Raw genomic sequence first — 228,159 nt, 5'->3', positions numbered from 1 at the left:
CGAGGTGTTCCACGTGGCCGACCCCGAACCGGTGCGGATGCGCGAGCTGCTCGAAGCCGTCTGCGGCACGCTCGACCTGCCGGTTCCCGATGCGGACCTGCCGCTCGCCGAGCACCGGGCGCGCACGCCGTGGCTCAGCGAGCACCAATGGTCGCTGCTCACCCGGGACCATTGGTACGACAGCGAAAAGGTCTGGAAACTCACCGGAGTGCCGCCGGGGCCGGGGTTGCGCGTCCGGTTGGCCCAAGCCCGGAACTGGTATCGGGAAACACTGGCAATTCCCGCGCCGGTCTGATCGGAGCGAATTCATTCGGCGATAAACGACGGCGGCCGTCCGGAAATTCGTCCCGGACGGCCGCCGCCGTTTCCGCGGAGTTCATTTCGGTGGCGGCGAACCCGGGCGCGGCGCGAAGATGATCGTCATGTCCCGACGCGAGCTCGTCGTGCTGGGTTCGGCGAGCCAGACGCCGACCCGGCACCGCAACCACAACGGCTATCTGCTGCGCTTCGACACCGACGGCGTCCTCTTCGATCCGGGCGAGGGCACCCAGCGGCAGATGATGTACGCCGGCGCGACGGCGAACGAACTCACGCACCTGTGCGTGACCCACTTCCACGGCGACCACAGCCTCGGCCTCGCCGGCATCATCCAGCGGCTGTCCCTGGACGCCGTCGCGCACCCGGTGCGCTGCCACTACCCGGCGTCCGGCCAGGAGTACTTCGACCGCCTGCGGCACTCGACGTCGTTCCACGAACGCGCCGAACTGGTCCCACTGCCGATCTCCGCCCCAGGCCCGCTCGGCGGCGCGCTGTCGGCGTACCCGCTGGAGCACCGCATCGACTGCTTCGGCTACCGCTACGCCGAACCGGACGGCCTCCGGATGCTGCCCGACGCTCTCGCCGCAGCCGGCGTCCAAGGCCCCGCGGTCCGAAAACTCCAGGCCGACGGCGTACTAGAGACCGCGAACGGCCTGGTCCGGCTGGAAGACGTGAGCGTGCCGCGCCGCGGTCAAGTGGTCGCGTTCGTGATGGATACCCGCCTGTGCGCCGGCGCGTTCGCCTGCGCACAAGAGGCAGACCTGCTGATCGCCGAATCGACCTTCCGCGCCACCGACGCCGACCTGGCCTACCGCTACGGCCACCTGACCAGCACCGACGCCGGACGGCTGGCCGCGGAGTCGGGTGCCAGGGAACTGCTGCTGACGCACTTCTCGCAGCGCTACCCCTACGAAGAGGCGGACCGATTCCGCGACGAAGCCGCGAAGGTGTTCGACGGAGAGATCCACGTGGCACGGGATCTGGACGTGGTGCCGCTGCCACCGCGCCGGTGAGGAGTGGAATGGTGCCACCGGTCCCCGCTGACCTGCTGGAAATCGCCGAAGCGCTCGTCCCTGGTGCCCCGGTCGGCTCCGCTCGCCTTGCCACGCAAGGGAATATGCACCACGTGGTGCTGCTGCCCGGCGTCGCCGCGGTACGAATCAGCAAGCGTCCCGATTCCGCCGCCGAGCTGCCACGCCGAACCGAGATCCTCCACGCGATCGCGGCGGCCGGCCTGCCGTTCGCCACACCGGAGCCGCTGACCCCGGTCACCAGCTTCGGCGACCGCGCGGCCGTCGCGCTTTCCTGGATAGACGGCGAGGGGTTGCCGGAAGGCGTCGGCGACCCAGCGGCGTTCGGTCCGCTGTTGACGGCACTGCGCGAGGTCGAGATCTCCCCGGCACTGGAAGCAAGCTGACCGGCGTCCTCGACTGGGACCTGGCGATCCTGGCCGACCCGGCAATCGACGCCGCGCTCGTCGCGACCTGGCACGGCTGGGACGTCCTCCGCGCGGCCGCCGACGAGGAGACCTACTGCCGCGCCCGGGCCTGGAACGACCCGATCGGCGTCGAACACCTCCACCCACTCCTCGCCGACAAGCCGCTGACCAGCATCGATGGCTTCGTCCGCGCCGTCGTGACCTGGCTGGAGACCCACCGCTAAAAATCTTCTCAAGAATTTTCGGCCGCGCTGTCGGATCGGGTCGCCGGTGTTCGTAGCAGTAGTGAAGCCGCCCGCAAGGGGCAGCACCGAAGCGAAGGAACCGACCATGAAGCTCACGACCGTGACCCAGCTGACCGTCGACGGAGTCGTGCAGGGCAACGGCGGCGCGTCCGAGGAAGACCGCCGAAACGGATTCGACCGCGGCGGATGGGCGCTGGGCAAGGGCGACCAGGACACGCTCGCGTTCATCAACGACACCTACCACCGCGCCGACGCCTTCCTGTTCGGCCGCCGGACGTACGACCTGTTCGCGGCCTCGTGGGGCATGATGAGCGCCAACGCCGCCCCCGGCCGCGAACGCATCCGGCTCGCCCTGAACGAGCGGCCGAAGTACGTGGCCTCGAAGACGCTCACCGCCCCGGCGTGGTCCGGCACCAGCGTCCTGTCCGGCGACCTGGCGACCGCCGTCGCGGACCTCAAGGCCCGGCCCGGCGGCGAACTGCAGGTGCACGGCAGCGGCACCCTGGTCCGGCGGCTGCTGGAATTGGACCTGGTCGACGAGATGATTTTCCTGGTGATCCCGGTGATCGTCGGACAGGGCCAGCGGCTTTTCCCGCAGAACGGCCCGGATCTGGCCCTGGATCTGGTTGAGTCACGAGTGGACACGAAGGGCGTGACGACGCAGGTCTGGCGCCCGGCCGGGCGTCCGCAGTACGCGGGCCGCTGACCTCAGAAAGGATCCTGCGATGCAGTACCTGATTTCCGTGATCCACGACCAGCCCCCTTCCGTCACGCCGGAGGAGGACGCGGCGATCGACGTTTTCAACGAGCGTCTCCAGATCGGAAACCACTGGGTCTTCGCGGGCGGTCTGGCCGCGCCGGAAACCGCGACCGTCATCGACAACCGGGACGAGGCGGGAATGGTCACCGACGGCCCGTTCCTGGAATCGAAGGAATACCTGGCCGGCTTCTGGATCATCGAGGCGCCGGACCTCGACGTCGCGCTCAAACTCGCCGCCGAAGGTTCGAAAGCGTGCAACCGCAAGGTCGAGGTGCGACCGTTCCAGTGAGCGACGTCCGGGAGGCGATCACCCGCGCCCACCGCGAGGAGTGGGCCCGGGTGGTCGCCGGTCTGACCAAACGTTTCGGCGACCTGGACATCGCCGAAGAAGCCGCCGCCGAGTCGTTCGCGACCGCGGTGGAGCGATGGCCGTCCGACGGCGTGCCGCCCAACCCCGGCGCCTGGCTGACCACCACCGCCACCCGCAAAGCCATCGACCGCATCCGCCGCGAAAACAAACGCGACGACAAGCAACGGGAGGCCCAGCCGGTGTACGACGCGACGCCTCCCCACCTCATCGACGACGACCGCCTCCGCCTGATCTTCACCTGCTGCCACCCGGCGTTGGCCGCCGAATCCCGGGTCGCCCTGACCCTGCGCATGGTCGGCGGCCTGACCGTGCCGGAGATCGCCCGTGCCTTCCTGGTGTCGGAAAGCACTATGGGACAACGGATCACGCGGGCGAAAGCCAAAATCAAGGCCGCCCGCATCCCGTATCGAGTGCCCGCCGCCGAAGACCTCCCGACGCGCGTGTCCGGCGTCCTGACCGTGCTGTTCCTGGCCTTCAACGAGGGCTACCTGGCCACCGGTCCCGACACCGACCCCGTGCGCCAGGACCTGACCGCCGAAGCGATCCGGCTGACCCGTCTGATCCGCACCCTGCTGCCCGACCACGGCGAGGTGACCGGCCTGCTGGCGCTGATGCTCCTCACCGAAGCCCGCCGCCCCGCCCGAGTGTCCGCCGACGGTGAGCTAGTCGCCCTGGACGAACAAGACCGTGCTCTCTGGGACGTGTCGCTGATCGCCGAAGGCCACCGCCTCGTACGCGAACGCCTCGCCACCGGCGTCGCGCCTGGCCGGTACCAGGTCCTGGCCGCGATCAACGCTGTGCACACGTCCGCGCGGGACATGCGCGAAACCGACTGGTCACAGATTCTCGCCCTCTACGACCAGCTCGTCCGTGTCGATCCGTCGCCGATCGTCGCCCTGAACCGCGCCATTGCCGTCGCCGAACTCGACGGCCCATCGGTGGCGCTGGGTTTGGTCGACGGTCTCGGGGACCGGTTGGCCGGATATCACCCGTACCACGCCACCCGCGCTGACCTGCTCCGCCGGTTAGGCCGCGACGAGGATGCGCGCGCGGCTTATGATCGGGCGATTGAGCTGGCGGGCAACACCGCGGAGACTGCTGCGCTGTCTCGTCGACGGGATGAGTTGCGGTAGGGGCGTCGACGCACGAAACGCCGGTCAGTCAGCAGCCCGACGTGCGCACATGCCGGTGCCCCCTGGCCGGGAAGTCCGGAGGCGCGGGCGGCAGCAGTTCAGCGAGCATGTAGCGGCATTTTTCCGCGACCCGGCAGGACGCCGGATTGTCTTCGGCATGCAGCAAGTCCAAACGGTTCACCCGGACGATCTGCTGTGTGTCGAGCGCCCACCGCGACGTGACTTCCAGCGCCCGGGCAGCGATGCCACGCCCGCGAGCTTGGGCAGCCGTCCAGTAGCCGACCTCGGCGGCGCCAGCGTCCCGGACCTTCACGACGACGTGACCGACCGGCGTGTCGTCGACCGCCGCCACCGCGAAGCTGAATTGCGTCGCGGAGTCCCAGCCGGATGCCTGTGCGTCCAGCCACCGCTGAGCCTCGGCGTCATTGGCAAGGGAAGTCGTCAACCGGCGGCGCAACAGCGGATCGCGATGTGCGTCGACCAACGCCTGCCGATCTTCCGACCTCCACGGGCGCAGTCGCAATGTGGTCCGGGGGATGGGGAGGAGGACAGTCACGACTTTCCATTCTGCACCGCCCAGACGTGTCTCGCCCAAATACGGACCGAGCAATGTCCTTGCCCGACAGCGGCTTCAGTTGTGCTGCCCGGGAATGTCGCCGCAGTAGGGTAATCTCACCGCATGCTCATCGAGGTGGACAGAGGCTAGCCGCCGGGTTCTCGGCGGCGTACCGGCCGACGAGTGCCCTGGCCCGACTCTTTCCCCACCAATTCCCCTTCGCGCCCTTGGCGTGCGCTCCGCTGTGCGCTGGTCGCGGGGACGATGACCTTCAGGAGCACTCATGACGCACGATTCGCCGCGTCCGCCATTCGACCCAGAACTCGCCGCGGTGCTGCCCGCACTAGCCGACCACGTGCCGATCGGCATGACCGCGGACCGCTTGCCGCACTACCGGAACCTCCCTTTCCCCAGCATCGAAGACCAAATCGGCGACCGCCCAGTCCGCTGCGCCCACCACACCATCACCGGCTACGACGGCGCGGAGATCGGGGTCTCCGTCCTGTCCCGCACGGACCACGAGACCCCCGGCCCCGGCATCTACTACCTCCACGGCGGCGGAATGGTGATGGGAGACCGCTTCGCCGGAGCGAGCCCGCTGATCGAATGGGTGCTGAAGTACGACGCGGTCGCCGTCACCGTCGAGTACCGGTTGGCCCCGGAACATCCCGACCCGGTCCCCGTCGAGGACTGCTACGCGGGCCTGCGCTGGACGGCCGCCAACGCGAACGCCCTGCGCTTCGACCCGCAACGCCTAGTGATGTTCGGCGGCAGCGGCGGCGGAGGACTAGCCGCCGGCACCGCGCTACTGGCCCGCGACCGAGGCACCCCGACGCTGCTCGGCCTGCTGCTGCAATGCCCGATGATCGACGACCGCAACGAGACGGTGTCGTCCCGCCAGTACGACGGCACCGGCGTCTGGGACCGGACCAGCAACCTGACCGCGTGGACAGCCGTCTTGGGCGACCGCCGCGGAACCGCCGACGTCTCGCCCTACGCAGCACCCGCCCGAGCAACCGACCTGAGCGGCCTCCCGCCGACCTTCATCGACGTCGGCGCGGCGGAAGTCTTCCGAGACGAGGACGTCGCCTTCGCAACCGCGATCTGGGCATCAGGAGGCAACGCAGAACTCCACGTCTGGGGCGGCGCGTTCCACGGCTTCTACGACCTCGCCCCGGACTCTGCCCTGGCCCACGCGTGTGTCGCGGCTCGTGAGTCGTGGCTCGAGCGGTTGCTCGGCCTCCCGATGCCGTAGCGGGACCGCGCGTCGTCCCGCTGAGGTTGGCGGGGCGGCGCGTTCCACGGCTTCGCCCCGGACTCTGCCCTGGCCCACGCGTGTGTCGCGGCTCGTGAGTCGTGGCTCGAGCGGTTGCTCAGTCGCCCGATGCCGTAGCGGACCGCGCCGCCCCACTGAGGCTGGCCAGGCGGCGCGTTCCACGGCTTCTACGACCTCGCCCCAGACTCCGCGCTGGCCCACGCGTGTGTCGCGGCTCGTGAGTCCTGGCTCGAGCGGTTGCTCAGCCGCCCAATGCCTCAGCGGGACCGCGCGCCGTCCCACTGAGGCTGGCCAGGCGGCGCGTTCCACGGCTTCGCCCCAGACTCCGCCCTGGCCCACGCGTGCGTCGCAGCGCGTGAGTCGTGGCTCGAGCGACTGCTCAGCCGCCCGATCCCGTAGCGGACCGCCCGCCGCCCCGCTGAGGCTGGCGGGGCAGCACGCACCTCCCATCACCCCCGTTCCCGCCCACTCCAAGATCATCCCATCCACCACCGACAATTCCGGGCGGCGTGTCGGCGCCCGCCTCGCCAGAGCCCTTCCTCGGCCGTGACAGACTGCCGGGCGATGTACACGCCGTCTGATCTCGCTGACCTGCTCGAATGCGAGCACCGGAGCATCCTCAAGCAGGCATTGGCGGCGGGGATACCCGGCGCGCCGCGGCCCACTTCGGCACCCGATCGGCTGGCGGTGAAGCACGGGCGGGCGCACGAGGCGGCCACGCTCGGACGGTTGCGCAGCGAGCGGACGCAGGTCGTCGAGATCGAGGAGCACGATCCGGTCGTCGCGGCGAAGGCCACCGAGGAAGCGTTGCGCGCGGGTGCGCCGGTCGTCTACCAGGCGGTGTTCCACGACGGCGAGTTCTCCGGCCGCGCCGACTTCCTTCTGCGCGACGACCAGGGCCGCTACGAGGTCTACGACACGAAGCTCGCCCGGCACGCCAAGCCGTCGGCGGTTGTGCAGCTCACCGCGTACGCCGACGCACTGCGTCGCGGCGGCTGGCCCGCCGGGCCGGAGATGCACCTGCTGCTGGGCGACGGCAGCACGCGCAGCCTCCGCGTCGACGACTTCCTCCCGCTCGTGGACCGCCTCCGCGACCGGCTGGAGGACCGTCCGCCGCAGCTGCCGGACCGGATCTGGGCAGACGAACGTCCGGCGTGCACCGGATGCGCGTTCGCCGACCACTGCTCGTCCGCGCGCGAGGCCGACCGCGACCTGTCGCTGGTCGCCGGGATGCGCAGCGAGCAGCGGCGCAAGCTGGTGACCGCCGGGCTCGGCACCATCGACGCGCTCGCCGGCGCCGAACCCGCCGACCGTCCGCGCGACATGTCCGAGGGCACGTTCGCCTCGTTGCGCGCGCAGGCCGCGATCCAGGTCCGGCAGGACGAAACCGGGGAGCTGGCCTACGAAATCATCTCTCCGGACGCGCTCGCCGAACTGCCCGAAGCCAGCCCCGGCGACGTCTTCTTCGACATGGAAGGCGACCCGTACGCCCTGGCCGGCACCGGCCTGGAGTACCTCTTCGGCGCGGTCACCCCGGACGAGCGCTTCACCCCGTTCTGGGCACACTCGCGCGCGCAGGAGAAACGAGCGTTCGAGGAGTTCGTCGACTTCGCCACCGCACGGCTCGCGGAACACCCCGACGCGCACGTCTACCACTACGCGCCGTACGAGGTCACGGCGATCAAGCGGCTCGCCGCCGTCCACGGCACGCGGGAGGAAGCCGTGGACGAGCTGCTGCGCAGCGGCGCGATGATCGACCTGTATGCCGTGGTACGCAAGGCTTTGCGGGTAGGACAGCGGTCGTATTCGATCAAGTATTTAGAACCACTGTACATGCCGGAAGCCCGTGCCGGCGAGGTAAAAACGGCGGCGTCGAGCATCGAGGCGTACGAGGATTACCTGACGCTCTCGTCGGCGGGAAACACCGAGCAGGCCGAAGAAGTGCTGCGCGGCATCGCGGACTACAACGAGTACGACTGCGTCTCCACCTTGCGCCTGCACGAATTCCTGCACCGCGTGCGCACCGAAGCCGGAATCGCCCTCGCCGAGCCGGACCCTGAGTCCGAAGTGGACGCTCTGCTCCGCCGCACCGAAGAAGAGGAAGCCGCCCAGCGCCGAGCCGAACGCGCCGCCGCGATGGCCGCGCTGGTCGACCCGCTCCTGGACGGCCTCCCCGACGACCCCGCCGATTTCACCCCCGACGACCACGCCCGCGCGCTGCTGGCCGCCTCCGTCGGCTACCACCGCCGCGAGACGAATCCGGCGTGGTGGGAGTTTTTCCGCCAGCTGGCCGCGCCGATCAGCGATCTCGAAGTAGACACGACCTGCGCGGTCCCGGTGTCGGTGACCGCGGGCGAGTGGGTGCCGCCGTCCGGCCGGTTGCGCACCGCGAAACGCACGCTGGTCGTGAGGTGCGACCCGGACCGTCCGCATCCGTACGCGCCTGGTGACGACGTGCGCTTGCGCTACGGTGCCGACGCGCGCGACGCGAAAGTCGTGTCCGCGACGGCCGTCGAGGTGACGCTGGAAGAGAGCAGCGCTCCGGACCGGACGTCCAACGACCTCCCCGCAGCGGTCCTGCCCGGCAGCCCGGTCCGCCCGTCGCCGAAGGACGAGGCGGTAGCCGATCTCGCGCGGTTGGTAGGGGAAACTCTGCCTGCGCTGCCGTCACACCCCGGCGTCGACCTGCTGCGCCGCATCCCCCGGTTGCGCGGCGGACTGCCCGAACCAGGCGAAGATCTGGTCGCCACGGTGATCACCGCAGTCGACCAGCTCGACGGTTCCGTACTCGCCGTCCAGGGCCCGCCCGGAGCCGGAAAGACTTACCTGGCCGGGAAACTCATCGCGCATCTGGTGCGTTCGGGCCGGACCGTCGGCGTCACGTCGAACAGCCACAAGGCGGTCGAGAACGTGCTCTCGGCGGCCATGGAGAACGCGCCGGAGATGGCCTGCGCCAAGCGCGCGAAGCGGACGCCGGACCCCTCATTGCCTTGGGAACAGCCAAAAAACAACACCGCTCTGGTACGCTGGCGTGAAGAACACGACACCGGCCACCTGGTCGGCGGCACGGCGTGGACCTTCGCCAACGCCGCCGTGCGCGAGGAACCCTTCGACGTTCTCGTCATCGACGAAGCCGGTCAGTTCGCCCTCGCGGACGCACTGGCGGTGTCGATGTGCGCGAAAAACCTGGTACTACTGGGGGATCCACAACAGTTGCCGCAAGTCGTGCAAGGCACGCACCCGGCCGGTGCGGAGGCGTCGGCGCTCGGCCATCTCATTGGCGAGGCGGACATCATCCCGCCGGAACTGGGCTATTTCCTGGACCTGACGCGCCGCATGCATCCCACGGTCTGCGCGCCGGTTTCCAACCTGTCGTACGCGGGTCTGCTGCACTCGCATCCCAGCGCGGAACGTTCGATCGACGGCTTCCCGTCCGGTCTCTATCTGGCATCGGTCGAGCATCGCGGGAACACCACGCGTTCGGTGGAAGAAGCCGAGCAAGTGGTCGCGGTGATCAAGTCCTTGCACGGCCGATCGTGGGAAGGCCGACCGCTCACGGACGCCGATTTCCTTGTCGTAGCCCCGTACAACTTGCAAGCGCGAGTCGTGACGCGCGCACTCTCCGACGCCGGCTTCGACGACGTCCGAGTCGGCACAGTGGACCGGTTCCAAGGTCAAGAAGCACCCGTTGTGGTGACGACAATGACCTCCTCGTCGGCGGTAGACTTGCCGCGAGGCCTTGATTTCTTGTTGTCCCGTAACCGGTTGAACGTCGCTCTCTCCCGCGCGCAGTCCGTCGCTGTCCTGGTGTGCTCTCCGAAGCTGCTCGAAGCCGACATCAGAACGGTAGACCAGATGCGGCTGGTCTCAGGGATGCTCGGATTGCTCCGCGATGCCCGCGAATGGATCGGCTGAGCCGAGCGCTTGGCGACAGGTGAGTTCACCTGTGCTGGGACGCGTCACTGGGTATGGGGCGTCCGTGCCTGTGGTGCGATGCGTTGCTCGGTGAGTGGTGCGTTGCCTGTGCCGGGGCGTCACCCGGTGTGGGTGTGCATGCCTGTGCCGTGATGTGGGCGTGCGCGCCTGTGGGTGGTGTGTCGCTCAGCGAGGGTGCGCTGCGCGCGTGGGGACGCGTTGCTAGGTGAGGGCGTGCATGCCCGTGCCTGGATGCGTTGGTCAGTGTGGAGCGTGCGCCCGACCTCGGATGCTTCCCGGTGTGGAGCGCCCACGAACGGTCCGGGGTGCGTTGCTGGGTGAGTCGTGCGTGACTGCGGCGGCGATGAGCTGCTCGGAGAAGGGGGCCGCCCGCGCGTGGAGGCGTTGCTCAGTGACGGGCGTGCATCCCCCGCACCGTGATGCGGTCACTCAGCGAGGGCGGGTATTGCTGTGCCGTGATGCGTCATTCGGTGCGGGAGCGCGCGATGCATCGCCCAGCAAAGGCAACGTCTGCCCGCGCCGCAAAGCGGTCAGGCGCGGCGTGGGGCACCCGCCCGGCCGATCCGGTCGGGATCCGGCGGCCGGGCGGGTGCATGTCCCCGCTCGCGCGACCGTGGGGGAGGGGGTGGCGCGGCGAGCGAGGTGGTTTGGGCGCCCCGCGCGTCCGGCTTGCGGGAGCCGGAGCGGGGGCGCGGGGTCCCCGTCCGCGCGGGGCACTGGGGAGAGATGCCGCAGCGGACGGGGTGGCTTGGGAAAACGGCGTGTCCGGTTCGGACGGTCTCAACCGGACTGCCCGGCACACCGACGAGCGGCGCAACCCAGCTCGTCCGGACTGCCGACGTGCATCTGCGGCCGAGCTCGGTTCGAACTCTGACCGCATTTGCGGCCGAACCCGATTCCTCCGAACTCTGCGGCGCAACCCGGCTTATCCGGACTCCGACGCGCACCCGCGGTTGAACTCAGCTCAACCGGACTCAGCTGCGCATCCGCAATTGAACTCGGCTCAACCGAACTCATCTGCGAACCCGCAGTCGAACCCGGACTCATCCAGCGGGCAAAGCTTGCTCCCCCACACCCCATACAACCCCTTGCGGGCCAAGAACATTCCCGCGGCCGGGGGTGTGCTCCCGCTCTCCGTCCGGACCGGCTGGGGGTTACCGGCCGGCGGGAGCAGGAGCACCGGATCCCGTTCCGCGTCTGGGGGGAGCAGTCACGCGGAGCGGGTGGTTCTGCGCCGGTACGGGGGCCGCCTCGCGGCGAGTGGCACGACCAGGCTCCGGCCGGACCGGTATTCCTGGAAGGCAGAAGGTGAGGCCCGGGGGCACCTCCGTACCGACACCCTGTACAACGCTCCAACCGCCCGAATGTTCCGGCCCCCTCAGGTGATCTGGATCGCCACCAATCGAGTGACCGCTTGGTAAACCAGGCGCACCTCGATCAGGTTGCGCTGTCTGGCGAATCGTTGTCCATTCGCCGCGAGCCCGGACGCCCGTACCGTCCCAAGCCACCCATCGGGATCGAGGGTTGACCGGCGTCACCCGGTAGCGAACTTGTTCGTAACGAACATGTTCGTTAAGCTGAGAGCCAACCACAGAGAAAAGGAGCAACCCATGACCATCACCATCGTCGGCGCCGGCCTCGGCGGTCTCAGCCTCGCCCGCGTCCTGCACGTCCACGGCATCGAAGCCACCGTCCTCGACCTCGACGCTTCTCCGTCCGCCCGCGCGCAGGGCGGCATGCTCGACATCCACGAAGACTCCGGCCAGGTCGCCCTCCGCGCCGCTGGTCTGCACGACGAATTCCGTACCCTGATCCACTCCGGCGGGCAGGAAGCCCGCGTCTACGACCGCACCGCCGCACTACTCTTCGCCGAAGAGGACGACGGCAGCGGCGAGCGGCCGGAGATCGACCGCGGGGTTCTGCGCGACCTCCTCCTCAACTCGCTGCCCGAGGGCACCGTCCGCTGGGGCATGAAGGTCACCGCCGCGGAACCGTTGTCCGGCGGGCGGCATCGCCTCACTTTCGCCGACGGCACGTCTCTCACTACGGACGTCCTCGTCGGAGCCGACGGCGCCTGGTCGCGGATCCGCCCGCTGGTCTCACCGGAAAAACCGGCGTACACCGGGTTCTCCTTCGTCGAGATCGACCTCCTCGACGCCGACTCCCGGCACCCGGACGCGGCGGCGCTCCTCGGCGGCGGCATGAGTTTCGCGCTCGGCGAGGACAAAGGCTTCCTCGCGCACCGCGAACCGGACGGCAGCCTGCACGTCTACGCCGCCGTGCGCGTCCCGGAAACCTGGACCGCGTCCATCGACTTCACCGATCACGCCGCCGCCAAGGCCGCCGTGCTGAGCCACTTCGACGGCTGGTCCGACCGGCTCCGCGCCCTGGTCGAGGAGGCGGACGGCGAGCTGACCCCCCGGCTGATCCACGCGCTCCCGGTCGAGCATTCGTGGTCGCGCGTGCCCGGCGTCACGCTGCTCGGGGACGCCGCCCACGTGATGTCGCCGTTCGCCGGAGAGGGCGCGAACCTCGCCATGCTGGACGGCGCTGAGCTGGGACTAGCCCTCGCCCGGCACCCGGACGACGTCGAACGCGCGCTCGCCGAGTACGAGGCCGCGTTGTTCCCGCGCAGCGCGAAATCGGCGGCGGAGTCAGCGCAAAGTCTCGACAGCTGTTTCCGCCCGGACGCACCGGCGGCCTTGCTCGAGCTGTTCGGAGCCTGACGTCCATAGTGGACGCGAGTACGACTTAAGCGGTACCCGGATCGAGCCGTCAAGCCGATCCGGGCCGAGCGGTTCCGCTCGCACAATGGGTTTTCGCCCGTCGTGAGAGAGGAATCGCCTGATGACCGCCGTCCTGGCCGACACCGTCCATACCGGCCTGCAGTTCGCCGCCATCGCCGGGATCGCGGTGCTGGTGGCGTTCCCGGTCTTGCTGTTCATCGGCGCGCTGGTGAGCGTGCTCGGCAGTCCGCTCGGTGCCGGGATGAAGTTCGTGTGGGTCGTCTTCGCGTTCTGCGCGCCTTTCCTCGGGCCGATGCTGTGGTTCCTGGTCGGCAAGCGGAGCGCGGAAGCCTCGTTCCGCTGACACAAGATGTCAGTGGGACGCGGTTAGCGTCCGGGCATGTATCAGGAAATGGACGCCGGCGAGTTCGCCAGGCGTTATGTCGCAGTGTGGAACGAGCCCGACCTGGCCGCCCGGCGCGTGGCGATCGCTTCGTTGTGGGCCGAGGACGGGGTGCAGTTCACCGAGTCCGCGGAGTTTCGGGGCCATCAGGAGCTTGAGCGCCGGGTCAGCGAGGCTTTCGAGGAATTCGTTGGCGGGGCGGGATTTGTGTTCCGGCCCGCCGGGGACGCAGTCGGCCATCACGGCATGGTCCGGTTCAGCACCTACATGGTCCCCGCGGCGGGCGGGGAGGTCGCCTGGACCGGCTTGGTCGTGCTCGAACTCGGCGAAGACGGCCGTATCCGGCGCGACTGCCAGTTCGCCGAACCGCCGCGCCCCACGTTCCCGGACGCCCGGGCGGTCGTGGAGGAATTGCTGCGCCGGATCGAGCAGGCCGACCCGGACCGGATCGCGGAGCTTTTCGCGGAACCGGTCGACTGGCGGTTGAGCTGGCCGGAACCAGCGCATCCCGTGGTGCCGTGGATCCATCCCCGTTCCTCGCGCGCGGACATCGCGGACCACTTCCGGACGCTCGGAAGTGCTTGTGTGCCAGAGGAAAGCGACGTCCGGTTCGACCGGATTCTGGTCGACGGCGCGGACGCGGTGTTCTTCGGGGCGAGCGCCCAAACGGTCAGGTTGACCGGCAAACGTTTCACGACCGGTTTGGCGGTGCGCGTGACCGTCAGCGGCGGGCTGATCACGCGGTACCACGTTTACGAAGACAGTCTCGCCGTCGCCGAGGCGTTCGCCGGATGAAGCGCCGGGCAGCCGGAGCGGGGATTCCGTCCGGCTGCCCGGCGTTCCGAGCGGTCAGGAAACGTTCAGGTCGATGCAGGCGTAGAACGCGTTGCCGGTGTCCGCGATGTTCCACACCGCGAGCACCTTCTGCTGTCCGGTGTAGCCGCTCAGGTCGACCTGGTGCGACACGGTTTCCCCCGGTGCGTGGCCGCCGCCGTCGAAGCTCGCGACCATCGTGTCGCCGATGAAGTACTCGTAGTCGAGGGTGGCGTGCCGCGCGGTGAACACCCAGTTGAAGGTCACCTGGGTGCCGACCGGGGTGACCTTCCAGCCCTTGCTGTCGTCGTCGAGGTCGGCGAACCGCTCGTTGCCGCCGCTGCAGCTGTGCAGCCCCTTCGGGCCCTCGACGCTCTGCGGTTCCCATTTGATGTCGCCGCAGGACACTGTTCCGTCGGCGCACTGGGCCTGCCTGCTCGGCGGGGAGTTGACGTAGCCGTGCGCGCTGGCGATGCCGGGGCCGATCAGCATCAGCACCGGGGCGAGGACCGCGCCGCCGAGCGCGGCGAGCATCGTGCGTTTGCGGGGCATGGTGGCTCCTTCGAAGCCGGGCCCGCTCCCGCGCCGGAGGGCGGCCGGACGAGCCACGGCACGACCGACGAGCCCGCGGTGGGGTGGTGCGCGGGCGGAGGGGTGGGGACATTTGTGGTCTAGACCATACTCGGCCGCCAGCGCTCGGTCAAGGATCGGCTACCCTGCGTCATCTATACACGGGATACTGTATGCAATAGAATGTCGGCGAGGATGCCGACCGCAGGGAGACCGCGATGTACACGGTGACCGACCCGGCCACGGGCCAGCTGATCGAGGAAATCGAGAACGCGACCGATGCGGAGGTTCGCGCGGCGATCGAGCGCGTCGACCGCGGATATCGCAGCTGGCGGGCGCGTCCGGTCGCGGAACGAGCAGCGATCGTCGCGCGCGCCGCGGACCTGTTCGAGCAGCGCGCCGACGAGCTGGCCGCGATCATGACCTTGGAGATGGGCAAGCGGATCAACGAGGGGCGCGGCGAGGTCGGGATCGTCGTGGACATCTTCCGCTACTACGCGGAACGAGGCCCGGACCTGATCGCCGACCAGCCGCTCCCGATCCGCGGCGGTTCCGCGGTGATCCGCAAGGAGCCCATCGGTGCGCTGCTGGGCGTGATGCCATGGAATTTCCCGTGCTACCAGGTCGCCCGGTTTGTCGCGCCGAATCTGGTTCTGGGCAATACGATCCTGCTCAAGCACGCGTCGATTTGCCCGCGTTCGGCGCTGGCGATCGAGAAAATCCTGCAGGAGGCGGGCGTACCGGACGATGTGTACGTGAACACCTTCGCGTCCAGCCGCCAGGTCCCGATGATTCTTGCTGACCCACGGATTCAAGGCGTTTCCCTGACCGGCAGCGAACAAGCCGGTATCTCGGTGGCGGCCGAGGCTGGCCGGAATCTGAAGCGATGCGTGCTGGAATTAGGCGGCGCGGACCCGTTGCTGGTGCTCGACACCGCGGATCTGGACGAAACGGTGCGCGCTGTCGCGACCGCGCGGATGCGTAACTGCGGGCAGTCCTGTAATGCGCCGAAGCGGATTATTGTCCAGTCTGACCTTTATGAGGAATTCGTGGACCGGTTCACTAAGCGGGTCGCGGACTATTACGTCCCCGGGGATCCCGCCGACCCGTCCGCGAAGCTGCCTCCACTGGCTTCCGTCGCCGCAGCGGACGAGGTCGCCGCTCAGGTGGCCCGCGCGGTGGAGCAGGGCGCGACCTTGCGGACCGGCGGTCGTCGTGGCGAGGGTGCGTATCTGGAGGCGACCGTCCTGACTGATGTCACGCCGGAAATGGACGCTTACCGGGAAGAGATCTTCGGCCCGGTGGCGATCCTGTTCCGTGCTGAGTCGGATGACCATGCCATCGAGATCGCCAATGACTCGCCATTCGGTTTGGGAGCGGCGGTGTTCGGGACGGATCCGGCTCGATTGCGCCGGGTCGCGGATCGGCTGGAGGCGGGGATGGTGTATTTCAACAAATCCGGCGGGTCGCAGGCGGATTTGCCGTTCGGCGGAATCAAGCGCTCGGGGATGGGGCGGGAGTTGGGGCCGTCGGGGATTGAGGAGTTCATGAACCAGAAGTCGATCCGGCTGTGAGCTAAGAAGTGCGCAACAACCCGCTCAACCACCCGGCGAACACCTGCTGCACATCCCCCCGCACCCGCTCCGGGTCGTCGGCGTGCGCGATCATTCTCGCCGCCTCCATCACCGCCGCCAAGACCAGTTGCGCCAAGGCATCCACCGGCGTATCCACAATCAACCCGGCATCCCGCGCAGCCGTCAGGTGCTCCGCGACCAGCCCCAAGCCGTACTCGGCCTCCAGATCGCGCCAGGCGTCCCACCCCAGCACCGCCGGGGCGTCGGTCAGCGAGATCCGCCGGACATCGGGGCGCAGACAAGCATCAAGGAACACCCCCAGCGCGGCTGAAAGACCCGAAAGCGGATCCGGCGCACCGTCAAGGACGTCCGAGACCTCGACGGTCAGTTCGCGTTCCAGCACTTCGACGACGGCCCGGAACAGGCCCTGTTTGTCGCCGAAGTGGTGGTACAGCGCGCCCCGCGTGACGCCTGCCGTGCGAGTGATTTCTTCGGCTGGCACGTCGTGGTAGCCGCGTGCGCCGAAGAGGTCTCGGGCAGCCTTGATCAGTGCGGCTCGCGTCGCGTCGGAGCGTTCTTGCTGGGTACGTCGCACGCACCTAATCTGCCATGGCGGCGGCGAAGCGCGTGATGTGCCCGGCCAGTGCGTCCGGCTGATCCTCCGAGACGAAGGTGTAGGAGTCCGCGACCTCGACCAGTTCCGCGTCCGGCAGCACCTCCGCCAGGCGGTGCGCGAGGCTGATCGGGAACAGCTTCTCCTCCGGCGGCCAGACCAGCAGTACCGGACGCTTGAACTGGCGCAGTTTCTCCGCCGCGGCGAGGGTGTGCTTCGAGTCGACGGTGCGCAGGAACTTGCGCAAATCCCTTCGCAGGCCAGGGGATTTCCGCAGTTTGCCGAGATACTCTTCGGCGACGTCCGGCGGCAGCGGGCGTTTCGTGACCCAGCCGAACAGCAGCGGCAACCGGTACAGCGGCTTGATCCGCAGCAACTGGCCGAGTACCGCCATCGAACCCGGCACGCGGGCGAGCACCGGCAGCGGCTGGAAGATCGGCGGGAAGAAGTACTCGAAGCTGTCCGACGGCGTCAGCACGACCCGGCCGACCCGTTCCGGATACCGCGCGAGCAGCAGTTGCGTGATGGCGCCGCCGGTGTCGTTGGCGACCAGGATGACGTCTTCCAGGTCCAGTGCCGTGAGGAAGTCTCCCAGGAGGGTGGCGAGCCCGGCGGCGCTGAGGTCGGCGTCCGAGCGCATCGGCACCGGGTGCGCGCCCAGCGGGAGATCCGGGGCCAGGCACCGGAATCCGGCGTCCGCGACGGCCGGGACGACCTTGCGCCACAGCAGGGCGTTGGTGAGTACGCCGTGCACGAAAACGACCGGACGGCCGTGTCCGCGCTCGAAGTACCGGAGTTCGCCTTGGGGGAGGTTGACGTGCCGGGCAGTGCCCAGGTCTTCGTATGCGCTCATGCTGGCGAAGATACATACATGCAGTCTGTATGTAAATTACCTCTGGGGTAATGCGGGGCCTGACCAGGGCGGTTACCGGGCGTCCAGCCGCCGGGTGATCCGGTCGAACAGGTCGTCCAGGGGTTCGCCGAGGTCCTGGCCGAACTCGGTCAAGCCGTAGGTGACCTGAGGCGGGGTGGTCGGCTCGACGCGCCGCCAGACGAGGCCGTCCTCGACCAGTGCGCGCAGGGACTGAGCGAGCATCTTCTCGCTGATGCCCCGGATGCTTTCGCGCAGTTCGAAAAACCGGAGTTCCTTGTCCCGCAACGAGATCAGGATCCAGATGCCCCACCGGCTGGTCACGTGGTCGATCACGGCACGCGCGGGGCAGTCGGTGTGAAACACCTCATAACGCGGCGGCGGGGCGGCCGGGTTGAACTGCGCGCTTCCTGTCACGTATCGAGCTTACCGAAAGGTATGTCCTTACGAAGAGTAAGCGGATCGGCCTAGCGTCGGCGGCCTACGAAGGGAGCTGTTCATGATCGTGGTGACCGGGGCGACCGGAAACATCGGCCGGCCGTTGGTGCGGGCGCTCGCCGACGCGGGCGAGCAGGTGACGGCGGTGTCGCGGCGGGCCGCTGAGGTGCCGGAAGGGGTCCGGCACGTGGTGGCCGATCTGGCGGATCCGGCCAGTCTCGAACCCGCGCTGACCGGGGCGAAAGCGTTGTTCCTCTTGCTGTCCGGCGATCTGCACGCGGTCGGCGCGAACCCCGTCGATCTCGTCGCGAAGGCCGCGGACGCTGGGGTGCGCCGGGTTGTCCTGCTGTCGACCCTGGGCGTGGCGACCAGGCCGTTCGGCACAACGCGGATCGCGATGCGCGAACTCGAGGACGCCGTGCGCGAATCGGGTCTGGACTGGGTGATCCTGCGGCCGGGCGGGTTCGCCTCCAACGCGCTGTGGTGGGCGGAATCCGTTCGCACGCAAGGAATTGTCGCCGCGCCGTTCGGCGACACCGGGGTGCCGATCATCGATCCGGCGGACATCGGCGAGGTCGCCGCGGCTTGCCTGCGCGACGACCGGCACGTCGGCGGTGTGTACGAGCTGACCGGGCCGGAGGTGATCACACCGCGTCAGCAAACGGAGGCGCTGGCCGCTGCGCTGGGCAAGCCGGTGCGGTTCCAGGAGCTGACCCGCGCCGAGGCCAAGGCGGGCATGATGCAGAGCATGCCGGGCGAACTCGCCGACGACACCTTGGACATCCTCAGCTCGCCGACTCCGGCCGAACTGCGCGTGAGCCCGGACGTCGAACAGATTCTCGGCCGCGCGCCGCGGTCCTTCGCCGACTGGGCGGCCCGCAATATCGCCGCGTTCCGCTGAGCCTTACTCGGCCGGATCGCAGCGCGAGCACAGGCCGGACACCGCTTCCTCGGCGGATTCCGCCGGCGCGCCGGGGATCGCCTCCAGCCGGCCGCATTGGCGGCACAGCAGGTGCTGGTGATCGAAGCCGGAAAGCTCGTAGCGTTGCGCGACGCCGACGTGGTCGAAGCGGTGGACGAGACCGGCGGTGACGCCGGTGGTCAGCACGTCGTGGACGCCCCTCGTGGATGCCATCGACAGCCGTTCGCGGACCAGCGGCAGCAGTTCCGCGACGGTGACGTGCGGGTTTTCGGCCAGCACTTCCAGCACGACCTGCCGGGCGGTCGTCACGCGCAGGCCGGCGCGCCGGAGCCGGGTTCCGGCGTCGGCGCTGGACGGAATGGGTGCGGAGGTCGTGAGCACGCCTCCTTTGTAGTCCCTAAAGTTGATCCAGTCAAATGTAAGAACGGGTCAACTCTGGGACTGTGAGCCAGTGCACGCCAGAATTGATTCGGTCAAGTCTGGGGGTACGATCCGGGCCATGGACGAGTTCGGGACGCGGTTGCGCGACAAGGGTCTGCGCAACACGCCGCAGCGGCGTGCGGTGCTGGCCGCGGTCGCGCGGACCCCGCACGTCACGGCCGCGGAAATCGCGACGGTGCTCGACGCCGACGGGGCCGTCGGCGCGTTGTCCAGGCAGGGCCTCTACAACGTGCTCGACGACCTCGTCGGCGCCCGGCTGCTGCGCCCGCTCGAACCGGCGGGCTCGCCCGCGCGGTTCGAACTCGAAACCCACGACAACCACCACCACCTGGTCTGCCGCGGCTGCGGCCGGATCCAGGACGTGCCCTGCGCGATCGGAGCCGCGCCGTGCCTCGAACCCGGTCCGGTGCCCGGTTTCCGGGTGGACCAGGCGGAGGTCACGTGGTGGGGGATGTGCGCGGAGTGCGAGGCCAAGGCTTAACGCAGCGCGTCCTGCAGCGCCGCGAGCCCGACCGGGCCGACGGCCAGCGCGTCCTCGTGCCACTGGCGCAACGTGAACCCGGGTTTGGCGGCGGCTTCGGCCCGCGCCCGCAGCCACGCGCGTTCGCCGATCTTGTACGAGATCGCCTGGCCCGGCCAGCCGAGATAGCGCACGATTTCGGCGTGCACCCGGTGTTCGGCGGCCAATCCGCGCTCGTGCAGGAACCGGCACGCGGTGTCGAAGTCCCAGCGGGAACCGTCCGGCAGCGGCAGATCGAGGTGCGAGCCGAGGTCGATCACGACGCGCGCGGCCCGCAGCGCCGAACCGGCGAGCATGCCGAGCCGGGTGCCGCGTTCGGAGAACCAGCCCAGTTCGTCGGCGAGGCGTTCGGCGTACAGCGCCCAGCCTTCCGCGTGCCCGCTCACTGAATGGACGCGCGCGTAGCGGCTCACCGAGTCCCCGGCCAGGCCCGCGACGCCGATCTGCAGATGGTGCCCGGGAACGCCTTCGTGGAACACCGTCGTCAGCTCGGACCAGGTCGCGAAGCGTTCCCGTCCGCCCAGCGGCCACCACGTGCGGCCGGGGCGGGTGCCGTCCTCGGCAGGTCCGGTGTAGTACGGCGAACCCGACGCGGATCCGTACGCGAGCACGACGTCCAAGGCGCGCAACGGTTCCGGGATGTCGAAGTGCTCGCTAGCCGCTTCCAGTGCCCGGTCGTGCGCCGCGCGCAGCCAGTCCAAATAGGACTGTTCACCGTCCACCGCGCACTCTTTGTCGAGCAGTGCCAACACTTCCGCGACGCTCGCGCCGGGCTGGATTTTCGCCACCTCGGCGGCGATTTCCGTTTCGATGCGCTGAAGTTCCGCCCAGCCCCATTCGTAAGCTTCGGCGAGATCCAGGTCCGCACCAAGGGAAAGCCGGGCCGCGACGGCATAGCGTTCCGCGCCGACGCCGTCGGTTTCGGTGGCGTGCGGGGCGTAATCCTCGCGCAAGAAGCGGGCGAGCGCCGCATAACCGCGGTGGGCGGCGTCGGCACCGGCGCGCAATTCGTCGGCCCGCGGTCCGTCGCCGTACTCGTCGACGAGTGCATTGTGGACACCGGCGTACCGCTCGGCTTGCGCCGCCGTCTCCAGCGCCTGCCTGCGGGCCGCGCGCAGGCCGCGGTCGAGACCGGCCTGCAGCGTCTTCTGCCAGCCGGCGAGCATCGTTTCGACGCCGGTCATCCGGACCGCGACGACGTGCCAGTCTTCTGCGTCGCGGCGCGGCAGCAGCCGGACTGAATCGGCGATCGAATTCAGCGTGCCGAAATGCGCCTGTACCCGGCGAAACGGCTCGTCCAGCTCGTGCCAGGCCAGTTCGGCCTCGAGGCTGTTCCGCAGGTGCGCGGACGCGATCCGGTCCGCGCGGGACTCGGGGGTCAGCGTCGCGAGAGCGGCGAGCGTGCGGCGCGCCAGGTCGGCGCGGGCCGCGAAACCGTCCGGGGTGAGGTCGGTGAGCGCGGTCGCGTCGGTGGTCACGCCGTCCAGGGTCGCGGCGATCGGGTCGAGCGCTGCCTCAGCCGTGACGTGGTCGGCGGAGAGCTGAAAAATCGGGGTCACGCCGCCACGGTAGCCGGGAGCCGCCGCCCGAATATAGAGACGTTCGCGGGGTGCGGACGCTGGTATAGAGAGAGAATGCCCGCGCCGGTACGCCGACGCGGGCATCCGCGGGAGAAAAGCCTCAGTCCGTGCCGGACTCCATCGCGGCGCGGTCGAGCAGTTCGACGTCGTCGGCCCGGCCGCGGGACGCGATCGTCTCGGCCCCGCCCTCGGGCATCGCGCCGATCAGGCCGGTCGAAGCCGCCTGCGCGGCGCCGATCAGCTTCGGGTGCGAGGTGCCGCCGACCATGCCGAGGCTCGCGTACTGCTCCAGCTTGGCGCGCGAGTCGGCGATGTCGAGGTTCCGCATGGTCAGCTGGCCGATCCGGTCGACCGGGCCGAACGCGGAGTCCTCGGTGCGCTCCATCGACAGCTTGTCCGGGTGGTAGCTGAACGCCGGGCCGGACGTGTCGAGGATCGAGTAGTCCTCGCCGCGCCGCAGCCGCAGCGTGACCTCGCCGGTGATCGCGGTGCCGACCCAGCGCTGCAGCGATTCGCGCAGCATCATCGCCTGCGGGTCCAGCCAGCGGCCCTCGTACATCAGCCTGCCCAGGCGGCGGCCCTCGTTGTGGTAGCTGGCGATGGTGTCCTCGTTGTGGACCGCGTTGACCAGCCGCTCGTACGCCGCGTGCAGCAGCGCCATGCCCGGGGCCTCGTAGATGCCGCGGCTCTTGGCCTCGATGATCCGGTTCTCGATCTGGTCGGACATGCCGAGCCCGTGCCGCCCGCCGATCGCGTTGGCCTCAAGGACCAGCTCGACCGAGGTGCCGAACTCCTTGCCGTTGATGGTCACCGGACGGCCCTGTTCGAAGCCGATCGTGACGTCCTCGGTCGCGATCTCGACTTCCGGGTCCCAGAACCGCACGCCCATGATCGGCTCGACGATCTCGATGCCGGTGTCGAGGTGCTCGAGCGACTTCGCCTCGTGCGTGGCGCCCCAGATGTTGGCGTCGGTGGAGTAGGCCTTCTCGGTGCTGTCGCGGTAGGGCAGGTTGTGCGCCTGCAGCCACTCCGACATCTCCTTGCGGCCGCCGAGCTCGCCGACGAACGCGGCGTCGAGCCACGGCTTGTAGATCCGCAGGCCCGGGTTGGCCAGCAGGCCGTAGCGGTAGAACCGCTCGATGTCGTTGCCCTTGTAGGTGGAGCCGTCGCCCCAGATCTGGACGTTGTCCTCGAGCATCGCGCGGACCAGCAGGGTGCCGGTGACCGCGCGGCCGAGCGGGGTGGTGTTGAAGTAGGCCCGGCCGCCGGTGCGGATGTGGAAGGCGCCGCAGGTCAGCGCGGCGAGCCCCTCTTCGACGAGGGCTTCCTTGCAGTCGACCAGCCGCGCGAGTTCCGCCCCGTAGGCGTGCGCACGGCCGGGGACGGACGCGATGTCGGGTTCGTCGTACTGGCCGATGTCGGCGGTGTAGGTGCACGGAACCGCACCCTTGTCGCGCATCCACGCCACCGCCACGGACGTGTCGAGGCCGCCGGAGAACGCGATGCCGACCCGCTCGCCGACGGGAAGGGAAGTGAGCACCTTGGACATAGGAATGATTATGCACGACGATGTATGAACGTGCATCCCCGGGTGGTGTGAACTCGCTCTCCCGGGGATTCGCGCAGGTCACCGTTCGTACAGCCGCCGGCGCCACCATGCGGAGGCGTGCCAGAGGCTGAGGGACCAAGCTGCCGGGTCGGGCAGGGTTCGCCGCCGGAAGTCGTCGTCGAGGGGAGCGAGGATCCGGCGCAGTTCCGCACGGTCGCGGCGGGGGAGGACTCGCAGGGCGGCGTCCAGGTCGTCGCGGGCGTCGACTGGATCGCAGCACGGGCAATCGGACAGCGGAAGATACAGCCAGCGGCCAGGCTGGCGAAGGAAGCTCCGGTACCGGTCGAGTGCTGGGGAAACACGTTCGGCCCACAGATCGCGGGCCTCGGGCTGGTCGGCGCGCAGCGCGCCGGGCGTCCTACGAGGCATTGCGCCTTCGGGTCGACATCATGCCGTGAGGATGCCATATCCGTTGATGAGCGCGACAGTGTTCAGTAAGTCCGGCCCTTCCACCCAGTCCGGCGACGGGCGGAGTCGATCGTCATAAGCGTGTACAGCGCCGCAGTGAACGGCAGCAACAGCCCCGCGACCAGCGGCTGCCGGTAGTACCGGGCGACGGGGACGAACGTCGCCGCCATCAGCAGCCACGCGAGGGCGGCCTGCCACGAGCCGGTCAGGGCGAGCGCAGGCGGGGCGAGGAAAACGGCGATCATCCCGACGACCGTCCCGGCCAGCAGCAGCGGCGAATGCCGGAGCTGGGTGTAGGCGCTGCGGGCGACCATCTGCCACAGGTCTGCGAGCCGCGGGTACGGCCGGACGCTCCAGACCTTCGTCGCGTAACCCAGCCAAATCCGGCCGCCCGCGGACGCGACGGCACGGGCGAGTGCGACGTCGTCGATGACCGCACCGCGGATCGCGGCGATTCCGCCGGCGCGTTCGAGCACTGAGCGGCGGACGAGGACGCAACCGCCGGCCGCGGCGGCGGTGCGCCAGCGCGCGGAGTTCACGCGGCGGAAGGGGTAGAGCATCGCGAAGAAGTAGACGAAAGCGGGCACGATCAGCCGCTCCCAGAACGTCGCGGTGCGCAGAACGGCCATTTGCGACACCAGATCCCGGCCGCTGGTCGCGACGAGAGTTTCCAGCGAATCGGGAGCGTGTGCGATGTCGGCGTCGGTCAGGAGGAGGAAGTCGACGTCTCCTGCCTCGCGGACGCCGTGTGCGACGGCCCAGAATTTCCCGGTCCAGCCGTCCGGTGGTTCGCCGGGGCTGGTGACGGTGAGCGGGAGTCCATTGGGGACAGTCAGCGCGCGGGCGACTTCCGCGGTGCCGTCGCTGCTGCCGTCGTCTACGAGAATCACTCGCGCGTCGCCGGGATAGCTCTGGCGGAGCAGCGTGGGCAGGGTTTCTGGAAGCAGTTCGGCCTCATCGCGGGCTGGCACCACGATGGCGACGGACGGCCAGCGTTCCGGCCGGACCGGCTCGGGCAGTCGCTGGTCGGTGCGCCAGAACCAGCTGTGGCACAACGCGAGCCCGGCCCACACCGCCAGCGTCGCCCACGCGAGGACCGTGCTCATGCGCGGAGTGTAGTGACTGGCAGCAAACTGACAGGTCGCTCCCAGCGGGCTCATAGATTCGCGGCTGAGACTGGGTGTTCCCACCACCGGAGAGGACACCCGGCATGGACCCGGACATCACGAGAAGGCAAGCGGAACGGGCACGCGTCCGGCACCGGACCGCGCTGGTCACGGCGGTCGCGGCGGTGCTCGGAGTCGCGGCGGCAGGCGGGATCGGCTACGGGCTGACGGCGGCCGGTTCGACCAGCAGCACCACCTCGACCGACAGCGGGACTGGGTCGAGCACCTCGGACCAGGACCAGTTGCAGGCGCCCGCGCAGGATCCCGGATCCGGCTCCGGGCACGCGCACACCGGCTCGGGTGCGTCGTGACCGGGCCGTACTCGGCGGCGTTTCCCGCGCTCGGCACGACCGCGCGGGTGCTCGTCACCGAGGAGGCCGCGCTCGGCCCGGCGACTGAGCTGCTGCGGACGCGGCTCGCCGAACTCGATCGGGCATGCAGCCGATTCCGGGCGGATTCGGAAATTTCGGCTCTCCACCGCGCCGCGGGCCGGGAAGTGGCGGTGAGCCCACTGCTGGCCGACGCGCTGTCAGCTGCGTTGCGGGCCGCGTGGCTGAGCGGCGGCTTGGTCGATCCGACGGTGGGCGGGTCGATGGCGGCACTCGGTTACGACCGGGATTTCGCCGAGATCACCGACGGTCCCGCCGCGGCGCCGGTCCCCGCGCCGGGTTCGCATTGGGTGCTGTTCGAACCGGCCCGCCGGATCGTCGTGCTGCCGCGCGGCGTGATGCTGGACCTGGGCGCGACCGCGAAAGCGTTTGCCGCGGACCGGACCGCCGCCGAAATCGCCCGCCGCACCGGCTGCGGTGTGCTGGTGAACCTCGGCGGCGACATCGCGGTCGCGGGCCCCGTTCCGACAGGCGGGTGGAAGATAGCGATCGGCGACGACCACACCGACTCGGCCGCCCACCCGGACACGACGATCACGCTCACCAGCGGCGGCCTGGCGACCTCCGGCGTGGCCCGGCGGACCTGGCGACGCGGCGGTCGCGTGGTGCACCACATCATCGACCCGCGCACCGGCGAATCGGCGGATCCGTGCTGGCGGACGGTGTCGGTAGCGGCACAGTCCTGTGTGGACGCCAACACCGCGAGCACGGCATCGGTCGTGCTGGGCGTTGCCGCGTTGGACTGGCTGAGGTCGCGTGGGCTGCCCGCGCGACTGGTGAGTTCGCGTGGCGCCGTCCGGACTACCTCCGGTTGGCCGGAGGATCGCCGGGAGCGTGCGTCGTGAGTTCCGCGCTCTGGTACTTCAGCCGTGCCACCGGAATTGTCTCGCTCGTGTTCTCGACGGCCGTGGTGGTGCTCGGTTTCCTCAACTCCGGACGATTCGCGACCCGGCGCTGGCCCCGCTTCGCCCTCGCCGACCTGCACCGAAACCTCGCCCTGGCCAGCCTCGTCTTTTTGGGTGCACACATCGTCTTCGCGGTCGTCGACGGCTATGTCGACCTCAGCTGGCTTTCCGTTGTCGTCCCGTTCGTCTCGGGCTACGAACCGTTCTGGATCGGCATCGGCGCGGTAGCAGTGGATCTGCTGCTCGCCATCGTCGTGACGAGTCTCCTGCGGACTCGTATCGCGCCGCGGTTGTGGCGCGCCGTGCACTGGCTCGCCTACCTGTGCTGGCCAGTCGCGCTCGCGCACAGCGTCGGCCTAATCGCTTCCGACAGCGCCCGCCCGCTGCTCATCGCGCTCGACATCGTGTGCCTGATAGCCGTTTTGGCCGCCGCGAGCGTGCGGTTCGGCAGCACCAGCCCCGACACCGAGGCCCGCCGCCTCTCTCCCCTCCAGAGGTGACTCGTGCTACTTCCGTTGCACCGTAACAATCTTGCCGCCCACCTGTCCGTCCATGGTGGACTCCCCACTTTGGACCGCGACGCCTTGATCCACGCAATCGACGCCGCCGGTATCCGCGGCCGAGGCGGCGCTGGCTTCCCCGCCGCGGCAAAACTGCGCTCCGTCGCACCAGGACGGTCCATTGTGGTCGCTAACGGATGTGAGAGCGATCCCTTCAGCAGCAAAGATCGCGCGCTTATGGAGCTTGCGCCACACTTGGTACTGGACGGTATCCAGGTCGCCGCTCGAGCCGTCGGTGCTACCGAGGCTTACCTTTGCCTGCACGGAGAAAACCGAAGCGTAATGGCGGCTCTAGCCGAACGTCGCGACGCAGTTCCGGTGAAGGTCGTCGCAGTCCCGCCCCGATACGTCGCCAGCGAAGAAACCGCGCTAGTGCATTTCCTGGCCACCGGCGACGCCCGTCCGACCGGCAAATCCCCCCGCCCCACTGAACGCGGCCTGCGCGGACGCCCGACGCTAGTCCAGAATGTCGAAACCCTGGCCCGCTTCGCAATCGTCGCCCGCACCGGCGCGGACCGCTCTGTCCACACAGACCTGGTCACCGTCACCGGAGCCGTCGCCCGCCCCGGCGTGCTGGAAGTCCCGGCCGACACGCCGATTTCCGCAATCCTCGCCCGCGCCGGCGGATCCGTTGCCGCACAAGCAATCCTGATTGGCGGCTACGGCGGAACCTGGATGCCTCGCGCCTTGGCCGACCCGTTGCCGCTCGGCCGCGAACCGGGATTGTCCTCGCTGCACCTGCTCCCGGAACCGAACTGCGGCCTGGAGCTGACTCGGAATATTCTCTTTGCCCTGGCTGGAGAATCGGCCCGCCAATGCGGCCCGTGCATGTTCGGATTACCGGCCATCGCCGCGGATTTCACCGACCTGCTGTCCGGAAAGGACGCAACCGGCCGCCTGGCCTGCCGCCTCCCACTCCTCAGCGGACGCGGCGCGTGCGCCCACCCGGATGGAGCCGTTCGCCTGGCAGCGAGCGCACTACGAGTCTTCGCCACCGACGTCCGCGCACACCTCACGATCGGCTCGTGCCGGATGATGGCAGGTGCGGCATGAACCGCCTGACCGTGGACCCGATCGCCTGCCGCGCACACGGTTTGTGCGCGGACGTCCTGCCGGAACTGATCACAGTGGACGAATGGGGTTACCCGGTAGTACGCGGGGAATCGGTACCCGAATCGCTGCTAGCCGAGGCTCGACGGGCGGCCGCGGCTTGTCCGGCGCTGGCGTTGCGGCTGCGGAAATCGTAGTAGCGGCAACGCCAACGCCGGATTTAGCGGTGAATCAGCAACGCCACCACGCCGAAATCGCTGCCGCGGCGGTCGCGATCCACGGGGCGTACTCGGCGTAGGACGAGGCGAAGTGCATCAACAATGGCTCCTAAAAGCGAGACTGGCCGGGCTCCCGGCCGGTAACATGGATCTTGCAGCGCCAAGCTATCGTGCGGAACGAAACCCGGAGCCAGCGACTCTACCGAGAGTGGTGTCTGCACTTGATGACAACCCGGCGGGGCGAATCCTCTCGCAGGATCGGGCATTCATCTAGTAGCTAGAAGTGATTCACCCATTCGTGATGGTGGACCGGCGCGGCGCAGGAATGGCGACAGTGCGTTCTCCGTCCCTGGCCTGCGGAATCGCATGGGGATTCCCGGCCGCGGCCAGCTGTTGTTCGACGCGGTCGGCCTTGGCGTCCTTGCCACGACCCCGGTAAAAGGCGGCAGCGCGCCGCCACGCGTCGACAGCGTCTTCATGATTTCCGCGTGAGTAAAGAATTTCGGCGAACGCTTCCAAGGCTCGGGCCTGACCGGTCGCGTTGTGGGCACGTTCGGCGAGTTCTACCGCTTCCTGGGACAACCGCAGCGCGGCGCGGTCGTCCCGTTCGGCTGCGGCGAGCCGGGCCTCCACAGTGCGCAGCCGCATCGTCGCAGTGAGATCGCCGGCGATCTGGGCATGCGCCAGCTGGCAATGCCGGTGGGCGACCGCGAATTGTTCCTCTCGGAGATGGAGTTCCGCGAGTGTCGTGTAGGTCGTCGCTTGACCTGCGGTGTCGCCGGTGAGCGCCCGCAGGTGGAGCGCGCGGTGGTAGTGCGGCAGGGCTTTCTCGTGCTGGTCGAGTTCGGCGAGGGTTTCGCCGAGGTACTGCTCGGCCTTCGCCTCGCGGACCACGTCGCCGTTGCGCTGCGCGTGCGTGATGCAGCGGCGGAAGAGAGCGATCGCCTCCGCGGGGCGTCCGGTGTGCCGGTACAACTGAGCGAAGTTGATGTTGATTGTCAACACCCCGATGGGCGATCCGTCGGCGGTGGCGAGTTCCAACGCTTGGGTCAGCGCGTGCTCGGCCGCTTTGTGGTTGCTGAGCGTGAGGTTGAGCTCGCCGAGATCATTCAGGCTCGAGGCTTCCGCGTGCGAATTGTTGTTCGCTCGCGCGGCCCGTGCGGCAATGCTGAACCCAGTGCTCATTTCGTCATAAAATCCATACCTGTCAAGGGTATCCGCAAGGAGATGCGGCAGCATGTACGCTATTTCGAAGTAATGATGCTGCTCAGCCACTGCGGCGAGCGCGATCGTATTTGTTCTCTCTCGCAAAAACCATCGCTTCGCGGCTTCCGGAGTCGTGAACTGCGTCGGACGGATGCCGGGTTCGGGATCAAGCCGCGGCGGGCGGTCGCGATACGGGTTTGCCATCCGATGCGCGTGGTACGCGGTGCTGTAGTAATGCGACAGTAAGCGCCGCAAGGGCCGCGAGTCGTGGTCTTGATCGCTGAGCGTTCGCGCGTACCGGTGGAAGATCGAGACAATCCGGTAGCGGTCCGTGTCGCCGGGTTGGTCGATCAAGTGCAACGCGACCAAGGTTTCGAGCGCTCGCCGGGTTTCCGCGGCGGGGAGGCCGGTCGCGGACAGCAAAGTGTCGACGTGGATTTCCGCACCGGGGTGGTGGCCGAAGAGCCGGAAAACGGCCTGGCTCCGAGGCTCCAGCATGCGATACGACGAGGAGAACACGGCGCGCAGGCTCTGGTCGTCGCCGTCATCGCCGATGCTCAGCAGCATCTCCGGATCGCGCAGCTGGTCGAGCATAGTGCTGAGACTCAACCCCGGGCGGCGAGCGGCGCTCTCGGCAATCAAGGTGAGCGCGAGCGGCAAGCCGTCGCAGAGGTGGGCGATTCGGCGGGCCGCGTCGGGTTCTCGTTCGCCTCGGCCGTTCAGGCGGCGGACGAACAGTTCCAGGGAATCGCGGTCGTCGAGGCGGTCGAGGCTGAGGGCGGCGAGTTCGTGTCGCCGGGTGAGTGCGCCGAGCCTGCGTCGCGAAGTGATGATCACCGAGCATTCGGACAGCACGTTCAGCAGCTGGTCGACGTGTCCGGAGTTCTCCGCGTCGTCAAGGATGACCAGGATGGACCGGTCGGTGAGCTGCTGACGCAGCACTGCGGCGCGGGCGGTCGCGTCTACCACGTGGTCGAAGGGGTAGTTGAGTTCCTGCAGGAGCCGGTCGACGATGTCGGTCGGTTCGAGGCGCGGTGCCGGGCCGAAGCCGTGCAGGTCGAGGTAGATCGTCCCGCCGGGGAACCAGTCCGCGGCGCGGTGTGCCCAGTGGACGGCGAGGCTCGTCTTTCCGATTCCGGGCGGGCCGCTGAGCACGACGGCGGGCGAGCGGGTCGGCGAGCCGGGGCGGAGCCACTGGTCCAGCGTGTCCAGAGCGCGGGTGCGGCTGATGAACCCGCGGAGGTCGCGGGGGAGCGGATGGGTCGGAGGCGCGGCTCGGCGTACCGGGGTGACCGGCGGGTTTTCGTGGCGGTCGCGGAGCTCGTCGTGGAAGGCGCGCAGCATGGCCGTGGCGGTGTCGTCGGCGGCGTCGTGGAATCGCCGGTGCGCGTCGAGGTAGTGGGCCTGGGCCTGCTCGGACTGCCCGAGCGCGTAGTAGATCTGGAGCTGGAGCTTGACGAAAGCCAGGCGGCTGGCGTGTTCGGGGGCCAGATCCTGCATCCGCCCGGCGGCCTCGTCGGGACGGCCGAGCGTCAGCAATTGGCTCGTCAGGAATTCTCGCGCGGGAAGCAACATGGACTTTATTCGGTCCTCGCGCCAATTGTCCGCGCGTTCGGTGCGGAGCTCCGGCAGCGGTTCATCACGCCATAAGGAAAGAGCGGCTTCGGCTGATTCGTAAGCCGCTTCATGATCGCCGGAACTCGCCGCGGCGTGTGCTTTCCACATTGTTTTCCGAAAGACCGCGACATCCACCAGGCCCTCGTCGAGGTCGATCAGGTAACCGTCGCCGGACCGTGCGACCGTGGCGTGCACGTCCGCTTCTTCGAGGGCGGGACGCAGCCGGTGCACCGCCTTGTACAGGGCTTCTTGCGGGTTTCCGGGCAGGTCGTCGTCCCAGAGCCACGAGATGAGGGTGTCCTGGGAAAAACGCTGGCCCGGCCGGGTGAGCAGGATTCCGAGAATATTCCGGGTTTGCCGCTGGCCCCACTGCTCGCTCATCTTCCCGTGCATCCGCACCGCAGTCTGCCCGAGAATTCCGTAGGCGAAGTCCATTCGACGCCCCTCCCTCGTCGATTGCCTAGTTTCGCATTGATCCGCACGATCGGCGACCGCTTTCGGGATAAGGATCATCCAGGGAATTGTCTTGTCCGGTTTCGGTCCGCTTTGTGTCCAGCGGCGGGAAGTCCCCGGTCAGGACCGCGCCGCAGCCTCGGTTCGTCGGTTTCCGGACGGAGGGGATGAAGATGGCGCACGACGTGTGGGTACGCGGTCCGATCGGTCTCGACGCCGCGTCGCGGGTGACGCGGCCGGGGTGCCGGACCGTGCTGGCGGTCGTTCCGACCGTGACGGCGGGGACGCGGCTGGTCGAACTGCTCTCGCTGCTCGAACGGGACTTGCGGGTGCAGGTGATGTTCACCGTGCCGCACAGCACCGACCGATGGGCCGGGGTCGAGGAGTACGTGCGGGCGCAGCACGGGCTCCTGCTGCCGTGGGAGCAGGCGGTGGCGCACCGGTTCGATCTGGTGCTGGCGGCGAGTCACCGGAATCTCGACCAGGTGCGCGGACCGCTGATGCTGATCGGACACGGTGTCGGGCAGGTCCCCGGCCGTCGGTTCAGCCGGAAGGCAGGCGGTGCGACGTTCGAAACGACCGAGCTGGACCGGGAGTTGCTCACGTTTCGCGGGCGAGTGCTTCCGTCGGTGCTCGGCCTCGGTACTGAGGCGGAGGTGGAAGTACTGCGCGAGCGGTGTCCGGAGGCGGTGCCCGCGGCTGTCGTGGCCGGGGATATCTGCCTGGACGGGATGCGGGCGGCGAGCGGGCACCGGGAGCGATACCGGCGCGCGCTGGGCGTCGGCTCGCGGCGGCTGGTGGTGCTGAGTTCGACCTGGTTCACTGACTCGGCGTTCGGCCGCGTCCCGAAGATGTACGAAGCGATCGCGAACGCGCTGCCGGACGACCGTTACGCGGTGGCGGCGGTGTTGCATCCAAACGTCTGGGCGGTGCACGGGCGGCGTCAGGTCGCGGCCTGGCTCGCCGGATGCCGCGGGCTGCGGGTGATCCCGCCCGAGCAGGGATGGCAGGCGACGATGATTGCGGCTGACTGGGTGATCGGCGACCACGGCTCGACCACGGGCTACGCGGCGGCCATCGGCAAGCCGGTGACGCTCGCGTCGCTGCCGGACGGGCGGCCGCAGGCCGGGAGCGTCGCGGACGTTGTGCGGGCGCACGCGAAGCCGCTGGACCTGGACGCGCCGCTCGAAGCCCAGGAAGAAGCCGCGATCGCGGTGGCTCCGCGGCTGGCCGCAGAGGTGCTTCCGGTCGCGAGCACGAGGCTCGACTGTTCGGCGGGGATCTTGCGGTCGGCGATGTACCGCCTGCTGGAGTTGTCCGAACCGGCCACGCTGGCGTATCCGCCGTTGCCCGCGATGCCCCGGCCGCTGCCCGGGTGGGACGCGTGACCGCCGGCGTCGCGCGCGTGCGGCTCGCGTTGCCGGGGCGTCGCGCGCTGCCGGTGCTGGTCGCCGATGTCGATCGCGCCGGGCCGCGGTGCTCGGCCGAGGCGGACGTCGTGGTCCGGCGCAGCACTCGGGCCGCGACGAGAAGCGAGGCTGACGACCTGCGGGTGGAGTGGCCGGGAGCGATCGCGGCGGCGGTCTGCTGGCCGGGCGGCGTGGCGTGGTCAGTGCGGCGGCTCGGCGGAATCCCCGCTGAGGCGGCGGGCCTCGTCGAGATGGCGCTGGGCGCTTGCCTCGTCGCCGTGACCGCGTTCGAGGTCGGCGAGCGCGGTGAGGACCTCGGCCTGGAAATGCGGTGACTGGAGGCGTGTGACGCCTTCGAGTGCCTTCAGGAGTTCGGTGCGCGCCCGGCGGTAGTCGCCTCGCCGGGCGTGGACCGCGGCGAGCGGGATGACCGCGCGTGCGTGCTGGATGTCGTCGCCTTCTTCGGCAAGGATGGCGGTGGCTTCGGCCAGTTCGCGCAGTGCTTCCTCGTCGCGTCCTAGCTTGATCAGGACTTCGCCACGCCGATAGCGTGCCTGGCCGACGCCGCGGGGAAGGCCGACCTCGGCGTGTTTTCGGGCGCTGCGCTCGTACAGTTCAAGCGCGCCTTCCCAATCTTGCTGTCTTCGCGCGTTCCTGGCGAGCCGCGCCAGCGCGGAGGCCTGGGTCGGGCCGTGCTGCTCTCGTTCGCCGATCTCGAGAGTCACGGCATTGTGCGCGGCGGCTTCGTCGTAGTGGCCGAGCTGGTCGCAGACAAAACCGGCCTGGCTGTGCATCCGGGCTTCCACCAGCGGCAGCTGACATCGCCGAGCCGCCTCGATCCCCGCCGTGCACAGGTCCAGAAACGGTTCGTAATCCCGGTAGTGCAGGAAGAATCCCCACGACGCTTCGGCGAGTTGCCACAGTTCCTCGTCCCACCCGTGTGCCGTGGCGGCTTTCGCGACGGCGTTGATGACCGGACGGTCGCGGCGCCACCAGGTCACCGCCTGGTCGCGGTCGGCGAAAGATGCCGTCGCCGCAACGGTTTCGGCCGCGAAGGTCGGGCGGAACGGGTGGATGAGCGCGCTCGCGGTGACGGTCTGGTCGCGGTACCAGCGGATGTAGCGGCGGACGAGATAGTGCCGGTCGGCCTCGGCGTCCTGGCGTTCGGCGCGTACGCGGGCGTCGTGGCGGACGACGTCGTGCTGTGCGACGGTTTCGTCCTCCAACTCGTGGAGGAGGTTGGCTTCGATCAGCTCGTCGACGGCGTCGTCCAGGTGGGCGGGCGAGCTCTGCAGCGTGTCAGCGAGCGCGTCGACGGCATGATGCGGGCCGGGCAGGATGCCGCAGGTTCGGTAGAGCCGGGCCGCCGAGTCGTCGAGCGCGGCGTACGAGGCGTCGAAAACCGTTGCCAGATCAGTAGAACCGCCTAGGCGTCGAGCACGTCCACGGCGGGCTTCCTGATGCGGGTTGCGTCTTGGCCGGACGCGCAGCCTCGCTCCGGTGATGGTGAGGGCCAGCGGAAGACCGGCGCACGCGGTCAGCAGGTTTTCCGCGTCCTCCTGGCTGATCTGCCGCTGCCCGGCCCGGCGGACGAGCACCTCGCGGGCCGGTCTGTCCGGAAGCGGGCTCAGCGGAAGGATTTCCGCGCCGTCCAACGCGAGACTGGTCAGCTGCGACCGGCTGGTGACGAGCACGAACGCGTGCGCGCTGGACGGCAGCACGGCGCGGGCGTCGGCGCTGTGCACGACGTCGTCGAGCAGCACGGCGAACCGGCGATCCGCGGTGACCGCACGGAATTCGGCGGCCCGCTGGGCGAGCGAGGCCGGGATGTCGTCGGCGGGAATGCCCAGCGCGGCAAGGAAACCGTGCAGTACGCCGCTCGCGGATTCCGCGGTTTCGGTGCCCTCCGCGGAAAATCGCGCGCAGAGGATGCCGTCGGGGAACTGGGCGCGGTGGGTGTGCAGCCAGTGCAGGGCGAGGGCCGTTTTGCCGATCCCGCCGACTCCGGTGAGCACGACGACGGACGGGGCGGGGTCGGAGCGGAGCCGGATTTCGTCCAGCCGGTCCAGTTCCGCGTTGCGGCCGAGCAGTACGGACGGCGCTGGCGGGAGCTGGACCGGCGCCCGCACCGGTCTGTCGGACGTCACCGCCCCTGGCCGCGCTTCAGTCATTCCACACCCCCCATTATTCCTCCTTACCGGGTCCGGATGGCGAATGAAATGAAAAGCGTCAGGAATCACCCACCCCCGAGGGGGAAGGATCAGTGACCTGGGGTATCGGGCTTGCGCCGATCGAGAGCGTTCTGGCCGCCATGCGGGCGGATCGTCACCTTTTCCCGCAGCAGCAAGCGACGGATCGTGCCATAGGACGCCTGATGCGCGTCCGCGATGCTCTGGATGGTCGAGCCGGATTCGTATTCCCGGACTATCCTCGGCACGTCGAGTTCGCGGCGCACGCCCTGGCGGATTTCCGGCAGCACCGCGCCTTCCTGCCGCAGCAGCCGTCCGGTCCAGCTCAGGGACAGGCCGTGCTCCCTGGCGATCTCGGTGATCGACGCGCCGGCCCGCCAGGATTCCAGCATCCGGCGATTCCGCTCGATCCGATTCGTGCGTGCCTCGTCCGGCGTGTCCATGCAGGCGCTCCCGCTGCTTGGCCCGAAGGTGCAGGACCGTCCATTATCAGCGTCGCGGAGCGGGAATGTGAACCTACGAACGGGGTGCATGCGCGGCAGGGTGTTTGTCCGCAATTGGCGACACCAAGCGAGCGAGCTGAATTGAATATTCAGCAAATGGAGCAGGCCGCTCCGGAAAGCGCAACGCTTCCCCGGAAGCGGGGTAGAATCCGCCGCGTCAGTGCGGCACCCACAGCGTGACCCGGGTCCCGTTGCCGGGCGTCGATTCCACCCGTCCGGTGCCTCCGACCTCCGCCAGCCGGGCTTCGATCGACTGCTGGATGCCGAACCCCGGACCCCGTTCGCGCACGTCGAAGCCGCGGCCCTGGTCCCGCGCGACCACTGCGGTCCCGCCGTCGCGTTCCTCCACCCGGAGTACGACGCGGCTCGTCCCGGCGTGTTTCACCGTGTTGCGCAGGGCTTCTCGCACCGCTTCGCACATCGCCGTGCGCCGGTCAGCGGAAAGGCGGTCGTCGTCGGCGAAGTCGGCGGCTACGAGCTGGGTGCGGAGGCCTTCGCGGGCCATCTCGGCGGCGACGTCGGCCAGTTCGACCACGAAGCTGCGCCCCTTGCGCGGTTCAATGGGCTCGGTGATGCTCCGGCGGAGTTCGGCCGCCTCGGCGTGCGCGACCGAGCGCAGCTGGGCCAGCCGTTCGGCGGCGTGGTCGGCGTCGTCGGACGGGGCGATGGCGAGCGCTTCCAGGGTCTGCAGCACGCTGTCGTGCAGCAGCCGCTGAGTGCGCCTGCGTTCGGCCTCCTGGCCGCGGCGCAGGCCGATGTCCAGGGCGAACCGGGTGCCGACGCCCAGCAGCACCAGGATCCCGCACGCCACCACGATCGACACCGCCAGCGCGACCAGGCAGCCGATCGACCGGCTGATCGCGAGCGGATCGTCCAGCCGCAGCCCGCCCGCCACGGTCAGCAGGACGCGCACCGGCACCGCCGCGGCGAGCAGCAGCACGGCCGCGGGCAGCCCGGACGTCCCGGCCCACATCGCGACCGAGCCGACCAGCCACGTCCAGGTGACGTCGATCGCGAACGGCTGCACCGCGTCCGGGGCCAGCACCGCGATCAGCAGGTTCAGCGCCAGCCCCGCGGCGAGGTCGACGGTGAGCACCCGCCGCGTGCGCCGCGCGGGCAGGCCGCCGGAGCGCAGCAGCCACCACAGGAACCCGGCGTTCGCGGCGACGCCCAGCACGGCCGCGGGCAGCACCGGGAACAACCCGGTGCTGCCGTTGGCCGCGGCGAAGCCGATGAACACCTTCACGAACGCGGCGATCCGGTAGGCGACCGGGACGACGACCCAGTACCGCGCGGCGCGCGCCAGTGTCGCGTCGCCGACCTCGGCGAGGTCCCCGCCTGCGTCCGGCCGCTCCGGCGGGCTGCCGCGGTGCAGCAGCGTCCGCACGAATTCCCGCCGCGGTACGGCAAAACCCGGTACGGGCATCGTCCCTCCCCGTGTCTTCGGCGAGGATATTCGATTGGTGTAGTCCAGCGTGGAAACGCCGGGTCACGCTCTGGACATGGTCAACCGCCACAGGATCGTGCGTTCCCGGGAACGTGCCGCGTGCAGCGGATCGGCACTGTCCGTGGCGCGTCGGTGCCGTGGCGTGGTTTCGCGGCGTCCCACGACCTTGAGACCAGCGGCGGAGATCCGGTCGAGCAGTTCGGCACGCGTCCGCAGACCGAGGTGTTCGGCGAGGTCCGACAGGATCAGCCAGCCTTCCCCGCGCGGCGTCAGATGCTCGGGCAGACCGTCGAGAAACCGGTGCAGCATGGCGGACGAGGCGTCGTAGATCCCGAGTTCCAGCGCCGAGGCCGGGTTTCCGGGCAGCCAGGGCGGATTGCAGACGACCAGGTCAGCGCGCCGGTCGGAGGGCCACAGGTCGGTTTCGAGGACCTGGACCCGATCGGACAGGCCGAGTCGGCGCAGGTTGTCCTCAGCGCAGCGCACGGCGCGCGGGTTGAGGTCGGTCGCGACCACTTCGGCGGCACCCCGCCGGGCGAGGATGGCGGCGAGCACGCCGGTACCGGTGCCGAGATCGAAGACGACCGGAGACCCCTTGCCCGGCAACGGCTCCTGTGCGACGAGGTCGAGGTATTCGCTCCGTGTCGGCGCGAACACGCTGTACGACGGATACAACCGCGCGCCTAATGCGTTGATATGGATGCCTTTCTGGTGCCATTGATAAGCGCTCAGGGCGCCGAGCAGTTCACGCAACGAAAGCAGCGTGCCCGGTAAACCGCCGAACGCGTGCTCGCAGGCGGCTTGGATGGCGGGGGCCCGACGGAGCTGAAGCGAATGGTCGGTTTCCACGGAGACCAGGACTTTTCCGAGCAGCGCTGCGCGTTCTGCCCGAGCGGCGCGCACCTCGGCGAAAGATCCCGCGCGCTGCGGGAGCCGCCGGTCCATGGCGCGCACGAGCTGTCGTGCGTTGGGGAAATCGCCGCGCCACAGCATTCCCGTGCCAGCGCGCGCGAAACGCAGCGCGGCGGCAGCGGTCAGCCGGTCATCGACGACGACAATGCGGCCCGGCGGCGGAGTTCCGTTTCCGGAATGCCAGCGGGCGGTGCGGGTGGTTTCGTTTTCGGTCCACGTGACGGTGGACATGAATGCTCCCGGGAAGGGTCGAAGGGCCAGTCAGCCGTCGACGCTTCGCAGAGAGCAGGCGAGGATTCCCGCCGGTCAAGACAGCGGCGAACCCGCGTGCTCCCGCGAAACGCGGGAGCGGCGGTCGCCGAGAACCATGCCCATCAGCACGGCACATCACTTCCTTCGAGAACTCAGTGGTGCGTAACGGAATGGTGCGTGGTGCCGGTGCTGTGGCCCTTTGTCGCGATCAAGTAGACGATCGCCGCGATCACGATCAGCGCGAGCACCGCCGCGATGGCGATCTTCACCTTGCTCCACGGACGCTGCCCGTGGATCTCGCCGGTGCGGCCGTTCACGAGGATCTGCCAGTTCTTTCCGGCGTACACATAGGTCGCGACCCACACCGGCAGCAGCATCAGCTTGAAGGTGACGTTGTTGTGCTGCGTGTCGACCGAGTTCAGCCGCTGCGTGTCGCCGCCGATGTCGTACTTGCAGTCGTCGGCGATGATCGGAGCCATCCGGTTCTTCGCCTCTTCGAAGCCGTTCTCCGGTTCGACGTCGTACCGCAGCGCGAAGTGCCCGGAGAGGAACTGCGGCTGGTACGGCGCGGAATCGAGCAGCGGCCACGGCGCGAGCTTGTCCAGCTCCGGCAGCGGCAGCTGGGTGCTCGCCGGCACCAGGACGTCGTCGAAGTTCCGCGCGACCTGCCCGCGCGCCGGGTACCAGCGGGTATGCCGCACCTGGCGCGTCTTGCGCTCGCCGTTGTCGTAGTAGGTCTCGGTGACGTAGTAGTACTCGCCGCGCGCGCCGGTGTACACGGACACGGTCTGCGAGTCGTACGTCCAGTGCGGGATGTACGTGCTCTTCGTGGACTCCGCAGTGGTGACCTTCTTCAGCGCGGTCGGCGCGAACCAGCGCGAAGACGTCCACTTCTTCAGATGCGTGCTCACCGCGGGCCGGTCGAACGCGAACGGCAGCACGCCTTCGGGCACCAGCTGCCCGGACGCACCCGGGTCGATCACCAGCGGCGCGCCGCAGAACTGGCACATGCTGGCGGTCTCGTTGGTTTCCGTCCGCGCCGCGCACCGCTGGCACACGAAGACGTACTTGCCGATCGACCCGACGGGCTTGCGCGCGAGGTTCGCCAGCTCGGCGAACGGGATCTCGCGGATCTGCCGCTCCCCGGCGGCGATCTCCTGCCGGAACCCGCAGTACGGGCACTGCATCGCGGTCGTGCCCGGAGCGAACTCCAGCCGCGCGCCGCAACCGCCGCACGGATAGGTCGTGTTGGCCACGCCTTCCTGCTGGAAGCGCGGGTCAGTCATGGGTCCCCCAGAAGGTCGGCGCGGCTCAGGACGGCGGCAGCGGCGGCGGGGCCGCGCCGAACAGCGCCGACACCTCCGGCACCTGCGCGGCCGGGGTCCACTGCGCCATGCCTGCCTTCCACACCAGGGTGTCCCGGGCGAGCGTGCCCGAGGAGATCTGCTGGCCGAGGCCCGCGCGGTCGAACGGGCCGAGCTGCTGGCCGTTCGCGCCGACGAACCACTGCTCGCTCTGCGGCAGCGGCGGCGGCATCTGCGGCGGGGCCTGCTGCTGGTACTGCGGCTGCTGCGGGGCCTGCTGGTACTGCTGGGGAGCCTGTTGCTGGTACTGCTGCGGGGCGGGCTGCTGCTGCGGTCCGGCCGCGCGCTGGCCGAGCGCCATGCCGAGGCCGATGCCCAGCCCCTCGCCCGCGCCGCCCTGGTTGTTCGCCGCTGCCTCGATCGCGTTCGCGGACTGGAACTTCGTGTACTGGTCGAGGTCGCCGACCACGCCCATCTGGGTCCGCTTGTCCATCGCGGCCTCGACCTCGGGCGGGACCGAGATGTTCTCGATCATGAACTTCGAGATCTCGATGCCGACCTCGCGCAGTTCGAGGTTCAGCGCGTTCGCGATCTTGCCCGCGATCTGGTCCTGCTGGGTGACCAGGTCGAGCATCGGCACCTGTGCCGCGGCGATCGCGGGCCCGAGCTTGCTGATGACCATGCTGCGCAGGTAGTCCGACACCTCTTCGGTGCGGAACTGCGGGTCGGTGCCCGCCAGTTCCTTCAGCAGCGCGACCGGCTCGACCACGCGGACCGCGTAGCCGCCGAACGCGCGCAGCCGGACCATGCCGAACTCGGCGTCGCGCAGGATGACCGGGTTCTGCGTGCCCCATTTGAGGTCGGTGAACTGCCGGGTGTTGACGAAGTACACCTCGGCCTTGAACGGCGAGTTGAAGCCGTACTTCCAGCCCTTGAGGGTGGACATGATCGGCATGTTCTGCGTCTGCAGCGTGTACATGCCCGGCGGATAGGCGTCGGCGACCTGGCCCTCGTTGACGAACACCGCGGCCTGCGATTCGCGCACGGTGAGCTTGGCGCCCATCTTGATCTCGTTGTCGTAGCGCGGGAAGCGCCACACGATGGTGTCCCGGCTGTCGTCGGTCCACTCGATGATGTCGATGAACTCGCCGCGGATCTTGTCGAAGATGCCCACGTCTGACCCCCTCGTCGCGTTGCCTCGTGCCCGCGGGCCACAGTACCGTGCCCGCCCCGCCGCGGATCACTCCGGCGCGGCGGCCTCCTGCCAAAAGTCCTGCTTTTGGCACTTCAAGGCGCTGGCCAGGGCGTTGCTGCAGAATTAGCGGTCTGACCTGCGGTTTTAGTCCGGTTCGGTCTGGTCGGGTCCGGGCTGATCCGTACCTGTGACGGCGTGGGAGTTGCGGGTCGCCCGGTCACTGCGAGGGCTCAAGATGAGGACTTCTTCCCTTTGCGGAGCGACAGTGCGGCCTACTCGCGGCTGGTCGCCGTTCGTCATTCCGCCGCTTCCGTAGGTGGGTTGTCCGGTTGATCCAATGGGCCATTCGGCGCCGTGTGGTCGGTATGGGCGGAGGAACGTTTTTCGGTCGCATTGCGGCGCACGGGGAGCGCTCAGCGGCTCGTGAGAAGCGGTGAGCACGGGTTTCGCGGGGGTTGCGGTGGCCGGTGCTGTGGGCAGTATCGGCGCTGACGCTGGGGGCGGCGGTGGCGGTTGCGGCGGTGTTGAGGCTGCGGGAACGGCGCGAGCAAACCCTGGTCGCGGGCGGGGCGGTCATGTTGGGTCTCCGCGGCTGAGCAGAAACGGCAGGAACAAGCCGCCTTGGACCAGCAGCATCAGACCTCGGTGGCGCGGATTCTGCCCCGCACGCCGGGCAGCATGGTGACCTTTCTGGTTGAGAAAATCGCCTATCCGACGCCGGACGCGGTTTCCTCGGCGTGCTTCGTTTGGTGGACGCGTGCCGTCTGACGTTCGACGCGCTGACCGACGACACCCCACACCCCGCGGCCGGTTCCCAGTTCGGGCGCTTGACCCTGCAACAACAGGGCGAAGGGTCGCGGATCGTGGCCTGTCAGCCGTGCCGGTAGCGCGGATGCAGGCCGTCCTTGAGCGCGTCGCTCAGACCCAGCGTGGTCAGTTTGATGGCGACCGCGGGGGCAGCACCAGTCGGGACTTGGTGGCTGCGGCGGCTTTGCTGAGCAGGGCCCAGGCGGATTCCATGCTGAAGTAGCTGACCTTGGTGAGATCGACAACGACGGTAGCGGACTCACGCGCGAGGGCTTCGTCCAGCGCCGAGGACAACGCAGCGGGGTCCGTTCTTCGTCGTGGGCTCGGACGGTGACGGTTTCCTGGTCTGGCGTGCTGAGTTTGATCGCGCCGTCGTCTGAGGGCTGCGATGCTGGACTGTTCTGTCCGGTGATGGTCGACGTTCTACGCGCCCCGCCGTTTCGGCAGGCGTTAGCGTGGAGAACTGGGCCGACCGAGCGATACCGGCGACGGCGCGGAAATCGAGTGCGGCGCGCCGTATCCGGCCGATATGCGAGAGAAGGCGGTGTGGCTCCGGCAGACGATGGGCCAGGCGGCTGACGTGCTGGCCGCGCAGGGACTCGCGCATGACGAGATGCTGGCGGTTGGTGGTCCGGACAATTCCCGTGCGTGGTCGAGTACGAGGCCCTGACGCGCCGCCACGCCGAGTTGCTGCCCAGGGACCCGTCTCCCGAGTGACGCACGCCCTTTTTCGGTGAACCGGTCACCCCTGCGTGACGGGTCCACTACGCTGATTCTAGGCAAGTTGCCCATGGATCGGAGAACTGTCCTTGGGCGGGCGCAGGTCATACGAGGGGTGGGCGCAGTGTCGCAACCTGGACAGCAACCGGGGTGGCTCGACGGGCTGTACTTCAATATCGGCGATGCGTTCAGCGCTGGGGACGCGGCCGGTGCCGCGATGGGCGGCGGTGCGCCCAGCGGCCAGGGATTCACGATGAGCCGCGACGACGCAGCGGCCATGCTCAACCTGGCCAAAACCGTCCGCGCCGACTTCGACGAGATGCGGCCCAAAGCGGATGCGCTGACTCGGCTGACGTCCCCGGCGGACGAGCCGACCAGCAACGCATACAACAAGCTCCTGGTCAACAGTGGCGAACCGAAGGGCGTGCTCGTCACGGGCAAGGAGCAGGTCGAGCGGGAGTATGCCTATGCCGACGAGCTGGTGAAGCGGCTGGAGAAGGCGCTCGGGATCACCGAGTCGTCGGATGAGCAGGCCGCGGCCGACGTGAAGAACGCGGGCAAGCAGGGCGGGGGGTTCGCGGGATGACACGCCGCATGCTCACGACTGTCCTCGGCGCGGCTGCGGTCGTGTCGGTTGCCGCGGGATGCTCCGGGGGCTCAGCGACGCCTCCGCCGGCCAGCTCGCCAGCTGCGTCGTCATCCACTGCCACGGGCCTGCCGCATAGCGGCGCGCCGAAGGTCGAGCACCCGTTGCCCGAGTCGGTGCTCTCCGGGCAGCCTTGTCAAGATGCGCTCACCTCTGACCAGCTGACCCAGATCTTCGGAATGGTGCTCCAGGGCAAACCGGATACCCTGTCCGGCATCGGTGCTGAGTGCCGATGGAGCAACGTCGATTCCGGGTCCGGGCTGACCATCTATTACGGGACGCAGACCCACCAGGGGCTCAGTGCGGTGTACCGGGGCACGAAACCCCAGTCCAAGGTGTGGCGGGTGCTGCCGCCCGTCCAGGGATTTCCCGCGGTCGCCCATTCGACATTCGACTCCGGCACCGATACCGGCTTCTGTCAGGTGAGCGTGGGCATCTCGGACGAATCGACCGTTGACGCGTCCCTTACTCCCAGCGATGCCAAGAGAGCCGGCGGGGCTGATCCTTGTGAGCTGTCGGCGCGCGTGGCGGACATGGTGGTCTCGAACCTGAAGCGCAAGGCGGGTGCGTGATGGGGTTTTTCGAGGTGCTCGGCGACGCGGCGAAGGCAGTGGGCGGCGCGCTGGAAGACGCGGCCGACTGGGTCGGCGACCGGGCCAGCGACGTGGGGCACTGGTTCGACGATCTCTACCACGGAAACCTCGGCGACCAGGCCGTTCCGGCACCGGAACTGGTGGCGAAGATCCTCGCCAGCCAGGGTGCCCAGAGCTGGCACCAGGGCGCCGGGCAGGCAGGCGAACTCGCCGGTCGGCACGATGAAACGAGCTCTCGGGTGCAGCAGTTGAGCGCGGGGCTGGAGTCTGCGTGGACCGGGGGCGGTGCGGACGCGGCGCAGGCGCGGATCAAACCGTTCGCCGACGCCACCACGACCGCCGCGCAGACCTACACCGGCAATGGGCAGAACCTGACCGATCTCGCGCACGGGTTCGACTCCATGAAGCAGAGCCTGCAGCCGATGCCGGGTGCTCCGCCGCACAAGAACCTCTGGGACGAGGCGACCTGGTGGAACACCGACACCGAGGACCAGATCAACCAGTACAACAAGACGGCTCAGGACAACCTCGACAAGTACCACGGCTACACCCAGCACGCCCAGACCAGCGGGCAAGGGCTCAAGACCGACTACGGCCAGTTGAGCGGGTTCGACGGCGACGTGACCGTATCCGAGCCCGACAAACACAAGACGGGCGGTCCGGACGACGGGCACGGGCCCGACAACCGCTCCCGATCAGGGTTCGGGCCGTCGCGCACGGGCGGGCCTTCGGAGACCGGCGGGCCGTCGAGCACGTTCACCCCGAGCTACCCCGGCAGCATCCCTCCTCCATCAGGTTCGGGCAGCCACCTGCCGACCTACCAGCCGCCGAGCCATCCGGTGGGGACTGGGCCGGGCGACGGCACGACGGCAGCAGGGTGGACGCCGCCGGACGCCACTCGGACCACCGGTCCGGGCTCGGGCTGGGTTCCCTCGCCCTCGATCCCGGGCGGCGGCACCGGCGGCGGGAGCTCGTGGACGCCGGGGCTGGCTGGCGGATTCGGTCCGACCGGCGGATTCTCCGGGAGCGGTGGAGCCTCCGAGACCGGCGGTTCCAGTGGTCGAGGGGGAAGCGCCGCAGGTCGGCTGGGCACCGGATCAGGTACCGGTGGTGCGGCCGAGGGCGCGGCGGGGAGAACCTCATCCGCAGCCGGCACCGGGATTCGGGGCGCGGCCGGGGCCAAAGGATCGGCCGGAATGGGCGGCATGGGTGCCGGGGGCGGCAAGGGCAAGGGCGAAGAGGACAAGGAGCACCAGCGCAAGTACGGGCTGGAAGACGATTCCGCGTTCGACATCACCGACGACGAGGACGGCCGGTTGCGTGACTTCCGCACCGGACTCCCGCCGACTCCTCCGACCATTGGCGGCTGAAACACGCCGATGACGATCCTCGACAAGCCGGTGCGCATCCCGCGGTCGGCGTTCTTCGTTGCCTGGAGCCACCTCAGCGGGGGCACGCTCCCCGCCGTGATCGATCCGGACACCACCTACACGCCCGCGGACTTCGCCCGCGAGCTGGAGCAGCGCACGCTATCCCGGTTCGAGGCATTACGGCTGGCCACACCGGACGGACGGCTGACTCCGTCGTTCCGGGCCACGCTGGAACTGCTCGCCGCACCAGAGAAGGAGTTGTACGCCTGGACCGCGTTCGTCCACCGTCCCGACGACAACGGCGCGGTTTTCGTCGCTTCCTCAGGCGATAGCGCCGTCCGGCTGATTACTGACCATCGCTCCATCCAGCTCGACCCGATCCCGGTGCGCGAATTGGCGACGAGCCTGGTCGGCACCCTGCCCGACTACGCGCCGGCCAGGATCAGTCGACTGCGGGTGCCGATGTCCTACCTCGACGGCAGCAACGCTGACCCGCTTTCGGAAGACTCTGGTCAAGCCGACCAGATCCGCCACCTGACCCGGGCCGAACGCGCAGGCGTGCACAAGCTCTACGCCGCCATTCAGCGGGGCGCCAACCGTATCCGCAGTACCCCGCTCACCGTCTACGACCTCACCCGAAACGGCCGCATCCTCGCCTTCACCAGCACCGGCAACAACGGCAGCGAAGAAGCGACCATGTGCCCCGGCAGTCACCGGAACCTGGTGGACGCGCTCAACCTCACCCTCAACGCCCTCGGCTGACCGCACCGGCACGTCTCCTGGCGCGAACCCGGTTGCTCCAAGCCGGTCACGCCGAGTTCTGCGGCTAAGTTCGAAAGGGACCGTTGAACCGAAGAAGGGCACAGTGTCGCGTAGCTATTAAAGAGAGCCATCACTACGATGTTCCCGACATTGTAGCGAAACCGATTGAGGCGGGCAGTGCGGAATACCTTGCAGGGCTGACTTTCGAAACTCGGCCGGAGTAGTTGGCTATCAATGTAAGCCGGACCGGACCTAATCGCGGATCGAATTTCCCGAGCTGCTCACCTTCGCTGCCGTCGGCTTCGACGAGAGGGCGAGCAGACTCTGCAGCGACAAACTGCTTTCAGAGCGGATGGTGGAATCAATCGCGCCATCCACCGGCGCTTGCGCCCTGTCGTAATCATTCGCGCGAATGCGCAGCGCAGTCGGGTCCGTCGAGGCTAGATAGCTGGAGCGTCGCGATGCTAGAGTCATAGGTAAGTCGAGACCGTTGTTCAAAGCCGCTCTGTGCATGGGTGTGCGAAATCAAAAGCCGTAAATGCACGTTCGAGTGTGCGCATGGCCTCCGTTTCATTTCCCAGGCGGCTTAACTCTTCGGCCTCCCGGCCTGCGACCACGCCCGTGTGGCAGGTGCGATAGTGCCCGGTACGTAGCTCTCGGCCTGTTGAAGCAGGCGGATAGCTGGGGTTGGCTTGACCTACGGGGAACGCCAGGACGGTATGCACGCGCTCCGGCATCTGATCGCTTCGGCGATGTTGGCCCGGGGAGCGAGCATCAAGGAGTTCGCGGCCTACCTCGGCCACCACGACGAAGGGTTCACACTCAATACCTACACGCACTTGATGGCGTCGAGTCACGACCGGGCATGAGCAGCCGTGAACAACCTGTTCAACCGTCGTCCTGACGCGGAAGAACCTCCGCTGGCAGCCTGACGGCCTGCGCTGCACAGAGCCGTCAATTTAGGGGCTGTTATGCAGGTCAGAGGCTATTTGCCTGCCAAAAGTCCTGCATGTGCGGTATGCCACCGGGTCCGTCCACCCCGCGCTGGGTGAGCAGGATCGCCACCGAACTCGTCGACGGCGTCAGGTAAGCGCTGGTTCCGGTGCCGCCGACCCAGCCGTAGCGGCCCGGGACCTGCCACGGCCGCGTCGGCGCGACGTCGACCGCGCCGCCGAAGCCCCAGCCCTGGCCTTCGAGGAAGAGCGGGTTGGCCGCGATCTGTTCCGCGGTCAGCTGGTTGGCCGTCATCTGCCGGACGGATTCCTTCGACAGCAGGCCGTTTCCCCCGGAAAGGAGCATCCGGGCAAAGCGGTGCCAATCGTCCGCGGTCCCGGCGAGTCCGCCGGAGCCGGCCGGGAACGGCGGCACCTCGCGCCACTGGCCGTCCGGCGCGTCGGCCAGTTCGAGGCCGTTCTCTCCCGAGCGGTAGTAGCTGGCGAACCGGTCCCGTTTGGCGGTGGGGACCTCGAACGCGGTGTCGGCCATGCCGAGCGGCTCGAATACCCGCTCGGCGAGGAAGTCCGGCAGCGACTGGCCGGACGCGCGGGCGATCAGGATGCCTTGCAGGTCGGCGCAGGTGTCGTACAGCCAGGCCGCGCCGGGCTGGTGCAGCAGCGGGATGCGGGCCAGCCGGGCGAGCCACTCGTCGGGTTCCGGGCGCAGCCGGACCTCGCGGCCATCGGTCTGCACCGTTCGCAGCTCCTGGACCTGCGGGAGCGAGAAGTCCGACGGGAAGCCGTAACCGGCGCGGAAGGTCAGCAGGTCGCGGACGGTGATCTGCCGTTCGGCGGGCACGACGTCGTCGACCGGGCTTCGCGGCGTCCGGACGACCATCGGGGCGGCGAGTTCGGGCAGCCATTCGGCGATCGGGGTGTCCAGGCCGAACCGGCCGTCCTCGACCAGCATCAGCACGGCCGCCGCGGTGATCGGCTTGGTGATGGAGGCGAACCGGAAGATGGAGTCGCGAGCCATCGGCGCGGTGCGCTCGACGTCGAGGTGTCCCATCGCGGTGACCTGCACGTCGTCGCCGCGCGCGACGAGGGCTACCGCGCCGGGGATGAACCCGGACTCGACGTGGCGGCGCAGGGCGTCGTGCATCATCGGTCGTTCCCTTCGCGGGCGGATGTTCCGCGGGGTGGTCGGTGCCCGGGCCTTCCGGCGCGGATCACTCTAACGGCGCGGCGCGGTGGTCGGGTCCGATGCGGAGGACGTGCCCGGTCCAGTTTTCGCGCAGCCGCCGGTCGTGCGTGGCGGCGACGATCGCGCCCGGGCTGGTGCCGAGGGCGTCCTCCAGTTCGTCGCACAGCGTGGGGGACAGATGGTTGGTCGGCTCGTCGAGCAGCAGCAGGTGCGGCGGGTCGGCGATGAGCAGCGCGAGCGCGAGGCGGCGGCGCTGCCCGACGGACAGTTCTCCGACCGGGCGGGAAGCTTCGCGATGTGTCAGCAATCCCAACGAGTTCAGCGGGACTTCCGCGACGCGTTCCGGGCCTAGCTTTGCGAGGTACGTGGCGCGGGCGGTCCGTTGTGGCCGGACGAAAGTGGTGTCCTGGCTGAGGATTCCGGTGGTTATGCCGGGTTCGCGGGTGACGCCTTCCGCATCGAGTTCTCCGGCGAGCAGCAGAAGCAGCGTTGACTTCCCCGCGCCGTTCGGGCCGGTGACCAGAAGCCGGGTGTCCGGCCGGATCTCCAGGCGGGATACGGAAAGCCTCTCCGGCAGGTGCACATTGTCCAGCGTGACAAGGGTTTCTTGCGGATTCTCGGCCGCCAGCGCGCGCGGGCGGAACCGGAGCGGCGGCGGTGGGGCGGGAAGCTGGGCGCGTTCCCGCTCGTCCAGCCGTCGCGTGGTGGCCCGGACCCGGCGCGAGATTTGGTTCTGCACCCGGCCGGACCGGCGGCCGAGGCCCATTTTCTCGTTGTCCGGCGCGAGCCGGCCCGGCGCGACCCGATGCGCGGTGACTCCGAGCGCGTCGCGCAGTTCCTCCAGTTCTTCCTGCTCCTCGAGGTACTGCCGTTCCCAGCGCTCGCGTTCGGCGCGTTTCCAGCCGAGGTACTCGGTGTAGGTGCCGCCGTGGCGCACCGGGCCGTCCGGAGCCGGGTCGAGGTCGAGGATGTCGGTGCACACCGCGTCGAGGAACGCCCGGTCGTGACTGGCGAACACCACCGTGCCGGGCAGTTCGCGCAGCTGGGCCTCGAGAAACGCGGCGGCTTCGGCGTCGAGGTGGTTGGTCGGTTCGTCGAGCAGCACCGCCGACGGACGGCGCACCAGCAGGTCCGCCAGCGCGAGCCGGCCGCGCTGACCGCCGGAAAGCGAGCCGAGCGTGCGCTGTCGGTCGATGTCGGCGAGCCCGAGCCCGGTGAGCACGACCTCCGCGCGCCGGTCCGCGTCCCATGCCTCGTGTTGCTGTGCCAGGTCGAGCAATTCGGCGTACTCGGCCAGGAGCGCGGCGTCTTCGGGTTCCTCGGCGAGCCGCGCCGCGACCCGGTCGAGTCCGGCCAGCACTTCGCGGGCCGCGGCGAGGGCCTGCCCGAGGACGTCCGCGACCGTCTCGTCCGGATCGAACGGCATTTCCTGGTGCAGGAAACCCAGATCCGGCGGCCGCTCGACCTCGCCGCGATCCGGCGCGTCCACGCCCGCGAGCACCCTCAGCAGCGTCGATTTCCCGGTGCCGTTCTCGCCGATCACCCCGATCCGGCGGCCGGGGGCGGCGGTGACCGACACTCCGTCGAGCACGCGCCGTTCCCCGAGCACCCGCACGATCTCGTGCGCGCGCAGGGCGGTCATCCCGTGATCCCGGCCGTTTCCCGGAGCTGCCCGTCGTCCAGCCGCAGCCAGCGGCCGACGCCGATCTCGGCCAGGAACCGTTCGTCGTGGCTGACCACCACGAACGCGCCCTGGTAGGCGTTGAGCGCGCTCTCCAGCTGGCCGGCGCTGACCAGGTCGAGGTTGTTCGTCGGCTCGTCGAGCAGCAGCAGCTGCGGGGCGGGCTCGGCGAAGAGGACGCACGCGAGCGTCGCGCGCAGCCGTTCCCCGCCGGACAGCACCCCGACCGGCAGATGCGCCCGCGCACCGCGGAACAGGAAGCGCGCCAACAGATTCATCCGGTCCGCGGGCAGCATTTCCGGTGCGGCGGCAGCGAGATTCTCCGCGACCGTGCGTTCGGAATCCAGCAAATCGAGCCGCTGGGACAGATACGCGATGCGCCCGTCCACCCGGCTGATCTCGCCCGCGTCCGGGGTGAGCTCGCCCTGCATGAGGCGCAGCAACGTCGACTTGCCCACGCCGTTCGGTCCGGTCAGCGCGATCCTTTCCGGACCGCGGACGGACAGATCCGCACCGTCGCCCGCGAACAGCCCGCGCACGCGAAGATGCTTGCCGTCGAACAACGTCCGTCCAGCCGGAACCGCCGTTTTGGGCAGCTCCAGGCTGATCTTCTGCTCTTCTCGCAACGACCGTTCAGCCTGGTCGAGCTTGGCTTTCGCCGCGCTGACCCGCGCCGCGTGCGTACCGTCCGCCCTCGCCGCGGACTCCTGCGCGTTGCGCTTCATCGTGCCCGCGAAAATCTTCGGCAGACCGGCGCTGGACAGATTGCGCTTCGCGTTGCTGGCCCGTTTGTCCGCGCGTTCCCTGGCTTGCTGCATTTCGCGTTTCTCGCGTTTGACCTCTTGCTCGGCGTTGCGGATATTCTTTTCCGCGACCTCGCGTTCGGCCTGCACGGCTTGTTCGTATTCGGTGAAATTGCCGCCGTAGAACCGGATTTCGTCCGCGCCGAGCTCGGCGATCCGGTCCATCCGGTCGAGCAGCGCACGGTCGTGGCTGACCACGAGCAGGCAGCCGGACCAGTCGGAAAGCACGTCGTAGAGCTGCTGGCGGGCGGTGTGGTCGAGGTTGTTGGTGGGTTCGTCGAGCAGCAGGACGTCCGGGCTGCGCAGCAGTTGGGCGGCGAGGCCGAGCGAGACGACCTGTCCGCCGCTGAGCGTGCCGAGCAGCCGGTCGAGCGCGAGATCGCCCAGCCCGAGCCGGTCGAGTTGCGCGCGGGTGCGGTCCTCGATGTCCCAGTCCGCGCCGATGGCGGTGAAGTGCTCCTCGGCCGCGTCGCCGCCCTCGACGGCCGTGATGGCTTTCAGGATCGCGTCAATGCCCAGCACCTCAGCGACCGTGCGGTCCGCCGTAAGCGGCAGGTCCTGCGGCAGATACCCGAGCACCCCGTCGACGGTGACACTGCCCGCCGCCGGCTTGAGCTGTCCGGCGATGAGCTTCAGGAGAGTGGACTTCCCGGCCCCGTTGGGCGCGACGAGCCCCGTGCGGCCCGCCGGGAACGTGGCGGAGAGCTGGTCGAAGACGAGAGTGTCGTCGGGCCAGGAGAAGGAGATCCCGGACAGGACGATACGAAGATCGGACATGGTGCGGCCTCGCGGTGGATCGGCAGGGAGGTGCCCCTGCAGGTGGTGGTAGTGGACGACATGGGTGGGGCCGTTCGCGACCTGCTGCCCGGCTTGCGCCTGGGCTTCCCCGGCGCTTGCTTTCGGGTTGCCTCGCAGCCCGTGGGTCCAGTGGCGTACGTCGCCTGACCGGCACGGGAACCTCCACGCGCGGCTCGCGGCCGCGCAGGGATCAGCGAGGGGCCGGTGCCGTACTGGCCCGTGCCCCGGGCTCACCCGGAGATGTCGTCTTCACCTGCCACGATAGAAATCCTCTTGATCGAGTCTGCTGTCCGTCGGCCAGGATACCAGGAAGCGGAGGATGCGCATCCGAGTTCCACAGTGGACGGACAGCGGTTCAGAATGTCTGCCCCAGCCGCTCCAGCAACGGGGCCGCCTCCTTCAGCACCGCCAGCTCCTCCGGCGAAAACTCCGAGCCGAGCGAAGCCGCGAACTGGCGCATCCGGGCGTCCCGCCGAGCCCGCAGCACCTCGCTGCCCTCGGGAGTCAGCGAGACGATCACCTGCCGTCCGTCCGCCGGGTCGGCGCTGCGGGTGACGAAGCCGCGGACGGACAGGCCGCTGATGGTCGAGCTCATCGCCTGCGGGGTGATCTGCTCGGCGCGGGCCAGTGCGGCGGTGGTGGCCGGGCCGTCGCGGTCCAGGCGGGACAGGGCGGAGCGTTCCGGCAGGGACAGTTCGGCCGTGACCTGGCTCTGGCGCAGCCTGCGGGCGATCAGGCTGACCGCGCCGTACAGCGTCGCGGCCAGTTCGTCGGGGTCGGACATGGGAAGAGGCTAGAGCAGGTGCTCCGGGACCGCGGTGAGGTCGCCCGCGTCGGAGATCAGGCCGATATAGCCGTCGGGGCGTAGCAGGACCAGGGTGCGGTCGGCCGGGAAGTACGCGCGGGCGAGGTGGCCGGCGGAATCGGCGATCTCGTCGTCGGCGGCGGGCTCGGAGACTACGTGGAAGGTGCGGACGGGGGAGTCGAATCGGGGGCCGAAGTTCAGCAGGGTGAACTGGCCGCCGCGGATGAGGTCGAACAGGCGGCATTTGCCGGTCGTGGTGGTGAGGCCGGGGGCGTCGGGGGCGCGGTCGCCTGCCCGGAGCTGGGCGGACTCGTCGCGGTCGTCGCGCGCCAGGGTGGAGCCGCGGTAGTTGACGCTGAGCTGGGTCGTGTCCCGGTCGCTGCGGATGGGGATGCGCTTCTGCTCGGCCGCTTCGGCCAGGCGTGCGGTCGACAGCCGCAGCACTCCGGCGGCGATCGGGCGGCGTTCGGCCTCGTAGGTGTCCAGCAGCTCCGGCACTCCGGAGGCGAGCTTCCAGCCCAGGTTGCGGGCGTCTTGGATGCCGGTGTTCATGCCCTGGCCGCCCGCGGGGGAGTGCACGTGCGCGGCGTCGCCGGCGAGGAAGACGCGGCCCTCGCGGTAGCGGTCGGCCAGCCGGGTGTTGGAGCGCCAGACCGACGTCCACTCCGGTTCTTGCAGCCGGATGTCGGTGCGGCCGCTTCGCCGGTCGAAGATCGTTTGGAGGGTGGCGAGGTTGAGGCCGGTGTCGCCGAGGATGGGCGCTTGGTACTGGAACAGGTGGGTGGAAGGCAGCGGGCAGAGGCTGACGAAACCTTCGTCACAGCGCCACATGTGCCAGGCGTCGCGGTCGAGGCCGTCGACGGCCAGGTCGGCGACGATCATCCGGATCCGCTCGTCCGTCTCGCCTTCGAAGGCGATTCCGGCTTGTTTGCGCACGACGCCGCGGCCGCCGTCGCAGCCGACCAGCCACTGTGCACGGACGGTTTCGGTCTGGTCGCCGGAGCGCAGCACTGCCGTCACGGCGTCGGCGGATTGCTCGAAACTCTCGAGCGCGGTGCCGAATTCGACCGTGCCGCCGAATTCGGCCAGCCGCAGGCCGAGGGTTTCCTCGACCCGCCACTGCGGGGTGAGGACCGAGGCGGGGTACGGAACGTCGGGCCGCTCCTCGAAGGCCGGGCCGCCGCTCGTCCGGCCGTCGGGGTCGGTGAGCAGGATCGGCATCGCCGACCGGCCGTTGGCGAGGATGCGGTCGATGACGCCGAGGTCGTCGAACACCTCGAGGCTGCGCGGCTGCAGGCCCTTGGCGCGCGAGCCAGGGCGGAGGCCGGGGGACGCTTCGACCAGCCGGAACGCGACGCCGCGCCGGGCGAGTTCGCAGGCCAGCGTCAGCCCCGTCGGGCCCGCGCCGACGATCAGGACCGGCACTTCCGGCGTGGACAGGTGTGCTTGCGGCATTTTCAACCCCCTGGCTCCGAAGAACTTCTGTTCGCAAGCGTAGGGAAACTTGCTAAGAAAGACAAACCTTTCTATCGTGGGCTGAGTGGCCCCTGAAACCGTGCGCCGCCGGCATGGCGAGCAGCTGGAATCCGCGTTGCTCGCGGCCGGATGGGACGAACTGGTCGAGACCGGTTACTCGCGGCTGACCATGGAGTCGGTGGCCGTCCGCGCCCGCACGAGCGAGGCCGTGCTCTATCGGCGGTGGGCCAACAAAGACGAACTGGTGCTGGCCGCGATGCGCCGGCACCGCGACGACCACCCCATCACCGTTCCCGACACCGGAAGCTTGCGCGGCGATCTGCTCGGGTACCTGACCTCGGCGAGCGAAGCGCTGGCCGGATTCTTCGCCATCGCAGCCGCCGCGGCCATCTCCGGACTGTCGGCCAGCACCGGCGCCAGCCCCGGCCAGGTCCGGGACCGGATCATCGGCGACCGGCTGCTCTCGCGAGACATGTACACGCGCGCCCACGCCCGCGGCGAGATCGACCTGACGCGCCTCCCCGGCGCGGTGCTGGAAATGCCCTTCCAGCTGATGCGGCACGACCTGCTGCTGAACCTAGCCCCGCTCCGCCCCGCCCGGATCCGGTCGATCGTCGACGACCTCTTCCTGCCGCTCGTCCAGTCGACTGGTGGAGTTAAGCACTTAACTGTCGCTTCGGAAAACCAGCCGGGATCGACGTCAGGAGACTTTTTCCGGTCGATTCGCTGGGCGCAGCGCAAGCGAATCGAGGAATGGAGCCGCACGCGCGACCTGACCTTCGAGCAAGCCCTGGTACTCGGCTACCTGGAGCGGCAGCCCGGGGTCATCCAGCGAGATGTCGCGGAGATGAGTTACACGACGCCCGCGAACGTCTCGCTGCTGCTGAAGGGCCTCGAACGCCGCGGGCTGGTCGAACGTCGCACCGAGGGAGGACGCAAGCGCGTCTACGCGACCCCGGCCGGAATCGACCTGGTCACCGGCCTCGACGCGGTGCTGGCCGAGGCTGAGGAACTGGTCTTCGCCCCGCTCGACCGGGACGAGCGGGCCGGGCTGGAAAGGTTGGTGGACAAGATCAACGCGCACCTGGCCGGGAGTTCTTGAGAGGTGATGACGGTTCTTGCCGGGATTGCCGCGGACGAGACCTGAATGCGCGCCGTTCGGGGAGGTGAGGTCGACTGCGGCGGGGAAGGGCAGGGGTTCGCTCGCGGTGCTCGCCATGCCTTTGCGCGGCGAGACGTCTCCGGCTCGCACTTGGCCTCAGTGCTTGCATGGTCGGTGCAGGGTGAGATCTCGCTGGCTCGCGGCGCCAGTGCGTGGCAAGCACGCCCCGGCCGCCAACGCACCGCAAGATGTCTCCGGCCGGTGTTTGCCAGCGCGCCACCCGAGCGAACCCCAGCTCACCCCCGAAGCCGCCGCAAATTTCGTTTCTCCATCACCGCCAGCACCGGCTTCACCGCCAGCCACTCCCCGAACCGGTAATCCCGCCCGGGAACCAGTCGCTCCGCCAGGTCCGGCCGGTGTCGCCGCAGGTAATGCCGCGCCTTCTCCGCATGCAAGGAATTCGAGACGATCTTGATCCGGTCCGCGTCCTCGATCAACGGCACCGCACCCAGTACGTTCTCCCACGTCGACCGGCTCTCGGTTTCGAGCACTAGCTCGCCTCGGTAGCCGCACTCCCGGGCGTACCGGGCCATCAGCGCGGCTTCGGACTCCGTGCCGCCGACGGCTCCGCCGCACAACACCAACCTCGACGGGCCCGGCGCCTGCGAACGTACTGCCGCTCTCACTCGCCAGCGATTCACGAAATTGGCCCGCGACCCGCGATTGCGGTAGCCGAGCACGACCACTGCCTCGCCGGTGCCCGACGTTCCGGGGCGGTCGCCCATTCCGCGGCGCGAGGAGCGCCAGTGTTCCCATTCGGCCCAGCTGAACACCATGACGAAAAGCATCAGAAAACGGCGCGCCACTCACCCGATCCTACCAGCGTCCACAAAGGACAAACCGGGGAACGGAAGAACGCACGTCTGGAACTTGTCGATCCGCGAAGGTACTGTCACACGAACCGCTACGTCGCCGTCCGGTAGTCGGGAGGAGCAGTGTCGCTCGGAGGGATACCGTCGCAGGGCTCCGCTGTCCTGCGGCCGCCGATCGCCGATTCGTGGCGTCGGTCCCGGCTGTTCGGCGTCGAGCCGGAGCTGGACCGGGGCGCGATTTCGATCGGCGAGGTCGACCAGCGCAGCAGGCTGATGACCGCCGCCCGTCCGGTGCTGGACCAGCTCGTCGAGCAGCTCACCGGCACCCGGTTCTCCATTCTGCTCGCCGACCGCGACTGCCGCCTCGTCTTCCGCTGGTTCGGCGACCGCGGTCTGCAGCACCAGCTGGAAGAGCTCGGCGTGCTGCACGGTTCGCAGCTCAGCGAGGGCCGCGTCGGCACGAACGCGCTCGGCACGCCGCACGAATCGCGCCAGGCGGTGGAAATCCACGGCCAGGAGCACTACGCCGACGCGTTGAAGCGGTTCAGCTGCTACGGCCATCCGATCCGGCATCCGCTCACCGGACGGATCGAAGGCGTCCTCGACATCACCGGCGAAAGCGACAGCAGCAATCCGCTCTTCGGGCCGCTGGTGAAACGCGTCGTCGGCGACATCGAACAGCTCGTGCTGGAGAGCGCGCGCGCCTGCGAACGGCGGCTGTTCCTGGCGTTCCAGCAGGCCACGCACCATCGCAGCGTCCCGGTCGCGGTGCTCGGCGGCGATCTCGTGTTCGCCAACGAAACCTGCATCGAACACCTTCGCCCCGCCGATCCGACCCTCTTGCGCACGTTGTTGCCGCAAGTGCCGGAACGCGGAGTATTCGACACTCGCCTCGATGTGGGTGACGGAATCAGTCTTTCGGTCGTAGCCGAACGCGTGGAGGGTTCGACAGACGGTGCCGTCTTCCGGATCGCGCGGAGCACCAGCACCAGCACTCGAAAACCTGTCCCCGCACCGGCAAAAACCGCGCGTTCGGTCCTCATCACGGGCGAACCCGGCACCGGCCGGACGACCGAAGCCCGCGCGCGAGCCGGCGTGGACGATCCGGTCGTTCTGCACGCCGCGGCCGCGCTGCGCGAGGAACCACGAGACTGGGCAACAAGATTCACCGACCTCGTCGCGCAGCCGCGCACCGCCGTCGTCCTGGACGACGTGCACCTGCTGCCGGAAAGCTTGCTTCCGTTGGTCGGCGAGGCGCTCGACAACCCGGGATCGGCCCGGTTGCTGCTCACTTCCGTCCCGTCGGACGCAATGTCCCCAGCCGTAGCGGCGATCGCGGCGAGATGCGCGGAAACCGTCACCCTCGCCCCGCTGCGCGAACGCCTCGACGACCTGCCCGCGATCGCCACGGCGATGCTGCGCGACGAATATCCCGACCGGAAACCGCACTTCACCGGTACCGCGCTGGCCGCGCTGCGGACGCATCCGTGGCCGGGCAATCTGCACGAGCTGCGCGCGGTGCTGCGCGAGGTGTCCCGCCTTCCGTACACGGGGGTGATCGACCTCGCCCAGCTGCCGCCCGCGTGCCGAGGCAGTTCCCGCACGCGGCAGCTCGGCGGGCGCGAACTCGCCGAACGGAACGCGATCGTCACGGCGTTGCGCGCCAGCGAGGGCAACAAGCTGCGCGCGGCCCGCGAACTCGGCATCAGCCGCACCACGCTCTACCGCCGCATGCAGGCGCTGGGCGTGACCGACGACTGTCCACTTCTGTAACACTTCGCCCCCGGCCCGCCGGGTGACGATGACCTCCGTCACAACGAAGTGAGGAGGCGCCAGGTGACCGCAACGGTGGAATTCCCCCTGCACACCCAGGTCCGGGAGTTCGTGTCCGGCCCGCTGGAGCTCTTGATCGGCGGGCGCTGGGTCCCGGCCGCGTCGGGCCGCACGTTCCCGACCTACGACCCGGCCACCGGGGAGAAGATCGCCGAGGTCGCCCACGGCGAGGCCGAGGACGTCAACCGCGCCGTCGCCGCGGCGCGCAAGGCGTTCGACGAGGGCCCGTGGGCCGCGATGAAGCCGAACGAGCGCGAACGGCTGATCTGGCGGATCGGCGATCTGCTGTCCGAGCGGGCGGAGATCTTCGGCCAGCTGGAAGCACTCGACAACGGCAAGTCCGCGGCGATCGCGACCGCCGTGGACACCGGCTGGGCCGCCGACGTCTTCCGCTACTACGCGGGCTGGGCGACCAAGATCGAAGGCAGCACGGTGAACGTGTCGATGCCGTTCGCGCCGGACGCGCAGTTCCACGCCTACACGCTGCGCGAGCCGGTCGGCGTGTGCGGGCAGATCATCCCGTGGAATTTCCCGCTGCTGATGGCCGCGTGGAAGATCGCGCCGGCGCTCGCCGCTGGCAACACCGTGGTGCTCAAGCCCGCCGAGCAGACGCCGCTGACCGCGCTGCTGCTGGGCACCCTGTTCGAGGAAGCCGGATTCCCGCCCGGCGTGGTCAACATCGTCACCGGGTTCGGCGACGCCGGGGCCGCCCTGGCCGCGCACGACGGCGTCGACAAGGTCGCCTTCACCGGTTCGACCGAGGTGGGCAAGAAGATCGTCCAAGCGGCGAGCGGAAACCTGAAAAAGGTTTCGCTGGAGCTGGGCGGGAAGAGCCCGAACGTGGTGTTCGCCGACGCCGACCTCGACCTCGCGGTGCCCGGTTCGGTCAACGCGTGGATGTTCAACCACGGCCAGTGCTGCGTCGCCGGGACGCGGCTGTACGTGGAGGACACGATCTTCGAGGAGTTCACCCAGGCGGTCGCGCAGGCGGCGAGCCAGGTGAAGATCGGGCCGGGCCTCGACCCGGAAACCCAGCTGGGTCCGATGGTTTCCCAGGAGCAGTTCGACCGCGTCTCGCGCTACCTCGGCGAAGGGCTCGCCGACGGCGCCCGCGCGCTCACCGGCGGAAAACGCTGGGGCGACACCGGATACTTCATCGAGCCGACCGTTTTCGTTGACGTGAAACCGGAATTCAGCATCGTCCGGGAAGAGATCTTCGGCCCGGTCGTGGCGGCCATGCCATTCAACGCCGAACAGGGCGTGGCCGCCGCGGCCAACAACAGCGAGTACGGACTCGCCGCCGGGGTCTGGACACGCGACGTCGCGAAGGCGCACCGTACTGCGAAGGAACTGAAGGCAGGCTCGGTGTGGGTCAACCAGTACAACGGCTTCGACACGGCGATGCCGTTCGGCGGCTACAAACAGTCCGGCTGGGGCCGGGAACTGGGCGCGGCCGCGCTCGACCTCTACACGCAAACCAAGTCCGTGAACATCGCGCTGTGATCCGCCCGCTCGAACAAAGGAGTTCCCGATGAAGACGAAAGCTGCGGTCGTCTACGAGGTGGGCAAGCCGATCGAGGTGGTCGAGCTCGACCTCGAAGGCCCCGGCGAGGGCGAGGTGCTGATCCGGTACACCCACGCCGGGCTGTGCCACTCGGACGTGCACATCGCGCACGGCGACCTGGAGGCCCGGCTGCCGATGGTGCTCGGGCACGAGGGCGCGGGCATCATCGAGGACGTCGGCCCCGGCGTCACCCGCGTCAAGCCGGGCGACCACGTGGTGTGCTCGTTCATCCCCAACTGCGGCGTGTGCCGCTGGTGTTCCACCGGGCAGCAGGCGATCTGCGACATGGGCGCCACGATCCTCGAGGGCTACCTGCCCGGCGAGCGGTTCCCGTTCAGCGGCCCCGGCCCGGTCAAGCAGTACGGCGCGATGTGCATGCTCGGCACGTTCAGCCAGTACTCGACCATCCACCAGAACTCGGTCGTGAAGGTCGACGACGACCTCCCGCTGGACAAGGCGGTGCTCGTCGGCTGCGGCGTCCCGACCGGATGGGGCTCGGCGGTCAACGCGGCGAACGTGCGTCCCGGCGAGACGGTGATCGTGTCGGGCGTCGGCGGCATCGGCATCAACGCGGTGCAGGGTGCGCGCTACGCCGGCGCGAAGAACGTGATCGCGCTGGACCCGTTGGAGAACAAGCGCGAAAAGGCGATGGAACTCGGCGCGACGCACGCGGTCGCGACGCCGGAGGAGGCGGCTGAGCTGGCGCAGTCGTTCACCAACGGCAACGGTGCGGACAAGACGATCGTCACCGCGGGCATCGTCACCGAGGAGATCGTGACCGGCGCGTTCAACGCCACCGGCAAGGGCGGCACGATCGTGCTGACCGGGCTGAACAAGCTGTCGGTGAACAACGTCAACCTTCCCGGTTCGATCCTGACGCTGTTCAAGAAGACGGTGAAGGGCAGCCTGTTCGGCGACTGCAACCCGACCACGGACATCCCGAAGATCCTCGGGCTGTACCAGAGCGGGGACTTGAAGCTGGACGAGATCATCACCCGCACGTACACGCTGGAAGAGGTCAACCAGGGGTACGACGATCTGCTGGAGGGCCGGAACGTGCGCGGCGTCCTGGTCCACGACGCACCGTGACGGCTTTGTCGGCGGACTGCGGGCCGGTTTCCGGTCCGCAGTCCGCGGTCCCCCTCCTGACCGCGGACGTGGTCGGCCGCCGCCGAGAAATCGAACTCCTGCTGGCCGGTTTGGATTGCGGCGCGCACGTCGTGCTCGAAGGCCCGCCCGGCACTGGAAAAACCACCCTGCTGCGCGCTGTCGCGGAAGCAGGCGGCTCACCGTTCGTATTCGTCGAAGGCAATGCCGAACTAACGCCCGCCCGCCTAGTCGGACAGTTCGACCCTTCCCGAGTACTAGCCGAAGGCTACGTGCCCGAGACCTTTGTGGACGGTCCGCTCATCGAGGCATTGCGCACGGGCGGCCTGCTGTACGTCGAGGAAGTCAACCGGATCCCGGAGGAAACCCTCAATGTCCTGATCACCGTCATGTCCGAAGCCGAACTGCACGTGCCACGCCTCGGCCGAGTACGCGCGGCGGACGGATTCCGTTTGGTAGCCGCGATGAACCCGTTCGACGCCGTCGGCACCGCGCGTATTTCGTCGGCTATTTACGACCGGGTCTGCCGGATCGTGATGGGCTATCAAACCCAAGACGAAGAAAGCGACATCGTAGCCCGCCGCAGCCCCGCGGTCCCTGCCGAATGGCGCGACCGAGTCGTAGACCTGGTACGCCGCACGCGCAACCACGCCGATGTCAGGGTCGGTTCCTCAGTACGCGGCGCCATCGACGTAGTGCGACTGGCAGTTTCCCTGGCCCGCATCCGCAACGCGTCGACCACAGATTGGCGAATCGGCCACGACGCCGCACTGGCTGCGTTGTCCGGCCGAATCGGCCTGCACGAATCCAGCGGACGCACCGCGGAATCGGTGATCGACGAACTGTATGTAGCGGTTTTCGGCGAGGAATCCCCGCCGCAGGATTCCGAAGGCGGCGACCCGCCGGGGGAAGCCTAAGCCCGCCACCGGCGGGCCCACAGCAACACCAACGCCCACCCCGGCCAGGCTCAGCGCGGAGCAGCACCACCCCGCGCTCTGAACTCTCCCGGAACGGCCGTTTCGCGGAAATCTCGCCCGAGGTAGGCATGCTGGACGAGGAAGCGTTCAGCACGGTCTTCCGCGAGGATGCAGACGAAGCTATGGCCTTGCTAGTCGAAATGAGCAAGGCCACCGACGAGTCCCTGCGCGCAGCCGCACGAGATCTGGCCCGCAGACTAATGATCGACGTCGCCCGCCGCGGCGTGGCACGAGGCCGAGGCGTAGGAAAACTACGCCGCGACCGAGCCGACCGAGGCGGCGAACTAGACCTGGACCGCTCCTTGCCAGCACTAGTAGACGCAGCCGCAGTCGGCCGGGTCCCAGCCCTAGACGACCTAGTTGCGCGCCGTTGGGCCCGGCCAGAATTGGCCCTATGCCTGGTAATCGACACCAGCGGCTCAATGACCGGCGCCCGACTGGCCGCAGCAGCCCTCACCGCAGCAGCCTGCTCGTGGCGGGCCCCAGCGGAACATGCGGTGGTGTCCTTCGCCCGGAACGCGGAGGTAATCCGCCCGCTGCGATCCTCCCGATCGAAGTCCGCGGTGGTTGAGTCAGTGTTGTCGTTGCGAGGACACGGAGTCACCGCATTGGCCGCAGCTTTACGGAAGGCGAATGAGCAACTGGCCACCTCGCGCGCAGCAAGGAAAACGGTTCTCTTGCTGTCGGATTGCCGGGCCACGGACGACCAGGACCCGCTGCCTGCCGCTCGCGCGTGCGAAGAGCTGCTGATCCTGGCCCCCGCAGAGGATTGCGAGGAAGCCGAACGCTTCGCCCGTGAAGCTGGTGCCCGCTGGCGTCCGCTAAGCGGTGCCGCAGCCGCCCCCGCCGCACTGGCCGCGTTGCTGGACCGTACGTGAGGGCCACCCTCATTGACTCTGATTCCCTCAGGGTTCCCCTCACGACCAGCCGACGGTCCGTGAAGGGCTCCTTCACGGACTTGGATTCCCTCAAGGACCCCTTCACGGCCCGCCCGCTCGCCCCGCGCCCGCCCGCCGCGCCCGCTCGGGATGCGCCCCAATGCGGCATTGGGTGCGTCGCATGCACCGAACGCCACTTTGGGTGCGCCACATGCACCCAAAGTGGCATTGGGGCGCAAGCCCCCACCCCAACGAAACCGTCACCGATGCACTCAACTCGAAGTGCACCCACACCACCCCCGCACCCCGATACGAAGCTCTCCTGCGGTCTGAGGGTGCTTGTCAAGGCATCTTTCCCGCCTTGACAAGCACCCTCAGACCGTCAGCACAATCAAGCTTCGGGGTGCCCCACGCAACCGCCACGGCAAGGTCGCCGCCAGGCGACGAGCCGAGCCCTCAAGCAGACCCAGGCTCCCCAACCAACACCTCATCAGCAAACCCAGCCGCCAACGCCCGCAACCCGGCATCCAAATACAACGTCAAATCAGCATCCGCCCGAGCCGACCACCGCTCATAAGCCGCCCGGCACGTAGCCAGTACAGCCCGCCCCACCGCCAGCGGATACAACGAATCCTCAGCCTGCCCAGTCCGCCGAGCCACAAACCCGATAACAGCCCGCTCCCAAGCGTCATAATGCCGAGTAGCACTAGCCGCCAACTCAGCCACAGTACTGAGCAAATTCATCCGCATCCGCAGCTCAGGCACATCCGCAGCTCGGTAATGATTGGCCGCCAACACCGCTCGCCGCACGGCCTCCAGCACGGGCACATCCTCCGGAGCCTCAGCCAGCAGCTCCCGGATCGTGTCCACCTCGGAGTCGAACTCGTTCCACAACACGTCCGACTTGGCGTCGTAGTACCGGAAGAACGTCCGCCGGCTCACCCCGGCCGCAGCCGCGATCTGATCCACCGTGGTCTCGTGAAACCCCTGCTCAGTGAACAGCCGCAGCGCGATCTCCTCGAGCTGCCGCGCGCTCGTCCCCCGAGGCCGCCCCCGCCGGGGCCGCGCCTCGCCAGACTCGCCGACCGGATCTGCAGGCATGCCTCCCCCTCCCGCGGGCGCTTCTGTCACCGGGTGACACTACTCGGCCGCGCACCCCCGGCCACCACAAGGCCGCCCCGGCGAGATCCACAATGGATGGTCGAGTTAACGAAGAATGCGCGATAAAAGACGCTAAGTCCGAAACAAACCCCATTCACCGGTTCCCGCGGCGATATCCCCGAATTGCCACTCGAAAGAGGGACCTTGTGGACAGTGGACAAGTCTGTTGCGCCCGGTGTCAGATGTGAAGATCCTGCCGCAAAGCAGAATCGAGGATCCGATGAGTGAGACCGCTGCTCGCCCGACCTCACCCGCCACCGCCGGGATCGCCGATCCGGGACCGCTGGGCCTGGCCGGTTTCGCCGCCACCACTTTCGTCCTGAGCGCGGTGAACGCCGGTCTCATCCCCAAGACCGTCGAACCGGTCGTCCTGCCGCTGGCCCTCTTCTACGGCGGGCTGGCCCAGTTGCTCGCCGGGATGTGGGAATTCCGCAAGAACAACACCTTCGGCGCGACCGCGTTCGGCACCTTCGGCGCGTTCTGGCTGGCTTTCGCCTTCTATGTCTGGCAGTTCGCGGCGAAGATCCCGCCCGCCGACGCGGCGACCGCGACCGGGATGTTCCTGTTGGTGTTCACCATTTTCACCGGCTACATGATGATCGCGTCGCTGCGCACGAACGCCGTCCTGATCGGCGTGTTCGTCCTGTTGTTCCTGACCTTCCTTTTCCTCACCATCGGCGAATTGGGCGGCGCGGAAGGCGCGGGCAAGATCGGCGGCTGGCTCGGGCTCGCCACCGCGGTGGTCGCCTGGTACGGCTCGTTCGCGGTCGTCACCAACACCACCTTCGGCCGCACGGTGCTGCCGACCGGGACGATCGGCAAGCGCTAGCCAGGCGGGAGCCAACGTCACTCCGGCCGCTCCTCACCGCGCACCCAAGAGTCGAGCACGATCAAAGTACGCGTACTGGTGATCCGGTGGCTGCGCCGCAGCTCGTCGATCGTGGCCTGCAGATGCGCCATGTCGCGGCTGCGCAGCCACACGACCGCGTCTGGGTCGCCGGCGATGGTGAACACCGCCTGCGCCTCCGGGATCCGGGTGGTGGTCTCGACGATCTCCGCGACGTTCGTGCTGCCGAAGAACCGCAGCTGCGCGAACGCCTCGATGCCCCAGCCGAGCTTCGCGTGGTCGACCTGCACGGTGAAGCCGGTGATCACGCCCTTCTCGCGGAGCCGGTCGACGCGCCGCTTCACCGCCGCGGTGGAGAGCGACACCCGCCCGGCGATGTCCGAGAACGTGCGCCGGGCGTCCTCGCGGAGCAACGCGATGATCTCGTGGTCGGTCGCGTCCAGCAGTTCTTCGGCCATGAGCGGCATCGTACGCAACAGATCTGCCCGATCCGCCCTCTCGCGCGTCATCCTTTGCGTCCTTGCCACTACAGTGGCCGGGCACGTTGCGCCGGGGTCCGAGCGTGAGGTGAGGTGGCTCACGTCCCAACGGCGGGTGCCCGTGGGCTTGATGGCGTGCGGAAGGGAAGTGCGGATGAACGCCTTCACGTTGGAAGACCGGTACGTGCGCGAAGCGGGCACTGTCTACTTGACCGGGGTGCAGGCGCTGGTGCGCGTCCTGCTCGACCGGATCCGGCTGGACCGGCTGAACGGCGCGGACTCGGCGGCCTTCGTGTCTGGGTACCAGGGTTCGCCGCTCGGCGGGTTCGACCTCGAGCTGGCACGGCGGGCGGGTCTGCTGGCCGAGCACAACATCGTGCACAAGCCGGGCGTGAACGAGGAACTCGGCGCGACCGCGGTCATGGGCAGCCAGCTGGCCGCCCGAGCAGGCACGATGCGCCCCGACGGCGTGGTCGGCATGTGGTACGGCAAGGCCCCGGGCCTCGACCGCGCCACGGACGCGCTGCGGCACGCGAACCTCGCCGGCACCGATCCGCGCGGGGGCGCGGTCGCGCTGGTCGGCGACGACCCCAACGCGAAATCCTCGACCATCCCGTGTGCGTCCGAGCACGCGCTCGCCGACCTCGCGATGCCGGTGTTCTTCCCGGCCGATTCGCAGGACGTGCTGGAGCACGGCAGGCACGCCGTCGAACTTTCCCGCGCGAGCGGGCTGTGGTCCTCGATGAAGATCGTCGCGAACGTCGCCGACTCCGGCGGCACCGCGCTGGTCGATTCGGAATGGACCGCGCCGGAGATGCCGGAGGGCGCGTACAAGCACCAGCCGAACAGCCGTCTCCTCGGGCCGGAGCTGATCACGCTCGAGCACAGCCTGCACCGCGTGCGCCTGCCGCTTGCGATGGAATACGTGCGGGCCAGCGGAATCAACCGGATCGTCCGATCCGGACGGAACGATCGGGTCGGCATCGTCACCGCCGGGAAGTCCTATTTGGACCTTCGGCAGGCGCTGCGGATGCTCGGCCTCGACGAGTCCGAGCTGTCCCGTTACGGCATCCGGCTGCTGAAACTCGGCGTCGTGTACCCGGTCGAACCGGGCATCATCAAGAAATTCGCCGAGGGCCTCGACGAAATCCTGGTGATCGAGGAGAAGCGCGCGCTGGTCGAACCGGCGATCAAGGAGATCCTCTACGGCCGCACCGGCGCGCCGCGCGTGTACGGCAAGTCTGACCAGCACGGTCAGGTGCTGTTCACCGAACTCGGCGAACTGGACCCGGACCGCATCGCGAGCGGCCTGGCCAAGCGCCTGCCGGACGCGGAACCCGTTGCGGCGTGGAAGCAACGGCGTCGCCGCGAGCGGATTTCGGTGCCGCTGCTGGCCCGCACGCCGTACTTCTGCTCCGGCTGCCCGCACAACTCGTCCACCAAGGTCCCGGACGGCACGCTCGTCGGCGCCGGAATCGGGTGCCACACCATGGCTTTGTTCATGGAGCCGGAGCAGGTCGGCGAGGTCGTCGGCCTGACTCAGATGGGCGGCGAGGGCGCGCAGTGGATCGGCATGGCCCCCTTCGTCGAGACGCCGCACCTGATGCAGAACATCGGCGACGGCACGTTCATGCACTCCGGCAGCCTCGCCGTGCGCGCGGCGGTGGCGGCGGGCGTCGACATCACCTACAAGCTGCTGTACAACTCCGCGGTCGCGATGACCGGCGGTCAGGACGCGGTCGGCGGGCTGTCCGTGGAGAAGGTGGCGGCGCTGCTGCTGACCGAGGGCGCGGCGAAGGTCGTCATCACCTCGGACGCGCCGCGGCGGCTGCGGAAGCGCAAACTGCCGCGCGGGGTCGAGGTGCGCGATCGGTCGGAACTTCTTCGCACGCAAGAAGAACTCGCGGCGCACCGCGGGGTCACGGTGTTGATTCACGAGCAGGAGTGCGCGGCGGAGAAGCGGCGCAAGCGCCGTCGCGGGAAGCAGGAAACGCCCGCGCGCAAGGTGTTCATCAACGAACGCGTCTGCGAAGGCTGCGGCGACTGCGGGGTGAAGTCGAATTGCCTTTCGGTGCAGCCGGTCGAGACGGAGTTCGGCCGTAAAACCCAGATCCACCAGGCTTCGTGCAACGTCGACTACTCGTGCCTCGACGGCGACTGCCCGTCGTTCCTGACCGTCGTCCCGACCGGCGAGGTCAAGCGGCGGCATCTCGCCCCGATCGGCGCGGACGCCGTGGCGGAACCGGAGAAAACCCGGTCCGACGTCGCCGTGCGGATCACCGGCATCGGCGGCACCGGCGTGGTCACCGTCGCGCAGATCCTCGGCGTCGCCGGGGTTCTCGACGGCAAGCAGGTGCGCACCCTCGACCAGACCGGCCTCGCGCAGAAGGGCGGCGCGGTCGTCTCGGACGTGAAGATCTCCGCCGGCGCGGTCGAGCAGGCCCCGAAGCTCGCCAACGGGGAGTGCGACCTCTACCTCGCGTGCGACGCGCTGGTCGCCGCCGACCCGGCGTACCTCGGCGTGGCCGACGCCGAGCGGACGGTCGCCGTGGTGTCCACTTCGGAGGTTCCGACCGGGCGAATGGTGGTGGACAAGGAAGTTTCCTACCCGGACCAGTCGAGCATCCGCGGCGCGCTCGGCGACGCGACCGCCGCCGGGCACTACCTCGACGCGCGCGGCCTCGCCGAGCAGATCTTCGGCGACGACCAGTTCGCCAACATCCTCCAGCTCGGCGCGGCGTACCAGACCGGCTCGCTCGCGGTCACCGCGGAGAGCCTGGAACAGGCCATCAAGATCAACGGAACCGCGGTGGAGACGAACCTGCAGGCGTTCCGGCGCGGCAGGCAGCTGGTCGCCGACCCGGACGCGCTCAACGCGGAACTCTCGCCGTCGGCGGAGGACCCGGCCCCGGCCCCGGCCGCGGTCGACGCGGAAGCGGTCCGCCGGGTGCGCGCGCTGGTGCGGGCCGACGGCGAACTCGCCCGGGTGCTCGACCTGCGGATCCCGGACCTCATCGCCTACCAGGACGAGCGCTACGCGCGGGAGTACGCGGAGTTCGTCGAGCGGGTCCGCACCCGCGCCAGTGCTTCGGTCACCGAGGCAGTCGCGCGCAATCTCTACAAGCTCATGGCCTACAAGGACGAGTACGAGGTGGCGCGGCTGTCGCTGGACCCGCAGCTGACCGCGGAAATCGAAGCCCAGTTCGGCGTCGGCACCCGGTTCGCGCACCGGCTGCACCCGCCGGTGCTGCGCGCGCTGGGCATGAACCGCAAGATCAGCCTCGGCGGCCGCAGCTTCCGGCCGGCGTTCGCGGCGCTGCGGGCCATGCGCAAGCTTCGCGGGACGAAGCTGGACCCGTTCGGCCGCGCCGAGGTCCGGCGGGTCGAGCGGGCGCTGATCGGGGAGTACCGGCAGGCCCTGACGCGCGCGCTCGAGGTGGCCGACCGGGGCGACTCCCGGCTGGTCGAGCTGGCCGCGCTGCCGGACGCGGTGCGCGGGTACGAGGAGATCAAGCTGGCGAACGTGGCGTCCTACCGGAAGCGGCAGGAGGAACTGCTGCGGGAGCTGGAGACGCCGGACTCGGTACGGGTCGCCACTGCCTGAGCCGGAGTCAGCCGCACTGTTGCGGCAGATTCCGCACCTAATCCCCTTAATCGGAGCGTGATCAACCTCCGCAAACGGCATCTAACGCGGATTCCGTGCCGAACTTCCGCGAAACCTCCGAAACGGCGGGAGGGCCGGGCAAACCCGGTCTCCCGCCGTTTCGGCTTTCCCGCCACGCCCGTCCCGGCGCGAAAAGCCCTGTAGGTGTCACACCAATGGGTGGTCCTGGCGAACCTCTTCGGGCGACCCGCGTCCGTCCCCCGATCGGTGGGGTGGGCGGCGCCCGGCGGGGTGGCACGACGGCAGCCCTGTGACCAGCGCGGACGCGCCGAATCCCCTAATGCCCCTAATCGGGGGAGCGGCGAAGTCCCTAGTGGGTGCCCCGGCTAACCCGGGTGACCCCCCGATGGCGGGCATTCGGCGGCGTCCTATGTTCGGAAAAGGAGCCGGCTCTGGGGCCGGCTCGTCCGTTTCTCGGACACCCCACCCCGATCCGTTGTCACCACAGGAGAATACAAACTATGGGCCCGGTGCAGACGCTGCACGAATTCGCGCTGAACCTGCTGAACGACCCGCAGTCGCTGGCGGAGTACAAGGCCGACCCGCAGGGGGTGCTGAACGGCGCCGGTCTGGGCGAGCTGAACCCCTCGGACGTGCAGGACATCATGCCGCTGGTCATGGACAGCGCCCCGCTGCCCGCCGCTCCCGCCGTCCCGGCCGTCCCCGCGGCGCCGGGCGTCCCGGCCGCGCCGAGCATCCCGGCCGTGCCGGGCGTGCCCGCCGCGCCGAGCGTTCCGTCCGCTGACCTGGGCGGTGCCTTCGACCAGGCGAACTCCGCCGCCGAGCCGGTGGCGCACCAGGTCGGCGACGGCCTCGGCGGTCTCGCCGGCGCCCTGCCGAACCTCAGCCCGGTCTTCGAGGGCGTCAGCAACGTCGCGGACGCGACCGGCCTGAACACCGTCACCCACGGCGCGCTGGGCGCGGTCTCCGGCGTGCTGGACCACGTCGCCGAGGCGACCCACTCGGTGCCGGTCGTCGGCCCGATCGTCGACGCCGCCGCGATCGACACGCAGAACACCGTCAACGCGGTGGGCGAGCACGTCTTCGACGGCAAGCTCGTCGGCTCCGCGGTGGACGCGACCACCAACCACCTCGGCGACGCGCTGACCTGGAAGGCCGTCGTGGCCGAGTCCGGCAAGCTCCCGGTCGTCGGCGGCCCGGTCAGCGGCATCGTCGAGGACGTCCGCCAGGGCGGCTCGCACCTGCTGGGCACCGTCAACGAGGCGATCGGCTCGACCCCGGTCGGCGTCCACGAGGACAGCCTCCGCGCGGACCTGACCCAGGCGACCGGCGACCTGACCCAGGCCGGCGACCTGTCCGGCACGCTGGACCACGCGACCGGCGCGGTTCCGGGTCTCCCGGCCGTCCCGGCGGTGCCGGGTGCGGGCGAGCTGCCGCAGGTGCCCGGTGTCGGTTCGCTGCCGCAGGTCCCGGGTGTCGGTTCGCTTCCGGCCGTGCCGGGCGCGGGCGAGCTGCCGCAGGTTCCGGGTGTCGGCGCGCTGCCGGCCGCCCCGTCGGTCCCGGGCGTCGGCGAGCTGCCGCACGCTCCGGCGCTGCCGGCCGCCCCGAACGCGGGTTCGCTGACCCACGCCATCGAGGGCGCGACCGCGCACGCGCCGGCCGTCAACGCGGCTGCGCACCACGTCACGAACACCGTTCAGGACGCCGTCGAGACCGGTGCCCAGCACGCGACGACCGGCGAGCTGCCGGACGCCTCGCACGCCGCGCCGGTGCTCAACGAGGTCCAGAACCACCTGCACGACGTGGCGGGCGGCCTCGAGTCGCACGCGAGCAACGTGCACCTGGACAGCCTGCACCTGGGTCACTGATCCTGGCGCGTTAAGGGTTTTCCCGCCGCGGGCTCGGGCCGGTCACGGTCCGGGCCCGCGGTGTTTTCTGTGCCGGGCAGCAGCGACAGCACCAGTTCGCGATCCCGGAAGAGGCCGCCGGTGGGAGCACCGGCCGGCAACGTCGCGGCCCACACCACGCCGCGGGCGCTTTCGCTCGCCGGGCGGGCCGTGTCCTCGTCGCCGCGTTCGGGATGGGTGGCGGTTTCTCCCGGATCGACGGCGTTGACGAGGATCGGGGTGTCCCGCAGCGCCGAGGCGAGTACGCCGGTCAGGGTGTTCAGCGCGTGCTTGGCGAAGGAATGCGCTGGCGCGCGGAGGCTCGCGCCGAGGTCGAGCCCGGTGGAGATCTGCAGCGCGGAAATGCTGGAAACATTGACGATCCGGGCGGCCGGAGCCGCTTTCAGCGAAGGAAGCAGCAGCTGCGTCAGCTGCCACGGGCCGAGCACGTCGATGTTCAATGCGGATCGGACGGCGGGCAGATCGACGTCGAGCGCGGACAGCGTCGCGAAATCGACGACGTCGCTGGCATTGTTGATCAATACGTCGAGGTGGCCGAAGGTTTCGGCCACCTGGTCGGCGGCGGCGGTCATGGTGGCGAGATCGGCGAGGTCGAGCCGTAATGCGGTGGCGTTCGGGAGTTGTGCGGCAAGGGATTCGGCGCGGGCGAGGTCCCGGGCGGTGAGGACGACGTGGTAGTCCTGCCCGGCCAGAAGCCGGGCGATGGCGAAACCGAGGCCGGCGGCGCGGCTGGTTCCGGTGATCAGGGCGGTTTTCGACACTGCGTCGCTCGTTTCAGTGGGCGGTGTGTTTCGGGAGGAATCCGACGAGGGCCAGCGCCCCGAGGTAGAGACCGGCGCAGAGGCCGAAAACCAGTTCCGCGGCAGGGATCCAGGACGGTGCGGCGGCAGGTCCGACGCGGGCGAAGAAGACCGTGCCGAGCGCGGCGACACCGATGGCTCCGGCGAATTGCTGGGCGGCGTTGAGCATTCCGGAACCGCTGCCGACTTCTTCGGGCGTCGCGTCGCCGAGGATGAAATCGAAGAGCGGGATGAACAACAGCCCGGAACCGGCGCCGGTGACGAAGAGGGCGGGGGCGAGCTGCCAGATGGTGATGGCGGCGCCCCAGTGCGCGATCGACCACCACAGGGCGAGCAAGCCGACAACCGCGATGGCCAGTCCTAAGTGGAGGGACGCGCGCCCGAGTTTCGCGGCGAGCACCGCGCCGGACAGCAGGGTCGCGATCGCGGTGCCGGCGGCCCAGGGGAGCAGGGCGAACCCGGATTGCAGCGGCGTCCAGCCGAGACCGGACTGCAGCAGCAGGTTCACGACGAGCACGAAGCCGCTGAGCGAGGCGTAAAACCCGCCGGTGATCAGCAGTCCGAACACGAAACCGCGCTTGGCGAACAGGGACGGCGCGATGACCGGGTGGCTGCTGCGGCGTTCGGATCTGGCGAAGAGGACGAAGGCGACGACACCGGCGGCCATCAGCACGTACGTCCAAGCAGGCCAGCCGAGTTCGCGGCCTTGGATGAGCGGGACGATGAGCAGCGCTGACGCGGCGGTGAGCAGGCCGACGCCGCGCAGGTCGAGGCGGGCGCCGCGGTCCTCGCCGCTGTGTCGCGGCAGCACGCGCAGGGCGAGCAGCCCGGCGAGGATGCCGAACGGGACGTTGATCAGGAAAATCGAGCGCCATTCGCTGCCGAACAGGTTCAGGTGCAGCAGCCAGCCGGAGAGGATCGGCCCGGCGACGGTGGCCATGCCCATGATCGGGCCGAACGGCATCAGGGCTTTGCGCAGCTGATCGGGCGGGAAGACGACCTTCACCAGCGCGATGCCCTGCGGGATCATCGCCGCGCCGAACAGGCCCTGCAACACGCGGGCCCCGATCAGGAACCCGGGGCCGGGGGCGAGGCCGCAGGCCAGCGACGCGAGGGTGAAGCCGGTCATGCCGAGCAGGAACAGCCTGCGCCTGCCGAGCAGGTCGCCGAGGCGGCCGGACGTCACGAGGCCGAGCGCGAACGCCGCGGTGTAGGCCGACAGCACCCACTGCAGGGTCATCGGCCCGCCGCCCAGGTCAGCGCGGATCGAGGGGCCGGCGAGGGCGGCGACGCTGGTGTCGATGAGGTCCATCAGATCGGCGATCACGACGACCGCCAGCACGAGCCACGCCTGGACCAGCGGAAGCGGCTCGGCGCGCGTTGACGAACTAAGTTCAGTAGTCACGAACTAAGTTCTAAATGACGAACTAAGTTCGTGTCAAGCTATAGTGACGGCATGCCCGCTGCCCCCCGAGAGCGCCGCGCCGCCCGGCACGCGTCCGCCGAGGCCCCGCCGAAACCGCGGAAAGAACCCATCACGGTCGACCGGATCACCGACGCCGCGCTGCAGGTCGTCGCCACCGAGGGCTACGACGCGCTGACCGTCCGCCGGGTCACCGCCGTGCTCGGCACCGGACCGTCCTCGCTGTACGCGCACATCGTCAACAAAGAGGACCTCGACGATCTGCTCATCGGCAGGCTCTGCGCGCAGATCGACCTGCCCGAACCGGACCCCGCGAAGTGGCGGCAGCAGGTCCTGGACGTCTACGGGCAGATCCGCGACCTGTACCTGAAGTACCCCGGCGTCTCCCGCGCCGCGCTGGCGATGGTCCCGACGCACCTGGAAACGCTGCGGGTCAGCGAAGGGATTTTCGCGATCCTGCTGGCTGGCGGCATCGAACCGCAGACCGCCGCGTGGGCGCTGGACTCGCTCACGCTCTACGTCACCGCGTACGCCTGGGAGCGGTCGCTCGTCCAGCAACGGCAGCAGCACGGCGGCGAGTGGGTGCTCAGCCAGGAGGAGTTGATGGAGCGGTTCAGCGGGCTGTCGGAGGAGAAGTTCCCGCACACTCGGCGGTATGCGGCGGAGCTGACGTCCGGTGCCGGGCATGACCGGTTTGCCTTCATGGTCAACCTGATCACGCAGAATCTGGCAAGCGGGGCGCCGGAAGGTGCGTGAGGGGAACCCTGGGGGAATCAGATTCCGTCAGGGTTCCCCTCACGCACCTCGCGGGCTGCTTGGCGCGGCTGGGGTTAGCGGGGTTCCGGGATCGCCGGGTCGCAGCAGCCGGTCATCCGGGGCAGTTCGCGGTTGACCTCGGCCAGTTCGGCGGCGACCGCGTGGCACTGCCCGCACACCGCGAGGTGTCCGGCGAGGACTCCGGCCCGGCGGGCGGGCAGGGTGCCGCGCAGCCACGCGCCCATCCGGCGGCGGACTTCTTGGCACTGCGGCAATTCCGCGTCCGGCACCTGGACTTGCAGGTACGCCTGCCGCAGTCCCTCTCGGGCGCGGCGGGCGAGCACCGCGACGCCGTTCGGGGAAACGCCGAGCACCGGCGCGAGTTCCGCCGGGGTGTTGCCCTCGGCGGACATCCGCCACAACACCGTGCGCCAGCGGCCGGGCAGGGTTCGGTACGCCGACCACACCAGCCGGTCTTCGGAGCGCATGACTGCGAGTTCGTCAGCGCCGCCGTCCAGAGTTACGGGTTCCGGAACCGTGGCGTAGAGATCGATGCGGTTTTCGTGGCGGCTCCACCGGGCGAAGAGATTTCGCATGGTGGCCACGAGATACGCGGGCGCGTTCGATTCCGGGCCGCCGCCCGCCGCGACCGTGCTGAGCACGCGGGCGAAGGCTTCGGCGACGAGATCGTCGCGTTCGGCTTGCTGGCGCACCAAACCGGCGGCGACGCGGCGCATCAGCGTGACGTGCCGCCGGAACAATTCCCCGCCGGCCTGGCAATCTCCGGCGCGCACGGCGGCGAGGAGTTCGGCGTCGGTGCGCGCGTCCTCGTCCTCCTCGGTGACCAGCGTGCTGCCCAGTGTCGCGTCCACCGTGCACCTCCCACCGGACCGGCCCACACCTCGTCACGCGGGACTACTGAAAGTAACTGGTACAGCAGTGTACTCCATATGCCGCCGAGGATCCGGCAGTCGGTCGCGCGATTCCGCACCGATCGCCGCTGTCAGCCGAACGAGGAAGTCCTGGCCGTTCAAGGACATTTCGTTCGGCCGCCGACTGTCCGAAGTGGAATATTGACGGATGGTCAGGAAAGTTTTCCGGCCAATTCGGTGAAATAGGGCGTCTTGGCCGGGTGGTAGTCGGCGAAGTCCGGCTTCGGCGTTCCATTGCCGCGCCTGGGGTCTCCAACAGCAGCGCCAGCCTCCGGGCGCCGGATTCGTCGGTGGCCGAAACAGTCAGTCGTCGCGACGGTCGAGCCGCTGCTGTCAGGCGGGCGGGGCGAGAAGCTGGGTGAGCCAGGCGGTGAGTTCGGCGAAGCCTCGCAGGTCGAGGGCGTAAAACCGTTGCCTGCCCACGAGTTCGTCGCGCACCAGCCCGCTTTCCCGCAGTACACGCAGATGCCGCGACACCGCGGGGCGGCTGATGGCGAAGCGCGCGGCGATTTCCCCGGCGGGCAGGCGCTGGTGTCGCAGGAGCGCCAGGATGTCCCGTCGCACCGGGTCGGCGATCGCGCTGGCGGCCAGGTCCGCAGCGGAAGCGTAACCCTGCAGTTACGCGACCGGCTCACGGCCAGGTCGACGCACCGCCGCGGCGTTTGCGGACCGCTTTCCCGGTGCCGGGCGGAAAACCGTGCTTGGTGAGCCGGACCTCGGCGAGTTCGTCGGCGCTGGTGACGGTGAGGAACAGGCTCAGCAGCAGGCTGATCAGCAGCGCGGCGACGATCATCCCGGCGGGCATCGGCGTGACCAGGGTGAGGACGACGTAGCCGGCGATCAGCCAGGGCAGCGCCTCGGCGAAGATCCGGAACGCGAAGCGCAGCACCCAGGTCTTCGCGGTCGCGTCGTACAGCACCCACTCGCGGTACTCCTCGGGGAGTACCCCGCCGTAGACGTAGTGCAGCCAGCGCACCGGGCCGGGTCGCTTCATCCCCGCCGGGTACCCCGGGCTCAGGCGGGATACGCCCCGAGCTTGGCCGGGTTCATCAGCCAGAACACGCGGTGGATGCCCTCCTCCGACGCCGTCGCGGTGAGCACCGCGGTGACGGTTCCGCCGTGGCTCACCACCGCCGCGGGCTGGCCGTTGGCTTCGCTCCAGCGCACCTCGGCGCCGGCCCAGAACCGGTCGGCGAACGCGCGGACGTACTTCGCCACCGTGACCGCGCCGACCACCGGAATCCGCGTCGCGCGGACCGCGCCGCCGCCGTCGGAGTAGCTGACGACGTCCTCGGCGAGCAGTTTCTCCAGCGTCGCCAGGTCGCCGGAGCGCGCGGCGTCCACGAACGCGGTGAGCAGCCGCCGCTGTTCCGCCGGTTCGACGGGCGCCCGGCGTTCCGCGGCGAGGTGTTTGCGCGCCCGGCTGACCAGCTGGCGCGCGCTCACCTCGGTGGTCTGCACGATGTCGGCGATCTGCTGGTACGGGTAATCGAACGCCTCGCGCAGCACGTACGCCGCCCGTTCCGTCGCGGGCAGTTTTTCCAGCAGGAACAGGACGGCGACCTCGAGCGCGGCGGCTCGCTCGGCGCCGAGCTGCGGGTCCGCCGAGGTGTCGACGGGTTCGGGCAGCCACGGGCCGACGTAGGTTTCGTGGCGGGCGCGCGCGGTCTGGCTCGCGGTGATGGCCAGCCGGGTCGTGGTGGTGGCGAGGAACGCGCCCGGGTTGCGGACGGCCGAACGGTCGCACGTCTGCCAGCGCAGCCAGACGTCCTGCAAGAGGTCCTCGGCGTCGGCGACGCTGCCGAGCATCCGGTAGGCGATCCCGAACAGCCGCGGCCGGACCTGCGCGAACACCGAGGCGGCCTCGGCGATTTCCTCCATCGGCGGCGCGTTCCTTCCTGTTCCGGCGGGCATTCGCGAGCTTAGCGGGCCGGGGTGTCACAAATCGGCGCGCTGTCCGGTCCTGACTGGCGACGCTCGCGGCGGCCGCCGCGGCGGGAACGGAGGGAACGAGCATGAAGATCGTCGTCATCGGCGGAACCGGGCGGATCGGCTCGCAGGTCGTGGGACTGCTCGAGGGGCACGAGGTCGTCGCCGCCGCGCCGAGCACCGGCGTGAACGCCTTGACCGGCGAGGGGCTGTCCGGCGCGCTGCGGGGTGCCGACGTGCTGGTGGACGTGTCGAACTCGCCGTCGTTCGCGGACGACGACGTGATGGAGTTCTTCCGGCGATCGACCGGGAATCTGGTCAAGGCGGCGCGTGAAGCCGGGGTGGGGCATTTCGTCGCGCTGTCCGTCGTGGGCGCCGACGAGCTGCCGGATTCCGGGTACCTGCGGGCGAAGGTCGCGCAGGAGAAGCTGATCCAGGACAGCGGGCTGGACTACACGATCGTGCGCGCGACGCAGTTCCTGGAGTTCGCGGTCGCGATCGCGGACACCTCGACGGTCGACGGCGTGGTGCGGCTCTCCGACGGCGGCACGCAGCCGATCGCGGCGGAGGACGTCGCGGTGGCGGTCGCGCGGGCCGCGGGCGAGCCTCCGGCCGGCGGGATCGTCGAGATCGGCGGACCGGACGTGCTGCCGATGGACGAGTGGATCCGGCGGGTGCTGACCGCGCGGAAGGACCCGCGCGAGGTGGTGACCGACCCGGCCGCGAAGTACTTCGGGACAGTGCTGGGCAAGGACAGCCTGGTGCCCGCGGAAGGCGCGTGGCGGGGGAAGGTCGGGCTGGCGGAGTGGCTGGGCCGGTGAACGGCGATCCCGGTTCTCGCCGGGATCGCCGCTCGCGAGTTACGAAAGCTGGCCGTCGTAATCCGGGAGTTTGAAGCCTTTTTCGTAGTCCCCGCCTTCGAGGTCGGTGGACCGGTTGCCGATGTTCGCCGTGATTGTGTAGCCCTGGTCGGTCAGGTCCGCGCGGCAGCGCTGCTTGCCTTCCGCGGTGTGCTCGCCGGATTTGCGGGTGCAGATCGCGTCGATCGGATAGCCCGCATTGCTCAGCTGCGTGCGCGCCGAGGAAGAACTGGTCCGCGCCGTCACGAAGAGGACGGACACGTGGTGCTCGCCTGCCCATTGCGCGACCGCGAGCACCGGCCGGTTCGGTTCGCCGGGGTGGTATTCGGTTTCCAGCGAGGTGTTGTCGATGTCCAGCACGATCGCCAGCCCGGACCCGCCCTGCACGACCCGGTCGGTCAGCCACGGAATGGCCGGATCGACGGCTTCGCGCACGTCGGCCTGCCATTGGTCGTAGCTGGGCAAGTCGGCTGCTGCGGCCGAGGCGGTGGCAGGCGCGGCGACCAGCCCGGCGACGGCGAGAATGGCGGCGCAGGCGGTTTTGACGTTCATCGGCGCGTTTTCTCCTTAGCGTGGCGGAAAGTGCCGTCGAGGACGCTAATCGCGCCGGGGATTCCGGTGTACCGTCGTTCGTCGGTGAATATTTCGTTCGCGGAGGAGAATTCGCTGTCCGTTCACCGGAAGCTGCGGGCGAGTTTTCCGCCGCGATTCGGGGTGATGATTGTCGACACGGGTTGACAATCATCGCCCCGAATCCGCCGTTATCCGGCGATGGTGTCCAATTCGGCCAAGGCGTCCGCGGGCAGTTCCAGTTCGCCCGCCGCCACGTTCTCGCGCAGGTGCGCGACCGACGACGTGCCGGGGATCAGCAGGATGTTCGGCGACTGGTGCAGCAGCCAGGCCAGCGCGACCGCCTTCGGGCTGGCGCCGAGCCGGGCGGCGACATCGTCCAGCGTCGAGGACTGCAGCGGGCTGAACCCGCCGAGCGGCCAGAACGGGACGTAGGAAATCCCTTGGGCGGCAAGGGATTCGATCAGCTTCTCGTCCCCGCGGTGCGCTACGTTGTACCAGTTCTGCACGGTGACCACCGGCGCGATCGACTGCGCCTGCGCCACCTGCTCGGCGTCGACCACGCTCACGCCGAGTTCCTTGATCTTGCCTTCCTGGCGCATTTCGGCGAGCGCGCCGAACGGTTCGGCCAGCGAACCCGGGACCGGCGAGTGGCCGTCCGGTCCGCCGCCGACGCGCAGGTTCACCACGTCGAGCGCCTCGACGCCGAGGTTGCGCAGGTTCGACTCCACCTGGTCGCGCAGCTGCTCGGGCGAACGCTCGTGGATCCAGCCGCCCTGGTCGTCGCGCACCGCGCCGACCTTGGTGACGATCTGCAGCCCGTCGTAGGGCGCGAGCGCTTCGCGGAGCAGTTCGTTCGTGACGTGCGGCCCGTAGAAGTCAGCCGTGTCGATGTGGTTCACGCCCAGCTCGACGGCCGTGCGCAGGACCGCGAGCGCCTCGTCGCGGTCGCTCGGCGGCCCGAACACGCCGGGTCCGGCGAGCTGCATCGCGCCGTATCCCAGGCGGGCGACGGTGCGCCCGGCCAACGTGAACGTCCCGCCGGGGAGGTTGTCGGTCAATGTTCCGCCCTTCTTTCCTCGCCGCGCCGGTGCCGTCGCGGCTGCCGTCCATGGTGCGGCCGGTCGCGCGGCGCGGCCAGTACCCCTCGGTCCTGGGAGTGTCAGGGCCAGGCTCGCGGGACAACTGTTCGGTAATTTGGTATACCATTAACATGGCTTCTCTCACTGTGACCGGCGTCCGCCCGTGGGGCGGCGAGCCGGCCGACCTCGTCCTCGACGGCGACCGCATCTCCGACGTCCGGCCCGCGGGCTCCGCCCCGGTCGAGGGCGAGCGGATCGACGGCGCGGGGCTGCTCGCGCTGCCCGGGTTCGTCAACTCGCACGCGCACGTCGACAAGAGCTGGTGGGGCAAGCCGTGGGTCTCCTACGGCGGCGTCGCGAGCACCGAAGGCCGCATCGCACACGAGCGGGCTGAACGGGACGCGCTCGGCATCCCGAGCGTCGAAATCGCCGAGACGGTGCTGCGCGAATTCCTGCGGCACGGCACCACCGCGGCGCGCAGCCATGTGGACGTCGACCTGGGGCTCGGCCTGCGCGGGATCGAGATCGTGCAGGAGGCCGCGGAACGGCTGGGCGGCGCGGTGGAGGTCGAGATCGTGGCCTTCCCGCAGGACGGCGTGCTGCGGCGGCCGGGTGTGCTCAAACTGCTCGACGAGGCCGCCGCGGCGGGCGCGGGCCGGATCGGCGGCCTGGACCCGGCGGGCATCGACCGCGACCCGGTCGGCCAGCTCGACGGACTGTTCGAGATCGCCGAGCGCCGCGGCGTCGGCCTCGACATCCACCTGCACGACGGCGGTGAGCTGGGCGCGTTCCAGTACGAGCTGATCGCGGACCGGACCGTGCGCACCGGGCTGCAGGGCAAAGTCACCGTGTCGCACGGCTTCGCGCTCGGCGAGGTCCCCCCGGCACGGCAGGCGGCGCTGCTCGACCGGATCGCCGAGGCAGGCATCTCGCTGGCGACGGTCGCGCCGGTGCGGGTGGCGCCGCTGCCGTGGGCTGAACTGTCGGCGCGCGAGATCCCGGTCGGCCTCGGCACGGACGGGATCCGCGACCTGTGGTCCCCGTACGGCGACGGCGACATCCTGCAGATCGCGCTCGGTTTCGCTCGCTTGCACGGCTTGCGAAGGGACGAGGATTTGACGGCGGCGGTGGAGCTGGCGACGCGGCGTGCGGCGTCGTTCGTGGGCCGGGAGCGGCATGATCTGGTGCCGGGTTGCCGGGCGGATGTGGTGTTGGTGGCGGCGGAGAACGTGCCGGACGCGTTGATGCGGGTGCCGGTGCGGTCGTGGGTGATCGCGGGTGGCCGGGTGGTGGCGCGGGAGGGCGAGATGCTCGTCTGAGGGGGTTGGCCGGTGGTTCTTCCGGCTTCGCCTCGCTTGCATGGCTGCCGGAGGGATGCGGATCTGACGGCGGCGGTGGAGCTGGCGACGCGGCGGGCGGCGTCGTTCGTGGGCCGGGAGCGGCATGATCTGGCACCGGGTTGCCGGGCGGATGTGGTGCTGGTGGCGGCGGAGAACGTGCCGGACGCGTTGATGCGGGTGCCGGTGCGGTCGTGGGTGATCGCTGGTGGCCGGGTGGTGGCGCGGGAGGGCGAGGTACTCGTCTGAGCAGTTAGTCCGATGCTCCAGTCGAGCGCGGATTTTTCCGCATCCTGAGACGAACTTTTGCTCCCGCCGCGGCGATACCTTCCCGGGATGGACAAGCTCGACGCTCTCCGCAGGCGGCTGGAGCAGGACCTTCCCGCGCTGCTGGACCACCACCGAGTCCCCGCCGCGGTGATCGCGGTCGCGGTCGGCGAGGAGACCGCCGCCGCGGCCGCCGGGGTGCTGAATCTCGGCACTGGCGTCACCGCCACGGCTGATTCGGTATTCCAAATCGGTTCGATCACCAAGGTGTGGACCGCCACTCTCGTGCTGCAGCTCGTGGACGAGGGCCTGGTCGATCTCGACGCTCCCATCCGGAAGTACCTCCCCGGCCTCAAACTGGGCGACGCGGCCATCACCGTGCGCCAGTTGCTCAGCCACACCGCCGGGTTCGAGGGCGATCTCTTCACCGACACCGGCCCCGGCGACGACGCGGTGGAGAAGTTCGTCGAAACCCTCGACGGCGTCACCCAGCTGTTCCCGCCCGGAGAGTTGTTCTCCTACAACAACGCCGGGTACGTCGTCCTCGGTCGGCTGGTGGAAGTGTTGCGCGGCAAGCATTACGAGGACTGCCTTCGCGAATACCTCGCCGCTCCGTTGAAGCTCCAGCAGTTCTGCCCGAACGCCCTCGACGCGATCCGCTTCCGTGCCGCGATCGGGCATCTCGAACCCGAGCCGGGCGCGGACCTCGTACCCGCGCCGTTCTGGTCCATGTTGCGGTCCAACGGACCGGCCGGGTCGTCGCTCGCGATGTCCGCGGCGGATTTGCTCGCCTTCGGTCGCATGCACCTCGCGGGCGGCGCTGGGGTATTGAGCGCGGAGAGCACCGCAGCCATGCTGCAGCGGCAGGTCAGCCTTCCGCCGCTCGGCATCATGGGCGACGCCTGGGGCCTCGGCTGGGAGCTGTTCGACACCCCGACCGGCCAGGTTTACGGCCACGACGGCAACACCGTCGGCCAGGCGGCGTTCCTGCGGCTGGTGCCGGAAAGCGACCTCGTCGTGGCGTTGCTGACCAACGGCGGTGACGCGATGAGCCTGTACGCCGACCTCGTTCCCGCGCTGCTCAAGGAATTCGGCGGCGTCGAGGTGTCGCTGCCGCCCCGTCCGCCCGCCGAACCGGAGTCGTTCGCCGCCGACCGGTATCTCGGCACCTACGCCAGCACGGTCGCCGATCTCGTGGTCTCCCAGGACGACGACGGCCGGGTCTGGCTGGAGCAACGTCCTAAAGGGACAGCCGCGGAACTGAGCGCCGCCAGCAAATCCGAACTGGTCTTTCTCGAGGGCGACACGCTGATCCTTCGCGAGGCACAGGGCGGAATCTATCTGCCGCTGGTCTTCCTGGGCGACGACGGTTCGGGCCGCGCGCGATACGTCCATTCGGGGAGGGCGACCCGTCGCGCCGGGTGACCGGACGGCTTTGCCCGAACTGAACGATCCGGAGGCCGTTCCCGGGTAAGGTTTTACCTCGTGGCCGCTGATCTGGGGTGGAATACGGGGCAGACGCGCATCCACGCTGCCGACGGCCGCCTCCTCGGCGCCGGCGTGCTGATCGGCGGCCGGTACGTCCTGACCTGCTCCCGGGCGGCCCGTGACGAAACCGTTTTCCGGGTCGAATCGGCGGGTTCCGCGGCGCTGGCCGGGCTGGTCCCGCCGCTCGCGGGCGCGCGCGGCGACCTGGCGCTGCTCGAACTGGACACTCCGGTGAGCGGCGGCGCGACGCTCCGGCGGAAGGTCGGATCCGGGCGGGAAGTCCGGATCCACAGCCTTCCGCTCCGCCTCGGCTACGGCATTTGGGTGCGTGCCACCACCGGTGCGGCCGACGGCGAACGGGTGCCGCTCACTCTGCTGGAGGGCGGCGTCGACCCGGACCTGTCCGGCTGTCCGGCGTTCGACCGCACCACCGGGCGGCTGCTCGGCATCGTGGTGGTCGACACCGCGGTGCGGCTGGTTCCGGCGGACACCGTGCTGGCGTACTTCCCGCAGCTGCGCGAATGGGTGACCGACGATTCGGTGATCGAGGACCGGCTCGACGAACTCCTCGTCCGCACCGGCAGCCGGCCCGCGCCCGGGGACCTCCGGGTCGCGCTGCCGAAAGCGACGCCGCCGGACCCGTTCGGAGCTGTGCTGCCCGACGCGGCACTGCCGGAACGGCACCGGTTCTGCGGGGAATGCGGCAATCCGGTGGGCCGAGGCGAGGCCGGGCGGCCCGGCCGGGTGCGCGGCTACTGCGTGCATTGCGGCACGCCGTTCACCTTCCTGCCGACGCTGGAACAGGGCACGGTCGTCGCCGGCCGGTACCGGGTGCTCGGGTGCATCGCGCACGGCGGGTTCAGCTGGATCTACCTCGCCCGCGACGAGGCCGAAGGCGGCCGGTTCGTGGTGCTCAAAACCCTGGTCGGCGAACGGGACCGCGGCGGCGCGCTGGCCGCCGCGCAGTCCGCTGTCGTGCCGCAGCTGCTGGAACTGGACCACCCGAACGTCGTCCGCACCCTCGCGCACGTCGAACACCCGGACCCGGAAACCGGCAGGCCCAGCGGGTATCTGGTGATGGAGTACGTGCGCGGCATTTCGCTGCGGTCGGTCCTCCAGCGCGCGAAGCGGCTGCGTCCGGAGCACGTCGCCGCGTACGGGCTGCAGCTGCTCGAGGCGGTCGGGTACCTGCACGCTCGGGGATTGCTGTACGTCGATGTGAAACCGGACAACGTGCTGCAGGACGGCGATCGGATCACGCTCGTCGACCTCGGCTCGGTGCGGCGGCAGAACGACCGGGACAGCGCGATCGTCGGCACGCCGGGCTACCAGCCGCCGCGGTCCGAGCTGGACCGGGAAGGCATCAGCGTCCGGTCGGATCTCTACTCGGTCGGCCGCACCCTGGAAGAGCTGCTGCGGGAGTGTTCCGGGTCGTACGGCGGTCTTGGCCGGGAAATGCTGCAGGTGCTGATCGACCGGGCCACCGCACGTTACGAGGACCGGTTCGCCACCGCCTACGACATGGCCGAACAGCTGCGCGGGGTGCTGCGGCAGCTGCTCAGCCAGCGCACGCGCGTGCCGCGTCCGGTCGTGTCGCGGGTGTTCGCCGAACCTCGCGAGCTCGCCGCGGCGGGGCTCGGGGTTCCGGAGTGGGAAGCCTGGGGGCCGGAACCGCCGTTGCGCGCCGACGATCGCCTTCGGGACGACGACGTCCGGGCCGCCTTGCCCATGGCTCTCTTCACCGCATCCGAGGAAGTCTCGGCGGCCTGGCGCAGCGCTGCGATCCTGCTGGACGCGGGCTCTCTGGACGACGCCGAGAACCAGTACCGGGAGTGCGCGCGGCTGGTGCCGGGCGAGCTGGCGCCGTTGCTGGCGCTGGGTTTCTGCGCCGAACTGCGAGGGTTGGCGGCGGCCGCGGCGCGCTACTACGAGGCGGTGTGGGTGTGCGACCGGTCCATGGTCGCGGCGGCGTTCGGGCTTGCCCGGATCCGGCTCGGGCAGGGTGATCGGGTCGGTGCCGCCGCGGTTTTGGACGAAGTACCCGCGGCGTCGGGCTTGGCGGCTCGGATCGGCGCGGTGCGGGCGCTCGCCGCGCTCGTGCCAGGTGAGACGGAACTGCCGAGCCTCGACGAAGCCGCTGCCGCGTGGTCCCGGCTCGGCGAGCTGAACCTGGACGAGGACGCGCAGAGCCGGCTCACCGCGGTGGTCGGGGAGACGCTGCTGCGGCTGGCCGCCGAGAATCCCGCAGCTGCCACCAGGTTTCCTGACTTGCGCCAGGTGAAGCACGACCTCGCGCAGGTCTATTGGGAGCAGGCGAACCGGGCGTGGCCAGCGCTGCGGGACCACGCGGGACGGGTGCGCGGTCTCGAGGTGCCGCGACCGGTCTCCGCCGCACAGCCGAAAGTCGTGGTGCACTACCCCCGTTACCTGCCGTCGCGCACCTCCAGCACGACCGTGAAGGTGACGGTCACGGCTGGCTCCGGCGGCGGTCCGATGCGGCTGTTCGTGCGCGATTCGCCGGGTTGTGTGGTGTACCGGGTCAGCCAGCTGGCTCCGCGAGAGTTGCAGAAACCCCTGCCGCAGCGGCGAATCAGCGAGGAAGGCCTCGATCTCGGGCAGTGGACGCCAGGGGAAACCAGGGAGTACGCGCTGAGCTTGCTCGTGCCGTCGGGGTTGGCGATCGAGCGGGACCATCAGCTGGTCGCGATGTGGGCGCAGCAGGGCTCGGTGCAGTCGGAGGCGGAGACCGTTTCCGTGCGGCTGACCGATGATCCGGCGCATCTGGCCCAGGCACCGGTCGGTCCGCACCTGGGCCTGGGGGCTGCCGTGGATGCCGCGCTTTCCGCGTACCGCAACGGAAACCTGAGTGCCACGCTGGACGCGCTGGGTTCGGCGGTGGCGTTGGCGACCGCGCAGGGCAACGAGGCGGTGCTGGGCCGGTTGCGGTTGCTGGTGGACGTCGTCGACGCGGAGAGCGGGCTGGTCAGTCTGCACGGACCGCTGACTGGGGAAGAGTTTCTTTCGGAGCGGATTTCGCTGACGTTGCGGCCGCCAGTGGTTGCTGATGCCGCGAAGCCCGTTGAGGACATCCAGCTCGAAGGGCCGCAAGCGCCGGTTTACGGCACGGTGCTCAGCGCGCGGGTCGACTCGCCCCGGGTTGACTCGCGCCGGATCGATTCCCGGCGCGTCGACTCGCGTCGGGTGGATTCCCGGCGCGTGGATTCCCGCCGGGCGGATTCGCGGCCCGCTACCTGGCGCACCGGCCGGACCGGGTATCCGGTGCCGGGCGAGGTTTCGGGGCTGCCGCCGTTCTCCTCCCGGCGGGTGCTCTGGGCGGGCAGACGGCCGCCGGACGCGACACCGCCGGACGACGGCCCGCCGCCGGGACCGGGCCTGCTGGAGGCGACCGTCGAATGCCGATCTGATGATCCGGTCGTCGTCGGAAGGGCGGTAAGGGTCGCGGTTTCGGTGCGGCGCAAGGAACCTGCGACCGCGCCGGCTGGTGTCGTGCGCGTCCGGGTGCTGCTCGACGCCGCGCCCGGGGCGGCCCAGCCGATGTCGCGGGTCGGCTGGATCACCGGCGACCGGCTGCGCGAGCCGGCGGAGTTCGACGTTGTCCCGGTCGCGCCGGGGCCGCTGCGGCTGGTGTTCCGGATCTACCGCGAGCACGACGCCCAGCTGCTCCTGGAAATCGCGGCCGCGCTGCCGGTGGAGGTGCCGTCATGACCCGTCAGCTGAGCGCCGAGGTGACCGTCGACAACACCGCAGGGCTGAGCCGCGTCGCGGTGCCGCCGTACAACCGGGCGCGGACGGTCAACCTGCGGTTCCTTGAGTTCCCCGGGGTGCCGGGGCTTCTCGTGCAAGCGTGGGGCAGCGCGTTCCCGGAGGACGGCGGCGGCGGGTACCAGGGCCGGATCGCGCACAGCCTCGGCGAGCTGAACTCCCGGATCGACATCCTCCGCGAAACCTGGCAGCGGCACGTCGTGGACGTCGCCGAGCGGACCGAGCGCGGGCCGCGCCGCCACCCGTTCGCCGACGGCTGGGACCTGTCGCAGCGGCCGGAACTGTTGCGCCGCGCCGGTTTCGCCCTCGCGGACGCCGGCTATCTGATGTACCGGCTGCTGTTCGCCGGTCCGGATCGCGGGCTGCAGCGGATCCGGGCGCTGCTGGAACTGGCGCTCGCCGAGGGCGAGAACGTGATCAGCATCGAATCGGACAGCCTGATCGTGCCGTGGGGCATGCTGTACACCTCGCCGCGGCGGCCGGACGAGTACCCGGACGACGAGAACTGGTCGCTCGCCGGGTTCTGGGGCTACCGGCACGTCGTGGAGCACACCTTCTCCCGGGTAGACGACTTCGACGCGCGGATCACCGTGGACGGCGGCAAACCGGTCGTCGGGCTCAACGTCGACCACGGCGTGGACCGGCAATTCCCGGACACGCCCTACATCGCGCCGGTGGTCGACTTCTTCCACGGCCGGGCCGAAGTCGTGCTGCGGCCGGACAAGAAAACGCTCGCCGCGCATTTCCGCAGCCGCGATTTCGCCGACCACGTCACGTATTTCGGCTGTCACGGCAAGGTCAGCGGATCCGGCGGGCTGATCGAACAGCCGTATCTGAAACTCGGCGACGGCGAACGGATCTACGGCACCGATCTGACCGCGTGGCTGGAGGAAGCGCCGCTGCCGACGAAGCCGTTCGTGTACGTCGGGGCGTGCCAGGGCGGACAGGTGACGTCGGCGTTCTACTCGGCCTTCGGCAAAGCGCTGCTGGGCAACGGCGGACGCTGCCTGATCGGCCCGCAGATCGACCTGCCGCCCGCGTTCGCGTGCGAGTATTCACGGCGGTTGTTCACCGAATTCATCGATACGGGCGCGAAACTGGGCGATATCGTGCGCTCGCTGGCGCGTGCGTTCGCCGACGAACACCACAATCCGCTCGGGCTGATGTTTTCGCTGTACCGCGGGATCGACGTGCATCTGTGGCAGGAAGGGCGACCGTGACCGAACCGGTGATCCTGGACCTCGACGAGCGCGGTGATTTCGTGGATCCGGAAACCGGCGAGCCGGTACCCGCCGAGGCGGTGCCGCGTTTGCTGGCCCGGTGGCTGGAGGTTCCGGCGACGGCGACCGACATCGTCGTGTTCGTGCACGGCTGGCAGAACAACCGGGAGACGGCGGACCGGCGGGCGCGGCAGTTCTTCGGGCTGCTGGAGGAACGGCACGCGGCTGGGTCTTACGAAGGACTCGGTGCGTGGCAAGGGTTTTACGTCATGGTGCGGTGGCCGTCGATGAGCAACCCGTTCCTGACCGGGTACCGGCGGATCCGCGACCGGGCGCATGCGATGACCACCGACGGGCGGGCCGCGGAGGCGCTCGGCCAATTGCTCGGATATCTGAACGCGGAACGTCAATTGCCGGGCAGTGCGCCGAGTTTGCGGACCGTCACCGGACAGTACCTGCATTGTGTCGGCCATTCCTTCGGCGGCCGGTTCGTCGTGGAAGCGGTGCAGGCCGCGGCGGGCGACGGTCCGCCGGTTCTCGGGTGGGATCGGGCTGACCCGCGTTATCCGTACACTGTGGACACTCTGCTGGTGTTCCAGATGGCGGCGCGCCCGGACATCTTCACCGGCCGGTTCGCCCCGGTGCTGCGTGCCGCGCCGATCAACGGGCCGGTCGTGCTGACCCGGTCCCGGTTTGACCGGGCGACCGGGTTGTGGCACCGGTTGGCGGAGGGCGTGCGAGGGATCGGGAACGTCGGGGTGAAGGCTCCGGCCGACGAGGTCGCGAACACGGTGCTGCACAAGGTATCGGCGGAGTACTCACGGTCCGAATTGGACCGGCGGATCGTCAACGTCGAGTCGGGGTGGCGGTTCCGGCGCGGGCGGTGGTGGAATCCAGCCGGGGCGCATTCGGACATCTGGTACCCGGAGTCGGCGCATTTGCTGCTGTCGCTGGCCGAACTGGCCCGCTGAACGGGGCTCGACAGTCCGAGGCAGACCGCCGAGCCCCGAAAGCGTTCAGTAGCCGTAGTGCAGCCAAACGGCCTTCGTCTCGGTGTACGCGTCCAGCGCCCACGGGCCCATTTCGCGGCCCCAGCCCGACGCCTTGTATCCACCCCACGGGGCGGCCATGTCCGGGATCGGCGGCATGTTCACGAACACCGCGCCCGCGCGAATCCCGTCCGCATAGCGTTGCGCGGTACGGATGTCGCGGGTCCACACAGTCGCGGCGAGGCCGTACTGCGTGTCGTTCGCGCGCGCGACCAGTTCGTCCGGGTCGTCGTACGGCGTCACCGCCAGCACTGGGCCGAAGATCTCCTCGCGCATGATCGTCATCGAGTCGGTGACGCCCGCGAAGAGCGTCGGCTGGTAGAAGTAGCCGTCGCGGTCGACTTCCGAGCCGCCGGTGATCAGGTCCGCGCCTTCGGAACGGCCGGTCGCCACCAGGTTCGCGACGTGCCTGCGGTGCTTGTCCGACACGAGCGGCCCGACCTGGGTCGTCTCCTCCAAACCGGGGCCGACCTGCAGGCCCGCCAGCCCGGCGGCCATTTTCTCCACGAACTCCTGCTCGCGCTTGCGGTCGACGTAGAACCGCGTGTACGCCGCGCAGACCTGCCCGGTGTTCAGCGTCGCGCCGGCGAGGTTGCCCGCGACGGCGGCGTCGAGGTCGGCGTCGGCGGCGATGATGCTCGGGGCCTTGCCGCCGAGTTCGAGGGTGAGCCGCTTGAGGTTGGACTCCGCGCTCGCCGCGGTGATCAGCTTCCCGACCGCGGTGGAACCGGTGTAGGAAACGTGGTCGACGTCGTGGTGCGAACTCAGCAGCGCGCCCACCGGGCCGTCGCCGGTGACCAGGTTGACGACGCCCGCTGGGATACCAGCCTGCTCGGCCAGCTGTACCAGCCGGATGCTGGTCAGCGGCGTGACCTCGCTCGGCTTGATCACCACGGTGTTTCCGGTGGCGAGCGCGGGTGCGAGCTTCCACACGAGGATCATCAGCGGGAAGTTCCACGGCGTGATCAGCGCGTTCACGCCGACCGGCTCGCGGCGCGTGTAGTGCAGAGTGTCCGGGAACGAAACCGGGTTCGTGGTGCCCTGGATTTTCGTCACCCAGCCGGCGAAGTACCGCAGGTGCTCGGCTGCGCCGGTGACGCTCACCTGGCGCGAGACGCCGATCGGCTGGCCCTGGTCGCGGGTTTCCAGCGCGGCGAGTTCCTCGTGGTGCTCGTCGACGAGGTCGGCGAGGCGGAACAGCAGTTTCGCGCGCTGCACCGGCGCCAGCCAGGCCCACTCCGGCGAGGTCAGCGCGCGGCGCGCGGCGGCGACCGCGGCGTCGACGTCGGCCCGCGTCGCCGTCCCGACGTCTTCGAGAACCGTGCCGGTGGCCGGATCGCGGGTCGGGACGGGCTCCCCGCCGGCCTCGGTCCACTGACCGTCGATGAACAGGCGTGTCGCCATGGTGCTCCCTAGTCCCGGTCTTCTGGTCGCTCCCGAGTATCGGCGCGCGGCGGGCGGGCGGTCTTGTCCGCGAGGGCACGCCCGTTGTCGGCGAGTGAAGACAATTCCGGGCGCGGCCGGGGGACCGGCCAGGATCAGGACATGGACGTGATCGTGGTGGGTGCGGGTTCGGCGGGCTCGGTGGTGTGCCGGCGGCTGGTCGACGCGGGCGCGAAGGTGACGCTGCTGGAGGCGGGCGGACCGGACACGAACGCGGCGATCCACGACCCGTCGCGCGCGGCGGAACTGTGGCACGCCGCCGAGGACTGGGACTACTACACGGTGCCGCAGCCGCACGCCGGGAACCGCAGGCTGCACCTGCCGCGCGGCAAGGTGCTCGGCGGCTCGCATTCGCTGAACGCGATGATCTGGGTCCGCGGCGCGGCGGCGGACTACGACGGCTGGGCGCTGCCGGGCTGGACCTGGGACGACGTGCGTCCGGTGTACGAACGGATCGAACGCGACCTGCTCGACCTCGAACAGCACGATCCGCTGCAGCCCATCCAGCAGTCCATTGTGGACGCCGCGCAGGAGATCGGCCTGCCGTTCAACGACAATTACAACGGTGGCACCCTAGACGGCGTCTCCGTGCAGCAAGTCACCATGTCCGGCGGACGGCGGCGCAACACCTGGCTCTGCTACGCCGAACCGGTCGCCAGCCAGATGACCGTCCACACTGGCGCGCTGGTGCATCGCGTGCTTTTCGAGGGCGACCGCTGCATCGGCGTGCTGGCGGAGGTCGACGGCAAACTGGAGTCGCGGTTCGCCGACCAAGTCGTGCTCGCCGCCGGTGCCCTCGCGTCCCCGGCGATCCTGCTGCGCAGCGGAATCGGCCCGGCTGACGACGTCGCGGCGCTGGGCTTGGACGTCGTCGCGGATCTGCCAGGGGTCGGCGAGAACCTGCACGATCACCTGCTGTCGCCGGTCATCTTCGCCACCGACCGGCGCGCGGTCGCGCCGCCGCAGACCGGGCTTTCGGTGACGCAGACGCATCTGTTCTGGCGCAGCCGCCCGGGCCTGGCGGTGCCGGACACGCAGCCGATCCACTTCAGCGTGCCGATGTACGAACCGTGGATGACCGGACCGGAGACCGGGTTCTCGCTGATGGCGGGCATGATCACGCCGCAAAGCCGGGGAACGCTGCGGCTGCGCAGCACGGATCCGGCCGAGATGCCGCTGATCGACCTGGCCGCGCTGGCACACCCGGCGGACTTCGAAAGCCTGGTCGCGTCGGTGGAACAGTGCCGGTTGATCGGAGGCGCCCCGGCACTGGCCGAGGAGTGGGGCGCGCGGGAGCTGTACCCGGGACCGGCGGATATCCGGGAGTACGTCCGGCGAACGGCGATCACGTATCACCACCAGGTGGGCACGTGCCGGATGGGAACCGACGAGCTGGCGGTGACGGACCCGACGCTGGCGGTGCGCGGAGTGTCCGGGCTGAGGGTCGCGGACGCTTCGGTGCTGCCGCGCGTGATCAGCGGGAACACGAACGCGCCTGCGGTGCTGATGGGGGAGCGGGTGGCGGAGTTCATGCTGGCGTAAATCGCGCGCGGGCGTCAGTAGGCTCGTCGCGTGGATGATCTTCTCGCCGCCGACCATTCGAAGCTCGACGTTTTGGCTGCCGGCCCGTCTTCGGAACGGGCCGCGTTGGCTGTGCGCGCGGGCGAGCTGTACCCGGCGGCGAACGACGACCAGCGGCGACACCTCCATTACCTGCTGTACCTGCTCGGGACGGACAGCGATCCGGTCTTGCTCGATCTGCTGACCCAGCTCCGCACGGCCCGGCTGCTCGAGGACGTGGTGCGGCGAGGCCTGCCGGTGCCCGAACCCGTGCTGGATCAGCTGATCAAGGAGCTGGGATATCAGCCGCCGGTCATCGACGCGGCGGGGGTGTCCGGCGCCCGGCGGCGGGCGAAAGCGCTCGGTGCGCTGCTGGAGGACGACGATCTGTGCGGCCGGGCGGCGCTCGCACTGGCCCGGCTCGGCGCGCGCGAATGGACGGTGCCGATCGCCCGGCGGCTTTTCGCGTCCGCCGGGCTCATGCACACCTTCTTGGCGGTCGCGCTGGAGGAAATGGGCGACCCGGCCGCCGTCCCGGTGCTGCTCGACTGGCTGGCGAACGGCCCGGAGCAGCCTGCCTGGGACGTCCACCGGGCGCTGGTCCGGCTCACCGGACGGTCTCCGTTGCTGCCCGCGCCCGACGATATCCGCCGGGTTTGGGCCGCGCTCGACCGCACCGCCGGGCCAGTCCCCGAGGTGCGCGACGTGGTCCCCGATTCTCCTTCCGCACTGCGGTTTTCCGTCGACGAAGGCCGGGCCCGGGTGCGCGTCGAGTTCGACGCGCCGTCGCCGGGACCGACGTGGCCGCGCTGGGATCAGACGCTGTACATCGGGGATCGGGCGCGTTTTGGCGTCGGCTCCGGGTGCGAGACCTGCGAAACCATGCTGCACCTGCTCGGCTTCGGTCCCGCCGAAGCGCTGGCCGGCGCCGACCGGATACGGGAAGTCCTCGCTGGGCCGCGGGAACTCACCACCGCGACAGTGCGCGCGCTGGAACCGCTGCTGCAGGAGCTGGAGACTGGGCACTACCGGATGCTCTTGGCCGATCTGCCGCTGGAACGAGTGCGGACGGCGGAGCGGTCGTGGTGGTGGCTGCGCAGAACCGGGACGCGCAGTGCGTGGGAGGGGGACCCCGACTGGCCGGGCATCGAGCATTTCCAAGCCCCGCGGTCGATTCCCGGCGAGATGCCGGCGTACGGCAGCGTGGTTCCGTCGCAACCGCTGGACGCGCTGGACCCGGTGACCGTCGGCCGGTACGCCGAAGCCATCGCCCGCGGCGAGCGTCCGGCGGCGTTGCTGCTGGCCTGGGCGGAGGACAGGTACATCAGCGCCGAGTGGCCGGAACGGTTCGTGCTGGGCGTCGTCCTTGACGGACACCACCGGCTGGCCGCCTACGCCGCGGCAGGCGTACCCGCGCGCCTGGTACTGCTGGTGCAAGGGGAGAGCGGCGAGACGGTGGAGGACTTTGTGCGTGGTTATCCCGGTTAGGACCGGGACAACCACGCCCGAGCCCTAGTCCCGCGCGAAAACCCGCTTCCCCCCGAACCACGTCTCCCGCACCGTGATCCCGGCCAGTTCGTTTGCCGGGGTCTTGAACGGATCCTGGTCCAGCACCACGAAATCCGCCGACTTCCCCGGCGTCAGCGACCCCGTCACGTCGTCCAGTCCGCATGCGCGGGCCGAGTTCAGCGTGAATACCTGGATCGCCTCGGCCAGCGTGATCGCCTGCTCCGGCCACAGGCTCCCCGGGTGCTTGCCGTACGGGTCCTGCCGCGTGATCAGGCCCTCGATGCCTTCCCAGGCGTTCGGCGATTCGCTCACCGGCCAGTCCGAACCCCCGGCGACGAGTGCGCCGGTGTCCAGCAGCGTCCGGTTCGGCTGCATGCGCGCCGCGCGTTCGGCGGGGATCACCTGGGCGATGGCGTCCGGGATCACTCCGGGCACCCAGAGGAACGGCGAGATGTCCGCCGACACGTTGAGCGTCGCGAACCGCTCCAGGTCGTCCGGGTGGATGAATTGTCCGTGCGCCACTTGGATTTTCGTCGTGTAGTCGCCGCGGGCGCGGAGATTGCCGGCAGCGTCCAAAGTGGCCCGGACGGCAGCGTCGCCCGCGCAGTGGATCTTCGCCGAAAGCCCGGCCGAGACGGCGACGTCCAGCCACTTCGCGAGTTCCTCCGGCGGCATCGTGGTGTCGCCGCAGAAGCACTCGTGGTGCAGATACGGCTCGAGGAACGCCGCGGTGTGCGCGGGCGGGGTGCCGTCGAGGAAGATCTTCACGAAGTCCGGCCGGTGGTGCTCGCTGCGGTACGCCGCGGCCCGGTCGAGCAGTGGTTCGCCGATCGGGTCCGCGCCGAAGATCGGGTCGTTGACCAGCATCGACGACACCACCCACGCGGCCAGTTCGCCCGCGTCGTCCAGCGTCTTCAGCGCAGTGAGGATGTCGAGGGTGGCCCCGGCGTCCTGGAACGCGGTGATGCCGTACGAGTGCAGGATCGCGATCGCCCGCCGCGACGCTTCGGCGTGTTGCTCGGCGGTGAGCGTGCGCGTGTCCCGCATCGCCCGCTCCACCGCCAAGCCCGCGCTCTCGATCAGCAGACCGGTCGGCGCGCCGCTGTCGAGGTCGCGGTGGATCGTCCCGCCGGTCGGGTCCGGAGTGGCCGCGGTGATCCCGGCCAGTTCCAGCGCCCGGCTGCTCGCCCACCGGTTGTGCCTGCTGTCCTCGATCAGCACCACCGGCCGTCCGCCCGCCGCCTCGTCCAGTGCCCGTCGCACGGACTCGTGGCCGAGTTCGGGGGCCAAAGTGGACGGCCAGGCGCCGCCGACGACCCATTCGTCCGGACCGAGCCCGGCCGACCATTCCCTGACCGCGGCGAGGATTTCGTCCAGTCCCGCGCCGCTTTCCAGGCGCAGCTCGAACAATTCCCGCCCGGCGAGGGCGTGGTGGCTGTGCACGTCCACGAAACCCGGCAGCACGAACGCGCCGCCGAGATCGACGACCTCGGTGTCCGGACCGGCCTCGGCGGTGCTCACCCGGCCGTTCTCCACCGCGAGCGAGGCCGCCCACGGCCGATCTTCGTCCACTGTGTACACAGTGGCGTTGGTGAGGAGCAGTTCAGGCGCCACGGGTCACTGTCCAGCGGGGTCGTAGTCCGGCGAATAAACAGTGTTGCTGAGCAGCCGGCCGTACGCGCCGAAGGTGAAGTGCGTCGGCGACTTGCCGTCCTCGCCCAGCCCGAACAGCGAACCGTGCGACCGCAGCTCCCGCACGTTCCGGTGGTCGGCCACGGTCACCGACGCGCACGGGATGACCTTCTCGCGCCAGGTGAACACGTAGATCCCGGGCCGGATCTGGTAGACGGAATTCTCGTCGGTGTCGGCGAGACCGCGCTCCGGGCCGGAAAGGCACTGCCAGGTGTACCAGTGCGGGGTCAGGTAAACGTGCTCGTACGCGTGCTCTTCGCTGTAGACCCACTGCACGCGGCGGCCGATCAGCGCGGTGCTGGGCGCGATTTCCTCGCCGTGCGCCTCGCGGCCCTGGATGGTCGCAGGACGGAACCTTTGCGTCACCCGGGGAAGTCCGTCGCCGATCGTGCTCGTGACGACTAGTGCGCGGCCCTGGCGCACGTCCAGCAGCAGGCTGTACGAGGTTTCCGCGTCGGGGTGGAACTGCACGTAGAACAGTCCGGCGTCGACGAGGAACGTCTCGGAAGCGGTCTCGCCGGTGGCGCCGTCCTCGTTCCACGACGCGCGGCCGCCGGTGAAGCTGATCGAGAACGTGCCGCCGTCGGCACAGTCCAAAGTGAACGACTGGTTGTCGAGATCGTCCACAGTGGCCGCTTTGTTGGCGTCGAAGCCGGGGGCGAGCCCGTCGAGCGGGAGCCAGGTGGAGGTGTCGGACAGATTGGTCGCGGGCATGGAGCCTTCCTCAGTGTTCGCAGTGGCCGTGGGCGGCCGAGGGCAGGTCGAGTGCCGGGTTCCGGTCGCAGAACCCGTAGGGGCGCACCATGAATCCGGAGTAGTCGACCGGCATGACCGGCCAGTCCTCCGGACGCGGGATGTGCGTGGGGCCGAAGACGTGCCACAGCACGACGTCGGTGTCGCTGACGGAGCGGTCGGCCGCCGTCCACGCGGGCAGACCGGCTCCGCCCGGGTGCGCGTTGGGCCGATCGCCCGCCGGGAAGCGTTCGTCAGGCGCGTAGGGCGTGACCCACAGGTGGTTCGTGGCGAACGTCGCGCGCTGGTACACCGTCGATTCCGGTTGTGCCATCAGGGTTGCCGACGGTCGCGGCACGAGCTGGTACGCGGTCGGCGCGCCGAGCCGGTTGGTGTGCTCGGTGCTGCGGACCTCCCACACTCGCGCGGTCGCGGGGTTCGCGTGCCGCTTCGCTTCCTGTTCGGTACGCAATTCCGTGGCTTTCCAGGTGAAGGCGTTGCCATACGGGTTCTTTTCGCCGACCGGAATGCCGACAGCGTCCACTTCGTACACCGAGTTGCGCTGGCCGTCGACGGCGAAGTCGAGCCGCGCGCAGAACAGGTGCTGGTGCACCGGCGCGAACAGGCCGGGTGCGATCTCGGACGCGTGCGGACTCGCGGACCCCGGCTCGCCCGCGCCGGAGAAGACGATCCCGGTCGCCTTGGCTTCGCATTCGATGGTGCCGTCGAGGTAGAGATACCAGAAGAAGCCGTAGTCGTAATTGCCGATGGTGGAGATCGACGAGATCACCAGCCGGCGCGAACGGCGGACCTCGGCCTTGCCGTCCAGATCCGTGTGCTTCCACAGGATCCCGTAGTCCTCCTCGTGCATGCAGATCGCGTTCGGCACGCGCACCGGCTGGCCGTGGTCGTCGGCGAGGAAGGCGTCGAAGTAGTGGATCACGCCGAGGCAGTCGCAGCCGAGGCGCAGGCTGTTGCCGTTCTTGCCGAGCAGGTATTCGCCGGCGTCGAAGTAGCTGATCCAGAACCGGCCGATTGACGTATCACCGTAGGGAACAACCATCTCAGGCACCGATGCGCGGTACAGCACCGAGCGGTCCTGGAAGGTCAGCTGGTGCAGGGTCAATCCCTCGCGCGCGTTGAACCCGACGCGCAGCTGCCAGCCCTCCCACGTCACGAGCGAGCCGTCGACCTGGAAGCTCGGGCCTTCCGGCTGGGTGATCTCGATGGGCTTGAGGGTCGTGCGCGCGGGGTGGTGCCCGTACCGGCCGGAGTCCTCCGGGACCGGGGTGTCGCCCTCGTCCTCGACCCGCAGGACCCGCTGTTCGGTCAGGTTGAGGTGCGCGACCAGGCCCTCGACCGGATGCGCCCACGGGCTGTCGGTGTCGTCCTCGCGCAGGAAGGTGAGCGAACGGATGACCCGGCCGGTCTCGTCCTCCCGGCCGAAATAGCCGGGGGCGAGCGGCGCGCAGAACGCGTGCTCGATGCGGTCGCCGAGGCCGCGGCGCTCCATGGCCGCCCGCCATTCCGGGGAGGCCTTCGTGACGGCCTCGGCCAGGTCGTATTCCTCGAAGAGATACGGGGGCTGGCCCTCGCCGCACTTCTCGTGGCTGACCAGCTCCCCGGCGGTCACCGACACGACCGCGTCGGCCGATTCGCCGGTCGCGGTGTCGAGCAGGGTGAACTGGATCCGGCGGTCGGCCGGGGCGCCGGCCAGCACGGCGGCCTTGTCCGGCTCCACCGGGAGGACCTGCGGAAACCGCGTCGTCTCGGTGATCAGCCCCTGTGCCTCCAGCACGGCCCGGCCTGCGGCGAGCTCGTCGGCGGTCAGCGGGTCAAGGGGGTGCGGGTGTGCGTTGCTCATGGTGTCCCTTCGCGCTCCTCGCCGCAGTGTTCGCGGTGCCCCGGGGACAGCGGTAGCCGGGACCCGGGGGTCGTGCGGTCGCTGACAACAAGGATGCACTCGTTGCCAATCCCCGCGGGCGCCGTTGCTGCAGGATTGCCGGATGCGACTCGACCTCGACGGCAAGGCTGTGCTGATCACCGGGGCTGCGTCCGGGATCGGGCTGGCCTGCGCGCGGGCGTTCCTGGACGAGGGCGCGCGGGTCGGGATCCTCGACCGGATCCGGCCGCCGTCGCTGCCGGGGGACGTCGTCGCGGCGCGGGCGGACATCACCGACGAGGACCAGGTCGCCGCGGGCGTGCGGCTCGTGGCGGAGTCGTTCGGCGGGATTGACGTGGTAGTCGGCTGCGCTGGGATATCAGGACCGGTCGGACGGCCGCTCTCCGAGATCAGCGCGGCGGACTTCACCTCGGTGATGGCGGTGAACGTGCTGGGCCAGTTCCTGGTCGCGAAGCACGCTCGGCCGTGGCTGGGGGACGGGAGCTCGATCGTCTTCCTGGCCAGCGATTCGGCCTTCGTGTGCGCGCCGGGGATGGTGCCCTACTGCGCGTCGAAGGGCGCGGTGGTGTCGTTGACGCGCGCGTTGTCGGTCGAGTTCGGCGGCGTCCGGGTCAACTGCGTGTGCCCGTCGGTGGTGGACACGCCGATGGCGCGAGGGGATTTGGGGGACCTGCTGGACGAACCGGGGTTCCCGGTCCAGGCGGCCGGGGAGGTCGCCCAGCAGGTGGTGTATCTGGCTTCCGCGCGGGCGCGGACGGTGAACGGACAGGCCTTGCTCGCCGACTTCGGCTATTCGGCTCGGTCTGGGTTTCCTGCTTGAAAGGGAGAAATGACGATGGCAGACACGCGGGTCGTGGCGATTACCGGCGGAGGGACGGGCATTGGGGCTGCGGTTGCTCGGCGGTACGCCGGCGAAGGCGCACAGGTCGTGGTTCTGGGCCGGCGGCGCGAGCCGCTGGAGAAGGTCGCTGCGGAGACTGGCGCGCACGTGATCGCCGGCGACGCCAGCGTCCGGGAGGACGCGGAGGCGGCGATCGCGGAAATCGTCGAGAAGTTCGGGCGGCTGGACGTGATCGTGGCCAATGCCGGCGGGCACGGGCTGTCCTCGGTGGTGGACACCGGCGACGAGGAATGGGAGATCGCGCTTCGGTCCAATTTGTCCAGTGCGTTCGTGTTCTGCCGCGCTGCGTTGCCTTCTCTCGTGCAGAGCGGCGGGCAGGTCGTCATCGTTTCTTCGCTGGCCGGGTTGTTCGCCGGGCCCAATGTCGCCGGGTACACGGTGGCGAAGCACGCGTTGATCGGGCTGACCCGGTCTATCGCCCGGGATTACGGGCCGCGCGGGGTGCGGGCCAACGCGGTGTGCCCGGGCTGGGTGCGGACGCCGATGGCGGACGGGGAGATGGAGCAGTTCGCCGAGGCGGCCGGGTTCGACGGCGGGCACGACGAGGGGTACCGGCGGGTGACCGCCGAGGTGCCGTTGCGGCGTCCGGCCGAACCGGAGGAAATCGCTTCCATCGTGCGGTTCCTGGGCTCGTCGGAGTCCTCGTACATCACCGGGGCCGTGCTGGTCGCGGACGGCGGGGCGCACGCGGTCGACTTGCCCACCTTGGCCTTTGAGCGCGCCGGGATGTAGCCCGATAATGGCCGGATGACGTTCGAGGGGGGGCTGGGCGGAGAAGACCGCGACGGCCAACCAGCGGTTCGCGGACAAGGCCGTCGCGATCGCCCGGGAGGTCGAAGTCCTGCTCGGCCGGGAGGCCATGACCTATCCGCGACACCCGGTCGCGCGCGCCCGCGAGGCGCTCGCCGACCGGGTGTTCGCGCTTCTGGCCGCTGCGCGCGACGCCAGCCAGACCTTCTACAACGTCGACCAGGTGCCGGTGGCGATCGTCTCCGACGTTTACGGCGACGACTGGGTCGAGAAGGTGGCCGACGCCGCCGCCGAAGTCCTCCGCGAAGCGGCCAGCCGTCCCGGTCAGGCGACGTGACAAGGACAACGCAAGCCGCGGTCCGCGCGCGATTGCTGGGGCACGAAACCCGGCGGTTCTTCGACATCGCGGTTCTTCGACGTCGACTGCTGGGTGCTCGGAGCCACCGCCGAGACGTCCGATCGGTACCTCGACCTGACCATGAGTTCGTGGCGCGACCGGGGCTGGGCGACGGAGTTCCTCGCGGAGCCGCAACGGGTACCTCGGCCTGGCGGGGACGACGCCGGTCTTCGCCGCGGACTCGCCCGAGGGCGACCCGTTTCCCAGCCGGATCGATCGTCGCGTCAGCTTGATTCCGCCAGGGTCCGCAGCCATTTCGTGAGCAGCTGGGTTTCCGTCGCGCCCAGAATCTCCGGGTTCGCCGCGGCGTGCTCCAGCACGCGGTGGATTTCGGCGGACCGGTCCCCGGCCGCCGAGGTGCCGGTGATCGCGGCGATCGCGCCTTCCCGCACCGCCACGGACAGCGGGCGGTCTTCCTCGGCGAGGATGATCTGCCGCAGCGTGACGCCGATGTTCGCCACCAGGATGTGCGCGGCCGCCTGGTCCGGCGGGACCGTCAGGCGGCCCTGGTCGGCCGCCGCCTTGGTCAGGGCGCGCAGCATCGCGCTGGGGCGTTCTTGCGCTTCGGGGGCGTGGCCGGGGTGCACCTGGCCGTACATGAGCGTGTAGAAGCCGGGGTTCGCGATTCCGAACGCGACGTGGGCGTCCCAGCCGTCGCGCAGGTCCTGGATCGGGTCGCCGGACGGCTCGTGCGCGCCCTTCTCCGCGAGGTACAGGTCGAAACCGCGCTCGACGACCGCGTCCAGCAGGCCCTGTTTGCTGCCGAAGAAGTGGTACAGCGTCGGCATTTTCACCCCGGCTTGGGCACAGATCGCGCGCAGCGAGATGTCCTCGCCCGGCGTCGCCGCGACCTGTTCGGCTGCGGCGTCCAGGAGCCGGGTCCGTGTATCCGCGTTCGCAATCTGTGTCACACCGCTATGGTAGCCGCTATTGCACTGCTACAGTGATACATATCAGCGATAAAGAGATGGAGGGGTCCTCATGACCGACCACACCCTCAAGGGCAAGAACGTCCTGGTCGCCGCCGGGGCGAAGAACCTGGGCGGGCTCATCAGCAGACAGGCCGCCGAGGCCGGCGCGAACGTGGCGATCCACTACAACTCCGAGTCGACCCGGCCGCAGGCGGAAGAGACGCTCGCCGCGGTCGAGGCGGCGGGCGGCAAGGGCGTCGTGCTCACCGGCGACCTCACCGTCCCGGCGAACGTGGAGAAGCTGTTCGCCGACGCGGAGGCCGCGCTCGGGAAGATCGACGTCGCGGTCAACACGGTGGGCAAGGTGCTGCGCAAGCCGATCACCGAGACCACCGAGGACGAGTACGACTCGATGTTCGACATCAACTCGAAGGCGGCCTACTTCTTCATCAAGGAAGCGGGCAAGAACGTCGCCGACGGCGGCAAGATCATCACGATCGTGACCAGCCTGCTCGCGGCGTTCACCGACGGGTACTCGACCTACGCGGGCGGCAAGAGCCCGGTCGAGCACTTCACCCGCGCCGCGGCCAAGGAATTCGCCCCGCGCGGGATCTCGGTCACCGCGGTCGGGCCCGGCCCGATGGACACGCCGTTCTTCTACGGCCAGGAAACCCCGGAACGGGTGGAATTCCACAAGTCGCAGGCGATGGGCGGGCAGCTGACTAAGATCGAGGACATCGCCCCGATCGTGTCGTTCCTCGCGACGTCCGGCTGGTGGATCACCGGGCAGACTATCTTCGCCAACGGCGGCTACACCACCCGCTGAGCAACGACAGCAAGGGAAACGCCATGTCCGAAGTGGAGATTCCGGAACCGGTCGCGTCGTTCGTCGACGCGGTGAATCGGCACGACGACGCCGCGTTCCTGGACGCGTTCACCGAAAAGGGCGTCGTGGACGACTGGGGCCGGTCGTTCGCCGGGCGCGCCGAGATCAAGGGGTGGAGCGACGTCGAGTTCATCGGCTCGCGCGGCGTCCTGACCCCGGAGGAGGTCACGGTCTCCGGCGATGGCGCCGTCACCGTCGTCGGGGATTGGCGCAGCAATCACGCCAACGGACGGTCGAAGTTCGTCTTCGCCGTCGACGGCGACCGGATCGCCAAGATGACCATCCGGGAAGGCTGACCGGCCGGGGCGTGGGCGTCCCACCGCGGAACGTCCACGCCCCGGGTCAGTTGGTGCCCAGATACGCCTGGTGCAGCGTGTCCGGCTGGTCCAGCAGGGGCTGCGACTCCCCGGCGTAGGTGACCCTGCCGGAGGAAACGACCACGGCTTCCTGCGCGACTTTCAGCGCCAGGTGGGTGAACTGTTCCACCAGGAGGATCGCCGCGCCCGCGTTGGCGAATTCGGTGACCGCCGGGAGAAGCCTGGTAAAGACGGCCGGGGCCAGTCCGAGCGACATCTCGTCGATGAGCAGGAACTTCGGTTTCGCGGCGAAGGCCCGGCCCAGCACCACCATCTGCTGCTCGCCGCCGGACAGCAGCGCGGCGGGCGAGTTCTTGCGTTTTTCCAATTCCGGGAAGAGGGCGAGGACTTCTTCCACGCCGGCCGGGGTTTTGGCGGTCAGGCGCAGGTTTTCCAGGACGGTCAGGCTGGCGAACACCGCGCGTCCCTGTTCCACGTGCGCCAGTCCGAGCCGCGCTCTGGCTACCCGCGAATGTTTCGTGACATCAGTGTGTCCAATGTGGATTGCTCCGGACGCCGCCGGGATCACGCCGGACAGGGCTTCCAACAGGCTGGTCTTGCCCGCTCCGTTGGGGCCGACCAATGCGGTGATCTTGCCCGGTTCCAGTGTCAGTCCGACGTCGGCGATGACTGGGCCCGCGCCGCGCGCGACGGTCAGGTTCTCGATTCGCAGCGTGCTCACAGCATCTCCGTTTCGCCCAGGTAGGCCTTCAGAACCGCCGGATCCGCCAGCACTTCCGCCTGCGGGCCGCTCGCGAGCACCTCGCCGAAGTCGAGCACGGTCAGCGTGTCGCAGACCGACCGGACCAGGTCCAGGTCGTGTTCGATGATCAGCACCGAGACGCCGAACCGGGCCGGGACCTGCCGCAGGCGTTCGCCGAACGCGACATGTTCCTCGTGCGGGAGACCCGCCGCCGGTTCGTCGAGGAGCAGCACCTGGGGCTTGGCCATGAGGTGGCCGACGACTTCGACCAGCCGGCGCGCGCCCACGTCGACGCGGTCCAGCGGCGTCGCGGCCGGCGGGCACCCGAAGAACTCCAGTGCGGCAGCGACCTCGGCGGCGTCCGGGCGGCGGCGGGCGACGAAGCGGACGTAAGCCTCGATGGTCAGTCCCGCCGGGACTCGGTCTTGCTGGAAGGTTCGGCGCAGGCCGAAGCGGGCTCGTTGCGTCGGATTGCCGGTGAGCGGACGGTCGGCCAGTTCGACGGTTCCTTCCGCTTGCGGCAGGAAGCCGCTGATGGCGTCGACCAAAGTGGACTTTCCCGCGCCGTTCGGGCCGATGACGCCTAGGACTCCACCCTTCGGTACGGCCAAGTCCACTCCGGACAGTGCCTTCACTTGTCCGAAGGTGACACTCAGGCCCCGGACCACCAGTACCGGTTCGCCGGGCGGCAGTCGCGGCGGTTCTTCGCCCAGCGCAGTGATCTGAACCCCAGCGCTGGCCCTCGAGCGACGCCGCCACAGCTCGCGGATCGCGGTGCCGAGGTTGCCGCGTCCGGCCAGCGCCTGGATGCCCAGGAGACCGAAGATCACGTAACCCCAGTCTTGCGGGACTCCCCACCGCTTCAACAGCTCTGGTACGGCAACCCAGAGGACAGCACCGAACACTGCCATATCAATCAGGTGCGCACCGGACATGATCGCCAGCACGTACAACGCCAGTGACTGCAGCGGGGCGAAACTGGTCGGGAACGCGAACCCGACCTGTGCGGTCAGCAGGCCGCCGCTGATGCCGCCCAGAGTGGCGCTGACCGCGAAGGCCGACAGCTTGGCCGTACGAACGCTGGCACCTGCCGCCGCGGTACCGCGCTCGGAGAACGCCACCGCGGCCCAGCTGCTGCCCCACGGACCGCGCCGGAGGAAGTGCACGAGCAAGGCGCAGACGATCAGGACGATGATGCACATGAGGAAGTACGCGTTGTCGTCGGCCACAAAGGACGGACGGTCCACCGAGACGCCGTCCGTGGTGCCGGGGAACTGGATTTCCACCAGGGTGACGTCGGCGGCCGCGGCCAGGCCGAGAGTCACCACCGCCAGGTTGATCCCGCGCAGCCGCAGCGCGGGGAGTCCAATGAGGACACCGACGACACCGGCGGCGAGACCGCCCAGCAGCAGCCAGAAGAAGAATCCGCCGGGGGCACCGGCTTTGTTCAATGCGGAGACGACCCACGCGCCGATCGCGCCGAAGGTCAGCTGGCACAAGGAAATCATCCCGGCGCTGCCGGTGACGACGCCCAAGCCGAGCAAGGCGATCGCGGCTACGACGACGCTCACGCCGAGGTAGGCGAAGTAGCCGTTGAGACCGACGGTCAGGCCGATTCCGACCAGCACCGCGACCACCGCGACGACCAGTGGGGTTCCGAAGCGGGACACTGCGCCCCGGTCAGCGAGCTGCATCCCACACCTCCTTGCGCTGAGACCACACGAGCAGGCCGACGATGGCCAGGAACGGGACGAAATTCCGCACTACCGAAAACTGGTCGACCTGCGCGAGCGCACCCTGCAGCATGCCGAGCACCAGTCCGCCGACGACGGCGAGGTCCAGCCTGCGGAACCCGCCGAGCAGGGCCGCCGCGGCCGCGGGCACGACCAGCATGGACAGCGAGGTGGCGTCGTTCGACTGGGACGGGGCGACGATCACGATGATGACCGTGCTGATCAGCCCGGTGGCGCCCCACACGGCGGCACTGAGACGTTTCGCGGGGATACCTAACAGCTCAGCTGTCGTCGGGCGTTCCGACAAAGCACGCAGTGAGATACCAACGGGCGTCTTTGTCAGGATCAGCCGTGCGGCGAAGGCGATCACCACCGCCAGCACGACGGTCACGACCGTCACCTGGCTGATCACCACGCCGCCGACGGTGAACGCCGGGCCGGCCAGCAACGCCTGGAACGGCTGCGGTTTGTTGCCGAACAGGATGAACGACAACGAGATCAACAGCAGCAGCACCGCGACAGTGACCGCCGAACGGGTGCCGGTGCCTGCTTCGGCCAGCCACGTCGAGACGACCCAGCCGATCAGCACGCTCAGCACTCCGCCCAGCAGCACGCCGAGCACCACCGCCAGCCACTCCGGCAGTCCGCCGTGGACGGACAGCGCCACCCCGACGTAACTGCCGAACATGCCGGTCGCCGCCTGCGCGAAGTTGACGACCCGGACCAGCCGCGACATCAGCGTCAGGCACACCGCCAGCACCGCGTAAAGCCCGCCGGCGGCGAGCCCGGCCAGCGCTCCCTGCACCATTGCAGTCTCCTCTTTCCAGAGCGGATCGGGTCAGCGCCGCGGAATCCGCAGCCAGTCGGTACCGGCGATCTCCCACCGGTTCGTGCCCGTCGCGAGCTTCACCGGCCAGCCCGCGATGTTGTCGTGGTGCGTCTGCCCGGGGCCGAACACGTACGGCGTGCCGACCATCGGATCGGAGATCGGCTTCATTTCGCGCAGCGCCTTCGTCACCGATTCCCGCGTGATGTCGCCCGGCATGCCTTCCAGCACCTTCAGGAAGTACTTCGCCGCGAGATAGCCGCCCTGGCTGAACGAGGTCAGCGGAATGTTGTTGCGGGTCATGAGATCCCGCCACTCCTTGGTGCGCGGGCTCGACGGATCGGTGAACGGGTAGAACTCGGCGGGCACGTAAACGCCCTTGCCCGCGTCGGAAACCGCTTTCGCGTACTGTTCACTGTAGACACTCGTGAGCAGCAGCCAGGTCACGTCTTTCCAACCTTGTGCCTGCGCGGCTTTCAGCTGGCCGATCGAGTCGGGCTCCACCGGGTTCACTGTCACCGCTTTGCACCCGGCGGCACGCGCCTTCACGATGTAAGGCGTGTAGTCGGAACCGTTGTACGGCACGGTCGCGTCGACGTACTTCAGTTTCTTGCCGGTGATTTTCGACCATTCGTCAATGGCCGCGCGGTAGTATGGCAACGTGTTCCCGGCGATTTCCAGCAGTGCGCACATGTCTTCCAGGTGCAGCACTTCGGAGCCGTACAGCAGGGTCAGCGTCATGTCGTGGAACGGCCCGACGTTGGCCGGCCCGATGTTCGGGCTGGTGAAGCACGACGGGTCGACGCCGATGCCGGAGATGGAGAGGACTCTTTCCTGCTGGTAGTACTTGGCGTTGATCTGGCATTCGATGAGGCTCGACGAACCGACCAGCGCCACCGCCTGGTCGCCGCCCACGATTTCGCGGGCCGCGGCCGCCGCGGCGGCGGGGTCGCCCTTGTCGTCGATGGCGTGGTATTCGATCTTGCGCCCGTGCACGCCGCCCGCCGCGTTCGCCGCGTCGAAGACGGCCTTGGCGGCCTGGGAGGATTCCGGGAAGGTGGCGGGTCCGCTCAGCGCGTTGACCGAGCCGACCACGATCGGTCCGTTCGGATCGGCGGTGCCCGCGCAGCCCGCCGCGACCAGCGTGACGAGCACGGCCGACGCGAGCGCGGGCAGGAACTTTCTCATCATGGCTCGGCTTTCCGGTCCACAGTGACCAGAGGGGGAGGGGAGAGAGAACGGGGGCGGTGCCGGGGGAAGGACCGGCACCGCCGTGGCGCGGCAGGCTCAGTCGGTCGCCGCGGCGACCGGTGCGGAATCGACGATCTGCTCGAAGCTCGCGACCTTGTCGCCGTCGAACTTCCACACGTGCGCCACGCGAGCGGTGAAAGCCTTGCCGGACTTGCGGTTCGTGCCGGTGTAGGTGCCGAGCCCGACGATCGAGTCACCGGCGTCCAGCAGCGCGGAGAGGGAGAACTGGTAGCCGTCCCAGTCGCGGGCGATCGCCTCGAAGACGTTGCGCCGTACCTCGTCCGGCCCGGTGTAGGTGCCCGCGTAAGGGAATCCGGCGGCCTCGGTCCAGGTGGTCTCGGGGCCGATCGGCGCGAGCATGCCGTCGAGGTCGCCGCGGTCGCTCGCCTCGTAGTGCGCGGTGATCACGTCCAAATTGGACACGGGGGAACTCCTTAAACGGGCTGGACGTCGGGGTAGCTGATCGAGCCGAGCGGGTAGATGTGCCCGCCCGCGCGGGAGTGCTCGGACCGGCCGTCGCCGGTGATGCCGAGGAAAACGCCGGTGGTGCGCAGGTCGTAGCCGAGGTCGTGCAGCCACACGCTCGCCACCGCGATCCGGAACTCGCGGAAGCAGAACAGGTACAGGCCGTCGGCGAACTTCCAGACGGTCGACATGTCCACGTCGCCGTGCCCGCGCTGCACGCCCTCGACGCACTGCCAGCAGTAGCGTTCGGAGGAAAGGTAAACGTGCTCGTACAGGTGGTTCGGGCTGTAGCGGTAGACGTTGCGCTTGCCGATGAGGTCCCGCGACGGCCCGGGCACGTCGCCGGTCGGCTCGCCGCCGTCGGTGGTGCCGGCGTGGAAGGTCTGCGAAACCCGCGGCGTGCCTTCGATGTCCTCGTCGCCGATCACCGACCGGATGGTCATCGCGCGGTGCGTGGTGGTCGAGTAGACGATTGTGCGGGCCTCGCCTTCGACGCTCGTCAGCGGCAGATTCACGAAAAAGACGTCAGGACGCACGGCGACCGCGTCGTACGGGTCCTCGACGCCGTTGAGCGTGAGCCGTTCGCCGTCGAGGAACCGCAGCTCGAGCTTCGCGCCGTCATCGAGCGTGACGGTGAGCTCCTGCCCGGTGAGGTCCGCGTTGGGCAGCCGGTAGGTGTCGATCCCGGCGGCGAACTCGTCGTAGGTGCGCCATTCGTCTGGGGAAGGGTCGGACATGCCCATCATGCTCGCCGCGCCCCGGCCCGGGAGCGAACGTTCGTGCGCTGGCGGGCAACTGCCGGACGCTCGCGGTCAATACCAGCGGCTTCGGGGCGAAACGGCAACGGCGCCCCCGGTGATCGGGAGCGCCGTGGATGGTGTGGGAGCCGGGTCAGCCGCGGGCGCGGAGTTCGCTTGGCGACTGTGCGAAGGCCGCCCGGAACACCCGCGAAAAGTGCGCCGCGTCGACAAATCCCCACCGCGCCGCGATTGCCGCCACCGGACGGGCCGCCAGCAGCGGATCCCGCAGATCCCGGCGGCAATGCTCCAACCGCCGCTGCCGGATCCACCCAGCGACGGTCGTCCCCTGCTCCTGGAACAACCCGTGCAGATGCCGCGTCGAGATGTAATGCTCCGCGGCGATCTGCGCCGGACCGAGATCAGACCGCGAAAGATTGGCGTCGATGTAGCTGCGGATCCGCCGCATCAGGTCGTGGTGCGGGTCGGCCGCCGTGCGGTCCAGATCGAGTTCGGTGGCCAGCATCGTGGTCAGCAGGTCGACCGCGTTGTGGGCCAGCCGCACGCCCACCGGGCTCGTCAGCACGTCCAGATTCCCGCCCAGCTGCGCCAGGAACGGCACCACGACGTTGCCGACCCCTTCGCGCCCGGACATCCGCACCGCGGTGAGCTGACCAACGAGGTCGCGTGGCAGGTCAACCTGCTGCTGCGGGAACATCAGCACCAGCGTCCGAAAATTCTCTTCGAACACGAGAGAGTACGGCCGGTTCGTGTCGTACAGCGCGACGTCGCCGGGCCGCAGCACGGCTTCGCGGCCGTCCTGGGTGAGAATGCCGGTGCCGGCCAGCATGACGCTCAGCTTGTAGCAGGGCCGGTCGGCGCGGGCGATGAGTTCCGGCGTCCGCTCGACGGCGTGCGGGGACGCGGTGATCTCGGTGAGCGCGATCTCGCCCGCCTCGTGCGTGCGGAGCCTGCCGTGGAACCGGTCGCGGTGCTCGGTGCTCACCTGCAGCGGCACGAACGATCGCAGGACAGCGGACCGGAACTCCGTGAAGTCCTGCGCGACCGTGGTCGGCGTCTGCAAGATAGCCGTCATCATGTCACCTCTCCGTCGAAGTGCCGGTACCGCTGCGTGCCCGGGGAAGGGACCTGGCGCCCCTTCCCCGGACGGGACGCACCTTAGACCTGTTCGCCCAGTTTGAAACCCTGGTCGGCCCCGTCGGCGCGGGTGTAGGAGAACCCGTCCGCGCCGATGGTGACGTCCATTTCCTTCGTCTCGGTGCGTTCCTCGACCGGCTGGAGCTTCCCGTCCAGGTCGAGCACCCGCGAGGCCTCGGTGTACCAGCTCGGCACCACCGGATTGCCCCACCAGTCGCGGCGCTGGTTGTCGTGCACGTCCCAGCTGATCACCGGGTTGTCCGGGTCGCCGGTGTAATAGTCGTGGGTGTAGATCTCGATCCGGTGCCCGTCCGGGTCACGCACGTACAAATAGAACGCGTTCGACACGCCGTGGCGGCCGGGACCGCGCTCGATCTGGTCCGATTTCCGCACCGCGCCGAGGTGGTCGCAGATGTGCAGGATCTGGTGCCGCTCGTGCGTCGCGAACGCGATGTGGTGCAGGCGAGGGCCCGCGCCGCCGGTGAGCGCGACGTCGTGCACGGTCGGTTTGCGGAACATCCACGCCGCGTACACGGTGCCCTCGTCGTCCACGATGTCTTCCGACACCCGGAAGCCGAGGCCCTCGTAGTACTTCCGCGCGGCAGGGACGTCCGGCGTGTTCACGTTGAAGTGGTCCAGCCGCGACAGCGCGCCCGGGCCGTGCACGTCGTAGCGCTGGGTGAAGCGCTCCACGTGTTCGGCCTCGTAGAAGAACTCGATCGGGAAGCCGAGCGGGTCCAGCACGCGCACCGCTTCGCCGATGCCGCGCGTGGTTCCCGCCGGGACGCGGCGCACCTCGACGCCGAGTTCCCGGTAGTACGCCTCGGCGACGTCGAGCTCGCCCTCGCCGCGCACGCGATACGCGAGCACGGCCAGCGCCGGTTCCGCGCCCTTGCGCAGGATCAGCGAGTGGTGCAGGTATTCCTCGAACGCGCGCAGGTATATCGCCTGGTCGTCCTCGTATGTCACGACGAGACCGAGAACGTCCACATAGAACTCTCGCGACGCCTTCAGGTCGCTGACGATCAATTCCGCGTAGGCGCAGCGGATGACGTCCGGCGGGGTCGTGGTCATGCCTTGTCCTTCCCGGCCCCGAAGCGCGCCGTGTGCACGTCGCCGAGCGTGATGTGCACGGCCTGCTGTTCGGTGTAGAAGTCGATCGAGCGGTAGCCGCCTTCGTGGCCGAGGCCGGACGCCTTGACCCCGCCGAACGGCGTGCGCAGGTCGCGCACGTTGTGCGAGTTCAGCCAGACCATGCCGGCGTCGATGCTCTGCGCGAAGTTGTGCGCGCGGGTCAGGTCGGCGGTCCAGACGTAGGCGGCCAGGCCGTACTTGACGTTGTTGGCCAGCTCGAGAGCTTCTTCGTCGGTGTCGAACGGGGTGATCGCCACGACCGGGCCGAAGATCTCCTCCTGGAAGATCCGCGCGTCCGGCTTCACGTCGGCGAACACCGTCGGGGCCACGTAGTTGCCGGTGTCCAGGCCCTCCGGACGGCCGCCGCCCGCGAGCAGTTTCCCTTCCGTCTTGCCGATTTCGATGTAGCTCATCACCTTGTCGAAGTGCTCCGGGTGCACGAGCGCGCCGACCTCGGTGGCCGGGTCGTGCGGGTCGCCGACCACGATGTTGCGGGCGCGTTCGGCGTACCGGGCGCAGAACTCCTCGTAAATCGGGCGCTCGACGAGGATCCGGCTGCCCGCCGTGCAGCGTTCGCCGTTGAGCGAGAAGACGCCGAACAGCGTGGAGTCCAGCGCGGCCTCGAAGTCCGCGTCGGCGAACACGACGGCCGGGGACTTGCCGCCCAGCTCCATGGACATGCCCTTGAGCCCGGGCGCGCAGTTGCGGAAGATCGTTTCGCCGGTGGTGGTTTCGCCGGTGAACGAGATCAGCCGGACGTCCGGGTGCTTGACCAGCGCGTCGCCCGCTTCCTCGCCGAGGCCGTTGACGAGGTTGAACACCCCGTCCGGCACGCCCGCCTCGCGGAAGATGTCCGCCCACAGGCTCGCCGACAGCGGCGTGAACTCGGCGGGCTTGAGCACCACGGTGCAGCCGGACGCCAGCGCCGGCGCGAGCTTCCAGCTCTCCAGCATGAACGGCGTGTTCCACGGCGTGATCAGCCCGGCGACGCCGACCGGCTTGCGGTTGACGTAGTTGACCTGCTTGCCGGGGACCTTGTAGGTGTCGTCGGCCTGCGCGACGATCAGGTCGGCGAAGAAGCGGAAGTTCTCCGCCGCGCGCTGCGCCTGGCCGAGCGCCTGCTTGATCGGCAGGCCGGTGTCGAAGGTTTCCAGCTCGGCCAGCTGCTTGTCGCGGCTCTCCACGAGATCGGCGATCTTGTTGAGGATCCGGGCGCGCTGGCGCGGCAGCATCTTCGGCCACGGGCCGTGGTCGAACGCCTCCTTCGCCGCGGCGACGGCGAGGTCGATGTCCTCGGCCTTGCCCGCCGAAGCCGTCATGTACGGCTTGTTGGTGACCGGGTCGAGCACCTCGAAGGTCTCGCCCGAGACGCTGTCGGCCGGCGCTCCGCCGATGTAGTGGCGGATGTGCTCCGGCAGGTTCTCCGGAACGTAGTGCGCGGTCATGGTCACTTTCCTTCCACGGTGAAGCCGTCGACGGGCGAGAGGTACTGCTCGCCCTGGCGCATCAGTTCGGTGATCCGGGCGATGCCCGGTTCGGTCGGGGTGATCAGCGGCGGGCGCACGAAGCCCGACTTGATCAGGCCGCGCTGCTCCAGCACCCACTTGCCCGGCGCCGGGTTGGTCTCGACGAACAGCAGGTCGACCAGCGGGTGCAGGCCGTAGTGGATCTCGCGGGCGCGGTCGAAGTCGCCCTCGGTCCACGCGCGGTACATCTCGGCGCTGGCGGCCGGGGCGATGTTCGCGGTGGCGCTGACGAACCCGGTGCCGCCGAGGGAAAGCAGCGGCAGGCACAGCAGTTCGATGCCCGACCAGACGAGCAATTCCTTGCCGCACAAGTGAAGTACGCGGGAGAAGTGCTCGAAGTCCTTGGTGGTCTCCTTGATCCCGACGAAGTTGTCGAAATCGCGGAACAGCCGCGCGACCGTCTCCGGCGCGAGGTCGACCGACGTCCGGCTCGGCACGTTGTAGGCGACGATCGGCAGGTCCGGGAATTCCTTCGCGACCGTGGCGTACCAGCGGTAGAGCGCTTCCTGGGTGGGCCGCGCGTAGTACGGGGTGATGATCAGCGCGGCGTCGATGCCCGCGTCGCGTGCTTCGGAGGTCAGCTCGAGCGTCTCGTCGAGCTTCGCCGAACCGGTGCCGGGCATGAACGGCACCTTGTCGTCCACCGCCTTGGCGACCGTGCGGATCGTCTCCGCGCGCTCGGCCAGCGTCATCGCGCCGGGCTCGCCGGTGGAACCGCCGATCGAGACGCCGTGCGAACCGGACGCGAGCTGCCAGTTCACCAGGTTGGCCAGGCTGTCGTGGTCGACGGCGCCGTCGGCGGTGAACGGGGTCATCAGCGGCGCGATCGAGCCGGTGATGGCGTTCGGGGTACTGCGGAACCTCATGGGGTGGGGTCCTTCCTAGGGAGCTTCGGCGGGCGGGGCGGCCCGCCGGTCGAGGTAGGCGTCGAGGGTGGCGGTGCGGTGCCGGCGCGCGGCCAGTTCGAGTTCCAGCGGGTCGGCGTTCTGCTCGATCAGCACCAGCAGTTGTTCGTGTTCCTTGACCGATTCGTGGGCGCGGCCCGGGACGAAGCTGAACGTCGAATCGCGCAGCGACGCCAGCCGGTGCCAGCCGCGGTGCACGAGGTCGAGCACGTGCGGGTTCGGGCACGGTTCAAAGAGGACAGAGTGGAACTCTTGGTTCAGCTCGGTGAACCGGTGCGGTTCGAAGTTTTCCAGCGACAGGCGCATCTGCTCGTTGACCGCGCGTGCCCGTTCGATGTCCTCAGTGGACAGTTTCGGCGCGGACAGTGAGGTGGCGAAACCTTCCACCAACGCAAGCGTTTGCATGGTGTGCTCGTAGGCGGTCTCGTCGACCATCACCACCTGCGCGCCGACGTTCCGCTCGAACGTGACCAGCCCTTCGGCTTCGAGCAGCCGGATCGCCTCGCGCACCGGGACGACGCTGACGTCCAGTTCCTTGGCGATCTGCCCCAGCACCAGGCGATAGCCGGGACCGAAGGTCCGGTCCGCGATCCGGTCCTTGATCCAGCGGTACGCGCGCTGGGATTTGCTCTCGCCTGCTACGGGCGCCACTGGGCGTACCTGGCCTTCCAGTGCTCGTTCATCGGGTAGAGGCCGTCGACGCTTTCGCCGTTCGCGACCTGCTCCGCGATGAACGTTTCCTGGCGCTCCTGCTCGATCGCCGCGTCCGCGATCTTTTCCACCAGGTGCGGCGGAATCACCAGGACGCCGTCGGAATCGCCGACAATCACGTCGCCCGGCTGAACGGTCGCGCCGCCGCACGCGATGGTGATGTCGACGTCCCACGGAACGTGGCGGCGACCGAGTACGGCCGGGTGCGGGCCGGAGTGGTAAGTCGGAATGTCCAGCGCTGCCACCGCCGCCAGGTCACGAACGCCGCCGTCGGTGACGATGCCCGCCGCGCCGCGAACCTGCGCGCGCAGGGCGAGGATGTCGCCGATCGTGCCGGTTCCCTTTTCGCCGCGGGCTTCCATCACCAGGACGTCGCCGGGGTTGAGGGAATCGATGGCGCGTTTCTGGGCGTTGAAGCCGCCGCCGTGGGATTTGAAGAGGTCCTCGCGGAAGGGGACGTAACGAAGCGTCCTCGCGCGGCCGATGAGTTTCGTGTCCGGACGGGTCGAGCCGAGGCCGTCGATGGAGACGTGGTTGTAGCCGTTTTTGCGCAGCTGGGCGGAAAGCGTTGCCGTGCCTACGCTGGTGAGCTTGGTCTTGAGTTCCTCGGTGAGCACGAATTCCGCCGGGAGCCCCGCGGATTCCCGGTCGCCGTAAGCCTGTTCGCGCTGGTTGTCGTCGATTTTGGGCTGAGCACTGAACTCCGGCAGTGGTGTGGTGCCCTCCATGACCGGCGTGACCAGCCGCCCGGTGGTGAGGTCGCCATGGCTGACCTCGACCTCGACCGTGTCGCCCGGCTGCACCACGGACGATCCCGCCGGAGTCCCGGTGAGGATGACGTCGCCGGGTTCGAGGGTGCTGAGCTGGGAGAGGTCGGCGACGAGCGTGCCGAAGTCGAAAATGAGGTCCTCGGTGGTGTCGTCCTGGACGAGCTCGCCGTTGACCCAGGTGCGGACGTGAAGATTTTTGGGGTCGACCTCCGCGGCCGGGATGGTCGCCGGACCGAGCGGGGTGAACCCGTCGCCGCCCTTGGAACGGAGGTTGGACCCGCCGTCGGCGTGCCGCAGATCGTATACGCCAAAGTCGTTGGCGGCGGTGACGCTCTCGACGCAGCCCCAGCCTTCATCCGGACTGACGCGGCGGGCCTGCTTGCCGATGATCAAGGCGATCTCGCCCTCGAAGGCAAGGAGTTCGGTGCCCGCGGGGCGCTCGATCGGGGTGCCGGAGGCGCTGATGGAGGTGACGGGTTTGACGAAGTAGGAGGGCTTCGCCGGGGTCCTGCCGCGCTGCTTCGCACGGGACGGGTAGTTCAAATGAAGCGCAATGACCTTGCCCGGCCGCTCCGGCGGGGTGGTGCTCGATACGGGACTCATGGGGGTTGACCTGCCCGGATGTCGTCGGGAGAGGAAGATATCTCAAAAGATATACGATCCTGGCGGGTTGGGGCAAGGGGTCGCTTCTGGGCTTGCCTGGTGACGCCCGCGGGCGTGTCCCCGGGTATCCCCGCTGGTCAGGCGTGTTTATTCAGCGCTGACTGTTTGCGACCTGCTGACAATCCCTTGCTTCGGCCACTACAGTGACGGCGCGAGCACGCACAGTTGTGCGGGCAGGGGGTGAAGATGGCGGGTCACTCTGACGCGTCCAACGTCGTCCAGGCGCTAGTACGCATCGACGACGTGCCGGAGCGGTTGCCGGAGCTGGTGTTCGTGCTGGTCATCCTAGGTCCAGAGGGGCAGCCGGGCAGGCTTGAAGTCCGTCGCACCACGAGGAACGAGTCAGCGGTCGCGGCCTATTCGTCGATCGATCGGCTGGTCGATGCCTGCGGGAGCGGACAGCCGTGGGCGCAAGTCGCTCGCGACCGGTTGCTCGAAGCATGCCGCGAGCTGGGAATCGGCATCGTGGCATTCGATGCCGTGCTCGACCTCGTACCGCGGTATCCCGAGATCGACAGCCGGGATCAGCCTCCGCTGGAGCCGGTCCAGCCGCTGGACGACCAGGACGGCTTCCTCTACGTGCCTTCGAGGCCGGTCCGGGCCGGCCAGCAGATCGTGGAACTGGAACTGCAGCCGGCTCGCAACGGCAGGCCAGTGCTCCTGGCCTACACCTCGCCGGAGCTGCTGGCCGCGGGGTGCGGACCGTATCAACCCTGGGTCGCGATCAACGGCGACGAGCTCGAAGCCGTCGCGGACGAGGCGGGAGCGCACGGGGTATTGCTCAACCCCGTGCTCGCCGAAGAGTCCCGGCACGCCGCTCCCGTGCGCGATTGGACGTCTCGGCCCGCGATCGGAGGGGAGTAGCCATGTCCGCGCCCTATGGGGACACGACCGGTTACAGCTTCACCGAAGGAGCGCTCAAGAGCATTGCCGGCCAGTTGCGCGATGCTGAGAAGGCACTCGACGGCGTCACGTCGAACGTCGTGCGCGGCGTCGACGCGGGTGCGTCGTCCGCGATCGTCGGGACCGTGCTGGACGACCTGGTGAAGATGGGCGTCGGCGCGGCTGGCGCGGCCGGTGGTGCGGCGGAGAAGGTGCACGCCGCCAACGGTGCCTACGACGACATCGAAAACACCCACGCCGGGCAGCTCAAGCTCAATGACAAACACGCCGACGACCCTGATAGACAGAGGGAAACGCACGTCCACGGCTGAGAGGGGCAGCATGGGGCAAGCGCTCAACACCACGGTGAACGGCTCGTCCGGCACCTGCGTCGCTGCCGCGGACTGGCTGCACACCGTCGCCGAGGCAGGACATCGGGCCGCCGGGAACGTCCGTGCCGCACGCAGCGGTGCCGAGGCGGGCTGGCACGGGCCTTCGAGCCAGGCGTTCCAGGAATCGATCGCCAACATCGACGTCGCCGCAGACGACATGGCGAACTGGGCCGCGACTGCCGAGCGCGGCCTCCGGGAGTTCGCGTCGTCGCTGGACGCGGTGACAGCCCGGATGAACGAAGCGCTCGCCCAAGCGCACGCAGGCGGGTTGCGGGTCGACGGCCCGTTCATCGTCGAGCCCGATCCGATTCCCGCGAACAAGCCCGGCACTCCGGTCGAGGTGTGCACCGCCGGTGGCGCGACCCGGGCGGTCGGCATTTACCAGGGCGACATCAAGCAGTACAACACCCTTGTCTTTCAGTACAACGGCAAAGTCGCCGCCTACAACGAGTGCAAAGCGATCGTCGATGCGGCACGGACTGCCGAAGGCAATGCGCACCAAGCGCTCCAGCACGCCCTTCAGCCGCCGTCGGGACGGCTCGACATCGACGCCTACGTGGTGGGGACAACCACCATCGCCCGGGTCAACGGCTACATCAGTTCGTTCGAAAACCCGCGCAAGGAAGCGCTGCTCAACGCCCAGCGTTCCGCGGCCAGCGCGCAGTTCTTCGATGATTGGGCGCACGGCACGCGTGTCAGCCTGACCGCACTCAACAAAGAGGACCTCGCGTGGGCGGCCGGCAAGGCGCGGGACAACAAGGCCGCGTACGAGACACGGGCGCGGCAGTTTCAGCAGTATGTCGACAAAGTTCCGGAGCAAGTCCGCGACTGGATCGCGAAGTATCCGGGGAAGGAAAGTCTTCATGTTCTCCCGGAAGATGCGAGCATGGGCCTGAAGGCCGGACAGAAGCTTCTCAAGGGAATGCCTTACGTCGGCAGCGCACTGACTGTGGTAAACGAGTCGATCGGAGCAGCTACCGGTGAACAGTCCTGGGGCAAAGCTGTCGCGGACTCCGGCGGATTGATTGTCGGGGGCGCGGCAGGAGCGGCACTCGCGAGCGCGGGAGCCGGTGCCGTCTTCGGTTCGCCTCTGGGGCCGGTCGGGTCTTTCGTCGTCGGCACAGCTGGCGGAATCGCAGGTGCTATCGGCGGTCAAGCTGTCGCCGACTGGCTCGTGCCGAAATAAGCAGGAAGTCGCATACATGGCAGAAGCATTGACTCCAGGCGGGCCGGACGGTCTTCCTCCGCGGCCGGACCCGCGGACCGGAGAACCCTTTCCGCCGCACGGGCTGAGCTACTTCGGGGGAGGGCAGCGGTCGCCGGACGCCGACCCGACGCGGGAGAACCGCCCCTCTTTTCGGCCGGAGCCTCCGCCCGGGAAGGGGCCTGTGCTGGCTTGGCATCGGGAAAACCGACGCGGGAAGATCATGAGCGCCGTCGTCGGACTGGCGTTGATGCTCGCGTTGGTCGCCGGTGTTTCCCTGGTTCGCGGTCAGGGGCTGAGCGCGTTCACGTACTGGCAGATCTGGGTCGTCGTCGCGGTATTCACCTTCCTGATGACCAGTCCGTTCACGTATTTGACCTACGCCGCGGGCGCTGACTGGCTCCTGGTGGAACGCTCGAGGTGGGGAATCAAGAAACGAGTCTGGCTGGACCTGTACAACCTGACCAAGATCGACGCGTCCTACGGGGGGACAACCTTCCACCTCTGGCTATACAACAGAGAGGGCGGGTTTTCCCGCAGCTCGCATGAGCTGCAGTTGGATCGGCGAATCTGGGATCTCGTGTACAACGGCATCCTGCACTCGGTCGCGAACGGGGCCCAGGTCAGCAATCAAGCGATCGGCATCTTGCAGCTAGGCAAAACGCCAGCGCTGAAGATGCGGGACGCGGAGCACCCTGACCGGTGACGTGGGACTTTCCTCGACGGCGGACGGTTCCCGACACGAAAGCCCCGGCTCGCCCGGACGCGGCGCATCGTCAGCCAAACGCCCAGGCGAGCCCGCCGCGCCTGCTCTAAGCCCCCCACCTCGCCAACGGAAGCGCCGGAACCCGGTGCCCCCGATGCCCGGTCATCTCCTCATTCGCCACCAGTGCGTTCAACACCGCCTCTTCCACCGCCTGCACCACCGCCTCGAAGAACGGGTCGATCGCACCCCACGGCACGAATCGCATGCTCTCGTAAGGTTCGTCGTCCGGCCGGGGGAAATGGCTGGTCAGCGCGCCCGCGTTGGCTGTGCTGAACGCCAGGAACAGATCGCCCGAGAAGTGCGACCCGGTGGTTCCGGTACGTGCCAGCCCCAACGGCACGCGACGGGCCAGCGCAGTGCACTGACCAGGCAACAGAGGCGCATCCGTCCCGATCACCACGATCACCGAACCGGCACCGGCAGGGGCGAGCCAGCTGGTGTCGGCCATGGGGTTGTCGTCAGCGAGTTCCGCGCCCAGATGCGACCCGGCCACCGTCAGCTCCGGGCGGCTGCCGAAGTTTGCCTGCACCAGGGCTCCGACGGTGTAGCTGTCCGATCCATGCGCGACAACCCGTGACGAAGTGCCGGTCCCGCCCTTGAAGCCGTAGCAGGTCATGCCGGTGCCACCGCCTACCGAGCCCTCCGCGATGGGGCCGGTGGTGGCCGCGTCGATGGCGGCTACTGCGTGGTCGGTCCGGATGGTCGGGGCGTTGACGTCGTTGAGATACCCGTCCCACGTCTCCGCGACCACGGGCAGCAGCCACTCCGCCGCGGCGTCCGGGCGTTCGCGGACTACCCAGTCGATCGTTCCCCGGTGACACTGCCCGACGGAGTGAGTGCTGGTGATCAGCACCGGCAGGGTCAGCGAACCCGTCTCGGCCAGCCAGGCGCGGCCGGTCATTTCTCCGTTGCCGTTCAACGAAAAGGTGCCCGCGGAGCACGGCACGTCGAACTGGGAACGGCCGCGCGGCAGGATCGCGGTGACCCCGGTCCGCACCGAATCTCCTTCGACCAGGGTGGTGTATCCGACCTCGACGCCTGGGATGTCAGTGATCGCGTTGTGCGGGCCGGGCTTGCCGCCGAGGGCCAGTCCTAGGTCGCGGGCGCGGGTCATGCGGGGTCCTCCAGGGAGCATCGGGTCGAAACGCGGGCATAAGACAAGACCGCGGTCTCGGCGACGGATCGGTCGAGCGGCGGGACGGCTTGGGTCAGGTGCAGGCCGTAGCCGTCTTCGAGGGTGACGAGGTTGCGGGCGATGGTGACCGGGTCGTCGGTCAGGTCGAAAATCCCGGTCGCGGCACCGGCTTCCAGGATGCCGACGTAACCGCGCACCTGGCGTTCGTACAGGGCGATGTGCCGCGCGGCGTAGGCCGGTTCGCGGCGGGCGATGGTGCCCAGTTCGTACAGCAGCACGCACAGTTCGTCGTTCTTGCCGTTGGGCAGTCCGCTGCCGATCATCGCGCGCAGCCGGGCGCGTGGGTCGGCCTCGGCGGCGACGGCGGCTTCGCGCGCTACACAGAAGCGTTCGACGGCCTCCTGCTGCACGTCTTCGAGCAGGTCGCTCAGGGAAGGGTAGTAGTACAACAGGGAACCCGGCGACATGCCGGCGTGGTCCGCGACGTCGCGCAGCTTCAGGTTCAGCACGCCGCGTTCGACGACCGTGTGCCGCGCCGCGGCCACCAGTTCCGCCCGCCGCTCGGGGGCCTTGCTCGGTCTTGCCATGCCTTGATTCTTTGAACAAATCTCGAAAAATGCAACCCCCGATCCGGATCGAGACCGCTGAAGTCTTGACGTAGCGGGCGTGAGGGCCTTAGCTGAACGCCCGGCTGGTTATTTGAGTTCCATTCAAACAACGTACTTGAGCAACGACTTGATGGAGGCCAGCGTTGTCCACCCCCGTCTTGCGCCGCGGGTTGCGCACCCTCGGCATGCTGCTGATCACGCTTTCCGCGATCAGCCCGGCGTCCTCGGTGTTCGTCATCGCACCGGGCGTCCTCACCGGCGCCGGATCGGGCGCCTTCTACGCCTTCCTCGCCGCCGCCGTGGTCGGCGTGTTCATGGCCTTCGTGTACGCCGAACTGGGCTCGGCCTTCCCGAGCGCGGGCGGCGAGTACACGATCGCCGCCCGCACGCTGGGCAAACTGCCCGGATTCATGGTGCTGGGCATCATGATCGTGACGCAGGTGCTGATCGTCGCGGTGATCGCGCTCGGCGTCGGCACCTACCTGAGCGTGGTGCTGCCCGGCGTCTCGCCCGCGGTCGTGGCGTCGGTGACCTGCGTGCTCGCCGCCGTCGTCGCGGTGTTCGACATCAAGCTGAACGCCTGGGTCACCGGCGTTTTCCTCGCGGTGGAGCTGCTGGCGCTGGCCGTGGTCGCGGTGCTCGGGCTGGTCAAGCCGGCCCGTCCGTTCACCGACCTGCTCGCGCATCCGGTCGCCCCGGGCGGCGGTCCGGCGACGATCAGCGCGGTGATGATCGCTACGGCGATCGCGATCTTCGCCTACAACGGCTACGGCTCGGCTGTCTACTTCGGAGAGGAAACCAAGGACGCCGGACGCGGGGTGGCGCGCGCTGTCCTCATGGGACTCGGGGTCACCGTGCTGGCCGAGCTGATCCCGGTCACCGCGGTGCTGATGGGCGCACCGGATCTCGGCACATTGTTCAGCTCTCCCAACATGTTGTCGTACTTCGTGCAGTCCCGCGGCGGCAGCACGCTCGACACCGTGCTGAGCCTCGCGGTCGCGCTCGCCATCATCAACGCGGTCCTCGCGATCGTGCTGATCAGCTCCCGGCTGGTGTTCAGCAGCGGCCGCGACCGCGCGTGGCCGAAGGCGATGAACCGCGCGCTCGCCGCTGTGCACCCGAAGTTCGGCACTCCGTGGGTCGCGACGCTGGCGACCGGTTTCATCGCCGCCGCACTGTGCTTTGTGGACCCGCAGATCCTGACCGTCGTGACCAGCACGTCGATCGTCGTCGTGTACGCGGCGCTGTGCCTCGGCGCCATCCTGGGCCGCCGCTCCGGAGCGACGGCGGGGGCGAAGTACCGGATGCCCGGATTCCCGATCGCGCCGGTGGTCGCGCTGGTCGCACTGGCATTCGTGCTGTACGTGAACGCTACCGACCCGGTGATCGGACGGCCGAGTCTCATCGTCACCGCGGCGATCGCGTTGCTGGCCTTGGGGTACTACCTCGTGGTGCTGCGCCGCCGCGGCGGTTGGCAGTTGAGCGAAGCGGTGGAGGAAGAAGAGGACGCGCCCGCGCCGGTGCGGGAGAACTCGTAAGCCGCGGCTGGACCGTCCACTTGAGACCGTGGACGGTCCGGTTGTCGTCCCGCATCGGGTCCGGGATGATGCCCGGGTGCGGGTTTCAGTGCTGGACACATCGCCGATCGTCGCGGGTTCGACCGCACGTGAGGCGCTGCAGCGCACGCTCGACCTGGCCGAACTGGCCGACGAGTTGGGATATCACCGCTACTGGTTGCCCGAACACCACAGCATGCGTGGAGTCGCGAGCGCCGCGCCTGCCGTGGCAGCGGCCCGCATCGCGGATGCCACGAAGAGGATCCGCGTCGGCGCGGGCGGCGTTCTGCTGCTCAACCACCCGCCGCTCGTCGTCGCCGAACAGTTCGGCACGCTCGCCGCGTTCCACCCCGGCCGGATCGACCTCGGGCTCGGCCGCGCGCTCGGCGGCCCGCAACGGGTGGCGGACGCGCTGAATCCCGGCCCGGCGAAAAGCTTTCCCGGCCGCGTCAGGGAATTGCTGGAGTATTTCGCCGACGCCGAGCAGCCGCTGCGCGCCACTCCCGCACAAGGCAACGTGCCGGACGTCTGGCTGCTCGGCTCAAGCACGGCAAGCGCTCACCTTGCCGCCGAACTAGGCCTGCCGTACGCGTTCGCCTACCATCTCCGTCCCGCTGAAGCTGCTGCCGCGACGCGAAGCTATCGCGAGAACTTCCGCCCCGGCCTCATCGCCGAACCGTCCATTGTGGTCAGTGTCGCGGTGGTCGCCGCCGCGACCGAGGAGCACGCGGAATGGCTCGCCAGGTCCATTCGGGCTAAGGCATTGAGCCGTTCGCGCGGCGAGCGGATCTTGTTGCCCCGACCGGAAGACGCGGTGGTCGATCCGGCGATCGGCCCCGGTCCGGTGCTGGCCGGAGCCCCGGCGGCACTGCGGAATTCGTTGCGCACAGTCATCGCCGACACCGGCGCGGACGAGCTGATGGTCACCACCCCGATCCACGACCACGCGGAGCGGAAACGGTCCTATGTGCTGGTCCGGGAGATCTCGGACGCGCTGTCCGCGCAAGTTTGATCCTTTTTGTCCGGTTAATCGGCTAGGCCGCACGGGGTTTCCCCAACGTTCAACCTGGCGCGGGTTCGCATGTCACTTGTCGTGCCTAAGTTCCTCACGGCTTCGGAAAGTGGGGATTCATGGGAACCAGCGACGCGGTGCGAGCCCGCGCGATCACCAAGTGTTTCGGCGACGTGCTCGCGCTCGACGGTGTCGATCTCGACGTCGCGCACGGCGAGATCCACGGGCTCGTCGGCCCGAACGGCGCGGGCAAGACCACGCTGCTCGGCCTGCTGCTCGGACTCGCGGTCGCGGACGAAGGCGAACTCGAGATCCTCGGCCGCCCGGTCGGCCGCGCGCTCGCCACCCCGGACGGCATCTCCGGGTTCGTGGACGGGCCGGGGCTGTACCCGTCGCTCACCGCGCGGCAGAACCTCGCCGCGCTGGCCTCGCTGCGCGGCCAGACCGTCGACCTCGACGACCTCCTCGCGCAGGTCGGGCTCACCGACGTCGCCGACGACCGGGCGCGCGGCTTCTCCCTCGGCATGCGCCAGCGCCTCGGTCTCGCCGCCGCGCTGCTGACCAAACCGCGGCTGCTGATCCTCGACGAGCCCGCCAACGGCCTCGACCCGGCAGGCAAGAAACACGTGCACGGCGTGCTCACCCGGCTCGCCGACGAGGGCACCGCGGTCGTGCTGTCGAGCCACCGGATGGACGACCTCGAAGCGCTCTGCTCGGAAGTCACCATCCTGTCCGCCGGCCGCGTCGTTTTCACCGGCCCGCTGGCGAAACTGTCCGCCGAGGACCGCGAACTGGCCTACCGCCTGGTCACCTCGGACCAGAAGGCCGCGCGCGAGATCGCCGAGAACGTGCCCGGACTGCGGATCGACGACACCCAGACCCCGCGCGGACAGGCCGACGTCCTAGTGGTGCGCGGCCTGGTGCCCGCGCTGGACGACCTGGTCGCGCGCGTCGTCGGCAAGGGCATCGGCGTACGGGAACTGGCTCCGGTCGTCTCGCCGCTGGAGGCCGCGTTCCTGGAGTTGACGGAACAGGGGGAGAAGCGATGACTGTCCTCGACGCACCTGTCGAGCAGCAAGCCTCGGTCGGACTGGGCCGCGGTTACCGGTTCGAACTGGTGAAGCTGTTGTCGCAGTGGCGGATCCGGGTGCTGCTGCTCGCCTGCTGGCTCGCGCCCGCGGTGTTCGTCGCCGCGGTCAGCCAGCAAAGCGACCTGCCGGTGGACACCCTGTTCGGCCGCCTGATGAACGCCACCGGCTGGGCCGGGCCGCTCGTCCTGCTCGGATTCGCCGGCAGTTACGCGCTTCCGCTGCTGACCTCCCTGGTCGCCGGGGACGTCTTCGCCGCCGAAGACCGGCTCGGCACCTGGCGGCACCTGCTGGTGTCGATGCGGTCGTACCGGCGGATTTTCGTCTCGAAAGCACTCGCCAGCCTCACCGTGATCCTGTTGCTGGTCCTCGGCTTGGCGGTGTCCAGCACGGTCGGCGGTCTCGTCGCGGTCGGCGGACAGCCGCTCACCGGACTCGACGGACACCTGCTGTCCTCGGGCGACGCGGCGGTGAAGGTCGCGCTCGCCTGGGTCTGCGTGCTCGCCCCGACCCTCGCCCTGGCGGGGATCGGCCTCCTCGGCTCTGTCGCATTAGGACGGTCGCCGATGGGCTTGCTGCTGCCCGCGGTGGTCGCGCTCGTCATGGCGGTGGCGCAGCTGCTGCCGCTGCCGGTCGTCGTGCGGCTCGCGCTGCCGACGTACGCGTTCATCTCGTGGAACGGCCTCTTCACCGACCCGGTACAGCTCGGCCCGCTGTTGATCGGCGTCGGAGTGAGCCTGGTCTGGGCAGCGGTCTCGACTGCGCTGGCCTACGCGCTGTTCGTGAGACGCGACTTCACCGATCTGACATACGACGGTGTGGGTCGTCGCGTACTAACCGCGGGCTTGCTGCCGCTGGCCGGGCTCATCGGCGTCACGGTGGCAGTCGTCGCGGTCGCGACGCCGGCGTCGGGTTCGGGCATTGACCAGGCAAAACTGCAGCAGTCGCTGTCCACCGAGTTCGCGCATCTCTACCGGATCCAGGCCGCTCAGCTGCACCGCCCGGACGTCACGGAGGAGCAGCTCGGCGCGAGCACGGAATGCACCAAGGGCGGCGGCCTCGTCGAGGCCGAAGGCCCGGGCAACGACTGGCGCTGCGTCGTCACCTGGCATCTCCCTGGCATCTCAGCGACCGGGCAGGCGATCTACCAGCTCGATGTCACCTCGGACGGGCGGTACGTCGCCGACGGCGACGGACCGAAGGAAGTGAACGGCTACTTCCAGGTGCGGATCCCGCAGGGGGACCAGCCGAACCCGCTGTGGCAGTTCGACGGCAACGTCGAGCTGCTCTCCTCCACGAAGGGATGAGGACATGCAAGTAACGCGCCGTCGCAGGCGTGGCGGGAAGAAAGAGTTCCGCAGATCCCGCAAAATGCGCTTCGTCACGGCAGGGGCGACCGCGGTCGCTCTCGTCGCCACGGGCTCGGGCATCGGCCTCGCCTCCACCAAGCAGTTCGGCACCGACCAGGTCGGCCAGGAAACCGAGAACGGCCTGACCATCTCCAGCGACCAGTACCTCAAGCCGATCGGCGAGCGGCTGGTCCTGCCGAACGGCAAGATCATGTCCTCGACGGTCAGCCCGGACGGCAGCCACCTCGCCGCGCTGACCACCGACGGCGGCATCGCGCTGACCATCGTCGACCTGAAGTCCTGGAAGGTCCAGCAGCTCGTCGGCAAGGACAAGAAGGCCGACCTGCAACTGCCGGGCAACGACGTCGGCCAGGAAGGCCCGTCGTACTCGCCGGACGGCAAAACGCTGTGGCTGGGCCAGATCGACGGCTACCGCAAGTTCACCGTGAACCCGGACGGCACCGTCGCCAACCCCACGTGGGTCCCGATCCCGGCCGACGGCTCCAAGCATTCCCTCGCCGCGGGCGCGCTCTTCTCCGCGGACGGGTCCACTGTGTACTCCGCGGTGAACGGCCAGAACCGGGTCGTCGCGATCGACGCGGCCAGCGGACAGATCAAGCAGAGCTGGACCGTCGGCAACGCGCCGCGTGCACTGGTGCGGATCGGCAACCGGATCTACGTCAGCAACGAGGGCGGCCGCGCGGCCAAACCGGGCGACACCACGATCAACTCGTACGGCACCGACATCGTCGCCGACCCGAAGACCGGGGCCGCGACCACCGGCACGGTCAGCGTGATCGACCTGGCGAACCCGTCCGCTCCGGTCAAGAGCATCGACGTCGGCCTGCACCCGACCGCGTTGCGCGCCAAGAACAACACCCTGTTCGTGGCGAACACCGGCGGCGACAGCATTTCGGTGATCGACGCCCAGCGCAACGTCGTGGTGCAGACCATCGCGACGCAGCCGTGGCCGGAAGCGCAGGTCGGGTACGAGCCGACCGACATCGCGCTCACCGACGACGGCCACCTGCTGGTGACCCTCGGCCGGGCCAACGCGGTCGCGGTCTATCGCTACTGGTTCCCGCAGGCCCCGGCCGCCTTCATCGGACTGCTGCCGACGGACTACTTCCCGTCTGGTATCTCAGCGTCGGGCAACAACATCCTGGTCGCCAACACCCGCGGCATCGACGCCCGCCGCCCGACCACCGCGGCCGGGCACGCCACGCACGACACCACGTCGAGCCTGCAGCGGTTCACCCTGCCGACCGACTGGCAGACCTGGACGCAGACGCGTCAGGTGTTCAAGCAGAACGGCTGGACGCCGGGTTCGGTGCAGACGGGCAACCGCAACGTCAAGCCGGTCCCGGTGCCCCGCCGGCTCGGCGACCCGTCGACGATCAAGCACGTCTTCCTGCTGGTGAAGGAAAACCGGACCTACGACCAGCTCTTCGGCGACATGAAGAAGGGCAACGGCGACCCGGCGCTCGCGCAGTTCGGCCAGGCGGTCACGCCGAACCAGCACGCGCTGGCCACCCAGTTCGGCTTGTACGACAACACTTACGACATCGGCACCAACTCGGCCGAGGGCCACAACTGGCTGATGCAGGCCGACAACCCGGAGTACACCGAGTCGTCGGCAGGCGAGTACAAGCGCAGCTACGACACCGAGGACGACGCGCTGGGCCACCAGCGCAGCGGCTTCCTGTGGACCGGGGCGCAGGCGGCGGGCAAGACCGTGCGCGACTTCGGCGAGTTCCACCAGTTCCTGACCAAGCCCGCGGACGCGAGCTGGCAGAACCTGTACTGCGACTCGAAGAACATGGCCGCGACCGGCGAGCCGACCGCGTACCCGCTGGTCTCGTCGTCGCCGATCCCGTCGCTGAACAGCGTTTCGGTGCCGGGCTTCCCGAAGTTCGACACCGCGGTGCCGGACCAGTACCGGTACGAGATCTGGAAGAACGACTTCGAGAAGAACGGCCCGGCGGACCTCAACATGTTCTGGCTGTCGAGCGACCACACCGGCGGGCCGCCGAGCCCGGCCGCGCAGGTCGCCGACAACGACCTGGCCGTCGGCAAGATCGTCGACAAGATCTCGCACAGCCAGTACTGGAAGGACTCGGCGATCTTCGTGGTCGAGGACGACTCCCAGGCCGGGCTGGACCACGTCGACGGGCACCGGGCCCCGGTCCAGATCATCAGCCCGTACGCGCAGCGCGGCGTGACCGACAGCCGGTACTACTCGCAGATCACCATGATCCGCACCATCGAGCAGATCCTCGGGATCCACCCGATGAACCAGAAGGACAGCGCGGCCACCCCGATGGCGACCGCGTTCACGCCGAAGCCGGACAACACGCCGTTCACCGCGGTGCCGAACCAGACGTCGCTGACCGCGGGCCTGAAGACCCCGCCGTCGTGCGGCACGGACAACGTCCCGACGGCCTCCACCGCGGCGGCGTCGGCGGCGGTGCCCGCGGACAAGCAGCAGCTGGCTCAGCAGTGGCAGCAATGGCAGTCCCAGCAGAAGCTGACCGGCCCGAACGCCACGGCGGACTACGCCAACCCCGCGCAGATGGACCACTTCACGTGGTACCAGGTGCACGGATGGACCCAGCCGTATCCGGGCGAGGACAAGATCTTCGCCCCGGACCAGGTGCCGGGCGCGTTCATCCCGTCGGCCGATTCGGACGGCTGATCCGTTAACCGGCAAGGGAAAGCCCCTGCCCGCCGTTGAGCGGGCAGGGGCTTTTCAGTGACCTGCGATCACCAGCCGATCGGCATCCGGCGCGGGCCGCGCACCGGCATGTCGACCTTCCACTCGATCTCTCCGGCGATCCGCAGCCCCGGCAGCTTGGTCAGCAGCGCGCGGAGGCCTTCCTGGAGTTCGACCCTGGCGAGGTTCGCGCCGAGGCAGTGGTGCACGCCGTGCCCGAAAGCCAGGTGCGAGTTCGCCTTCCGGTCGAAGCGCAGCACGTCGGGATTTTCGAACCGCCGGGGATCCCGGTTGGCCGAGGCGAAGTCGGTCACCACGGGCTCCCCCGCGCGCACCAGCGAACCGCCCACCTCGACGTCCTCCGTCGCGTAACGGGGAAAGCCCTCCCAATGGCTCAGCGGGACGAACCGCAGGAGTTCCTCGGCCGCGGCGGGCAACAGGCTGAGATCGGCCCGCAGCTCGGCCAGCCGCTCGGGGCGCTCCAGGAGGACGAAGACCGAGCTGGCGATCAGGGACGCGGAGGTTTCGTGGCCGGCCACCAGAAGCCCGTCGCACAAATCGATCAGCTCCGCCTCGGAGAGCCGGTCGTGCTCGTGGCGGGCCTCGACCAGCGCGGTCATCAGGTCGTCGGCGGGCTCCGCGCGCCGGGCGGCGATCAGCCCGCGCATGTACTCCTGGAGTTCCGCCTCGTTGGCCTCGTACTCCTCGGCAGTGGTCTCGCTCGTGGACAGGATCCCGTCGCTCCAGACCCGGAACTTGGGCCAGTCGGCCATGGGCACCCCGAGCAGCTCGCAGATCACCGACACCGGCAGCGGCAACGAGAAATTCTCCACCAGGTCCGCCGGCCCGCCGCCGGCCGCCATCGCGTCCACGAGGTCCTCAGCCAGCTGCCGGACCCGCCCGCGCAACCGCTGCACCCGGTTCTGGGTGAAGGCTTGGGCCACCAGCTTGCGCAGCCGGCTGTGTTCCGGCGGGTCCATCATGACGATCCCGCCGTCGAGCTTGTGCGGCGTCATCCTCGGCACGTCGGCATCGGCGGCCATGGCCCGGCTGAACCGCCGGTCGCCGAACACCATGCGAACGTCGTCGTAGCGAGTGGCCAGCCACGCCGGCTCGCCGTAGAGCAGTTTGATCCGGATCATCCCCGGCGCGTCGCGTGCCTCCGTGTAGGCCGGGTCGAGGTCGACCCCCTCCGCTGAGCCGAAGGGATATCTGATGGGCTCGATCTGCACATCACTGGTCATTCTTCGTGTGTATCGAGTCCCCCGGGAGGAGAGCACCCCTAACGCGCCGCCCCTATGCACACTGGGCACGCCTGGGCAAGCCCCTTTCGGGCCCGCCCAGGCGTTGCGGCATCAGCCTCTCAAGACCCGGCGTGCTGCTCCGGCGCCAGCGAGTTCCCCGCCGCGATGTGCCCGCAGCTGGACGGCGCGGCCTTGCCCGCGAACCGGTCGTTGAGCCAGGCGATCGCGGTCGGCGCCCACACCGGGAGGGCGGTGGCGTGGCTGAGCGCGTCGTACTGCGTGTACTTGATCGAGGTGTTTCCGGTGTCGCAGTACTGATTCGCGAGCGCGCGGACGTCCCCGGCCACCATCACGCCGTCTCCGCCGCCGATGCCCGGTTCGTTGCTGACGGTGCCTTCGAGCGCGCCGTTGCTGGCCTGCCCGATGAACCCGGGGATCGAGGGCGTCGCCGCCGAGCCGATGTTCACCTTGTTGACCGCGTCGACGTACGGGGCCACCGAGTTCGGGTTCGCGTACTCCGGTTTGACCAGCTTCTGCCAGGTCAGCCCGGGGTAGCGGCCGAGCGCGTTGGCGATCGACGCGTGCTCGAGCTCGGCGAGCACCTTGAGGCCGTACTCGCTGGCGTACGGCTTGAGGTCGATGCCGTAGCTGCGCGAGACGCCGATCAGCGCCATCGGGATCACGCCGGACCAGACCGGGCTGCCGCCGACGTATTTGAGGTTGTGCGCGGGGTCGACGAGCACCCCACCCTCGGCGAACCCGACGAGGTTCTTCTCGACCTCGGGCGCGTAACTCCCGGCGATCGCCGACGCCCAGCCGGTCGCGATCGCCCCGCCGGAATAGCCGAGAAGGCCGAATTTCGTGGACTCCGTCATTCCGGTCCCGGACGCGTGCGTCGCGGCGCGAATCGAGTCCAAAGTGGTCTTGCCGTATTCCGGACCGGCCGCGAAATCGGCGGTCGGGCCTTCGGTGTCCGGGATGACGACGCTGTACCCGAGCGCGAGCGCCGGCGCGATGAGCACCGATTCGGCGTTCGGCAGCACGCCGCCGAGCCGGACATCGCCCGCGATCGCGCGCGACGGTGCGTCCGCGGGATCGAGCGAGTCGTACGCGGACTGGTACGAGATGGCTTTCCCGTTGCCGCCCAACGGATTGCGGACGACCGAGGTGACGTTCGCGGTGGGATTTCCCTGTGCGTCGGTAGTCCGGTAGAGCAGCTGGGTAGCCTGCACTGGAGTCGGGAAGCCGAAGACGTGATAGCTCAACGTCCGGCTCTTGAGGACGGTGCCCGGAGCGTACGACGAGAGCGGCGTGCTGCCGTCGTAGCTGTAGAAGGAATCGGCCGAAGCCGCGGCGGGCAGCGCGACGGCGGACGTGATCGCGAGAGCGGCGGCGGCGATCAGCGCACGAACGGGTTTCCGGATCATGACTCCCCTTTGAACCATGAAGTGGATCACGACTGGCGGGTAACTTACCAGCGAGTAGGTATCCGCACAACTACGGAAGGTGCAGGCAGTGCCGGTGTCGGGGGCTCAGGCGGGCCCGGCGTAGGCGGCGGCGATCGCCGTGGCGCGCTGATGCAAGGCGGTACGCAACGCTTGCGGCGCAAGGACTTCCGCGGCTGTGGCGAGCTGCCACAGCGCCCATTCGGCGTGCCGGGAATCCTGGAAAGCCGCCTCCAGCTGTAACCATCCGTTCGTCCTGATTTCTTCAGCGCGAATGGCGAGCGCGGTGCGGGCCAATTCTTCCCGCCGTTCCGGACGAATTCGGACTAGCGCGACGATCTGGTCGCCGCCGGTCCGGAACCGCGTGCTGCGTTCCTGCCAGGCCCGGCCCAGGTCCACGCGATCCGGCCGCTGCGCGGGTTCGTCGAGTTCCTCGGCGGCCAGCACCCGGGACAGCCGGTAAGTCCGGTCCTCGCCTTCGCGGGTCGCCAGCAAATATCCCAGCTCCCGCACGGTGACCAGTCCAATCGGGTGCACTGTGCGCCACTTCGGGGCTTGGCTGACCGCCTGGTAGCGGATGCGCACCTGGTGTCCGGCGAACACCGCGCGCCGGATCTCGGCGACCACGGCGTCGGGCGCCTCCTCGGTGACCGAGCGGCGCGAGAGGAGGTCGATCTCGGGGTCGATGAGCAACCGCTCGGCCACGCCCGCGGCCGTGGTCCGATGGCTTTCCGGCAGCGCGTCGACCACCTTGAGCATGGCCGAAGCGAGCGCCGAACCGAGACCGAACGCCTGCGCGCCGCGTCGCGATCCGGCGACCAGCAGCGCGAGCGCTTCGTCGTGGTTCAACCCGGTGAGTTCGGTCTGAAATCCGGGCAGCAGCGCGAAACCGCCGTTCCGTCCGCGCTCGGCGTAGACCGGGACGCCCGCCGCGGACAGCGCGTCGATGTCGCGCACCACGGTGCGCGTGGACACCTCGAGTTCGCGGGCGAGGGTGGCCGCGGACAGCCGGCCGCGCTGGCGCAGCAGCAGGACCAGCGAGACCAACCGGTCGGCGCGCATGCCGAAAACCCTACCGAATACACGACACAGGATGTCGCGTATTGCTTGCGAGGCTGCTCCGCGTACTGCTGAAAACGCGAACAGGAGCAAACGGTGGAGAGAACGACGGTCAACCCGTGGGCGTGGTCGACGGCGATGGGTTACCACCAGGGCGAACTCGTGTCCGGGCCGGTCCGGACCCTGTACTGCTCCGGGCAGACCGCGATGAACGGTGACGGCGAACCCCAGCACGCCGGGGACATGGCGAAGCAGGTGGCGCTGAGCCTCGACAACTTGGAGGCAGTCCTCGCCGAAGCGGGCATGTCGCTGGAGAACCTGGTCCGGCTCAACGTCTACACGACCGACGTCGACCTGCTTTTCCAGCACTACGGCGTCCTCGCCGGCCGTCTGGCCGCGGCCGGCGCCGCCCCGTCGACCACGATGCTCGGCGTGACGCGGCTGGCGATCCCGACGCTGCTGGTCGAACTGGAGGGGACCGCGGTCGCTGACGAGTAGGTTCCTTACTTCGGCCACCCGTATGTATCGCGACGTGATATATATGGACGGGTGACCGAACGAGGCATGTCGGAGCAGGTCTTCCTGATCCTCACCGCGCTCGCCGACGAGCCGAAGCACGGCTACGGCATCGTCCAGGCCGTCGAAAAGCTGTCCGAAAACCGGGTCCGGCTGCGGGTCGGCACGTTGTACGGCGTGCTGGACCGGCTGGTCGCGGACGGATGGGCGGAGCGGGACAAGGAGGAGATCCACCAGGGGCGGCTCCGCCGGTACTACCGGCTGACCGACCTCGGGGGCCGCACTTTGGCCGAGCAGACCCGGCGGCTGGCCGCGAACGCCGCCGCCGCGGAGTCGGTGTTGCGGGCGCGGGGCTGGGCGCTCGGGGGTGGGGCATGAGCGCCCCTCGGTGGGCCGGGCAGTTGTTTGCGGAGGCCGCGGGATGACCGCGCCGGAGCTGCGATACCGCCGGATAGTGCGGATTCTTCCCCGCTGGTACCGCACCGACCGCGAGGACGAGATGGTCGGCACCCTGCTGGACGCGCGGGAAGCCGGTCGTCTCGCGGAAGGGCGCGAACTGCTCGCGATGCTGGGGCTGGGCCTGCGCGCTCGGCTGGCTGCTGGCTCAGCCCCGGCTCGCGTGGTCGCATTCGGCGACACTGTCCGGCTGGTAGCCCTGCTCGGACTCCTCTGGGGCGTGATGAAGGGCGTCTTCTCCCTCGGCCACGACTTGTGCGACGCGCTCGGCTATCCGCGAGCGACCGGCCTGTATTCCTCGACCGGCGAGGTGACTCTGTCGCTTTACGCTGCCCCGGCGGCCCAGCAGTTGGGGCAGGACGTCGCGCTGGTCGCCGCCGCGGTCGTCCCTCTCGCGCTCCTTTTCGCCGGACGCCGCCGAGCCGCGCGTTGCGTCGCCGGGGTCGTGCTGGTCGCCGGATTCGCCGCGTTCCTGCACCAGTATTCGTTCAGTTTCAGCCCTGATCTGCTCGGCTATTTCATCCCGCAATGGCTGCCGCTGCTGCTCCTGATCGCCGGATTCCACCTCGGCGCACCGCTTCCGTCCGCGCGAAAGTGGTGGATTGCCTTGACCGGGGTCGTGGCTGCCGCTTTTTACTTCGGCTCTTTCGTTGATTCGGATCTGCGCGGGCTTTCCTGGTTCACGTGGGCGGCCGCGCTTTTCATTCTCGCCTATTTCGCCTTACGGCGACGCACGCCTGCGTGGTCGTTCTCGCTCGCCGTGTGCTGTTCGCTGGTGTTGATTCAGCCGCTGGTCCTCCTCTCAACCATGGCCGCGGGCGTCGTCGAGCCGCTGGTTCTCGTGCAGGTCTTCCTGGTGGGCGCGGGCATCGCAGCGCTGACCGCGGCCGGAATCGTTGATTACCGGCGGCAAACCGCTTAGCGCTCTTTCCGCAAGGAGTTTAATTGGACACCATGCCCAGGGCGCTTCCGCGCGCCTTAAATCAGCCTGATTTCACGCTTAAGAACAGACGAAGGAACAGCTGGATAATCGCGGTATCTGTCCTCCTGATCGCCATTCTCGGCTACGTCACCCGCTGGATCTGCGACGACGCCCTGATCTTCACCAGAATCGTCGAGCAAATCCTCGCCGGGAACGGTCCGGTCTACAATCTCGGCGAACGGGCCGAGGCTTCAACGAGCACGCTGTGGCAATGGCTGCTGGCGTTCGCCGGATTCGTGTTCGGCCAGTCGGACACCTCGACGCTGTCCTGGATGCTCGGCCTCCTCCTCACCGCCGCCGGGTTCGGCTTCGCGGTCAGCGCGACGATCCGGTTGCACGGCGGGCGCGTCGCGGCGATGGTGCCGTGCGGCGTCCTCGTGCTGCTGGGCGTGCGGCCGGTGTGGCAGTACGCGACGTCCGGGCTGGAGACCGGGCTGAACACGTTCTGGATGGCGCTCTGCTGGTGGCTGCTGGTCCGCTTCCGAGGCAGCACCTCGGCCAAACACGTTGTCACCGCGGCGTTCGTGATGGGATTGGGCCCGCTCGTCCGTCCAGAACAGGCACTGGTCGCAGCGGTATTCCTGGTCGCGTTGTGGCTGGTGACCAAACCGAACTGGCGGGTCGTCTGCGCCGCGGTCGCAGCCGCCGGAGCGCTGCCGGCCGGGTACGAGATCTTCCGCATGGGCTTCTACGGAATCCTCGTGCCGATGTCCGCGCTCACCAAAAACGCGAGCGAATCCTTCTGGGGCCGCGGATTCGGGTACGTCAGCGATTTCGTGAACCCGTACCTGCTGTGGTTGCCGCTGGTGCTCTGCACCGTCCTGCTCGCCGGGGTCCTACGGCGGCAAAGCACCGATCGGATCGTCACCCTCACCCCGGTGGTCGCCGGTGTGCTGTCGCTGGGATATCTGCTGAAGGTCGGCGGCGACTACATGCACGCGCGCATGGCGCTGCCGATCTTCTTCCTGCTGATGCTGCCGGTGCTGGTGCTCCCGGCGACGAAGAAGACGCGCGTGCTCGGCGCCGTCCTGCTGGCGTGGGCGGTTCTCTGCGCCGGCATCGGCCAGTTCGTCCCGCAAGACGGCAAGCTCATCGACGACGAGCGCGGCTACTACCACGCGTGGACCGGCCAGTCGTATCCCACCGAGTCGGCGGATTTCACCCCGAGGATGAAATATCTCAACGACGCCGTCAGTCCGCGCACCCTGACCTACGAAGGGCCGCGGCAGCAGATCCTGACGACACCACTGCGCGCGGACGTCCCGTCGAAGTCCATGATCATCGGGGTGTACCTGGGGACAGTCGGCGTCATGTCGCCGGTGGACGTCGGCGTCGTCGACTTCTGGGGCCTCGCCAACCCGATCGGCGCGCGGTTCGAGTTCCCCACGGTGAAACCAGGGCACTCGAAACCGCTGAGCAACGCCTGGCTGCTGGCGGATTACGCGGACCCGGCGGCCCCGGTTCTCAGTCCGGGCAACTTCGCCCTGCGCGCCGACATCACCGCCGACCAGGTCGCCGCCGCCCGGCACGCGCTGAGCTGCGGAGACCTGGCGGAGATCCAGCGGTCCACCCGCGAACCGATGTCGCCGGGCCGGTTCTGGGCCAACCTGACCGGAGCCGTGCACCGGACCGGGGTGACCGTCCCGCCGGACCCGTTCGAGGCGGAGCGAACGTTCTGCGGAAGCCCGTGATCCGTCCGGTGGAACTGCTCTTGCCCAGGTCAGAGCGGTAGCGCATGCTGGAGTCCGCAGCGACGCGGAGGTGAGGGGATGGCGGCAGAGCCGACCTTGATCGGGTCCGTGCAGCGCGCCCTGCACCTGCTCGACGCGGTCGGCGCGAGCGAGCGGCCGGTGCCCGCCAAGGTGCTCGCGCGGACGGTCGGGTTGCCGCTGCCCACGACGTATCACCTGCTGCGCACCCTCGTCCACGAGGGATACCTGTGCAAACTCGACGACGGTTACGCCCTCGGCAGCCAGGTGAGCGAACTGCGCCAGCACACGTCGCTGCACGCGCTGCTGCCGAAGATCCGCCCGGTGCTGCGAGCCCTGCGAGACGAGGTGCACGGCGCGGCGTACCTCTCGCTGTACTCCGACGGCGACATCAAACTCATCGACATCGCCGACGGCCCGACCGCCCCGTCGGTCGACCTGTGGGTCGGCGTGCACGAATCGGCCCACGCGACGGCGTTCGGCAAGTGCATCCTGTCCGGCCTCGACAGCGAAGGCCGCCGCGACTACCTGTCGCGGCACCAGCTGGCGGACCTCACCCCGCACACCATCACCGACAGCCGGGTCCTGGAGCAGCGGCTGTCGCAGAGCGGGGACGTGTTCAACGATCGTGAGGAGTATTTGCTCGGTACCGCGTGCCTGGCGACGACGGTCCGCACGCCGGGCGCGTTGGGCGCGGTGGCGATCTCGTTGCCTGCGCGCCGCCTGGGCTCGGCGCCGTTGCAGTCGTTGCGTCGAGCAGCCCAACGGGTGTCTCGTGCGCTGGCGGTCACGCGTTGAGGCGGATTGTTGGCACGTTCTGGAGGCTCCGCTCGCGGACAAGCGGTTGTCCCAGAGCTCGTAGCCCGCGCGCCGCCGGTGTCTCCGCACCCCTGCAATCCCTGCGCCGAGCAGCCCAACGGGTGTCACGAGCCCTAGCCGTCACACCCTGAACCGGCCGGTTATCACCATCTGAAATCCCGCCCGTTGTCCGGCGGTCCGCGTCCGGCGAAAGTGGCCTCCAGAGCGAACGGGAGGTCCCATGGAAGCGCAGGACAGGCTCGACCTGTACCGCACGATGGTCCTGATCCGCACCTACGAGGAGGCCATCCTCCGCGAGTACCACGCCGACAAGAAACCCGTCTTCGACATCGGGGCCGGTCTCGTCCCCGGCGAGATGCACCTGTCCGCGGGGCAGGAACCGGTGGCGGCGGGCGTCTGCGCGCATCTCACCGGCGACGACGCGGTCACCGCGACGCATCGGCCGCACCATTTCGCCATCGCGCACGGCGTCGACCTCAACCGGATGACCGCTGAGATCTTTGGCCGGACAACTGGACTGGGCAGAGGACGCGGCGGGCATATGCATCTGTTCGACCCCGCCGTGCACTTCTCCTGCTCCGGCATCATCGCCGAGGGCTACCCGCCCGCGCTCGGGCAGGCGTTCGCGTTCCAGCGGCGCGGGACGGACCGGGTTGCCGTCGCGGTCACCGGCGAGGGCGCGGCTAACCAAGGGGCGTTCCACGAATCGCTCAACCTCGCGGCGTTGTGGCAGCTCCCGGTGATTTTCCTGGTGGAGGACAACGACTGGGGCATCTCGGTGCCGCGCAGCGCGTCCACCTGCGTCACGTCGAACGCGGACCGCGCCGCTGGGTACGGGATCCCGGGCGTGCGCGTCGAGGACAACTCGGTCGAGGCGGTCCACGAAGCGGCGGGCCAGGCGGTCGCGCGGGCTCGGGCCGGGGGAGGGCCGAGCCTGATCGAGGTGCACACGTTGCGGCTGTGGGGGCATTTCGAGGGCGACGCGCAGGGCTATCGGTCCGATTTGGACGGTGTGCCGGGCCGGGATCCGTTGCCCACCTACGAGAACCAGCTGCGCGCCGACGGCGACCTCGACGACGCGAAGGTCGCGGAATGCAAAACCGCGGCCAGCGAGCGGGTCGAAGCGGCGATCGCGTTCGCCAAAGAGAGCCCCGAGCCGGATCCCGCCACCGCGCTGGATTTCGTGTTCGCGCGAGCCTGACGACACAGCGAGGAGAAGCAGCAATGACGCTCACCGAACCCTCCGCGCCCGCCGGGCGGAAACTCAGCACCGCGAAGGCCATGGTCGAGGCCATCGCCCAGGAAATGGACCGCGACGAGCGGGTGTTCGTGCTCGGCGAGGACGTCGGGTCCTACGGCGGGATCTTCAGCTCCACCACCGGATTGCTCGACCGGTTCGGCCCGCGCCGGGTGCTCGACACGCCGATTTCCGAGACCGCCTTCATCGGCACCGCGATCGGAGCGGCGGTCGAGGGCCTGCGGCCGGTGGTCGAGCTGATGTTCGTCGACTTCTTCGGCGTCTGCATGGACCAGATCTACAACCACATGGCGAAGATCCACTACGAATCCGGCGGCAACGTGTCCGTGCCGATGGTGCTGACCGCGGCGGTCGGCGGCGGGTATTCGGACGGGGCGCAGCATTCCCAGTGCCTCTGGGGAACGTTCGCGCACCTGCCCGGGATGAAGGTCGTCGTGCCGAGCAATCCCGCTGACGCCAAGGGATTGATGACCTCCGCGATCCGCGACGACAACCCGGTGGTGTACCTGTTCCACAAGGGAGTCATGGGCCTGCCGTGGATGGCGAAGAACCGCCGGTCGATCGGCCCGGTGCCGGAAGGCGACCACGAGGTCCCGATCGGCAAGGCGAACGTCGTGCGCCCGGGCAGCGACGTCACCGTCGTGACGCTGTCGCTCTCGGTGCACCACGCCCTCGACGTCGCCGACGATCTCGCCGGACAGGGCGTCGACTGCGAGGTCGTGGACCTGCGCAGCCTGGTGCCGCTGGACACCGACACGATCCTCGATTCGGTCGGCAAAACCGGCCGGTTGCTCGTGGTCGACGAGGACTACCTGTCGTTCGGCCTGTCCGGCGAGGTGATCGCCCGCGTGGTGGAGCGGGACCCCAGCCTGCTGCGCGCCCCGGCCGCGCGCGTAGCGGTGCCGGACGTGCCGATTCCGTACGCGCGTCCGCTGGAGTACGCGGTGCTGCCGACGCCGGCGCGGATCCGCCAAGCCGTCCTCAGCCTGGTGGGCGCATGACCGAGGTCGCGTTTCCCGTCCTGTCCGAGAACGACCCGGACGGCGAGGGAGTCCTCGCCACTTGGTTCGCGACGGACGGCGCGACCGTCCGCGAGGGCGAGCTGATCGCGGAGGTCGCGGTGGACAAGGTCGACGCGGAGGTCCCGGCCCCCGCGACCGGCGTGGTGCGGTTCCTGGTGGGGGAGGGCGAGGTGGTGAAGCAGGGCGCGCCGATCGCCCGCATCGAGTAAGCGCACGGGTCGCCCCGTGCTGGAACGGGCCGCCGCCGGGTCCCACCGTTGCCCGGCGGCGGGCCGCGCTCGTGTCAGCTGACCGTCGCGAACTGCCCCGGCTGGTACAGCCCGGCCGGCATGCGGACGATGACGTTCATCCGGTTCGCCGCGTTGATCAGCCCGATCAGACATACCAACGCAGCGAGCTGGTCGTCGTCGTATGCCCGGCGGCGGGCCGCGCTCGTGTCAGCTGACCGTCGCGAACTGCCCCGGCTGGTACAGCCCCGCCGGCATGCGGACGATGACGTTCATCCGGTTCGCCGCGTTGATCAGCCCGATCAGACATACCAACGCGGCGAGCTGGTCGTCGTCGTAGTGTTCGCGAGCCTGCGCCCACGTTTCGTCGGAAACGCCGCCGCCGTCCGCGATCCGGGTGCCCTCCTCGGCCAGCGCGAGCGCGGCCCGCTCCGCCGGGGTGAACACGGTCGCCTCGCGCCAGACGGCGACCAGGTGGAGCCGTTCCGCGGTCTCGCCGGCCGCGGTCGCGTCCTTGGTGTGCATGTCGACGCAGAAGCCGCAGCCGTTGATCTGGCTGGCCCGCAACGAAACCAGCTCCTGCGTCGCCTTCGGCAGCGCCGTGTTGTTCAGCAGCATCGCCAGCCCCGCGAACCGCTTGCCCAGCGACTTGCCGAGGTCGTTGTTCATCAGGTCGAACCGTGCGCTCATCAGATCCTCCAGTGGTGTGTAGCGGATGCCCATGAGATGCCGGCCGTCCGCCGGATGTGACAACCCTGGATGTGACCCGCGTCGCACCCGGCCAGCCCGCTGCGCGAGAGGTACGTGAGGGCGCTGCCGAGGCGGGGGCTGCGGAAAACCGGTGGCCCGGCCGCCGCGCCGGGCCGCAGAATGCGGAGATGGCCGACCAGGGCGGTACCGCGCGGGCGACCCGGCTGAGCCTGGTCTCCTGGGCGCTGTTCGCGAGTTCCGGTCCGCTCGCCAAGGCGGTGCTGGACGCGGGATGGAGCCCGGCCGCGGTCACCGCCGTGCGGATCGGCCTCGCCGCGGTTCTGCTGGCGCCCGGCGTCGCGCTGCTGCGGCCGCGGGCGCTGCGGTTCCGCCGCGCTGAACTGTGGCTGCCGCTCGGCTACGGACTGCTCGGCGTCGCGGGCGTGCAACTGTTCTTTTTCGTTGCGGTGTCCCGGATTCCGGTCGCGGTGGCGATGGTGCTGGTGAACCTGTCGCCGGTGCTGGTCGCACTGTGGGTGCGCGTCGTCCGGCGGACGCGGCTGCCCGCGGCGGTGTGGCTGGGCATCGCGCTGGCGATCGCCGGACTGGTGCTGATCGCCGGTCTCGGACCGGGGGCGCAGCTGGATTTCCTCGGCGTCGCAGCAGGATTGGCGTCGGCGGTCTGTTCCGCCGGATACTTCCTGCTCGGCGAACGCGGTGCGCGACGGCACGATCCGCTCGGAATGACCGCCGCGGGACTGGCGATCGGAGCGGTGGCGACCCTCGCGGTAAGTCCATTGTGGACTCTAGCGATCGCCGCGAATCCGGTATCGCTGGGCGGCGCGACGATCCCGGTCTGGCTGGCCCTACTGATTCTGGCCGTCTTCGGCACCGTGCTGCCGTACCTGGCCGGGCTGCACGCGTTAAGCGGTTTGCCGGTCGCCCTGGCCGGAGTCCTGGCGCTGGCCGAACCTCTGGTCGCCGCCCTGCTCGCGTGGTTGCTGCTGGGCCAGGCCTTGGGGCCGGTGCAGCTCATCGGAGTGGCAGTGCTGCTCGGCGGCGGAACGCTGGTACAGACGGGAAAACTTGCCCCGCAACCGGAATCGGCTGCGGGGCAAGCGAACCCGGTCACATCTTCGCGGCGCCGGCCTTGATCGCCTCGCGGATCCGCGAGTACGTGCCGCAGCGGCAGACGTTGCGGATCTCGTCCAGGTCGGCGTCGTTGATCTCGCGGCCCTTCGCCTTGGCCTCCTTGACCTTCGCGACCGCCGCCATGATCTGGCCGGGCTGGCAGTAGCCGCACTGCGCGACGTCGTTCTCCAGCCAGGCTTCCTGCATCGGGTGCAGGTCGGCCTTCACGGTGTCCGGCAGGCCCTCGATCGTGGTGATCTCGTCCGTGGCCTTGATGTCGGCCACCCGCACCGAACACGGGTTGAACGCCTTGCCGTTGAAGTGCGACGTGCAGGCCTTGCACACGTTGATGCCGCAGCCGTACTTCGGGCCGCGGACGCCGAGCACGTCGCGCAGGACCCACAGGAGCCGCACATTGTCGTCGACGTCGACGGACACCGGCTTCCCGTTGAGGATGAAGGTGTGCTTGCTCATCGTGCTCCTCAGTAGGTGTGGCTCAGGCCGTCGGTCGGCGATTCGGGAACGGGCGGGACGAACGACTTGACCTCGAAGGCGATCGGGTCGTCGTGGTTGATCGGGAACCGCTTCGGGACCTTCCCGGTCGCGCGGGCGTACGCGCACGCGACGGCCGCGACGGAGCAGGCGACGCCCGCCTCGCCGGCGCCGCCCGGCTGCTCCCCGTTGGACGGCATCGCGATCGCGGTGAAGTCCTGCGGGATGTTCCACTGCCGGGTGTAGAAGTAGTTGTCCCAGCTGGCTTCCAGGAAGTGCCCGTCCTTCAGGTGGACACTGCTGGTCAGCGCGAGCGCGAGCCCGTCGGCGAAACCGCCCATGATCTGCGCCTCGATGCCGCGCGGGTTGATCACGAGCCCGGCGTCGAGGGCGATGACCGCCTTGGTCACGCGCGGGCCGGCGACGCCGTCGCGGATCTTGCGGTTCACCGTCTCCGGGCGGCAGTCGATTTCCACCAGGCAGGCGCTCGCGCCCTTGTATTCCTTGTGGATCGCGATGCCCTGCGCGGTGCCCGGGGCCATCTTCTTGCCCCAGCCGCCGACCTCGGCGACCTTGCGCAGCACGCCCTTCACCTTGTCGTTCTTGAGGAACTCCATCCGGAAGTCGTACGGGTCCTTGCCCATCGCCTTGGCGAGCATGTCCACGACGAGCTCGTTGGCGCAGCCGACGTCGGGCGAGTAGACGTTGCGCATCGACCCGGTGTTGAACCGCTGGTCGGTCTCGGTGAGCGTCTGGTCGACGACCCCGAAGTTGTACGGCATTTCCTGGCTCAGCACGAAAACCGCCTCGGCGACGCCGAGGTTGCCCAGCCCGGTCGGGAGTTTCGTCGCGACCGAGGTCAGCATTTCGCCGAGCCCGTGCCGGAACGACGTTTCGACCGAGGTGTGCCGCTGCTCGAAGGTGAGCACGTTCCCGGCGAGCACGGTCGCCCGGATCCGCGACGTCGCCATCGGGTGCAGCCTGCCTTGCCGCGGCTCGTCGGCGCGGTGCCACATCAGGCGCACCGGCTTGCCGAACGCCTTCGACGCCTGCGCCGCTTCGACGGCGTGGTTGCCGAACAGCTTGTGGCCGAAGGAACCGCCGCCGGTGACGACGTGGACCTTCACCTTGCCCTGCGGCAATCCGATCGCCTGCGCGACCTCGCCCTGCGCCACGATCGGCGACTTCAGCCCGGCCCAGATCTCGGCGCTGCCGTCGCGGACGTCGGCGACCGCGCAGTACGGCTCCAGCGCGGCGCTCGAGCGGAACATGAACTCGAAGTCCGCCTCGACCGTCTTGGCCAGCACCGGAACCTTCGGCACCGCCAGCGGAAGCTCGGCGCGGCGCAGGTTGGCGAGCACGGATTCGTCGTTCTGGCCCTCGACGCTGCCGGGGCCCCAGTCGACCTGCAGCGCGCGCACGCCGTCGATGCACTGGCCGAACGTCTCCGCGCGGACCGCGACGCCGGTCGGGATGATCGCGATGTCGGTGACGCCGGGCAGCTTCATCACGTCGGCCTTGTTGCGGACGGCCTTCGGCGTGCCGTTGAGCGTCGGCGGACGGCAGATCATCGTCGGCAGCGCGCCGGGGATGTCCAGGTCCATCGCGAACTGCTTCTTGCCGGTCACGATGTCGTGGGCGTCGAGGCGGTTCTGCGGCTTGCCGAGCACCTTGAACTCGCTGGAGCCCTTGAGCTTGCTCGGGTCCAGCTGCACCTGCTTCGTGGTGCTGGACGCGGCCTTCGTCGCCAGTTCGCCGTACGTCGCGGTCTTGCCGTTCGGCGCGGTGACGACGCCGCCCTTGACGATGAACCGTTCCGCGGTCCCGCCGAGCAGGATGGCCGCCGCTTCGAGCAGTTGCTGCTTGGCGATCGCGGCGGCGACGCGGATCGGCGTGTAGGTCGAGACCGTGGTGTTCGACCCACCGGTGAGCTGGTTGAACAGCAGCTCCGGACGCGCCGGGGCGAGCGTGACGTGCACCTTCTCGACCGGAAGGTCCAGTTCCTCGGCGATGATCATCGCGGTCGAGGTGGTGATGCCCTGGCCGACCTCGGCGCGCGGGATCTCGAACGAGGCGCTGCCGTCCTTGTTGATGGTGACGGTGATGAGCTGCGACGTCGGGAGCGCCGCGTCGGTGAGCGCGTCGTTGAGGTCGTACAGCTCGGGCGGCTGCGGAGCGGAGGGCACGGCGGCGGACGCGGAGGAGGCGAGCCCGACGTCCGCGGCCACGACGAGGGTCCCGGCCGCGACGACGTACCCGAGGAAACCGCGCCGGGAAACGCCCGGGCGCTCCTTCCCGGTGTCCGGCTCGGAGTGACTGAGAGTCACGCTGATTCCCCTTTCGAGGTAAGGACCGCGTGCCGGATGGCAACACGTGCACGCGGGTGGTGGTGATGGACCACCTTGCCGGGTGAATCGGGGCTTGAGTGTTCAAGTTCTGTACAGCGTCAGCGGAGAGCGATGGTTATCCTGCTGCGCGTCACCAACGAAGGTGGAGATCGCGTGAGCTCGATGACGTCCTCGCGCAGCGTGGTGCTGCGGGAACCGATCGCCCAGTCCTGGCGGCGCGCCTCGCTCGCCGGTGTGCGCCCCGAAACCGCGCTGCTCGACCTGCGGTTCGACGAGGTCGACCCGGCCAGCAGGCTCCTGTCGGCGGCCGCGCCGGTGCTGGAGGACCTCGACGAGCGTCTCGCCGGGACCGCGATGTCCACTGTGCTCGTCGACCACGACGGCAGGCTCGTGCACCGCTGGAGCGCCGACCGCGCCGTCGAAGACTGCCTGGACCAGCTGGGCATCGGTGTCGGCACCTGCCTGCTGGAGGACGAGGTCGGGACCACCGGCCCGGGCACCGCGCTGGAAACCCGGTCGAGCATCGTGGTGCACGGGGAGGAGCACTACGCCGAGGCGCTGCGCGGGTTCAGCTGTTACGGGCACCCGATTTTCCACCCGGTCACGCGCAGGCTGGAGGGCGCGCTCGACATCACGCTGCTGGCCGCCGAGGCGAATCCGCTGCTCGCGCCGCTGGTCGCGAAGGCGGTGGAGGAGATCGAACGGCAGCTGCTGGAAGGCAGCCGGGTGTCGGAGCGGTCGCTGCTCGCCGCGTTCCAGTCGGCGTCCCGCCCGACCCGGCCGGTGGTCGCGATCGGCCCGGACCTGTTGCTGTGCAACCAAGCCGCCGCGGACCTGCTGGAAGGCGCGGACGTCGCGCTGCTGTGGAACCTGGCGGGCGAGGCGGCCGGACCGTCCGAAATGGAGACCGAACTGCGCTCCGGCCAGCGCGCCAGGGTCCGGGCCGAACCGGTGCCCGGCGCCCGGGGCGGGATGCTGGTCGAGATCCGCCCGCTGAGCCCGTCCGAGGCCCGGCGGACGCGCCGCCGTGGTGCTGTCGCGCCCGGTCCGGTGGCCGGGCACGTGCACATCTCGGGCCCGCCTGGGACCGGCCGCACCACCGAGGCGCGGCTGCGCGTGCCCGAGGAACCGTGCACCACGTTGACCGGCTCGGAAGCCGTGCTCGGCGGATCCGCAGCCTGGGCCGCGAGGTTCACCGCCGCCGTCGAGACCGGCTCGGGCAGCATTTGCGTGGACGGCGCGGATCTCTTGCCCGCTGAACTGGTCGATCTCGTCGCGCGGCATGCCGCCCGCGGTGTCGGCCCGCACCTCGTGCTGACGACCGGCCCGCGCGAGGGGCTGACCGGTCCGGAGCGGGCGCTGATCGCGTCGTGCGGGGAGAACGTCGAACTGCTGCCGCTGGCGCACCGGCCGGACTTTCCCGAGGTCGCGGCCCGGATGCTGGCCGAACTCGGGGCCGCGCGCACGCACAACATCACGCCGGGCGCGCTGCGCATCCTCGGCTCGTACGACTGGCCGGGGAATCTGCCTGAATTGCGCGGCGTGCTGAGCCAGGCGATCCGCAAACGGTCGGTGGGCGCGATCGGCCCGGGGGATCTGCCGCCCGCGCTGGTGGCGGACGCTTCGGGGCACGAGCTGGCTCCGATCGAACGGGCGGAACGGAACGCGATCGTCGCGGCTTTGCGGTCAGCCGGCGGGAACAAGGTGCGGGCGGCGAGCACGCTGGGGATTTCGCGGACGACGTTGTACGCGCGGATGCGGGCGTTGAAGGTGCCGGGTTAGCGGAAGTCTCCGGGCGATCGCCCGGTCCACCGGCGAAACGCTCGCCGGAAGGCGCTGGCTTCGGAGAAACCCATTCGCTGCGCCAGTTTCTCGATGGGTTCGTCGCCGCGGCCGAGACTGGCGATCGCGGCGTCCCGGCGGACCGCGTCCCGGATTTCGCTGATGGACGTTTTCTCCGCGCGCAACAACCGCCGCAGGTGCTGGGCGCTGATCCCGAGCCGTCCGGCGATGTCGTCCGGCGCGGTAACGCCTTGCTCGACGACGGCGCGGACCCGGTCGGTGTGGGCCGAGCCGTAGTCGCGGGTGGCGAGCCAGACGTCCGGCTGGTCTTCCAGGAACGCGGCCAGTTCGGCTTCGCCGCGGATCACCGGGGCGGACAGGAGTTCCCGGTCGAAGACGAGGACCAGCGAGTCCGCGTCGAACCGCGGATGGCGGCCGAAAACCGCCTCGTAGTGCGGCGCGTGGTCCGGTTCCGGCCACGGCAGCCGAAGTTCGCGCAGGGCGATGCGCTGTCCGGTGAGCCAGCTCAGCAGCCGGTGGACGACGATGGCGACCAGTTCCGCCGCGACGTGCTCCGGGTCGTCGAGCCCTCGGACGTCGATGTCCACCTCGACCAGCGGATCTGCCGCCCGAACCGCCACCGCGGGCATCCCGGGCAGTACCTCGGCGGCTTCTTCCAGGCGACGCAGCGCGGTGCGCAGGTCGGGGGCGGGGGCGACCGATCGGACCACCAGCCGGAACAGTCCACGCGGGGCTCGCGGGCCGAGAGCGAAGAGTTCGTCGTCGGTCTGAAGCCACAGCTCGCGGGTGAGTTCCGAGACCTGCTGGCGGGTGACGCCGGTGCGGTCCGGCCGGATCCCGAGGCGGTGCAGCAGCGCGGGGACGTCGAGGTTCCGGCGTTCGCCGATCCGCGCCAGCCGCCGGGCCAAAGTGTCCAGAACCGCCGGGTCGTCCACGGTTCAAGGCTAGCGGGCGGTTAACAGGCGATTTTCTACCCGATCGGGTGACGGGGCTCGGTCGTGAACCGCGCGCCGAGCAGCCGTTCGGTCTCCGTCCACAGCCACGCGCCCAGCTCCGGATCCCGGCTCGTCGGCACCGGCTGCTGCACCTCCGCGGCGGCGCTGCGATGCGGACCGAGGTACTCGCCGCCGCGCAGGCCCGGCGAAGCGACCGCGGCCACGACCGGTCGAGCCGCCTGATCCTTCCCCAGCACGATCCCTCGGGCCGCCGCACGCAGCACCCGCGCACCGGGCCGTCCCGGCGTGAGCGCGTCGATCGCCGAGCCGGGGTGGACCACAATCGACTGCGCTGAGATCTCAACCAGCCGCCGCTGGGATTCGAAGCCGAAGATCTCCACCGCGTGCTTGGACATCGCGTACGCGACCCGCGCCCGGTAATCCCTTTCGGACAGCCAATTCTCGCGGTCGAACGGGATCTTGCGGGTCAGCGCGCTCCCGAGACTGACCACTCGCCGGACCGCGGGCAGCGCGCGGCGCAGCAGTTCCGCGTGCGCGAGATGGTTGATCCCGACGATCTCCTCCACGCCGAACGCCCCGATCCGGTGCGCTGGTCCCGGACTGAACGCTCCGGCGACGACACCCGCGTTCAGCACGAGCGCGTCCAGCCGCGGCAACGCGCCGAGCCGGTCGCCGGCCCGGCCGATCGACGTGCGGTCGGCGAGATCCAGCGGGACGAACTCGTGCAGTTGCGGGTCGGGGAGCGCGGAAACCGCCGCGCGGCCCCGGGTTTCCGACCGCCCGAGCACCAGCACTCGCGCGCCCAGTTCGGCGAGCTGCGCGGCAGCGAAGAAACCGATCCCGGAGGTGGCCCCGGTGATCGCGACGACCTGGCCGTCGATCCGTTCGGGTTGAGCTATTTTCGACACAGCCGCGACGTTAGGTTCGCCGCTGGTGTCCGCACCAGGACCGGGGTTCGCAGGTTTCGGGACCGTTCCGCGCATTCCACGCTCGTCACGGCCGTCCGGCGAGCGCGGCCAGCCGGTCGGCGATGCGGTCGATGTCGGCTTCGGTGGTGCGGTAGTTCGCGACGCACGCGCGGATCGCAGTCTGCCCGCGCAGCCGCGCCGGGCCCAGCAGTGCAGTGCCTTCGTCGGCGAGTTGGGCCAGCAGTTCCGGGTATTCATCGTCGCGACGGCCATCGATACGCACGCAGACGGCGGTCAGCGCGACCGGGTTCAGCAGATCCAAGCCGGGTTCGGCGGCGACGCGTTCCCCGAGCCGCGCAGCCAGCCGCAGACAGCGTTCGGCGGCTTCGCGGAAGGCGTCCACGCCGAACGTCCGCAGTGCGGCCCACACCTTCAATGCCTTGAAACTACGGGAAAGCTGCGGGCCGTAGTCCATGAAGTCGAGCATCAGGTCGTCCTCGGAGACGGTGAGATACGACGACGAGAACGCGAAGGCCGTCCGCAGTTTCGCAGCGTCTTTCACCACTAGCGCCCCGGCTTCGAGCGGCGTGAACAGCATCTTGTGCGGATCCAGCGCGATGGAATCCGCGCGGGACAGCGGGGCGAACGTTTCCCGCGCGGAGTCGGCGAGGACGAACAGCGCACCGTACGCGCCGTCTACGTGCAGCCAAAGGTTTTCTCGCTCGCACAGGTCAGCGATGGGTCCGATCGGATCGATCGAGCCGCTGGTGACCGTGCCAGCGGTGGCGACGACGCAGAACGGCTCGAGCCCAGCGGCCCGGTCCGCGGCGATCGCGTCGGCGAGGAGGTCGACTCGCAGCCGGAATTCGTCGTCAGTCGGGATGTGCCGGACGTGGTCCAGTCCGATGCCGAGAGTGGCGGCAGCCTTGTCCACGCACCGGTGCGCCTCCTCCGAGGTGTACAACACCAGCGGCGGAGCACCGGATTGCAGGCCGCGCTCGCGGAAATCCGGCCGGCGGTCGGTGAGGGCGGTGGTGATCGCGTCCTTGGTCGCGCCGGAACCGCCGTTGGTGAGAATGCCGCCCGCGCTGGGGCCGAGGTGGAAAAGACCGGCGAGCCACTGCACCACCGACCGTTCGACAACGCTCGCCGCGGGGGAGAGTTGCCAGAAGTTGCAGTTTTGGTTGAGCACCGCGGAAATCGCGTCCGCGTACGGCGCGATCCCGTTGGGCGGCCCCTGCACGTAAGCGAGGAACCGCGGGTGCGCGATGGTGGTCGAGTTGGGCACGATGCGGTCGCGGAGGTCGGCGAAAAACCCTTCCACGCCAATGCCTTCCGCGGGAAACGGCTCGGCAAGAAGCTTCGCCAGAGTGTCGCGGTCGACGTCCGGCAGGATCGGCCTCGTGGGCAGGGATTCCTCGTAGCTGTCGACGAACCGGGCCAGTGCGTCGGCGGCTTGCGCGCGTTCCGCGGGGGAGAGGACGAGAGGGTGCACGGTGCTGCCTTCCGGGAGATCGAGTGCCGGAATCGACGGTAGTGCGGACGGCGAGGCAGCCGATGCTGAATATTGCGTTTTCTGGCGGTCTGATTAGCATCCTGTGCCATGGATAAGACCGATCACGCAATCGTCCGCCAGTTGATGGCCGACGGACGGCTACCGAACAACGAACTCGCCGATCGCGTCGGGCTGTCCCCGTCGCCGTGCCTCCGCCGGGTCCGCGCCCTCGAAGCGGCCGGGGTGATCACCGGGTACAACGCGTCAGTCGACCCAGCCGCGCTCGGCCGCGGACTCGGAGTGCTGCTGCATGTCGAGATGGCGGATCAGCGCAGCGAGGTCATCGAGGCTTTCGAGAACACCGCTCTGGGGCTGGACGACGTGGTGTCGTGTCGCCGGATGTTCGGCGCTCCGGACTATCTAATGCAGATCGCGGTGCCTGATATGGCAGCGTATGAGCAGCTGTATATGACTGAGTTGACGCGGATGCCGGGCGTGGCAAGGACGAATTCGCAGTTCGCGATGAAGACAGTGAAGACGACGCCAGGTCATCATTGGTGATCCGCGGCCGACGCCGACCGCTCGGGCGCTGCTTTGGCGACCGCCACAATGCCCGGCCCGAATCTCTGGGCTCTCGTCCAGGGCTGCCGCGATCCGGCCGGAACCGGGCCGTGGCAGGAGACCGCCGTCCACCTCATCGCCGCGACCCGAGCCGTCCGCCGTCGGTGAGCGGCGGGAAGTCGTTCACCAGCCGAGCTGGTCTCCGAGCCGCAACCGCAGCCACAGCACCAGCCTCTCGTCCGGATCCGCCAGATCGAACCCGAAGATCTCCTCCGCCCGCGAAAGCCGGTACCGGATCGTGTTCGGGTGCACCGACAACCGCGCCGACGCGGCCGCGATGTCGCCGTTCGTGTCGAGGTAAGCGAGGATCGTCGGCGCGTACGTCGTCCCGTGCTCGACGTCGTGCGCCCGCACCGCCGGGCCCAAACGCCGCGTCAAAGACGTGTCACCGGCCAGCAACTGCGCCAGAACGGACAACGTCGCCCCGGCCCACACCTCCTTGATGGCCGCCACCTGGCACGGTTCCGGCGAGGTGCGCTGTTCCGCCAGCGTCCGCAGGACGAGGTCCGCGTCGGCCCGCGAGGAAGCGATCGACCGGAGCCCGGGGACCGTCGACCCTAGCCCGGCCTGCACCGGCATCCGCAGCGCGCCGTGGGCTCGGCGGGCGATGTCTGCGACCAGTTCGCGGTGCGCGGGGCCCTTGGGGAGCAGCGCGTAGACCGTTCCGTCGATCAGCGCGCAGCCGTGCCTGCCGTAGTGCGCCTCGCAGTGCAGGCTCACCAAATCGGCTAGCCGCGTTGCCGCGTGGGCAGCCAGGACGTCTTCCGGATCGGCGACGGTGAACGCGGCGACCGCGACGGGCGCGTCCGGGTCCAAACCGAGCTGCGGGGCGACGGCGGTGACGCTGCTCGGGTCGGCGAGCAGGCGTTGCAGCAGATCAGCGCGCCGCCGGCGGACCACGTCGACCGCGGTGCGCGCGGCCAGCAGGTGCAGTGCGGCGATCTCGGCGGCGTCGAACAGGGCTTGCTCGGCGGTCTCGTCGAGGCTGTCCTCGGCGTCGACCACCCAGATCGACCCAAGCATCTCGCTGCCCGCCCGCACCGCGACGCCGAGCCGGGGCAGCCCGCCCGGCAGCGACGGGAACCGGCAGGTCCGCCGTGTCCGCGCGAGTTCGCGGTACTGGTCGTCGTAGAACACCGGCCCCTCCGGCACCTGCAGGCCGAGGATGCCCTGGCGGCGGCCGTCGTCGATGGGCTGGCCGGGCAGCGTCGAATACGCCAGGATCCGCCGGTTGGGGTCCTCGATCGCGGTCGCCCCGCCGACCATCCCGGCGATCGCGTTGGCCAGCGCGAACAGATCGCCGGCCGCGGGTGCGCCGGGCGTGCGCACGGCGGGCGCGAGCGCCGAGGAGATCATCGCTTCGAGGTGGTGCCACGGCACGGCCTCGTCGGCGGCGAGCAGCACCACCCCGGCGTCCTGCGCGGCGTCCGAAAGCTCGGTGAGGGGTTCGCCGAAGCTTTTCACCACCAGCGCCGCATATCCCACCGCCGCGTTGATGAGATCTTTCGCCTCGGCCGGATCCACCCCGACCGCGAGCAGGATCGTGTCCTGCCCCGGCGGCGCACCGCCGCGGCGCTCGTGGATGAGCACGCCGGACACCGGCACCGGCCGGTCCGGCAGCGGGGTGACCGGCCGCAGCAGCGAAGCGCCGAGCGCGGCGAGGACCTGCCCGAGATCGGGCGCCACCGGATCGAGCATCGTCACCTCTTTAGCCAGACGCACAAAACATCCGCGGAATCTCTGGTCCAGCACTGCACGCACCCGGACGATCCGGCCGCGAGGCTGTCAGCATGCACGTTCCACCAGGCGCACCAGCGACCGTACTCCCTCCGGCCCCGGACACAGCCGTCTCGACCGCCCTGCGCGCCGCGAACCGGGCGGGCGTCCGGATCCGGCTCGCCGACGACGTCCGGACGCTCGAAGCGGTGTCGCGGTTCCTCGCCCAGGTCTGGCAGACGCCGGAATCCCACGCCCCGTTCGGCGCGGACGCGTTGCGCGCCGTCGTCCACGCGGGCGGCGCGGTGCATTACGCGGCGGACGACGACGGCATTGTCGCCGCCTCCGGCCTGATTTTCTGTCCGCCGGTGACCCGCGCGGTCTACTCGCTGATCGCCGCCGCGCGCGCGAGCGACCGCGGAGTGGGCTTCGCGCTGAAGCAGGCGCAGCGGGTGTGGGCGCTCGATCAGGGCGCGGAAACCATGGTCTGGACCTTCGATCCGCTGGTGAGCCGCAACGCGCATTTCAACCTGGCGAAACTCGGCGCACGCGGAACCGAGTACACAGTGGACTTCTACGGCCAGATCGAAGACGGCGTCAACGGCGCGGACGAAACCGACCGCTTCACCGCGGTGTGGCCGCTGCGGGACCCGAATCCAGCCCAGCTTCCGGGTCCGGACTTGACCACTGTGGACGTCGACTCGCGCCGCGCCCCCGACGGTGAACCGTTCCTGGCCCGCGACGGTTCCGGGTATTGGTGCCGGGTCCCGTCCGACATCGTGGGCCTCCGCCGGTTGAACGCGCGCCTCGGCGCGGAGTGGCGCTACGCGATCCGCGACGTGCTCGTCCCATTGTTCGCCGACGGCTACACAGCCACCGGGTTCAGCCGGTCCGGGTGGTACCACCTGACCGAAGGGGAGCGGGCGTGAAAATCGAACGGATCGATCTGATCGAAGTCAGCCTTCCGCTCGTCCGTCCATTTCGGACTTCGTGCTCGGTGGACACCGAACGCAACACCCTCCTGCTGCACGTGGTGACCGACGTCAGCGAGGGCTGGGCAGAATTCGGCGGCGACCCGGAACCGGTGTACAGCCCGGAGTTCGCCGCCGGAGCCGAACGGATCCTGCGCGACCATCTCGTCCCCCGCGTCACCGCCTTGCCGCAGCTGACCGCCGCCCGGGTCGCGGGTGCGATGGCTCCCGTCAAGGGAAACCCGCTGGCGAAAGCCCTGCTCGAAACCGCCATCCTCGACGCGGAATGCCGTGCCTACGCGATGCCGTTGTCGACCTACCTTGGTGGCGTGCGCGACCGGATCCCGGCCGGAGTTTCCGTCGGAATCACCGACACCGTACCGGAATTGATCGACACCGTCGCCGGTTATCTGGCCGAGGGATACGTCCGGATCAAGCTGAAGATCGAACCCGGCTGGGACCTAGAACCAGTCCGCGCCGTCCGCGCCGAGTTCGGCCCAGACCTGCTGCTACAGGCCGACGCGAACACCGCCTACTCCCTGTCCGACGCCGACCATCTGCGCCGCCTGGACGAGTTCAGCCTGGTCCAGCTAGAACAACCACTCGCCGCGGACGACCTCGGCGGGCACGTCGAACTCGCGAAACTCCTGCGGACCCCGATCTGCCTGGACGAGTCGATCTGCTCCGCCCGCGACGCCGCGTTCGCGATCCGGTTGGGAGCGTGCCGGATCATCAACATCAAACCCAGCCGCGTCGGCGGATACCTCGAAGCACGACGAATCCACGACGTGTGTGCCGCACACGGAATCCCGGTGTGGTGCGGCGGAATGCTGGAAACCGGCATCGGCCGTGCGCAGAACCTCGCCCTAGCCGCACTGCCGGGTTTCGTGCTGCCGAATGATATCTCAGCGTCGAGCCGTTACTATGCCACAGATCTCACCGCGCCGTTCGAGCTAGAAGACGGTTGCCTGTCCATTCCAGACGGCCCGGGCGGCGGCGTCGCTGTCGATCCGCTCGCCCTGCGCAAGCACACCGTCGCTTCGCAAACCCTCTTCGCGGGCTGACGATTCCAGCAGAAGGAGACGACATGCGAGCTTGGACCGCAACCTTGGCGGTCGCACCCACAGCATCTACTGCCGCGTGCTCCGCCAAACCATCCAATTCCGCAAGATCACCAACCGGCGACTGCTGCAGCGAAACCACCAGCGGCCACGACTTCCGCAGCGCGGTAACGGAAGACGGAAGCGCTCGGTGTTCATCGACCCGGCGGACTATTCGACAGCCTAGTCAGACCGGATGGACGCCATCGTGGGGCGTACTGGTCTGCGACCTCCACTAAACGTCCGGGCGGTTGCGGCGTCCCCAGCGCGGCAACCGCCCGGACCCATCCGACGAGCCTTGTCCCGCCTATCCGACCCCCGGTGCCGTAGCGCGTCGTTCGGTGGATCGGCGCTCAATCGCTTCCGCGACGCCGTCGATCGCCTGGCGGATCATCGCACCATATCCGTCGTCTGCCAGCGCGTCCTGACATGCTCGCGCTGCGGCGAGCTGTTCCGCCGCTGCGGGGAATGAGCCCAGGCGGCGGAAGTTGTCGGCCAAGTTCAGGTGCAGTGACGGGTAGAAGCCCGCGATCCGGAGCCCGGCGTCGTGGGCTTGGACGTGCTCGTCGGTGACCGTCGCGGCGGCGTCCAGGGCTCTGACATCCCAGACCAGTGCCTCTGCCGGGTCAGCGAACAGATCTGCTTGGTAGTGCGCGAGAACGCAGCGGTAGAACGGATCGCCGCCCGGGCCGAGTTCGTCCCACAGTTCCTGCAGACGCGCTCGCGCTACGTCCGGCGCGCCCGCTCGGCCTTGCGTGACCGCGGCGGTGATCTCGGCCATCGTGTCCGTCATTCGGCAGTTCCTTTCACTGGCATGGCAAGGGTGGTCAGGTCGCCGTCGTCGGCAGAGCGCACGACGACTGGCAGGTGCGGGCCCGCGACGTCCAGCATCACGTCCGGGCCGACGGCGGTGCTGATCGCCGGGTGCAGCGTGCTCACGGCGAACGAGAGCGAGATCGGCGGGCCGGTGACGTCTGCGGGGATTGCTTCGGTGCCGACTGTGACGGCGGTGGTGGAGAGGTCCAACTGGATCTGCGGGGTGTATTGGCGCTCTAGACATGCCACGAGCGCGTTGCGAGATATCACTGTCCGCGTAAGGACTTCTGGCAGTGACGCGAGCATCAGGCGGTAGCCGGGGAAGTCGTCGGTGAGCGTGCGGCATGTTCGTACGGCGTCGCCCTGGAAGGAGATCTCGTTGGCGTGGAGGCTCAGGTGGAGTTCGTGTTGCCGGCGCGTCCACGGCATTGCCAGCCGCAGGTCGTCGGCGTCGACGGTCGCGGTCCAGGTGGAGGGGCTTGGTTCGGCTGGGACGAGGGTGCGGGTCGAGAGGCGGTACCGGTCGGTGGCCGTGAGCACGATCGCCTCTGGGGAGACCTCGAGGTGCACGCCATTCAGCACGGGGAGGTCCTGCGTCGTCGCGGTCAGCACCTGCTCGACGGCGGCGGTGAACACCGGGCCGGTGAGCCGGACCGACGGTGCCGGTGCCGGGGTGCCCAGCGTCGCCTTTACCGCCGCGGCGGTTTCGCGGGCCTGGTGTACCTGAGATACCAACCCGGCGACGTGGTCGTCGATGATCCGCGACGCTTCTGCCGGGTCGGCGGTGAGGACCGCGCTGACTCGCTCCAGCGGCAGGCCGATCTCCCGCAACCGCCGGACAAGCAGCGCGGCCGAGACCTGGCCGGGGGAGTAGTAGCGGTAGCCGGATTCCTCGTCGACCCGGATCGGGCGCACGAGTCCGGAATCGGCGTAGAAGCGCAGCGCGCTGGCGGTGAGGCCGCAGCGGCGGGCGAACGCTCCGATGGTCAGCAGGTCGGGCACCCGCCCATCATCGGGGTTCAAGCAGCTTGAAGGTCAACCGCAGCACGGTGACCACGGGATCGTGCTAGTGCAGACGGGTGACTGGCCCGATCGAGGAGGCGGCGCTGTCCGGTGGGCGCGGTTACTCGGTCTGGCTGCTCGGCGACCAGCCAGCACAGTCAGAGGGGGATGCCTGGCCGGATCGGCGTAGCCCTGGAGGGCTTCCTTCGGCCTCCTTCAGCACGGTGGCGCCGACCGCGCTCAGACCCGGTCCAGAAGCTCGCGCAGCCGCACGATGTCCTCGGTTCGCGTGCGCCAGCTGATGACGCACACCCGCAACGCCGGTCGTCCCGCGACGCGGACTGGGCTCACCCACGCGGAGCCGGTGGCGTTGACCCGGTCCGCGAGGTCGCTGTGCCACTGCCAGGATTCCGCCGGATCGGCGGGTGCGTCCGCGCGCGTCACGCACACGATCGGCAGCGGCGTGTCGTTGATGGCGAGCCAACCCGCGCCCGTGAGCTGATCCCGCAATTCCTGCCCGAGCGCCGCGTCGTGTTCGATCTGGGCGCCGTAGCCGGAAACTCCGTATGCCAGCAGACTCAGCCACAGCTTCAGTCCGATGAACCGCCGCGACCATTGATTGCTCGTCGCGTACGGGTCGGCAGTGTCGTCGACTTGGCCCGGCATATACGAGGTCGACACGGTGAACGACGAGCTCAGCTCGGCTCGGTCGCGGGTGAAGAACATCCCCGCGCCCATCGGCACTGACAGCCACTTATGCGCGTCGACGGTGATCGTGTCCGCGCGTTCGATGCCGGTCAGCACGCCGCGCAGCCGATCCGACAGGCAGACGGCTCCGCCCCATGCCGCGTCTACATGGAACCGCAGCCCGGCGTCGTGTGCGAGATCGGCGATGCGCGGCAACGGGTCGAGCATTCCGGCTCCGGTGGTCCCGGCCGTGGCGACGATGAGGAACGGCGCCTTGCCGTCCCGCCGGTCTTCGGCGAGCAAGGCTTCGAGCGCGGCGACATCCATCCGGCCGCTTGCGTCGGACGGCACCAGCCGGCACGCGTCGCGGCCGAGACCGGCGGCGTGGGCGATTTTCAGCCAGGCCAGATGGGAATCCGCACCGGCGTAGAACACTGGCGCGGCGTCGAGGGCACGCAAGCCGCCGGTGCTGTACTCGGGAAACGCGTGGGTGAGCGCGGTCAGCACCGCGGTCGCGTTGGCCTCCGCGCCGCCGCTCGTGAAGTGGCCGCCCGCGGTGGCCGGGAGGCCGAGCCGCGCGGAGAACAGGTCGATGCACCGCTGTTCCGCCTCGACCGCGAACGGTGCGTGGCTCCACGCAGCGAGCTGCGGATTCACCGCCGCGGTGATGAGATCTCCGGTGACTGCTGCCCAGGTCGCGGACGGGTTGAACAGCCCGAAATACCCCGGATGATCGGTGTGCACGGTCCAGCGATCGAGCGCGGCGAGCACCTCCGGGACGGCCTGCTCAAGGTCTTCCGGCTTCTCGAGCGGGTACTTGTCGAGCCAGGCGCGGATCTCCGTGGCGTCGGCGGTCACCGGGCTCGCCGGGTGCTCCGGCCGCGTGCGCCACCCCTCGACCAGCTGATCTACGACACCGTGCAGCAGCTTCGCCGCCGATTCCGCGTCCGTCGCCACCCCGCCGCGGTCCTGCTCGCTCGTCATCAGCCCTCTCCCCAGATTGTGCTAGCACGTAACAGGTTCTGTACTAGCTTGAGACGAGGCTAAGTGGCCTCGAACGGCGCCGCAAGGAAGTAAATCCGGCCATTGCTGGCCCGATTCGTGCGCTAGGCCAGGGTGAGTGCGTCGTCGATGGTGGCGTCCAGGAACGCGAGCGTGTCGCGTCGCCGGGCCAAGGGATTCCGATAGCTGCGCCGTCCTTCCGCACCACCGGTGCGCAGGCTCAAGCTTTCGGCGATGATGCGCTGCCATCGCGGGTCGAATTGCCTTGCCGCATAACGCCCTGCGCCAGTTTTGGAGGTCAGCTCCCCGGTGGCGACCAGATGGTGCAGACGGCTCACGCCGAGCACCGCCCACACCGGGAACAGCGGGCTCACCCCGAGCGCGAGCGACAACGCACTGGTGCGCCGGTTCTTCTCCCACCACGGCCGCCAGTAGCTGCTCAGATTGTCGACAGTGAACGCACGCAAGGCGTCCTGATCCGCGCATACGTCCACATCGGACGGTTGCGGTCCGCGCAGCGCGATCCCGCGCCTGGCGAGTTCGCAGAACGTCACCGGGTTGAGACCGTCTCGTCCCGCCTCGGTGAACCGGCTTTCCTGTGCGCACGGAACGTCCGGGCAGTCGTCGGGCCCGGCGGCGAGATCGGCCCAGGTGAGCACGGAGCCGTCGAAATGCGGTTTCGGAAACCGGGCGACTGTTGTGGCATGAGCCTGCGCCAGCTCTGAGATCTCAACCCGATCCGGACGTCGATCAGTGACCGCGACGAAATCGATGTCGCTGGCCGTGCTCAGCCGTCCGCGCCCGGCGCCGCGGGCGTGGAAGTCGCCGAAGCAGACCGAACCGACCAGGTAAAAACCGGTCACCAGCCCGGGTGCGGCTAGGTCCACTGTGGACAGGAACAGTGTGGTGCTTCGGCGGACTTCCTCAGGTATCTCACTCGGCACGCCTGCCACGTTACCGAGTTACGCGAGTTCGGCGGCGGCCCTCGCCAGGCCGTCGACGCTGCCGGACATGACCGTGCGGACATGCTTGGTGAGGTGGTCCAACGGCCAATCCCACCACGCGATCGCCAGCAGTCGTTCGACATCCTCGTCGCGGTACCGGCGGCGGATCAGCTTGGCCGGGTTGCCGCCGACGATGCCGTAGTCGGGCACGTCGTCGACCACGACCGCCCCGGACGCGACGATCGCGCCGTGCCCGATGCGGACGCCCGGCATGACCATCGCCCGGTAGCCGAGCCAGACGTCGTTGCCCAGCACCGTGTCGCCGCGTCCGGGCAGGCCGGTGATGGCGTCGAAGTGCTCGGCCCAGTCGCCGCCCATGATCGGGAACGGGAACGTCGACGGCCCGTCCGTCCGGTGGTTCGCGCCGTTCATGATGAACCGCACGCCCTCGCCGAGCGCGCAGTACTTGCCGATCACGAGCTTCTCCGGCCCGTAGTGGTACAGCACGTTGCGAGTCTCGAAGGCGGTCGGCTCGTCCGGGTCGTCGTAGTAGGAGAACTCGCCGACGTCAATCAGCGGCGACGTGACCAGCGGTTTCAGCAGCACCACTCGCGGCTGCTCGGGCATGGGGTGCAGGACGTTCGGATCGGGGGAAATGGGTTCTCTCCTCGCGGTGACAGGTTCAGCCGCGGGTTCAACGGCGGACGGTGGCGGGTTCGGCGGTGGGCGGAGGGTTCGGCGGCGGACGGTGAGGGGCTCGGCAGTGGGGGCGGCGGGCGGTGGGCGGTGACAGGTTCGGCGGAGGGGTTAGCGGCGAACGGCGACGGGTTCGGCGGTGGGCTGGCTTAGCTGCGAGCAGCGGCGGATTCATCGGCAGACGGTGGCAGGTTCGGCAGCGCGCGGTGACGGGTTCGGCGGCGGACGGTGAGGGGCTCGGCGGTGGGCGGCGGGTTAGGCGTGGGCGGTGACAGGCTCGGCAGAGGTCGGCGGGTTCAGCGGCGAACAGCGGTAAGTTCGGCGGTGGACGGGTGGGTTCAGCGGCGGACGGTGACAGGCTCGGCGGAGGGTTGAGCGGCGAACAGCGGCGGGTTCAGCGGAAGGCTCGGCAACGAACAACGGATTCAGCAACGCGCGGCAGCAGACCCGAAACCCAGCCACGTGTGCCGGTTGCCCCACCAGCACCAGCCGACCTTGGGGGCGTTGCGGCGTTCGCTGCCGTCGCGGCCGGTGCCGTTGCTGATCCACAGTGCCGGCGTGCGGGCGTCGAACTTGCCGTTCTCCTTGCGCAGCCGGGAGCCGATGGTCATGAAGCAATGGTTGCGCTCGAGCGCCGACGGCTGCTGCAGCACCCACTGAATCCCCTCGGTGAGCAGCAGCGGACTGCGCCCAGCCTTGGTGATCGCGGGCAGGGCTTCCTCGGGGCTCCAGTTGGCCATCTCGTCGCCGCGGTCGAGGCCGGTGACGAGGTACAGCGGCGCGTCGGGCAGGTCGATGTCACGCGGCGCGAACTGGTCGACGTCCGGCATGTCCGTGACGACGAATCCGGCCTTTCCTTCGCGCCGGAGCAGCGGCGAGAGCGCCGACGCGGGTGCCCGGTCCGGGTGGACCGCCAGCAGCGCGCCGTCGGCGGCGTGGTGCTCCGCGGCGAAAGCACGCAGGTCGTCGGCGGAAAGCTGGGCGATCTCGGGCACTCCCAGCGCGATGAGGTGGTCTGCCTGGTCCGCGAGCGACGGGAGGGCAGCGATCGACAAGTGGGTCTCCTTCGGGCTATATTTACGTCGGTAGTAAAAGTATGCCGAGTCTCCATCTGGCTGTCAAGGTAAAGTTACGTCGGAGGTAAGTTTTCGATGGATGTGGGCCTGCGGGAAGCCAAGAAGCAGGAGACGCGCCAGCTGATCTCCGACCACGCGACGCGGCTGTTCCTGGAGCAGGGCTTCGAGGAGACGACGATCGCCCAGGTCGCGGCGGCCGCGCGGGTCGCGAAGAAGACGGTGACCAACTACTTCGCCCGCAAGGAAGACCTGGTCCTCGACCATCAGGACGAGTTCGTCGCGACCCTGGCGGCGGCGGTGTGGGCGCGCGAACCGGGGGAGTCGGCGCTCGCGGCGCTGCGGCGGGCGTTCGAGGCGGCGGTCGCGGCGAAGGACCCGGTCGTCGGGTTCGCCGGGCTGGAGTTCAGCCGGATGATCGCCGAGAGCCCGACACTGTCCGCCTGCCTGCGCGGCCTGCACGAACAGCGGGAACGGGCGCTGGCTCAGGCCCTGGCCGACGCGGTCGGCAGCCCCCGGACGGACATCACCGTCCGCACGGCAGCCGCGGTGCTGGGGGCGGTGCATCACAGCCTGTTCCAGCGGATCGAGGAGCTGACGCTGGCCGGACGGGCCGCCGACGAGGTCGCGGAGACGGTCGCGGCGGAGGCGGCGCGGGCGTTTGACCTGCTGGAACCTGCGCTGGGGGACTACGCGGTGGCCTGATCCGGGGAGCCTCCGCAGGCGGTGTTCGAGCAGCCGCCTCCCCGCCGTTCGAAGAAGTTTTCCCGGCGATGTCGATCCGCGCGCACCCCGATCGTCGCTTCAGTGAGACGACCGGAAAGACACGCAGGGGAGACAGAAATGAGCGCCGGACGACGCGAGTGGCTGGGCCTGGCAGTACTGGCCTTGCCGACCGTGCTGTTGTCGCTGGACATGAGCGTGCTGCACCTCGCGGTTCCGCACCTCGCCGCCGATCTGCGGCCTTCCAGCACGCAATTGCTGTGGATCATCGACATCTACGGCTTCATGATCGCCGGATTCCTCGTCACGATGGGCACGCTCGGCGACCGGATCGGCAGGCGGAAGCTGCTGACGATCGGCGGCGGCGCGTTCGGGCTCGCGTCGGTCGCGGCGGCGTTCTCGACCACTCCGGAGATGCTGATCGCGGCGCGGGCCGTGCTCGGGATCGCCGGGGCGACGCTCATGCCGTCGACGCTCGCGTTGATCAGCAACATGTTCCCGAATCCCAAACAGCGCGGCACCGCGATCGCGGTGTGGATGAGCTGTTTCATGGGCGGCATGGTGGTCGGCCCGGTCGCGGGCGGGTTCCTGCTGGAGCATTTCCGCTGGGGTTCGGTGTTCCTGATGGGCGTGCCGGTGATGGTCCTGCTGCTCGCGACCGCGCCGAAGCTGCTTCCCGAGTACCGCGACAACGCCGCCGGGCGCCTCGACCTCGCCAGCGTCGCCCTGTCGCTCGCCGCGATCCTGCCGGTCATCTACGCGCTCAAGGAAATCGCCAAGAACGGCTTGTCCCTGACCGAAATCGTCGTGCTCGTCGCGGGGCTCGCGGTCGGCGTGGTGTTCGTCCGGCGGCAGCGGCGGCTCGAGCATCCGCTGCTGGACCTGCAGTTGTTCCGGGTGCGCGCGTTCAGTGCGGCGGTGGCGATCATGCTCGTCGGCGCGGTCACCATGGGCGGGGTGTTCATGCTGGTCAGCCAGTATCTGCAGATGGTCGCCGGGCTGAGCACGGTCGACGCCGGGCTGCTGCTGGTTCCGCAGGCGCTCGCGGTGGTCGCCGGGTCGATGATCGCGCCGCGGCTGGCGCGCAGGTTCCGGCCGGAATTCGTGCTGGGCTTCGGAATGCTGATCGCGGCGGGCGGAATCCTGTTGTTCACGCTCGCCAATGGGGCAGGCGGGGTGGCTTTCGTGGTGCTGGGCATGTCGGTTGCCAGCTTCGGCATGGGGCCGCAGGGCGTGCTGTGCACCGAAATGGTGGTCGGCTCGGTCCCGCCGCAGCGGGCCGGCGCGGCTTCGGCGATGTCGGAGACCAGCACGGAATTCGGGATCGCCATGGGGATCGCGGTGTTCGGCAGCGTCGCGACGGCGGTGTACCGAGACCAGATCGCGGTCCCGGCCCACGTGCCCGCCGCGGCGGCCGCCCAGGCGACCGACAGCATGGCCGGTGCGATGGAGGCGTCGGCGACGCTGCCCGGTGCGACCGGCGAACAGCTGCTGGCCACGGCACGGGACGCGTTCAGCTCGGGGCTGCACACGGTCGCCGGGATCGGGGCGGCGATCGTGGTGGTGTTCGCGGTGGTGGGGATGGTCGCGCTGCGGCGTTCGCCGGCGGCTGCGAAGGCGGCGGAACCGGTGCCGGTCGCGTCGTAACCTGTTGTGCGGTCAGGGTTTCCCTGTGACAAGAGGGCCGGTGGTCCAGCCGAGCGTTCAGCCCGGCCGGACCACCGGCCCGCAGTCGTAAGATCTCAGGGTTTCCGCGCGACCCCGACCGCCACGATCCGCTGGGCGACCGTCGGCTCGCTGAGCAGCGGACCGTCCGGCCACCATTCGACCACCGGCACGATTTCCGCGGGCTTGTTCGGCCCGCTCGGGATCAGCTCCATGCCGTGGAACAGTTCCTTGATCTCGTCGCGGGTGCGGGACGAGACGTCCTTCATCGACCCGTTGTGGATCGATTCGATGATGCCCTGCACCGCTTCGTCGTCCTCGGACCCGTCGTGCGGGTCGAGCAGGTGCGAGATCGCCACGTACGAACCGGACGGGAGCCGGTCGATGAATTCCTTCGTCACCTTCGCCGGGACCTCGCGGTCGCCGGTCTGGTGGTGCAGGGCGAGCAGGAACAGCACCGCGATCGGCTGGTTCCAGTCGAGGTGCTCGGTGACCGTCGGGTGGTCGAGAATGCTCGGCGGGTCGAAGAAATCCGCCTGGATGTATTCGGTGAATTCGTTCTCGTCGAGCAGCGCCCGCCCGTGGCTGGCCACCACCGGGTCGTAGTCGACGTAGACGACCTTCGCGCCCGAATCCCCGCGCTGGACGATCTGGTGCACGTTTTCCGAGGTCGGCATGCCGGAACCGCAGTCGATGTACTGGCGGATGCCGGCGTGGAAGGCGAGGAACCGGCAGATCCGGGTCAGCAGGTGCCGGTTGACCCGCGCGGTTTCCGCGACGTCCGGCATCACCCGGGCGATTTCCCTGGCGACCTGGCGGTCGATCTCGTAATTGTCTTTCCCGCCCAGCAGATAGTCGTACACGCGGGCGGCGCTCGACTGGTTCGGGTTGACCCCCGGCGGTGCGTTGACAGCGTCGGTCACGACGCGTACCTCCCGCGTGTTGACACGGTGATAGATGCCACACCGAGAGTAGCGGACTTCGGGGACGCCGCGAAACCGGTGCGGCTAAGACTCCAGCAGGGCTCGTTTCAGCGCGCTGACCAGCTCTTCCAGCACGGGTTCCGGCGCGCCGAAGGTGAGCCGGACGTGCGTGTCCGGAGCGTGCAGGTCGGCGCCGCGGATCGCGGTGACTCCGTTGCGCAGCAAGGCTCGGTCGATGTCTTCCGGGGTAGCGCCGAGCCGGCCGCAATCGGCGAGCAGGAACGCGCCGCCGCCGGGGCGCACTGGTGCGGGGAGCCCGCTGGCCGCGATGCCCTCGCACACGAGGTCGCGCTTCCGCTGGTACGTCACGAGTTCGCGGTCGAGCCACTCGCGCGGTCCGGTGAGGGCGGCGGCCGCCGCGTGCTGTGCGACCGCGCCGCAGCAGACGGCTTCCCATTGCAGGCGGCGTTCCATCGCGTCGACGATTTCCGGCGGGGCCAGCACGTAGCCGATCCGCCAGGTCGTCAGCGCGTAGTACTTGCTGAGGCTGGTGACGGTGATCAGGTGCGGCCATTCCCCGGCCGCTCCCTCGATCGGATGGTGTTCGTTCCGGTCATAGGCGAAGTGCCGCCACGAATCGTCGGAGATCACGACAAGGCCGTGGCGGGCGGCGAGGCCGACCACCGCGGCGATGGTTGCGGCATCGGGGAGGTAGCCGGTGGGATTGACCGGATTGCACAGGAGAATGGCGCGGCTGCGCGGGGTGACCGCGGCGGCCATGCGGTCGAGATCGAAGGTCCAGTCCTCTCGGGAGGGGACGTACGCGGGCACGGCGCCGGATTCGCGGATCGCCCCGTCGAAGAAGTACGCCGGGGTCGGCACGATCACCTCGTCGCCCGGCTCGAGGACGGTGCGCAGCACAAGGGAAAGCCCGTGCTGCGCGCCGTGTGTCACCAGCAGCCTTCGTTCGGGATCGATGCCGGGACCGAGTTCCGCGGCGATGGCCGACCGGAGTTCGGGAAGGCCCCGGCTGTCGCGCGGGTCGGGTTTGTCCATCGCCAGCCGGACGGCCTCGCGGACGTGTTCGGGCATCGGCAGGACCGGGGCTCCCACGAGCGGGAGCATCCGGACGCCGGTGCGGCGGGCCCGGTCGCGAGCGCTCAGCGCGCCCAGCGCCGGGACATCGCGAGAGGCGGGGAGAGCCCAGGAGGTCGAACTGCTTCGCGGCATACGACCAGCTTCGCACATTGAGATATCAGTATCAACGGTAGATATCTCTGGAGGTCTCTGAAGATGTACCCGTGCCATATCAACCAGCAATACTGGTATTCTGAGTGGGTGTCCGACATCCACGACGTTCTCACCGGCACGCCGCACATCCCCGCGCTGCTGCTGGTCGGCCAGGACGAATCCGGCCTCGACCGGACCAGCCAGGCGTACCGGGCGATCCGCCGGCAGATCATCGATCTGACGCTGCGTCCCGGCAGCAGTTTCACCGAGACCTCGCTCGCGCAGCAGTGGCAGATCAGCAAGACGCCGGTGCGCGAGGCGCTGGCCCGGCTGCGCCGAGACGGTTTGGTCAGCGCGCTTCCGCGCGCGGGCTACCTCGTCAGCTCGATCACGTTGCAGGACACCGACGATCTGTGCGGCCTGCGTACGCTGCTGGCCGCCGAGGCGGCTGCCGAAGCGGCCCGCAACGGTATCTCGGTGCCCGCGATCGAGCGGCTCGAAGTGCTGTCGAAAATCGCGTCGGACTACGTCCCGGGCGAGACGGCGCTCGACGACTGGCTGCCGGTCGGGATCGAATTCGAGGCCATCATGGCCCACTTCAGCGGCAACAGCCGGCTCGTCAAATCGCTCGTCGACGTCCTCGACGAACTGGAACGGGTGCTGCGGATGGTGTTGATGATCGCTCCGGACGTCGCGAGCCCGCCGGGTGAACTGCACGCGATTTTCGAGAGCCTGCGCGACCGCGACGCGGAGGGTGCGCGCTTCTCGATGCGGGCCCGGTGCGAGCGGGTGCGCCGTGACGTGCTCCAAGTGCTGACCAAGAGCACTTCGGTCAGCAGGGCGAACATCGAAATACCGCTGAATTGACCGGTGCGGTCCGGGGAGCACGGTCTCCCCGGACCGCACCGCTCAGACCGCGGTCGGGAAGTGCAGGCTCGCCTCCTCGGGCGCCTCCGGCCAGCGGCTGGTCACCGCCTTGGCGCGGGTGTAGAAGGCGACGCCTTCGGGGCCGTGCATGTGGTGCGCGCCGAACAGGGACTGTTTCCAGCCGCCGAACGAGTAGAACGCCATCGGCACCGGGATCGGGACGTTCACGCCGATCATCCCGACCTGCACCGACCGCTGGAACTGCCGCGCCGCCCGGCCGCTGCCGGTGAAAATCGCGGTGCCGTTGGCCCAGTCGCTCGCGTTGATCAGGTCGATCGCCTCGGTCAGCGAATCGACGCGCACGACCACGAGCACCGGGCCGAAGATCTCGTCGCGGTAGACGCTCATCTCAGGGGTGACGCCGTCGAAAAGCGTTGGCCCGACGAAGAATCCGCTGTCCTCGACGGTGATATCTCTCCCGTCGACGACGAGTTCGGCACCCGCCGCGACCCCGGCGTCGAGGTAGCCCCGGACGCGCTCGAGTGCTTCCGGCGACACGACAGGTCCCATCTCAGACCCTGGTGCCAGCCCCGGACCGACCTTGATCGCACGGGCCTTTTCGCCGATCAGCTTGACCAGCGGCTCGGCCACGTCACCGACCGCGACGGCCACCGAAATCGCCATGCACCGCTGGCCCGCAGATCCGTACGCGGCGGAAACCAGGTGCTCGGCCGCGTTTTCGAGATCGGCGTCGGGCAGGACGACGGCGTGGTTCTTCGCGCCGCCGAGCGCCTGCACGAGCTTGCCGTTTGCGGTCGCGCGCTCGTGCACGTACCGCGCGATCGGGGTCGAGCCGACGAACGACACCGCGGCGACGTCCGGATGGTCCAGCAACGCGTCCACCGCGACCTTGTCGCCGTGCACGACGTTGAAGACGCCGTCGGGCAAACCGGCCTCGGCGTAGAGTTCGGCGACGAAGTTGGCCGCGGAAGGGTCGCGTTCGGACGGTTTGAGCACGAACGTATTGCCGGTCGCGATGGCGATCGGATGCATCCACATCGGGACCATGGCGGGAAAGTTGAACGGCGTGATGCCCGCGCACACGCCGAGCGGCTGCCGGAAGGAAAACAGGTCGACGCCGGTCGAGACCTGGTCGGAGTACTCGCCTTTGAGCAGCTGCGGGATTCCGCAGGCGAAATCGATCACCTCCAGGCCGCGGACGAGTTCACCCTTCGCGTCCTCGAAAACCTTGCCGTGTTCGGCGGAAACGATCCGTGCCAGGTCGTCGAGGCGGCTTTCGACCAGCGTGCGGAACGCGAACATGAGCCGCGCCCGGCGCATGACCGAGGTGTCGGCCCAGTCCGGCGCCGCGATGCGCGCGGCTCGCACCGCGGCGTTGACGTCGGCCGGCTCGGCGAGCAGGACGTCGGCTTGGCGCTCGCCGGTCGCCGGGTTCCACACCGGCGCGGTCCGGGTCGAATGACCGGTGGTTTCCCGGCCGCCGATGCGGTGTCGGATGGTGGGGTGCACGAGGGAACTCGCCTTCTGGTCAGGGTTTCGGGCAGCACCGGACCCCGGTGCTGTGCTCTGGCAAGGGTTTTCGCCGAGGTGAAGGTCAGACGATGAGGTCGCCGCCGTTGATGTCGATCGCGGCGCCGGTGATGTAGGCCGCTCGGTCGGACGCGAGGAACGCGACGAGTTCCGCGACCTCCCAGGGCATCCCGGCGCGCGGCACCGGGAACGAGCGGGTGGCTTCGCCGAGCGCGGCGGCGGAAAGCAGACCGCGGACCATCGGGGTGTCGATCAGGCCGGGACAGACGGCGTTGACCGTGATCCCGTCCGGCCCGTAGTTCTTCGCGAGATGCCGGGTGAGGCCGAGGACGCCGTGCTTGGCCGTCGTGTAGTGCGCGCCGCCCGCGGTGCTGATCGTTTTTCCCGCGGTGGAGGAGAAATTGACGATCCGGCCCCAGCCGCCGGCTCGCATCGCGGGCAGCGCGCGTTGGCAGCACAGGAACGTGCCGTGCACGCTGACCGCGAGCACCCGATTCCACTCGGCCTCGGTGATATCTTCAAACGCTGTCGGTGGCGCGATACCCGCCGCATTGACGAGGATGTCGAGCCGGGTTTGTTCGGCCAGCACCGCGTCGAACGCACGGCCGACCCGAGCGGCATCCGTGACGTCCACCGCGATCGACCGGATCCGCTCCGCCGGAACCGCCAGCGTCGCCGCCAGTTCCTCGGCGGCTGGCGCGGCGGGGTCGAATACCGTGACGGTCGCGCCCCGGCTGGCCAGCGCGTGCACTGTGGCCAGGCCCATACCGCTCGCGCCGCCGGTCACGATCGCGACCCGTCCGGCGAGTTCCCGGCTGTCCGTGCTGGTAGGAGCGCGGAGATCCTCGACGGCGGTCATGCGGCCGCCAGCAGACCGCGGACCCGGCCGAAAGCCGCGGCCGCCTGTTCGAGGTGCTCCCGCGTGTGCGAGGCCGAGACCTGCACGCGGATCCGCTCTTCACCCGCCGGGACGACCGGGTGCGAGAGCGCGAAGACAAGGACGCCTTCCCGTCGCAGTGCCGCTGCCATATCAACGGCGAGCGTTCCGCCTCGCAGCATCACCGGGACGATCGGATGTTCGCCGGGCAGCACCTCGTACCCGAGATCCCGCAAGGCGCTGCGCAGCCAGGAAGTGTTGGCGGCCAGGCGTTCCCGCAGTTCTGGGCGGTGAATAGCGAGCCGGATCGCAGTCAGTGCGGCGGCCGCGAGCGGAGGCGCCATCGCGTTGGTGAAGACGTACGGCCGCGAAACCTGGCGCAGGGTTTCGGTGACCGCGCGCGGCCCGGCGACGAAGCCTCCGGCCGCGCCGCCGAGTGCCTTGCCGAGTGTTCCGGTGACGAGGTCGACCTCGCCGACCAGGCCGAAGTGCTCGGCAGTGCCGCCGCCGAGCACCCCGGTGGCGTGCGAATCGTCGACCAGCAGCACCGCGTCGTACCGTCGCGCCAACTCGGCGAGCCGGGGGAGCGCGGCGAGGTCGCCGTCCATGCTGAACACGCCGTCGGTCACGATCAGCCGGTGCCGTGCCTCCGTGCTCTCGGTGAGATATCGCTCCAGCTCGTTGAGATCCGAGTGGGCGTAGACGCGCCGCTGGGCCTGCGACAGCCGGATGCCGTCGATCAGGCTGGCATGGTTGAGCGCGTCGCTGAAGATCACGTCGTCCGGGCCGAGCAGGGCGGCGAAGACACCGAGGTTCGCGTCGAAGCACGAGCCGTACAACACGGCGTCCTCGGTGCCGACCAGCTCGGCGATGGCCGTCTCGAGTGCACTGTGGACACTTCGGGTACCGCAGAGCACTCGGCCGGCGGCCACGCCGAGTCCTTGATCGCGCATCGCTTCCCGGGCCGCGGCGAGGACTTCCGGGGATCCGGCGAGTCCGAGATAGTCGTTCGAAGCGAGATTGACCAGGGTCTCGCCGTCCAAGCTCAACGTCGGTCCCTGCGCACCGGAGACCACTAGGTCGTGCCGAGGCGGGCGGCCCTCGAGTTCGGTGCGGAGCCGGTCGAGCAACGCCGTGTTCACGCGGTGTCTCCGATCCATTCGGCGCAGGACACGACCTCGAATCCTCGGCTGGGAAAGACTGTGTCCAGCAAGAAGTCGTTGACGGCCGGATCGCTGTCGGCGCATCCGTCGCGCAGCACGGTCACCGGGTAACCGCGATCCGCCGCGTCGTAGCACGTGGCGGTGACCATCGCGCTGGTCGCCACCCCGGCGACCGCCAGGTCACGGACGCCCCGAGCGCGGAGCACGAGGTCGAGGTCGGTGCCCGCGAACGCGCTGGCGCGGCGCTTCAGGACGACGACGTCCTCTTCGGACACCGGCAACGCCAGTTCGGTGCCCGGCGAGCCTTCGTGGAACGCGTCGCCGGCGTCGAAGAACGACCGGTAGAGCGCGCCGTCGGGCAGGTCGGTCCCGTTGTCCCGCATGGCGAAGTGCACGAAGACGACGAGCGCCCCGGCTTTCCGGGCGCGCGGCAGCAGCCCGGTGAGCGGTGCCACGACCTGGCGGGCGAACGGGTAGCCGTCCGTGATGCCCCGCTGGATGTCGCCGACGATCAGTGCAGTGGTCATGAAAGGTTCCCGTCCAGTCGTTCCATCCGCCGCCCCGTGGTGAGCAGGGCGGCCAGTCCTGCCGTCATGATGATCGCGATCGCCAGCAGCGCATAGGTGAAACTGCCGGTCGCCGACGCGACCGCGCCGGTGAAGTACGGCCCGATGAACCCGCTGAGATTGCTGACCGAGTTGATGAGCGCGATCCCGGACGCGGCGGCCGCGCCGGTCAGCCCGATCGCCGGGATCCGCCAGAACTGCGGCATCGCGGTGAGAATCCCGGAAACGCTCAGGCAGACCGCGATGACGAACAGCGTGCCGCTGCTGGTGAACGTCGCCAGCAACAATCCGACAATACCGAGCGCCATTGGTATGGCAGTGGCCGTCACTGCAGTACGCCGGGCCGCGAAACGAGCCCATACCAGCAGCGCCAGCAATGCCACCGCGTACGGAATCGCGGACAACAGCACGCTGCTGACATCTCCCGCGCCGCCGATGCTGTGCGTGATGGACCGCAGCATCGTCGGCAGGAAGAACTGGAGCGGGTAGAGCCCGAACGCGATGGCGAACCAGGTCACGGCCATGATCCAGACCCGGCGGCTGGTCAGTGCCTCGCGCAGGCCGGAAAGCGCGCCGTGGGCCCGGTGTTCCTCGGCTTCCGCGGCCAGCGTCGCCTCGATCGCGGCCTTCTCGTCGTCGTCGAGCCAGCGCGCGGTCGCGGGGCGGTCGGGAAGGAAGACGAAGACCAGGATGCTGACCACCACCGTCAGCAGGCCCTCGACCAGGAACAGCGAGCGCCAGCCCGCGATGCCGAACAGTTGCTGGCCCCATTCGAGCAGCGCGGCGGCCAGCGGCGAGCCGATGATCGAGGACACCGGTGTCATCAGGAAGAACGCCGACAACGCCCAGGAACGCTGGCGGCGCGGGAACCACAACGTCAGGTAGAGCAGGATCCCGGCGGCGAGCCCGGCCTCGGCGAACCCGAGCAGCAGCCGGGCCAGGTACAGCGTCGCGGCCGAGTTCACCGCCGAGGTGGCCGCGGTGACCAGGCCCCAGGTGATCATGATGCGCGCGATCCATTTGCGCGCGCCGAACCGCCGCAGCGCCAGGTTGCTCGGCACCTCGACCAGGATGTAGCCGATGAAGAACAGTCCGGCGGCGAGCCCGATCTGGCCGGTGCTCAAGTGCAGGTCGCGGGACATCGGGGCGGCGAGGTAGCCGACGTTGGCGCGGTCGATGTAGCTCGCCACGTAGGCGAGGCCGACCAGCGGGATGATCCGGATGCCCGCTTTCCGCCAGGTGCGCGGAGCGACGGTGCTCCGGCCGGCGGCGACATGGGAACTCATGGCGAAGTCCGATCTGTCGGGGAATGGGAGTGGTGGTGCGTCAGCGCGCCTTGCCGCGTGCGGCGGCGGTGGCGGCCAGGTCGATCCCCCCGTCGTCGATGACGACGCCGTAGTCCCGTTCGGCTCCCTCGCGGGTGACCTTGCCGTCCAGGACGTCTTCGAGCACCCGTTCCGGCTCACGGCCGAACGGGTGTCCGTGACCGCCCCCGCCTGCGGTCACGTGCCGGTGCCGGGTTCCGGCGGTCATGGCGAAATGCGGTTTGGACTCCAGCACGCGTTCGCCCGGACCGCCTTGGTCGAGGACGTTGAGCGACGGAGTCCCCGGCGCGCCGCCGGACAGCCCGTACGGCAGGAACTTCCGCCGGTCGGACCGGATCTGCACGCTGGCCTCGGGAGCCAGCAGCGTCATGTCGCGGAACGTCGCGAGGCCGCCGCGCCAGCGTCCCGCGCCGCCGCTGTCGGGCAGGTAGCCGTAGCCGTCAATGCGGAGATGGCCGGAGCGTTCGAGTTCCTCGACCGGGGTGTTGGTCAGGTTCGCGCCCAGCGAGCTGATCCCGTCGACGCCGTCGCGGTCGGGCCGGGCGCCCCACGCGCCGGCGAGCGGATCCCACAGCACCATGGATTCGCCGTCCGGGCCGACGAGTCCGATCGCGATGCCGTCCGGACCTCCCTCGCCCGCGGCGGGCACCCGGTCCGGGAACACCGGTGCGAGCGCGCCGAGCACCGCGTCGATGATCCGGAAGCCGACCAGCCCGCGTGCCCCGCGGGCGGCCGGGCGCTGTCCATTGAGGATGGACGCCGGCGGGATGACGAAACTGAACGGCCGGTAGAAGCCGCTGTTCGCCGGGATGTCGGAGGCGAGGACGCCTTGCAGCGCGGCGTAGGCGGCGGAGCGGGTGAACGATTCGGTCGCGTTGAGCGCGGAGCCGACCTGCGGCGAGGAACCGGTGAAGTCGAGTTCGATTCCGGATTCCGACAGGGTCGCTTTGACGCGGATCGGGATCGGCCCGGAGCCGAGTCCGTCGTCGTCGATGTGATCGGTGAACTCGTACGTGCCGGGAACGGCTTCGGCGAGTGCGGCGCGCAGGAGGGTTTCGGAGTAGTCGAGCAGTTCGTCGATCAGCTCGGAGAGCCGTTCGACGCCGTGGCGAGCGGCGAGGGCGCGCAGTCCTTCGGCTCCGGTGTGACAGGCGGCCAGCTGGGATTCCAGGTCCCCGCGCAGGAGTTCCGGTTCGCGGACGTTGCGCAGCAGCACGCGCAGGAAGGTTTCGTTCGTGGTGCCCGCGTCGATCAGCCGCGAGGGTGGGATCTGAATTCCCTCGGCAAAGATATTAGTGGACTGGACTGCCATCGACCCGGCCGCCCAGCCGCCGACGTCGGTGTGGTTGACGACGGTGACCGCGAACCCGAGCAGCGTTTCCCCTCCGAACACCGGGGAAACCGCGAAGATGTCCGGCAGGTGCATGCCGCCGAGCGACGGGTCGTTGAGCAGGTAAAGGTCGCCGGGCGCCACCGAATCGCCGAACTCGGCGAGGATCGCTTCCATCGCGTCCGGAATGGACCCGAGGTGCACCGGAAGCGTGTTCGCCTGGGCGATCACCCGGCCGCGGGCGTCGCACAGCGCGGCGGAGAAGTCCATGCTGGACGCGACGAGCTGCGAATGCGCGGTGCGCAGGACGGTGATCGCCATTTCGTCGGCGATCCCGGTGACGGCGTTGCGGAAGACCTCGAACGTCACGGCGTCGCGGATCATGCGGCACTCCAGGTGATCACGATGTTGTTGAACCGGTCGCGGTGCGCCTGCGCACCGGGCGGGACGAGGGTGGTGGCGTCCATGTCCTCGATGATCATCGGACCGGGCGCCGGGGTGGCACCGAGCGCGGCGCGGGTGATGACAGGAGCGGAAACTGTTTCGGCGAAACGACATTCCCGGGTCGATGGTGCCGCGCTCTCGGACTCCGGGAGAGCCAGTATGTCCGAAATGGACACCGGAGTGGGCTGCCTTCCGCGCACCCGGAGGTTCACCGGCTCGACCAGGTCGTCGGTACCCGCTCGGCCGTAGGTGCGCTTGTGTTCGGCGTGGAACCGGGCGCGGGTCTCGGCGAGCAGGTCCTCGGTGAGCTCGCCGTCGGGAACACGGATCCGCAGTTCGAAGCGCTGTCCGCGGTAGCGCATGTCCAGCAGGCGGTCCACGATCGCGTCCTCGCCGAGTTCCTCGCGGACCTTTTCGGACAGTCGCGCGAATTCCTCGGCGAGCGCTGGTATCTCAGCGAATTCGGCGCGGTACGGGGAGAGCTCGTGTCGTTCGGTGTCGGCGACGAGCAGGCCGAGGCTGCTGAAGAGTCCGGGGTGCACCGGCACGAGCACGGTGTCGATGCCCAGTTCGCGGGCCAGCGCGGCGGCGTAGAGCGGGCCGGCGCCGCCGAACGCCACCATCGTGGCTTCGCGCGGATCCCTGCCGCGTTCGCTGGTGACCGCTTTGACCGCGGTTGTCATACTAGAGACGGCTACCTGATATGCCCCGCGTGCGGCCCCTGGGATGTCTTCGCCGAGCTGTTCGGCCACTGTGGACAGTGCTTTTTCGGCGAGGTCCGGATGGATCGCGACGCGCCCGCCTGCCAGGGACTGCGGGCTGAGATATCCGAGCGTGACGTTGGCATCCGTCAGGGTCGGCAGTTCGCCGCCCTGGCCATAGCAGGCCGGCCCCGGCCGGGACCCGGCGCTCGCCGGTCCGACGTGGAGCGCGCCTGCGGAGTCGACGGAGATGATGCTGCCGCCGCCGGACCCGACCTCGGCGATGTCGATCGACGGTGCCCGCACCGGGTAGCCCGCCCCGGAACTGAGCCCGCGCGCCACGTTCATCCCGCCGCCGACCTCGTAGTCCGCCGAGACGAACGGTTCCCCGTGCTCGATCAGCGAGGCCTTCGCCGTGGTGCCGCCCATGTCGAAGGCGACCACTGTGGACAGTCCGATCAGCTGCCCGAGCTTTTGCACCGCTGTGACCCCGGCGGCCGGGCCGGACTCGATGATCTGCACCGGCCGTCGCACGACCGAAGCGGCATCGAGCAGGCCCCCGCTGGACTGCATGACCAGCAGCGGCGCACGGACGTTCTCGGCGCGCAGTCCCGCTTCAAGCCGGGTGAGGTAACCGTGCACCGCCGGGCCGACGTAAGCGTTGACGGCCGCGGTGCTGGTGCGTTCGAATTCGTGCGGCTGCGGGGAAACGTCGACTGATGCGGTGACGTAGACCTCGGGCAGCTCGGTGCGCAGCAACTCGGCGACCCGCCGTTCCTCGTCCGGCCGGACGTAGGAATTGAGCAGGCACACCGCGACCGCTTCGATGCCGTCCGCGCGCAATCGCCCGGCCAGCGCACGGACCTCGTCCGCGTCGGCCGAGGGGGAGAGCTGCCCGTCGGCGGTGATGCGCTGGTCGAGTTCGTAGCGATTCCTCCGGCGCGCCAACGGTTCCGGCTTCGACCAGGACAGGTCGTAGAGCGACGGACGCCGCAGCCGCCCGATCTCCAGCACGTCGCGGAAGCCGCGGGTGGTGACCACCGCGGTCCGGACTCCGCTCATCGACAGGATCGCGTTGGTGGCCACCGTGGTGCCGTGCAGCATCGCGACGACTGACTCCGCCTCCGTCCCGGCGGCCGACAGCACCGCGGTCGTCGCCGTCACCACGCCCTCGCCGTACTCGGGCGGGGTCGACGGCACCTTCATCGGGACGACCTCGCCTGCCGGGCCCAGCGCGATGACGTCGGTGAACGTGCCGCCGATGTCGGCGCCGACCCGCCAGCCGGCCGGTTGAGGATCGTGACTGCGAGGCACTGCGATCTCCTTCGTTCAGCGAGCGACTGGGATCACAGTAAGTGTGCGTTGAGATATCAGCAAGGAGCAGTTGCCATTTTTTAATTCAGAACTGGTAGTAACAGGAAGCGGTGAGGCGGGGGTTTGCGGTGCGGTTCAGTGCGTGGACCTGCGGGTTCGGCAGGGCTGGATGGTGCGGGAGAGCTGATGTCCGGGTTTCGGCCGCGGCAGGCGCCCGACGCGAGGTGCGGCGCGGCTGGGATGCGAGGGGGTGCTGCGGGGATGCGGTGAGGAGGCGAGGTGGGGTGCGACGAGATCGCGATGTGGCGTGCGGCGAGGAGGCGCGGTGGGGCGCGACAGGGATGCGAGGCGGGGCGGACGGGGGCGCGAGATGCGGCTCGGCGGAGAGGTGAGGTGGGGGCCGGCGGGTTGCGAGATCGGGCGCGGCGGGGTGGGAGGTGTGGCTCGGCGGGGACGCGAGGCGGCGTGCGGCGCGGAGGCGAGGTGGGGTCGGGCGGGACGTGAGGTGCGGCTCGGCGGAGACGTGAGGTGAGGTCCGGCGGGATGTGAGGGGGGTGCGGCGGGGGTCGCGAGGTGGGGCGCGGCGAGGTCGTCGGGTGCGACTCGGCGGGGGCGCGAGGTGCGGCGCGACAAGGCCGGGTAGCGCGGAGCTGGCGGAAGAATTCGGTCGACAGAGGGCGCGCTCTGCCTGTGCTCCGCGGTGCCGAGCGTACTTCCGCGTGTCCTCGGTCGCGGGGGCTTCCGGAGGGATCGCCGGACGGTACGTGCCAGGCGGTGCTCCACGCCGTTCCGTCCGCGGGGCCGTACTCGTTCGCCAGTCGCGCGGCGGGCATCTGCCGCCGGACGCGGCGCAAGAGTCGGTCGGAGTTCTGATTCCCCGCGGGTTGTCGTGGTTATGCGTCAAGGGCGAGCAGCGCGCCGAGCAGTTCCTCCGGCGTTTCGACCTGCGGCAAATGCCCGGTACGAGGAAGCACAGTAAAGGTCGCACCCGGGATCGCCGCGGCGTAGGCCTCGCCGTACCCAGGATCGGCGATGCGGTCGCTTTCGCCCCACAGGACGTGGACGGGGATGTCCGCTTTGCCCAGTCGCTCGGTCAGTGTCGGGTCGGTCATCGCCGGGCCGGTGTAGCTCACCAGTGCCAGGACGTCTGGGCTCGGGCCGGTGCTCCCGGCGGGCGGCACCGGGGCCTTTGACGGGTCGTGGAACGAGAACTGCTGGATTTCGGCGACGGTCTTGCCGCGGACGTCGGCCAGTGGGTGTCCGGCGGCTTCGATGCCGATGCCGTCCACGATCACTGCGCGGCTGACGCGCGGGCTGTGCAGCAGGGCGATTTCCGCGGCCAGCCAGCCGCCGAAGGAGTTGCCGATCACGGTCACGTTCGAGGCGTCTAGGTGGTCTAGCAGGGCGACGTACGCCTTGGCCAGTGCGGTGACGTCGGTGAGTTCAGCCGCTTTCGGGGTTCCGTTGAAACCGGGGTGGGTGGGGAGCAGGACTCGCGAGCGGGTGCGTTCGGCCAGCAGGTCGGCGAAGCCGGTCATCGTCGCGACGCCGCCTCCGCCGTGTAGCAGCAGGAACGTCCGGGTGCGGTCGTGGACGGTGAGCTCGACCGGTCCGGCCGAGGGGATCTGGAGCGTCTCCGAGGAAGTCATATCAGGAACCTTATATAAGGAAGCTTAGATAAGCAACCTGTTTCGCAACGGGGTAGGCTCCCCGGCCATGAGGTACCGCCACGCCGACGTCGCACTGGCCGTCAAGCGCCTGCAGCATCGCCATCACCGCGCGCTGAGCCAGGCGTTGCAGCCGCTCGGGCTGTCGCTCGTGCAGTGGGACACCTTGCGGCACTTGGCGAATCACCCGGAGGCGTCGCTGCACGACCTTGCCGTGCTGACCTTTCAGACCGACCAGTCCTTCGGCACGCTGGCCGCGCGGATGGTCGAGCGCGGCCTGATCGAGCGGGTGCCGGGGCCGGGTCGCGCGGTGCGGCATCGGCTTACGGAGAAGGGCGCGGAGCTGCGGGCGGCGGGGCAGGAACTGGCGGACGTTGTGGTGAAGAAATCGTTCAGCCGGCTATCGGCGGCTCAGCTCAACGAGTTGGGTGCACTGCTGGATGTCGCGCTGGAGGAGGATCCGGCGTAACCGGTCAGCCGGTCGGCGAGGGCGCGCATCTGGTCGCGGAGTGCGTCCGGCCGCTCGATGACGAACGGCCGGTCGAGTGCGGCGAGGCGCGGCGGGATCCAGTCGAGGCGTTCGGCCCGGATGCGCGCGCGGACCCACGGGTCGTCGGCTTCCAGAATGGCGATGGACGGCGGGAACATCGCGCGGATTTCTTCCGCGGTCGCGCGGATCCGCACTGCTACGTCGTGCTGGTGCGGCGCTTCGGCGATGCCGGTGAGCACTTGGTGGGCGGGGTCGAAATCCGTTGGGGTGCTGAAGGTTCCGTCCTGCGGTTCGGCCCGCTCGATGCGGTCGACGCGGAACGTGCGCACCTGTCCGGCACTTGAGTCGAAGCCGGTGAGATACCAACGGCCGGAATGTGCCACGACACCGTACGGCTCGACGACGCGTTCGCTGCTTCGGCCGTGCGCCGCGGTGTAGGCGAGTTTGACCGGACGCTGGTCGCGCGCTGCCTCGGCGACTGCGAGGAGTACCTCTGCCTCGGCGGTGAGGGCGGCGCGGGCGGGCGTGGTGAAGTCGGCGACCTCCAGCAAGGCGTCGAGTCGGCGGCCGAGCGCCTCGGGCAGCACCCGGCGGACCTTCGCGACCGCGCTTTCCGCCGCCGCGACCGACGTGGTGACCAGCCCGGCGCGCCGTCCCGCGACGAGTCCGAGCAGCACCGCGAGCGCCTCCTCGTCGGTGAGCATCAGCGGCGGCATCCGGTAACCGGGGGCGAGCCGGTACCCGCCGTAGCGGCCGCGCACGGAGCGGACCGGGATGTCCAGGTCGAGCAGGTGCTCGACGTACCGGCGGACGGTGCGTTCGTCCACGTCCAGCCGCCCGGCGAGTTCGGCGACGGTCCGGGTGCCGCCGCCCTGGAGGATTTCCAGCAGCGCCAGCACGCGGGCGATCGGCCGGGTCATGCGGAGAATTCTCGCAATACCGGGCGGATCCTGTCCACTATTGCTTCTAGCGTGGCCACTGAGCAACCAGAAAGGAATGTGGCCGTGCAGTTGACTTCTGTCCGCATCATCACCGGTGACGTCGACCGTTTGACGTCCTTCTACGAGCAGGTGACCGGTCTCGTGGCAAGCCGTCCGGCGAAGCAGTTCGCCGAGTTCGTCGGCGCGACGGCGACGCTGGCGATCGGAGCCGCCGAGACGATGGCGCTGTTCAGCGCGGGTGCGGCGGTGCCGGAGGAGAACCGGACCGTCATCCTGGAGTTCCAGGTCGAGGACGTCGACCGGGAGTTCGCGCGGCTGCGGCCGCTGCTCGCCGAGGTCGTGCAGGAGCCGACGACGATGCCGTGGGGCAACCGTTCGCTGCTGTTCCGCGACCCGGACGGCAACCTCGTCAACCTGTTCGCGCCGCAGACCGAGGAGGCCCGCGCCCGGCTCGCCAGGTGACGGGAAATCGGCTCGCCTGACCGCCCGGCGACCGGCCAGGATCACCGCATGACACGTGCGCTTCTGCTGGACCGCTTCCGCTGGGTCGACGGACATGCCGACCTCTGGCCGGTTTTCCGGGACGGCGCGGCGTTCGCCGAGGTGGTCAAGGCGCTGGCCGAGCCATTCCGGGACGCGGGGGTGACCGCGGTGTGCGGGATCGAATCGCGCGGCTTCCTGCTCGGCGGGGCCGTCGCGCTGGAACTGGGCGTCGGGTTCGCCGCGGTCCGGAAGGCAGCCGGGCTGTTTCCCGGCGAGAAGCTGACCCGCGAAACGGACCCGGACTACCGGGGCTTCCGGCATGTCCTGCGGATGCAGCGGTCGGCGCTGTCGCCGGGCGATCGGCTGGTGCTGGTGGACGACTGGATCGAGACGGGCAGCCAGGCTTCGGCGGTGCGCGACCTGGTGCGCGAGGCGGGCGCGGAGCTGGTCGGCTGCGCGGTGCTGGTCGACCAGCTCGACCCGGCGCTGCGTTCGCGCTTCGGGCGGGTGCATTCGTTGCTGGCCAAGGACGAACTGCCGGACGAGTGACTACCGCTGGGGCAGTAGTTCCGGCGGCAGGCCGTTCGTTTCCTTGCTGCCGCGGAGGATCTGCGCCCGTCCGGCGCCGGGCCAGCTGTTGACCCAGCTCGAGCCGAGGATTTCCTTGGCCTGCTTCTTCAACGGTGCCAGCAACCGCGCGCTTTCGCGGTACGTACCCGTTGAGGAGCCGGTCTGGACGAGGCTCGCGAGGGAGAGCGTGACCGGCACCCCGTCGGCGGACCAGTCGTGGCCGAGGACGGCGTCGGCGAGGGCCGTGATGTCCTCGATGCCGCACACGACCAGGAAATCGTCGCCGCCGACGTGGCCGACGGTGACGTCGCCGAGCCGCCGGGCGTGGTCGGTCAGCGCCCGCCCGATGGCGCGGATGAGGTCGTCGCCCGCGGCGAACCCGGCGGTGTCGTTGAGCCGTTTGAAGTGGTCGATGTCCAGCCAGGCCACGACGAACGGCCGTCCGGCTCCGGCCCGGCGGGCGACGTCCTGGGCGATCGCGTCGCTGCCGGGCAGCCGGGTGAGCGGGTTGAGCGCGACCGCGGCCTCGACCTTCACCGCGGCCATCCGGCGCATCACCTCGTTCGGCCGCACCACGCCCTGGTACCGGCCGGACGCGTCGGTCACGACGAGGTCGTCGCCGCTGTTCTCGGCCCCGCCGTCGGCGATGAGCTCCAGCAGTTCGCGGGTGCCGGTGTCGATCCGGACCAGCCGCGGCGGCCCGGCCAGTTTCGCGGCGGGTTTCCCGGAGTACAGCGCGTGCCCGTACCGGCCGGTCACCGCGAGCAGGAACCGCATCCGGTCGATCGTCCACTGTGGACGCGCTTGCTGGTCGAGCCCGACGATGGCCTTCGGCGCGTGTTCGGCGGACAGGATCGCGTGGACGTCGTCGCACGTCGCGTCGTCCGGCAGGGTTTTGGCCTGGCGGAGGAATTCGGGGATCCGCAGTCCGGCGGCGGGCGACACGGCCGCGGTGCCCGGCTGATCGCCGCGTTCGGCGGCGGGCAGTACGCGTTCGGGGGCGGCGGTGGCGAACAGATTCCCTTGCACCAGCCGGATTCCCGAGCGCCGGGCGAGGTCGAGTTCCGCGTCGTTCTCGATTCCCGTCGCGACGAGCCGCAGGTCGGTTTGCGCGGCGAACTGCACCAGGGCCTCGACGAGCGCGACCGTCGCCGCGTTCGCCGGGAGCCGGCGCAGCGTCGCGCGGTCCAGTTTGATCATCTCGATCGGCGCTTCGGCGAGCAGGTTCATCGGCAGGCCCGCCGCGCCGAGCCGGTCGAAGGCCAGCCGGAAGCCCAGGTCGCGCAGCCGGTGCAGGCCTCGCAGCAGGGTGCCCGGATTCGGGAGGGCGAGCGGGGCGGTGACTTCCAAGACGACGTCGGCGGGTCGGCGGCCGGTGCGTTCGAGGGTCTGGAGCAGCGGGATGAACCGCTCGGCGGGCGCGCCGGCGGCGCTGGCGCTCAGGTTGAGGTGCAGCGACACCCCGGCCGCGTTCGGCGGGACCACCGCGGCCGCGCGGGCGACAAGGTCGAGGTCGGCGTCGATCAGCTGCGCCTGGTCGCCCGCCGCGTCGAGGAGGTCCGGGACCCAGCCCGCGCCCGGATGCCCGACCGCTTCGACTGCGACCGCCGAGCCGCTGTAGAGGCTGTACAGCGGCTCGAAAGCGAAACGAACCTGGTCGGCGGGGGCGAGCACACGCAGATCCTCGCCTGGAACGCACGGATCTCCATGAAACCGTTATCTGCCGGTGACCTTCCCGGGCGGCGGCCGAACTGGAAAACTCTTCGGGATCGACTGCTGTGCTCGGGATTCGTGCGCGCTGGAGGCAAACCCTCGGTATGGCCCGTGATCACCATCACAAATCGGGCTACGAACCACCTGTGACCAGGCGTGATGGCTCGACCACGAGCGATGCGCTAGCCCCGGGTGCCGGTGATGTACCGAAGGTCGCCCATGCGGAGATCGTCGTCCTGCAGCGGAGGCAGACCGTTGGCCGCGAGCAGTTCCCGGACCGTGCTTCCGCGCACCGTCCAGCCGAGCCCGCTCAGGTACGGGGCCGCCTCGTTGCGCTCGCCGAAGTAGCGCAGCCGCGTCATGTCGGTGTCGAAACCCTCGCCGCGCCACTGTTCGGAGATGCGGTCGAGGCGTTCCTTCGTCTTGTCCTCGTCGCCGGGACGCGGGTTGGGCCGGTTTTCGGTGGCGACCCGGCTTCCCGGCGCGCTGAGTTCGGTGATGGTGTCCAGCAAGCGATCCTGCGCTTCGGGCGGCAGGTATCCCAGCAGGCCTTCGGCGCTCCACGCGGTCGGCTGGGCCGGGTCGAACCCGGCGGCGCGCAGGGCAGCGGGCCAGTCGTCGCGCAGGTCGACGGCGACCGGCCGCCGGTCTGCGGTGGGCTCGGCGCCGAGGCGGGCCAGGGTGCGGGCTTTGAACTCGACCACCGGTTCCTGGTCGAGTTCGTACACCACGGTTCCGTCGGGCCAGGGCAGCCGGTAGGAACGGGAGTCCAAACCGGACGCCAGGATCACCGCCTGCGCGATGCCCGCGGCGGACGCGTCGAGGAAGAACTCGTCGTAGAACTTGCCGCGGATCTTGGCCGCGTCGATCCAGATCTGCCCGACCAGCGCGCCCGACTCCGCCTCGCCGGACGCCAGTTTGGCCAGCAGGTCGACGCCGACCGCCTGCACGAGCGGTTCGGCGAAGCGGTCCGAGAACAGCGTGCTGTCCTCGCGGGTCGCGATCGCCCGCGCCGCCGCGGCCATCGTCGCGGTCGCGCCGACGCTGGACGCCAGGTCCCAGGTGTCTCCGTCGTGCCGGGAAGAAGTCATCGGCCGCAACCTACTCCGATCCCCGACACCGTGTCGCACAGTCCGCCGGGTTTCTTCCGTCGCCGCGTCGGAGCGCCCGGGCCGGCGTGCTGCGTAACGTGCCGGGCATGACGGCTGCGGCGCGGTTGCTGGAAACCTTGGCGCAGTGGGGAGTCGAGCACGTCTTCTGCTGCCCCGGCACCAGTGAGATACCAGTGCTCGACGCTCTTGCCGCCCGCCGCGGCGGACCCGAGTTCGTGCTGACCACCCACGAGGCGATCTCGGTGTCCATGGCCGATGGCTACGCGCGCGCCTCCGGCCGGATCGGCGTCGCCTACCTGCACACGAACGTCGGGGTCGCGAATGGCTTGGCGCATCTGTACGCGGCGCAGGTCGCGCGCAGCAGCGTCGCGATTCTCGCGGGGATCAAGGGAACGGCGACGCTCCCGCACCGCGCGTTGACGACTTCGCCGCGGTTGCTCGAAACGGCCGCGCCGTACGTGGGTCATGCCTGGCAGAACCTCCGCGCCGAGGACCTGCTTGAAGATGTCAGCCGGACGCTGTGGCATACCACGGTCATTCCGGAACAACCGGCGATTCTCACCATCCCGCAAGACCATTTGGCCGCTGAACCCGGTGTCGCGCCTCCAGTCCGCCGGGGTGCGCGGCAGGGCCCGGCCGCGGAGGCGGTCCGGCACGCGAGCGCGTTGCTCGACGCGGCGCGACGACCGGTGATCGTCGCGGGATCGGACGTCGCGCGGCGCAGGGCCGAGACGGACTTGGCGCGGTTGGCGGAGCGGCTCGGCGCGCCGGTGTTCGTGGAGTCCCGGCGCGACCTCGAGCGATGGTCCTTCCGCACGGATCATCCGCTGTACGCCGGATTGTTCGAGCCTCGCGCGCCGATGCTGGCGGAAGCGGACCTGCTGGTGCTGGCGGGCATGCCGACCCCGCTGGAGTTCTCGGCCGGGGTCGCGGCGCTGCCGTCCGGCGTCCCGATCCTGCATCTCTCCGAGGACGCTGCCGAGCCCGGCCGTCGGTATGTCCCAGCCGGGGCGGTGGTCGGCGATACCGCGGCCGCGTTGCGCGGATTGGCCGACGGAGTCCGCGCGCCTTCCCGGAACGAATGGCCTGCCCGGGTGCTCCAAGACAGCGAAAACCGGCGCGCTCGCTGGGCAGCGGAAGTGCCGTTGGACGGGGAATTCAGCGCTGCGGTGGCGATGCGCACCCTCGCCGACGTTATCGGCGGGGAACGTCTGCTGGTCCTCGACGCGGTCACCTCGACGCTCCCGTTGCTGCGGTTTCTGCAGCGCACGCGGGCGGATTCGCTGTTCGCCACCGCGAGCGGTTCGCTCGGCTGGGGAATGGGTGCCGCGGCAGGCGTGGCGATGGCGCGGCGCGAGCGCGTGCTCGCGGTGGTCGGCGACGGCGTGGTCCAGTTCGGCGTGCCCGCGTTCTGGACCGTGGCACGCTACCGGCTGCCGGTGACATATCTCGTGGTGAACAACGGAAAGTACCAAGCCGTGGTCGCCGGGATGCGGAACAGCGGAGGTGAGCGAGAGGAGTACCCGCTCACCGACATCAGCGGGGTGGAGATCGCTGCGCTGGCGACGGCGTTCGGCATCAAAGCGACGACGGTCGACGGAGCCGCCGGGTTGCGCGCCGCGCTCGCCGAGGACCCGGGGCCGGAGGCCGGACCCCGGTTGATCGAGGTCCGCGTGAACGACCAGCTGTGGCAGTAGTTTCCGACACCGTGTCCAGTCGCGCGCGCGGGATTTGCGTCGCCGAGGCGATGAAGCGAGGGCTCGCGCCGACCTAGCATCGCGGCGATCTCCGCACCCGCACCAGGATTGGCAGGCGACGCACATGGCCCGGTGGGATCTCAGCGAGGCAGACGGGCATATCTACTCCGGCGGCTGGCGTACCGGAGGCGGCGGCACGCAACCGGTGGTCTCGCCGGGCGACGGCGGGAAGGTGGGTCTGGCCGGCATCGCCGACCAGCACGACGTCGAGCGGGCCGGCGCACGTGCCGCGCAAGCGCAGGCCGAGTGGAGCCGCGCGTCGTACCGCGAGCGGGCCGACGTCCTCACCCGGGCCGCGGACGCGTTGCGCGACCTCCGCACCGACGTCGAGGACGTGCTCGTGCGCGAAAGCGGCTCGCTGCCCGCGAAGGCGAAGCACGAGGTCGACAAAGCGATCGACGAGCTGATCGCCGCGGCCGGGCTGGTCACGATGTCGCAGGGCGATCTTCTCCCGGTGGAGGACCCGGCGACGCTGGGGCTGGCCCGGCGGATCCCGGTCGGCGTCGTCGGGGTGATCGCGCCCTGGAACGCGCCGTTGATGCTCGCCATGCGCTCGGTCGCGCCGGCGATCGCGCTGGGCAATGCGGTGCTGGTCAAGCCGGACGTGAAGACCGCGTTCTCCGGCGGCGCGGTGCTCGCGCGCATCTTCGAACAAGCCGGTCTGCCAGACGGCGTGCTGCACGTCCTGCCCGGCGGCGCGGCGACCGGCGAGGCTGTGGTGCGTTCGCCGCACACGAACGCGATCTCGTTCACCGGATCGTCCGCCGCCGGCCGCCGGGTCGGCGAGATCGCGGGCGGTCTGCTGAAACGGGTGGTGCTCGAACTCGGCGGCAACAACGCGTTCATTGTGCTGGCGGACGCGGATCTCGACCGCGCGGCGGCCGGTGGTGCCGGCGGAACTTTCCGGCATCAAGGCCAGATCTGCATGGCGACCGGACGGCATCTCGTCCACGAAAGCATCGCCGACGAATACGTCGCGCGACTCAGAGCGGCGGCGGAGAAACTGCGGCTCGGCGACCCGAAGACGCCGGGGACGACGCTTGGCCCGCTGATCACGACCGCGCAGGCCGAGCGGGTGCACAGCATCGTCGAGGCCGCGGTCGCCGACGGCGCGCAGGTCGTGCACGGGGCCACGCACGACGGCGCGTTCTACCAGCCGACCGTGCTCGACGGCGTGACAGTTGACAATGCAGCTTTCCGAAGTGAGATCTTTGGCCCAGTGGCACCGGTAACCCGCTTCTCTTCCGAGGAGGAAGCGCTCGAACTGGCCAACGCCACCGAATACGGCCTGTCCGCGGCGATCCACAGCCGCGACGTCGCGCGCGCCCTCGGTTTCGCCTCTCGCTTGCGCGCCGGGATGGTCGCCCTCAACGGCCAGACCATCTACGACGCCGCGCACATCCCGATGGGCGGCCTCGGCGCGTCCGGCAACGGCGGACGGCACGGCGGGCATTGGAATCTGGACGAGTTCACCTACTGGCAATGGGTGACGGTTCCGACGATCCAGTCTTGAGCGGTTCCGACACCGCGTCGGACTTTCCTACACGGTGTCGGACGCCCTCGGCGGAGATTCCCGCAGCGGACCGATTCTTCGGCGCCGCGATTTCCGTAGCTTCGAATCGTCGCCCGGTGCGGGCCCGTCACAGACAAAGGAGTCGGAGTACATGGACATTTCCGGTGCCACCGGGGCGCTCACCGGCGAGCAGTACAAAAAAAGCCTGAACGACGGCCGCGAGGTCTGGCTCGACGGCAAGCGCATCGAGAACGTCGCGGAGCACCCGGCGCTCAAGCCGACCGTCGACGAGTTCGCCCGGCTGCTCGACCTGCGGTTCGCCACTCCCGAGGGGCGGGCGGCGACCCTGTTCAAGTCCGAGGAGACCGGCAACGAGGTCAGCTACGCGTTTTCGCTGCCGAAGACGCCGGAGGAATTGCGCGCCAAATTCGCCGCGTCGGAATGGTGGATGCGGGAAAGCCTCGGTCAGCTCGGCCGTTCGCCCGACTTCATGTCGAATGTCGCCGCCGGTCTCGCCGATTACGCTGACGAACTCGACCAGAACCGCGAAGGGTTCGGCCAGAACGCCCGGGATTACCGCCGGTTCGCGATGGAGCACGACCTCGTCCTGACCCATGCGCTCGGCGACCCGCAGATCGACCGCAGCGCCAGCCCGCTCGACGACCCGGACCTCGCGCTGCGCGTCCTCGAGGAGCGCGAGGAGGGCGTCATCCTGCGTGGTGCCAAGCAACTCGCCACCCTCGCACCGTTCTCCCACGAGGTGCTGGTGTACCTCAACGGCGTCACCGCAGCGCGCGGAGCGGAAGACTTCGTCATCTGGTTCGCGCTGCCGATGAACACGCCGGGCCTCAAGATCCTGCTGCGCGAACCGCTCGGCGCGGCCGACAGCGGGCACTCGCATCCGCTCGGGAACCGGTACGACGAGCAGGACGCGATGCTGTTCTTCGACGACGTTTTCCTGCCGCGCGAACGCATCTTCCTGCTCGGCGACTCCCTGCGCGCGCTCAAGGGCCTCGGCCGGATCAACGTGTGGAGCCTGCAGAGCACGCACATCCGCTTCCTCGCCCGGATGAAGTTCTTCACGTCGGTCGCGAAGAAACTCGCGCACTCGATCGGCGTGAACACTTTCCGCGGCATCCAGGAACAGCTGGGCGAACTCATCTCCTACGTCCAGACGCTCGAACTGGCGATCAAGGGCGCCGAGGCGGACGCCGTCGTGACGCCGGGCGGGCACCTTGCCCCCAGCAATACCAACGGCGTCGGCTTCTGGTCGGCTGACATCTCAGCGCGGATGGTTCAGATCTTGCGCCAGGTCGCCGCGTCCGGGCTCATCATGCAGCCGACCGAAGCCGACCTGGCGAACCCGGAACTGCGTCCGTTTCTGGACCTCTACATGCGCGGCCACGACATCGGCGCGGCGGAGAAGGCGCGGCTGTTCCGGCTCGGCTGGGAGCTCGCCGGCTCGAGTTTCGGGATGCGCCAGGAACTGTACGAGTACCTGCACCGCGGCGACCCCGGCGCGGGCCGCACCCGCCTGCTGCGCTTCTACGACACGTCGGCGACGGACGCGCGCGTCGACGAACTCATCAGCAAGCCGCTCGTCTGAGACGCAAGGAGCATCCCGTGATCATCGACGTCCACGGCCACATGTCCGCGCCGGACGCCTACTACGCCTGGAAAGCCTCGCTGCTCTCGCACCGCGGCGCGCACGGCGGCAAACCCCCGGCCATCAGCGACGACGCGCTCGCCGCCGCGTATCACCACCCGCACCCGAGCTTCGGCGACATCTCCCATCTCGCGCACCTCGACGGCGCCGGAATCGACCTGCAGATGATCTCGCCCCGCCCGTTCCAGATGATGCACAGCGAACGGCCGGCGAAGCTCGTGCAGTGGTTCACCGAGGAGACCAACAACCTCATCCACCGCGCGACCGAGCTGTTCCCCGGCCGGTTCAAGGGAGTCGCCGGGCTGCCGCAAAGCCCGGATCTGACGCCGCGGGACTGGACCGTCGAGCTGCGCCGCACGGTGACCGAACTCGGTTTCGTCGGCGCGATGCTCAACACCGACCCGTATGAAGGCACGGAAACCCCGCTGGCGCTCGGCGACCGGTACTGGTACCCGGTCTACGAGGTGCTGTGCGAACTCGACGTCCCGGTGCTGCTGCACGCGGCCGGATGCAAGCCGCCCGCGCGCGAGCCGTACAGCCTGCACTTCATCCAGGAAGAAACCGTCGCGGTGTGGAGCCTGGTGAACTCCACCGTGCTAAAGGATTTCCCGGACCTCAAGGTGATTGTCTCGCACGGCGGCGGCGCGATTCCGTACCAGGTGGGCCGGTTCCTGCCGTCGGTGGTGCGCACCGGAGTGTCCTATCTGGACAAACTGCGCCGGCTGCATTTCGACTCGTGCCTCTACACTCAGGACAGCCTGGAACTGCTGATGAAGGTCGTCGGCACCGACCGGGTGCTGTTCGGCTCGGAAAAACCGGGCACCGGCTCGCAGATCGACCCCGAGACCGGGCGCTGGTTCGACGACATCCACCTGCTCATCGACGACATCGCCTGGCTCGGCGAAAAGGAGCGCGCCGACGTCCTCGAGAACAACGCCCGCGCGCTCTTCCAGCTCTGAGGGGAGATCATGACCGAGATCGTCGCCGGGATCGGCACCTCGCACGGACCGCAGCTGAAGGCGCCACCGCCGCACGCCTGGGATACCAGAGGCACCGCGGACCGCGCCAGCAAAGGCTTGAAGTTCCGCGGCGAGACCTACAGCTACGAAGAACTGCGCGAGCTGCGGGAGGACTTCTCGCACGAGATCACTCCCGAGGTGATGGCGCGTCGCTGGGAAAGCTGCCAGCGGTCGATGGACCGGCTCGCGGACTTCATCCGCACCCAGGACGTCGACGTCCTCGTCATTGTTTCCAGCGATCACAAGGAAACCTACGGCGACGAATGGCTCGCCCCGTTCTCGGTGTTCTGGGGCGACGAGGTCGCGCATGTGCCGTTCACCCAGGCGCAGCTCGACGCGATGGCCCCCGGCCTGGCCGAGGCGGCGACCGGCGATGTCCCGGATCGCACGATCATGCGGCCCACTCACCGCGCGCTCGGCAAGCACATCATTCAGTCCACCCAGGCCGAGGATTTCGACACCGGTGCCACCGAGGTCATCCCGGCCGGGCGGTACGAGAACCACACCATCCCGCACGGCTTCGGGTTCATCTACCAGCGATTTCTCGGGCAGGAGTCGACGCTGCCGATGGTGCCGCTCTTCATCAACACCTTCTGGGAGCCGAATCCGCCTGGTGCCAAACGCTGCTACGACTTCGGGCGTGCGGTCGGCCGGGCGATCCGGTCGTTCCCCGGCGACCTGCGGGTCGGCGTCGTCGCTTCGGGCGGGCTCAGTCACTTCGTGATCGACGAGAAGCTGGACCAGGAGTTTCTCGAGGCGCTGCGGAACCACGATGCCGACTACCTTTCGTCCGTCCCGGCTGCCGAGATGCGGTCCGGCGCGTCGGAGCTGCGCAACTGGATCGCGGTCGCCGGGATCGCCGACGAGGCGGGCCTCGCCGTGACGAGCGTGGACTACGAGCCGTGCTACCGGACGGAAGCCGGTACCGGCAACGCGATGGGTTTCCTTACCTGGGAACGGAAGTGAGCATGTCTCCCGAAGAGATCATCTCCGCGCTGCGCGGGCTCGACAGCTGCGCGGTGTCCGACGCACTGGACACGCTCGGACTGCCCGGCGCGGTCACCGCATTGAAACCGATGTGGCCCGTCGGCACCGTTCTGGCTGGCCGCGTGCGCACGGTCACCGCCGCGCCCAAAGCGACTGCGGGACCGGCGACGCACATCGCCACTCCGCTGGTCGCGATCACCGAGCCGGACGACGTCGTGGTGATCGACAACCACGGCCGCACGGACGTGTCCTGCTGGGGCGGTCTGCTCGCCGAGGCCGCGGTCCGGCGCGGCGTGGCTGGCGTCATCGTGGACGGTGCCTGCCGCGACGTCCAGGAGAGCGAAGCGCTGAAGCTCCCGGTCTTCGCGCGCACGGCCGTTCCGGTCAGTGCGCGGGGCCGCATCGTGCAGGCCGCGATGGACGAGCGGATCCAGATCGCTGGTATCTCAGTTGCCCCGCAAGACTTTGTGCTCGCGGACGTGAACGGCGTCGTCTTCGTCGCCGCGGGAGACGCCGAGCGCGTTGTCGAACTCGCGCAGCGGATCGCTGATCGGGAAGCCCGCATGGCGGAGGCGGTCTGGTCCGGTCGTGACGTGCAGGAAGTCATGCACGATTCCCAATTCCCCTCAGTCACTGTGGAGCAGCGCTGATGTCTCTCCTCGACCGCTTCTCCGCGCTCGGCACCGCGACGGTGTCCGACGCCCTCGACAAGCTCAAGCGTCCGGGCAGCCTGCTCGGGCTCGCCCCGCTCGCGGACGGACAGCGCATGGTCGGCCGCGCGTTCACCGTGCGCTACGTCAGCGCGCAGGTCCCGGCCGGCACCGTCGGCGATTTCATCGACCAGGTCGAACCGGGCCAGGTGATCGTGCTCGACAACGACGGCCGGGTCGATTGCACGGTGTGGGGCGACATCCTGACCGCAGTAGCGCACCAGCGTGGTATCTCAGGCACGGTCATTGAAGGCGTCTGCCGCGACACGCACCGTGCGCTTTCCATCGGCTACCCGATCTACAGTCGCGGTCGTTTCATGCGCACCGGCAAGGACCGGGTCGAGGTGGCCGAGGAACGCGGGCCGGTGACCATCGGCGGCGTGACAGTGCGCCACGGCGACATCCTGCTCGGCGACTCGGACGGGGTCGTGGCGATCCCGCGGGATTGCGAGGACGACGTGCTGGAGGTCGCCGAGATGATCCAGGCGCGCGAGGAAGCGATCCTCACCGCTGCGCTCGGCGGCGCGACGATCGCCGAAGCCCGCGCGAAGTACGGCTACCACGACCTGCAGCGGGCGGACGCATGACCACGTTGGCGGAAGACACCAAGGAACTGCTGACGCTCGGCACGGCCACGCTGTACGAGGCTTCCGGCCTCGACTGCTTCCTGGACCCCGCGTTCCGGCCAGCCTGGGACGGTGCGCAGATGGTCGGCCGCGCGGTGCCAGTGTCGGCACAGGTCGGCGACAACCTCGCACTGCACCACGGCATTGAAGCAGCCGGACCGGGTGACGTTCTCATCGTCGACGCCGGTGGCGCGCCGTTCGGGTACTGGGGCGAGGTGATGGCGGTCGCGGCGCAGGCACGCGGCATCAACGGCCTGGTGATCGACGGCGGCGTCCGCGACACCCAGCAGCTCGCGTCGCTCGGGTTCCCGGCGTTCAGCACGGCGATCTCGATCCGCGGCACGATCAAGAACTGGCCGGGAACCGTCGGCCGCCCGATCACCTTGCGCGGCCGGGTGGTGCGCCGAGGCGACGTCGTCGTGGCCGACCGGGACGGGATCGTCGTGTTCCCGGCGGACGAGTACGACCGGGTTCTCGCCGCGTCGAGGGCTCGCGCCGAGAAGGAAGCGTCCTATCTGGACCGTCTTCGCGCCGGAGAGACCACTTTGGACGTCTACGACTTCCGCCAACTCGGCGTTCCGGACGAGGCGAGGTGAATCCCATGACCTCCGACCAGCAACGGATCGACAGTTTCCGCCAGGCCGCCGGACGGTTCGCTTCCGGGGTCACGGTGGTGACGACCGCGCTCGACGGGCACCTTTACGGGATCACCGCGACCTCGTTCGTTTCCCTTTCGCTGAATCCGCTTTTGGTGACGGTCTCGATCAATTCGCACAGTCCGATCCTTGACGAGATCCGCGCGAGCGGGGTCTTCGCGATCAACGTGCTCGGCCGTCATCAGCAGGACGTCTCCGCGTGTTTCGCGCGACGTGGACGCGGCCGGAGCAAGGAACGGTTCGACGAGGTCGAGACGCACACCGAGGCCACCGGCGCGCCAGTCGTCACCGGTGCGCTGAGCTGGTTCGACTGCACGGTGCACACGATGCTCGGCGGCGGCGACCACATCATTCTCGTCGGCGAAGTCGTTTCCGCGGGCGGTGGAACCGGGCAGCCGTTGCTGTACTGGTCCGGCGAATACCGTGAACTCAGCACGGCGGAAGAGGCCGAGGCGGACATCGGCCGGATCGCGGATTCGCTGTCCATTCAACTGCATTTGCACGGGATGCGAACTGAACAGCTGCTGGAAGCGCAGCACGCGGTCGAACCCGCTGCCGCCGCGCTCGCCGCGCGTGCGGCGGCTGACGACCAGGTCGCGCAATTGCGAGCGCTGGTCGAGGAATCGGAGAAACACGTCCACGACGCCAGCCGCTACAACCCGCTGTCGCTGGAATTCCATGCCCGGCTCGGTTTGCTCAGCGGGAATCCGGCGATCGCCGCGTCGGTCGGTGCGTTGAACCGTCCTCGGGAAAGCGTGTATGCCGTGCACACCAACGCTGAACGGGCTTCCCGCGCCGTCGACGCGCACCGCCGCATCCTTCAGGCCATTGAGGACCGTGACGAGGATGCGGCCCGCCGGTTGATGACTGAGCATCTTGGCGTGGTGGCACAAGGAATGCCGTGCTGAACGGAGAAACCATGGACGCAGACGTCCTCATCGTCGGCGCGGGTCCGGTCGGGCTGGTCGCCGCACTCGATCTGAGCAGTCGCGGTGTGTCGGTGATCGTCGTCGAGGAACGGGAGTTCCTGGAACCGCCGAACGTCAAGTGCAACCACGTCGCCTCGCGCACCATGGAGAGTTTCCGGCGGCTCGGGATCGCGGCCGAGGTGCGCGCCGCCGGGTTGCCGCGCGACTACCCGCAGGACGTCGCGTTCCGGACCTCGCTGACCGGACGGGAACTGTCGCGCATCCCGATCCCGGCGAGCGGGGAGCGGTACACCTCCCGCGTCGGCCCCGACACGAGCTGGGCGACACCGGAACCGCCGCACCGGATCAACCAGACGTTCCTGGAGCCGATCCTCGCCCGGAACGCCGCTGGCGCCCCCGGCGTGACCCTGCTCAACCGCACCCGGTTCCACTCGGTGAGCCAGGACGAATCGTCCGTCTCGGCAGTCGTGTCCGACAGTTCGGGCGAACGCACCCTGCGCGCTCGGTACTTCATCGGCGCGGACGGCGGCCGTTCAGCGGTGCGCAAGCAGATCGGCGCGAAGCTCAGCGGTGATCCGGTGCTGCAGCACGTGCAGTCCACGTGCATTCGCGCGCCGAAGCTGTATTCGCTGATGTCCGCCGACGAACCGCGGGCGTGGGGCTACTACACGTTCAACTCACGCCGCGTCGGGCACGTGTACGCGATCGACGGCACGGAAACGTTCCTCGTGCACACCTACCTTGCCTCGGAAGACGAGGCGGTCGACCGAGACGAAGCGATCCGCGCGATCCTCGGGGTGGACGAGTCTTTCGAGTACGACGTCGTGTCCAAAGAGGACTGGGTCGCCCGCCGGCTGCTCGCCGATCGGTTCCGCGACCGGCGGGTGTTCCTCGCCGGCGACGCTTCGCACCTGTGGGTCCCGTTCGCCGGATTCGGGATGAACGCGGGCATCGCGGACGTGCTCAACCTGACCTGGCTGCTCGGCGCGCGTCTCGCCGGCTGGGCGGAGGAAGGGATCCTGGCCGCCTACGAGGCCGAGCGACGGCCGATCACCGAACAGGTGTCGCACTTCGCGATGAACCACCAGCGGAAGCTCGCCCGCCCGGGGCTCCCCGCCGAACTCGAAGACGACACCCCCGTCGGTGCGGTCGCGCGCTCGTCGTTCGGTGCCGCGGTACGGGAGTTGAACGAGCCGCAGTTCGCCGCCGCAGGGCTGAATTACGGTTACGCGTACCACGATTCGCCGATCATCGCCTACGACGGCGAGGAAGCGCCCGGTTACACGATGGGCAGCTACACACCGTCCACTGTGCCCGGTTGCCGTGCCCCGCACTTCACGCTGGCGGACGGATCCTCGCTGTACGACCATTTCTCGCCCGGCTATACGGTGATTGCTGGGCGAGGGGTTGATATCTCAGTGCTGACCGGTGAAGCGGCACGGCGAGGTATCCCAATCGCGGCCGTTGAAGTGGACACGCTCCCGGACGAATATGTCTGTCCCCTCACGATGGTGCGTCAGGATCAAACTGTGGTGTGGCGAGGTGCTCCGCCTGATCGGGCGGCTGCGGCCGAGTTGTGGGAAAAGCTTCGCGGCGCTTGACCCCCGGCCCACAGTGAAGGCCTCCTCGAGGAAATCCCTCCAGGAGGCCTTCACTGGTTTCACCGGCGGATGATTTTGCTGGCCGCCATGGCTTTCAGGCCTTCCACGCCGAACTCCAGCCCGTAGCCGGACGACTTCGTGCCGCCGAAGGGGATCGCCGGATCGACGCCGCCGTGCTGGTTGATCCAGACGGTGCCCGCCTCCAGTCGCTGCGCCACCGCGTCGACCTCGTTCGCGTCCGCACCCCACACCGAAGCGCCCAGCCCCTGGTTGGTGCCGTTGGCGCGGCGCACCGCGTCGTCCACTTCGGAGTACCGGATCACCGGCAGCACTGGTCCGAACTGCTCCTCGTCGACGACCGCGGCACCGTCCTCGACGTCCGCGATGATCGTCGGCCGGTAGAACAGCGGCCCCAGTTCCGTCGCCGGGGTGCCACCGGTGACGACCCGGGCGCCGCGTGCCCGGGCCTCCTCGACCAGTCGGGAGACGATCTCGAACTGCGCGGGATTCTGCACCGGCCCGAGCCGGTTCGCTTTGTCCTGCCCCGGTCCCATCGGTGCCTTCTCCGCGCGTTCGGCCAGCGCGGACACGACGTCGTCGTAGATCGATTCGTGCACGTAAAGCCGTTTGAGTGCGGCGCACACCTGGCCAGTGTTCATGAAGGCCGCCCAGAACAGCTTGTCCGCGACGGCGTCGACGTCCGTGCCGGGCAGCACGATCGCCGCGTCGTTCCCGCCCAGTTCCAAGGTGAGCCTGGCGAGGTTGCCCGCCGAGCTCTCGACGATCCGGCGGCCGGTCGCGGTCGAACCGGTGAACACGATCTTGGCGATCCTCGGATGCGCGGCCAGCGCGGCACCGACCTCGCGATCGCCGGAAACCGCGGTCAGCACGTCCGCGGGGAGGTGACGGCGGAAGATCTCCGCCAGCGCGAGCACGCTCAACGGCGTGTTCTCGGAAGGCTTCAGCACCACCGTGTTTCCCATGCGCAGCGCTGGCGCGACGTGCCACACCGCGATCATCACCGGGAAGTTCCACGGGCCGATCGACGCGACGACGCCGAGCGGGACGTAATGCTGTTCCGCGCCGTCCGGCAGCGACTGCGGTTCGAGCACCGTGTCCGCCGTGGACCGGAGCCAGTGCGCGGCACCGTGTGCCTCGCCGGCACCACCGGCTTTCCCTTGCTCCGCAGTGATGATCTCGCCGAGTTCTTCGGCGTGCGCGTCGATGTCGTCCGCGATGACGTGCAGGATGCGCGACCGTTCAGCGTGTCCCAGTGCCGCCCAGGACGGTTGTGCCTCGGCCGCGGCGGCGATCGCGGCGTTGAGCTGGTCGACCGTGTGCACCGGTGCGTGGCCGACGACTTCCCGGGTCGCGGCGTCCAGGATCGGCCGTCCGCGGTCGTCGGCGACCGAGACGGTGGTCAGCAGTGCGTTCATGCGGGACCCTTCCGTAAAAGTTCACATTGAATATAGTCAATTGAAGGCGGGGCGGCTAGCGAAGACCGGCCAGCGTCGCGATCCGCAGTCCCGTGTGGAGTTCGCGGCGCACCTTCCCGTCGGCGAGATCGACGTCGGCGACCGCGCGCACGCGATCCAGCCGGTAGTAGAGGGTGCTGCGGTGGACGTGCAGGGTCTGCGCGGTGCGCTGGGCGTCGCAGCCGCAGTCGAGGTAGGTCTCCAGGGTCTGCGCGAGGTCTGGTCCGGACTGCGCGTCGAGCAGCCGTCGTACGGCATCGGGGAGATCTGAGATATCAAGGGCCTCGAGGGGGAGTTGCAGCAGCAGCCGGTCCAATCCCAACTCGGACCAGTGCGCCACGCAGCCGGCGTCGCCGCCGCGCAAGGCGATCCGGGCTTCCCGCAGGGACCGGTGCACGCCGGACAGCGGCGCGTGCGCACCGCCGACCCCGGCGTGCAGGCCGGAGAAGGCGGGCTGCGCAAGGAGAGCTGACAGTCGTGCGGTGTCGATTTCGTAGGGCACCAGCAAGACAGCTTCGCTGCCGAGCACCGCGCCGACCGCTTTCAAGGTGGGGAAGACCGGGATGCTTGACAATGCTCGGTCCAGTACGAGGCGGAGGGTTGCCGAGCTGGGCTCGGCGCGCGGCGGGGTCGCGATCGAGATGACCGTGTAGTGCGGGACGGGGGAGAGCAAACCGCTGGCGAGCAGTTCGTCGGCGGCTCGGACGCGCTGGTCGTCGGTGCCTTCGAGGAGCGCGGCGAGCAGGCGTCGCGCGCGGTCCTCGTCTTCCCGGTTGCCGAGCGTCATCGCGGCCAGCAGCAATCCGATCTGCGCCCGGCGTTCGCGCAGCTCGTCGTCGTCCCCGTAAGCGGACTCGTCGTCCTCGGGGATCGTGGAGGAGAGGTAGCCGACGAGCCGCCCCTCGTGCCGGACCGGCGCGACGAGCCGGGACTGGCCGCCGTCGAGCGGCGGGATCCGGACCGGGTCCTGCGCCTGGCCCACCCGGTAGTCCCGGATGGACTCCCGGGCGCGCGAAGATCCTTTGTGGGACAAGATGATCGCCAGCCGGGCGTGGTCGACGTCCTGGTCGTGCACGCTGAACGCGATCACCGTGAAGTCGACGTCGAACACGATGATCGGCCGCCCGAGCCGGTCGGCGTAGGCCTGCACCTGTCCTTCGAGAGTCATGCTCGCCTCTTCCGTTGCCAGCTGCCCGAGATTTGATCTATATTCATTATAGACATTTGACGAGAGGGATCCGCATGGCACAGATGACAGGCGGTGACGCGCTCGCCAGCGCGCTCATCAGCGAGGGCGTCGACACGGTCTTCGGCATTCCCGGGGTCCAGCTGGACGGGCTCACCGACGGCATGTACCGCAAGCGCGACGAGCTGGAACTGGTCGTTCCGCGGCACGAGCAGGCGACCAGCTACATGGCGGACGGCTACTACCGCACTTCCGGCCGTCCCGGGGTGGCGATGGTCGTGCCGGGCCCTGGAGTGCTGAACGCCGGCGCTGGGATGGCAACGGCGTACGCCTGTTCGTCGCAGGTGATGCTGCTGGCGGGGACGATTCCGTCGCCGCTCGTGGGGTCCGGGCTCGGGGCGCTGCACGAGATTCCCCGGCAGACGGACACGGTTCAGGGGCTGACCAAGTGGTCAGCGCGGCCCAAGCGGGTCGAGGAGATCCCGGATCTGGTGCACGAGGGGTTCCGGCAGATGCGGACTGGACGGCCTCGTCCGGTCGCGCTGGAGCTGGGGCCGGATCTGCTGCACGCGGTCGCGGATCTCAACCCGGGGGAGCCGTTCGGGGTGCGGGAGCCGGAGGCACCGGAGCGGGACGTTGTCGAACTCGTGCGGCTGCTGGCGGCGTCCGAGCGGCCGGTGATCCATGTCGGCGGGGGGATGCGGGATCCGCGGGCGTTCAAGTTGCTGGCCCGGCTTGCTGAGCTGCTGGACGCGCCGGTGGTGATGAGCGAGAACGGGCGGGGGGCGATTGATGCTCGGGATCCGCATGCGTTGCCTGCCTTTGCTTTGTGGGAGCTGCGGGCTACGGCGGATCTTGTGGTTTCGTTCGGTAGCCGGTTTCTGACGCCGTTTGGGCAGCAGTTGAATATTGGGGATGCTCGGCTGGCGTTGGTGAATATCGATGCGGCTGATCTTCGCGCGCCGCGCCGGCCGGATCTTGCGGTCAATGCTGATGCTGTTGCGGTGTTGGAGGCGTTGGTTGGGCGGCTGTCGCCTCGGGCTGGTTGGGGGGCTGAGCTGGTTCGGTTGCGGGAGAACTGTGCTGCGCGGATTCGGGCGCAGGCTGGGCCGCAGATGGAGTTCGTGGACGCTATTCGGGCTGTGTTGCCGGAGGACGGGGTTTTTGTCAATGAGCTGACGCAGATCGGGTATGTGTCTACGTACGGGTTTCCGGTGCAGGCGCCTCGGTCTTATGTGTGGCCTGGGTACCAGGGGACTCTTGGGTATGCGATGCCTACTGCGTTGGGGGCCGCGGTGGGGGCTGGGGGGCGGCCGGTGGTCGCGGTTACCGGGGATGGCGGGATCGGGTGGTCTTTGCAGGAGTTCGCTACTGCTAAGAAGTATGGGATTCCGTTGGTTACGGTGTTGTTTGAGGATTCTCGGTTTGGGAATGTTTGGCGGATTCAGCGGGATACTTATGGTGGTCGGTTTATTGGGTCTGAGTTGACTAATCCTGATTTTGAGTTGCTGACTCGGGCGTTTGGGTTGGATTTCGCGCTGGCTGAGGATGCTGGGGCGGTGGAGAAGCATGTCGGGGCGGCTATTGCGGCGGGGCGGCCTGCGGTGGTTAAGGTGCCGGTGGGGGTGTTTCCTTCTCCTTGGCCGTTGATTCACGAGAAGCATTGAGTTCTCGTCGCCTGGCGGCGACATCGCTTGAGGGTTGCGTGGGGCACCCCGAAGCTTGATTGTGCTGACGGTCTGGGGGTGCTTGTCAAGGCGGGAAAGATGCCTTGACAAGCACCCCCAGACCGCAGGGAGGCTTCGTATCGGGGTGCGGGGGAGGGGCTGGGTGCCTCGATGGGTGGGTGCACCGGTGCGGTTTTTAGGGTCGTAGGTGGCTTAGGGCTAGTGCTGTTAGTGCTGTTGCTTGGTCGCCGAGCACGTTGTCGTCGAAGATTGCGCGCGGGGAGTGGTTCATTTCTGCGGTGTCTGGGGCGATTCCTTCTGGTGTGGTGCCTAGGAAGATGAAGGCGCCTGGGACCGCGTTGAGTACGGCGGAGAAGCTTTCCGATGCCATGATCGGGTGTTCCAGTGGTACGGCTCGTTCTGCGCCGAATAGGTCGGCTAGCACGGTTAGCGCGTGTGTTGCTGCTTTCGGGTCGTTCGCGGTTACTGGGTAGACCGAGCGGAACTCCGTCTCTGCTTGGCAGCCGAAGGCTGATGCGATTCCGGTTGCTAGTGAAGGTAGTTCGCGGGCCAGGATTTCTACGCTCTCTGCGGACAGTGCGCGGATCGTCGCGGCTAGTGTTGCCTCGTCGGGGATTGCGTTGATGATGTCGCTTGCCTGCATTTTGGTCACTGACAGCACAACTGGGTCGAAGACCGGGAACCGGCGGGTGACGTAGGTGTGCAGGGCCGAGATGATCTGGGCTGCGGCTGGGACTGGGTCCACCGCTTGGTGCGGTCGGGAGCCGTGGCCGCTGCGGCCTCGTATTCGTACCGTCAGGCTGCTGGCTCCGGCCATGATCGAGCCGGGGCGGGTGGTGAATACGCCGGAGCGGCCTGGCAGGACGTGAATGCCGTATGCGGCCTCGACGCCTGCGAGGATTCCCTCGTCGATCAGGCGTTGTGCGCCGCCGCCGGCTTCTTCGCCTGGTTCGAACATGAAGACAACCGAGCCGGCGATCTCGTCTCGGTGGGCGTTCAGGAGTTTGGCTGCGCCAACGAGTGCGGCTGTGTGCAGGTCGTGGCCGCAGGCGTGCATCAACCCGGGCGTCTGAGATGCGAACGGCAGGTCGGTTTCCTCCGTGACGCGCAGGGCGTCCATGTCTGCGCGCAAGAGGACCGAGGGGCCTGGGCGGGCGCCGCGCAGTACTGCGACGATTGAGGTGAAATCGGGTGGGCCTGGGGTTACTTCGAGGTCCAGTCCAGACAGTGCGGACAGTACGGTTCGCTGGGTGTTCGGGAGGGCGAACCCGGCTTCGGGGTGGGCGTGGAGGGTGCGGCGGAGTGCGACCAGTTCTGAGTGAAGGGCAGCGGGGGCGGAAACCGGCATGGGGGCTCCTTAGGCAACGGTGCGTGCCGCGCTGGTGACGCAGGCGTCTAATGTCTACAATCAATATAGACGATGCCGGGTGTTCGGGGTTCCGGTGCGCCTCTAATCTGTCACTACGCGTGACCCGCGTCGGCGACGTCACCGGACCGAGTACTTCGGAGGACCCTTGCCGCAGATCACGAACACCGCCGCTGCCGTCCAGGTCGCTCGCGCGCTCGAGGACGAGATCGTCTCGGAGGGCTGGAGCGCCGGGCACTTCGTCGGGCGCCGTCAGGAGCTGATGGCGCGCTTCGAGGTCGCTCCGGCGACGTTGAGCGAGGCGATTCAACTGCTGCGCGCCCGCGGCATCGTCGATGCCAAGCCGGGGCCGGGCGGCGGGATCTTCGTCGCGACGCGTTCGCCCTTCACGCACCTGAGCGATCAGCTGCTCCAGCTGCGCGAGGGTAAGGCGACCGTGGAGAACTGCCTGCGCGTGCTGGACGCGCTCGACGGTTCGGTGCTGCACGACGCGGTCGAGAACGCGAGCGACGAGGACATCGCTGATATCTCAGCGTGCGCCGACACGTTGAAGGCGGCCTGGGATTCCGCCGAGGCGCCGACGGCGATCTGGGCTCTGCACGCGCGGATCGCGCAGGTGTCGCCGAACGAGCTTTTGCGCAGCCTGTATACGAATCTCGTCGACTACATCATCGCCGCGAAGCTCGAGGGCGTCACCGCGCCGACCACGAAGGAGCGGTTGCGGACGCACCTCGACTTCGCCGAGGCGGTCATGAAGCGCGACCACGAACTGGCGGAGTCGGCGATTTCGCGGCACCGCCGACCTGCCGTGGCAGCTCGGCCTTCCTGAGATCTTGATCCGGGCGAACTTGATGGATGTACACGCGCTCAGAATTATGTATATTCATTACAGTTAATCGTCCGGCTTGAGGAGGATGCATGCTGCTGGAGCTCCGCAGTGTGGTCGACCGCGTGCTCGCCGCCCCCGATCGCTCGTCCCGCGGTGCGCAGCCGCCGATCCGCTTGTCCCAGAACGAAATGCCGTGGGCACCCGCGGACGTCATCGTCGCCGCGATGACCGAAGCGGCCCGGAATGCCCACCGCTACCCCGATTACCACCGTGCCGCGGCACGCGCCGCGGTCGCCGAGGCGATGGGTCTGGACGCGGGGCGCATCGCGATCGACAACGGATCCGGCACGCTGCTGCACGCGCTCGCCCGCCTGGTCTGCGAACCCGGCGTGCACGGCGTGCGCCCGGCGCCGTCCTTCGAGGCGTACGCGGCGGCGCTTTCGCTCGCCGGCGCGGAGTCCACAGAGGTCGGTCTCGACGCGAACGGCGCGATGGATCTCGACGCGATGCTCGCCGCGGTCGGCCCGGAAACCCGCATTGTCTACCTCTGCAATCCCAACAACCCGACGGGCGGGCTGCGCGGGGTCGAGGATATCCGCGACTTCCTGAAAAGCGTCCCGTCGCGCGTGCTGGTTGTTGTCGACGAGGCGTACCGCGAGTTCGTGTCTGCCGAACCGGTGGACGCGACTGTCGGATTGCTCGACGAGTTCGAGAATCTCGTGCTGCTGCGGACACTGTCCAAAGCACACGGTTTGGCGGGCATCCGCGTCGGTTATGCCGCTGCCGCACCGCGGATCGCGGAGGCACTGCGCCGCACGTCTGTCGGCTTCGCGCTCAACAGCGTGGCCGAGGCAGCGGTCATCGCGGCGTTGAGCGCGGAAGGATTGGCTGTGGCGAAGGAAAGAACCGCCGTCATCGTCTCCGAACGCGCCCGGATCGAGGCCACGCTGACCGCGGCGAACGTCGCGTTCGTGCCGAGCCAGACGAATTTCCTTTTCCTGCCGGGAAACGCGGCCGACCTGCTGTCCCGTTTGGAGGCTCGCGGCGTGCTCGCGCGGCCGTTCCCGAAGGCGGGCGGGGCGCGCGTGACGATCGGGCTGCCCGAGGAAAACGACGCGGTGCTCGCCGCCCTGATCTGATCAGCGGTTTCCTCCGACACCGTGTCGGAGGAAACCGGAAGGACTTCGGAGAGCCGCTCGATGAGCCGCCGCACCCGAGTTCTTACGCTAACCGGCAGGACGGACGGAGCGGTTCGTCCCCGCGGCGGGCAACCGGCCGCTCGCAGGAAGGAACGACTGCAGTGACGGAGCGCCTTTTCGAGCACGACCGGCGAGCGTCGATGCGCCGCTCGGTGACCGGCGGTGTGCTCAAAGCAACCCTGCTCGCCGGGCTCACGCTGATTTTCGTCTATCCGGTCGCGATGATCGTGCTCGGCGCCTTCCGCGACGGGCTGCCCTCGGACAACATGCCGTTCACCATGGGCGGCCTGCTCGCCGCGTTCGAGGCCCCGGAAACGTGGCACACGCTGTGGAACTCGATCGTGCTGGTCGTCGTGTGCGGCACCATCTCGGTGGCCGGCGGCGGGCTGTTCGCCTGGATCGCGGCCAACACGAACGTGCCCGGCCGCAAGCTGCTCACGCCGATCATGGTGATCAACCTGTTCGTCCCGCCGCTGTTTCACACCCTCGGCTGGATCATGCTCGGCAACGCGCAGAACGGCCTGCTCAACCAGTTCGGCCGGGAGCTCGGCACGCACGGCCCGCTGATCAACATCCAGGGCTGGGGCGGGCTGATCCTGCTGACGTCGCTCGGCTACATGCCGTTCGCGTACCTGCTGCTGCTCGGCGCGTTCAAGAACCGCGACCAGTCGCTCGACGAGGCCGCGGCGATCAGCGGCGCGGGCACGGTGCGGACCTTCTTCACCATCACGATCCCGTCGGTCGGCCCGGCGATCACCGGCGCGGCCCTGCTGATCGCGGTGCTGGTGTTCCAGTCGTTCGACGGACCGCAGTTGATCGGCCGCCAGGCGGGCATCTACGTCTTCTCGACGCAGATATATCACTACGTCCGGGATGAGGCGCCAGCCGAGTACACCAAGGCGTTCGCGCTGTCGCTCGTGCTGATCCTGCTGGTGCTGCTGTTGTTCCTGGCGCAGCGCTGGATGCTGCGCGGCCGCAGCTTCACCACGCTCACCGGCAAGACGTCGCGGCGCGATCCGCAGGAGCTGGGCCCGATCCGCTGGGTGCTGTCCGCGCTGATCGTCGTGGTGGTGCTGCTGAACTTCCTGCTGCCGCTGTTCGCGATGGTGCTCGGCAGCCTCCAGCCGATCTTCGGCGTGATGAGCACCGGGCTGACCCTGGACAACTACGTCACGATGCTCACCGACCCGCAGTTCAGCTCGAGCCTCGCGCTCACCGCGTGGCTCGCGGTCATCGGCGGCTTCGGCTCGATCTCGATCGCGCTGCTCACGACGTACGTCACCGCGCGGCGCCGGGGATTCCTGCGCAGCTACACCTCGTTCGCCGTCTGGATTCCGTGGGCGCTGCCCGGCGTCGTGCTCGGCCTCGCCTACATGTTCGCCGTGCTTTACCTCCCGGCGTTCCGCGGGCTCTACGGTTCGGCGTTCCTGATGACGCTCGTGCTGGTCGTCGCCACGATCCCGGTGTCCAGCCGGATCGCCGAGGGCGCGCTCGCCCAGCTGTCGCCAGAACTGGAGGAGGCCGGCCGGATGTCCGGCGCGAGCGCGGGCCGGGTGCTGGTGACCATCGTGCTGCGCCTGGTCATCCCGAGCTTCCTGGCCGGCTGGTTCCTCTCCGCGCTGTTCATCTCGGGCAACCTCGCCGTGCCGATGCTGCTGGCTCCGCCCGGGCTGGAACCCGTTTCGCTGACCGCCTTCCAGCAGTTCCTCACCGGCGAGATGTCCCGCGGCGCGGCGCTGTTCATGATCATCCTGCTCGCCGCGTTCGCCGTCCTCGCGCTCGCCGCGGTGTCCGTCAAGCTCGGCGGCCGGATCCTCGGCCGCCGCACCGACCAGTTGTCCGGCTCGTTCTCCCGCATCACCCACTGACCCGAGAGGAAGAACAATGAAGTTCTCCCGCACGAAACTGCGCGCGCCAGCGCTGGCGCTCACCGCCGGGCTGCTCGTCTCGCTCACCGCCTGCGCGTCGGCGGGCGCGACCAAGTCGAGCACCCCGGTCGAGGTCCCCGGTGCGTCCGCGGCGGCCAACAAGTACATGAACGAGCTGTACGACAAGGCGTTCGCGGCCAACCACACCCAGCTCGTGCTGTACGGGCCCGGGGTGACCGCGAACCAGGCGATGAACGACGTGTTCACCAAGCGCTTCCCCGGGATCAAGCTGCTCCCGCAGGACCAGGCGGACGCGCAGATCCTCACCAAGCTCGACACCGAGGCGCAGAGCGGGAACCGGATCGCGGACATTTACGTCGGCGGCGAATCCCCGCAGGCGGCGGCGAAGCCGAACATCTGCACCACCGCGGACGTGCGCACCGCCGACCCCGGGTTCAAGATCCCGACCGACAACGACGGCAGGCTCACCTACTTCGCCTTGCGCTACTTCGGTTTCGTCTACAACACCGACCAGGTGCAGAAGCAGGACGCGCCGAAGAACTGGCACGACCTGCTCGACCCGAAGTGGAAGGGCAAGATCGCGGTCGGCGACATGACCGTGCCCGGCGGCATCCGGTACATCCTCGAATCGCTGATGCTGCCGGAGAACGAGAAGAAGTGGGGTCGCTCCTACCTGGAGAAGCTGGCCGCGCAGGACCTGCAGATATCTCAATCCGAGCCGATGGTGCCCACAGATGTCGCCAGCGGCCGGTTCCCGGTCGGCATCGCCGTGTATCAGGGCTACTTCGAGGCGCAGAAGAAGAAGGGCGCGCCGATCGACATGGTGTTCCCGCTGGAGGACGGCGGAAACTACATGGCGCGCTCGGCACTGTGCCTGATCAAGAACGCGCCGCACGCTGAGGCCGCGCAGCTCTACGTCAACTGGCTGTACTCGCCGGAAGGCCAGAAAGCGCTGGCCGAGAAGGACAATTCCTACGGCCGCACGCCGACCGCGCCCGGTCCGCCGGGACTGCCGTCGCTCGACAAGCTGCCGCGGCTGCCGTTCTCGAACCCCGACCCCGCGTTCAACAAGCCGTACTTCGACTTCATCACCCAGGCGTTCAAGAAGTAGCACCTCGCCTCCCGGCCGAAGAGAAAGCGCAGGTCACGATGACCGAGGTCCAGGTATCCGGACTCACCAAGAAGTACGGCGCGAAGGCGGCGCTGCACGAACTGGATCTGACGATCGAGTCGGGGCAGTTCGTGACGCTGCTCGGCCCCTCGGGCTGCGGCAAGACCACGACGTTGCGCTGCCTGGCCGGGCTGGAACGGCCGACCTCGGGCCGGATCGTCATGGGCGACCGGGTCGTGGTCGACACCGCGCGGCGCACGTTCGTGCCCGCGGACAAACGCCAGGTCGGCATGGTGTTCCAGAGCTATGCGCTGTGGCCGCACCTGAGCGTCACGGACAACGTCGCGTACCCGCTGAAGGTCGCGCGGATGCCCGGCCGGGAGCGGGCGCAACGGGTGCAGGAAATGCTCGACGCGGTCGGTCTGTCCGACCTCGGGAAGCGTTCGGTCACCGCTCTGTCGGGCGGTCAGCAGCAGCGCGTGGCCCTCGCCCGTGCGCTGGCCGCCCGGCCGGGGATCATCTTCTACGACGAGCCGCTGTCCAATTTGGACAGCAAACTGCGGTACCAGATGGGCCAGCAGGTGCGCTCGCTGCACAACCGGTTCGAGACGACATCGGTCTACGTGACGCACGACCAGGAGGAAGCGATCACGCTGTCCGACCGGATCATCGTGATGAGCGAGGGCGTGATCGTCCAGTCCGGTACGCCGAGCGACCTGTACGACCGCCCGAATTCCGCGTACGTCGCGGATTTCATGGGCTTTCAGAACATCCTGCCCGGGACGGTCACCGGCGTGCACGGGAAGACCGCCGACGTGCGGGTCGACGACACTTCGCTGGTCTTCTCCGGGATCGCGACCGGCGAGGCTTCGATCGGGGACCGGGCCGACATCGCGTTCCGCGCGGCGCATGCCCGGCTGTCTCCGCAGGGTTCCGGGCCCGGTGCGTTCGGCGGAACTGTCGAGCGCACCACCTACCTCGGCAGTGCCGTCAACCTTCTCGTCCGCGCGGACGGGCTCCCCATGCGCGTGCGCACCGAAACGGCCGAACTGTCCGCGGAATCGGTCCCGACCGCCGGCGAAGAACACACTTTCGCGGTCAGCCCCGACCGCGCCGTCGTCATCCCGCACGAGAACGCGGCCCCCGCCGACGACGATTACCTGACCACGATGACCGATGCCGCCGTCGCGCCCCGCTGACGCCGGACGAAGGGAAGAATCCGTGCCCGATTTCTCCAGTCCTCGCTCCGACGGGCCGCGGATCCGGGAACTCGCCGAGATCGGCGGGCGCACCGACACCCGCGACGTCCTCGCCCACGCGACCAAACAGGCCGAGCGGGAGTACGACGACTACTTCATCGTCGATATCGACGCGCACGTCTCGGAAGACCATTTCTGGGGCGAGGTGCTGGAACTCATCGACAACGACGTGTGGCGCCAGATCGGCATGGACCAGTTCGGCAAGTTCGCGGGCAATAACGCGCTGCTGAACATTCAGCCGGGGATGTCGCACCAGAGTGTCGGCGGGCGGATCGGGCATCAGGGCCGCAAGGAGCCGCTTGGCGGGGTGTCCGGGCATCCGTTCGTCGCCGCCGCCCGGCGCGGGATGGACGCGATGGGGCTGGACTACCAGGTGGTGTTCCCCAGCGCGATGTTGCTGCTGGGCATGCATCCGCAGGACGAGATCGAGGTCGTGCTCGGGCGGGCGTTCAACCGATGGCTGACCGAAGTCGTTCTGCCGCAGGACGATCGGCTCAAGGGGATGTTGTACCTGCCGTACAATACGCCGGAGGTCTGCGAGGAACTGGTTGAGAAGTATGCCGGTGATGACGGGATCATCGGGTACACGGTGTGTTCTACACGCAACAATCCGGTGCATTCGGATGTTTACACGCGGTTGTACAAGCTTATCGAGGACAGCGGGAAGCCGCTCGCGTTCCACTCCGGGTATCACTGGGGAGATCCGTCGTTCGCTCAGCTGAACCGGTTCCTGTCGATGCATGCGTTGTCGTTCACGCATTACAACCAGATTCATGTGACCAACTGGATCATCAACGCGATGCCGGAACGGTTTCCGCGGCTGAAGATGGTGTGGGTGGAGAGCGGGCTGGCTTGGATTCCGTTCCTCATGCAGCGGCTCGATCACGAGGTGCTGATGCGGCCCAGCGAGGCTCCTGGGCTGACCCGGTTGCCCAGTGAGTACATGAAGGAGATGTGGTATACGAGTCAGCCGATGGAGCGTACCAGTATGGAGTTGCTGGAGGCTGGGATGAAGGCGTTCAACGCGGAGACTCAGTTGTTGTATTCTTCGGACTGGCCGCATTGGGATTGGGACGCGCCGTCTACGATTACGCGGTTGCCGTTTTTGTCTGAGCAGGCTAAGCGGAATATTCTGGGGTTGAATGCTGCTCGGGTGTTCAATCTTCCTACTGATCGGCGGAAGCCTGCTGCGAAGAGCGTGCTTCATGAGCGGCCTGGGGTTTCGTGATGACATCTGAACTTGCTTCGCTGGTATCTCGGCTGGGCTCGCTGACATCTGAGATCGCCTCGGGGGACCAGGCCGCGGCGGTCGCCGACGAAGAGATCGCTGAGCTGTTGTACGCGGCGGCTCGGTTGTTCTCTGCCAAGACGGATCGGGTGGGGAAGATTTCCTGGCCGGTTCGCGAGGACGCGTTGACGGCTACTGAGACCGTGGTTTTGGTTACTGCGTTGCTGGATGCCGCGGATGTGAATCTTTTCGATATGGCGATCTGGTATCGGAGGGCCGAATGAGCTCGGTGCGGCGGGACGTTGTTGTTGCTGGGTTGGCGGATCTTCGGGTCCGGGGGCGGGTCGTGGTGGACGTCGACGGCCTGGAGGTGGGGGTTTACTTTCATGCTGGGGAGGTGCGGGCTTGGCATAATGTGTGTCCGCATCAGGGCGGGCCGGTTTGCCAGGGGAAGATGATGCCGCGGACTGTTCAGCCGGTTCGGGAGGATCGGAAGAGTGCGGGGCCTGCGTTTCATCCGGCTGATCGGAATATTGTTTGTCCTTGGCATGGGTTTGAGTTCGATGTTCTTACTGGGCGGCATCCGGCGGATGGTTCGGTGCGGTTGAGGGCGGTTCCGGTTCGGGTGGTGGGGGATGAGGTTGTGGTTCGTATCTGATGTCTGCTTGGTGGGCGGCTCGTCGCCTGGGGCGACATTGCGCCCTGAGTGGTTGCGTGGGCACCCCGATTTTTGATTGTCACTACGGCGCGGGGGTGCTTGTCAAGGCGGGAAAGATGCCTTGACAAGCACCCCCGCGCCGTGTTTTTGGCGTCGTATCGGGGGTGGGGGAGGTGTGGGTGCCTTGCTTGGGGTGCATCGGCTGCGGGGGCGAGCGGGGAGCGTGAGGGGGCGTGAGGGGGACCTGAGGGAATCTGGGGTCGTGAGGGTGCCCTCACGCGCGTGCGTGCGTTAGATCGTGGTGGGGTCTACGTCTACTGCGGCGAAAAGGGTTCGCGCGCAGAGGTCTCGTAGCTCTTCGGTGCTGATCTTCGGTTCGTCCAGCCAGTCCAGGATTAGTGTTGCCACGAAAGAAAGCCATCCCCGCACTGCGAGTTGTGTCGTGGGGGTTACTGGGCGCAGTTGGCTCACGGCGGACAGGATGCGGTCCGCGTTCGCTGCCATTCCTGCTTCGCAGATTTCCCGGATTTCGCGGTCCGCGTCGCCTGCGCTGCGGTGCACGATGCGGTAGCCGTCGGGGTGGGTGCGGGCGAATTCCAGGTATACCTCCAGCCCGGCGCGCAACTGCTCGGCTACCGGCAGCGCCGGGTCGGGTTCGCTCATGGCCAGGAGCTGGTCTCGCTGGCCGCGCACGATTGCGGCGAAGAAGTCCTTTTTGGTGGGGAAGTAGTGGTACAGCAAACCGCGGGAGACGCCCGCGATTTCGGCTACCTCTTCGATCCACACCTCGTCGTACGGGCGGCCCGCGAACAGGCCTGCTCCGATGGTCAGCAGCTGTTCGCGGCGCTGTTCGGTGCTCAGGCGCGTCCGCATCTCCCCAGCTTACTTGACACCGGTTCAGTAGCGGGGGATGGTGACCCTATTGGATGTGGGTTCAGTAGGGAGCGAAACTGTGGACACCACCGCGATTCCGCATCGGCCGGGCCGGTTGCCGGTGCTCGGGGACCTGCTCGGGACCAATGTGCGCACGCCGTTGCAGAGCACCATGCGGGCCGGTGCGGGGCTCGGGCCGATTTTCACCCGGAAGTTCTTCGGTCTCGAGATCGTGTTCGCCTGCGGGATCGACCTGGTCACCGAGCTGAACGACGAGACAAGGTTCGGCAAGCACGTCGGGCTTGGCGTCGAGCGGTTGCGCGGCGTCGTCGGCGACGGGCTGTTCACCGCGCACACGCGTGAGCCCAACTGGCGGCTGGCGCACGACATCCTGCAGCCCGCGTTCTCCGCCGAGGCGATGCGCCGCTACCACTCGATGATGCTCGACGTCGCCCGCGAGCTGACCGCGGCGTGGGACCGCGCGGACGGTCCGGTCGACGTCGCTGCCGACATGACCCGGCTGACGCTCGAGACGATCGGGCTCGCTGGGTTCGGTTACCGGTTCGGGTCGTTCGAGCGGGCCGAACCGCATCCGTTCGTCACCGCGATGATCCGTGCGTTGCGGTTCGCGCAGCTGGACAACGTCAAGCTTCCGTTCGTGCGGCGGGCGCTGGCCGGGTCGGCCGCGCAGAATCAGGCTGACATCGCGACGATGACGAACCTGGTCGACGAGGTCATCGAGAGCCGCCGCCGCGAAGGCGGCGAAGCGCGTGACCTGCTCGGTTTGATGCTCACCGACGGGCACCCGATGACCGGGGAGCGGCTCGACCCGGTGAACATTCGCAACCAGGCCATCACTTTCGTCGTCGCGGGGCACGAGACGACGTCGGGCGCGCTGTCGTTCGCGCTCTACTACCTGACGCGCCATCCGGAACTGCTGGAGAAGGCTCGCGCTGAAGTCGACGCGGTGTGGGGTGATCGCGAACCGGCCTTCGGGGACGTCGCGAAGCTTCGGTACGTCCGCCGCGTGCTCGACGAGGCGATGCGGCTGTGGCCGACCGCGCCCGGCTATACCCGGGAAGCCCGCGAAGACCTGGTGCTGGGCGGAAAATACCCGATGCGCAAGGGTGATTCAGTCATCGTGCCGCTGCCGATGCTCCACCGCGACCCGGCCGTGTGGGGGCCGGATCCGGAGAAGTTCGATCCGGACCGCTTCGAGCCGGCGGCGGTGCGGAAGCGTCCGGCTCAGGCGTACAAACCGTTCGGCACCGGGGAACGCGCGTGCATCGGCCGCCAGTTCGCGCTGCACGAAGCGGTGCTGGCGCTGGGGGTCATGCTGCAGCGCTACGACTTCGAGGCAGATCCGGCGTACGAGCTGAAGATCGTGGAATCGCTGACGCTGAAGCCGAGCGGATTCACCCTCCGGCCGCGGATCCGGGAACGGGCGGCCGGGCTGACCTCAGCTGCTGCCCGCTAGTTCCCCGGACAGGGTTTCGTGCATTGCCGCGCTGTGTTTGTTCAGGCCGACGATCTCGACGGTTTTCCCGCGGGCCTCGTACTTCGTCGTGATGGCGTCGAGCGCGGCCACGGTCGAGGCGTCCCAGATGTGCGCGGCCGATAGGTCGACGACCACGCGCTCCGGGTCGTCGGCGTAGTCGAACTGGTAGACCAAGTCGTTGCTGGACGCGAAAAACAGCGCCCCGGTGACGGTGTACCGGACGCTGCCGGGCTCGCGTACCGCGGTCACCTCGACCAGGTGCGCGACCCGGCGCGCGAAGATCACCATCGCGGTGATCGACCCGACCACGACCCCGATCGCGAGGTTGCTGGTCGCCACCACGATGCCCACGGTCACCGCCATCACCGCGACCTCGCCGACCGGCATCCGCTTCAGCGTCTTGGGCGCGATCGAATGCCAGTCGAAGGTGCCGAACGCGACCAGCACCATCACCGCGACCAGCGCGGCCATCGGGATCCGCGACACGACCGGCCCGAACACCAGGCACAGCACCATCAGGAACGCCCCGGCCAGGAACGTCGACAGCCGCGTCCGGCTGCCCGCGACCTTGACGTTGATCATGGTCTGGCCGATCATCGCGCAGCCGCCCATGCCGCCGAAAATCCCGGTGACGACGTTGGCGACGCCCTGACCGACCGCTTCCCGCGTCTTATTCGAATGCGAGTCCGTGATGTCGTCGACCAGTTTCGCGGTCATCAGCGACTCCATCAGCCCGACCAGGGCGAACGCCAGTGCATACGGCGCGATCAGGCCGAGCGTGCCGAAGGTGAACGGCATGTCCGGGATCCCCGGCACCGGCAGCGCCGAGGGCAGTGCGCCCTTGTCGCCGACGGTCGGCACCGCGATTCCGGCCGCGATCGTCAGCGCGGTGAGCACCGCGATCGACACCAGCGGCGCGGGCACGGCCTTGGTGAGCCGCGGGAAGAACACCATGACCGCGAGACCGCCGGCGAACAGCGGATACACCGGCCACGGCACGTCGATCAGCTCCGGCACCTGCGCCAGGAAGATCAGGATCGCCAGCGCGTTCACGAAGCCGACCATCACGCTGCGCGGCACGAACCGCATCAGCCGCGCGACGCCGAGCGAGCCGAGCACGATCTGGAACAGGCCGCCCAGCACCACCGTCGCGACGAGGTAGCCGAACCCGTGTTCCCTCGCCAGCGGCGCGACCACCAGGGCGATCGCCCCGGTCGCCGCGGAGATCATCGCCGGACGGCCGCCGACGAACGAGATCACCACCGCCATGGTGAACGACGCGCACAGGCCCACGCGCGGATCGACCCCGGCGATCACGGAGAACGAGATCGCCTCCGGGATCAGCGCGAGCGCGACGACCAGCCCGCCGAGGATTTCGGTGCGCGCGACCCGCGGCGACAGCCATGCCGGACGTCGAATGGACACAGTGGACAGTGACGAGGGCACGGTGGATTACCTGTCGGTTTCGGGGGCGGGCAGAAAGAGCCGTTTTCGACGGTAGCGGACCGATCGGACAGCGCCGCCGTCTCCCGCCTTCAGGTGAGTTGTGGGTCACCTCGCTTTCCCGTCGCGGGAGACCGCGCTACGATCAGGGCAGTCGTACAGGACGATCGCCCTGAACGACTGCCCAGGACGATCGACCAGGAGAAATGCGGATGACTTCACCGGCAGCGGCACGGGGGCGGGACGTGCGGCAGCGGTTGCTGGCGGCGGCGACGGAGCTGGTGCCCGAACGCGGCTGGGCAGCGGTGAGCACCCGCGTGCTGGCGGATCGGGCGGGGGTGACGCCGAGCGTGGTGCACTACCACTTCCCGTCGCTGCAGGCGTTGCTGCGCGAGGCGGTCCTGGACGCGATGCGCGAGGTGCTGGAGAGCGTCGGACCGGCGCTGGCCGCGACGCAGAACCCGGCTGACCTGGTGTCCGCGCTGTTCGGGTCGGTCGAGCCGTACAGCGGGGTGGACCCGCTGTCGGTGCTGTTCATCGAGGCGTATCTGGCGGCGCGGCGCGACGACGAACTGCGGGACCAGATCGGGGGACTGCTCCTGGCGTTCCGCGCGCAGGTCAGCAGCTGGCTGGCCGAACGCGGCGTCCCCGATCCGGAGGCGACCACGGAGGTGCTGGTGGCGACCGTCGACGGCTTGCTGCTGCACCGCGGGCTCGCCCCCGGCGGAGACCCGGCGGCGGTCACCGCCGTCCTGCGCGGGCTGGTCACGCAACCTCAGGGAGGGGAAATGCGATGAGAATCCTGGTCTGCGGCGCCGGCATCACCGGGCTGGCCGCGGCGAACCGGCTGTCGGAGCTGGGCAACGAGGTCACGCTGGTGGAGCGGGCGCCCGGGCCGCGTCCGCAGGGCTACATGATCGACTTCTTCGGTCCCGGCTACGACGCGGCCGAAGCGATGGGAGCGTTGCCCGCCATCAAGGAGGCGGCGTATCCGATTTCCGAAGCGATTCTCCTTGACGCACAAGGAAAGCGCCGGTCCGATATTCAATTCGGCCAGTTCTCGCGCACCGTCGGCGGCCGGTTGCTGAGCGTCCTGCGGCCGGATCTGGAGCAGGCCTTGCGCACGTCGCTGCCCGCAGCGGTCGAGCTTCGGTACGACAGCGGGGTGGTCGCTGTCGAGGACGACGGCGACCGGGTCGCCGCGACGCTCTCGGATGGTTCCGTGCTCGAAGCCGACCTGCTGGTGGGCGCTGACGGGATCCATTCGACGGTCCGGCGGCTGGTGTTCGGCGAGGAATCGCGGTTCCTGCGCTACCTCGGCTTTCACACCGCGGCGTTCCTGTTCAAGTCCCCCGAGATCCACGCGGTGGCAAACGGACGGTTCTGCCTCACCGACACGGTCGGCAGGCAGATGGGTTTCTACGGCTTGCGCGAGGGAACGGTCGCCGCCTTCGCGGTCCACCGCACGCCCGATCCCGGCCTGCCCGGCGACGTCCGGGAGTCGCTGCTGGACACCTACGGCTCGCTGGGCTGGATGGTGCCGGAAGCGTTGCGGCACTGCCCGCCGTCCGGGGAAATCTATTACGACCAGGTCGCCCAGATTGAGATGCCAACGTGGCGCAAGGGCCGCGTCACGCTGGTCGGGGACGCGGCGTACGCGGTGTCGCTGCTGGCCGGACAGGGTGCGTCGCTCGGGATCGCGGGCGCGTACGTGCTGGCCGATCAGCTGCACCGGGCGTCGTCGATCGCCGAAGGGCTGGCGGAATACGAGCGGCTGTGGCGTCCCGTCGCGGCCGGCAAACAGCAATTGGCCCGCAACGGCGCACGATGGTTCCTCCCGGACAGCAAACCGCAGCTCTACCTGCGTCGGCTCGCGCTCAAACTGGCCCGGTTGCCGGGAATTGACCGAGTCGTGGCCGGGAGTTTGACCGGGAAGTCCACCGCGCTCATCACGAACCTGCACCATTCGGCAAGGGAAGGAGTCCGACCGTGAAACCGATCGCGCGCACGGTCTTCAAGGCGCCGGCGAAGCTGTACGACCGCGACCTGGGATGGTTGCTGGGCAAGCGGTTCCTGTGCCTGACGCACGTCGGCCGCAAGTCCGGCCGCGAGTACCGGACGGTCCTGGAGGTGATCGGCCTCCGTCCCCGATCCGACGAGGTGCTGGCCATCGCGGGATTGGGCCCGTCCTCGGACTGGTACCGCAACATCCAGGCGGCCCCCGCGGCGGAGGTCGCGATCGGCCGCCGGAAGTTCGTCCCCGCGTACCGTGTCCTCGACGAAGCCGAAGCCGCCGACGCGATCGCCGACTACGAACGCCGAAACCTGCTGCTGCGCCCGGTTTTGCACCCCGTGCTGAGCAAACTGCTGGGCTGGCGCTACGACGGCTCCGACGCGGCGCGGCACCGGATGGTCCGGCAATTGCCGATCGTCGCCTTCCGTCCCCGCGACGGAGCCGAACCCGACCGAGAAGGTACTGACCGCTGATGAACTACATCGCCGAACTGCGCGCACTAGTCGGCACCCGGCCGCTGATCCTGCCCGGCACGTCCGTGCTGATCGCCGACGAGCGCGGCAGGCTGCTGCTGGTGTTCCGCGAGGAAAGCCAGGACTGGGGGCTGCCCGGCGGATTCCTCGACCCCGGCGAGTCCTACGAGGACGCGGGCCGCCGCGAGGTGCGCGAGGAAATCGGCCTGGCGGTGCGGGACCTCGAACTGTTCGGCGTCTACTCCGGGCCGGAGTACTTCTACCGGTACCCGCACGGCGACGAGGTCCACAACGTCACCGCCGCGTTCACCGCGACCGTCGAGAACACCGAGGTCACTGTGGACGGCACGGAGATCACCGGCTACGAGTTCTTCGAGCTGGACCGGCTTCCGGACGACATCATCGCGCCGGAAAGGCCGATCGTCGAGGATTACGTGAAGCGGTTCGGCGGCTGATCTGGCCTGGTCGGTGGGGGCGCATCGTGCTCAGCGGACCCGGTTGACCGCCGGGCCCGGTGGGCCTCGCCGCAGCCGACGAGGCCCACCGGATCAATGCCGGGCTCGCCGCTTACTTGCCGAGGGCGTCCACCCCGGCCTGGGCGAAGGTCTCGTCCTGCGCACCCGACGGCGCGCCCGCGACGCCGACCGCCGCGATCGGGGCGTTGTTCGCGTCCACCGGGACCGCTCCGGCGAGGAACAGGGTGCCCTTGATGTCCTTCAGCGTCGGGGCCTGCTGCAGCCGGCCGGTCAGTTCCGAGGTCTTGGCGTTCCACGCGACCGCGGTGAACGCCTTCTCCTCCGCCGACGAGTACGACTGCGGGCCGGCGCCGTCGCCGCGCAGGGTCACGATGGTGTTGCCGTCGCGGTCGACCACCGCGACCGACACCTTCTGGCCCGCCTTCTCGGCGGCGTCGAGCGCGGCCTGCGCGGCCTTCTGCGCGGCGGCGATCGACAGGTGCGTGGTCTGGACCAGCCCCTTCGGCGCGGCCTGGGCGGGAGCGGCGTTCGCAACCGGGGCGGCCGGGGTGGCGGCGTTGGCGGCCAGCGCGCCGGTCGTGGCGGCTCCGATCACGGCGAGTCCGCCGACGACGGTGGCGACGCGGGTCTTGGCGGTGAAGTTCTTCATCGGGTGCTCCTTGGCTTGTCCGGCTTGATGGATTCATCGTGCGTCCGGGACCGCCTTCACCGGATCGGAGTCTCGGCTCGCCTCGCGGCGCGGAACGGCCGACACTCGGGTCATCCGATCGGATGATGCCGACCGGGTTGGCACAGGTCAGGCTCGATGCCGGACCGGAAAAACGGAGGGCGGCGATGACCGATCGGGACGCGCGGTGGCTCGCCGCGACCATGCACACGGCGTTCTTCCTGCTGCTGGTCGCGTCGATCGTGCGCTTCCTCGACCACCACCACGGCGAACCGGCCGCGCCCTGGGTGATCGCGCTGACCGGTTGCCTGGCGGCGGTCTACGCGGTCGGCCTGGTGCTGCGGGTCACCGGGCCCGAGCAGGTCACCGTGCCGTATCTGGGCTGGCTGGCCGTCGTGACCGTGCTGTGGGTGGTGCTGGTGCTGCTCGCGCCGAGTTTCGCGTGGTGCGCGGTCCCGCTGTTCGTCACCGGCCTGCGCACGCTGCCGACCGGACCGGCGTTAGTGCTGGTCACGCTGGTAACGGCGCTCGTGGTGATCTCGCAGAACCGGCTCTCGACCGGCTTCGACCCGAACCTGACAATCGTGCCGGTGGCCGTCGCCGCGGTGACCGCCGCGGTGATCACGTACCTGCGGCGGCAGGCGGTGCGGTTGCGGGAAACCGAGCGCCGCGCGGGGATGCTGGACGAACGCCAACGGCTGTCGCGCGAGATCCACGACGCGCTCGCGCAAGGTCTGTCCAGTCAGGCGATGCTGCTGCAGGCGGCCGACCGCGCGTGGGCCGATCCGGACCTGGCGCGCGAGCATTTGCATGCGGCACAACAGATCGGCACGCGAAACCTGGCCGAAGCCCGCGGTCTCGTCCAGGACCTGGCTCCCGCCGACCTCGATGGGCACTCGGTCGAGGAAGCCCTCCGGAACGTCGCCGAACGCGAACCGCAGCCGGTCCGCGTCCAGGTCGACGGGCCCGCCCGGCCGCTGCCCAGCCGGGTGCAGTCCACTTTGGTGCGGATCGCGCAGGGCGCGCTGGCCAACGCCCGCGAACACGCCGACGCGTCGGGAGTGGCGCTCACTCTCACCTACCTAGACGATGAGGTCGTGCTGGACATCACCGACGACGGCCGCGGTTTCGACCCGTCCGCCCCGAGCGCCGACGGCCGCGGTCATGGCCTGCCCGCCATGCGCGCGCGGGCGACGCAGCTCGGCGGCCGGTTGACTGTCGAATCCGCGCCCGGGCAGGGCACCGCCATCTCGGCCGCGATTCCGTTGGGACCAAGCCATGTCTGACGACCAGCTCATCCGCGTCGTGCTGTGCGACGACCACGCCATGGTCCGCGCCGGGCTCCGTGCGTTGCTGGCCGGCGCGGGCGGGATCGAGGTCATCGGCGAGGCCGCGACTGGGCAGGAGGCGATCAATCTCGCTGCCGCGTTGCGGCCGGATGTCGTGTTGATGGATTTGCAGCTGGGTGACGGAATGGACGGGGTGGAGGCTATTCGGCGGATTCGCGCTGTTGCTGAGCCGCCTCGGGTTTTGGTGTTGACTACTTATGACACTGACGCTGATATTACTCGGTCTATTGCGGCTGGGGCTACGGGGTATTTGCTGAAGGCTGAGTCGGCGGATGAGCTGTATGCGGCGATTCGGGCGGCTGCGGCTGGGCGGACTGCGTTGTCGGCGCCGGTGGCGGACCGGATGATGGCGCAGTTGCGGGCGCCTCGGCCTGCGTTGACTGATCGGGAGCGGGATATTCTCGAACAGTTGGCGCAGGGGGTGGGGAATCGGGAGATCGCTCGGCGGTTGTTTATCAGCGAGGCTACGGTTAAGACGCATTTGGGGCGGATTTATGAGAAGTTGGGGGTGGATACTCGGGCTGGGGCTGTTGCTGTGGCTAAGGAGCAGCGGTTGCTTTCTTGATAACCGTGGTTGCGTGGGGCACCCCGAAGCCCGATTGTGCTGACGGGAGGCGGGTGCTTGTCAAGGCGGGAAAGATGCCTTGACAAGCACCCGCCGCCCGCAGGGAGGCTTCGTATCGGGGTGCGGGGGAGGGGCTGGGTGCCTCGATGGTTGGGTGCATCGGCTGCGGGGACGGGCTGGGGGCCTCTATCGCGGGTGCATCGGCTGCGGTTTGGGTGGTGGCTAGCGCCCCAATGTGGCATTGGGTGCGTCGGATGCACCCAATGTGGCGTTCGGTGCGTGGGATGCACCCAATGCCGCATTGGGGCGGCAATCCCGATGGCGAGCCGGGCGGGGGTGGTCCGTGAAGGGCTCCTTGAGGGAATCTAAGTCCGTGAAGGAGCCCTTCACGGCGCGCGGGGAGGTGCGTGAGGGGAACCCTGAGGGAATCAGAGTCAATGAGGGTGGCCCTCACGTACCTGCGGGCTCGGGGAGTGTGACGTGGGGTGACGTGCACACCGCGCACTGCTAGCGTGGTTTCGCGCGTACCAGGAACTAGGGGTGGGGCTTGATCGACGCGGTTGCGGTGTTTTCCAGTGAGGCGGCAAAACTGCTGGCCACCGCCTTGGTCGGGCGGGTCGACAAGGGGCTGGGGCAGCTGGCGGGCATCGCCAGGGCCAAGTTCGGGGCGAAGTTCGGGTCCGGGCCGGTTTCTGTGGCGGAGCTTCGCGGGCAGGTGCTGGCTGCTTGTCAGGACGATCCTGGGTTTTGCGCGGAGCTGATGGAAGCCGTCGCGGTGTTGAATGCTGCGGGGCAGCGGCCGCCCGTCGTTGAGGGTGTTGAGCGGTTTTTCAATCATGCCGAGCATCTTCGGGAGCCGCGCGAATCCGGGGTTTGTCTTATTTACGGGGCGGTCGGGTCCGGGAAGACCGAGCTTGCCCGGCAGATCGCGGGGCTCGTGCGGGATCGGTTCCCTGGCGGCTGGATCGAGATCGACGTCGCGGAATCGCGTACTGGCGCGGTCGTCGATCTGGCGCTCGTCAAACGGCAGGCGCTGCTGAAGCTGGGCATTCCCGGCGGCGAGATCGCGGCCGACGACGCTGGTCTGGACCAGCAGTTCGGCTCCGTGCTGGCGACCCGGTTGTTCACCGTCATTCTCGACAACGTCGGTTCGGCGCGCGAGGTCGAGCTGTTCCGTCCGTTCCGGATGAATCTCGTGCTCGCGACCTCCTCCGCTCGCACCCGCGACCTCGACGCGCTCGATCCGGCACCGATTCTGTTGGGCGGCCTCGAGAACGAGGGTGCGCGGGAAATGCTTGCCTACTATTGCGGCGCGGTCCGGCTTGACGCGGAACCCGGCGCGACCGACGCGCTGCTGGAGATGTCCGGCCGGATGCCGTCCGCGATTCGTGAAGTGGGCTTGAGCCTTGCGCGGCACAGTGGCGAGCCGTATCCGGTCAGCGGGCTGCTCGCGCGCTACCAGGCGAACGGGATCGTGGACGCTGAGGGCGTCATCAACGACTCGCTGGAACAGGCTTTCGCGAGGCTCGCACCGGAAACGGCCGAGGCGGTCGCGTTGTTGTCCGGGTTTCCCGGGCACTGGTTTACCCGGGAAACCGCGGTCGCCTATCTCGGGATGCCGGACGAAGTCTTCGAGGATGTTCGCAGTGCGATGCTGACTGAGCAGGTCGGCGGCTGGCATCGGCTCACCGCGCTGGTATCTCAGTACGCGGCGAAGCTTCCCGCGGATCGCGACACGGCGTTTCTCCGGCTGTTGAGCCATGTCCGGGATCGAACGGTCGCCGCGGATCTCGCGGGGGATGCTGGGCGGTTGCGCGAATACGTCGTTCCGCCCGGTCTGTCCTGGACGCTTCCCGAGGACCGGCTCGACTGGCTGCACCGGCATCTGGGGCTCATCACCGAGGTGGTGCGCGCCGCGGCCCGGCGGGGGAAGCACGTGGAGGTGTGCCAGCTCGCCGGTGCGCTGGAAGTGCTGATCACCCGGCGCTGGCTGTGGCGCGAGTACGCCGAGGTTAGCGACCTCGCGGTGCGCGCGGCGGCAGCCTTGGCCGGTGGCGAGCCGCAGGCGCTTTACGCGCGGACCTTGTCCATGCGGGCCAAAACCTGGTTCCTGGCAAGGGCTTTCGACACCGCAGACGCCGATCTTCGTCTGGCGTGGGAGCTGGCTGAGGCCGTCAACATCCGTCCGGCGCGGCGGGAGCGGCTGCAGTCATCGGTGGCTGAGTTCCGGGCGCGGTTCTTCGAGGAACAGGCCGACGCGCGCCCGGCGGAGCGTGCCGGTTTGCTCGCTGAAGCCGAGGTCTGGCTCCGGAAGGCCATCGTGCTCGACCAGCATCTCGAACACGGCTACGCGCTCGGAATTCACCATCGGATGCTCGCTTCGGTCCTGATCAAGGCCGGACGCCCGGCGGAAGCGATGGCCGAGATCGAGCGCGGCCGTCAGCACGCCACCGGTGCCAACCTCAGCCGGCTGGACATGGTGGCTGCGCGGGCGTTCCTCGCGCTGGGCGACCTGGTGCGCGCACGGGAGTGCTGGAGCCGTGCCCGCGCGGAGCTGAAATCCACTGGCGCGGACCAATACCAGTGGGAAGTCCGGGAAATCGAGGCGCGCATCCTTGCCGCGGAAGGCCAGCCGGAGGCTGCGCGGACGGCGTGGGGACAGTTGATCGGCGACGCCTGGAAGCTCGGTCATCCCCGGACGAACGAGTACATCACCGAATTCGAATCGCTACGTTGACCCGGTTTCGGCCGAAATCCAGCTCGGTCCGTCCTAAGTAGAGCATCGATACCGCCGCCAGCGGGTCGACCTGGCGGGAGTCCGGGACCAGTTCGTAACGGCGGCCGCTGCGATCCGCGGCGAGACAACGGTCTTCGAACCGGGCGGCAGCGAATTGGGCGTCCGGCCACTGCTTGAGGACAGCGGCAGCCCAGTCGGGGAAGTCGACCTCGGTGTCGTCGGTGAACACGATTGCAGCCGCCGACAGTTCGCGCAGCGACGCGCGGGTGTGGTGCGCGATCACGTGCAGATGGTGCAGCTGCTGCGGCACTTCGGTCGCGGGCAGCCTGACGAGCACATCCGTCGACCCGTGCTCGCGGATGCCGGCGACGAACGCGACTGGTTCCGTCCGGGGCGGCGAGGTGACCGGGTAGCTGGTGAATTCCGCTGGTCCGCTCGGCTCCGGCAGTTTCATCAAGCGGTAGCACGCGGCACGCAACAGCTCAGCCGACTGTCCGGGCACCGCGACCGCTTGCTTGGCAACAGGTTCGTAGCTGCCGGGGACATGCCGGTCGATCGCGTCGTCGATCTGCGCGGCCAGCGGACCGTCGGCGGCAAGCGGGTCCGTGCGCGCGGCCAGCATCGCGGCGGGCGAGCCGGGAACCGTTGCCGGAGAAGGACTTCCGGCCATCAGCATCGGCCGGTCCAGCGCGGCGGCGTAGAGCGAGACGGAACTTTCGTCCCCGATCACGCACGAGGACGCGGTCACCGCGGCCTGCCAGCCGGTTTCGGACGGGATCACCAGCAGCCCAGCCTGTTTCGCCTCGGCGAGCCACGCGTCAAGCTGCCACGAGCTGTGCGCCGCCGCGATGCCGGGATGCAGGATCGCGCACACCGTGGTGGTGTCGACCGGCAGTTCGGCGACGAGCCGGAGCGGAAGGTCGGGACGCTGTCCGAGAACCGACGACGGACCCCAGGTGGACGCGATCGTCACGAGCCGCTTGCCCCGTCCGGCCAGCGCCGCGCGGTACTCGGCCGCCCGGTGCGCCCCGGCCACGAGCCGGTCGAGACACGGATCGCCGACGACCTCCGCGCGCTCGGCCGCCTCCGGGCTCGCCGTGCGGAGCTGGTCGCGCTGCTCGGCGTGCGCGACGGCGATCAGCGCCGGGACGACCCGGCCGTCGTGCACGAGCCGTTCCGGGTTGAGCCCGGCGACGACCGAACTGCCGGGGTAGTACTTCTGGTGGCCGATCCCGTGCGGCAGCAGGACGACCGGGGCGCGCAGCAGGTGGAGATCGTCGTTTTCGCTGGCCGCGATCGCGAGGTCGAACTCGGTCGTGATCGCCTGCTGCCACGGGACCACCGCGGCGCCCAGCTGTTCCAGCAGCCGCGGCACCCCTGCCCCGAGGATGGCCGGACGCTCGCGGTCGAAGGTGAAAACGGTCTGGACGCGGTGGTCGCTGCTGAAGAGCGTGAGCACGTCGAGCAACCGGTTGAGCGTCGTCACGGTCCGCACCACCACCAGGACCCGGCGCTCGAAACCGACGGTCAACCAGTGGTCAAACCCAGGATCCACGGGCACTCTCCGTGAAAAAAGTCCGGGGGGGGGGTAGGTATTTGCCATCAGACCGCGCACATCACCTGGCGAAACACTGGTGAAGCCTACCTGCCGCGCCCGGCCGCTCGCGGGAGTGCCCGCGACCACCGGCCGTGGTCGCGGGCACTGCGCTCACTCCTTGCGGGCCACCCCGGCGAGCAGCAGCGACTCGTTGGCCGCGTCGAGCGGGATGGTCTGGTCGTCCGGGCCGGCTTCCTCCGGATGCCACAGCGGGGTCCAGGTGACGCCGGGCTCGAGCAGGGTGAAGTCCCCGAACAGCGCGGTGATTTCGGCGCGGTCGCGGTAGATGAGGTCGGTGCCCGCGGCGGCGTAGCGCTGCTTGGCGTCTGCCAGCAGCTGCTCGCAGTGCGGCGGGACGCCCTCGTCGGTGACGTGCGACAGCGCCAGATACGACCCGGGGACGAGGAGTTCGCGGTACTCGGCGGCGACGCTGGGGCCGAGGTCCGCGGTGCTTTCGCTGCCGGGCGCGGGTGGCTGCTCGATGTGCAGGACGCAGATGAGCAGCAGAGCGATCGGCTGGTCGAGGTCGATGACGCCCGATCCGGCGAGCAGGGACCACAGCCGTCGCGGGTCGCGTAGGTCCGCGTGCAGGGCGACGTGCCGGGCCGGGTCGCCCTTTTCGCGCAGCAGGCTGGTGGAATGCGCGACAGCGACCGGTTCGCAGTCGACGTACGCGACCTTCACCTCGCCCGGCGCGATCTGCTCGGCGATTTCGTGCGCGTGCCCCATCGTGGGGACGCCGGATCCGAGGTCGACGATCTGCCGGATTCCGGCGCGCACCAGATGCCGGACCACCCGGTGCAGAAACCGGCGGTTGGCCTGGGCGATCGGGCGCACCGTCGGATAATCGCGCAGCATCCGCCCGGCGAACTGCCGGTCGATTTCCCAATTCGCGGTTCCGCCGAGGTAATAGTCGTAGACGCGCGCCACGCTGGGACGGCTGAGATCGATCCCCGGCGGCGGAAAGGACTCGTGCTCCAGGCCAGTCACCGGTTTCTCCTCGTGGTCGACGGCGCGGGATCAGCGTAGCGTCTCTCCGGCCCGGCGGGGAGAGGGCGGACGGACGCTGAGCAGATCCGCCTCGGCTTCTTCGAGCAGAATTGCCGATTCCTCCGCCGAAAGGGCGACACTCGAAAGGGATTCCCACGATTGCAGATCGGTGTCGTACGTTTCGGTGTCGTTGAGGAAAGACTGGACGCCGTTCGACGTTTCGGCAAAAGAACGGTCGAGCTTGCTGTTGACGAACTGCAAAATGGTGAAATCGGGGCCGACGTGCAACGGGCCTTTGTCGAACGGCACGAACCGGATGGTCGCCCAGGGGCGGGTGCGGGCGAGGGCGAGCAGATGCCGGACCTGGCCGAGCGCGACGTACGGATTGTCCGTGCGCGCCCGGGTCAGCCGGTGGACCGCGCTTTCGCTGAGGAGGAACTTGTACGTCCGGTCCGGGTGGTCGTCGAGCAGCTTGGCCCGCAGTTTGCGCTCGTGCACGGCGTCGGTGACGTCTGTGCGGCCGTAGGCCTGGAACTGCTCCATCATGTAGTCCTCGGTCTGCAGCATCCCGCTGATGCGCTCGCCGGTCCACTTCAGGATGATCGCGGCCTCCTGCTCGGCCTCGAACACCGGATGGAACCAGGCCGGGCTGGCCGCGAGGCGCCGCGCGTTCCACACCCGGTCGGCGCGGGCGGCCAGGTTGTAGTGCCGCATCCGCTCCGCCTCGGCGGAATCGATCTCCAGGACGTCGATCCATTTGTCGAGCAAATGCGGATGGATCCGCGTCTTGCCGCGCTCCATCTTGCTGATGTTCGGCTGCGTGTAGCCGAGGGCGTCGCCGAGTTCGCCCTGGGTCAGCCCGCGTTCGACGCGGGCGGCGACGAGAATTTTGCCCAGTTCGACAAGCTGGGCCTCGACGGAAAGCCGGCTCACGAGGCGCGAGCCGTCCGATCGGGGGAGAAAACCACACCTTTTCCGGGCACGAAATCATGATAGTCCCTCGCATTACCGACGGCCAGGACGGACGGGTTCGCCCGGTTGTCCGGGGGCGGTGCCGAATGGGGGACCGGGGCGGGCGAGCTGTGCGCGATCAGCGATCGAACTGCCCCTCGCGCAGCGCGCCGGCGAATGCGGCCCATTCCCGATTGTCGAAGACGAGGGCGGGAGAACGGCCGATCTTGGAATCCCGTACCGCGACGACGTCGGGATCGCTGAGATTGATCTCGACGCAGTCGCCGCCGTTGCCGCCGCACGCCGACGGCCGCTGCCAGGCCGCGTCGTCGAGCGAAGAACTCACGGTGTTCGGATCGTAGGAACTCATGGTTTCGTCCTTGTCAAGCCGATGACCTTCTTCGGAATATTCAAACCTCAGGATCGAGGAGGGAATAGGGCGAAGCAAGGCGCGGACTTGCACCGTGCCGAAATGGCCCGATAGGTTCACCTGTTTGGCGTCGGGACAGTTTTCTCGCGGTGATCGCGGTGATGGCGTTGTCCTTTTCCTGGCCGGGATCTGTCCAATGCCGCGGTGCTAGCGGCCGGTCGAGAGCTTTCCGGCGGGTCGTCGCCGGGGCGCCGGAAGCCGGGTGGGCACGGCATGTCAGAATATTCTGCCTAGGTGGGGCAGGTATGCATATTCCAGTCGGCAGATGCCGTGCGGTCTGCGATAAACGGAGAACGCCGCGGTGGGTTGGCTGAATGCCAATATTCTTCGTCCGTCCGGCTTTTTCGGGAAAATTACTGGTCAGAGCTCCCTGTGGCATCCGGTAGCGCTGCGGTCTTAGTTCTCGGTGATCGGTTCTCGTCGAGCACACGTTACCACTCTTGTGAGTGATGAAAAATTGTTCTCGCTGCGCTAGGAATCGCTGCCGTCTTCCGGTCCGACGAGGGTTCCGCTCGCTGCCGGGGCTTCGCGTGCAGTGCTGTGCCGTGCCTGTTAACGCAGGTCGGAGCCGGTTGGGACGGCTGCGAGACGGAGTTCGGCCGGGGAGTTCGTTGTCGCCGAAGTTACCGGCGCCGTCCGGCAGAACCGGCGGACGATATTGCGCACGGTAGTTCGTCGTGTCTCTTTGCCGTTAACCGACAGCTGGATGCCGCTGGGCGAGACGACCGTCAGTGGGTATCGAGTTCTGTGTGCACTCGTGGTCAAGATGAGAAGTATCGAACCGGGCCGCGCGCCCGGAGAGATGGATGTGGCCCCCTGCGGGAACAGGGGGCCACGGAGTTGTCTGAAACCAGCTTCTAGGCAAAGGAACAGACGCGATGACTGTACCGCCGGAGAACACCGATCCGCTAGACGACGACCACGCCGGAAGGGTGGAACGCGTCGAATTCGGGGCCGCCGTCGCCCCGGCCCGCGGCGGGAAACGGATCGCCACCCGCGACGAGATGCTCGCCGCCGCCACGAAAGTCTTCGCCCGCCGCGGCCCGGGGCGGCACCGCAAGCCGGTCGCCAGGGGCCGCTGGGTGTGCGCCGCGTCGGAAACGCTGTCGTGGCTGGCACCGGTGTTGTGGAGGTGCCTGCAACTGTCCTTCGCCGCGAGCGTGATCAGCGCGGTGGCGCTGCTGATCAGCCTGTGGGGTTCCAGAAGTCGGTTCATGGATCTGACCTGGAGTGTGCACGTTCGATGGACAGGGCATGATCGCCGGCTGTGGCGCTGCGTTTGCTCTATCTGATCTTCCTCCGGCTGCTGGGTCTGTTGGTGTTGCTCGGTCGCTCGTCGGCGTCCAAGGACGCCGAGTTGCTGGTGTTACGCCAAGAGGTCGCCGTACTGCGCCGAAGCAACCCGAAACCTCGCCTGGACTGGGCCGACCGGGCTGTGTTCGCCGCGCTGGTCCGGCTGATGCCCACGACGCTGCGAACACACCGGCTGGTCACCCCGGGAACGATCCTGCGCTGGCACCGTCGGCTGGTAGCCGCGAAGTGGACATATCCACACCGGCACGGGCGTCCACCCGTCGACGAAGCGATCGCCGGGCTGATCGAGCGGATGGCCACAGAAAACCACAGCTGGGGCTACAAGAGAATTCAGGGCGAGTTGCTCAAGGTCGGACACCAGGTCGGGGCCTCGACGATACGGCGGATCCTGAAGCGGGCGCGTATACCCCCAGCGCCGGCCCGGCACACCGACACGTCCTGGCGGCAGTTCCTGCGCACGCAGGCCTCGACGATGCTGGCCTGCGACTTCTTCCACGTCGACTGCGCGTTCACCCTGAAGCGGATCTACGTGTTCTTCGTACTGGAGGTCGGCAGCCGCTACGTCCATGTTCTCGGCACGACCACTCACCCTGACGGCGGGTGGACCACCCAGCAGATCCGCAACCTTGTGATGGATCTCGGTGATCGAGTCGGCGAGTTCCGATTTCTCGTCCGTGACCGGGCTGGGCAGTTCGCGGCCTCGTTCGATACCGTCCTGGCTGACGTAGGCATCGAGACGGTGCGGATTCCCGCGCGTTGCCCGCGGGCGAACGGCTACGCCGAGCGGTTTGTGCTCACGGCGAGAACCGAGCTCACCGACCGTATGTTGATCCTCAACGAAGGGCATCTGCAAGCCGTCCTCACCGAGTACGTCCGGCATTACAACGGTCGCCGGCCGCACCGTTCCCGCGAGCTTCGCCCACCCCGGCCGACCCACCCCGTGGCAGATCTGAACTCTCGGCGGATCAAGCGACAGCGGCTCCTCGGAGGCATGATCAACGAGTACGAACGGGCCGCGTAAATCCGCTGGTCAGCGCCGGTGAGCGACTTTTGGAACCCCACACGCCTCGGGCTCGCCAACGACCACAATGGACAGTCCAGAACCGGAAGAAAAGCTTCCAGAAAACCAAAATCCCCAGGTCGAAAACTTCTCGAACCTGGGGAGTGAGGGTGCGCCATCAGGGACTCGAACCCCGAACCCGCTGGTTAAGAGCCAGCTGCTCTGCCAATTGAGCTAATGGCGCTTGGTGCTTCCCGCCGCTGTGGTTTCCCTCGGCGACGTGGAAAAGATTAGCAGGACGTTCAGGTCCCGTTTCAGGGGGGTCCCCTTTTCGGCTCGCCGGGACAACAGCCCAGGTCAGCGGCAGTGACCCACCGTGTACCCGGGCAGCAACCACCGACGCGGCAGCGGGGCAGGCTGGAGTGGAGACCCAGTGACCTGCGCGACACCGGCACTCGCCACAGTACCCCGGAAATGACAAAACCCCGGCTTCTCCGAAAAAGATCTCGGTGAAGCCGGGGTGCGCGGGTGGCTAACGGGGCTCGAACCCGCGACCTCCTGGACCACAACCAGGTGCTCTACCAGCTGAGCTATAGCCACCATCTGGCAAAAGATCTCGCGATCACCTTGCTGGAAGCAATCCTAGCGGGTGCCCGCGAGCGCTTTTCAGGGGGTCACCCTCGGTGGCGTTCCAGCACTTCGGCGGCGGCGGCTTTGGCCTCGTCGCTCGTCGGGCCGGGCTGGGGGACGAAGGCGATCGCGCGGTAGTACTCGAGTTCGCCGACGGACTCCTTGATGTCCGCGAGCGCGCGGTGGGCCAGGCCTTTCTCCGGCTTGGCGTAGTAGATCCGCGGGTACCAGCGGCGCACGAGCTCCTTCACCGACGACACGTCGACCATCCGGTAGTGCAGGTGGTTGTCGAGTTCCGGCATGTCGCGGGCGATGAAGCCGCGGTCGGTGGCGATCGAGTTGCCGGCGAGCGGCGCGCTGGCCGGGTCCGGCACCCATTCGCGGATGTACTCCAGCACGCGTTGCTCGGCCTCGGCGAGCGTGGTCGTCGAGGCGCGGACTTCTTCGGTGAGGCCGGACTTGGCGTGCATGTCGTGGACGACCTGCGGCATGCCGTCGAGCTTGGCGTCGTCGGCGTGGATGACGATGTCGACGCCCTCGCCCAGCACGTTCAGGTCGGCGTCGGTCACCAGCGCGGCTATTTCGATCAACGCGTCCTTGCCGAGGTCGAGCCCCGTCATCTCGCAGTCGATCCAGACAAGATGGTCGTTCACCCGCACCACCCTAACCCGACACGGGGATATCAGCGGCGTCACCTGGGCTTCCGGCGCGTTACGCTCGGTCAGCCAGTGCAGCGAGGTGTGATTTCGGACTCGGAACGGGGTGCGGCCAGTGGCCGAGCAAGCGTCGGGACCAGCGGCGGAGGTCGCGCAGGGATACGTGAGCGACGGGGCGGCCGTCGAGCTGGGCGCGGTGGTGATCGACGGGAAGACGGAGGCGTCGGCCGCGGTCCGGCTGCCGCTGGCGACGCTGAACCGGCACGGGCTGGTCGCGGGCGCGACCGGCACCGGCAAGACCAAGACGCTCCAGCTGATCTCCGAACAGCTGTCGGCGGCCGGGGTTCCGGTCGTGCTGGCCGACGTCAAGGGCGACCTGTCCGGCCTGTCCGCGCCCGGCGAGGCGAGCGATCGCACCGCGAAACGGTCCGCGGAACTGGGCGACGAGTGGGCGCCGGAGGCGGGTCCGGTGCAGTTCTTGTCGCTCGGCACCAGCGGCACCGGCATCCCGGTCCGCGCGACGATCACCAGCTTCGGGCCGGTGCTGCTGTCGAAGGTGCTCGGGCTCAACGAGACGCAGGAATCGACGCTCGGCCTGATTTTCCACTGGGCTGACCAGCGCGGTCTCGCCCTGCTGGACACCAAGGACCTGCGGTCGGTCATCACGCATCTGACCAGCGACGAGGGCAAGGAAGACATCAAGGGCATCGGCGGGGTGTCCGCGGCGACGGCGGGCGTCATCCTGCGCGCACTGTCCAATCTGGAGGCTCAGGGCGGCGAGGAATTCTTCGGCGAGCCCGAGCTGGACGTCCACGACCTGATGCGCCAGCAGGACGGCAAGGGCATCATCACGCTGCTGGAACTGGACAATCTGCAGTCCAAACCGGCGCTGTTCTCGACGTTCCTGATGTGGCTGCTGGCCGAGCTGTTCGAGGAGCTGCCCGAGGAAGGCGACCTCGACCAGCCGAAGCTGGTGTTCTTCTTCGACGAGGCGCACCTGCTGTTCTCCGACGCGTCGAAGGCGTTCCTCGAGCGGATCGAGCAGACGGTGAAGCTCATCCGGTCGAAGGGTGTCGGCGTGTTCTTCTGCACGCAGCTGCCGACCGACATCCCGAACAACGTGCTGTCCCAGCTCGGCGCGCGGGTGCAGCACGCGTTGCGCGCGTTCACGCCGGACGACCAGAAAGCGTTGGCACGCACGGTAAAGACCTATCCGAAGTCGCCGCACTACGACCTCGAGACGGCGTTGACGTCGCTGGGCATCGGCGAGGCGATCGTCACCGTGCTGTCCGAACGCGGCGCGCCGACGCCGGTCGCGTGGACGCGGCTGCGCGCCCCGCGGTCGAAGATGGGGTCGATCGGGGCGGACGCGATCCGCGCGGCGGTCGCGTCGTCGGAGCTGAACGCGAAGTACGGGGAGACGATCGACCGCGAGTCGGCGTACGAGAAGTTGGCGGCGAAAGCGACGCCGGCCCCGGAATCGGCACCGGCCGCGGAGCCCGAGGCGCCGGCCGCGCCCAAGCCGGAGAAGGACGAGCCGGGGATGATCTCGCAGGTGCTGAGCAACCCGGCGGTGAAGTCGTTCATGCGGTCGGCGGCGAGTTCGCTCGGACGGGAGTTCTCGCGCGGGCTGTTCGGCAACCGTCGGCGTTGAGATACCTGACTGGAGATGGCAGGTATCGGCGGTTGACTGTGCGGGATCGAGTTTCCGGCAGAGGAGCAACCGCATGACCAGGACCGCCGTCGCCGCGTTCGAGCTGGACAAATGGGAGCCGCAGGCGCATGACGAGGCCGGCGGCACGGCGTTCGCGCAGGTGCTGATCGAGAAGACGTTCACCGGGGCGGTCGAAGGGACCAGCCGGGTCGAGATGCTGACGGCGTCGAACGAGACGTCGCGCGCGTATGTCGCCTTCGAGCGGTTCACCGGATCTGTCGACGGGCGGAAGGGAAGCTTCGTTCTCCGGCACACGGCCGGCGACGAGGGGCTGTCGCTGGTCTTGCTGCCCGGTTCGGGCACGGACGAGCTGGAGGGCATCTCCGGATCGGCCGACATCGCCGTCGACGAGGGCAAGCACACGTTCACGCTGGTCTACGAACTGCCGAGCGCGTGAAGAAGCCGCTCTCTCCAGGCCCCGAATTTCCCGGAGAGAGCGGCCAGGGTTCCTCACCGTCCCGAGAGTGAGGAGCGGAGGCGGGCCGCCCCGACCACGGTCCGCCTCCGGAGTTCCGGTCAGCCGTTGACGATCTGGTCGACGATCTTCTTGGCGTCGTTGATCGGGATGGCGAACCCGATTCCGACGCTGCCCGCCGAGGAGTTCGGGCTGTAGAGCGCGGAGTTGATGCCGATCACCCGGCCCTGGCTGTCGACGAGCGCGCCGCCCGAGTTGCCCTGATTGATCGAGGCGTCGGTCTGGATCGCGGTGTAGCTGGGGCCGGACGTGACGTTCGAGGTCTGCCTCCCGAAGGGCGAGTTCTGCTGATCGCCGTCGCCGCCCCCGACGTCGGAAAGCGGCCGGTTGAGCGCGCTGACGATGCCGGTGGTGACGGTGTTCTGCAGCCCGCCCGGCGACCCGATCGCGATGACCTGCTGCCCGACGGCGAGCTTGCTCGAATCGCCGAGCGTCGCCGCGGTGAGCCCGCTCGCGCCCTGGGCCTGCAGCACCGCGATGTCGCTCTTGGTGTCCGAACCGACGACCCTGGCCTGGTACTTCTTGCCGTCCGACGTGGTAACCGTGACGGTCTGCGCACCCTCCACGACGTGCGCGTTGGTGAGGATCCGGCCGTCCGCGGTCAGGATGACGCCCGATCCGATCGCCGTGCCCCGCCCGGTCGTGACGTTCACCTGAACAACACTCGGCACCACCTTCGCCGCGACAGTGCTGACGTCCCCGGAAGCCGTGGTGTTGCTGATGGTCTGCCCCGTGGCGGCTGTCGACGCGGTGCTCGAGGACGCGCTGGTGCCGCCCGTCAGCCCGACGATCGCCGCACCGGCACCGCCGCCGAGCAGGGCTGCGGCCAGCGCTGTGGCTCCGACGAGTGCCGCCATCCGGCCGGGTCGCTTCCGCGGACCGGCCAGGGCTGCGGGCGGTTGCGCGGGTTGTGGCATTGGGCCGTAGTGCTGAGTGCCGGGCTGCTGCTGCGGGGTGCCAGGTTGGTTTTGCGGAATGCCTGGCTGCTGCGGGGCGGCGGGTTGGCTGTGCGGCGTGCCGAACTGGTGCTGCGGGGTGCCGGGTTGGTTGTGCGGCGTGCCTGGCGGGTGCGGCGCGGTGCCGGATTGGTTGTGCGGCGCGCCGAGCTCGTGCTGCGAGGTGCCGGACTGGTTGTGCGGAGCTACGTACTGCTCCTGCGGGGCGCTGGCTTCGTTGGGCGCGCGGCCAGGCTGCTGCGGCGCGCCGGTCTCATTGCTCGGGGTGCCGGGTTGAGGCTGTGCGGCGTGCGGGTTCGGCAGAGGCGCGGTGCTCGGCCCAGACTGCGCGGCAGCACCCGGCTGGGGAACCCGGACCGCTCCGGGTCCGGCTGCCTGGGCACCGCTGGGCAGCTGCGCGTTGCTCGGCCCGGCTTGCTGAGCGCTGGAGGCCGTCTCCTGCTCGCCACGCCCTCCGGCTTGCCCGACAGGACCGCCTCCGACCTCCCGCGGACGTCCCTGTCCCGCAATGAACGGACTCGACCCGGCCCGGTACTGGCCGTACTGCTCACTGCTCTGGTGCGGCTGGTGCCCACCGGGTGTAGCGGGGCCGGGCCGGCTCTCGTTCTCGGTCATGAACCCAGACTCGCGCCTGTGCTTATGAGCAGCCTGTGGAAAACCCTCAGGCTTTCCTGAGAAGAATCAGCTGAGAATTCTCAGCCGTTCTCAGGCAGTGCATCCTCGTCCGTGCCGTGCCGTGCCGTGCCGTGCCGTGCCGTGCCGTGCCGTGCCGTGCCGTGCCGTGCCGTGCCGTGCCGTGCCGTGCCGTGCCGTGCCGTGCCGTGCCGTGCCGTGCCGTGCCGTGCCGTGCCGTGCCGTGCCGTGCCGTGCCGTGCCGTGCCGTGCCGTGCCGTGCCGTGCCGTCCAGAGCGATGAGCCCGCGGAGCTCACCACCGCCGATCAGCAATGCGTCAGTCCAAACCGTCCAAAGCTTCCGCGCAACCCGGCAAGCTGGACGCGGCGCACCTCCTTTCCAGCCTTCCGGCCATCGTCATCCACCAACTCCCACACTTGTCAGTCAAAGAAACTCGGCACGTCCAACGCCCCTCCCGATGCCTCGAACTCGTCGTGCACGGCTTTGCGCAGCGCCGCGTCGGCGAGATAGTCGGCGGCTGTCAGAGCCAGCCCCAGCGCGCCGTCGATGACCGCCTGATCACCCGCCGGCGACCCAGCAGCCTCAGCGAATTCCTTGGTGTGCAAGGCGACCGTCGGCCCGGACACCGCGATCATCGGGTGCAGCGCGGGCATCCGGAAAGACAAATTCCCGAGGTCCGTGCTCCCCGTCAGGAACTCCGGCACGATGCCCGGCGGCAGCGGTTTCCGCCCCGTGCCCTGTTGATTGACCGACCACCGTCCGGCCAGTGTCGTGTTGAACCGGATCGGCAGATACGCCGGCTGCGCGTCCCAGCGCAATTCCACTCCGCAGCCCGTCATTTCGGCCGCGCCGTGGGCGATCGCGGTCATCCGGCTGGCCAAGTCGCGCAGCGTGTCGGGATTTGCCGACCGGAGGTAGAACAGGAGAGCCGCCCGGGCCGGGATCACGTTCGGCCGCGCGCCGCCGTCGGTGAAGATGCCGTGCACCCGGTCGCTCGACGGCAGCTGTTGTCGCAGCGCCGACACTCCTTGATAGGCCGCCACCGCCGCGTCGAGCGCGTTGCGCCCCATGAACGGCTGGGCCGAAGCATGCGCGCCGACGCCGTGGAACACCATCTCGAGCTGCCGCCTGCCGAGGAACGGGTGCAATGCGATGTCGTGGCTGAACGGGTGCAGCATGATCACCGCGTCGACATCGTCGAAGACCTCGGCTCGCGCGAGCGTCTCCTTGCCGCCACCGCCTTCCTCGGCAGGGGTGCCCACCAGGGACACACGTCCGCCGAGTCGTTCGGCCACTGCTGCCGCACCGAGGAATCCGCCTGCTCCGGCAGTGCAAATAACGTTGTGCCCGCAGCCGTGTCCCAATCCGGGCAGTGCGTCGTACTCGGACAGAACCGCGATGTGCGGCCCCTTGTTGTCCGGAGTTCCGGTGCGCAACGCGGTGTCCAGCCCG

At 68.9% G+C, this 228,159-nt stretch carries 205 protein-coding genes and 2 tRNA genes (2 of these 207 only partly in view); 111 read left to right on the top strand and 96 right to left on the bottom strand.

The features are described from left to right. From DMP23_RS08175 to DMP23_RS08150, 6 genes are all read left to right on the top strand, one after another. Positions 1–295: the 3' end of an NAD-dependent epimerase/dehydratase family protein gene (locus tag DMP23_RS08175; RefSeq protein WP_337820658.1), read on the top strand. Its footprint begins 671 nt before the window's first position; 295 of the gene's 966 nt are visible here — the last part of the coding sequence; the start codon falls outside the window, past its left edge; it ends in the stop codon at positions 293–295. Between the two features lie 127 nt (positions 296–422). Next, on the top strand, positions 423–1,331 hold the full coding sequence (locus tag DMP23_RS08170; protein WP_337820657.1) for a ribonuclease Z: 909 nt from the start codon (positions 423–425) through the stop codon (positions 1,329–1,331). An 8-nt stretch (positions 1,332–1,339) separates the two neighbouring features. Further along, the gene (locus DMP23_RS08165) at positions 1,340–1,735 is read left to right on the top strand and encodes a hypothetical protein (RefSeq protein WP_337820656.1); all 396 of its coding nucleotides are present in this window, start codon (positions 1,340–1,342) and stop codon (positions 1,733–1,735) included. Between the two features lie 351 nt (positions 1,736–2,086). Continuing rightward, a complete protein-coding gene (locus DMP23_RS08160) occupies positions 2,087–2,707 on the top strand; it encodes a dihydrofolate reductase family protein (RefSeq protein WP_337820655.1) in 621 nt (206 codons plus the stop codon). Between the two features lie 19 nt (positions 2,708–2,726). Beyond that, positions 2,727–3,050: a YciI family protein gene (locus DMP23_RS08155; protein ID WP_337820654.1), complete on the top strand. Its 324-nt coding sequence runs from the start codon at positions 2,727–2,729 to the stop codon at positions 3,048–3,050. After that, complete coding sequence (locus tag DMP23_RS08150; protein ID WP_337820653.1) at positions 3,047–4,264, top strand: RNA polymerase sigma factor; 1,218 nt, start codon at positions 3,047–3,049, stop codon at positions 4,262–4,264. The genes DMP23_RS08155 and DMP23_RS08150 overlap by 4 nt, the downstream gene beginning before the upstream one ends. A gap of 28 nt (positions 4,265–4,292) precedes the next feature. Here DMP23_RS08150 and DMP23_RS08145 read toward each other — a convergent pair whose 3' ends face one another. Beyond that, positions 4,293–4,820, bottom strand: coding sequence for a GNAT family N-acetyltransferase (locus tag DMP23_RS08145; RefSeq protein ID WP_337820652.1), 528 nt, complete (start codon positions 4,818–4,820; stop codon positions 4,293–4,295). Positions 4,821–5,103: 283 nt separating this feature from the next. On the opposite strand from DMP23_RS08145, the gene DMP23_RS08140 reads away from it, so the two are divergent. From DMP23_RS08140 to DMP23_RS08120, 5 genes are all read left to right on the top strand, one after another. Next, positions 5,104–6,075 (top strand): alpha/beta hydrolase, encoded by a 972-nt coding sequence (locus tag DMP23_RS08140; protein ID WP_337820651.1) that lies wholly within the window; start codon positions 5,104–5,106, stop codon positions 6,073–6,075. 585 nt (positions 6,076–6,660) lie between these two features. Beyond that, on the top strand, positions 6,661–10,011 hold the full coding sequence (locus DMP23_RS08135) for a TM0106 family RecB-like putative nuclease (RefSeq protein ID WP_337820650.1): 3,351 nt from the start codon (positions 6,661–6,663) through the stop codon (positions 10,009–10,011). A gap of 1,631 nt (positions 10,012–11,642) precedes the next feature. After that, complete coding sequence (locus tag DMP23_RS08130) at positions 11,643–12,758, top strand: FAD-dependent oxidoreductase (RefSeq protein ID WP_337820649.1); 1,116 nt, start codon at positions 11,643–11,645, stop codon at positions 12,756–12,758. Between the two features lie 121 nt (positions 12,759–12,879). Further along, positions 12,880–13,122 carry a PLDc N-terminal domain-containing protein gene (locus tag DMP23_RS08125; protein ID WP_037810531.1) on the top strand — a complete coding sequence of 81 codons (243 nt, stop codon included), beginning with the start codon at positions 12,880–12,882 and terminating at the stop codon, positions 13,120–13,122. 36 nt (positions 13,123–13,158) lie between these two features. Continuing rightward, on the top strand, positions 13,159–13,956 hold the full coding sequence (locus DMP23_RS08120; RefSeq protein ID WP_337820648.1) for a nuclear transport factor 2 family protein: 798 nt from the start codon (positions 13,159–13,161) through the stop codon (positions 13,954–13,956). A 54-nt stretch (positions 13,957–14,010) separates the two neighbouring features. Here DMP23_RS08120 and DMP23_RS08115 read toward each other — a convergent pair whose 3' ends face one another. Continuing rightward, positions 14,011–14,526 (bottom strand): lytic polysaccharide monooxygenase auxiliary activity family 9 protein, encoded by a 516-nt coding sequence (locus DMP23_RS08115; RefSeq protein WP_134665055.1) that lies wholly within the window; start codon positions 14,524–14,526, stop codon positions 14,011–14,013. A gap of 236 nt (positions 14,527–14,762) precedes the next feature. On the opposite strand from DMP23_RS08115, the gene DMP23_RS08110 reads away from it, so the two are divergent. Further along, entirely contained in the window at positions 14,763–16,118 is a 1,356-nt protein-coding gene (locus DMP23_RS08110; RefSeq protein WP_337820647.1) for an NAD-dependent succinate-semialdehyde dehydrogenase, read from the top strand. A 1-nt stretch (position 16,119) separates the two neighbouring features. Here DMP23_RS08110 and DMP23_RS08105 read toward each other — a convergent pair whose 3' ends face one another. The 3 genes from DMP23_RS08105 to DMP23_RS08095 form a co-directional block, all read right to left on the bottom strand. Further along, the gene (locus DMP23_RS08105; RefSeq protein WP_337820646.1) at positions 16,120–16,713 is read right to left on the bottom strand and encodes a TetR/AcrR family transcriptional regulator; all 594 of its coding nucleotides are present in this window, start codon (positions 16,711–16,713) and stop codon (positions 16,120–16,122) included. 4 nt (positions 16,714–16,717) lie between these two features. Continuing rightward, positions 16,718–17,584, bottom strand: coding sequence for an alpha/beta fold hydrolase (locus tag DMP23_RS08100; RefSeq protein WP_337820645.1), 867 nt, complete (start codon positions 17,582–17,584; stop codon positions 16,718–16,720). A gap of 72 nt (positions 17,585–17,656) precedes the next feature. After that, positions 17,657–18,019 carry a winged helix-turn-helix transcriptional regulator gene (locus tag DMP23_RS08095; RefSeq protein ID WP_337820644.1) on the bottom strand — a complete coding sequence of 121 codons (363 nt, stop codon included), beginning with the start codon at positions 18,017–18,019 and terminating at the stop codon, positions 17,657–17,659. Between the two features lie 82 nt (positions 18,020–18,101). On the opposite strand from DMP23_RS08095, the gene DMP23_RS08090 reads away from it, so the two are divergent. Then, positions 18,102–18,941, top strand: coding sequence for an SDR family oxidoreductase (locus tag DMP23_RS08090; protein WP_337820643.1), 840 nt, complete (start codon positions 18,102–18,104; stop codon positions 18,939–18,941). 3 nt (positions 18,942–18,944) lie between these two features. Here DMP23_RS08090 and DMP23_RS08085 read toward each other — a convergent pair whose 3' ends face one another. Next, positions 18,945–19,343, bottom strand: coding sequence for a Fur family transcriptional regulator (locus DMP23_RS08085; RefSeq protein ID WP_337820642.1), 399 nt, complete (start codon positions 19,341–19,343; stop codon positions 18,945–18,947). Between the two features lie 118 nt (positions 19,344–19,461). Between DMP23_RS08085 and DMP23_RS08080 the strand changes: the two genes are divergently transcribed. Beyond that, on the top strand, positions 19,462–19,884 hold the full coding sequence (locus tag DMP23_RS08080; protein WP_134665034.1) for a Fur family transcriptional regulator: 423 nt from the start codon (positions 19,462–19,464) through the stop codon (positions 19,882–19,884). Here the strand turns inward: DMP23_RS08080 and DMP23_RS08075 are convergent. The 4 genes from DMP23_RS08075 to DMP23_RS08060 all read right to left on the bottom strand — a co-directional run bounded on the left by DMP23_RS08075 (position 19,881) and on the right by DMP23_RS08060 (position 24,626). Further along, the gene (locus DMP23_RS08075; RefSeq protein ID WP_337820641.1) at positions 19,881–21,482 is read right to left on the bottom strand and encodes a DUF885 domain-containing protein; all 1,602 of its coding nucleotides are present in this window, start codon (positions 21,480–21,482) and stop codon (positions 19,881–19,883) included. The genes DMP23_RS08080 and DMP23_RS08075 overlap by 4 nt on opposite strands. Before the next feature lie 121 nt (positions 21,483–21,603). Beyond that, positions 21,604–23,052, bottom strand: a complete 1,449-nt coding sequence (gene argG, locus DMP23_RS08070) for an argininosuccinate synthase (RefSeq protein WP_134665030.1) — start codon at positions 23,050–23,052, stop codon at positions 21,604–21,606. 78 nt (positions 23,053–23,130) lie between these two features. After that, a complete protein-coding gene (locus DMP23_RS08065; RefSeq protein ID WP_238604624.1) occupies positions 23,131–23,481 on the bottom strand; it encodes a hypothetical protein in 351 nt (116 codons plus the stop codon). A 62-nt stretch (positions 23,482–23,543) separates the two neighbouring features. Then, positions 23,544–24,626 (bottom strand): glycosyltransferase, encoded by a 1,083-nt coding sequence (locus tag DMP23_RS08060; protein WP_337820640.1) that lies wholly within the window; start codon positions 24,624–24,626, stop codon positions 23,544–23,546. Between the two features lie 104 nt (positions 24,627–24,730). On the opposite strand from DMP23_RS08060, the gene DMP23_RS08055 reads away from it, so the two are divergent. The 5 genes from DMP23_RS08055 (at position 24,731) to DMP23_RS08035 (ending at position 27,787) form a co-directional block, all read left to right on the top strand. Further along, a complete protein-coding gene (locus tag DMP23_RS08055) occupies positions 24,731–24,997 on the top strand; it encodes a hypothetical protein (protein WP_134665026.1) in 267 nt (88 codons plus the stop codon). Beyond that, positions 24,994–25,920, top strand: coding sequence for an FAD:protein FMN transferase (locus DMP23_RS08050; protein ID WP_337820639.1), 927 nt, complete (start codon positions 24,994–24,996; stop codon positions 25,918–25,920). The genes DMP23_RS08055 and DMP23_RS08050 overlap by 4 nt, the downstream gene beginning before the upstream one ends. Continuing rightward, the gene (locus tag DMP23_RS08045; protein WP_337820638.1) at positions 25,917–26,480 is read left to right on the top strand and encodes a ferric reductase-like transmembrane domain-containing protein; all 564 of its coding nucleotides are present in this window, start codon (positions 25,917–25,919) and stop codon (positions 26,478–26,480) included. The genes DMP23_RS08050 and DMP23_RS08045 overlap by 4 nt, the downstream gene beginning before the upstream one ends. A 69-nt stretch (positions 26,481–26,549) precedes the next feature. Beyond that, complete coding sequence (locus DMP23_RS08040) at positions 26,550–27,593, top strand: NADH-ubiquinone oxidoreductase-F iron-sulfur binding region domain-containing protein (RefSeq protein ID WP_337820637.1); 1,044 nt, start codon at positions 26,550–26,552, stop codon at positions 27,591–27,593. Continuing rightward, a complete protein-coding gene (locus DMP23_RS08035; protein ID WP_037810504.1) occupies positions 27,590–27,787 on the top strand; it encodes a ferredoxin in 198 nt (65 codons plus the stop codon). The genes DMP23_RS08040 and DMP23_RS08035 overlap by 4 nt, the downstream gene beginning before the upstream one ends. 309 nt (positions 27,788–28,096) lie before the next feature. Here DMP23_RS08035 and DMP23_RS08030 read toward each other — a convergent pair whose 3' ends face one another. Then, complete coding sequence (locus DMP23_RS08030) at positions 28,097–31,066, bottom strand: AfsR/SARP family transcriptional regulator (RefSeq protein WP_337820636.1); 2,970 nt, start codon at positions 31,064–31,066, stop codon at positions 28,097–28,099. A 191-nt stretch (positions 31,067–31,257) separates the two neighbouring features. On the opposite strand from DMP23_RS08030, the gene DMP23_RS08025 reads away from it, so the two are divergent. Then, on the top strand, positions 31,258–32,472 hold the full coding sequence (locus tag DMP23_RS08025) for a hypothetical protein (protein WP_337820635.1): 1,215 nt from the start codon (positions 31,258–31,260) through the stop codon (positions 32,470–32,472). Positions 32,473–32,693: 221 nt separating this feature from the next. On the opposite strand, the gene DMP23_RS08020 is transcribed toward DMP23_RS08025, so the two are convergent. The 6 genes from DMP23_RS08020 to DMP23_RS07995 form a co-directional block, all read right to left on the bottom strand. Beyond that, positions 32,694–34,640, bottom strand: a complete 1,947-nt coding sequence (locus DMP23_RS08020) for an NB-ARC domain-containing protein (protein WP_337820634.1) — start codon at positions 34,638–34,640, stop codon at positions 32,694–32,696. Positions 34,641–34,753: 113 nt separating this feature from the next. After that, complete coding sequence (locus DMP23_RS08015; protein ID WP_337820633.1) at positions 34,754–35,125, bottom strand: helix-turn-helix domain-containing protein; 372 nt, start codon at positions 35,123–35,125, stop codon at positions 34,754–34,756. A gap of 217 nt (positions 35,126–35,342) precedes the next feature. Next, positions 35,343–36,611 (bottom strand): sensor histidine kinase, encoded by a 1,269-nt coding sequence (locus DMP23_RS08010; RefSeq protein ID WP_037810497.1) that lies wholly within the window; start codon positions 36,609–36,611, stop codon positions 35,343–35,345. A gap of 63 nt (positions 36,612–36,674) precedes the next feature. Next, positions 36,675–37,775, bottom strand: a complete 1,101-nt coding sequence (locus tag DMP23_RS08005) for a class I SAM-dependent methyltransferase (RefSeq protein ID WP_337820632.1) — start codon at positions 37,773–37,775, stop codon at positions 36,675–36,677. 173 nt (positions 37,776–37,948) lie between these two features. Further along, complete coding sequence (locus DMP23_RS08000) at positions 37,949–39,082, bottom strand: hypothetical protein (RefSeq protein ID WP_337820631.1); 1,134 nt, start codon at positions 39,080–39,082, stop codon at positions 37,949–37,951. A gap of 25 nt (positions 39,083–39,107) precedes the next feature. Continuing rightward, on the bottom strand, positions 39,108–40,274 hold the full coding sequence (locus DMP23_RS07995; RefSeq protein WP_037810494.1) for an SPFH domain-containing protein: 1,167 nt from the start codon (positions 40,272–40,274) through the stop codon (positions 39,108–39,110). 642 nt (positions 40,275–40,916) lie between these two features. On the opposite strand from DMP23_RS07995, the gene DMP23_RS07990 reads away from it, so the two are divergent. The 8 genes from DMP23_RS07990 (at position 40,917) to DMP23_RS07955 (ending at position 46,062) form a co-directional block, all read left to right on the top strand. Beyond that, complete coding sequence (locus DMP23_RS07990) at positions 40,917–41,063, top strand: hypothetical protein (protein ID WP_337820630.1); 147 nt, start codon at positions 40,917–40,919, stop codon at positions 41,061–41,063. A 568-nt stretch (positions 41,064–41,631) separates the two neighbouring features. After that, complete coding sequence (locus DMP23_RS07985) at positions 41,632–41,772, top strand: hypothetical protein (RefSeq protein WP_337820629.1); 141 nt, start codon at positions 41,632–41,634, stop codon at positions 41,770–41,772. A 174-nt stretch (positions 41,773–41,946) separates the two neighbouring features. Continuing rightward, a complete protein-coding gene (locus tag DMP23_RS07980) occupies positions 41,947–42,408 on the top strand; it encodes a hypothetical protein (protein ID WP_337820628.1) in 462 nt (153 codons plus the stop codon). Between the two features lie 8 nt (positions 42,409–42,416). Beyond that, entirely contained in the window at positions 42,417–43,040 is a 624-nt protein-coding gene (locus DMP23_RS07975) for a DUF3558 domain-containing protein (protein ID WP_337820627.1), read from the top strand. After that, positions 43,040–44,431: a hypothetical protein gene (locus DMP23_RS07970; protein ID WP_337820626.1), complete on the top strand. Its 1,392-nt coding sequence runs from the start codon at positions 43,040–43,042 to the stop codon at positions 44,429–44,431. The genes DMP23_RS07975 and DMP23_RS07970 overlap by 1 nt, the downstream gene beginning before the upstream one ends. Before the next feature lie 9 nt (positions 44,432–44,440). Continuing rightward, positions 44,441–45,193, top strand: coding sequence for an ESX secretion-associated protein EspG (locus DMP23_RS07965; protein WP_134664989.1), 753 nt, complete (start codon positions 44,441–44,443; stop codon positions 45,191–45,193). Between the two features lie 83 nt (positions 45,194–45,276). Then, complete coding sequence (cutA, locus tag DMP23_RS07960) at positions 45,277–45,417, top strand: divalent cation tolerance protein CutA (protein WP_134728919.1); 141 nt, start codon at positions 45,277–45,279, stop codon at positions 45,415–45,417. 468 nt (positions 45,418–45,885) lie between these two features. After that, positions 45,886–46,062 (top strand): tyrosine-type recombinase/integrase, encoded by a 177-nt coding sequence (locus DMP23_RS07955; protein ID WP_336159251.1) that lies wholly within the window; start codon positions 45,886–45,888, stop codon positions 46,060–46,062. Between the two features lie 109 nt (positions 46,063–46,171). Here the strand turns inward: DMP23_RS07955 and DMP23_RS07950 are convergent, their stop codons facing one another. From DMP23_RS07950 to DMP23_RS07930, 5 genes are all read right to left on the bottom strand, one after another. After that, entirely contained in the window at positions 46,172–47,293 is a 1,122-nt protein-coding gene (locus DMP23_RS07950) for a serine hydrolase domain-containing protein (RefSeq protein ID WP_337820625.1), read from the bottom strand. Positions 47,294–47,357: 64 nt separating this feature from the next. Beyond that, positions 47,358–48,974 (bottom strand): ABC-F family ATP-binding cassette domain-containing protein, encoded by a 1,617-nt coding sequence (locus DMP23_RS07945; RefSeq protein WP_337820624.1) that lies wholly within the window; start codon positions 48,972–48,974, stop codon positions 47,358–47,360. Next, positions 48,971–50,593 carry a ribosomal protection-like ABC-F family protein gene (abc-f, locus tag DMP23_RS07940; protein WP_337820623.1) on the bottom strand — a complete coding sequence of 541 codons (1,623 nt, stop codon included), beginning with the start codon at positions 50,591–50,593 and terminating at the stop codon, positions 48,971–48,973. The genes DMP23_RS07945 and abc-f overlap by 4 nt, the downstream gene beginning before the upstream one ends. Positions 50,594–50,969: 376 nt before the next feature. After that, positions 50,970–51,398 (bottom strand): MarR family winged helix-turn-helix transcriptional regulator, encoded by a 429-nt coding sequence (locus tag DMP23_RS07935; protein WP_037810484.1) that lies wholly within the window; start codon positions 51,396–51,398, stop codon positions 50,970–50,972. A 9-nt stretch (positions 51,399–51,407) separates the two neighbouring features. Further along, positions 51,408–52,874, bottom strand: a complete 1,467-nt coding sequence (locus DMP23_RS07930) for an FAD-dependent oxidoreductase (RefSeq protein ID WP_337820622.1) — start codon at positions 52,872–52,874, stop codon at positions 51,408–51,410. Positions 52,875–52,959: 85 nt separating this feature from the next. Between DMP23_RS07930 and DMP23_RS07925 the strand changes: the two genes are divergently transcribed. After that, positions 52,960–53,997 carry a TetR/AcrR family transcriptional regulator C-terminal ligand-binding domain-containing protein gene (locus DMP23_RS07925; RefSeq protein ID WP_337820621.1) on the top strand — a complete coding sequence of 346 codons (1,038 nt, stop codon included), beginning with the start codon at positions 52,960–52,962 and terminating at the stop codon, positions 53,995–53,997. A gap of 296 nt (positions 53,998–54,293) precedes the next feature. Here the strand turns inward: DMP23_RS07925 and DMP23_RS07920 are convergent, their stop codons facing one another. Next, positions 54,294–54,863, bottom strand: coding sequence for a YdcF family protein (locus tag DMP23_RS07920; protein ID WP_238604638.1), 570 nt, complete (start codon positions 54,861–54,863; stop codon positions 54,294–54,296). A gap of 129 nt (positions 54,864–54,992) precedes the next feature. Between DMP23_RS07920 and DMP23_RS07915 the strand changes: the two genes are divergently transcribed. The 5 genes from DMP23_RS07915 to DMP23_RS07895 all read left to right on the top strand — a co-directional run bounded on the left by DMP23_RS07915 (position 54,993) and on the right by DMP23_RS07895 (position 61,228). Beyond that, positions 54,993–56,642: a sigma-54-dependent Fis family transcriptional regulator gene (locus DMP23_RS07915; RefSeq protein WP_337820620.1), complete on the top strand. Its 1,650-nt coding sequence runs from the start codon at positions 54,993–54,995 to the stop codon at positions 56,640–56,642. 63 nt (positions 56,643–56,705) lie between these two features. After that, positions 56,706–58,205 (top strand): aldehyde dehydrogenase family protein, encoded by a 1,500-nt coding sequence (locus DMP23_RS07910; RefSeq protein WP_037810482.1) that lies wholly within the window; start codon positions 56,706–56,708, stop codon positions 58,203–58,205. Between the two features lie 28 nt (positions 58,206–58,233). After that, positions 58,234–59,355, top strand: a complete 1,122-nt coding sequence (locus DMP23_RS07905) for an NDMA-dependent alcohol dehydrogenase (RefSeq protein ID WP_043836689.1) — start codon at positions 58,234–58,236, stop codon at positions 59,353–59,355. Next, entirely contained in the window at positions 59,352–60,290 is a 939-nt protein-coding gene (locus DMP23_RS07900) for an AAA family ATPase (protein WP_134664975.1), read from the top strand. Before DMP23_RS07905 ends, DMP23_RS07900 begins: the two co-directional genes overlap by 4 nt. Positions 60,291–60,418: 128 nt before the next feature. Further along, on the top strand, positions 60,419–61,228 hold the full coding sequence (locus DMP23_RS07895) for a vWA domain-containing protein (RefSeq protein WP_337820619.1): 810 nt from the start codon (positions 60,419–60,421) through the stop codon (positions 61,226–61,228). Positions 61,229–61,684: 456 nt separating this feature from the next. On the opposite strand, the gene mftR is transcribed toward DMP23_RS07895, so the two are convergent. Next, the gene (mftR, locus tag DMP23_RS07890; RefSeq protein ID WP_337820618.1) at positions 61,685–62,329 is read right to left on the bottom strand and encodes a mycofactocin system transcriptional regulator; all 645 of its coding nucleotides are present in this window, start codon (positions 62,327–62,329) and stop codon (positions 61,685–61,687) included. A gap of 280 nt (positions 62,330–62,609) precedes the next feature. Here mftR and DMP23_RS07885 point away from each other — a divergent pair, with 280 nt between their 5' ends. Continuing rightward, complete coding sequence (locus DMP23_RS07885; protein WP_037820762.1) at positions 62,610–63,218, top strand: acetate uptake transporter; 609 nt, start codon at positions 62,610–62,612, stop codon at positions 63,216–63,218. A 17-nt stretch (positions 63,219–63,235) separates the two neighbouring features. Here the strand turns inward: DMP23_RS07885 and DMP23_RS07880 are convergent, their stop codons facing one another. Next, the gene (locus DMP23_RS07880) at positions 63,236–63,694 is read right to left on the bottom strand and encodes an Lrp/AsnC family transcriptional regulator (protein ID WP_037820760.1); all 459 of its coding nucleotides are present in this window, start codon (positions 63,692–63,694) and stop codon (positions 63,236–63,238) included. Between the two features lie 175 nt (positions 63,695–63,869). Between DMP23_RS07880 and DMP23_RS07875 the strand changes: the two genes are divergently transcribed. Both DMP23_RS07875 and DMP23_RS07870 read left to right on the top strand, forming a co-directional pair. Beyond that, positions 63,870–67,319 (top strand): indolepyruvate ferredoxin oxidoreductase family protein, encoded by a 3,450-nt coding sequence (locus tag DMP23_RS07875; protein ID WP_337820617.1) that lies wholly within the window; start codon positions 63,870–63,872, stop codon positions 67,317–67,319. A gap of 521 nt (positions 67,320–67,840) precedes the next feature. Continuing rightward, complete coding sequence (locus DMP23_RS07870; protein ID WP_238604644.1) at positions 67,841–69,208, top strand: IniB N-terminal domain-containing protein; 1,368 nt, start codon at positions 67,841–67,843, stop codon at positions 69,206–69,208. Here the strand turns inward: DMP23_RS07870 and DMP23_RS07865 are convergent. Further along, on the bottom strand, positions 69,202–70,008 hold the full coding sequence (locus tag DMP23_RS07865; RefSeq protein ID WP_238604645.1) for an SDR family NAD(P)-dependent oxidoreductase: 807 nt from the start codon (positions 70,006–70,008) through the stop codon (positions 69,202–69,204). The two genes, DMP23_RS07870 and DMP23_RS07865, sit on opposite strands and share 7 nt — an antisense overlap. A 13-nt stretch (positions 70,009–70,021) precedes the next feature. Further along, positions 70,022–71,452, bottom strand: a complete 1,431-nt coding sequence (locus DMP23_RS07860) for an MFS transporter (RefSeq protein ID WP_337820616.1) — start codon at positions 71,450–71,452, stop codon at positions 70,022–70,024. 51 nt (positions 71,453–71,503) lie between these two features. Between DMP23_RS07860 and DMP23_RS07855 the strand changes: the two genes are divergently transcribed. After that, a complete protein-coding gene (locus DMP23_RS07855) occupies positions 71,504–72,226 on the top strand; it encodes a TetR/AcrR family transcriptional regulator (protein WP_134664960.1) in 723 nt (240 codons plus the stop codon). A gap of 74 nt (positions 72,227–72,300) precedes the next feature. Here DMP23_RS07855 and DMP23_RS07850 read toward each other — a convergent pair whose 3' ends face one another. From DMP23_RS07850 to DMP23_RS07835, 4 genes are all read right to left on the bottom strand, one after another. Beyond that, positions 72,301–73,098: a sigma-70 family RNA polymerase sigma factor gene (locus DMP23_RS07850; protein ID WP_107051165.1), complete on the bottom strand. Its 798-nt coding sequence runs from the start codon at positions 73,096–73,098 to the stop codon at positions 72,301–72,303. A gap of 393 nt (positions 73,099–73,491) precedes the next feature. Beyond that, entirely contained in the window at positions 73,492–73,734 is a 243-nt protein-coding gene (locus DMP23_RS07845; protein ID WP_337824373.1) for a metalloregulator ArsR/SmtB family transcription factor, read from the bottom strand. Positions 73,735–73,789: 55 nt separating this feature from the next. Further along, a complete protein-coding gene (locus DMP23_RS07840; protein WP_037817763.1) occupies positions 73,790–74,152 on the bottom strand; it encodes a DUF5313 family protein in 363 nt (120 codons plus the stop codon). A 20-nt stretch (positions 74,153–74,172) separates the two neighbouring features. Further along, positions 74,173–75,039, bottom strand: a complete 867-nt coding sequence (locus DMP23_RS07835) for an RNA polymerase sigma-70 factor (RefSeq protein WP_037817765.1) — start codon at positions 75,037–75,039, stop codon at positions 74,173–74,175. A gap of 134 nt (positions 75,040–75,173) precedes the next feature. On the opposite strand from DMP23_RS07835, the gene DMP23_RS07830 reads away from it, so the two are divergent. After that, positions 75,174–75,908: an SDR family oxidoreductase gene (locus DMP23_RS07830; RefSeq protein WP_037817767.1), complete on the top strand. Its 735-nt coding sequence runs from the start codon at positions 75,174–75,176 to the stop codon at positions 75,906–75,908. Between the two features lie 39 nt (positions 75,909–75,947). On the opposite strand, the gene DMP23_RS07825 is transcribed toward DMP23_RS07830, so the two are convergent. Both DMP23_RS07825 and DMP23_RS07820 read right to left on the bottom strand, forming a co-directional pair. After that, positions 75,948–76,499: an HAD family acid phosphatase gene (locus DMP23_RS07825; protein WP_337820615.1), complete on the bottom strand. Its 552-nt coding sequence runs from the start codon at positions 76,497–76,499 to the stop codon at positions 75,948–75,950. Between the two features lie 209 nt (positions 76,500–76,708). Further along, positions 76,709–77,578 carry an oxidoreductase gene (locus DMP23_RS07820; RefSeq protein ID WP_337820614.1) on the bottom strand — a complete coding sequence of 290 codons (870 nt, stop codon included), beginning with the start codon at positions 77,576–77,578 and terminating at the stop codon, positions 76,709–76,711. 152 nt (positions 77,579–77,730) lie between these two features. Here DMP23_RS07820 and DMP23_RS07815 point away from each other — a divergent pair, with 152 nt between their 5' ends. The 6 genes from DMP23_RS07815 (at position 77,731) to DMP23_RS07790 (ending at position 86,665) form a co-directional block, all read left to right on the top strand. Further along, positions 77,731–78,918 carry an amidohydrolase gene (locus tag DMP23_RS07815; protein WP_337820613.1) on the top strand — a complete coding sequence of 396 codons (1,188 nt, stop codon included), beginning with the start codon at positions 77,731–77,733 and terminating at the stop codon, positions 78,916–78,918. A gap of 75 nt (positions 78,919–78,993) precedes the next feature. Then, a complete protein-coding gene (locus DMP23_RS07810) occupies positions 78,994–79,185 on the top strand; it encodes a hypothetical protein (protein WP_337820612.1) in 192 nt (63 codons plus the stop codon). 87 nt (positions 79,186–79,272) lie between these two features. Beyond that, complete coding sequence (locus tag DMP23_RS07805) at positions 79,273–80,628, top strand: serine hydrolase domain-containing protein (protein ID WP_337820611.1); 1,356 nt, start codon at positions 79,273–79,275, stop codon at positions 80,626–80,628. 60 nt (positions 80,629–80,688) lie between these two features. Next, positions 80,689–84,417, top strand: a complete 3,729-nt coding sequence (locus DMP23_RS07800) for a serine/threonine-protein kinase (RefSeq protein ID WP_337820610.1) — start codon at positions 80,689–80,691, stop codon at positions 84,415–84,417. Beyond that, the gene (locus DMP23_RS07795; RefSeq protein WP_337820609.1) at positions 84,414–85,694 is read left to right on the top strand and encodes a hypothetical protein; all 1,281 of its coding nucleotides are present in this window, start codon (positions 84,414–84,416) and stop codon (positions 85,692–85,694) included. The genes DMP23_RS07800 and DMP23_RS07795 overlap by 4 nt, the downstream gene beginning before the upstream one ends. Beyond that, positions 85,691–86,665, top strand: coding sequence for an alpha/beta hydrolase (locus tag DMP23_RS07790; RefSeq protein ID WP_337820608.1), 975 nt, complete (start codon positions 85,691–85,693; stop codon positions 86,663–86,665). Before DMP23_RS07795 ends, DMP23_RS07790 begins: the two co-directional genes overlap by 4 nt. Before the next feature lie 45 nt (positions 86,666–86,710). Here DMP23_RS07790 and DMP23_RS07785 read toward each other — a convergent pair whose 3' ends face one another. Continuing rightward, complete coding sequence (locus DMP23_RS07785; protein ID WP_337820607.1) at positions 86,711–88,147, bottom strand: aldehyde dehydrogenase family protein; 1,437 nt, start codon at positions 88,145–88,147, stop codon at positions 86,711–86,713. A 141-nt stretch (positions 88,148–88,288) separates the two neighbouring features. Between DMP23_RS07785 and DMP23_RS07780 the strand changes: the two genes are divergently transcribed. Next, on the top strand, positions 88,289–89,728 hold the full coding sequence (locus DMP23_RS07780) for a GMC family oxidoreductase (RefSeq protein ID WP_337820606.1): 1,440 nt from the start codon (positions 88,289–88,291) through the stop codon (positions 89,726–89,728). A gap of 30 nt (positions 89,729–89,758) precedes the next feature. Next, positions 89,759–91,234 carry a hypothetical protein gene (locus DMP23_RS07775; protein ID WP_337820605.1) on the top strand — a complete coding sequence of 492 codons (1,476 nt, stop codon included), beginning with the start codon at positions 89,759–89,761 and terminating at the stop codon, positions 91,232–91,234. Positions 91,235–91,258: 24 nt separating this feature from the next. Here the strand turns inward: DMP23_RS07775 and DMP23_RS07770 are convergent, their stop codons facing one another. The 3 genes from DMP23_RS07770 to DMP23_RS07760 are packed head-to-tail and all read right to left on the bottom strand — an operon-like array spanning position 91,259 to position 95,543. Then, on the bottom strand, positions 91,259–92,869 hold the full coding sequence (locus DMP23_RS07770; RefSeq protein ID WP_337820604.1) for an amidohydrolase: 1,611 nt from the start codon (positions 92,867–92,869) through the stop codon (positions 91,259–91,261). A 3-nt stretch (positions 92,870–92,872) separates the two neighbouring features. Continuing rightward, positions 92,873–93,661: a molybdenum cofactor biosynthesis F family protein gene (locus DMP23_RS07765; RefSeq protein WP_337820603.1), complete on the bottom strand. Its 789-nt coding sequence runs from the start codon at positions 93,659–93,661 to the stop codon at positions 92,873–92,875. Between the two features lie 10 nt (positions 93,662–93,671). After that, positions 93,672–95,543 (bottom strand): primary-amine oxidase, encoded by a 1,872-nt coding sequence (locus tag DMP23_RS07760; protein ID WP_337820602.1) that lies wholly within the window; start codon positions 95,541–95,543, stop codon positions 93,672–93,674. Positions 95,544–95,685: 142 nt separating this feature from the next. Here DMP23_RS07760 and DMP23_RS07755 point away from each other — a divergent pair, with 142 nt between their 5' ends. From DMP23_RS07755 to DMP23_RS07745, 3 genes are all read left to right on the top strand, one after another. Further along, a complete protein-coding gene (locus DMP23_RS07755; protein ID WP_337820601.1) occupies positions 95,686–96,402 on the top strand; it encodes an SDR family NAD(P)-dependent oxidoreductase in 717 nt (238 codons plus the stop codon). 15 nt (positions 96,403–96,417) lie between these two features. Further along, entirely contained in the window at positions 96,418–97,215 is a 798-nt protein-coding gene (locus DMP23_RS07750) for an SDR family NAD(P)-dependent oxidoreductase (protein ID WP_337820600.1), read from the top strand. A 127-nt stretch (positions 97,216–97,342) separates the two neighbouring features. After that, positions 97,343–97,570, top strand: coding sequence for a hypothetical protein (locus tag DMP23_RS07745; RefSeq protein ID WP_337820599.1), 228 nt, complete (start codon positions 97,343–97,345; stop codon positions 97,568–97,570). Between the two features lie 284 nt (positions 97,571–97,854). Here the strand turns inward: DMP23_RS07745 and DMP23_RS07740 are convergent, their stop codons facing one another. Further along, positions 97,855–98,541: a TetR/AcrR family transcriptional regulator gene (locus DMP23_RS07740; RefSeq protein ID WP_037817783.1), complete on the bottom strand. Its 687-nt coding sequence runs from the start codon at positions 98,539–98,541 to the stop codon at positions 97,855–97,857. 70 nt (positions 98,542–98,611) lie between these two features. On the opposite strand from DMP23_RS07740, the gene DMP23_RS07735 reads away from it, so the two are divergent. Both DMP23_RS07735 and DMP23_RS07730 read left to right on the top strand, forming a co-directional pair. Beyond that, positions 98,612–99,367: an SDR family oxidoreductase gene (locus DMP23_RS07735; RefSeq protein ID WP_037817784.1), complete on the top strand. Its 756-nt coding sequence runs from the start codon at positions 98,612–98,614 to the stop codon at positions 99,365–99,367. Positions 99,368–99,390: 23 nt separating this feature from the next. Further along, the gene (locus DMP23_RS07730; protein WP_043836421.1) at positions 99,391–99,723 is read left to right on the top strand and encodes a nuclear transport factor 2 family protein; all 333 of its coding nucleotides are present in this window, start codon (positions 99,391–99,393) and stop codon (positions 99,721–99,723) included. Between the two features lie 46 nt (positions 99,724–99,769). On the opposite strand, the gene DMP23_RS07725 is transcribed toward DMP23_RS07730, so the two are convergent. The 12 genes from DMP23_RS07725 to DMP23_RS07670 all read right to left on the bottom strand — a co-directional run bounded on the left by DMP23_RS07725 (position 99,770) and on the right by DMP23_RS07670 (position 112,305). Next, on the bottom strand, positions 99,770–100,465 hold the full coding sequence (locus DMP23_RS07725) for an ABC transporter ATP-binding protein (protein WP_337820598.1): 696 nt from the start codon (positions 100,463–100,465) through the stop codon (positions 99,770–99,772). Continuing rightward, positions 100,462–102,180, bottom strand: a complete 1,719-nt coding sequence (locus DMP23_RS07720) for a branched-chain amino acid ABC transporter ATP-binding protein/permease (RefSeq protein ID WP_337820597.1) — start codon at positions 102,178–102,180, stop codon at positions 100,462–100,464. Before DMP23_RS07720 ends, DMP23_RS07725 begins: the two co-directional genes overlap by 4 nt. Beyond that, on the bottom strand, positions 102,167–103,027 hold the full coding sequence (locus DMP23_RS07715) for a branched-chain amino acid ABC transporter permease (protein WP_337820596.1): 861 nt from the start codon (positions 103,025–103,027) through the stop codon (positions 102,167–102,169). Before DMP23_RS07715 ends, DMP23_RS07720 begins: the two co-directional genes overlap by 14 nt. Positions 103,028–103,057: 30 nt before the next feature. Continuing rightward, entirely contained in the window at positions 103,058–104,236 is a 1,179-nt protein-coding gene (locus DMP23_RS07710) for an ABC transporter substrate-binding protein (protein ID WP_238604664.1), read from the bottom strand. Between the two features lie 96 nt (positions 104,237–104,332). After that, positions 104,333–104,719 carry a nuclear transport factor 2 family protein gene (locus DMP23_RS07705; RefSeq protein WP_037817792.1) on the bottom strand — a complete coding sequence of 129 codons (387 nt, stop codon included), beginning with the start codon at positions 104,717–104,719 and terminating at the stop codon, positions 104,333–104,335. A gap of 11 nt (positions 104,720–104,730) precedes the next feature. Next, on the bottom strand, positions 104,731–105,498 hold the full coding sequence (locus DMP23_RS07700; RefSeq protein ID WP_037818001.1) for a MoaF C-terminal domain-containing protein: 768 nt from the start codon (positions 105,496–105,498) through the stop codon (positions 104,731–104,733). A gap of 154 nt (positions 105,499–105,652) precedes the next feature. Next, positions 105,653–106,594: a helix-turn-helix domain-containing protein gene (locus DMP23_RS07695; protein WP_107051170.1), complete on the bottom strand. Its 942-nt coding sequence runs from the start codon at positions 106,592–106,594 to the stop codon at positions 105,653–105,655. A gap of 83 nt (positions 106,595–106,677) precedes the next feature. Beyond that, positions 106,678–107,730, bottom strand: coding sequence for a 3,4-dihydroxyphenylacetate 2,3-dioxygenase (hpaD, locus tag DMP23_RS07690; RefSeq protein ID WP_134728857.1), 1,053 nt, complete (start codon positions 107,728–107,730; stop codon positions 106,678–106,680). Further along, entirely contained in the window at positions 107,727–109,235 is a 1,509-nt protein-coding gene (hpaE, locus tag DMP23_RS07685) for a 5-carboxymethyl-2-hydroxymuconate semialdehyde dehydrogenase (RefSeq protein ID WP_336159266.1), read from the bottom strand. Before hpaE ends, hpaD begins: the two co-directional genes overlap by 4 nt. A gap of 2 nt (positions 109,236–109,237) precedes the next feature. Further along, entirely contained in the window at positions 109,238–110,182 is a 945-nt protein-coding gene (gene dapA, locus DMP23_RS07680; protein ID WP_037817798.1) for a 4-hydroxy-tetrahydrodipicolinate synthase, read from the bottom strand. A gap of 15 nt (positions 110,183–110,197) precedes the next feature. Further along, positions 110,198–110,872: a GntR family transcriptional regulator gene (locus tag DMP23_RS07675; protein WP_037817800.1), complete on the bottom strand. Its 675-nt coding sequence runs from the start codon at positions 110,870–110,872 to the stop codon at positions 110,198–110,200. Beyond that, a complete protein-coding gene (locus DMP23_RS07670) occupies positions 110,860–112,305 on the bottom strand; it encodes a fumarylacetoacetate hydrolase family protein (RefSeq protein WP_337820595.1) in 1,446 nt (481 codons plus the stop codon). The genes DMP23_RS07675 and DMP23_RS07670 overlap by 13 nt, the downstream gene beginning before the upstream one ends. A gap of 246 nt (positions 112,306–112,551) precedes the next feature. On the opposite strand from DMP23_RS07670, the gene DMP23_RS07665 reads away from it, so the two are divergent. The 4 genes from DMP23_RS07665 (at position 112,552) to DMP23_RS07650 (ending at position 115,549) form a co-directional block, all read left to right on the top strand. Continuing rightward, entirely contained in the window at positions 112,552–113,229 is a 678-nt protein-coding gene (locus tag DMP23_RS07665; RefSeq protein ID WP_337820594.1) for an SAV_915 family protein, read from the top strand. Positions 113,230–113,231: 2 nt separating this feature from the next. Next, complete coding sequence (locus DMP23_RS07660; protein ID WP_337820593.1) at positions 113,232–113,579, top strand: hypothetical protein; 348 nt, start codon at positions 113,232–113,234, stop codon at positions 113,577–113,579. Further along, positions 113,524–114,825, top strand: a complete 1,302-nt coding sequence (locus DMP23_RS07655; RefSeq protein WP_337820592.1) for a hypothetical protein — start codon at positions 113,524–113,526, stop codon at positions 114,823–114,825. Before DMP23_RS07660 ends, DMP23_RS07655 begins: the two co-directional genes overlap by 56 nt. 241 nt (positions 114,826–115,066) lie before the next feature. Next, positions 115,067–115,549, top strand: a complete 483-nt coding sequence (locus tag DMP23_RS07650; RefSeq protein WP_337820591.1) for a hypothetical protein — start codon at positions 115,067–115,069, stop codon at positions 115,547–115,549. Between the two features lie 106 nt (positions 115,550–115,655). Here the strand turns inward: DMP23_RS07650 and DMP23_RS07645 are convergent, their stop codons facing one another. Both DMP23_RS07645 and DMP23_RS07640 read right to left on the bottom strand, forming a co-directional pair. Beyond that, on the bottom strand, positions 115,656–116,723 hold the full coding sequence (locus tag DMP23_RS07645; protein ID WP_134664915.1) for a DmpA family aminopeptidase: 1,068 nt from the start codon (positions 116,721–116,723) through the stop codon (positions 115,656–115,658). Continuing rightward, positions 116,720–117,331 carry a TetR/AcrR family transcriptional regulator gene (locus DMP23_RS07640; protein WP_037817810.1) on the bottom strand — a complete coding sequence of 204 codons (612 nt, stop codon included), beginning with the start codon at positions 117,329–117,331 and terminating at the stop codon, positions 116,720–116,722. Before DMP23_RS07640 ends, DMP23_RS07645 begins: the two co-directional genes overlap by 4 nt. A 164-nt stretch (positions 117,332–117,495) precedes the next feature. Between DMP23_RS07640 and DMP23_RS07635 the strand changes: the two genes are divergently transcribed. The 5 genes from DMP23_RS07635 (at position 117,496) to DMP23_RS07615 (ending at position 125,052) form a co-directional block, all read left to right on the top strand. Continuing rightward, entirely contained in the window at positions 117,496–118,890 is a 1,395-nt protein-coding gene (locus DMP23_RS07635; protein WP_337820590.1) for an APC family permease, read from the top strand. A 76-nt stretch (positions 118,891–118,966) separates the two neighbouring features. Continuing rightward, the gene (locus DMP23_RS07630; RefSeq protein ID WP_337820589.1) at positions 118,967–119,920 is read left to right on the top strand and encodes an MsnO8 family LLM class oxidoreductase; all 954 of its coding nucleotides are present in this window, start codon (positions 118,967–118,969) and stop codon (positions 119,918–119,920) included. 119 nt (positions 119,921–120,039) lie between these two features. Then, positions 120,040–120,969, top strand: a complete 930-nt coding sequence (locus DMP23_RS07625; RefSeq protein WP_337820588.1) for an ABC transporter ATP-binding protein — start codon at positions 120,040–120,042, stop codon at positions 120,967–120,969. Further along, complete coding sequence (locus DMP23_RS07620) at positions 120,966–122,315, top strand: ABC transporter permease (RefSeq protein ID WP_337820587.1); 1,350 nt, start codon at positions 120,966–120,968, stop codon at positions 122,313–122,315. Before DMP23_RS07625 ends, DMP23_RS07620 begins: the two co-directional genes overlap by 4 nt. Before the next feature lie 4 nt (positions 122,316–122,319). Next, entirely contained in the window at positions 122,320–125,052 is a 2,733-nt protein-coding gene (locus tag DMP23_RS07615; RefSeq protein WP_337820586.1) for a bifunctional YncE family protein/alkaline phosphatase family protein, read from the top strand. A gap of 68 nt (positions 125,053–125,120) precedes the next feature. On the opposite strand, the gene DMP23_RS07610 is transcribed toward DMP23_RS07615, so the two are convergent. From DMP23_RS07610 to DMP23_RS07600, 3 genes are all read right to left on the bottom strand, one after another. After that, positions 125,121–126,314: a cytochrome P450 gene (locus DMP23_RS07610; RefSeq protein WP_238604674.1), complete on the bottom strand. Its 1,194-nt coding sequence runs from the start codon at positions 126,312–126,314 to the stop codon at positions 125,121–125,123. 119 nt (positions 126,315–126,433) lie between these two features. After that, on the bottom strand, positions 126,434–127,741 hold the full coding sequence (locus tag DMP23_RS07605) for a lipase family protein (protein WP_037817822.1): 1,308 nt from the start codon (positions 127,739–127,741) through the stop codon (positions 126,434–126,436). Positions 127,742–127,846: 105 nt separating this feature from the next. Beyond that, complete coding sequence (locus DMP23_RS07600; RefSeq protein WP_337820585.1) at positions 127,847–128,821, bottom strand: helix-turn-helix transcriptional regulator; 975 nt, start codon at positions 128,819–128,821, stop codon at positions 127,847–127,849. A 93-nt stretch (positions 128,822–128,914) separates the two neighbouring features. Between DMP23_RS07600 and DMP23_RS07595 the strand changes: the two genes are divergently transcribed. The 8 genes from DMP23_RS07595 to DMP23_RS07560 all read left to right on the top strand — a co-directional run bounded on the left by DMP23_RS07595 (position 128,915) and on the right by DMP23_RS07560 (position 135,789). After that, on the top strand, positions 128,915–129,316 hold the full coding sequence (locus tag DMP23_RS07595) for a RidA family protein (protein WP_275294954.1): 402 nt from the start codon (positions 128,915–128,917) through the stop codon (positions 129,314–129,316). Between the two features lie 51 nt (positions 129,317–129,367). Next, entirely contained in the window at positions 129,368–129,712 is a 345-nt protein-coding gene (locus tag DMP23_RS07590) for a PadR family transcriptional regulator (RefSeq protein ID WP_199818003.1), read from the top strand. Positions 129,713–129,755: 43 nt separating this feature from the next. Beyond that, a complete protein-coding gene (locus DMP23_RS07585) occupies positions 129,756–130,712 on the top strand; it encodes a hypothetical protein (protein ID WP_337820584.1) in 957 nt (318 codons plus the stop codon). A 23-nt stretch (positions 130,713–130,735) separates the two neighbouring features. After that, the gene (locus DMP23_RS07580; RefSeq protein ID WP_337820583.1) at positions 130,736–132,463 is read left to right on the top strand and encodes an ArnT family glycosyltransferase; all 1,728 of its coding nucleotides are present in this window, start codon (positions 130,736–130,738) and stop codon (positions 132,461–132,463) included. Between the two features lie 78 nt (positions 132,464–132,541). Further along, positions 132,542–133,279 (top strand): IclR family transcriptional regulator, encoded by a 738-nt coding sequence (locus DMP23_RS07575; protein WP_337820582.1) that lies wholly within the window; start codon positions 132,542–132,544, stop codon positions 133,277–133,279. A 241-nt stretch (positions 133,280–133,520) separates the two neighbouring features. Next, positions 133,521–134,501, top strand: coding sequence for a thiamine pyrophosphate-dependent dehydrogenase E1 component subunit alpha (locus tag DMP23_RS07570; protein WP_337820581.1), 981 nt, complete (start codon positions 133,521–133,523; stop codon positions 134,499–134,501). Between the two features lie 23 nt (positions 134,502–134,524). Next, positions 134,525–135,559, top strand: coding sequence for an alpha-ketoacid dehydrogenase subunit beta (locus DMP23_RS07565; RefSeq protein ID WP_337820580.1), 1,035 nt, complete (start codon positions 134,525–134,527; stop codon positions 135,557–135,559). Next, on the top strand, positions 135,556–135,789 hold the full coding sequence (locus tag DMP23_RS07560) for a lipoyl domain-containing protein (protein WP_337820579.1): 234 nt from the start codon (positions 135,556–135,558) through the stop codon (positions 135,787–135,789). The genes DMP23_RS07565 and DMP23_RS07560 overlap by 4 nt, the downstream gene beginning before the upstream one ends. A 228-nt stretch (positions 135,790–136,017) precedes the next feature. Here DMP23_RS07560 and DMP23_RS07555 read toward each other — a convergent pair whose 3' ends face one another. Next, on the bottom strand, positions 136,018–136,497 hold the full coding sequence (locus DMP23_RS07555) for a carboxymuconolactone decarboxylase family protein (protein ID WP_037818008.1): 480 nt from the start codon (positions 136,495–136,497) through the stop codon (positions 136,018–136,020). 188 nt (positions 136,498–136,685) lie between these two features. On the opposite strand from DMP23_RS07555, the gene DMP23_RS07550 reads away from it, so the two are divergent. Next, complete coding sequence (locus DMP23_RS07550) at positions 136,686–137,651, top strand: EamA family transporter (RefSeq protein WP_337820578.1); 966 nt, start codon at positions 136,686–136,688, stop codon at positions 137,649–137,651. Here the strand turns inward: DMP23_RS07550 and DMP23_RS07545 are convergent. Then, positions 137,626–138,102 carry a (2Fe-2S)-binding protein gene (locus DMP23_RS07545; protein WP_037817840.1) on the bottom strand — a complete coding sequence of 159 codons (477 nt, stop codon included), beginning with the start codon at positions 138,100–138,102 and terminating at the stop codon, positions 137,626–137,628. The genes DMP23_RS07550 and DMP23_RS07545 overlap by 26 nt on opposite strands. 8 nt (positions 138,103–138,110) lie before the next feature. Then, positions 138,111–140,447: a molybdopterin cofactor-binding domain-containing protein gene (locus DMP23_RS07540; protein ID WP_134664883.1), complete on the bottom strand. Its 2,337-nt coding sequence runs from the start codon at positions 140,445–140,447 to the stop codon at positions 138,111–138,113. Between the two features lie 183 nt (positions 140,448–140,630). Between DMP23_RS07540 and DMP23_RS07535 the strand changes: the two genes are divergently transcribed. Beyond that, entirely contained in the window at positions 140,631–142,250 is a 1,620-nt protein-coding gene (locus DMP23_RS07535) for a sigma-54-dependent Fis family transcriptional regulator (RefSeq protein ID WP_240691294.1), read from the top strand. On the opposite strand, the gene DMP23_RS07530 is transcribed toward DMP23_RS07535, so the two are convergent. From DMP23_RS07530 to DMP23_RS07520, 3 genes are all read right to left on the bottom strand, one after another. Next, a complete protein-coding gene (locus tag DMP23_RS07530; protein ID WP_337820577.1) occupies positions 142,247–143,206 on the bottom strand; it encodes an AraC family transcriptional regulator in 960 nt (319 codons plus the stop codon). The two genes, DMP23_RS07535 and DMP23_RS07530, sit on opposite strands and share 4 nt — an antisense overlap. A 35-nt stretch (positions 143,207–143,241) precedes the next feature. After that, positions 143,242–144,135, bottom strand: coding sequence for an SDR family NAD(P)-dependent oxidoreductase (locus DMP23_RS07525; RefSeq protein ID WP_337820576.1), 894 nt, complete (start codon positions 144,133–144,135; stop codon positions 143,242–143,244). Positions 144,136–144,220: 85 nt separating this feature from the next. Then, a complete protein-coding gene (locus tag DMP23_RS07520; protein WP_337820575.1) occupies positions 144,221–145,630 on the bottom strand; it encodes a pyridoxal phosphate-dependent decarboxylase family protein in 1,410 nt (469 codons plus the stop codon). Between the two features lie 108 nt (positions 145,631–145,738). Here DMP23_RS07520 and DMP23_RS07515 point away from each other — a divergent pair, with 108 nt between their 5' ends. Then, complete coding sequence (locus tag DMP23_RS07515; RefSeq protein ID WP_337820574.1) at positions 145,739–146,191, top strand: Lrp/AsnC family transcriptional regulator; 453 nt, start codon at positions 145,739–145,741, stop codon at positions 146,189–146,191. 183 nt (positions 146,192–146,374) lie between these two features. On the opposite strand, the gene DMP23_RS07510 is transcribed toward DMP23_RS07515, so the two are convergent. Next, positions 146,375–147,949, bottom strand: coding sequence for a PucR family transcriptional regulator (locus DMP23_RS07510; protein ID WP_337820573.1), 1,575 nt, complete (start codon positions 147,947–147,949; stop codon positions 146,375–146,377). A gap of 92 nt (positions 147,950–148,041) precedes the next feature. On the opposite strand from DMP23_RS07510, the gene DMP23_RS07505 reads away from it, so the two are divergent. Next, positions 148,042–148,896, top strand: a complete 855-nt coding sequence (locus DMP23_RS07505; protein ID WP_337820572.1) for a hypothetical protein — start codon at positions 148,042–148,044, stop codon at positions 148,894–148,896. Beyond that, a complete protein-coding gene (menC, locus tag DMP23_RS07500; protein WP_337820571.1) occupies positions 148,893–150,002 on the top strand; it encodes an o-succinylbenzoate synthase in 1,110 nt (369 codons plus the stop codon). Before DMP23_RS07505 ends, menC begins: the two co-directional genes overlap by 4 nt. 343 nt (positions 150,003–150,345) lie before the next feature. Here menC and DMP23_RS07495 read toward each other — a convergent pair whose 3' ends face one another. The 6 genes from DMP23_RS07495 to DMP23_RS07470 form a co-directional block, all read right to left on the bottom strand. Next, a complete protein-coding gene (locus tag DMP23_RS07495; protein WP_337820570.1) occupies positions 150,346–150,831 on the bottom strand; it encodes a hypothetical protein in 486 nt (161 codons plus the stop codon). After that, positions 150,828–151,856 carry a DNA polymerase III subunit beta family protein gene (locus DMP23_RS07490; protein WP_337820569.1) on the bottom strand — a complete coding sequence of 343 codons (1,029 nt, stop codon included), beginning with the start codon at positions 151,854–151,856 and terminating at the stop codon, positions 150,828–150,830. Before DMP23_RS07490 ends, DMP23_RS07495 begins: the two co-directional genes overlap by 4 nt. 240 nt (positions 151,857–152,096) lie before the next feature. After that, positions 152,097–153,527, bottom strand: a complete 1,431-nt coding sequence (locus DMP23_RS07485) for a pyridoxal phosphate-dependent decarboxylase family protein (RefSeq protein WP_337820568.1) — start codon at positions 153,525–153,527, stop codon at positions 152,097–152,099. Positions 153,528–153,649: 122 nt separating this feature from the next. Beyond that, positions 153,650–154,489, bottom strand: coding sequence for a hypothetical protein (locus DMP23_RS07480; RefSeq protein WP_337820567.1), 840 nt, complete (start codon positions 154,487–154,489; stop codon positions 153,650–153,652). A gap of 18 nt (positions 154,490–154,507) precedes the next feature. After that, positions 154,508–155,146 (bottom strand): CatB-related O-acetyltransferase, encoded by a 639-nt coding sequence (locus DMP23_RS07475; RefSeq protein ID WP_443111335.1) that lies wholly within the window; start codon positions 155,144–155,146, stop codon positions 154,508–154,510. Positions 155,147–155,610: 464 nt separating this feature from the next. Then, positions 155,611–156,240, bottom strand: coding sequence for a DUF5701 family protein (locus tag DMP23_RS07470; protein ID WP_337820565.1), 630 nt, complete (start codon positions 156,238–156,240; stop codon positions 155,611–155,613). Positions 156,241–156,336: 96 nt separating this feature from the next. On the opposite strand from DMP23_RS07470, the gene DMP23_RS07465 reads away from it, so the two are divergent. Then, entirely contained in the window at positions 156,337–156,963 is a 627-nt protein-coding gene (locus DMP23_RS07465; RefSeq protein ID WP_337820564.1) for a TetR/AcrR family transcriptional regulator, read from the top strand. Between the two features lie 138 nt (positions 156,964–157,101). Next, positions 157,102–158,628, top strand: a complete 1,527-nt coding sequence (locus tag DMP23_RS07460) for an MFS transporter (RefSeq protein WP_337820563.1) — start codon at positions 157,102–157,104, stop codon at positions 158,626–158,628. A gap of 95 nt (positions 158,629–158,723) precedes the next feature. Here DMP23_RS07460 and DMP23_RS07455 read toward each other — a convergent pair whose 3' ends face one another. Together DMP23_RS07455 and DMP23_RS07450 are read right to left on the bottom strand one after the other, a co-directional pair. Then, positions 158,724–159,569 carry an SAM-dependent methyltransferase gene (locus tag DMP23_RS07455; RefSeq protein WP_337820562.1) on the bottom strand — a complete coding sequence of 282 codons (846 nt, stop codon included), beginning with the start codon at positions 159,567–159,569 and terminating at the stop codon, positions 158,724–158,726. An 84-nt stretch (positions 159,570–159,653) separates the two neighbouring features. Beyond that, positions 159,654–160,799: a pyridoxal phosphate-dependent aminotransferase gene (locus DMP23_RS07450; RefSeq protein ID WP_337820561.1), complete on the bottom strand. Its 1,146-nt coding sequence runs from the start codon at positions 160,797–160,799 to the stop codon at positions 159,654–159,656. Positions 160,800–160,907: 108 nt separating this feature from the next. On the opposite strand from DMP23_RS07450, the gene DMP23_RS07445 reads away from it, so the two are divergent. Then, the gene (locus DMP23_RS07445) at positions 160,908–161,666 is read left to right on the top strand and encodes a GntR family transcriptional regulator (protein WP_037817858.1); all 759 of its coding nucleotides are present in this window, start codon (positions 160,908–160,910) and stop codon (positions 161,664–161,666) included. Between the two features lie 42 nt (positions 161,667–161,708). Here DMP23_RS07445 and DMP23_RS07440 read toward each other — a convergent pair whose 3' ends face one another. From DMP23_RS07440 to DMP23_RS07405, 8 genes are all read right to left on the bottom strand, one after another. Further along, on the bottom strand, positions 161,709–163,196 hold the full coding sequence (locus DMP23_RS07440; RefSeq protein WP_337820560.1) for a CoA-acylating methylmalonate-semialdehyde dehydrogenase: 1,488 nt from the start codon (positions 163,194–163,196) through the stop codon (positions 161,709–161,711). Positions 163,197–163,281: 85 nt separating this feature from the next. Next, positions 163,282–164,076, bottom strand: a complete 795-nt coding sequence (locus tag DMP23_RS07435; protein ID WP_238604699.1) for an SDR family oxidoreductase — start codon at positions 164,074–164,076, stop codon at positions 163,282–163,284. After that, positions 164,073–165,236 (bottom strand): glycine C-acetyltransferase, encoded by a 1,164-nt coding sequence (locus tag DMP23_RS07430; protein ID WP_337820559.1) that lies wholly within the window; start codon positions 165,234–165,236, stop codon positions 164,073–164,075. Before DMP23_RS07430 ends, DMP23_RS07435 begins: the two co-directional genes overlap by 4 nt. Then, a complete protein-coding gene (locus DMP23_RS07425) occupies positions 165,233–165,784 on the bottom strand; it encodes a cysteine hydrolase family protein (protein WP_337820558.1) in 552 nt (183 codons plus the stop codon). The genes DMP23_RS07430 and DMP23_RS07425 overlap by 4 nt, the downstream gene beginning before the upstream one ends. Continuing rightward, positions 165,781–167,109, bottom strand: coding sequence for an MFS transporter (locus tag DMP23_RS07420; protein ID WP_337820557.1), 1,329 nt, complete (start codon positions 167,107–167,109; stop codon positions 165,781–165,783). Before DMP23_RS07420 ends, DMP23_RS07425 begins: the two co-directional genes overlap by 4 nt. Before the next feature lie 40 nt (positions 167,110–167,149). Continuing rightward, entirely contained in the window at positions 167,150–168,862 is a 1,713-nt protein-coding gene (locus DMP23_RS07415; protein WP_337820556.1) for a hydantoinase B/oxoprolinase family protein, read from the bottom strand. After that, positions 168,859–170,937, bottom strand: coding sequence for a hydantoinase/oxoprolinase family protein (locus DMP23_RS07410; protein WP_337820555.1), 2,079 nt, complete (start codon positions 170,935–170,937; stop codon positions 168,859–168,861). The genes DMP23_RS07415 and DMP23_RS07410 overlap by 4 nt, the downstream gene beginning before the upstream one ends. 893 nt (positions 170,938–171,830) lie before the next feature. Next, the gene (locus tag DMP23_RS07405) at positions 171,831–172,586 is read right to left on the bottom strand and encodes an alpha/beta fold hydrolase (RefSeq protein WP_337820554.1); all 756 of its coding nucleotides are present in this window, start codon (positions 172,584–172,586) and stop codon (positions 171,831–171,833) included. A 67-nt stretch (positions 172,587–172,653) separates the two neighbouring features. On the opposite strand from DMP23_RS07405, the gene DMP23_RS07400 reads away from it, so the two are divergent. After that, positions 172,654–173,073 (top strand): MarR family winged helix-turn-helix transcriptional regulator, encoded by a 420-nt coding sequence (locus tag DMP23_RS07400; protein WP_043836349.1) that lies wholly within the window; start codon positions 172,654–172,656, stop codon positions 173,071–173,073. On the opposite strand, the gene DMP23_RS07395 is transcribed toward DMP23_RS07400, so the two are convergent. Next, positions 173,016–174,014 (bottom strand): helix-turn-helix transcriptional regulator, encoded by a 999-nt coding sequence (locus tag DMP23_RS07395; RefSeq protein ID WP_337820553.1) that lies wholly within the window; start codon positions 174,012–174,014, stop codon positions 173,016–173,018. The genes DMP23_RS07400 and DMP23_RS07395 overlap by 58 nt on opposite strands. A gap of 84 nt (positions 174,015–174,098) precedes the next feature. On the opposite strand from DMP23_RS07395, the gene DMP23_RS07390 reads away from it, so the two are divergent. Both DMP23_RS07390 and DMP23_RS07385 read left to right on the top strand, forming a co-directional pair. Further along, entirely contained in the window at positions 174,099–174,497 is a 399-nt protein-coding gene (locus DMP23_RS07390) for a VOC family protein (RefSeq protein ID WP_134664835.1), read from the top strand. Between the two features lie 48 nt (positions 174,498–174,545). Continuing rightward, positions 174,546–175,067, top strand: coding sequence for a phosphoribosyltransferase family protein (locus tag DMP23_RS07385; RefSeq protein WP_337820552.1), 522 nt, complete (start codon positions 174,546–174,548; stop codon positions 175,065–175,067). Here DMP23_RS07385 and DMP23_RS07380 read toward each other — a convergent pair whose 3' ends face one another. Further along, positions 175,068–176,762 carry a bifunctional diguanylate cyclase/phosphodiesterase gene (locus tag DMP23_RS07380; protein ID WP_337820551.1) on the bottom strand — a complete coding sequence of 565 codons (1,695 nt, stop codon included), beginning with the start codon at positions 176,760–176,762 and terminating at the stop codon, positions 175,068–175,070. 221 nt (positions 176,763–176,983) lie between these two features. After that, positions 176,984–177,892, bottom strand: coding sequence for an SAM-dependent methyltransferase (locus tag DMP23_RS07375; protein ID WP_037817890.1), 909 nt, complete (start codon positions 177,890–177,892; stop codon positions 176,984–176,986). A gap of 107 nt (positions 177,893–177,999) precedes the next feature. Here DMP23_RS07375 and DMP23_RS07370 point away from each other — a divergent pair, with 107 nt between their 5' ends. The 10 genes from DMP23_RS07370 to DMP23_RS07325 all read left to right on the top strand — a co-directional run bounded on the left by DMP23_RS07370 (position 178,000) and on the right by DMP23_RS07325 (position 189,377). Next, the gene (locus tag DMP23_RS07370; protein ID WP_337820550.1) at positions 178,000–179,610 is read left to right on the top strand and encodes a thiamine pyrophosphate-binding protein; all 1,611 of its coding nucleotides are present in this window, start codon (positions 178,000–178,002) and stop codon (positions 179,608–179,610) included. Positions 179,611–179,734: 124 nt separating this feature from the next. Further along, complete coding sequence (locus DMP23_RS07365; RefSeq protein WP_337820549.1) at positions 179,735–181,183, top strand: aldehyde dehydrogenase family protein; 1,449 nt, start codon at positions 179,735–179,737, stop codon at positions 181,181–181,183. 151 nt (positions 181,184–181,334) lie between these two features. Then, complete coding sequence (locus DMP23_RS07360) at positions 181,335–182,789, top strand: 4-hydroxyphenylacetate 3-hydroxylase family protein (RefSeq protein WP_337820548.1); 1,455 nt, start codon at positions 181,335–181,337, stop codon at positions 182,787–182,789. Positions 182,790–182,806: 17 nt separating this feature from the next. Next, positions 182,807–183,808, top strand: coding sequence for an amidohydrolase family protein (locus tag DMP23_RS07355; RefSeq protein WP_337820547.1), 1,002 nt, complete (start codon positions 182,807–182,809; stop codon positions 183,806–183,808). Between the two features lie 9 nt (positions 183,809–183,817). Next, entirely contained in the window at positions 183,818–184,834 is a 1,017-nt protein-coding gene (locus tag DMP23_RS07350; RefSeq protein ID WP_337820546.1) for a hypothetical protein, read from the top strand. Positions 184,835–184,836: 2 nt separating this feature from the next. Continuing rightward, entirely contained in the window at positions 184,837–185,505 is a 669-nt protein-coding gene (locus DMP23_RS07345; RefSeq protein ID WP_337820545.1) for an RraA family protein, read from the top strand. Further along, positions 185,505–186,152 carry an RraA family protein gene (locus tag DMP23_RS07340; RefSeq protein WP_238604713.1) on the top strand — a complete coding sequence of 216 codons (648 nt, stop codon included), beginning with the start codon at positions 185,505–185,507 and terminating at the stop codon, positions 186,150–186,152. The genes DMP23_RS07345 and DMP23_RS07340 overlap by 1 nt, the downstream gene beginning before the upstream one ends. After that, complete coding sequence (locus DMP23_RS07335; protein ID WP_337820544.1) at positions 186,149–186,787, top strand: 4-carboxy-4-hydroxy-2-oxoadipate aldolase/oxaloacetate decarboxylase; 639 nt, start codon at positions 186,149–186,151, stop codon at positions 186,785–186,787. Before DMP23_RS07340 ends, DMP23_RS07335 begins: the two co-directional genes overlap by 4 nt. A gap of 5 nt (positions 186,788–186,792) precedes the next feature. Beyond that, positions 186,793–187,755, top strand: a complete 963-nt coding sequence (locus DMP23_RS07330) for a flavin reductase (protein WP_134728790.1) — start codon at positions 186,793–186,795, stop codon at positions 187,753–187,755. 11 nt (positions 187,756–187,766) lie between these two features. Further along, positions 187,767–189,377: an FAD-dependent monooxygenase gene (locus tag DMP23_RS07325; RefSeq protein ID WP_337820543.1), complete on the top strand. Its 1,611-nt coding sequence runs from the start codon at positions 187,767–187,769 to the stop codon at positions 189,375–189,377. Positions 189,378–189,436: 59 nt separating this feature from the next. On the opposite strand, the gene DMP23_RS07320 is transcribed toward DMP23_RS07325, so the two are convergent. Both DMP23_RS07320 and DMP23_RS07315 read right to left on the bottom strand, forming a co-directional pair. Continuing rightward, positions 189,437–190,813 carry an aldehyde dehydrogenase family protein gene (locus DMP23_RS07320; RefSeq protein ID WP_337820542.1) on the bottom strand — a complete coding sequence of 459 codons (1,377 nt, stop codon included), beginning with the start codon at positions 190,811–190,813 and terminating at the stop codon, positions 189,437–189,439. 55 nt (positions 190,814–190,868) lie between these two features. Beyond that, positions 190,869–192,020 (bottom strand): PucR family transcriptional regulator, encoded by a 1,152-nt coding sequence (locus tag DMP23_RS07315; RefSeq protein ID WP_337820541.1) that lies wholly within the window; start codon positions 192,018–192,020, stop codon positions 190,869–190,871. 74 nt (positions 192,021–192,094) lie between these two features. On the opposite strand from DMP23_RS07315, the gene DMP23_RS07310 reads away from it, so the two are divergent. After that, positions 192,095–193,705, top strand: coding sequence for a thiamine pyrophosphate-binding protein (locus DMP23_RS07310; protein WP_337820540.1), 1,611 nt, complete (start codon positions 192,095–192,097; stop codon positions 193,703–193,705). Between the two features lie 196 nt (positions 193,706–193,901). On the opposite strand, the gene DMP23_RS07305 is transcribed toward DMP23_RS07310, so the two are convergent. Further along, entirely contained in the window at positions 193,902–195,074 is a 1,173-nt protein-coding gene (locus tag DMP23_RS07305) for a M20 metallopeptidase family protein (protein ID WP_337820539.1), read from the bottom strand. 166 nt (positions 195,075–195,240) lie between these two features. Between DMP23_RS07305 and DMP23_RS07300 the strand changes: the two genes are divergently transcribed. The 8 genes from DMP23_RS07300 (at position 195,241) to DMP23_RS07265 (ending at position 203,265) form a co-directional block, all read left to right on the top strand. Further along, on the top strand, positions 195,241–195,921 hold the full coding sequence (locus DMP23_RS07300; protein ID WP_337820538.1) for a FadR/GntR family transcriptional regulator: 681 nt from the start codon (positions 195,241–195,243) through the stop codon (positions 195,919–195,921). An 89-nt stretch (positions 195,922–196,010) separates the two neighbouring features. Further along, positions 196,011–197,060, top strand: a complete 1,050-nt coding sequence (locus DMP23_RS07295) for a pyridoxal phosphate-dependent aminotransferase (protein WP_037817914.1) — start codon at positions 196,011–196,013, stop codon at positions 197,058–197,060. Positions 197,061–197,221: 161 nt separating this feature from the next. Next, entirely contained in the window at positions 197,222–198,988 is a 1,767-nt protein-coding gene (locus DMP23_RS07290) for an ABC transporter permease (RefSeq protein WP_037817915.1), read from the top strand. Between the two features lie 16 nt (positions 198,989–199,004). Continuing rightward, positions 199,005–200,120: an ABC transporter substrate-binding protein gene (locus tag DMP23_RS07285; protein ID WP_037817917.1), complete on the top strand. Its 1,116-nt coding sequence runs from the start codon at positions 199,005–199,007 to the stop codon at positions 200,118–200,120. Between the two features lie 38 nt (positions 200,121–200,158). Next, positions 200,159–201,319, top strand: a complete 1,161-nt coding sequence (locus DMP23_RS07280) for an ABC transporter ATP-binding protein (RefSeq protein WP_337820537.1) — start codon at positions 200,159–200,161, stop codon at positions 201,317–201,319. Between the two features lie 22 nt (positions 201,320–201,341). Then, positions 201,342–202,607, top strand: a complete 1,266-nt coding sequence (locus tag DMP23_RS07275; RefSeq protein ID WP_037817920.1) for an amidohydrolase family protein — start codon at positions 201,342–201,344, stop codon at positions 202,605–202,607. Beyond that, on the top strand, positions 202,607–202,891 hold the full coding sequence (locus DMP23_RS07270) for a hypothetical protein (RefSeq protein WP_238604723.1): 285 nt from the start codon (positions 202,607–202,609) through the stop codon (positions 202,889–202,891). Before DMP23_RS07275 ends, DMP23_RS07270 begins: the two co-directional genes overlap by 1 nt. Further along, the gene (locus tag DMP23_RS07265) at positions 202,888–203,265 is read left to right on the top strand and encodes a Rieske 2Fe-2S domain-containing protein (protein WP_081685031.1); all 378 of its coding nucleotides are present in this window, start codon (positions 202,888–202,890) and stop codon (positions 203,263–203,265) included. The genes DMP23_RS07270 and DMP23_RS07265 overlap by 4 nt, the downstream gene beginning before the upstream one ends. Positions 203,266–203,556: 291 nt before the next feature. Here the strand turns inward: DMP23_RS07265 and DMP23_RS07260 are convergent, their stop codons facing one another. Further along, positions 203,557–204,138 carry a TetR/AcrR family transcriptional regulator gene (locus tag DMP23_RS07260; protein ID WP_037817921.1) on the bottom strand — a complete coding sequence of 194 codons (582 nt, stop codon included), beginning with the start codon at positions 204,136–204,138 and terminating at the stop codon, positions 203,557–203,559. 79 nt (positions 204,139–204,217) lie between these two features. Between DMP23_RS07260 and DMP23_RS07255 the strand changes: the two genes are divergently transcribed. Continuing rightward, a complete protein-coding gene (locus tag DMP23_RS07255; RefSeq protein WP_337820536.1) occupies positions 204,218–205,615 on the top strand; it encodes a cytochrome P450 in 1,398 nt (465 codons plus the stop codon). On the opposite strand, the gene DMP23_RS07250 is transcribed toward DMP23_RS07255, so the two are convergent. After that, positions 205,598–207,082, bottom strand: a complete 1,485-nt coding sequence (locus tag DMP23_RS07250) for a SulP family inorganic anion transporter (RefSeq protein WP_337820535.1) — start codon at positions 207,080–207,082, stop codon at positions 205,598–205,600. The two genes, DMP23_RS07255 and DMP23_RS07250, sit on opposite strands and share 18 nt — an antisense overlap. Before the next feature lie 209 nt (positions 207,083–207,291). Between DMP23_RS07250 and DMP23_RS07245 the strand changes: the two genes are divergently transcribed. Genes DMP23_RS07245 through DMP23_RS07230 form a run of 4 tightly spaced genes read left to right on the top strand, consistent with a single transcriptional unit; the run spans position 207,292 to position 210,021 of the window. Further along, entirely contained in the window at positions 207,292–207,876 is a 585-nt protein-coding gene (locus tag DMP23_RS07245; RefSeq protein WP_037817925.1) for a TetR/AcrR family transcriptional regulator, read from the top strand. After that, entirely contained in the window at positions 207,873–209,072 is a 1,200-nt protein-coding gene (locus tag DMP23_RS07240) for an FAD-dependent monooxygenase (protein ID WP_337820534.1), read from the top strand. The genes DMP23_RS07245 and DMP23_RS07240 overlap by 4 nt, the downstream gene beginning before the upstream one ends. Next, a complete protein-coding gene (locus tag DMP23_RS07235) occupies positions 209,069–209,566 on the top strand; it encodes a nitroreductase family deazaflavin-dependent oxidoreductase (RefSeq protein WP_235146654.1) in 498 nt (165 codons plus the stop codon). The genes DMP23_RS07240 and DMP23_RS07235 overlap by 4 nt, the downstream gene beginning before the upstream one ends. Beyond that, positions 209,566–210,021 carry an NUDIX hydrolase gene (locus DMP23_RS07230; protein WP_337820533.1) on the top strand — a complete coding sequence of 152 codons (456 nt, stop codon included), beginning with the start codon at positions 209,566–209,568 and terminating at the stop codon, positions 210,019–210,021. Before DMP23_RS07235 ends, DMP23_RS07230 begins: the two co-directional genes overlap by 1 nt. A 112-nt stretch (positions 210,022–210,133) precedes the next feature. On the opposite strand, the gene DMP23_RS07225 is transcribed toward DMP23_RS07230, so the two are convergent. Then, a complete protein-coding gene (locus DMP23_RS07225; protein WP_337820532.1) occupies positions 210,134–210,691 on the bottom strand; it encodes a GlcG/HbpS family heme-binding protein in 558 nt (185 codons plus the stop codon). A gap of 185 nt (positions 210,692–210,876) precedes the next feature. Here DMP23_RS07225 and DMP23_RS07220 point away from each other — a divergent pair, with 185 nt between their 5' ends. The 3 genes from DMP23_RS07220 (at position 210,877) to DMP23_RS07210 (ending at position 215,360) form a co-directional block, all read left to right on the top strand. Continuing rightward, on the top strand, positions 210,877–211,995 hold the full coding sequence (locus tag DMP23_RS07220) for a sensor histidine kinase (RefSeq protein WP_337820531.1): 1,119 nt from the start codon (positions 210,877–210,879) through the stop codon (positions 211,993–211,995). Then, entirely contained in the window at positions 211,988–212,623 is a 636-nt protein-coding gene (locus DMP23_RS07215) for a response regulator (protein WP_043829723.1), read from the top strand. The genes DMP23_RS07220 and DMP23_RS07215 overlap by 8 nt, the downstream gene beginning before the upstream one ends. A gap of 547 nt (positions 212,624–213,170) precedes the next feature. Beyond that, entirely contained in the window at positions 213,171–215,360 is a 2,190-nt protein-coding gene (locus DMP23_RS07210; RefSeq protein WP_337820530.1) for a hypothetical protein, read from the top strand. On the opposite strand, the gene DMP23_RS07205 is transcribed toward DMP23_RS07210, so the two are convergent. From DMP23_RS07205 to DMP23_RS07190, 4 genes are all read right to left on the bottom strand, one after another. Further along, positions 215,335–216,915 (bottom strand): hypothetical protein, encoded by a 1,581-nt coding sequence (locus tag DMP23_RS07205; RefSeq protein ID WP_337820529.1) that lies wholly within the window; start codon positions 216,913–216,915, stop codon positions 215,335–215,337. The two genes, DMP23_RS07210 and DMP23_RS07205, sit on opposite strands and share 26 nt — an antisense overlap. A 153-nt stretch (positions 216,916–217,068) precedes the next feature. Then, the gene (locus tag DMP23_RS07200; RefSeq protein WP_337820528.1) at positions 217,069–217,947 is read right to left on the bottom strand and encodes an SAM-dependent methyltransferase; all 879 of its coding nucleotides are present in this window, start codon (positions 217,945–217,947) and stop codon (positions 217,069–217,071) included. A 30-nt stretch (positions 217,948–217,977) separates the two neighbouring features. Then, positions 217,978–218,880, bottom strand: a complete 903-nt coding sequence (locus DMP23_RS07195; RefSeq protein ID WP_037817938.1) for a helix-turn-helix domain-containing protein — start codon at positions 218,878–218,880, stop codon at positions 217,978–217,980. Between the two features lie 157 nt (positions 218,881–219,037). After that, entirely contained in the window at positions 219,038–219,268 is a 231-nt protein-coding gene (locus DMP23_RS07190) for a DUF397 domain-containing protein (RefSeq protein ID WP_009081852.1), read from the bottom strand. 938 nt (positions 219,269–220,206) lie between these two features. On the opposite strand from DMP23_RS07190, the gene DMP23_RS07185 reads away from it, so the two are divergent. Together DMP23_RS07185 and DMP23_RS07180 are read left to right on the top strand one after the other, a co-directional pair. Beyond that, a complete protein-coding gene (locus DMP23_RS07185) occupies positions 220,207–220,620 on the top strand; it encodes a hypothetical protein (RefSeq protein WP_337820527.1) in 414 nt (137 codons plus the stop codon). Then, positions 220,596–221,663 carry an integrase core domain-containing protein gene (locus DMP23_RS07180; RefSeq protein ID WP_337820526.1) on the top strand — a complete coding sequence of 356 codons (1,068 nt, stop codon included), beginning with the start codon at positions 220,596–220,598 and terminating at the stop codon, positions 221,661–221,663. Before DMP23_RS07185 ends, DMP23_RS07180 begins: the two co-directional genes overlap by 25 nt. A gap of 150 nt (positions 221,664–221,813) precedes the next feature. Here DMP23_RS07180 and DMP23_RS07175 read toward each other — a convergent pair. The 3 genes from DMP23_RS07175 to orn all read right to left on the bottom strand — a co-directional run bounded on the left by DMP23_RS07175 (position 221,814) and on the right by orn (position 222,925). Continuing rightward, a tRNA-Lys gene (locus DMP23_RS07175) sits at positions 221,814–221,886 on the bottom strand. Positions 221,887–222,169: 283 nt separating this feature from the next. Then, positions 222,170–222,242 (bottom strand) — tRNA-His (locus DMP23_RS07170). A 74-nt stretch (positions 222,243–222,316) separates the two neighbouring features. Continuing rightward, positions 222,317–222,925: an oligoribonuclease gene (orn, locus tag DMP23_RS07165; RefSeq protein ID WP_037817745.1), complete on the bottom strand. Its 609-nt coding sequence runs from the start codon at positions 222,923–222,925 to the stop codon at positions 222,317–222,319. A gap of 118 nt (positions 222,926–223,043) precedes the next feature. Between orn and DMP23_RS07160 the strand changes: the two genes are divergently transcribed. Both DMP23_RS07160 and DMP23_RS07155 read left to right on the top strand, forming a co-directional pair. Further along, the gene (locus DMP23_RS07160) at positions 223,044–224,582 is read left to right on the top strand and encodes a helicase HerA-like domain-containing protein (RefSeq protein ID WP_337820525.1); all 1,539 of its coding nucleotides are present in this window, start codon (positions 223,044–223,046) and stop codon (positions 224,580–224,582) included. Positions 224,583–224,655: 73 nt separating this feature from the next. After that, positions 224,656–225,039, top strand: coding sequence for a DUF3224 domain-containing protein (locus DMP23_RS07155; RefSeq protein WP_337820524.1), 384 nt, complete (start codon positions 224,656–224,658; stop codon positions 225,037–225,039). A gap of 119 nt (positions 225,040–225,158) precedes the next feature. Here DMP23_RS07155 and DMP23_RS07150 read toward each other — a convergent pair whose 3' ends face one another. Next, positions 225,159–226,094, bottom strand: a complete 936-nt coding sequence (locus DMP23_RS07150; RefSeq protein ID WP_337824372.1) for a S1C family serine protease — start codon at positions 226,092–226,094, stop codon at positions 225,159–225,161. A 1,032-nt stretch (positions 226,095–227,126) separates the two neighbouring features. Continuing rightward, positions 227,127–228,159: the 3' portion of a M20 family metallopeptidase gene (locus DMP23_RS07145; RefSeq protein ID WP_134662592.1), read on the bottom strand. It continues 290 nt past the right edge of the window; the window shows 1,033 of its 1,323 coding nt (coding positions 291–1,323); its start codon lies off the right edge, out of view — the gene reads right to left on this strand; it ends in the stop codon at positions 227,127–227,129.

The organism is Amycolatopsis sp. A1MSW2902, from assembly GCF_017312175.1.
GTDB classification, from domain to species: Bacteria; Actinomycetota; Actinomycetes; order Mycobacteriales; family Pseudonocardiaceae; genus Amycolatopsis; species Amycolatopsis nivea.
Note: the sequence above shows the minus strand (reverse complement) of the source record. Positions and strands in the feature narration are given on the sequence as shown.

Bases quoted from the DNA above. Each gene is read 5' to 3' on its own strand.
- DMP23_RS08170 (WP_337820657.1), top strand. From the start codon at position 423: ATGTCCCGACGCGAGCTCGTCGTGCTGGGTTCGGCGAGCCAGACGCCG.
- DMP23_RS08165 (WP_337820656.1), top strand. From the start codon at position 1,340: ATGGTGCCACCGGTCCCCGCTGACCTGCTGGAAATCGCCGAAGCGCTC.
- DMP23_RS08160 (WP_337820655.1), top strand. From the start codon at position 2,087: ATGAAGCTCACGACCGTGACCCAGCTGACCGTCGACGGAGTCGTGCAG.
- DMP23_RS08155 (WP_337820654.1), top strand. From the start codon at position 2,727: ATGCAGTACCTGATTTCCGTGATCCACGACCAGCCCCCTTCCGTCACG.
- DMP23_RS08140 (WP_337820651.1), top strand. From the start codon at position 5,104: ATGACGCACGATTCGCCGCGTCCGCCATTCGACCCAGAACTCGCCGCG.
- DMP23_RS08135 (WP_337820650.1), top strand. From the start codon at position 6,661: ATGTACACGCCGTCTGATCTCGCTGACCTGCTCGAATGCGAGCACCGG.
- DMP23_RS08130 (WP_337820649.1), top strand. From the start codon at position 11,643: ATGACCATCACCATCGTCGGCGCCGGCCTCGGCGGTCTCAGCCTCGCC.
- DMP23_RS08125 (WP_037810531.1), top strand. From the start codon at position 12,880: ATGACCGCCGTCCTGGCCGACACCGTCCATACCGGCCTGCAGTTCGCC.
- DMP23_RS08120 (WP_337820648.1), top strand. From the start codon at position 13,159: ATGTATCAGGAAATGGACGCCGGCGAGTTCGCCAGGCGTTATGTCGCA.
- DMP23_RS08115 (WP_134665055.1), bottom strand. From the start codon at position 14,526: ATGCCCCGCAAACGCACGATGCTCGCCGCGCTCGGCGGCGCGGTCCTC.
- DMP23_RS08110 (WP_337820647.1), top strand. From the start codon at position 14,763: ATGTACACGGTGACCGACCCGGCCACGGGCCAGCTGATCGAGGAAATC.
- DMP23_RS08100 (WP_337820645.1), bottom strand. From the start codon at position 17,584: ATGAGCGCATACGAAGACCTGGGCACTGCCCGGCACGTCAACCTCCCC.
- DMP23_RS08090 (WP_337820643.1), top strand. From the start codon at position 18,102: ATGATCGTGGTGACCGGGGCGACCGGAAACATCGGCCGGCCGTTGGTG.
- DMP23_RS08080 (WP_134665034.1), top strand. From the start codon at position 19,462: ATGGACGAGTTCGGGACGCGGTTGCGCGACAAGGGTCTGCGCAACACG.
- argG (WP_134665030.1), bottom strand. From the start codon at position 23,052: ATGTCCAAGGTGCTCACTTCCCTTCCCGTCGGCGAGCGGGTCGGCATC.
- DMP23_RS08065 (WP_238604624.1), bottom strand. From the start codon at position 23,481: ATGCCTCGTAGGACGCCCGGCGCGCTGCGCGCCGACCAGCCCGAGGCC.
- DMP23_RS08060 (WP_337820640.1), bottom strand. From the start codon at position 24,626: ATGAGCACGGTCCTCGCGTGGGCGACGCTGGCGGTGTGGGCCGGGCTC.
- DMP23_RS08055 (WP_134665026.1), top strand. From the start codon at position 24,731: ATGGACCCGGACATCACGAGAAGGCAAGCGGAACGGGCACGCGTCCGG.
- DMP23_RS08035 (WP_037810504.1), top strand. From the start codon at position 27,590: ATGAACCGCCTGACCGTGGACCCGATCGCCTGCCGCGCACACGGTTTG.
- DMP23_RS08030 (WP_337820636.1), bottom strand. From the start codon at position 31,066: ATGGACTTCGCCTACGGAATTCTCGGGCAGACTGCGGTGCGGATGCAC.
- DMP23_RS08025 (WP_337820635.1), top strand. From the start codon at position 31,258: ATGGCGCACGACGTGTGGGTACGCGGTCCGATCGGTCTCGACGCCGCG.
- DMP23_RS08015 (WP_337820633.1), bottom strand. From the start codon at position 35,125: ATGGACACGCCGGACGAGGCACGCACGAATCGGATCGAGCGGAATCGC.
- DMP23_RS08010 (WP_037810497.1), bottom strand. From the start codon at position 36,611: ATGCCCGTACCGGGTTTTGCCGTACCGCGGCGGGAATTCGTGCGGACG.
- DMP23_RS08005 (WP_337820632.1), bottom strand. From the start codon at position 37,775: ATGTCCACCGTCACGTGGACCGAAAACGAAACCACCCGCACCGCCCGC.
- DMP23_RS08000 (WP_337820631.1), bottom strand. From the start codon at position 39,082: ATGACTGACCCGCGCTTCCAGCAGGAAGGCGTGGCCAACACGACCTAT.
- DMP23_RS07985 (WP_337820629.1), top strand. From the start codon at position 41,632: ATGCGAGAGAAGGCGGTGTGGCTCCGGCAGACGATGGGCCAGGCGGCT.
- DMP23_RS07975 (WP_337820627.1), top strand. From the start codon at position 42,417: ATGCTCACGACTGTCCTCGGCGCGGCTGCGGTCGTGTCGGTTGCCGCG.
- DMP23_RS07970 (WP_337820626.1), top strand. From the start codon at position 43,040: ATGGGGTTTTTCGAGGTGCTCGGCGACGCGGCGAAGGCAGTGGGCGGC.
- DMP23_RS07965 (WP_134664989.1), top strand. From the start codon at position 44,441: ATGACGATCCTCGACAAGCCGGTGCGCATCCCGCGGTCGGCGTTCTTC.
- DMP23_RS07950 (WP_337820625.1), bottom strand. From the start codon at position 47,293: ATGATGCACGACGCCCTGCGCCGCCACGTCGAGTCCGGGTTCATCCCC.
- DMP23_RS07945 (WP_337820624.1), bottom strand. From the start codon at position 48,974: ATGACCGCCCTGCGCGCGCACGAGATCGTGCGGGTGCTCGGGGAACGG.
- abc-f (WP_337820623.1), bottom strand. From the start codon at position 50,593: ATGTCCGATCTTCGTATCGTCCTGTCCGGGATCTCCTTCTCCTGGCCC.
- DMP23_RS07935 (WP_037810484.1), bottom strand. From the start codon at position 51,398: ATGTCCGACCCCGACGAACTGGCCGCGACGCTGTACGGCGCGGTCAGC.
- DMP23_RS07930 (WP_337820622.1), bottom strand. From the start codon at position 52,874: ATGCCGCAAGCACACCTGTCCACGCCGGAAGTGCCGGTCCTGATCGTC.
- DMP23_RS07905 (WP_043836689.1), top strand. From the start codon at position 58,234: ATGAAGACGAAAGCTGCGGTCGTCTACGAGGTGGGCAAGCCGATCGAG.
- DMP23_RS07895 (WP_337820619.1), top strand. From the start codon at position 60,419: ATGCTGGACGAGGAAGCGTTCAGCACGGTCTTCCGCGAGGATGCAGAC.
- mftR (WP_337820618.1), bottom strand. From the start codon at position 62,329: ATGCCTGCAGATCCGGTCGGCGAGTCTGGCGAGGCGCGGCCCCGGCGG.
- DMP23_RS07885 (WP_037820762.1), top strand. From the start codon at position 62,610: ATGAGTGAGACCGCTGCTCGCCCGACCTCACCCGCCACCGCCGGGATC.
- DMP23_RS07880 (WP_037820760.1), bottom strand. From the start codon at position 63,694: ATGGCCGAAGAACTGCTGGACGCGACCGACCACGAGATCATCGCGTTG.
- DMP23_RS07875 (WP_337820617.1), top strand. From the start codon at position 63,870: ATGAACGCCTTCACGTTGGAAGACCGGTACGTGCGCGAAGCGGGCACT.
- DMP23_RS07870 (WP_238604644.1), top strand. From the start codon at position 67,841: ATGGGCCCGGTGCAGACGCTGCACGAATTCGCGCTGAACCTGCTGAAC.
- DMP23_RS07855 (WP_134664960.1), top strand. From the start codon at position 71,504: ATGCCCGCTGCCCCCCGAGAGCGCCGCGCCGCCCGGCACGCGTCCGCC.
- DMP23_RS07840 (WP_037817763.1), bottom strand. From the start codon at position 74,152: ATGAAGCGACCCGGCCCGGTGCGCTGGCTGCACTACGTCTACGGCGGG.
- DMP23_RS07835 (WP_037817765.1), bottom strand. From the start codon at position 75,039: ATGGAGGAAATCGCCGAGGCCGCCTCGGTGTTCGCGCAGGTCCGGCCG.
- DMP23_RS07830 (WP_037817767.1), top strand. From the start codon at position 75,174: ATGAAGATCGTCGTCATCGGCGGAACCGGGCGGATCGGCTCGCAGGTC.
- DMP23_RS07825 (WP_337820615.1), bottom strand. From the start codon at position 76,499: ATGAACGTCAAAACCGCCTGCGCCGCCATTCTCGCCGTCGCCGGGCTG.
- DMP23_RS07815 (WP_337820613.1), top strand. From the start codon at position 77,731: ATGGCTTCTCTCACTGTGACCGGCGTCCGCCCGTGGGGCGGCGAGCCG.
- DMP23_RS07805 (WP_337820611.1), top strand. From the start codon at position 79,273: ATGGACAAGCTCGACGCTCTCCGCAGGCGGCTGGAGCAGGACCTTCCC.
- DMP23_RS07795 (WP_337820609.1), top strand. From the start codon at position 84,414: ATGACCCGTCAGCTGAGCGCCGAGGTGACCGTCGACAACACCGCAGGG.
- DMP23_RS07785 (WP_337820607.1), bottom strand. From the start codon at position 88,147: ATGGCGACACGCCTGTTCATCGACGGTCAGTGGACCGAGGCCGGCGGG.
- DMP23_RS07780 (WP_337820606.1), top strand. From the start codon at position 88,289: ATGGACGTGATCGTGGTGGGTGCGGGTTCGGCGGGCTCGGTGGTGTGC.
- DMP23_RS07765 (WP_337820603.1), bottom strand. From the start codon at position 93,661: ATGCCCGCGACCAATCTGTCCGACACCTCCACCTGGCTCCCGCTCGAC.
- DMP23_RS07760 (WP_337820602.1), bottom strand. From the start codon at position 95,543: ATGAGCAACGCACACCCGCACCCCCTTGACCCGCTGACCGCCGACGAG.
- DMP23_RS07755 (WP_337820601.1), top strand. From the start codon at position 95,686: ATGCGACTCGACCTCGACGGCAAGGCTGTGCTGATCACCGGGGCTGCG.
- DMP23_RS07750 (WP_337820600.1), top strand. From the start codon at position 96,418: ATGGCAGACACGCGGGTCGTGGCGATTACCGGCGGAGGGACGGGCATT.
- DMP23_RS07745 (WP_337820599.1), top strand. From the start codon at position 97,343: ATGACCTATCCGCGACACCCGGTCGCGCGCGCCCGCGAGGCGCTCGCC.
- DMP23_RS07735 (WP_037817784.1), top strand. From the start codon at position 98,612: ATGACCGACCACACCCTCAAGGGCAAGAACGTCCTGGTCGCCGCCGGG.
- DMP23_RS07730 (WP_043836421.1), top strand. From the start codon at position 99,391: ATGTCCGAAGTGGAGATTCCGGAACCGGTCGCGTCGTTCGTCGACGCG.
- DMP23_RS07720 (WP_337820597.1), bottom strand. From the start codon at position 102,180: ATGCAGCTCGCTGACCGGGGCGCAGTGTCCCGCTTCGGAACCCCACTG.
- DMP23_RS07715 (WP_337820596.1), bottom strand. From the start codon at position 103,027: ATGGTGCAGGGAGCGCTGGCCGGGCTCGCCGCCGGCGGGCTTTACGCG.
- DMP23_RS07710 (WP_238604664.1), bottom strand. From the start codon at position 104,236: ATGATGAGAAAGTTCCTGCCCGCGCTCGCGTCGGCCGTGCTCGTCACG.
- DMP23_RS07700 (WP_037818001.1), bottom strand. From the start codon at position 105,498: ATGTCCGACCCTTCCCCAGACGAATGGCGCACCTACGACGAGTTCGCC.
- DMP23_RS07695 (WP_107051170.1), bottom strand. From the start codon at position 106,594: ATGACGGCTATCTTGCAGACGCCGACCACGGTCGCGCAGGACTTCACG.
- hpaD (WP_134728857.1), bottom strand. From the start codon at position 107,730: ATGACCACGACCCCGCCGGACGTCATCCGCTGCGCCTACGCGGAATTG.
- hpaE (WP_336159266.1), bottom strand. From the start codon at position 109,235: ATGACCGCGCACTACGTTCCGGAGAACCTGCCGGAGCACATCCGCCAC.
- dapA (WP_037817798.1), bottom strand. From the start codon at position 110,182: ATGAGGTTCCGCAGTACCCCGAACGCCATCACCGGCTCGATCGCGCCG.
- DMP23_RS07670 (WP_337820595.1), bottom strand. From the start codon at position 112,305: ATGAGTCCCGTATCGAGCACCACCCCGCCGGAGCGGCCGGGCAAGGTC.
- DMP23_RS07665 (WP_337820594.1), top strand. From the start codon at position 112,552: ATGGCGGGTCACTCTGACGCGTCCAACGTCGTCCAGGCGCTAGTACGC.
- DMP23_RS07660 (WP_337820593.1), top strand. From the start codon at position 113,232: ATGTCCGCGCCCTATGGGGACACGACCGGTTACAGCTTCACCGAAGGA.
- DMP23_RS07655 (WP_337820592.1), top strand. From the start codon at position 113,524: ATGACAAACACGCCGACGACCCTGATAGACAGAGGGAAACGCACGTCC.
- DMP23_RS07650 (WP_337820591.1), top strand. From the start codon at position 115,067: ATGAGCGCCGTCGTCGGACTGGCGTTGATGCTCGCGTTGGTCGCCGGT.
- DMP23_RS07645 (WP_134664915.1), bottom strand. From the start codon at position 116,723: ATGACCCGCGCCCGCGACCTAGGACTGGCCCTCGGCGGCAAGCCCGGC.
- DMP23_RS07640 (WP_037817810.1), bottom strand. From the start codon at position 117,331: ATGGCAAGACCGAGCAAGGCCCCCGAGCGGCGGGCGGAACTGGTGGCC.
- DMP23_RS07625 (WP_337820588.1), top strand. From the start codon at position 120,040: ATGGGAACCAGCGACGCGGTGCGAGCCCGCGCGATCACCAAGTGTTTC.
- DMP23_RS07620 (WP_337820587.1), top strand. From the start codon at position 120,966: ATGACTGTCCTCGACGCACCTGTCGAGCAGCAAGCCTCGGTCGGACTG.
- DMP23_RS07615 (WP_337820586.1), top strand. From the start codon at position 122,320: ATGCAAGTAACGCGCCGTCGCAGGCGTGGCGGGAAGAAAGAGTTCCGC.
- DMP23_RS07610 (WP_238604674.1), bottom strand. From the start codon at position 126,314: ATGACCAGTGATGTGCAGATCGAGCCCATCAGATATCCCTTCGGCTCA.
- DMP23_RS07605 (WP_037817822.1), bottom strand. From the start codon at position 127,741: ATGATCCGGAAACCCGTTCGTGCGCTGATCGCCGCCGCCGCTCTCGCG.
- DMP23_RS07600 (WP_337820585.1), bottom strand. From the start codon at position 128,821: ATGCGCGCCGACCGGTTGGTCTCGCTGGTCCTGCTGCTGCGCCAGCGC.
- DMP23_RS07585 (WP_337820584.1), top strand. From the start codon at position 129,756: ATGACCGCGCCGGAGCTGCGATACCGCCGGATAGTGCGGATTCTTCCC.
- DMP23_RS07575 (WP_337820582.1), top strand. From the start codon at position 132,542: ATGGCGGCAGAGCCGACCTTGATCGGGTCCGTGCAGCGCGCCCTGCAC.
- DMP23_RS07570 (WP_337820581.1), top strand. From the start codon at position 133,521: ATGGAAGCGCAGGACAGGCTCGACCTGTACCGCACGATGGTCCTGATC.
- DMP23_RS07565 (WP_337820580.1), top strand. From the start codon at position 134,525: ATGACGCTCACCGAACCCTCCGCGCCCGCCGGGCGGAAACTCAGCACC.
- DMP23_RS07560 (WP_337820579.1), top strand. From the start codon at position 135,556: ATGACCGAGGTCGCGTTTCCCGTCCTGTCCGAGAACGACCCGGACGGC.
- DMP23_RS07555 (WP_037818008.1), bottom strand. From the start codon at position 136,497: ATGAGCGCACGGTTCGACCTGATGAACAACGACCTCGGCAAGTCGCTG.
- DMP23_RS07550 (WP_337820578.1), top strand. From the start codon at position 136,686: ATGGCCGACCAGGGCGGTACCGCGCGGGCGACCCGGCTGAGCCTGGTC.
- DMP23_RS07545 (WP_037817840.1), bottom strand. From the start codon at position 138,102: ATGAGCAAGCACACCTTCATCCTCAACGGGAAGCCGGTGTCCGTCGAC.
- DMP23_RS07535 (WP_240691294.1), top strand. From the start codon at position 140,631: ATGACGTCCTCGCGCAGCGTGGTGCTGCGGGAACCGATCGCCCAGTCC.
- DMP23_RS07515 (WP_337820574.1), top strand. From the start codon at position 145,739: ATGGATAAGACCGATCACGCAATCGTCCGCCAGTTGATGGCCGACGGA.
- DMP23_RS07510 (WP_337820573.1), bottom strand. From the start codon at position 147,949: ATGCTCGATCCGGTGGCGCCCGATCTCGGGCAGGTCCTCGCCGCGCTC.
- DMP23_RS07505 (WP_337820572.1), top strand. From the start codon at position 148,042: ATGCACGTTCCACCAGGCGCACCAGCGACCGTACTCCCTCCGGCCCCG.
- DMP23_RS07495 (WP_337820570.1), bottom strand. From the start codon at position 150,831: ATGACGGACACGATGGCCGAGATCACCGCCGCGGTCACGCAAGGCCGA.
- DMP23_RS07485 (WP_337820568.1), bottom strand. From the start codon at position 153,527: ATGACGAGCGAGCAGGACCGCGGCGGGGTGGCGACGGACGCGGAATCG.
- DMP23_RS07465 (WP_337820564.1), top strand. From the start codon at position 156,337: ATGGATGTGGGCCTGCGGGAAGCCAAGAAGCAGGAGACGCGCCAGCTG.
- DMP23_RS07460 (WP_337820563.1), top strand. From the start codon at position 157,102: ATGAGCGCCGGACGACGCGAGTGGCTGGGCCTGGCAGTACTGGCCTTG.
- DMP23_RS07450 (WP_337820561.1), bottom strand. From the start codon at position 160,799: ATGCCGCGAAGCAGTTCGACCTCCTGGGCTCTCCCCGCCTCTCGCGAT.
- DMP23_RS07435 (WP_238604699.1), bottom strand. From the start codon at position 164,076: ATGACCGCCGTCGAGGATCTCCGCGCTCCTACCAGCACGGACAGCCGG.
- DMP23_RS07425 (WP_337820558.1), bottom strand. From the start codon at position 165,784: ATGACCACTGCACTGATCGTCGGCGACATCCAGCGGGGCATCACGGAC.
- DMP23_RS07420 (WP_337820557.1), bottom strand. From the start codon at position 167,109: ATGAGTTCCCATGTCGCCGCCGGCCGGAGCACCGTCGCTCCGCGCACC.
- DMP23_RS07415 (WP_337820556.1), bottom strand. From the start codon at position 168,862: ATGATCCGCGACGCCGTGACGTTCGAGGTCTTCCGCAACGCCGTCACC.
- DMP23_RS07405 (WP_337820554.1), bottom strand. From the start codon at position 172,586: ATGACTTCCTCGGAGACGCTCCAGATCCCCTCGGCCGGACCGGTCGAG.
- DMP23_RS07400 (WP_043836349.1), top strand. From the start codon at position 172,654: ATGAGGTACCGCCACGCCGACGTCGCACTGGCCGTCAAGCGCCTGCAG.
- DMP23_RS07395 (WP_337820553.1), bottom strand. From the start codon at position 174,014: ATGACCCGGCCGATCGCCCGCGTGCTGGCGCTGCTGGAAATCCTCCAG.
- DMP23_RS07385 (WP_337820552.1), top strand. From the start codon at position 174,546: ATGACACGTGCGCTTCTGCTGGACCGCTTCCGCTGGGTCGACGGACAT.
- DMP23_RS07375 (WP_037817890.1), bottom strand. From the start codon at position 177,892: ATGACTTCTTCCCGGCACGACGGAGACACCTGGGACCTGGCGTCCAGC.
- DMP23_RS07370 (WP_337820550.1), top strand. From the start codon at position 178,000: ATGACGGCTGCGGCGCGGTTGCTGGAAACCTTGGCGCAGTGGGGAGTC.
- DMP23_RS07365 (WP_337820549.1), top strand. From the start codon at position 179,735: ATGGCCCGGTGGGATCTCAGCGAGGCAGACGGGCATATCTACTCCGGC.
- DMP23_RS07360 (WP_337820548.1), top strand. From the start codon at position 181,335: ATGGACATTTCCGGTGCCACCGGGGCGCTCACCGGCGAGCAGTACAAA.
- DMP23_RS07350 (WP_337820546.1), top strand. From the start codon at position 183,818: ATGACCGAGATCGTCGCCGGGATCGGCACCTCGCACGGACCGCAGCTG.
- DMP23_RS07345 (WP_337820545.1), top strand. From the start codon at position 184,837: ATGTCTCCCGAAGAGATCATCTCCGCGCTGCGCGGGCTCGACAGCTGC.
- DMP23_RS07340 (WP_238604713.1), top strand. From the start codon at position 185,505: ATGTCTCTCCTCGACCGCTTCTCCGCGCTCGGCACCGCGACGGTGTCC.
- DMP23_RS07335 (WP_337820544.1), top strand. From the start codon at position 186,149: ATGACCACGTTGGCGGAAGACACCAAGGAACTGCTGACGCTCGGCACG.
- DMP23_RS07330 (WP_134728790.1), top strand. From the start codon at position 186,793: ATGACCTCCGACCAGCAACGGATCGACAGTTTCCGCCAGGCCGCCGGA.
- DMP23_RS07325 (WP_337820543.1), top strand. From the start codon at position 187,767: ATGGACGCAGACGTCCTCATCGTCGGCGCGGGTCCGGTCGGGCTGGTC.
- DMP23_RS07320 (WP_337820542.1), bottom strand. From the start codon at position 190,813: ATGAACGCACTGCTGACCACCGTCTCGGTCGCCGACGACCGCGGACGG.
- DMP23_RS07315 (WP_337820541.1), bottom strand. From the start codon at position 192,020: ATGACTCTCGAAGGACAGGTGCAGGCCTACGCCGACCGGCTCGGGCGG.
- DMP23_RS07310 (WP_337820540.1), top strand. From the start codon at position 192,095: ATGGCACAGATGACAGGCGGTGACGCGCTCGCCAGCGCGCTCATCAGC.
- DMP23_RS07305 (WP_337820539.1), bottom strand. From the start codon at position 195,074: ATGCCGGTTTCCGCCCCCGCTGCCCTTCACTCAGAACTGGTCGCACTC.
- DMP23_RS07295 (WP_037817914.1), top strand. From the start codon at position 196,011: ATGCTGCTGGAGCTCCGCAGTGTGGTCGACCGCGTGCTCGCCGCCCCC.
- DMP23_RS07285 (WP_037817917.1), top strand. From the start codon at position 199,005: ATGAAGTTCTCCCGCACGAAACTGCGCGCGCCAGCGCTGGCGCTCACC.
- DMP23_RS07280 (WP_337820537.1), top strand. From the start codon at position 200,159: ATGACCGAGGTCCAGGTATCCGGACTCACCAAGAAGTACGGCGCGAAG.
- DMP23_RS07270 (WP_238604723.1), top strand. From the start codon at position 202,607: ATGACATCTGAACTTGCTTCGCTGGTATCTCGGCTGGGCTCGCTGACA.
- DMP23_RS07265 (WP_081685031.1), top strand. From the start codon at position 202,888: ATGAGCTCGGTGCGGCGGGACGTTGTTGTTGCTGGGTTGGCGGATCTT.
- DMP23_RS07260 (WP_037817921.1), bottom strand. From the start codon at position 204,138: ATGCGGACGCGCCTGAGCACCGAACAGCGCCGCGAACAGCTGCTGACC.
- DMP23_RS07245 (WP_037817925.1), top strand. From the start codon at position 207,292: ATGACTTCACCGGCAGCGGCACGGGGGCGGGACGTGCGGCAGCGGTTG.
- DMP23_RS07240 (WP_337820534.1), top strand. From the start codon at position 207,873: ATGAGAATCCTGGTCTGCGGCGCCGGCATCACCGGGCTGGCCGCGGCG.
- DMP23_RS07230 (WP_337820533.1), top strand. From the start codon at position 209,566: ATGAACTACATCGCCGAACTGCGCGCACTAGTCGGCACCCGGCCGCTG.
- DMP23_RS07225 (WP_337820532.1), bottom strand. From the start codon at position 210,691: ATGAAGAACTTCACCGCCAAGACCCGCGTCGCCACCGTCGTCGGCGGA.
- DMP23_RS07220 (WP_337820531.1), top strand. From the start codon at position 210,877: ATGACCGATCGGGACGCGCGGTGGCTCGCCGCGACCATGCACACGGCG.
- DMP23_RS07215 (WP_043829723.1), top strand. From the start codon at position 211,988: ATGTCTGACGACCAGCTCATCCGCGTCGTGCTGTGCGACGACCACGCC.
- DMP23_RS07190 (WP_009081852.1), bottom strand. From the start codon at position 219,268: ATGAGTTCCTACGATCCGAACACCGTGAGTTCTTCGCTCGACGACGCG.
- DMP23_RS07185 (WP_337820527.1), top strand. From the start codon at position 220,207: ATGACTGTACCGCCGGAGAACACCGATCCGCTAGACGACGACCACGCC.
- DMP23_RS07155 (WP_337820524.1), top strand. From the start codon at position 224,656: ATGACCAGGACCGCCGTCGCCGCGTTCGAGCTGGACAAATGGGAGCCG.